General features: G+C 34.3%; 165 protein-coding genes, 2 tRNA genes, 2 pseudogenes and 1 riboswitch. Of the genes and pseudogenes, 86 read left to right on the forward strand and 83 right to left on the reverse strand.

From position 1 onward, the window contains the following. Positions 1-165 precede the first annotated feature (165 nt). From ES724_RS07145 to ES724_RS07155, 3 genes are all read right to left on the reverse strand, one after another. Complete coding sequence (locus tag ES724_RS07145) at positions 166-903, reverse strand: NYN domain-containing protein (RefSeq protein WP_146931495.1); 738 nt, start codon at positions 901-903, stop codon at positions 166-168. A gap of 244 nt (positions 904-1,147) precedes the next feature. Beyond that, positions 1,148-2,017 (reverse strand): cation diffusion facilitator family transporter, encoded by an 870-nt coding sequence (locus ES724_RS07150; RefSeq protein WP_146931498.1) that lies wholly within the window; start codon positions 2,015-2,017, stop codon positions 1,148-1,150. 72 nt (positions 2,018-2,089) lie between these two features. After that, positions 2,090-2,920: a DUF1853 family protein gene (locus ES724_RS07155; protein ID WP_146931501.1), complete on the reverse strand. Its 831-nt coding sequence runs from the start codon at positions 2,918-2,920 to the stop codon at positions 2,090-2,092. A 142-nt stretch (positions 2,921-3,062) separates the two neighbouring features. Between ES724_RS07155 and ES724_RS07160 the strand changes: the two genes are divergently transcribed. After that, positions 3,063-3,428 carry a hypothetical protein gene (locus ES724_RS07160; RefSeq protein ID WP_146931503.1) on the forward strand — a complete coding sequence of 122 codons (366 nt, stop codon included), beginning with the start codon at positions 3,063-3,065 and terminating at the stop codon, positions 3,426-3,428. On the opposite strand, the gene ES724_RS07165 is transcribed toward ES724_RS07160, so the two are convergent. Together ES724_RS07165 and ES724_RS16890 are read right to left on the reverse strand one after the other, a co-directional pair. Next, positions 3,422-5,722, reverse strand: a complete 2,301-nt coding sequence (locus ES724_RS07165) for a penicillin-binding protein 1A (RefSeq protein ID WP_146931506.1) — start codon at positions 5,720-5,722, stop codon at positions 3,422-3,424. The two genes, ES724_RS07160 and ES724_RS07165, sit on opposite strands and share 7 nt — an antisense overlap. A 216-nt stretch (positions 5,723-5,938) precedes the next feature. Beyond that, a complete protein-coding gene (locus ES724_RS16890) occupies positions 5,939-6,073 on the reverse strand; it encodes a hypothetical protein (protein ID WP_262712799.1) in 135 nt (44 codons plus the stop codon). A 196-nt stretch (positions 6,074-6,269) separates the two neighbouring features. On the opposite strand from ES724_RS16890, the gene ES724_RS07170 reads away from it, so the two are divergent. After that, the gene (locus tag ES724_RS07170) at positions 6,270-7,136 is read left to right on the forward strand and encodes an SdiA-regulated domain-containing protein (protein ID WP_146931509.1); all 867 of its coding nucleotides are present in this window, start codon (positions 6,270-6,272) and stop codon (positions 7,134-7,136) included. 3 nt (positions 7,137-7,139) lie between these two features. Here ES724_RS07170 and ES724_RS07175 read toward each other — a convergent pair whose 3' ends face one another. Then, positions 7,140-8,408, reverse strand: coding sequence for a dipeptidase (locus ES724_RS07175; protein ID WP_394345069.1), 1,269 nt, complete (start codon positions 8,406-8,408; stop codon positions 7,140-7,142). A gap of 139 nt (positions 8,409-8,547) precedes the next feature. On the opposite strand from ES724_RS07175, the gene ES724_RS07180 reads away from it, so the two are divergent. The 3 genes from ES724_RS07180 to ES724_RS07190 are packed head-to-tail and all read left to right on the forward strand — an operon-like array spanning position 8,548 to position 11,901. After that, positions 8,548-9,999 carry a RimK family protein gene (locus ES724_RS07180; RefSeq protein WP_146931514.1) on the forward strand — a complete coding sequence of 484 codons (1,452 nt, stop codon included), beginning with the start codon at positions 8,548-8,550 and terminating at the stop codon, positions 9,997-9,999. Position 10,000: 1 nt separating this feature from the next. Continuing rightward, positions 10,001-11,221, forward strand: coding sequence for a carboxylate-amine ligase (locus tag ES724_RS07185; RefSeq protein ID WP_146931517.1), 1,221 nt, complete (start codon positions 10,001-10,003; stop codon positions 11,219-11,221). Beyond that, positions 11,218-11,901 carry an N-formylglutamate amidohydrolase gene (locus tag ES724_RS07190; protein ID WP_146931520.1) on the forward strand — a complete coding sequence of 228 codons (684 nt, stop codon included), beginning with the start codon at positions 11,218-11,220 and terminating at the stop codon, positions 11,899-11,901. The genes ES724_RS07185 and ES724_RS07190 overlap by 4 nt, the downstream gene beginning before the upstream one ends. Positions 11,902-11,995: 94 nt before the next feature. On the opposite strand, the gene ES724_RS07195 is transcribed toward ES724_RS07190, so the two are convergent. Next, positions 11,996-12,424 carry an FKBP-type peptidyl-prolyl cis-trans isomerase gene (locus tag ES724_RS07195; RefSeq protein WP_026838689.1) on the reverse strand — a complete coding sequence of 143 codons (429 nt, stop codon included), beginning with the start codon at positions 12,422-12,424 and terminating at the stop codon, positions 11,996-11,998. A gap of 326 nt (positions 12,425-12,750) precedes the next feature. Here ES724_RS07195 and ES724_RS07200 point away from each other — a divergent pair, with 326 nt between their 5' ends. The 3 genes from ES724_RS07200 (at position 12,751) to ES724_RS16485 (ending at position 14,637) form a co-directional block, all read left to right on the forward strand. Next, positions 12,751-13,149 carry a 3D domain-containing protein gene (locus ES724_RS07200; RefSeq protein WP_146931890.1) on the forward strand — a complete coding sequence of 133 codons (399 nt, stop codon included), beginning with the start codon at positions 12,751-12,753 and terminating at the stop codon, positions 13,147-13,149. 152 nt (positions 13,150-13,301) lie between these two features. Continuing rightward, positions 13,302-14,036: a phosphatase PAP2 family protein gene (locus ES724_RS07205; RefSeq protein ID WP_146931523.1), complete on the forward strand. Its 735-nt coding sequence runs from the start codon at positions 13,302-13,304 to the stop codon at positions 14,034-14,036. A 448-nt stretch (positions 14,037-14,484) separates the two neighbouring features. Beyond that, entirely contained in the window at positions 14,485-14,637 is a 153-nt protein-coding gene (locus ES724_RS16485; RefSeq protein WP_170249861.1) for a hypothetical protein, read from the forward strand. Between the two features lie 18 nt (positions 14,638-14,655). Here the strand turns inward: ES724_RS16485 and ES724_RS07210 are convergent, their stop codons facing one another. Next, positions 14,656-15,303 carry a hypothetical protein gene (locus tag ES724_RS07210; protein ID WP_146931525.1) on the reverse strand — a complete coding sequence of 216 codons (648 nt, stop codon included), beginning with the start codon at positions 15,301-15,303 and terminating at the stop codon, positions 14,656-14,658. 99 nt (positions 15,304-15,402) lie between these two features. Between ES724_RS07210 and ES724_RS07215 the strand changes: the two genes are divergently transcribed. Continuing rightward, complete coding sequence (locus ES724_RS07215) at positions 15,403-16,746, forward strand: aspartate kinase (RefSeq protein WP_146931528.1); 1,344 nt, start codon at positions 15,403-15,405, stop codon at positions 16,744-16,746. 306 nt (positions 16,747-17,052) lie between these two features. Here the strand turns inward: ES724_RS07215 and ES724_RS07220 are convergent, their stop codons facing one another. From ES724_RS07220 to ES724_RS07230, 3 genes are all read right to left on the reverse strand, one after another. Next, positions 17,053-18,300: a glycosyltransferase gene (locus tag ES724_RS07220; protein WP_146931531.1), complete on the reverse strand. Its 1,248-nt coding sequence runs from the start codon at positions 18,298-18,300 to the stop codon at positions 17,053-17,055. Between the two features lie 43 nt (positions 18,301-18,343). After that, a complete protein-coding gene (locus tag ES724_RS07225) occupies positions 18,344-20,158 on the reverse strand; it encodes an SLC13 family permease (RefSeq protein ID WP_146931534.1) in 1,815 nt (604 codons plus the stop codon). An 87-nt stretch (positions 20,159-20,245) separates the two neighbouring features. Then, positions 20,246-20,875 carry an HD domain-containing protein gene (locus ES724_RS07230; RefSeq protein WP_026838681.1) on the reverse strand — a complete coding sequence of 210 codons (630 nt, stop codon included), beginning with the start codon at positions 20,873-20,875 and terminating at the stop codon, positions 20,246-20,248. 257 nt (positions 20,876-21,132) lie between these two features. Between ES724_RS07230 and ES724_RS07235 the strand changes: the two genes are divergently transcribed. Further along, entirely contained in the window at positions 21,133-21,642 is a 510-nt protein-coding gene (locus ES724_RS07235; RefSeq protein ID WP_146931537.1) for a GreA/GreB family elongation factor, read from the forward strand. On the opposite strand, the gene ES724_RS07240 is transcribed toward ES724_RS07235, so the two are convergent. From ES724_RS07240 to ES724_RS07270, 7 genes are all read right to left on the reverse strand, one after another. Next, complete coding sequence (locus ES724_RS07240; protein WP_246136839.1) at positions 21,639-24,158, reverse strand: porin family protein; 2,520 nt, start codon at positions 24,156-24,158, stop codon at positions 21,639-21,641. The genes ES724_RS07235 and ES724_RS07240 overlap by 4 nt on opposite strands. A 77-nt stretch (positions 24,159-24,235) precedes the next feature. After that, a complete protein-coding gene (locus tag ES724_RS07245; protein WP_146931543.1) occupies positions 24,236-24,742 on the reverse strand; it encodes a DUF4402 domain-containing protein in 507 nt (168 codons plus the stop codon). A 9-nt stretch (positions 24,743-24,751) separates the two neighbouring features. Beyond that, positions 24,752-28,345 carry an Ig-like domain-containing protein gene (locus ES724_RS07250; RefSeq protein WP_146931546.1) on the reverse strand — a complete coding sequence of 1,198 codons (3,594 nt, stop codon included), beginning with the start codon at positions 28,343-28,345 and terminating at the stop codon, positions 24,752-24,754. A gap of 9 nt (positions 28,346-28,354) precedes the next feature. Then, entirely contained in the window at positions 28,355-29,176 is an 822-nt protein-coding gene (locus ES724_RS07255) for a fimbrial biogenesis chaperone (protein ID WP_146931549.1), read from the reverse strand. A gap of 83 nt (positions 29,177-29,259) precedes the next feature. Next, positions 29,260-29,754 (reverse strand): DUF4402 domain-containing protein, encoded by a 495-nt coding sequence (locus ES724_RS07260; RefSeq protein ID WP_146931551.1) that lies wholly within the window; start codon positions 29,752-29,754, stop codon positions 29,260-29,262. A 92-nt stretch (positions 29,755-29,846) separates the two neighbouring features. Continuing rightward, a complete protein-coding gene (locus ES724_RS07265; protein ID WP_146931554.1) occupies positions 29,847-30,341 on the reverse strand; it encodes a DUF4402 domain-containing protein in 495 nt (164 codons plus the stop codon). Positions 30,342-30,678: 337 nt separating this feature from the next. Beyond that, positions 30,679-31,176 carry a DUF4402 domain-containing protein gene (locus tag ES724_RS07270; protein WP_146931557.1) on the reverse strand — a complete coding sequence of 166 codons (498 nt, stop codon included), beginning with the start codon at positions 31,174-31,176 and terminating at the stop codon, positions 30,679-30,681. Positions 31,177-31,512: 336 nt separating this feature from the next. Here ES724_RS07270 and ES724_RS07275 point away from each other — a divergent pair, with 336 nt between their 5' ends. Beyond that, positions 31,513-31,926: a DoxX family protein gene (locus ES724_RS07275; protein WP_146931560.1), complete on the forward strand. Its 414-nt coding sequence runs from the start codon at positions 31,513-31,515 to the stop codon at positions 31,924-31,926. A gap of 33 nt (positions 31,927-31,959) precedes the next feature. Continuing rightward, complete coding sequence (locus ES724_RS07280) at positions 31,960-32,253, forward strand: putative quinol monooxygenase (protein WP_211362751.1); 294 nt, start codon at positions 31,960-31,962, stop codon at positions 32,251-32,253. Between the two features lie 76 nt (positions 32,254-32,329). Here the strand turns inward: ES724_RS07280 and ES724_RS07285 are convergent, their stop codons facing one another. Next, entirely contained in the window at positions 32,330-33,160 is an 831-nt protein-coding gene (locus ES724_RS07285; RefSeq protein WP_146931566.1) for an OmpA/MotB family protein, read from the reverse strand. A gap of 578 nt (positions 33,161-33,738) precedes the next feature. On the opposite strand from ES724_RS07285, the gene ES724_RS07290 reads away from it, so the two are divergent. Both ES724_RS07290 and tamL read left to right on the forward strand, forming a co-directional pair. Then, complete coding sequence (locus ES724_RS07290; protein ID WP_246136840.1) at positions 33,739-38,748, forward strand: translocation/assembly module TamB domain-containing protein; 5,010 nt, start codon at positions 33,739-33,741, stop codon at positions 38,746-38,748. 16 nt (positions 38,749-38,764) lie between these two features. After that, on the forward strand, positions 38,765-41,041 hold the full coding sequence (tamL, locus tag ES724_RS07295; RefSeq protein ID WP_146931570.1) for a translocation and assembly module lipoprotein TamL: 2,277 nt from the start codon (positions 38,765-38,767) through the stop codon (positions 41,039-41,041). Here tamL and upp read toward each other — a convergent pair. Continuing rightward, entirely contained in the window at positions 41,038-41,694 is a 657-nt protein-coding gene (upp, locus tag ES724_RS07300) for a uracil phosphoribosyltransferase (protein ID WP_146931572.1), read from the reverse strand. The two genes, tamL and upp, sit on opposite strands and share 4 nt — an antisense overlap. 133 nt (positions 41,695-41,827) lie before the next feature. Here upp and ES724_RS07305 point away from each other — a divergent pair, with 133 nt between their 5' ends. Further along, complete coding sequence (locus ES724_RS07305) at positions 41,828-42,466, forward strand: hypothetical protein (protein WP_146931574.1); 639 nt, start codon at positions 41,828-41,830, stop codon at positions 42,464-42,466. 302 nt (positions 42,467-42,768) lie between these two features. On the opposite strand, the gene ES724_RS07310 is transcribed toward ES724_RS07305, so the two are convergent. Next, the gene (locus ES724_RS07310) at positions 42,769-43,251 is read right to left on the reverse strand and encodes a ferritin-like domain-containing protein (RefSeq protein WP_146931576.1); all 483 of its coding nucleotides are present in this window, start codon (positions 43,249-43,251) and stop codon (positions 42,769-42,771) included. A gap of 306 nt (positions 43,252-43,557) precedes the next feature. Between ES724_RS07310 and ES724_RS07315 the strand changes: the two genes are divergently transcribed. The 13 genes from ES724_RS07315 (at position 43,558) to ES724_RS07375 (ending at position 57,560) form a co-directional block, all read left to right on the forward strand. Continuing rightward, complete coding sequence (locus ES724_RS07315) at positions 43,558-44,013, forward strand: universal stress protein (RefSeq protein WP_146931578.1); 456 nt, start codon at positions 43,558-43,560, stop codon at positions 44,011-44,013. 39 nt (positions 44,014-44,052) lie between these two features. Further along, positions 44,053-44,418: a DUF1622 domain-containing protein gene (locus ES724_RS07320; RefSeq protein WP_146931580.1), complete on the forward strand. Its 366-nt coding sequence runs from the start codon at positions 44,053-44,055 to the stop codon at positions 44,416-44,418. 332 nt (positions 44,419-44,750) lie between these two features. Then, positions 44,751-46,133 (forward strand): FAD-binding oxidoreductase, encoded by a 1,383-nt coding sequence (locus ES724_RS07325; protein WP_146931582.1) that lies wholly within the window; start codon positions 44,751-44,753, stop codon positions 46,131-46,133. Between the two features lie 11 nt (positions 46,134-46,144). Beyond that, complete coding sequence (locus ES724_RS07330; RefSeq protein WP_246136841.1) at positions 46,145-46,621, forward strand: cupin domain-containing protein; 477 nt, start codon at positions 46,145-46,147, stop codon at positions 46,619-46,621. A gap of 275 nt (positions 46,622-46,896) precedes the next feature. Next, on the forward strand, positions 46,897-47,343 hold the full coding sequence (locus ES724_RS07335; protein ID WP_026838662.1) for a cold-shock protein: 447 nt from the start codon (positions 46,897-46,899) through the stop codon (positions 47,341-47,343). A 196-nt stretch (positions 47,344-47,539) separates the two neighbouring features. Further along, positions 47,540-49,921, forward strand: coding sequence for a P-loop NTPase family protein (locus ES724_RS07340; RefSeq protein WP_146931584.1), 2,382 nt, complete (start codon positions 47,540-47,542; stop codon positions 49,919-49,921). Then, on the forward strand, positions 49,922-50,635 hold the full coding sequence (locus tag ES724_RS07345) for a hypothetical protein (RefSeq protein WP_146931586.1): 714 nt from the start codon (positions 49,922-49,924) through the stop codon (positions 50,633-50,635). A 3-nt stretch (positions 50,636-50,638) separates the two neighbouring features. After that, entirely contained in the window at positions 50,639-51,907 is a 1,269-nt protein-coding gene (locus ES724_RS07350) for a cation:proton antiporter domain-containing protein (RefSeq protein WP_146931589.1), read from the forward strand. Positions 51,908-52,004: 97 nt separating this feature from the next. Then, positions 52,005-52,706 (forward strand): hypothetical protein, encoded by a 702-nt coding sequence (locus ES724_RS07355; protein WP_146931591.1) that lies wholly within the window; start codon positions 52,005-52,007, stop codon positions 52,704-52,706. Between the two features lie 39 nt (positions 52,707-52,745). Further along, a complete protein-coding gene (locus ES724_RS07360) occupies positions 52,746-53,333 on the forward strand; it encodes a Crp/Fnr family transcriptional regulator (protein ID WP_146931593.1) in 588 nt (195 codons plus the stop codon). Between the two features lie 97 nt (positions 53,334-53,430). Continuing rightward, positions 53,431-54,111, forward strand: coding sequence for a type 1 glutamine amidotransferase domain-containing protein (locus ES724_RS07365; RefSeq protein WP_146931596.1), 681 nt, complete (start codon positions 53,431-53,433; stop codon positions 54,109-54,111). A 3-nt stretch (positions 54,112-54,114) separates the two neighbouring features. Then, positions 54,115-55,233, forward strand: coding sequence for an alkene reductase (locus ES724_RS07370; RefSeq protein ID WP_146931599.1), 1,119 nt, complete (start codon positions 54,115-54,117; stop codon positions 55,231-55,233). 221 nt (positions 55,234-55,454) lie between these two features. Further along, a complete protein-coding gene (locus ES724_RS07375; RefSeq protein WP_146931602.1) occupies positions 55,455-57,560 on the forward strand; it encodes a prolyl oligopeptidase family serine peptidase in 2,106 nt (701 codons plus the stop codon). A 200-nt stretch (positions 57,561-57,760) separates the two neighbouring features. Here ES724_RS07375 and rlmF read toward each other — a convergent pair whose 3' ends face one another. Further along, positions 57,761-58,615 carry a 23S rRNA (adenine(1618)-N(6))-methyltransferase RlmF gene (gene rlmF / locus ES724_RS07380; RefSeq protein ID WP_146931605.1) on the reverse strand — a complete coding sequence of 285 codons (855 nt, stop codon included), beginning with the start codon at positions 58,613-58,615 and terminating at the stop codon, positions 57,761-57,763. Positions 58,616-58,729: 114 nt separating this feature from the next. Between rlmF and ES724_RS07385 the strand changes: the two genes are divergently transcribed. Continuing rightward, positions 58,730-60,043: a DEAD/DEAH box helicase gene (locus ES724_RS07385; RefSeq protein WP_146931607.1), complete on the forward strand. Its 1,314-nt coding sequence runs from the start codon at positions 58,730-58,732 to the stop codon at positions 60,041-60,043. A gap of 347 nt (positions 60,044-60,390) precedes the next feature. On the opposite strand, the gene ES724_RS07390 is transcribed toward ES724_RS07385, so the two are convergent. Next, on the reverse strand, positions 60,391-61,182 hold the full coding sequence (locus tag ES724_RS07390) for an SDR family NAD(P)-dependent oxidoreductase (protein WP_146931610.1): 792 nt from the start codon (positions 61,180-61,182) through the stop codon (positions 60,391-60,393). Positions 61,183-61,407: 225 nt separating this feature from the next. On the opposite strand from ES724_RS07390, the gene ES724_RS07395 reads away from it, so the two are divergent. Both ES724_RS07395 and ES724_RS07400 read left to right on the forward strand, forming a co-directional pair. Continuing rightward, entirely contained in the window at positions 61,408-62,955 is a 1,548-nt protein-coding gene (locus ES724_RS07395) for an SDR family NAD(P)-dependent oxidoreductase (protein ID WP_146931613.1), read from the forward strand. A 28-nt stretch (positions 62,956-62,983) separates the two neighbouring features. Continuing rightward, entirely contained in the window at positions 62,984-63,214 is a 231-nt protein-coding gene (locus tag ES724_RS07400) for a VF530 family protein (protein WP_026838651.1), read from the forward strand. Between the two features lie 533 nt (positions 63,215-63,747). On the opposite strand, the gene ES724_RS07405 is transcribed toward ES724_RS07400, so the two are convergent. Continuing rightward, on the reverse strand, positions 63,748-65,544 hold the full coding sequence (locus ES724_RS07405; RefSeq protein ID WP_146931616.1) for a DUF885 domain-containing protein: 1,797 nt from the start codon (positions 65,542-65,544) through the stop codon (positions 63,748-63,750). A gap of 210 nt (positions 65,545-65,754) precedes the next feature. Next, positions 65,755-65,850, forward strand: a riboswitch (SAM-I-IV-variant riboswitch). 56 nt (positions 65,851-65,906) lie between these two features. Here ES724_RS07405 and ES724_RS07410 point away from each other — a divergent pair. The 12 genes and pseudogenes from ES724_RS07410 (at position 65,907) to ES724_RS07465 (ending at position 76,577) form a co-directional block, all read left to right on the forward strand. Continuing rightward, a complete protein-coding gene (locus ES724_RS07410) occupies positions 65,907-67,262 on the forward strand; it encodes a Na+/H+ antiporter NhaC family protein (RefSeq protein WP_146931619.1) in 1,356 nt (451 codons plus the stop codon). A 113-nt stretch (positions 67,263-67,375) separates the two neighbouring features. Next, a pseudogene (locus tag ES724_RS07415) lies at positions 67,376-67,759 on the forward strand (pirin family protein); the annotation flags it as partial. A 5-nt stretch (positions 67,760-67,764) separates the two neighbouring features. After that, on the forward strand, positions 67,765-68,409 hold the full coding sequence (locus tag ES724_RS07420) for a hypothetical protein (RefSeq protein ID WP_170249862.1): 645 nt from the start codon (positions 67,765-67,767) through the stop codon (positions 68,407-68,409). A 181-nt stretch (positions 68,410-68,590) separates the two neighbouring features. Then, positions 68,591-69,583 carry a UDP-3-O-(3-hydroxymyristoyl)glucosamine N-acyltransferase gene (lpxD, locus tag ES724_RS07425; RefSeq protein ID WP_146931625.1) on the forward strand — a complete coding sequence of 331 codons (993 nt, stop codon included), beginning with the start codon at positions 68,591-68,593 and terminating at the stop codon, positions 69,581-69,583. 118 nt (positions 69,584-69,701) lie between these two features. After that, the gene (locus ES724_RS07430; RefSeq protein WP_146931628.1) at positions 69,702-71,042 is read left to right on the forward strand and encodes a DEAD/DEAH box helicase; all 1,341 of its coding nucleotides are present in this window, start codon (positions 69,702-69,704) and stop codon (positions 71,040-71,042) included. A gap of 165 nt (positions 71,043-71,207) precedes the next feature. After that, complete coding sequence (locus ES724_RS07435; protein ID WP_146931630.1) at positions 71,208-71,924, forward strand: pirin family protein; 717 nt, start codon at positions 71,208-71,210, stop codon at positions 71,922-71,924. A 78-nt stretch (positions 71,925-72,002) separates the two neighbouring features. Further along, the gene (locus tag ES724_RS07440; RefSeq protein ID WP_026838642.1) at positions 72,003-72,458 is read left to right on the forward strand and encodes a J domain-containing protein; all 456 of its coding nucleotides are present in this window, start codon (positions 72,003-72,005) and stop codon (positions 72,456-72,458) included. 289 nt (positions 72,459-72,747) lie between these two features. Continuing rightward, positions 72,748-73,596: a DMT family transporter gene (locus tag ES724_RS07445; protein ID WP_146931633.1), complete on the forward strand. Its 849-nt coding sequence runs from the start codon at positions 72,748-72,750 to the stop codon at positions 73,594-73,596. A gap of 293 nt (positions 73,597-73,889) precedes the next feature. Further along, positions 73,890-74,489, forward strand: a complete 600-nt coding sequence (locus ES724_RS07450; RefSeq protein ID WP_146931636.1) for a fasciclin domain-containing protein — start codon at positions 73,890-73,892, stop codon at positions 74,487-74,489. A gap of 587 nt (positions 74,490-75,076) precedes the next feature. Beyond that, complete coding sequence (locus ES724_RS07455) at positions 75,077-75,409, forward strand: ArsR/SmtB family transcription factor (RefSeq protein ID WP_146931639.1); 333 nt, start codon at positions 75,077-75,079, stop codon at positions 75,407-75,409. A gap of 37 nt (positions 75,410-75,446) precedes the next feature. Next, positions 75,447-75,920 carry a DUF6428 family protein gene (locus ES724_RS07460; RefSeq protein WP_146931642.1) on the forward strand — a complete coding sequence of 158 codons (474 nt, stop codon included), beginning with the start codon at positions 75,447-75,449 and terminating at the stop codon, positions 75,918-75,920. A 48-nt stretch (positions 75,921-75,968) separates the two neighbouring features. Next, the gene (locus ES724_RS07465; protein WP_146931644.1) at positions 75,969-76,577 is read left to right on the forward strand and encodes an arsenate-mycothiol transferase ArsC; all 609 of its coding nucleotides are present in this window, start codon (positions 75,969-75,971) and stop codon (positions 76,575-76,577) included. Positions 76,578-76,722: 145 nt separating this feature from the next. Here ES724_RS07465 and ES724_RS16610 read toward each other — a convergent pair whose 3' ends face one another. Together ES724_RS16610 and ES724_RS07475 are read right to left on the reverse strand one after the other, a co-directional pair. Continuing rightward, positions 76,723-77,520 carry a YlmC/YmxH family sporulation protein gene (locus tag ES724_RS16610; RefSeq protein WP_211362752.1) on the reverse strand — a complete coding sequence of 266 codons (798 nt, stop codon included), beginning with the start codon at positions 77,518-77,520 and terminating at the stop codon, positions 76,723-76,725. 215 nt (positions 77,521-77,735) lie between these two features. Beyond that, the gene (locus tag ES724_RS07475) at positions 77,736-77,948 is read right to left on the reverse strand and encodes a hypothetical protein (RefSeq protein WP_146931647.1); all 213 of its coding nucleotides are present in this window, start codon (positions 77,946-77,948) and stop codon (positions 77,736-77,738) included. A gap of 252 nt (positions 77,949-78,200) precedes the next feature. On the opposite strand from ES724_RS07475, the gene ES724_RS07480 reads away from it, so the two are divergent. Next, complete coding sequence (locus ES724_RS07480) at positions 78,201-79,145, forward strand: EamA family transporter (RefSeq protein ID WP_146931650.1); 945 nt, start codon at positions 78,201-78,203, stop codon at positions 79,143-79,145. Positions 79,146-79,208: 63 nt separating this feature from the next. Further along, a complete protein-coding gene (locus ES724_RS07485; protein ID WP_146931653.1) occupies positions 79,209-79,766 on the forward strand; it encodes a peptide-methionine (S)-S-oxide reductase in 558 nt (185 codons plus the stop codon). Positions 79,767-80,003: 237 nt separating this feature from the next. On the opposite strand, the gene ES724_RS07490 is transcribed toward ES724_RS07485, so the two are convergent. After that, positions 80,004-80,747 carry an SDR family oxidoreductase gene (locus ES724_RS07490; RefSeq protein WP_146931656.1) on the reverse strand — a complete coding sequence of 248 codons (744 nt, stop codon included), beginning with the start codon at positions 80,745-80,747 and terminating at the stop codon, positions 80,004-80,006. Positions 80,748-81,184: 437 nt separating this feature from the next. Here ES724_RS07490 and ES724_RS07495 point away from each other — a divergent pair, with 437 nt between their 5' ends. The 6 genes from ES724_RS07495 to ES724_RS07520 all read left to right on the forward strand — a co-directional run bounded on the left by ES724_RS07495 (position 81,185) and on the right by ES724_RS07520 (position 89,551). Further along, a complete protein-coding gene (locus tag ES724_RS07495) occupies positions 81,185-81,862 on the forward strand; it encodes a DUF2461 domain-containing protein (RefSeq protein ID WP_146931659.1) in 678 nt (225 codons plus the stop codon). A 340-nt stretch (positions 81,863-82,202) separates the two neighbouring features. After that, the gene (locus tag ES724_RS07500) at positions 82,203-82,568 is read left to right on the forward strand and encodes a hypothetical protein (protein WP_146931662.1); all 366 of its coding nucleotides are present in this window, start codon (positions 82,203-82,205) and stop codon (positions 82,566-82,568) included. Positions 82,569-82,572: 4 nt separating this feature from the next. After that, positions 82,573-84,447: an adenylate/guanylate cyclase domain-containing protein gene (locus ES724_RS07505; protein ID WP_146931665.1), complete on the forward strand. Its 1,875-nt coding sequence runs from the start codon at positions 82,573-82,575 to the stop codon at positions 84,445-84,447. Positions 84,448-84,940: 493 nt separating this feature from the next. Then, positions 84,941-85,135 carry a hypothetical protein gene (locus tag ES724_RS07510; RefSeq protein ID WP_146931668.1) on the forward strand — a complete coding sequence of 65 codons (195 nt, stop codon included), beginning with the start codon at positions 84,941-84,943 and terminating at the stop codon, positions 85,133-85,135. Between the two features lie 237 nt (positions 85,136-85,372). Beyond that, positions 85,373-87,799, forward strand: coding sequence for a DUF5916 domain-containing protein (locus ES724_RS07515; protein ID WP_146931671.1), 2,427 nt, complete (start codon positions 85,373-85,375; stop codon positions 87,797-87,799). Positions 87,800-88,000: 201 nt separating this feature from the next. Beyond that, positions 88,001-89,551: an SDR family NAD(P)-dependent oxidoreductase gene (locus tag ES724_RS07520; protein WP_146931674.1), complete on the forward strand. Its 1,551-nt coding sequence runs from the start codon at positions 88,001-88,003 to the stop codon at positions 89,549-89,551. A gap of 490 nt (positions 89,552-90,041) precedes the next feature. Here ES724_RS07520 and ES724_RS07525 read toward each other — a convergent pair whose 3' ends face one another. Continuing rightward, positions 90,042-90,326, reverse strand: coding sequence for a hypothetical protein (locus ES724_RS07525; protein ID WP_146931677.1), 285 nt, complete (start codon positions 90,324-90,326; stop codon positions 90,042-90,044). Between the two features lie 505 nt (positions 90,327-90,831). On the opposite strand from ES724_RS07525, the gene ES724_RS07535 reads away from it, so the two are divergent. Further along, positions 90,832-91,197, forward strand: a complete 366-nt coding sequence (locus tag ES724_RS07535; RefSeq protein ID WP_146931683.1) for a DoxX family protein — start codon at positions 90,832-90,834, stop codon at positions 91,195-91,197. A 12-nt stretch (positions 91,198-91,209) separates the two neighbouring features. Here ES724_RS07535 and ES724_RS07540 read toward each other — a convergent pair whose 3' ends face one another. After that, the gene (locus ES724_RS07540) at positions 91,210-91,557 is read right to left on the reverse strand and encodes a DoxX family protein (RefSeq protein ID WP_146931686.1); all 348 of its coding nucleotides are present in this window, start codon (positions 91,555-91,557) and stop codon (positions 91,210-91,212) included. 326 nt (positions 91,558-91,883) lie between these two features. On the opposite strand from ES724_RS07540, the gene ES724_RS07545 reads away from it, so the two are divergent. Then, a complete protein-coding gene (locus tag ES724_RS07545) occupies positions 91,884-92,897 on the forward strand; it encodes a zinc-binding alcohol dehydrogenase family protein (protein ID WP_146931689.1) in 1,014 nt (337 codons plus the stop codon). Between the two features lie 781 nt (positions 92,898-93,678). Then, positions 93,679-95,820 carry a catalase gene (locus tag ES724_RS07550; protein ID WP_146931692.1) on the forward strand — a complete coding sequence of 714 codons (2,142 nt, stop codon included), beginning with the start codon at positions 93,679-93,681 and terminating at the stop codon, positions 95,818-95,820. 306 nt (positions 95,821-96,126) lie between these two features. Here the strand turns inward: ES724_RS07550 and ES724_RS07555 are convergent, their stop codons facing one another. After that, positions 96,127-96,948, reverse strand: coding sequence for an SDR family oxidoreductase (locus ES724_RS07555; protein ID WP_146931695.1), 822 nt, complete (start codon positions 96,946-96,948; stop codon positions 96,127-96,129). 229 nt (positions 96,949-97,177) lie between these two features. Between ES724_RS07555 and ES724_RS16490 the strand changes: the two genes are divergently transcribed. From ES724_RS16490 to ES724_RS07570, 4 genes are read left to right on the forward strand one after another with little or no spacing between them, the layout of a single operon-like run. Beyond that, entirely contained in the window at positions 97,178-97,315 is a 138-nt protein-coding gene (locus tag ES724_RS16490) for a hypothetical protein (RefSeq protein ID WP_170249863.1), read from the forward strand. A gap of 27 nt (positions 97,316-97,342) precedes the next feature. After that, the gene (locus tag ES724_RS07560; RefSeq protein WP_146931698.1) at positions 97,343-97,708 is read left to right on the forward strand and encodes an arsenate reductase family protein; all 366 of its coding nucleotides are present in this window, start codon (positions 97,343-97,345) and stop codon (positions 97,706-97,708) included. An 11-nt stretch (positions 97,709-97,719) separates the two neighbouring features. Continuing rightward, positions 97,720-99,837, forward strand: a complete 2,118-nt coding sequence (gene pta, locus ES724_RS07565) for a phosphate acetyltransferase (protein ID WP_146931701.1) — start codon at positions 97,720-97,722, stop codon at positions 99,835-99,837. A 5-nt stretch (positions 99,838-99,842) separates the two neighbouring features. Further along, positions 99,843-101,027 (forward strand): acetate/propionate family kinase, encoded by a 1,185-nt coding sequence (locus ES724_RS07570; RefSeq protein ID WP_146931704.1) that lies wholly within the window; start codon positions 99,843-99,845, stop codon positions 101,025-101,027. An 81-nt stretch (positions 101,028-101,108) separates the two neighbouring features. Here ES724_RS07570 and ES724_RS07575 read toward each other — a convergent pair whose 3' ends face one another. Further along, positions 101,109-101,879 (reverse strand): RNA polymerase sigma factor, encoded by a 771-nt coding sequence (locus ES724_RS07575; RefSeq protein WP_146931707.1) that lies wholly within the window; start codon positions 101,877-101,879, stop codon positions 101,109-101,111. A 667-nt stretch (positions 101,880-102,546) separates the two neighbouring features. Between ES724_RS07575 and ES724_RS07580 the strand changes: the two genes are divergently transcribed. Continuing rightward, positions 102,547-103,551, forward strand: a complete 1,005-nt coding sequence (locus ES724_RS07580) for an LLM class flavin-dependent oxidoreductase (protein ID WP_146931710.1) — start codon at positions 102,547-102,549, stop codon at positions 103,549-103,551. Positions 103,552-103,996: 445 nt separating this feature from the next. Then, positions 103,997-105,190 carry an acyl-CoA dehydrogenase family protein gene (locus ES724_RS07585; protein WP_146931713.1) on the forward strand — a complete coding sequence of 398 codons (1,194 nt, stop codon included), beginning with the start codon at positions 103,997-103,999 and terminating at the stop codon, positions 105,188-105,190. Between the two features lie 784 nt (positions 105,191-105,974). Here ES724_RS07585 and ES724_RS07590 read toward each other — a convergent pair. The 3 genes from ES724_RS07590 to ES724_RS07600 form a co-directional block, all read right to left on the reverse strand. Next, on the reverse strand, positions 105,975-107,297 hold the full coding sequence (locus tag ES724_RS07590; RefSeq protein ID WP_146931715.1) for a M20 metallopeptidase family protein: 1,323 nt from the start codon (positions 107,295-107,297) through the stop codon (positions 105,975-105,977). Between the two features lie 429 nt (positions 107,298-107,726). Beyond that, on the reverse strand, positions 107,727-108,479 hold the full coding sequence (locus tag ES724_RS07595) for a LytR/AlgR family response regulator transcription factor (protein WP_146931718.1): 753 nt from the start codon (positions 108,477-108,479) through the stop codon (positions 107,727-107,729). Beyond that, positions 108,460-109,545 (reverse strand): sensor histidine kinase, encoded by a 1,086-nt coding sequence (locus tag ES724_RS07600; RefSeq protein WP_146931721.1) that lies wholly within the window; start codon positions 109,543-109,545, stop codon positions 108,460-108,462. Before ES724_RS07600 ends, ES724_RS07595 begins: the two co-directional genes overlap by 20 nt. Positions 109,546-110,734: 1,189 nt before the next feature. Between ES724_RS07600 and ES724_RS07605 the strand changes: the two genes are divergently transcribed. Continuing rightward, positions 110,735-111,949, forward strand: a complete 1,215-nt coding sequence (locus ES724_RS07605; RefSeq protein ID WP_146931724.1) for a multidrug effflux MFS transporter — start codon at positions 110,735-110,737, stop codon at positions 111,947-111,949. Between the two features lie 129 nt (positions 111,950-112,078). On the opposite strand, the gene ES724_RS07610 is transcribed toward ES724_RS07605, so the two are convergent. Further along, the gene (locus tag ES724_RS07610; protein WP_146931727.1) at positions 112,079-112,444 is read right to left on the reverse strand and encodes a hypothetical protein; all 366 of its coding nucleotides are present in this window, start codon (positions 112,442-112,444) and stop codon (positions 112,079-112,081) included. 561 nt (positions 112,445-113,005) lie between these two features. Next, positions 113,006-113,833: a GIN domain-containing protein gene (locus tag ES724_RS07615; RefSeq protein WP_146931730.1), complete on the reverse strand. Its 828-nt coding sequence runs from the start codon at positions 113,831-113,833 to the stop codon at positions 113,006-113,008. Positions 113,834-114,146: 313 nt separating this feature from the next. On the opposite strand from ES724_RS07615, the gene ES724_RS16895 reads away from it, so the two are divergent. The 3 genes from ES724_RS16895 to ES724_RS07625 all read left to right on the forward strand — a co-directional run bounded on the left by ES724_RS16895 (position 114,147) and on the right by ES724_RS07625 (position 115,444). Further along, positions 114,147-114,233, forward strand: a complete 87-nt coding sequence (locus ES724_RS16895; protein WP_262712802.1) for a hypothetical protein — start codon at positions 114,147-114,149, stop codon at positions 114,231-114,233. Further along, on the forward strand, positions 114,217-115,014 hold the full coding sequence (locus tag ES724_RS07620; RefSeq protein ID WP_262712800.1) for a cation diffusion facilitator family transporter: 798 nt from the start codon (positions 114,217-114,219) through the stop codon (positions 115,012-115,014). The genes ES724_RS16895 and ES724_RS07620 overlap by 17 nt, the downstream gene beginning before the upstream one ends. Before the next feature lie 130 nt (positions 115,015-115,144). Then, complete coding sequence (locus ES724_RS07625; RefSeq protein WP_146931733.1) at positions 115,145-115,444, forward strand: HPF/RaiA family ribosome-associated protein; 300 nt, start codon at positions 115,145-115,147, stop codon at positions 115,442-115,444. Positions 115,445-115,515: 71 nt separating this feature from the next. On the opposite strand, the gene ES724_RS07630 is transcribed toward ES724_RS07625, so the two are convergent. From ES724_RS07630 to ES724_RS07640, 3 genes are all read right to left on the reverse strand, one after another. Next, positions 115,516-116,376, reverse strand: a complete 861-nt coding sequence (locus ES724_RS07630) for a formate/nitrite transporter family protein (RefSeq protein ID WP_146931736.1) — start codon at positions 116,374-116,376, stop codon at positions 115,516-115,518. 72 nt (positions 116,377-116,448) lie between these two features. Beyond that, a complete protein-coding gene (locus ES724_RS07635; protein WP_146931739.1) occupies positions 116,449-117,075 on the reverse strand; it encodes an NADPH-dependent F420 reductase in 627 nt (208 codons plus the stop codon). A 247-nt stretch (positions 117,076-117,322) separates the two neighbouring features. Continuing rightward, on the reverse strand, positions 117,323-119,308 hold the full coding sequence (locus ES724_RS07640) for an aconitate hydratase (RefSeq protein WP_146931742.1): 1,986 nt from the start codon (positions 119,306-119,308) through the stop codon (positions 117,323-117,325). A gap of 134 nt (positions 119,309-119,442) precedes the next feature. Between ES724_RS07640 and ES724_RS07645 the strand changes: the two genes are divergently transcribed. Further along, positions 119,443-120,009, forward strand: coding sequence for a hypothetical protein (locus tag ES724_RS07645; RefSeq protein WP_146931745.1), 567 nt, complete (start codon positions 119,443-119,445; stop codon positions 120,007-120,009). Positions 120,010-120,196: 187 nt separating this feature from the next. On the opposite strand, the gene ES724_RS07650 is transcribed toward ES724_RS07645, so the two are convergent. From ES724_RS07650 to ES724_RS07710, 13 genes are all read right to left on the reverse strand, one after another. Beyond that, positions 120,197-120,919: a hypothetical protein gene (locus ES724_RS07650; RefSeq protein ID WP_146931748.1), complete on the reverse strand. Its 723-nt coding sequence runs from the start codon at positions 120,917-120,919 to the stop codon at positions 120,197-120,199. 84 nt (positions 120,920-121,003) lie between these two features. Continuing rightward, positions 121,004-121,579, reverse strand: coding sequence for a 4'-phosphopantetheinyl transferase superfamily protein (locus ES724_RS07655; protein WP_170249864.1), 576 nt, complete (start codon positions 121,577-121,579; stop codon positions 121,004-121,006). Further along, positions 121,576-121,827 carry an acyl carrier protein gene (locus ES724_RS07660; protein ID WP_026838606.1) on the reverse strand — a complete coding sequence of 84 codons (252 nt, stop codon included), beginning with the start codon at positions 121,825-121,827 and terminating at the stop codon, positions 121,576-121,578. The genes ES724_RS07655 and ES724_RS07660 overlap by 4 nt, the downstream gene beginning before the upstream one ends. A gap of 121 nt (positions 121,828-121,948) precedes the next feature. Beyond that, positions 121,949-123,226 (reverse strand): beta-ketoacyl-[acyl-carrier-protein] synthase family protein, encoded by a 1,278-nt coding sequence (locus tag ES724_RS07665; protein WP_146931754.1) that lies wholly within the window; start codon positions 123,224-123,226, stop codon positions 121,949-121,951. A 108-nt stretch (positions 123,227-123,334) separates the two neighbouring features. Further along, positions 123,335-123,784 carry a 3-hydroxyacyl-ACP dehydratase FabZ family protein gene (locus tag ES724_RS07670; RefSeq protein WP_146931757.1) on the reverse strand — a complete coding sequence of 150 codons (450 nt, stop codon included), beginning with the start codon at positions 123,782-123,784 and terminating at the stop codon, positions 123,335-123,337. Between the two features lie 52 nt (positions 123,785-123,836). Then, positions 123,837-124,631, reverse strand: a complete 795-nt coding sequence (locus tag ES724_RS07675; RefSeq protein WP_146931760.1) for an enoyl-ACP reductase FabI — start codon at positions 124,629-124,631, stop codon at positions 123,837-123,839. Further along, complete coding sequence (locus ES724_RS07680) at positions 124,625-125,677, reverse strand: type III polyketide synthase (protein WP_146931763.1); 1,053 nt, start codon at positions 125,675-125,677, stop codon at positions 124,625-124,627. The genes ES724_RS07675 and ES724_RS07680 overlap by 7 nt, the downstream gene beginning before the upstream one ends. A gap of 6 nt (positions 125,678-125,683) precedes the next feature. After that, positions 125,684-126,397, reverse strand: a complete 714-nt coding sequence (locus tag ES724_RS07685; RefSeq protein ID WP_146931766.1) for a methyltransferase domain-containing protein — start codon at positions 126,395-126,397, stop codon at positions 125,684-125,686. Then, positions 126,394-127,518, reverse strand: a complete 1,125-nt coding sequence (locus ES724_RS07690; protein WP_146931769.1) for an NAD(P)/FAD-dependent oxidoreductase — start codon at positions 127,516-127,518, stop codon at positions 126,394-126,396. The genes ES724_RS07685 and ES724_RS07690 overlap by 4 nt, the downstream gene beginning before the upstream one ends. Positions 127,519-127,592: 74 nt before the next feature. Beyond that, positions 127,593-128,288: an OmpA family protein gene (locus tag ES724_RS07695; RefSeq protein ID WP_146931771.1), complete on the reverse strand. Its 696-nt coding sequence runs from the start codon at positions 128,286-128,288 to the stop codon at positions 127,593-127,595. Positions 128,289-128,298: 10 nt separating this feature from the next. Continuing rightward, a complete protein-coding gene (locus tag ES724_RS07700; RefSeq protein ID WP_146931774.1) occupies positions 128,299-128,778 on the reverse strand; it encodes a lipocalin family protein in 480 nt (159 codons plus the stop codon). An 86-nt stretch (positions 128,779-128,864) separates the two neighbouring features. Further along, the gene (locus ES724_RS07705) at positions 128,865-129,026 is read right to left on the reverse strand and encodes a DUF1328 domain-containing protein (protein WP_146931776.1); all 162 of its coding nucleotides are present in this window, start codon (positions 129,024-129,026) and stop codon (positions 128,865-128,867) included. A gap of 128 nt (positions 129,027-129,154) precedes the next feature. Then, complete coding sequence (locus ES724_RS07710) at positions 129,155-131,161, reverse strand: alpha-ketoacid dehydrogenase subunit alpha/beta (protein ID WP_146931779.1); 2,007 nt, start codon at positions 131,159-131,161, stop codon at positions 129,155-129,157. A 128-nt stretch (positions 131,162-131,289) separates the two neighbouring features. Between ES724_RS07710 and ES724_RS07715 the strand changes: the two genes are divergently transcribed. The 7 genes from ES724_RS07715 to ES724_RS07745 all read left to right on the forward strand — a co-directional run bounded on the left by ES724_RS07715 (position 131,290) and on the right by ES724_RS07745 (position 138,023). Beyond that, positions 131,290-132,240, forward strand: coding sequence for an isopenicillin N synthase family dioxygenase (locus ES724_RS07715; protein WP_146931782.1), 951 nt, complete (start codon positions 131,290-131,292; stop codon positions 132,238-132,240). A 3-nt stretch (positions 132,241-132,243) separates the two neighbouring features. Next, a complete protein-coding gene (locus tag ES724_RS07720; protein WP_170249865.1) occupies positions 132,244-132,597 on the forward strand; it encodes a translation initiation factor in 354 nt (117 codons plus the stop codon). 30 nt (positions 132,598-132,627) lie between these two features. After that, positions 132,628-133,557, forward strand: coding sequence for a DUF1835 domain-containing protein (locus ES724_RS07725; protein WP_146931787.1), 930 nt, complete (start codon positions 132,628-132,630; stop codon positions 133,555-133,557). 1 nt (position 133,558) lies between these two features. Further along, complete coding sequence (locus tag ES724_RS07730; protein WP_146931790.1) at positions 133,559-134,431, forward strand: nucleoside phosphorylase; 873 nt, start codon at positions 133,559-133,561, stop codon at positions 134,429-134,431. 67 nt (positions 134,432-134,498) lie between these two features. Then, positions 134,499-136,541, forward strand: a complete 2,043-nt coding sequence (ppk1, locus tag ES724_RS07735; RefSeq protein ID WP_146931792.1) for a polyphosphate kinase 1 — start codon at positions 134,499-134,501, stop codon at positions 136,539-136,541. Beyond that, the gene (locus tag ES724_RS07740) at positions 136,541-137,392 is read left to right on the forward strand and encodes a substrate-binding domain-containing protein (RefSeq protein ID WP_146931795.1); all 852 of its coding nucleotides are present in this window, start codon (positions 136,541-136,543) and stop codon (positions 137,390-137,392) included. Before ppk1 ends, ES724_RS07740 begins: the two co-directional genes overlap by 1 nt. A 34-nt stretch (positions 137,393-137,426) precedes the next feature. Next, positions 137,427-138,023: a porin family protein gene (locus ES724_RS07745; protein ID WP_146931798.1), complete on the forward strand. Its 597-nt coding sequence runs from the start codon at positions 137,427-137,429 to the stop codon at positions 138,021-138,023. A gap of 1 nt (position 138,024) precedes the next feature. Here the strand turns inward: ES724_RS07745 and ES724_RS07750 are convergent, their stop codons facing one another. After that, positions 138,025-138,693, reverse strand: coding sequence for a uracil-DNA glycosylase (locus ES724_RS07750; protein ID WP_146931802.1), 669 nt, complete (start codon positions 138,691-138,693; stop codon positions 138,025-138,027). 47 nt (positions 138,694-138,740) lie between these two features. Between ES724_RS07750 and ES724_RS07755 the strand changes: the two genes are divergently transcribed. Both ES724_RS07755 and ES724_RS07760 read left to right on the forward strand, forming a co-directional pair. Then, positions 138,741-140,930, forward strand: a complete 2,190-nt coding sequence (locus ES724_RS07755; protein ID WP_146931805.1) for an endonuclease MutS2 — start codon at positions 138,741-138,743, stop codon at positions 140,928-140,930. A gap of 1 nt (position 140,931) precedes the next feature. Next, entirely contained in the window at positions 140,932-141,360 is a 429-nt protein-coding gene (locus ES724_RS07760; protein ID WP_146931807.1) for a thiol-disulfide oxidoreductase DCC family protein, read from the forward strand. A gap of 81 nt (positions 141,361-141,441) precedes the next feature. On the opposite strand, the gene ES724_RS07765 is transcribed toward ES724_RS07760, so the two are convergent. The 3 genes from ES724_RS07765 to ES724_RS07775 form a co-directional block, all read right to left on the reverse strand. Further along, positions 141,442-142,764 carry a dicarboxylate/amino acid:cation symporter gene (locus ES724_RS07765; protein WP_146931810.1) on the reverse strand — a complete coding sequence of 441 codons (1,323 nt, stop codon included), beginning with the start codon at positions 142,762-142,764 and terminating at the stop codon, positions 141,442-141,444. A 17-nt stretch (positions 142,765-142,781) separates the two neighbouring features. Next, on the reverse strand, positions 142,782-143,846 hold the full coding sequence (aroC, locus tag ES724_RS07770; RefSeq protein ID WP_146931813.1) for a chorismate synthase: 1,065 nt from the start codon (positions 143,844-143,846) through the stop codon (positions 142,782-142,784). Positions 143,847-144,116: 270 nt separating this feature from the next. Beyond that, positions 144,117-147,026 (reverse strand): FAD-binding and (Fe-S)-binding domain-containing protein, encoded by a 2,910-nt coding sequence (locus ES724_RS07775; RefSeq protein ID WP_146931816.1) that lies wholly within the window; start codon positions 147,024-147,026, stop codon positions 144,117-144,119. Between the two features lie 128 nt (positions 147,027-147,154). Between ES724_RS07775 and ES724_RS07780 the strand changes: the two genes are divergently transcribed. After that, entirely contained in the window at positions 147,155-147,658 is a 504-nt protein-coding gene (locus ES724_RS07780; protein ID WP_146931819.1) for a hypothetical protein, read from the forward strand. A gap of 44 nt (positions 147,659-147,702) precedes the next feature. On the opposite strand, the gene bshA is transcribed toward ES724_RS07780, so the two are convergent. From bshA to ES724_RS07815, 7 genes are all read right to left on the reverse strand, one after another. Then, entirely contained in the window at positions 147,703-148,842 is a 1,140-nt protein-coding gene (gene bshA / locus ES724_RS07785; RefSeq protein WP_146931822.1) for an N-acetyl-alpha-D-glucosaminyl L-malate synthase BshA, read from the reverse strand. Between the two features lie 3 nt (positions 148,843-148,845). Then, positions 148,846-151,767 carry a glycoside hydrolase family 3 N-terminal domain-containing protein gene (locus ES724_RS07790; RefSeq protein WP_146931825.1) on the reverse strand — a complete coding sequence of 974 codons (2,922 nt, stop codon included), beginning with the start codon at positions 151,765-151,767 and terminating at the stop codon, positions 148,846-148,848. Positions 151,768-151,774: 7 nt separating this feature from the next. After that, positions 151,775-152,260, reverse strand: coding sequence for an ABC transporter ATPase (locus ES724_RS07795; RefSeq protein ID WP_146931828.1), 486 nt, complete (start codon positions 152,258-152,260; stop codon positions 151,775-151,777). A gap of 131 nt (positions 152,261-152,391) precedes the next feature. Continuing rightward, entirely contained in the window at positions 152,392-153,183 is a 792-nt protein-coding gene (locus tag ES724_RS07800; protein WP_146931831.1) for a (Fe-S)-binding protein, read from the reverse strand. A gap of 93 nt (positions 153,184-153,276) precedes the next feature. After that, complete coding sequence (locus ES724_RS07805; RefSeq protein WP_146931834.1) at positions 153,277-154,617, reverse strand: (Fe-S)-binding protein; 1,341 nt, start codon at positions 154,615-154,617, stop codon at positions 153,277-153,279. Between the two features lie 7 nt (positions 154,618-154,624). Continuing rightward, positions 154,625-155,575: an MlaD family protein gene (locus ES724_RS07810; RefSeq protein ID WP_146931837.1), complete on the reverse strand. Its 951-nt coding sequence runs from the start codon at positions 155,573-155,575 to the stop codon at positions 154,625-154,627. A 45-nt stretch (positions 155,576-155,620) separates the two neighbouring features. Then, complete coding sequence (locus ES724_RS07815; protein ID WP_146931840.1) at positions 155,621-156,748, reverse strand: N-acetylmuramoyl-L-alanine amidase family protein; 1,128 nt, start codon at positions 156,746-156,748, stop codon at positions 155,621-155,623. Between the two features lie 179 nt (positions 156,749-156,927). On the opposite strand from ES724_RS07815, the gene ES724_RS07820 reads away from it, so the two are divergent. Continuing rightward, positions 156,928-159,588 carry a putative LPS assembly protein LptD gene (locus ES724_RS07820; RefSeq protein WP_146931843.1) on the forward strand — a complete coding sequence of 887 codons (2,661 nt, stop codon included), beginning with the start codon at positions 156,928-156,930 and terminating at the stop codon, positions 159,586-159,588. Between the two features lie 16 nt (positions 159,589-159,604). Then, positions 159,605-159,985 carry a RidA family protein gene (locus ES724_RS07825; protein WP_146931846.1) on the forward strand — a complete coding sequence of 127 codons (381 nt, stop codon included), beginning with the start codon at positions 159,605-159,607 and terminating at the stop codon, positions 159,983-159,985. Positions 159,986-159,994: 9 nt separating this feature from the next. Here the strand turns inward: ES724_RS07825 and ES724_RS07830 are convergent. The 3 genes and pseudogenes from ES724_RS07830 to ES724_RS07840 all read right to left on the reverse strand — a co-directional run bounded on the left by ES724_RS07830 (position 159,995) and on the right by ES724_RS07840 (position 165,974). After that, a pseudogene (locus ES724_RS07830) lies at positions 159,995-160,338 on the reverse strand (methylglyoxal synthase). 132 nt (positions 160,339-160,470) lie between these two features. After that, complete coding sequence (pfkA, locus tag ES724_RS07835) at positions 160,471-161,457, reverse strand: 6-phosphofructokinase (protein ID WP_146931849.1); 987 nt, start codon at positions 161,455-161,457, stop codon at positions 160,471-160,473. A 98-nt stretch (positions 161,458-161,555) separates the two neighbouring features. Next, positions 161,556-165,974 (reverse strand): translocation/assembly module TamB domain-containing protein, encoded by a 4,419-nt coding sequence (locus ES724_RS07840; protein WP_246136842.1) that lies wholly within the window; start codon positions 165,972-165,974, stop codon positions 161,556-161,558. 72 nt (positions 165,975-166,046) lie between these two features. On the opposite strand from ES724_RS07840, the gene tsaD reads away from it, so the two are divergent. From tsaD to ES724_RS07870, 6 genes are read left to right on the forward strand one after another with little or no spacing between them, the layout of a single operon-like run. After that, positions 166,047-167,069 carry a tRNA (adenosine(37)-N6)-threonylcarbamoyltransferase complex transferase subunit TsaD gene (gene tsaD / locus ES724_RS07845; RefSeq protein ID WP_146931852.1) on the forward strand — a complete coding sequence of 341 codons (1,023 nt, stop codon included), beginning with the start codon at positions 166,047-166,049 and terminating at the stop codon, positions 167,067-167,069. 4 nt (positions 167,070-167,073) lie between these two features. Next, positions 167,074-167,784 carry a 16S rRNA (uracil(1498)-N(3))-methyltransferase gene (locus ES724_RS07850; RefSeq protein ID WP_146931854.1) on the forward strand — a complete coding sequence of 237 codons (711 nt, stop codon included), beginning with the start codon at positions 167,074-167,076 and terminating at the stop codon, positions 167,782-167,784. 6 nt (positions 167,785-167,790) lie between these two features. Next, positions 167,791-168,435 (forward strand): DUF4159 domain-containing protein, encoded by a 645-nt coding sequence (locus ES724_RS07855; protein WP_146931856.1) that lies wholly within the window; start codon positions 167,791-167,793, stop codon positions 168,433-168,435. Then, on the forward strand, positions 168,432-168,956 hold the full coding sequence (locus tag ES724_RS07860) for a TrmH family RNA methyltransferase (RefSeq protein ID WP_146931858.1): 525 nt from the start codon (positions 168,432-168,434) through the stop codon (positions 168,954-168,956). The genes ES724_RS07855 and ES724_RS07860 overlap by 4 nt, the downstream gene beginning before the upstream one ends. A gap of 12 nt (positions 168,957-168,968) precedes the next feature. Beyond that, on the forward strand, positions 168,969-170,057 hold the full coding sequence (locus ES724_RS07865; RefSeq protein WP_146931860.1) for an AI-2E family transporter: 1,089 nt from the start codon (positions 168,969-168,971) through the stop codon (positions 170,055-170,057). A gap of 11 nt (positions 170,058-170,068) precedes the next feature. Then, a complete protein-coding gene (locus tag ES724_RS07870) occupies positions 170,069-171,265 on the forward strand; it encodes a class I SAM-dependent methyltransferase (RefSeq protein ID WP_146931862.1) in 1,197 nt (398 codons plus the stop codon). A gap of 1,099 nt (positions 171,266-172,364) precedes the next feature. Here ES724_RS07870 and ES724_RS07875 read toward each other — a convergent pair. From ES724_RS07875 to ES724_RS07955, 17 genes are all read right to left on the reverse strand, one after another. Then, the gene (locus ES724_RS07875; protein ID WP_146931864.1) at positions 172,365-173,648 is read right to left on the reverse strand and encodes a phenylacetate--CoA ligase family protein; all 1,284 of its coding nucleotides are present in this window, start codon (positions 173,646-173,648) and stop codon (positions 172,365-172,367) included. 3 nt (positions 173,649-173,651) lie between these two features. Then, positions 173,652-175,322: a C45 family peptidase gene (locus ES724_RS07880; protein ID WP_146931866.1), complete on the reverse strand. Its 1,671-nt coding sequence runs from the start codon at positions 175,320-175,322 to the stop codon at positions 173,652-173,654. Between the two features lie 10 nt (positions 175,323-175,332). Beyond that, positions 175,333-178,314, reverse strand: a complete 2,982-nt coding sequence (locus ES724_RS07885; protein ID WP_146931868.1) for an MMPL family transporter — start codon at positions 178,312-178,314, stop codon at positions 175,333-175,335. Further along, a complete protein-coding gene (locus ES724_RS07890; RefSeq protein WP_146931870.1) occupies positions 178,315-179,523 on the reverse strand; it encodes a DUF2062 domain-containing protein in 1,209 nt (402 codons plus the stop codon). Between the two features lie 72 nt (positions 179,524-179,595). Then, complete coding sequence (locus tag ES724_RS07895; protein ID WP_026838559.1) at positions 179,596-179,964, reverse strand: hotdog family protein; 369 nt, start codon at positions 179,962-179,964, stop codon at positions 179,596-179,598. 66 nt (positions 179,965-180,030) lie between these two features. Then, positions 180,031-180,651, reverse strand: a complete 621-nt coding sequence (locus tag ES724_RS07900) for a LolA family protein (protein WP_026838558.1) — start codon at positions 180,649-180,651, stop codon at positions 180,031-180,033. Continuing rightward, the gene (locus ES724_RS07905) at positions 180,638-181,408 is read right to left on the reverse strand and encodes a polysaccharide deacetylase family protein (RefSeq protein ID WP_146931871.1); all 771 of its coding nucleotides are present in this window, start codon (positions 181,406-181,408) and stop codon (positions 180,638-180,640) included. The genes ES724_RS07900 and ES724_RS07905 overlap by 14 nt, the downstream gene beginning before the upstream one ends. Next, on the reverse strand, positions 181,405-182,469 hold the full coding sequence (locus ES724_RS07910) for a beta-ketoacyl synthase chain length factor (protein WP_146931872.1): 1,065 nt from the start codon (positions 182,467-182,469) through the stop codon (positions 181,405-181,407). Before ES724_RS07910 ends, ES724_RS07905 begins: the two co-directional genes overlap by 4 nt. Then, entirely contained in the window at positions 182,462-183,652 is a 1,191-nt protein-coding gene (locus tag ES724_RS07915) for a beta-ketoacyl-[acyl-carrier-protein] synthase family protein (RefSeq protein WP_146931874.1), read from the reverse strand. The genes ES724_RS07910 and ES724_RS07915 overlap by 8 nt, the downstream gene beginning before the upstream one ends. Positions 183,653-183,655: 3 nt before the next feature. Beyond that, positions 183,656-183,913 (reverse strand): phosphopantetheine-binding protein, encoded by a 258-nt coding sequence (locus ES724_RS07920; protein ID WP_026838554.1) that lies wholly within the window; start codon positions 183,911-183,913, stop codon positions 183,656-183,658. Beyond that, on the reverse strand, positions 183,906-184,517 hold the full coding sequence (locus ES724_RS07925) for a hypothetical protein (protein WP_146931876.1): 612 nt from the start codon (positions 184,515-184,517) through the stop codon (positions 183,906-183,908). Before ES724_RS07925 ends, ES724_RS07920 begins: the two co-directional genes overlap by 8 nt. Then, the gene (locus tag ES724_RS07930) at positions 184,510-185,652 is read right to left on the reverse strand and encodes a beta-ketoacyl synthase N-terminal-like domain-containing protein (RefSeq protein WP_146931878.1); all 1,143 of its coding nucleotides are present in this window, start codon (positions 185,650-185,652) and stop codon (positions 184,510-184,512) included. The genes ES724_RS07925 and ES724_RS07930 overlap by 8 nt, the downstream gene beginning before the upstream one ends. After that, positions 185,653-186,072, reverse strand: coding sequence for an acyl-CoA thioesterase (locus ES724_RS07935; protein ID WP_146931880.1), 420 nt, complete (start codon positions 186,070-186,072; stop codon positions 185,653-185,655). Further along, entirely contained in the window at positions 186,073-186,522 is a 450-nt protein-coding gene (locus ES724_RS07940) for a hypothetical protein (protein ID WP_026838550.1), read from the reverse strand. Positions 186,523-186,619: 97 nt separating this feature from the next. Next, on the reverse strand, positions 186,620-187,504 hold the full coding sequence (locus tag ES724_RS07945) for an LpxL/LpxP family acyltransferase (RefSeq protein WP_146931882.1): 885 nt from the start codon (positions 187,502-187,504) through the stop codon (positions 186,620-186,622). Between the two features lie 6 nt (positions 187,505-187,510). Further along, positions 187,511-188,248, reverse strand: coding sequence for a 3-oxoacyl-ACP reductase FabG (fabG, locus tag ES724_RS07950; RefSeq protein ID WP_146931884.1), 738 nt, complete (start codon positions 188,246-188,248; stop codon positions 187,511-187,513). A gap of 67 nt (positions 188,249-188,315) precedes the next feature. Further along, positions 188,316-189,857 carry an HAL/PAL/TAL family ammonia-lyase gene (locus ES724_RS07955; RefSeq protein ID WP_146931886.1) on the reverse strand — a complete coding sequence of 514 codons (1,542 nt, stop codon included), beginning with the start codon at positions 189,855-189,857 and terminating at the stop codon, positions 188,316-188,318. A 95-nt stretch (positions 189,858-189,952) separates the two neighbouring features. Between ES724_RS07955 and ES724_RS07960 the strand changes: the two genes are divergently transcribed. The 3 genes from ES724_RS07960 (at position 189,953) to ES724_RS07970 (ending at position 191,626) form a co-directional block, all read left to right on the forward strand. Then, entirely contained in the window at positions 189,953-191,191 is a 1,239-nt protein-coding gene (locus ES724_RS07960) for an NAD(P)/FAD-dependent oxidoreductase (protein WP_146931888.1), read from the forward strand. 160 nt (positions 191,192-191,351) lie between these two features. Next, positions 191,352-191,436: transfer RNA gene (locus ES724_RS07965), tRNA-Ser, on the forward strand. 112 nt (positions 191,437-191,548) lie between these two features. Next, positions 191,549-191,626: transfer RNA gene (locus ES724_RS07970), tRNA-Pro, on the forward strand. The last annotated feature ends 202 nt before the right edge of the window (positions 191,627-191,828 follow it).

Here is a 191,828-nt window from a genome sequence, read left to right on the forward strand (position 1 = left end):
TATAAAAGGATAAGGTCCTATCTATCGGTCGATATATCTTATGATTATCTAGCCATCGGTTGACTCTTACCCCCTTTCACTTATATCTGTAAAACTAGAAATTTATTCCAAATGCAAACATAGGAGCTATCTGGACGGAATGACAATAGGCAAAATCAAAGTGTTTTAAGCTCTGTTTCTTACATAGATCAATTTGAATCTACCATTCTGATTTTCTCTAGATTCCACTTCAAAATTACTGATGGAGCTTATCATAGGAGTTAACTTTTGAAATCCGTAGTTTCTGGAGTCAAAGTTTGGTTGTTTCTTCTGAAGCAAGCCTCCAACATCCCCTAGGAATGCCCAGCCATCTTCATCTGCAACATCAGAAATAGTGCTGGATATTAGGTTAATTACTTTAGGAGTAACTTTATCTACGCTTTGCTTCTTTTTATCTTTATCAACGTTATTTTCAGATTCTTGTTGTTTTGGATGAGATCCCAAAATTTCGATATAAATAAATCTATCGCAAGCAACGATAAAAGGTTCCGGAGTTTTCTTTTCTCCAATTCCAATTACATTTAAGCCAGATTCTCTTAATCTGGTTGCTAATTTTGTAAAATCACTATCACTAGATACCAAACAGAATCCTTGTACTTTATTAGAATACAGAATGTCCATAGCATCGATTATCATTGCAGAATCTGTTGCGTTCTTTCCCTGAGTATACCCGTATTGCTGAATTGGATTAATAGCATTTTCCAACAACACATTCTTCCATTTAGAAAGCTGTGGCTTGGTCCAGTCACCATAAATCCTTTTAATTGTAGGATTACCGTATTTAGCGATTTCTTCCATCATCTCTTTTACATAAGCTGAAGGAATGTTATCTCCATCTATAAGTACGGCTAAATTATTTTCCATTTTTTTAAATTTTGTAGGCAAAGTTATGATTTTATTCCCTCACTGAGGATTTAGAACCTAATGACCTGCCGTGTTTTTCTGTTTTTTTTATTTTTCTTATTCTATAGCGCTGTTCGCATTGTTTTGTCCGATTGACTCGATGTTCTTGAATGTAAAAGAAAATAATTCCTCTTAGTAAACATCAGTTAGTAAATTGATTAACTAATAATACTTATCTTCTAAAAAGCTACTCAACGCCATATTTTCAAACTGGTTCTATATGAATTAGGACATCTGCAATTTGTGGCATCTTCAGCAATATTTCATTTTTCACATTATGTGAAATATCATGTCCTTCTTCTACAGTAATAGTTTTGGTTACTCCAATATGAAGATCCACATGATAGGTCATTCCTGCTTTTCTAACAAAGCATTTTTCGGTTTCCTGTACTCCGGGAATTTTTTCTGCATACTCTCTTATTTCTTCAATAAGATCGTCATACATATGTTCGTCCATAACTTCTCCCAAGGCAGGTCTCATAATAAGATATGCATTATATAAAATGAAGCCAGAAGCAAATAATGCAGCCCAATCATCTGCAGTTTCGTAACCTTTCCCCATAAATAAAGCTATAGAGATTCCAATAAAAGCCATTAGAGAAGTGATAGCATCACTTCTATGGTGCCACGCATCAGCTTTTAGAACAGTGCTATTTATTTCCTCACTTTTTTTAGATACAATTCTATAAAAGACCTCTTTTATTATAATGATGATTCCAAGAACTATAAGGGTATAGGACTTGGGAGCTTCATGAGGAGTTCGAATATGTGCAATACTTTCATAAGCAATTATAGTTGCTGAAATTACCAAAAATCCGACTATAGCAAAGGTGATAAGCGGTTCTGCTTTTCCATGACCGTAAGGATGATTGGCATCAGCAGGTTTATTAGCATATCGAATTCCTAATAAAACTAATATGGACGAGAAAACATCTGTGGTAGATTCAATAGCATCAGCAATTAATGCATAAGAGTTCCCAAAAATTCCTGTAATTCCTTTTGCAATTGCAAGAAGTACATTCCCTATAATACTAAGATAAGTGGTTTTTACTGCTTCTTTAAAATTAGAATACATAGAACTATTTCAGCAGGTTAGGGTGAGAAGGGGTTAAAGATATTATATTTTGTTCGTCAAAGAAAATAAAGATTACCACCAAACCACAATAATTCTTTCAAAACTTCCGTCTATCTTCTTTATCCATATAAGTGGAGATTTTTTGCTCAAGTGCAGATTTTGGATTTGTTCACCAACTTCTTTAAAACTAAACCATTCTTCACCGTTTTTTGGATCTATTGGCCAGTCTTGCTTTTCCGGAGCAAAGAATTCAAAACCCTCTTGATTGTATTCGCTGAAATTTTTTAAATGAATCCAAAATCCAACAATACATTCTTTATTGATATGTGGGAAATTATATGATTTAAATTTTTTAGGAATGAATAAGCTAGCCTTAAAGCATATTTTCTGTTTAATGTCTTCAGAGCCTATATCTATAGATTGTAGATATTTTTCAGTTTCAGGAGTATATAATAATGGAAATTGATTTGTTTTTACTTTTTCGATCTTCTTAAGCAAAGAATCCTTTCTATTGGGACCTATCCAGCGTTCCATTTCAACTCGAATTTCAGGGTCGTAGACATAAAATTTATACATTAATTCAATATGAAGGATTTTCGAAGTTTCAAGTTCCCTCATTATAAAATCCAACTCTCCTAATGTTCGATCCTTATCATTAATTTGAATATTGTGTACAATTATTTGATATTCTGACGAATCTTTTATTACTGCCGAGAAAAAATATTCAACTCGTTTTCCTAAAACTAAATTTTTAGAAAAATTTTTATCCAAAATCTGATTTGAAGAGTTATAAGAAATTTTATTGGGAAATATAAATAATGTGAATCCGCTAAACTTTGAGTTTTCAAAGATAGAAGGAGTATTTATAAAACCTTCAAATTGATTTGTAATTCTATTATACATGCATGATACTTATGTGTTTAAGAAATCTTCTACAAAAACCGGCGGTTATTGTTTAACATAATCAATTAATTTATTAACGTTTTTAATATAATGTTAACATTGTCTGATGATTTTGAGTAATTTTACGCTTTAATTTTTTGCAATGATAGAAAAAATCACAGAGTTTTATAGAATGGAATTTTATGACTCCTATGTTATAATAGAGGCTAATGCCAATATTGTAGTAAATTCGGCCATTGCAGAAAAGACTATACAAACCATATTAGATCAGTTTAATGGAAAAAAATTTGTGCTTATTTCCAATAGAACATCTAATTATACTTTAAAATTAGATGCTTATTCCCCTGGTATTTTAAAAAAAGTTAAAGGTATTGCTATTGTTTCAAAAAATGAAGAGGTAAGAAAAAATGCTATTTTAGAGCAGGAAAAATTTGATAGCTCCTTTGCTTTTTTTGAAAATCTAGATGATGCTAAACACTGGGCAGAAAACTTTTTTGTTAGTTATTGATTTTTTTTCTTTTTCCCAAATAGTTTATTAAAGAAGCCTTTTTTCTTTTTATCGTCATTTTCACGATCTCTTTTTTTATCAGATTTCCCGAATAACTTATCAAAGAAACCATCTTTTTCGCTTGCTTCGCAATCCATTAACGAAACCACTTCGGCAGAAGGATTACCAAATCTTGCATTACTAATAGCACTAAAATTAGGATCCTCATTTATTTTCTGAAGGAATAAAGCAAAGATGGGTAAGGCAGAATTTGCGCCTTGCCCTATACTCGTATTTCTAAAGCCAATTCTATGATCATCAGCTCCTACCCAGGTTACGGCTAAAAGTTCTGGAGTTAGACCAACAAACCATCCGTCTTTATTAGATTGAGTGGTTCCTGTTTTCCCAGCAATATCATTCTGTAATCCGTAGGTACTTCTAAGCCTTGTTGCTGTACCCTCATTAACGGTTGCTTTCATAATCTCGATCATTATTTCACGAGTGGTTTCAGAATAAGCCACCTTATTTTGAGTTTTAGGTTTAAATTCTACTAATAAATTACCTTTTCCATCTTCTATTCTTGAGATATAATAAGGTTCAGAGGATCTTCCATTATTAGCAAAACCAGTATAGGCCTTAGCCAATTCTTTTAAGCTGATCTCTGCTGTACCTAAGGCAATGGAAGGAACTTGAGGCAGTTTAGATTCAATCCCCATTTTCTCTGCTTGAGAAATAACATTACCAACCCCAGTTTCCATCAGCACTTTTACGGCGATGGTATTTATGGAATTGCTTAATGCATATTTCATGTTATAATTCATATCTGGATCGTCTTCGGTGGAACCAGAATTTGAAGGAGTCCATCCATCTTGATAGGTTACCTCCCGAATAGAAAAATAGGAGCATGGTGGGATCCCATTTTCTAATGCTGCTGTGTACACTATAGGTTTAAAAGTAGAGCCTACTTGTCTCTTACTTTGCGAAATATGATCGTACTTAAAACTTTCGAAATCTACCCCTCCAACCCAAGCTTTTACAGCTCCTGTTGAAGGTTCTACAGCTAGAAACCCAGTATTTAAAAATTTAAGATAATGTTTAATACTATCTAAAGTTGTTCCTTTTACCAGTTCTTCTTTACCATAATTAAAAAGTTCTCTTTCTCTCGGGTTCTTATCTAATTCTACTAATATTTCATCATCAGATAATCCTTCTTTATTTAATTTTTTATAGGATTTGGTGCGCTTTACTGCATCTAAGATCAATGTTTTATTTGTAAGCCAAGGAGCTCTTGTCCCGTATGATTGTTCATGGGATTGCTGTAATTTAGACATATGGGAATTAACTGAAGCTTCAGTATATTCCTGCATTTTGGAATTTAATGTAGTATGGATTATTAATCCGTCTCTATAAATATTAAAACTCTCGCCATCTTTGTTTTTCAAAGTATCTAAAATATCAGTAACATCTTTTCTAAGTTGTTCTCTAAAATATGGAGCCAATCCCTGATCATGATTATAATATTGATAATCTAATTTAATATCAGATTGTTTTGCCTGTTGCATTTGTTCTTCTGTCAAATACCCATATTTCTCCATTTGCTGAAAAACAACATCACGACGGAATCTACTTTTTTCAGGAAAAATTCTCGGGTTATAAGAATGATTAGCCTTTAGCATCCCTACTAATACAGCCGATTCTTCCAATGAAAGATTTTTGGTACTCTTATTAAAGAATTTCATGGCGGCACTTTCTATCCCAAAAGTATTGTCGCTAAAAGGAACCGTGTTAAGGTAAAGTGTTAGAATTTCTTCTTTATCGTAGATCTCTTCCAAACGAGTGGCAATTATAGATTCTTGAAACTTATTTATTACAATCCCAAAATATCCATAATCTTTCCTGCCATATAAGTTTTTTGCAAGTTGTAGTGTTAAGGTACTCCCACCTCCAGAAGATCTATCCTGTAGCATCAAGGATTTGAAAAATACTCTTAGTAAACTTCGGCTATCAATTCCATTATGTTCATAAAATCGAGCATCTTCAGTAGCTACTAATGCGTTTTTTAAATGTTTGGGGATTTGGTTTGAGGTGACTGGTTGTCTATCAAAAATATAATATTTACCAATTAGATCTCCATCAGAAGATAAAACCTGTGTAGCCTGATTTTGTTTAAGATCTTTTAGATTTTGAGTAGAGGGAATTTCGCCAAAAACTCCAAAATAAATGCTGAAATAAAATAGTATAAAAACAGCAAATATAGCTGCCATTATTATCAATAACCATCTTAATTTTGGGGACCTTTTAATTCGTTGAAACATAGTATAAGTTAAGGTTTACAAATAAACGAATACTAATAAAATTTATAGATGGTGTTTTGTTAATTTTAAGAATTTTGAAAACTAATATTTCAATAAATAAAAAATAGGGGCGGGGTAAAGAATTAAAACGAAAAGTTTAAGGAAAGCGGTAAAATGAAAATAGCCGAAACAGAATTTGTTCGGCTATTTTAGAATTCTAAAGGCATTAACATAAATTTATACTCCAAATCTTCTTCTACCATACCAGGTATGTCTGGTAGATTGTCCAAGATTTAAGAAGTGTCTTTTGTGGGTTAGATCTCCTTCTTTGATTCCGCTAAAATTCTGACTGATGTTTTCTGATGTTCTCATGATGAATGTTTTAATTGTTATATACTTAATAGACGAGCCGAAATTAAATTTGTTACAGTACTATGTATAAAATAGTACTATTTAACACTTATTTAACTTTATACGCCCTTCTTTCAGGTTTTATCCTAAGTAATCGCTGTAGTAACTTTTGGAATACCTTAACTTCACATTATCATTAAATGTTTATTTTTGGATTATGAATAAAATAGCAATCTTTATTATTCTGGGTGTGTTTGCATTGGTAGCCCTGATTTATTATTCTTTTGGTGGTATTGCACCCAATAGAGATTTTCCTGGAGCAAACTTTGTTCAAATAGATAAAAAATGGGACATGCCTATTGTCTTGGAAGAAATTTCTGGAATTTCATGGATAGATAACCAGCACATTGCATGTGTAGAGGATGAAGAAGCAATTATTTTTATTTATAACACAAAAACTTCCCAAATAGATAAACAAATAGTATTTGGAGAGGATGGAGATTACGAAGGAATTACATTAGTAGGGAAAGATGCTTACGTTCTTAGAAGCGACGGGGTAATATTTGAAGTTTTAAATTTCCAGAAAGATTCTTTAGTAGTAAATGAATATTCTACTGGAATGTCAAAAGAATTTGAATGGGAAGGAATTGCTTGGGAAAAAAAAAGGAATAGGTTGCTCATTAGCATTAAGAACAAAGCCGATAAGAATTCAAAACCTATTTATGCTTTCAATTTAAAAACTAAGACAGTAGAGGAGAAGCCTGCATACGAGATCAAGTTTAACGATCCTGCTTTTAAGATACTCGAATTAGAGATAAATCAGCAAATTATAGAGCCTTCTGAAGTTACGGTGCATCCAATTACTGGAGACATCTATGTTTTAGATGCAACCAATCCTAAGCTCTTAATTTTAAATTCCAGTGGAGCAATTAAAAAACTTCATGTGCTTAAAGAAGAACAATTTGGGCAACCAGAAGGTTTAACATTCGACAATCAAGGACATATGTATATCTCTAATGAAGGCTCTGGAGGTTTAGGAAATATCCTTAAAGTAACTTTAGATAAAAAACCAGAGAAAAAGTGATTTCTAGCTTTTCTGAATTTCTTTAGCTACTGCTTCAACTTCATCTAAAACTCTCAAAAGATTTTCTCCCCACAATTTTGCTATTTCTTCTTCAGTATATCCTCTTTTCACTAATTCCAGTGTTACATTAAAAGTTTCCGAAGCATCACGCCATCCTTCAATTCCGCCACCACCATCAAAATCGGAACTAATCCCTACATGGTTAATTCCTATTTTTTCAACTAGATAGTCTATATGATTAACATAATCTGATACATCTACCGGGCCATTGGTTTGTCTTAGTTCTTTAATTTTTTGAGAAGACTTGTTCACTATTTTAGAGTAGTCTTCCTCGTAAATAGCTTTTTCTGCTTCATCTAAACTTCTTATACTGTCTCTGGACAAAACCATAAACCCAGATTCCTCACCTTCCTGATTATAAATTGCATTTACTGCCGCGTAATAGGCATTGTGTTTATTGGTGTTTACATAAGAACTAAAAGCAACGGTTTGTATCACTCCACCGTGTTTTTTAAATAATCCTAAAAGTTCATCATCTAAATTCCTGCTATGATCACACAATGCTCTTGCAGAAGAATGAGATGCAATTAATGGAGCTTTTGAAAGTTCGAACATCTGTTTAATGGCTTCTTTGGAAGGATGGGAAACATCTATCATGATACCCAATCTATTCATTTCGGATATTGCTTCTTTCCCCAATTCACTTAAACCATTATGCAGCCAAACATTATCTGCTTCTCCGGTATTAGAATCGCTCAACTGGCTGTGACCATTGTGCGCCAGAGACATATATCTAGCTCCAAGGTCGTAGAACTTCTCTATGTTAGAGAGATCTTCGCCAATTGGATAAGCATTTTCTACCCCAATCATTGCTACCAATTTCCCCTCGTTCACCAATTTTCTAACCTCGCTGGAAGAAGTTGCCAGTCCAATTTTATCTGGGGCAATCTCCTCTGTTAATCTATGGATAGCTTCAAATTTGGAAATCGCATTTTTATAGGCTGCAGTATATCCAGCTTCATTCAATTCTCCTTGACCGGTATATACTATAAACCAAGCCACATCTAAGCAGCCATCCATCATTTTTGGGAGGTTTACTTGTGTATTAAGATCTTGTGTGTAATTACGATTAGCAGTGAAATTATTGATGTTTATATCGTCATGAGTATCTATAGTAATCACTTTTTCATGAATTGCTTTCGCTTTTTTCCACATTTCTGATTGTTCTTTATTTTGGCTGTAAATAGAATGAATACTTAAGATACTTATCATAAGAATGAGAGTGAATTTCATAGAAAGTTTGTCAATTATTAATTTATTCGGAATTTAATAATTATATTTTACATGCTATCATAATTTTTAATATTGAATGTATTTTTCAATTAAATTTGATCTGTTCTTAAATCTATAAATGAAGAAATTAATTGTAGTAAGCCACCCTGAAAAATGGAAAATTGCTGTAGATAATATTGCGGTGATCTCTGCTCAGGATTATCTAACGAATCCTGAATATTCCAATCTTAAAAAGGCCAGAGTTTTTAATTTATGCAAAGACTATTCGTATCAATCTAAAGGATACTATGTCTCTCTACTCGCAGAAGCTAGAGATCATAGAGCCATACCCACAGTAAAGAATATAGTAGATCTTAATCAACCTAAATTGGTGAAAATTGTAGCCGATGATTTTGATGATATTATTCAAAAAAGTCTTAAAAACATAAAATCCAAAGAATTTACTTTGAGTGTTTATTTTGGGCAAAATGTAGCACAGAAATACAAAGAATTGAGCACGATGTTCTTCAGATCTTTTCAGATTCCATTTTTAAGGATACATTTTAACTTTACTACAAAATGGCATATAAAAAGTATACGAGCAATTTCAGAATCTGAAATTCAAGAAGATCATAAAGAAAGCATGTATTTATTCGCTTCAGAATATTTTGCAAAGAAACGTTATGATACCGCAAAATCCAGCGCTGCAGAATATGACCTGGCAATATTGGTACAATCTGGGGATCCGGCTCCACCGAGTAATGTTAAAGCTATCAAGAAATTTACAGAGCTGGCAGAAAAGATGAACTTCTACGTAGAGGTTATTACGCCAAAAGATCTTTCCAGATTATCTTCTTTTGATGCTTTGTTAATTAGACAAAGTACAGAGGTAAATAATGAAGCCTACGCCTTTGCCAGAAAGGCACAACAGGAGGAAATCGCATTAATAGATTATCCTGGAGCAATTTTAAAATGTTGTAATAAAGTATACATGGCAGAAGCTTTGCAAAATGCCAATATTCCAACTCCAAAAACGGTTATTGTGCATAAGCATAATAAAGAGGATGTTTTAAAAATCACCGGGTTGCCTTGTGTATTAAAATCACCCGATTCCACTTTTTCTTTTGGAGTTAAAAAAGCAAAAACTGTGGAAGAATATAATGAGTTGGTTAACACTATGCTCAAAAAATCTGATCTTATCATCGCTCAGGAATTTTCTTTTTCAGAATATGACTGGAGAATTGGTATTTTAGATAATGAACCTTTTTTCGCCTGTAAATATTATATGGCCAAGGGGCATTGGCAAATTTATAACTGGGATGCTTCCAAGAAAGATGATCAAGATGGGAATGCCGATTGTTTAGCTATAGAAGATGTGCCTAAAAAGGTGATGGATGTTGCATTAAGATCGGCTAAACTTATGGGATTAGGTTTATTTGGAATTGATGTTAAGGAGGTAAATGGGGAAGCATTGGTTATAGAAATTAATGATAATCCAAATATCGATGCGGGAGTAGAAGATAGGTTTTATGGTGATGAAGTCTATATTAAAATCCTTTCGGCATTAAAGAACAGATTAGAAAAAAAATAATATGAGTTATCGGCTTTTTGAAGTTTTTGGGATAGAATTGGAATATATGCTAGTAAAATCTTCCAATCTAAAAATCACCCCAATAGTAGATAAATTAATGATCCTTAAAAATGGTTCAATAACATCAGATGTTTCTAATGGAAAAATAGAATGGAGCAATGAGTTGGTGGCTCATGTGGTGGAGTTAAAGACCAACGGTCCTACAAAGCAATTAGAAGATCTGGATGAATTATTTCATAAAAACATCAAAGAGATAAATAAATTGCTACTCGTAGAAGACGCTAAATTAATGCCCAGCGCTTCTCATCCACTTATGGATCCAGAAAAGGAAATGAAGCTGTGGGAACATCATTATAGTGAGATCTATGCTTTATATAACAAGATCTTTGATTGTAGAGGACATGGTTGGAGTAATGTGCAAAGCATGCATCTTAACTTACCCTTTTATGGAGATGAGGAGTTTGAAAAATTACATGCTGCAATCAGGATTTTACTTCCAATTATTCCCGCTCTTAGTGCCAGTTCTCCTATTTTTGAAGGTAAGAATACTGGGTTTTTAGATAGTAGAATGGAAGTTTATAAGACCAATCAGAAGGAAATTCCCGAAATGACAGGTAAGGTAATTCCAGAACAAGTTTTTAATAAGGACGATTATAAAAAACAGATCTTTGATCCCATTAATAAAGCAATAGCACCTTTTGATACCGATAACATTCTCGATAAACATTTTCTTAATTCACGCGGTGCAATAGCCAGATTTGATAGAAATGCGATTGAAATAAGAGTTATAGATATACAGGAATGCCCAAAAGCAGATATTGCAATAGCTGTATTAATAATTGAAACTCTAAAGCTTTTAGTTTCTGAAGAATTAGTTTCTATAGAAGATCAGAAGAATTGGCATGAAGATGAACTCTTTGCCATTTTTAATGATATTATAGAAGACGCTGAAAACACCCAGATAACTAATTCCCGCTATTTAAATTTGTTTGATGTTCATGCAGAATGTACCGCAGGCGAATTATGGGAAACATTGTATGAAAGAGTATCTGATGGGATTTCTCCAAAACATAGAAAATCGATTGAATTTATTCTATCCCACGGAAGTTTAGCTACAAGAATCCAAAAAGGAATTTTTAATGATTATTCCCCTGCTAATATAAATTCGGTTTATTCTGAATTGGTTACTTGCTTAGAAACCAATAATTTTTATAAACCGTGAAATTAGTATTCACCTGTGAGCATGGAGGGAATTCAATTCCTGAAAAACACCAAAGCTTATTTGTGAATGCCAATGATGCTCTTAACTCTCACCGAGGTATAGATTATGGTTCTTTAGATCTTTTTGAGTTTTGTAAAACCTTAAGCGATTTTTCGAAATCTAATACTGTGAGTAGATTATTAATTGAACTTAATAGATCTAAACATCATCCTAAATTATTTTCAGAATTCTCAGCTTCATTAACTACAGAAAATAAATCGAAATTGATAAGTGAATTCTATGATCCTTATCGGGATAAAATTGAAGAGGAAATTTTACAACTGATTAAAAAAGGGGAGGAGGTAGTACATCTATCATTTCACAGTTTTACACCTATCTTGAATGGCGAGATTAGAAATACTGATATCGGAATATTATACGATCCATCCAGAAATTCTGAAAAATTAATCAGTAAACAACTGAAGCAAAATTTAATGGCTGAATTACCCGACTTTAGAATTAGATATAATTATCCGTATCTAGGGACAGCCGATGGTTTTACTACGTATTTAAGAAAGAAATTTCCTCAAAATTACACTGGAATAGAGTTGGAGATCAATCAGAAATTTATTGAAGAAGATAAGGTGTTTCCTCTAAAATTAAAATCAGCTATTTTCAATTCTTTAAATAAACTTAAGTAAAACTATAAAATTAAAGACATAAAAAACCTCATAATTAAATTTGTAACATTAGTACAAAATTTAATTATGAGGCGAATAATCTAAAAGACTATTATTACTTGATCTCTACTACTTCAAGATCAAAAACAAGGTCTTTTCCTGCTAGAGGATGATTTCCATCTACTACAATAGTATCATCTTTTACTTCAGCAACCAAAAGATTCATTTCTTGACCATCTGGCCCTTTAGAAACTAATCCCATTCCAACTTCTGGAGTGATCTCTGGTGGTAACTGACTTTTTTCTACTTCCTGAACTAATTCTGCACGTGGCTCACCATATGCTTCGGTCATTGGAATATTGATTGTTTTTTTCTCATTCAATTTCATATCGATAAGACCATTTTCAAATCCAGGGATTAACTGACCTTGACCTAAAGTGAATTCAATTGGATCTTTTCCTTCCGAACTGTCAAAAACTTGTCCGTCTGCTAATTTTCCTGTGTAATGTACTTTTACTGTGTCTTTCTCTTTAACTTGACTCATAAATGTTTTTTTTTCAATTTCTAAAATATGTAAACTTCAATATTGAGATTTACATGTTGTATTATCTAATGTGCCATAACCTTGCCAAAGTCCTGAATGATGGTTTTAGAACAACTTCTTGGTACTTATCACCTAAAAACAAGTCCTTAAGCATTAATACTGACTATAATAGTGATGATATTTTGTAAATTGATGTTTATGGATGCTATTATTTCATGTTTAAGCAATAATCGGTAATTATGTCAGTTATAATCTATATTTTAAAAATTAGAGCAATGACTAGATTTTTTCTGGAGATTACATCTATTTCTTTTTTTGCCTTTTTTATGACTTTTTACGTGAGTTGTAAAGAACCCAAAGAAACAAATGTAGAAGCTGTGAATTGGAAAACTATAGAAGTCACTGCTAGTGCATACAATTCTTTGGCTTATCAAAGTCAAGGAAACCCAAAGATAACTGCCTGGGGAGATACTTTAAAACCAGGAATGAATGTGATTGCTATTTCTCGAGATCTTATGAAAAAGGGAATGGTGTATAATACTCCCGTGAAGATAGATGGTTTAACTGGAATATTTTTCGTTAAAGATAAGATGCACCATCGCTGGAGAAATAAAATTGATATCTATATGGGCGTGGATGTTAAAAAAGCAAAGAATTGGGGAAGAAAGAAAATAAGTATACAGTATCTCGTCCAAAAGGATACCCTTGTGGAAAACAATAAGTAGAGCATTGCTTTTTATTGTTTTTTAAATATTCTCCAAATATTCAGATTATCGGTTTCTCTCTCTTATTTTAAAAGTCCTTAGATTTTCTTTAGTTTTACTCTTTAAATTAGCGCTTTCTAATTTATGAATTCAGGCTGTTAGCAAAACTATATATGAAAGAACAAATTATTGATTTCTTACACGGATTAGAATCTATTTTAAGAAATAAATTCCATCAGTATAATCATAAATTACCTTTTATAATATCTATAATTTTAGCTTTGATAATAGTTGTGGTTGGCATCAATGTTTTTGTAGAATTAACAAATACACTCAATAGTAATCTTATATCTAAATATGATGCCGCTATCACGAAATATGTGATCTCATTTAGATCACCTAATTTAAATAACATCCTTCAATTTATAACCAATCTTGGAGATCTTTATGGCTACATCGTAGTTACTACAATTTGCTCGCTATTATTCTATTTTAAATTTAAAAACTGGCGTTATGTGGTACAATTAGTATTTGTTATAATAGTTTCTGGGCTTTCAAACCTAGCTTTAAAGGAAGTGATAAATCGTGCACGACCAACCGCAGAGCATTTAGTTTCCGTACAGACCCTTAGTTATCCTAGTGGTCATGCTATGAGTGCAACTGCATTCTACGGGTTTTTAATTTATCTATGTTATTTTCTAAAGATAAATAAGTGGCTAAAAGGAAGCCTGATCTTTCTTTGCTCATTTCTTATTGTGAGTATTGGTATAAGTAGAATTTATTTAGGAGTTCATTTTCCTTCAGATATTGCCGGAGGTATAATTGCTGGAACTATTTGGCTTATGTTTTGCGTGCTTATATTAAATATTATAGATCTTTTCCGAAGAGAAGAAGAACGTAAAATTTAATCCCTCATTGAGGGTTTAATTCCCCGAGGCCTGCCCAAAACATTCAGGCGGGCTTGCCTCGAATTTTTAAAAGTATTTTCCAATGATACCTCGTGGGCTTGCCCCAAGGTTCTTGATTAGTGTTGAATTTATTCTAAGAAATTCTTATTAGTAGATAATTAATTAAGTCCTGGATATCCTAACAGGATCCATAAAATTATAAACACTATAATTATACCGAAACAACCACAACCTCCACCAAACTTTTTCGCACCCCAGCCTGCTAATAGTGCTCTTAAAATATTTTTCATTACCTTATTTTTTCAACTGTGTAAAAATAGAGATATGTTGTAAGTGTTCTTAATTTTTAAGATAAAATTAATTATTTGTAAATTTCACCATTCTCATTTTATAATTTTTTTACAATTCTTGAAGATTAATTTAATTAAATTTGAAAAAAAAATATTTTATGCAAATCAGAAACAAGAAAGACAATCAATCTGAAGATTATATTTTACAAGACAACAAAAAAACAAGATTTGGAGTTGTTTTTATTTTAATAATACTTGTTATATTGGCAGCAGGTGTTGCGATGACAGGGGTTTATTTTGATTACTGGTAGAAATTAAAATCTAATCTTCTAAGAGATTTTTATTTCATTAAGTAATAAAAATGCCTGATTTATGTATTCTTTCTCCAAGAATAAAGCAAAGTAATTCGAGGTAGATATCATCTCAAATACAGGAATTCCTTCATAAGCTAAGAGCTTAAATATATAGAAATATAGCCCTACTGTTTTAGAACTGTTCTTTGGTAAAGCAATTGTAATACTAGATAGTTCACTTTTTACAGAAACCAGAGTTTCATCCTTGAAAAAATCTGCTACTCTTTCTTTTAGATCTGTAGATACCAAGATATTACTCTCTTGGTAGGTACTGGAGTAATTTAAATATACCCCTATTTGATCTTTTACTGAATTCATGAGCATAGCTTGATTTCCAAGTAATGTGTTAGAATTTAAATAGGTAAATTCTGTAATTCCAGACCTTACCACAATATCTCCCATTTCTCTTAAGTTGGCATTTTTTAAAAGGTTTCGTTGAGGGGAATATCTACGCAAAGCCATAATGATAGATCCCTGTTTTACAGGTTTTCTTAAGATCTTTTCAACTTCTGGTTGCAAATGTTCTGCTAACGCACTAAAATTTAATAAATCTTTTGACAGCGCATCATCCAAAAATGGTTGATGTCTTAACATGCCGTGTACACAAGAGGTTATAGTGTTCATTGTTAAATAATATACATTTTGTGTAAATATATATAAATTCTATTTGTTTTTTCTTCATTATTAGAACTCTCACTAATTATGCATTTTAAAATAAATAAAATGAGAGTTTTAAAATTTGGAGGCACTTCTGTAGGGACTGCAGAAAGTATATATAATGTTCGGGATATAATTCAATCCGTTCAAGGACCTAGGATGATAGTACTCTCGGCAATGTCTGGAGTTACTAACTATTTGGTAACTATTACCGAAATGATCAAAAATGGCGATCAAGGAGAAATACAAGCTTTAAGTAACGAGCTTAAAACTAAACATATTGATCTTCTCGAAAAATTAATAACTAATCCAGCTACTAATAAGAGTGTAAGAACTGGTTTAAATAATTTGTTTAAAGAATTTGATTCATTATTATTAAATGAATATTCGGAAAATAATACAAATAGGATTCTCACTTTTGGGGAAACGCTGCTTACCTATATCTTTTCAGAATATCTTTCTTCTTGCCAAATAAATAATACACTTCTCGATGCAAAACGATTTATGTATGTAGGGAATCTAGAAAACCCCGATACTATTAAGATCGCTAATAGAATTGCTCCTTTATTACACAAGGCAGAAAGTGAAATGATCTACATAACTCAAGGATTTGTAAGGATAGATAAATTTAACCGTGTGAGCACTTTAAAAAGAGGAGGGAGCGATTATACAGCTACCATTCTAGGAGCTGCTCTAAACGCAGATGAAGTTCAAATTTGGACAGATATAGATGGCTTTCACAATAACGACCCCAGATATGTAGAAGACACACATCCTTTAGCTAACCTAACTTTTGAAGAAGCAGCTGAACTTGCATATTTCGGTGCCAAAATATTGCATCCACAAACCATATCTCCAGTAATAGATAAAAATATTCCTATCTATCTTAAAAACACCTTTACACCAAGCTTACAAGGAACTAAAATATCTTCAGAAATTAATGGAAGTGGACTCAAAGCAATTTCAGCAAAAGATGGCATTACAGCTATTAAAATAAAGTCTAATAGAATGTTGATGGCGCATGGTTTTCTAAAGAAAATATTCGAAATATTCGATAATTTAGAAACCGCTATAGATATGATCACGACTTCAGAAATTGCAATTTCGCTTACTATAGACGACACTAAAAATTTAGATCAGATCTTGGATCAACTACAGGGATATGGGGACATTACCGTAGAAATGGATCATAGCATTATTTGTATTGTTGGAGAAGGTCTTATTAAAGACCCAAATACTTTCAAATTATTCGAAATTCTAAATGAAATCCCTGTACGTATGATCTCTTATGGTGGAAGTTTTAATAATGTTTCACTTTTAGTTGCTACAGAAAATAAAGTGAATGCACTAAAAGCCTTACATAAAAACTTATTTCTTCAGAAAGAAAAAGAATTTGTTCTTTCTCACTAAAGATGAAATGATTAAACTGTTTGTCCGCTTTTGTTTCAGTGAGTAGTTTTCAACTAATTAATACCAGATTGTTGCCGTCATGTAATGCTTGTAGCAAACTTTGTGCTCAGTTTGAAAAAGCAGAAAATATCATGATAGCTATCGGGAGGAGTCTAGGAATTTCTATGAGCAGAATCTCATTGATAAGAGATCCCTCCTCCCGTCGGGATGACAACGCAATGTTGTCAAGAAGGTTCGGGAGAAGGTGACGCGATCATTTCAAAGAGGATAATTGGACGTAGGACATGAAACGGCTATTGAATACTATTAATTTTTAATTGAAGATTTCAAAATTTCCAATTCGGTTTTCACTTCAATATATTTAGATAAATACTGTGTGCTCTTTAGCCTATGATGCATAAGCATGCTGCCTATAAAGTTGTTTTCTCTGTGATGAGAAAGCTTTTCTTTTAGATGATTCAATTTTTTATCTAAGACCTTATAATAATCCTCTTTATTATAGAGCTTATTTATAAGTTGATATCCATTTAACTGAGATTCTTGCCAGAGAGCTTTTGTAGTATAAAGTTTAATGGCAGCTTCAGCAAAGAGTTTTGGATCATTTTCTATAAAGCCATTCCAGGCGAGTCCTCCTTGCATGCCTTCGGCTCCTAAACTTGTTGTAACTGCTGGAGTGCCACATTGCATTGCTTCGGTAAGTTTGCCTTTTAAACCAGCTCCAAATCGCAGTGCAGCAAGACTAACTTTAGCACTTTTTACAATTGCTTCAGCATCCTTGACCCAGCCTTTTACATAAAACTTTTCCTTCGGATTATTTAATTGAAGAACAGATTCCGTAGGATATGCTCCATAAACGTGGAGTTCTTCATTTGGAAGTTCTTTTCTAATTAGAGGCCAGATGTCTTTTTTTAAATACTTAACAGCATCTACATTTGGCTTATGTTTAAAATTACCGATGCTCACAAAGTGCTGTCTTTCTTCGAAAGAGGGGAGAAGCTTAATTTCTGAATCTATCAGCCTGTTGAATAAAAAAGGAATATAAACCAAGAGACTTTCTGAAACATTAAAAGTTTCTTTTAATAGATTCATCTCAACTTCAGAAATAATAAGACTAAGATCACATCTATAAATACTTGCTACTTCCCGTTTCGCTAACTCAGAATTGGTAATAGAATCTGTGCTGTTCAAATCTTTCTCTCTATAATTCCGCAGAAAATGTAGATCTTCGGTATCTAATATTTTTATAGAAGAAGGAGAATTTTTGCTTACCCGCCATCCAAATTGTTCCTCCATCATAAATCTATCAAAAAGAACTATTTCCGGCTGAAGTTCGTTAATATAGGTATCGAAACTGCTATTATTTAATTCAATTTTTACTGAAGTGATTCCAAGTTCTAAAAGATTTGCAGCATTTGTTGAAGGAGCAGCTGTGGTTCCAAAAATCACTTTGTAGTTAGAGGAAGTGAAGTATTCCAATAACTGAAGCATCCGTTTACCTGCTGCAGAAGAATTGGGCTCTGGCCACACATATCCTATTACTAAAACCCTAATCATTTTTTTTATTCAAAAATACTTGATTATTATCAAGCGATGGAAGCTAAACTGTGAAAGTTCCTGAAAGGAGTAAAGAAGCAACAATCCAAAGCACCAAAGAAACTGACCCCCCAATTATCAAAAAATGCTTGAATTTATATATTCCCATTCCATAAATTAAGGTGTTGGTTTGATAACCCACTGGAGTGAAAAAACTGAAATTTGCTGCAAACATAATAGCCATTATAAAAGGTTTTGGATCTAGTTGCATTGTGCTTGCTATGGTAATCGCGATTGGGGTAATGATAATTGCCGTTGCATTATTAGAAACGAAGCCGCTCAAGATCATAGTAACTAGAAATAGAATTCCAATAATAATAGTGCTGGATTGTTCTGTAAAAAGTGCCAATAAATGATCAGCGATCCACATATCTGCACCGCTATTGCTCATGGCTATTCCAAGCGGTATCATTCCCGCCAAAAGAAAGATCACCTGCCAATTGATTTGAGAATAAGCTTTCCCTAGATCCAAACATTTTGTGAAGATCATAAGAAAAACACCAACCAAAGCACTTTGTAAAATTGGAAATATAGAAAATGCTGAAAGCGCAACTACTATCACTAATATTCCAAGTGAAATTAGTCTTTTGGATTTTTTCTTTACTTCTATTTCATGATGTTGTTGCAGGATGGTTATGTTATCTATTTTCCCAAGATCAGAAAGCGCTTTCGTAGAAACTTCTACTAGCAAACGATCTCCCACCCGAAGCTCTATCTCATCCCGTTTATTACGAAAAACTCTGTCTTCGGGATGCCGGAAACTATTCCTTTTTTTAATAGCCAATGGTACCGCTCCCTGTAAATCGAAATTACCAACAGATCGTATGCTTTTTCCTATCAATGGGGAATTAGGAAGCATCAAAATTTCCACTACTTGAATATTCTCTTCCAAACCTTCAGCATCTATAATTGGAAGCGTCATTTTTTTGCTATCCTTATTAATTACAGAGAATCCTTTCTGCTCTTTAAGCTTCACCAAATTCTCAAGATTACATCTTAAAAGTAATTGGTCTTTTGCCTTGAGAATGGTGTATTTACCTGGGCGATCATTAATGATCCCGTCCCTATTTAATCTTAAGATCTCCACCTCCATATTATCATGAAAAAATGTGTCTAATATCTTTTTGCCTATTACTTCGGAACCTTTGTTGATTATAATCTTGGTAATATATTCATCCAGATTATAATCTTTGCTGATATCAATTTTTCCTTTGCTCGGTAAAAATTTATATAATAGGCTAACAATAAGTATTGTGATTCCTAAAAATATTACTCCATACTTGGTGAACTCGAAGAATGTAAAGCGCTCTACACCTTTCTCAATTGCAATTGCATTTACAATAAGATTGGTAGAAGTCCCCATTAACGTGCAACTTCCACCAATAATTCCTGCAAAGGATACCGGTAATAGTAACTTTTCACTTGGGATATCATATTTTGCGGAGAGTTCTGTGATTACTTTAATAAAAACAATAACCACAGCTGTGGTATTTATAAATGCAGAAATACTTCCTGCTATGAGCATAAAAATGGGGATCATTAAATAAATAGGGAGTCCCTTTAAATTTTTTAAACCTTTGGAAAGCCAACTAATTACTCCATTAGTCTCTAGTCCAATAGCAATGATCATTAAAGCTAAAACGGTAATTGTAGCGGGATTAGCAAAACCAGATATTGCTTCCTCTGGGGTGATCAATTTAGCTAGCAAAAGACTAACCATAATGAAAAACGCAATTTTATCTACAGGGAAAACCTCGAGCGCGAAAAGGATGATTACGATGCCAAGAATTATAAAAATCAAGATAATTTCAATAGACATACCCTATAATATTTAACGTTAAGTTAAGTGGAACTTGACATAGATAAAATAAAAATTACAGTTCAAATATAAAGAGGCTATTGTAAGTTAGTGCTTATATTTTTCATGTCTTTCTTTAAGCATTTTACAATTGAGATCTTTTCTATTGTTTAGTACTGTTTTACCAAACCAAGTATGATATTTCTGGGTGTCTAAAAAGTCTACATTCAAAGCAAACCATTCTTCATCTGAAAATTGATTATTAAAAAAAAGTTCCCATTCTGCTCTAAGGCGCTCATTTCTAAAAATATAGCTCTCTAATCCTAAGTGATATAGATCTGCGTCACAAAGAATTTTTTCAGCCTTTGTTTTTGGGTTCTGTGGCATTTTAGTTGCCATTATACAATTTTGAACAATCTCTAACTTGCTTGATGGATAATCATTTTCTTTGAGAAATTCTGTAGCGTGTATAACACTTTGTTCTTCATGATCTATGTAGGTTTCTGCCATACCGGTATCATGGAATAATGCAGCTATAAGAATTGGCTCAAGGTCAGATCCATAAACCTCCTCATAATTTGCTATTGTTCTTACATATTGATAAACATCATCTGTATGCTGTACGCTATGAAAAGGAAGGGTTTTACATCTGCTATTATTTAAAAAGTCGATGCAGTACTCATAGGTTTTAGAAACTAAATTCGTTTTATTAAATCCTTTTAAAAAATTAAGAGCCATTTGTAAATATTATTTCAGTTTCTAAAATATTTTCTAGATTTTATTCTATAAAATGATTGAAGATTTAGCAATAAAACTTCGTTTCTAAATTTACGAGATTTCAAGTAATACTTCAATCAAATATTTTTTTTAACCTTTTATTATGTTATTACATTTTCATCTGAAATATTATAACTTTTACATTTACAGTGCAACATCTTTATGTTGTAATTATATTAAATATTTCCTAATTTCAATAATGCAAAGAAAATTGAATTATGAGTAGAGGATTTGTAAAAGAAGATGATCAAGAAGAAGCACCTTTTATACCTGCAAGATCAGTTTTACCTCCTGGAGAAATAAATTATGTCACTCCTTTTGGTTATGAAAAGCTAATCAAGGAGAGAGGTGAGTTGGAGCATAGTATTTCTACTTTAGAAATTGATGAAGGTAAAGAGCGGAGGCATACATTGGCAATTTTAAATGGTAAATTGAATTTATTGAACGATAGGTTCTCATCTGCCAGAATATTAGATCCAAAAGAGCAACCACAAAATGAAGTAAGGTTTGGAGCCTTGATCTCTTTTAAATTTTTAACAGGAGAGCAAAAAGGATCAGTAAAAGAATTTCAAATAGTTGGAGTAGATGAAGCAAATATCAAAGAAAATAAAATTGCATTTGTAGCACCATTGGCAAAGGCTTTAACAGGAAAGAAAGTTGAGGAAAAGGCAGAGGTCTTTATGGCAGGAAAACTGCAGGCATTAGAAATAGTTACCATAAAATATTAGTTGGATTTCTTTTCTAAAATGAATTCAAGATCATCTACAATATCACCGAATTCAGATTGTTCTATAGTAAACTCTATTTCAGCAGGATTTGCTGTATAGCCTATGTTTTCTAATTGTTCTGGATCTATAACTGCTTTGTACTTTCCAGTTTTTAATCCTAGGTAAGTGAAATATCCATCACCTTCGGTAAGAAGTTCCCCTACCAGCTCATTGTTACTATTTAGAATATTAATGGAGATTCGGCCTTGGCCTTTAGTTCCATTTTCATCTTTTATATAAACCATACCAGCAACTTCTCCTAAAACTATCACTGGAACATGGATTTCCTGAAACTGATTAGGGATGGTATGTATCTTGATTTTAGGATTACTAATTTTCCAGGCGATATTGTCAAGACTTACAGGATCTATTTCCAGCAACATATCTATATAAGGTTGGAGTTCGGTAATTCTAAGGATCGTTTTATCTTCATTATAGCTTAGATTTCCAGAAGTGTTCTTTAGTTCCATTCCGGGAACAGAGGGTTCCATAGGATCCTTAATTCCATTGTTGTTATAATCCAGGAAAGGAATAATGCTTAGGGCAGCTCTGGACATCGCTGTGCGATTGCTGGTCATCACATATCCCGTATTATCATCCAGCATTAAACTTCCTCTGGCAGATTGAACAAAAGAGGTGTTTCGATTTCCTATTCTGGATGTTGCAGAGGTTTGTGCAAAATTGAACATATACCGGAGACCGACTTCAAAAATATGCGCGTTTCTTAAAAGATTATTTTCATATGCAATATTCAGGAAACCACTTTCAAAAACAGGTCGTTCCAGTTCAAAAATTAAATTATTGAATTGATTTCGACTAAAATCATATTGCACCTGTGGTGAAAAAAGGATCTTATTGGGCAACCTGTAGGTTTGTGAAAGGGAGCTGTAAATTGTAGGTTCTTTTACTCGGTCATTATAAATCCCATAGGTGGTAAAGTTGGTGCTAATTCCCATAATTGCTCCAGAAAGCAATAATTGCGCAGTGGTAAATTCAGTATTTGGCATAATGATCTGGTTAATACTGAAACGACTGAAAATGGAGAAATTTTTTCCCCTGATCGGGGCTGATAAGCTTATTTTTCGCTCTTCGAGGTAATTGAAATTTATGGCTGTTTGGTCCTTATCATACTTTATATAATTCAGGTCCACCTGAAAATTTCTGGGAGTCCTGTAACTTAAAAGTCCTTCTCCCTTTACGCCATAGGTATATTCTCCCGAAAATAAAAAATTGGAAGCAAAGCGAACCGAGGTATTCACAAAAGGCATCACCTCACCGCTGCTCACACCTGTAAGATATTCGGCACCACCACCAATAGTAATAGAATTGCTTAGCCCATAATTGAAATTAAGCCGTGAAAATTTATTCATTTCATCGTTTTCAACAATTCCGGCACTTAGGGTATATTCAAGTTCGTTCTTCGGGACAAAATTATAGGGAATGTTTATATTTCGTTCTTCAATTCGCTCTTCTCCGTAAGGACCATAAAACCTAAGACTTACAGCCGTATTCCCATACATAAGCGGCACATCAAAGGTGTAAAATCCAGATGCATCTGCCTGAACAAAATCTACAAGGATATTATTGACGTATAGTTCTACCGTCCATCTGGGTTCAGTAAAATCATTGAGAGTATAACTCCCAAAAGAACGACGGTTTTGAAAAGGACTGTTACTAATTTGCACACCACTAACCGGCGCAAATAAAGAAGAAGTGGCACGGGTAAAAATTCGTCCTGCAGTAACCTGTTTAAATAATTTACTTTCGTTGTTCACAAATCGCCATTGATAAAATTGGTTTCGGGATTCGAAAGGAACTCTCGTGGAGTAATTCAACATTAAATTTGTTTCACCACCAAGAAACATCGTACCAAGGCCTAGAGATAAGCGATTGTCATTCTCAAAATCACTTTGTTGGGTGGTGACCACACCCCAGTCTAAAGCTCCACCTTTGAATAGCGGGTAACGCCTGTCTATAGTAGTATCTGGATTAACTATTCCTCTTACACGATTCAGATTTTCCCTCACTTTTCTAAGTCGCATTTCCTTGATCACAGGAAGGTCTTTTTCGGTTTTCATAGTTACCGAAAGGCTTCTAAAAGAAAAATTTGTATTTAGTCCGAAGATATCCCCGAAAAGATTCGATTTTAAGTAGAGATTGAATGGGGTTTGTATGTAATCCTCGTCGCTAAGCGTATATTCTTCATTTTTATAAAGAATCCTGTTTTCTGAAGGAGTTATTCGATACGTGGAATCTGGGTTTATAATAAAACCTTCTATGCCATTAGCGGTTTCTTCATTTTTGATCTTTAAATAATCAAAAAGCTCTTTTACTGGAATATAAGCATCCTGACCTTTTATGGCGATAGGAATCTCAATGGTACCAAGATCTGGTACGTTCATTTCTACATTCAACTCATCATACTCTGGTAAAACTTCCTGTGCGTAAGTTGAAAAACCTAAGAGGATTATACACAAGAATCCCAGATAAAGTTTTTTGGTAAACTCAGTTGAAAAAGAGCGGAATTTTATGCGCATTAATGGGGGAGTGCTTGCTATTGATGAATAAAAGTTAGATGTAAATTACCATTGTATGAGCCAGGAGGTCCTGCAGCCTGGCTATCAATATGTAAACTGCCACCTACAATAACTTCCTTTGGAGATTTAGTAACAATAAAAGTAGGACCAGTACTAACATCCTGATAAATATCTACCCTAAGTCTTACATCACTCCCAGAAGGGCCGCTGAGAGTAGTTTCTAAATGAGGTTGAATTTGAATAATAGTTCCAGGGTTGGCGTAAACATCAAATATGGCGAATGTATGGGTTGCCCCCATATTCATAAGGTAAATATCATTATTTGCTATTCTAGTACCGTTAGAGGTAACTCTTACAGTACCTCCGTTAGTTCCTACGGTAAAAGCTCCGAAGTTTAAAAATTGTTCTGCTCTTACTTCAACTTCTATTGGGATAGGAGGGTTCTCCTGAGCACTAACTTCTATTACTGAAAACATAAATGGCAATAACCAAAAATATTTCTTACAAAAACGGAAACTGTACATTGTGTTTTCTTATTTTTTGATTAAAACTTTTTTAGCATGTTGGGCTTTCCCAACTTGTAGGTTTATGATATAAACCCCATTACTGGTAATGCCATCAAAAATCACACGGTCTTTTCCACCGGCCTCTTTTGTTTGAATAATTTGACCATTAACCGTACTTGCTCTTATAATTCCTACCTCATTTTCTTCCAAATTAAGACTTACCACAACACTCCCATCTTCAACTGCTACATCGAATGGCTCATTAAACGCGATAGCCGGACTTGTAACTTCTTCTTCAGAGAACATTAATTCGAACCTGGAATTATGCATTCCCTCTTTTATACTGAAAGTATATTCAGGATTATTTCTAAGGTTTTGGCCTTTACTTTTTTCGTGATCTATAAGGTAAATATTGAAACTTGAATTCAGATTTTCTACTGAAGCCAGGTTGATCTTCATTTCCCCGCTTTGATCGGTTTTGATGCCTAGCGGAATCTTTCTATAGCTTTTACTTTCAGGGTAGGGGATTGCATTAATGGCCAGTGTTTTTTGGTTTTCAGTAATATTATAAAAACTCGGAACCGAAGGATCTGTATTCATCAATTTATGAGCATCCATTTCCTTTTCAAAATTTTGGGTAGCATAAGGTGAAAAATAGATAACGAGCGCATCATTTTTGTTTTCAGTCTTAAAGTTGGCCTCAAGTCTAATCAGCTGTTTTAAATAAACCTCGCTAGCTCTAAAAAACTCTTGATTAAAATCGTTTATTCTTACCTTATTATCCATTCCAAAAGTTCCTGTAACTAAGTCTTCTGCATCAGAATCGCTCACTTTAATAAAAAAGCCTTGCATAGAAGGGATAATATTTGGAGATGAATTTGTGGTGTTATTTCCGGTAGAAACATTATTTACAAACGAGGTATAACTCCCGGTATATTGATCGTTATCACTGGCACTAAAAAAATGAATAGCATCATCTATATTCGTCCTGGTCCAACCATTGTTTGCATTCCAATCGATAGGTGAGGGGTAAGGATTTCCTACCAAATGAAAACCTTTGGTGTATTCGCGATGGTGATTCAATAATTGACGCACGGGAATGGTTCCGTTGTTTACTTCACCAATTAATTCTATAGTTTGCGCAGCTGTGGAAGGTCCAAAATTAAGAGCATAACCCTCGGCAATATTTAGATTCCCTGAATGAACTACCCAGCCTGTGGCATATCGAAGTGTATCATTTATATTAATATTTCTGTTTTCATTATATCGGTAAAAGTTGGGAAAGTCACTAATTGGATCACTGAAATCCATATATGGAGCAAAATCGCCAACTACAGAATTTTGGAATGGGGAACTGAAATATTTATATCCAAAAGCTTTATCGAGATAACGTTGCATTCTCACTAATCCAACAACCTGGCCGTTTCCGGAGCCTTCAATCAGGGCGGTTTGGGTTGGATTCGAAATAAGTGTGAGCGCATTTCCTGTATTGAAGTTTCCGCTTTCTACTCTAAGGAAGCCTGTTATTTCAAGATTTCCCGAAGAACTGACTCCGGCCGGATTATTTATGATCAGGTTGCTGATCCTGTTATTAAAAAATACGTTAGAGGGAATCGATTGTACTGCAGCTCCCACAAAGGCCACGCTTCCATTTAAAGAATTAAAAATTCCGCTATTTAAAACCGAACCGGCTATTTGTAATGTGTTGTCAATTATTGTTAAAGTCGCTCCGCTATTAATCTGAATAGCTTTAGCCATTCCAATTGCTCCGGAGTTTAAAATAGGGTAATTTGTGAGACCACCCGGAATTATAGCATCCAAGTTGAGATTCGGAATAGAATTACAGGTCCAGTTGGAGGCTGTATTCCAGTCTGAATTGGTATTTCCTGTCCAGATAAAGGATGCATTTATAATAATATTAGTGCTTGCATCAACACTGGTACAACCATTCATGGTACTAGTAACCGTATAGGTTCCACCCATTGCTGCACTTGCATTTGTAAGTGATGGATTTTGTAGGGTGGAATTAAAACCATTTGGACCTGTCCAGGAATAAGTCGCACCTGTAATGAAACTCGCTGTTAAATTAATACTTCCTCCTGCACATACCGGACTATTACTACCAGCAACAGGTGCTGATGGAATTGGTTTTATCGTAGCAATCACAGCTGTTCTAGTTGCTGTGGTGCAGCTTGATGCTATTACAGTCGCATCAACGTAAAAGGTGGTGCTAGATGAAACACTTGGCGTTGTGAAAGTCGTACCTGTTCCTAAACTTGACCCACCTGATGCTGTGGCGTACCAATTAATTGTTCCAGCAGAAGCTGTGGCTCCTAAACTAACTGCTCCTGGTCCACATCGTGATCCTGGTGTTGATCCTGTAATTGTGGGAATGGGATTAACCGTTGCCACGACAGCAGTTCTTGAACCTGTAGTACAAGCATTTGAAGTCGCATCAACATAATAAGTTTTGTTTGATGAAATACTTGGCGTTGTGAAAGTCGTACCCGTTCCTAAACTTGACCCACCTGATGCTGCGGCGTACCAATTAATTGTTCCTGACGAAGCTACGGCTCCTAGAACAACTGTTCCTGTTCCACATCTCGATCCCGGTGAAGTGTCAGTAATTATTGGAATCGCATTCACAATAATATTAGTGCTTGCACCAGCACTTGTACAACCATTCACAGTACTAGTAACCGTATAGGTTCCAGTCATTGCTGCACTTGCATTTGTAAATGATGGATTTTGTAGTGTAGAAGCAAAACCATTTGGACCTGTCCAATTGTAAGTTGCACCCGCAACAGTTGAAGCAAATAAATTCAATGTTAAACCAGCGCAAACAGGGCCATTGTTTGAAACTGTGGGTGCATTGACAATCACATTAGTGCTTGCAACAACACTGGTACAACCATTCACGGTACTAGTAACCGTATAGGTTCCAGCCATTGCTACACTTGCATTTGTTAGTGATGGATTTTGTAGTGTGGAATTAAAATCATTTGGACCAGTCCAATTGTAAGTTGGCCCCGTAACAGCAGGTAGATTCCAATTGACAGCAGTTGAAGCGAATAAATTCAATGTTGAACCAATGCAAACAGGGCCGTTGTTTGAAACTGTAGGCTTAGGAGTAGGAGTGTTATTAATCATAAATGGATCAGATAGTTCAGAAACTGCATAAGGATTTGAACTCTCAACTCTTATTTTATAATCTCTACTAGTAGGATAGGAGTTGCTATTATTTGATATTGGCACACTTAAAGTGACTAATTGTGGGTCAAGGTTATTCTCATCATAACCTGAAAATGTATTGTTTAAAACTGAAGTCCCATCACTAGGTATGATATAAACGCTATAGCTTGTGCTGGCTTTAAACCTTTTATTATCATTACCATTTCCATTACCATTTCCATCTGTTACAGTAAACCTAACTTCAACCGTAGAGCCACCACAAACTGGTGTTCCATTAAGAATGGGAGTGCCTATAGATGGTTGTCCTTGGCCTTGTGCTTGAATATTTATAGAAACTACAAGAAAAACAAATAAAAAGAGTAATGATATAAAAGTATTATCTCTCTTAAAATTATGTGATATTTTGGTTAAAGAGTAGTTTTTTACCATCCTTGCAATTTAGTTCAGGTTGAATTGAGATTCTCCCAATACTTTTCCGTCTTCTGTTTTGTAGGTGATGTTCAATTTACCTTTGCTTAAATCTACTTCTGCTGCATTTCTAAGTTCAAAACTGAAACTTCTTTTGGAATTAGGCGTATAAACTGAAACACCTTTTACCATCCCAACTTCCGTTTCAGTGCCATCTAAGGCAATATGTGTAGCAGTTAAATTTCCATAGACCGACATGTTTCCGGAGCGATTGATTACCAAAGATAACTTTGGATTTTCAGCTTCGGTATCCAGCGTAATATCTGTTAAGTTAATTGCGGTTGTAGATTCCCCTTCGCGGATAATCACAGGAATACTAATCCCGAAGACAGTTTTAATATTGATGGAAATTCCTTCGCTATCTTCCGCTTCTTCAGCACCAAGAGCAATTTGTTCCTCAACAGCTCTAAAGTAAACGTGAGAGCGATACTCACCTGGCTCTAGATTTCCAGTCCGGGTCAACTGAACACGAACAGTCTGGGCCTCCTTGGGAGCAAGAACAACTCTTCTCGGAAAATATCTCAAAAAATCTGTAGCAAAGCGCTGACCATCTTCCGGCTCTTCCACCTGTTCGAAGTTTCCGCTTTCGGTCATTTTATAATTTATAAATGAGATTGCGTACACTGCAGTATCACTTCCGGTATTGGCAAGGTTGATTTCCTGGGAGCGTTCAGATCCTTCAAACACCAGTCGCTTTGGCATGACCATAAGATCGCCCTGCGCGTATGTTGCAATTCCGGAAGAAATTAAGATTAAAAATAAGGCTAGGGGACTAAGTAATTTTGTTATCATATCCTTGGGGATGGATTTTTTAGGTTAGCACGCTGGTTCCAAAGTTAATGAATAAGAATCAACTTGTTAAAGAAAACTTAAAATTAATTATAGGATACCGTAACATTAAAACCTGCAGAATTAGTATAAAAACCAGATAATTGATTGGCTTCCAGATTTAGTGTTCCGCCGATCCTGATAATATCCATTAAAGCACCTTCCTGAGGTGCAACTGTAAATTGATCTATTCGAATCACCTGATTTGGATTTTCTTGGTTGTATAACAGAAAGCTTTCTGGTAATGTAATCGAATAATTATTATTTCCGTGGGTTATAACAGCCTCAGCAGGTGTTACATTCCCTGGCATAGAATTAGAAATTTGAACCCCGTAAGCAACTCTGGAACCATCTGGTGAGAGAATCACTTGTCCCGGATTATAGGCACTAATTACATTGCCAAAATCCAGATCCACCGTTTTATCTATCTGTATTGGATCTATTACCGTTGCCCTGCTATTTACGATAGCAGAAGCTGAGGCTTGCGCAATTATAACGTGCGAGCTTAAACTTAGTAAAAGGAAGAATAAACAGTTTCGCATATGAATAAATAATTAAGCAGATTAGACAAAATTGTAAACTACAAAAACGCCGCCAAAGGGGCGGCGTCTTATTTATTTTTAAGATATATTTCTTACTCGTATGAAACAGTTACAGTAGCAGTACCATCATAACTTCCCGCAAACTGATCTCCACCTACAGTAAGTTTACCACCTACTACAAATGTTCCAGCTGTATTTCCGCTTGAGGTATTATTACCTTCACTTAAACTATGAGTGAAATCGACGATCATTGTTTTACTATCATCAACGGTATTTTTCAAAGTCAACTGTGGAATTGAAACACCGTAAGTAGTATTTTCTTCTGCAGTAACAGTAAAAGTAGCAGCATTTGAAGTAGAAGTAATATCCATAGCACCAGGTATTGTTCTCGCATCTCCATTTGTTGGTATTTCAACAACTCCACCAACAGTAGTTCTAACAATTTTTCCAAAATCTATATTATCAGTAGTACTTATTGTAATTGGTGAAACAATTAAAGCATTAACTGTAGCCGTTCCTTCAGCTTCACGTTGTGCGAAAGTTGTTCCTGTAATAAGAGCGAATAAGATAAAAGTAATTTTTTTCATATATAGGTAAGTTTGGGGTTGTTCATTATATCCCCGCAAATATGGAGTATTTTAAATATAGCAGTAACAAAAAACCTTAAATACTCGTTACAATACACATTTTTATCGACGAAATGCATAAATAATAATGCATTGGAGAAATTTCTGAGAGGATAATTCTTTAGAATTGTTGCTTTCTAAGTTAAAACGATCCAAAATGGAACTTTTATTTTCCCATTTTTTGTTAAAACAAGAATTTAGTTTAAAAATGAACTGTCTTTTTTAATTTAGAAGACGTAAGAATGGGTTGAAGTAATAATATGTAGGAGGGAAATATATTGTAAGTAAAGGATATATATTAGTTGTAGTTCACAGTAACATTAAATCCACCTTGGTTAACATAGTTTCCTGGAGTCTGATTAGGATTTACTTTAAGAGTGGCCCCAACATTAATTTTCTGTGATCCTGCAGTAAGTGTATTATCACTATTAAAATCTGTAGTGAAATTATTTATCTCCATAGTTTCACTTCCATTAGATAGCACATAGTTATCACCAGGTAAGCTTACCGCATATGTATAACCAGATTCCCCAGTGATCTCGAAAGATGCTGCAGAAACTATCCCACCATCAGATAATGCTACATCACCAGAAGTTGTTCTTGTACTATTAGGACTAAGAGTTATTTCTCCACCATTTTTAGCATCTACGTTTGCAAATTTAAGATCTGAAGTTGTAGTTATTCCAATTGGTTGAATAATTGTAACCGAGGCATTAAAAGTTGCGGTGGCTTGAGCAAAACTCATACTAGAAAAACACAATGTTAAAATTCCGATAAGTGTGTGAATGTTTTTCATAGTATAAAGCATATAAATAAGTAGGTACTCAAATATAAAAAACCGCATCTCATTACCGACGAAATACACGTTAAAATCGACAAACAGCGTAAAAGTTTAACATTTTGTTTTAATTTTTTGATTTGAAATCATCAATTTTTAACACTAAATCCCACGTTTTCAGTAGGAAATTAGATTTTAGAGAGGAATTTAGAGGAATGTTAATTGTAGGAATTATTCTTACAATTCTTGAACCTCCTATTTCTAAAGCGGAATTAAGGTATATTTATACTGGTTAGTTATAATTATCTGGGGATAACATATATTTTGTAACTTTTCCTCTTAATTTTATAAACTATGAATAAGACTTACACTACAAGTTTACAACTTCCAGCCGTAGATTACGGACTGCTGTTTTTGAGAATTGCAATTGCAGCATTAATGCTTAGTCATGGAATTCCGAAATTAATAATGCTTTTTGGGTCTCAAGAAATTTCCTTTGCAGATCCTTTTGGAATTGGGCAAACCGCTACGCTAACTCTCGTAGTTTTTGCTGAAGTTATTTGCTCTTTGCTTATAGCTTTTGGTCTGGCTACCAGATTGGCTGCATTTATTCTTTTGTTTACTATGGCCTTTGCATTTTTTGTTATCCATGCGGAAGATCCTTTTCAAACTAAAGAATTGGCCTTAATATATTTAGTAGTTTATATATTTATAGTGATAGTGGGAAGTGGTAAATATGCCTTGGATCATTACTTTCTTAAGAAATAAGCTCAAAAAACGAACTAATTAAAAAATATAAACATGAAAAACTTAGGATTACTAGCTACTTTAAAAGCCAAAAAAGGGAAAGAAATGGAAGTTTCCAACTTTATTAAAGAAGCTGTTAATTTGGCGAGAAAAGAGGAGAAAACAATAACTTGGTATTCGTTTAAAATAGATGAATCTACTTTTGGGATCTTTGATACTTTTGAAAAAGAATCTGGAAGAGAAGCACATTTAAATGGTGAGATAGCTTCAGCGCTTATGGAAAAAGCTTCAGAATTATTAAGTGAGCCACCAACTATTAAAAAGGTTGAAATTCTTTCTGCTGTATAATTTTTATAATTACACAAAAATTAAAAAGGCCTAACACAAATTTGTGTTAGGCCTTTTTATATAAATGGATCTATAATTACTCAGCAGAATCCATCATTGCAAAGAATTTATCAAGATTAGGAATAATAACTATTCTCGTTCTTCTATTTTTAGCCATATTTTCTTTGTCAGAATTCTCTACTAAAGGTGCATAACTACTTCTTCCAGATGCAATTAATTTGGAAGGATCTACATTATACTTATCTTGTAGCTCTCTTACAATAGAAGTTGATCTTCTAACACTTAAATCCCAGTTGTCTTGAATATGAGATCCGGGTACCATAGTTTGAGAATCTGTATGACCTTCTACCATAACTTCCATACTAGGTTCAGAATTAATAACTTCTGCTAATTTTTTCATCAACCCATCAGCTTTGTTATTCAATCTGTAACTACCACTTCTAAAAAGCAGCTTGTCAGATACATTTATCATCACTACTGTTTTATCTACGGTAATTTGAACATCATCACTTTCTGAATCATCGGTGATGGATTTCTTTAAATTATAAGAAACTGCAAGATTGATTGAATCTTCCAGAGTAGTTGCTTTGCTTAATTCAGTTTGATCTACTTTTGCTAAAGTAGCTCTCATTTGTTGTTTTGTTTTATTGGACATCACGGTAAGATCGTTCATCTCCATTTTTTCATCATTAGATTCTTTTAAAGAATTGATCTTCGCATTGTAATCTGCAACACGAGATTCAATAGCATCTAATTTTGCCTGCGCCTCTTCTTTTTCCATTGCAGTACGCTGCAAATTACTTTGAGTGTTAGACAATTCAGTTTCCAGTGCTACATATTTTTTCTTAGACACACATGAGCTGAACATTGCTACAGACAATACGGTTACTAATACTGTTTTTTTCATATTATAAATTTTGATTTAAAGGTCCTCGATTATTTGATGATAAATTATATTCTTATTTTTACTAAGACCCTATCGCTTCTCTTTGCGATAACAGTGCCAGTGCATGTGCTACAATCTAATTTATTAACAGAGACTTCTTTTAAAGCTAAGTTTATATTAGTTTAAGCAGTTAATATTCAGTTATCTAAGAAATAATCTAAGTCCAAGCCGGGGCCTTAAAAAGTCCTTTTTTATAGAATCTACGAACATATTAAAGCAATCATTTCTGTGGAAATCATAAATTAAGTGGGAATAATTACCACAGAACTAGAAGAATATTTGCCCTAGAAGTTGGTATAGTGCTATGCCACATCCTGGAATATATTAATTTGTTCTACGATTTTCGGTCTATTTTTTCCTTTAGTATTGAGATTTTAGGAAAATTGATTTTAAAATAAATCCGCTACTATCAAGCCTGGATTTTGAATAAAATGAACTTCTTTAACAAAAATTTATAAATGAATATTTTAAATTAAAGAGCCCTATCCTTTATTATACTCTCTTTATCAATTAAATTTGAAGTTCAAGCACAAAGAGAATTGGAAAACGAAGAAAAGAAGAAGAAAAATAAAAATAAATTTTTAAGGGTAGTAGGCTGGATATTTTTGAGTCTGCTTATTCTGGTAATTGCTATTTTACTTTTCGTCCGCAGTCCTTGGGGTCAGGGAATCATTGTCGATAAAGTTGTCTCTTCTATTGAAAAAACTACAGGTACCAATGTTGATATCGAAAAACTCTTTATAACCTTTGACGGAAATATTCTTCTAAAAGGCTTATTTATTGAAGATAAACAAGGCGATACCTTGATTTACTCTAAATATTTAGAAGCAGATATTCCGCTCATACCCATCATTCGTGGAAAAGGAATTTCTATTGATTTCCTGGAATGGGAAGGAGTTGTGGCAAACATTGTTAGAAATGACAGTGTTAGCGGTTTCAATTACCAATTTATTGTAGATGCATATGCCACTGCAGATACTACAGCAGCTCCTCAGGACACTGCCGCTGCTCCTATGCAAATCAGTCTGGGAGATCTTAATTTTTCCAATTTAAATGTTAGTTTCAATGATGATGTTGGCGGAATCAACAGCAAATTAATACTTGATCGGTTGGAAGTGGAAATGGAAGAAACGGATCTTGAAAACATGAGGTTCCATATCTCTAAGGCCGAGCTTGAAAATACCAATTTTAAATACACACAAACAAAACCTTTTCCTCCCCCGGAAACAGAAGATACAGCTGCTCTTCCATTTATTAAAGTAGACAATATTGTTTTAAAAAATGTTTTTGCTGATTATTCTTCAGAACCTGATGGTCTTTCTACTGTTGTGGAAATAGGAAATTTTACAGGTGATTCTGGAGAAATAAATTTAGACCAAAGCATAATAGATATAAAGGAAGTTGCTCTTGTGAATTCTGATATCCTATTAGAACTGACCACTACCGTTATAGACAGTACAAGTACAGAAGCTACAACACAAAATACATCTAATGACGAATCTCCGAACTTTGAATGGCCCATATGGAAAGTAAATGTGGAAGCAGTTGCCTTGGAAAATATAGATTTTAGTTATTTTGTTGATGGAGCAGAAGTGGTGGAAGGTAAATTTGATCCCAATGCAGTTGTGCTAAAGGACCTTGATTTTAAAGCTGAAAATATTCTGCTGAAAGAGGAAGCTGCAGGAATGCATTTAAAAAAATTCAATTTTAAAACAGCATCAGGACTAGCTTTAAATCAGTTTAATTTTGATCTGGAAATCACTGAAGATATACTGGTACTTGAAAGCCTGGATTTTAAATTAAATGAGAATGAACTCCACGGAAACTTAAGCCTGAATTATGACTCCCTGCAGCAATTAATTAATTCTCCGGAAAAGGTTAGTATAGAAGGAGAGTTTTCTGAAATCGATATTCATCTGAAAGATATCTTTCCATTTCAGCCTGAACTTAAGAAAAATGAATATTTAGTCGCCTTAAGCGAAAAACCAATTTCTGGTAATCTGAAAATTGATGGTAGTCTTTCTTCATTGGAAATTTCTTCTGCAGATTTCAACTGGGGTGCTAATACTTCTTTATCTGCAAGTGGAACAGTTCAAAATTCTCTGGATCCGGAAAACTTAAGATTTGACTTTCCTAGCATCAAACTATCTTCCAGAAGATCAGATCTTCAGAAGCTCATAAAAGAGGAAGATCTTGGCATCAAAATACCCGAACGGATATCACTAAATGGAAGCTTAAAAGGCAATCCTGAGGATATTTCCACAAATGCTTTCTTGCGAACTTCTGAAGGAAACATTAAACTGAACGGTAATTTCTCAAGTCTTGAAGGATTGGTTTATAATGCTGATCTTGAAGTAGAAGATCTTCAGCTGGGGAACCTTTTGGGAAATGATCAATTAGGAAGCTTAGACTTCAATTTAAAAACATCCGGATCTGGGGACAATGTCAATCAATTAGATGCCACATTGGAAGCTACCATTGCAAAATTTGAGTTTAATGATTATGTATTTGAAAATATTTCTCTGCAGGGAGAACTTGAAGATGGGAAAGGTTTAATCACTTCTTCTTATAAAGACAAAAATCTCAATGCAGATCTTAAAGCTTATGTTTCCCTGGACTCAGTTGCTCCAAAAGTAAATGCAGAACTGGATGTAATAGGAGCTGATCTTCAGGCGCTGGGAATAATGGAAAAAAATGTAAGGGCCGCTTTTAACCTGGATGCAACTTTTGAAGGAAATACTGAAAATTTTGAACTGGTATCAGTGATATCTGATGGAGTTTTTGTGTATGATGACGCTCCTTACCAGTTAGGAAATATGGAGATCGATGCATTTGTAGGAACAGATACCACAGCTGTTAGCATTGATAATAATATTATCATTTTAAAATTAAGATCTAATGCCAGCCCGACAGATTTTAGTTCTGCTCTTTATGACCACTATGAAAGTTATCTCGTTGAAGGGACACGTACAGATACAATTCAGGATCCTGTAAAACTTGAGTTAAGAGCAAATATCAATGAATCACCGCTTTTAAATGAAGTATTTTTCGCTGATCTTACAGAATTGGATACGGTTGCAATAAAAGTAGATTTCAATGAAAAAGACAGGAATTTATCTGCGTCTATAGAACTGCCGCATATTAACTACGCAGGTACTGAAATTGATAGTTTGACTTTCAGGCTTGACACTAATAAGGACGTCTTTGTTTTCGGATTAGGATTTCAGGAATTAAATGCAGGACCTCTTGCCATTAAGGAAACTATAATAGATGGCTCTATAGAAAATCAAAATTTGTACCTGGATTTCACCTCTTTTCATAACGATAAAGTTATGGTTCATGTAGCTTCTGAAATTTCCAAGGAAGGTGATACATTTAAAGTTCATCTGTTCCCTAAGGATCTTATATTAAATTATGAGGAATGGAATATACCGGCCACCAATGAAGCTTTCTTTAAAGATAAATATGCTGAATTCAATGATTTCAGATTGAGCAGAAATAACCAATTAATCGAAATAAGTGATAAAATTGCTGATGTAGAAAGAGAACATGTCGGGATACAATTCAAAAATTTTGAACTAGCAACCCTACTAAACTATCTAAATCCCGAAGACACTTTGGCTACGGGAAACTTGAATGGGAATTTCATAATTGAAGAACCATTTGTTAATAATGGATTACTTGCAGATCTTCAGATAAATGAATTCAATGTTAAGGGAGTGCCTTTAGGAACTCTTAATTTGGAAGCTGAAGCAGAAGGCCTGCAAACCTATGATGTTGTTATGGGACTTCAAGGCGGAGCAGCCAATCTGGATTTAACAGGAAGTTATACTGCAGTTGGAGGAGCTGCTGAAATAGATTTAAATCTAATTTTAAATGAGCTAAAAGTGGAAGCTCTGGAAGGATTTACAGATGAAGCTATAACCCAGGGAGATGGAAGTATTTCTGGAAATATGAATGTCTCGGGATCATTGGCTGAGCCAGATTATGAAGGCTCGTTTACTTTCAATAATGCTGCTTTTACAGTAGCTACTCTGGATGCTCCTTTTAAGATTAACAATCAAACCTTAAGCCTAAACAATGACGGGATATATTTTGACTCCTTCACTGTAAATGATGCTACCGGCAATTCATTTATTGTAGATGGAAGTGTTTTGACAGAAAGTTTTATAAATCCTTCTTTTGATTTGGAATTTGAAGCTCAAAACTTCCAGGTGCTCAATTCAACAGCCGAAGACAATAAATTATATTATGGTACTGCAATTTTGGATGTTACAGCCTCTTTATCGGGGAATTTAAATATTCCGGTACTGGATCTAAAATTAAATGTTGATCCTAAAACCAACTTTACTTACATAATTCCTGAAGATGAATTGATGCTACAAGAAAGGGATGGCGTTGTAATTTTTGTAAACCGTGAGAACCCTGACGCTATTTTAACCAAAAATACAGCTGAAGAAACTGTGAATATCTCTGGATATGATATAAGTGCGCTATTGAATATTAGCGAAGGGGCAGTGCTAAGTATAGTTCTGGATGAAGAAACCGGAGACAAATTTCAGGTCCAGGGGGAAGGGGAGTTGAATTTTGATGTTTATCCTAACGGAAGAACTACTCTTACCGGAATCTATGAAATTAATGACGGTTTCTATGAAATGAGCCTATACGGCCTTGTAAAGAGAAGGTTTAATTTAGTTGATGGAAGTAAGGTTACCTGGTCAGGTGATATTTTTGATGCAGATCTTGATTTACGGGCAGTTTATAATGTGGAGACTTCAGCTTCCTCCTTAATGGCCGCTCAAACTACGGGTGCAGATGCTTCGGTTCAAGGAAAATTCAGGCAAGAGCTTCCATTCTTTGTTTATCTAAATATTGACGGGGAATTGTTGCAACCTAAGATTTCATTCAATCTTGATATGCCAGAAAGCGAACAGGGAGCAGTTGGTGGTGCTGTTTACGGAAGGATTCAGCAGCTTAATAGTCAGGAACAAGAGCTTAATAAACAGGTTTTTTCACTTTTGGTGCTAAATCGTTTCTTCCCAGAATCCATTTCAGATGGTTCGGGAGGTGGTGGTGCCGCAGGTATAGCAAGGGACAATATCAATGATGCTATCTCAGACCAATTAAATGTTTTTGCTGAAAATATTTTAGGTGATTCAGGAATTGAACTGGATTTTGGTGTTGACAGTTTTACAGATTATCAAGGGTCAAGCCCTACAGAAAGGACCCAGCTGAATGTTGCTGCCCAAAAAACACTTCTTGATGACAGGCTTGTAGTAAGGGTGGGAAGTGATGTAGACATCCAGGGTAGCAGTCCTGTGGAAGGAGAGGGAACTCCGTTGATTGGAAATGTGAGTATTGCCTATCTATTAACCGAAGATGGAAGGTTCCGGATACAGTTTTTCCGAAGAAATGAATTTGAAAATGTAATAGACGGGCAGCTTATTGTAAGCGGAATTGCCTTCATTTTTACCAAAGAATTTAATAAGTTTCAGGAATTGTGGGACAGCCTTCTTTTCAAAGGGGAAACTACTACCGATGAAGATTAAAAGATAATAGAAACTCATGCTAAAAAATTCATATTTACCTTTTTTTACAGGAATCATTTTCCTTGTAATATTGCAGGGATGTAGTGTGGAAAAATTCATTCCAGAAGACAAATTACTTTACTCAGGGGCCAAATTGAAAGTTCAGGACAGCATTGCAAAGAATAGCAAATATGATGTAGTGGTAGCACGACTGGTATCATTATTACTGCCAGAACCCAACAGTAAATTTCTTGGGATGCGACCTAAACTATATTTTCATTATAAAGCGCAACAAGAAAATCCGGGATTTATAAATAAGTTCTTAAATAAAAAATTGGGCGAGGAACCTGTTTATCTTTCAGATGTTGACCCTAACTTCCGGGAAGAATTATTGATTAACCGGATGGAGAATAGTGGGTTTTTTTACAGTACTGCAAGCTCCACCATTATAGAAAATGAAGAAGAAAAATTAGCTTCTGTAGAATACGAAGTGAATATGAAAGAACCTTATACTCTGGAAAAATATAAGTTAGATACAGATTCTCTAAAGATCTATAAAAGAATTGGGGAGTACCTGCCTGAATCACCCATTGAAGAAGGTATGCGCTTCGATTTGAGTTTATTAAAACTGGAGCGGGAACGCTTGGAAAGGAAACTATTGCAGGATGGATATTATAATTTCAATGCCGGTTTCTTAATCTTTGAAGCGGATACCAACCAATATGTGAATAAAAAATTCGATCTTTTTCTTCGTCTGAAAAAGGATGTTCCTGAAAAAGCTATCATTCCCTATAAAATTTCTAAAGTTAATATTTACCCCAATTATGTATTAGGAAATGATTCAATTGCACAGGATACGGTAAGGTTTGATGGTAAAAATTATATCCAGGCCGAAGAATTTTTCAAACCTAAAAGACTGGATCCATATATATTGATCAATGAGGGGGGATTTTATGATCCCTCAGCTTCCAGGAACACCAGTAGAAGATTAGCCTCCATAGGAGCTTATAAGTTTGTAAATATAAAGTATGATGAGGTAGAAACATTGGGAGATAGCCTGGGTATTCTTGAGGCAAATATATTCTTATCCCCTTTAAACAAAAGAGCTTTTCGTGCTGAATTACAGGGGGTTACAAAATCTAATGATTTTATAGGGCCTCATTTGGCTTTGACCTATTCTAACAGAAACCTTTTCCATGGAGGTGAAATTTTGAACCTAACAGGTAAGTTTGGTTATGAAGTTCAGGTAACCGGGAGCGATCTGGAAACAATTTCCAGCACGCTGGTGGGATTGCAGGCAGATCTTATATATCCAAGATTGTTATTTCCAATATCCATAAATGACGACTGGTTTGAATATTCTATCCCAAAAACCAAGATCAGTTTGAGTGGAGACTATGTTATAAGGACCAACCTTTATAGCATTGGCTCAGTTTCAGGAAGGTTTGGATATCTCTGGAATGCAAATAGATTTGTCACTCATGAGTTGAATCCTGTTTCAATAAATTACGTGAAGCTAGCCAACACAACCCAGGAATTTGAAGACATTCTGGATGAGAATGTATTCTTAAGAAACAGTTTTCAGCAAGAATTTATTGCAGGGCTTACCTATTCCTTTACATATAATGGAATGATAGATGCAGGCAAGACACATCAGTTTTATCTTAACGCTAATATGGAGACTGCCGGAAATACCATGAGCCTCTTCAGTAAAGAAGCGGAGGAAGGCCGAACAGCCTTTGGACTCAAATATGCCCAATTTGCAAAAGCTGATGCCGATTTAAGATATCATTTCAATTTTGGAAAGGAACAAAAAATTGCAACCAGGTTATTTGCCGGACTAGGAATTCCTTTTGGCAACTCAGACGTTATGCCTTTTAGCAAACAATATTTTTCTGGAGGGCCATATAGTGTTAGGGCATTTAGAATAAGGTCTTTAGGACCGGGTAGTTATGAACCGGAGCAAACAGAAAATACCTCATATTTTGACCAATCGGGAAATCTAAGGTTAGAAGGAAATATAGAATACAGATTCCCACTTATTTCATTCCTGAAAGGAGCCGTATTTGCTGATGCAGGAAATGTTTGGACAACAAGAGAAAATCCAGCTTTACCCGGAGGAAAATTCGGAAAGGATTTTTTAAGTGAATTAGGGGTCGGTGCAGGAGTTGGCTTAAGAGTGGATATACAGAATTTTGTAATCAGACTTGACGTAGCTGCTCCAATGAGAGTTCCATTCCTGCCTGAAGGAGAGAGATGGACCTTTGCTTTTGATGAGCCTATATTTAACTTTGCTGTTGGGTATCCTTTCTAATGCTGAAGCTTAATACCATAAGCCAGATCTCCTGCATCACCTAAACCAGGAACAATATATCCTTTATCATTCAATTCCTTATCTACCGTTGCTATCCATAGCTTGGTATCTTCAGGGAAATGTTCAGCGATATGTGCAATCCCTTGTTCTGAACCAATTACTGAAGCCAAATGAATTTCTTTTGGAGTTCCCATAGATTTTAATGCATTGTAAACATTCACAAAAGATCTACCGGTAGCCAACATAGGATCTGCTAAGATCAAAATTTTGTTATCCAAAGACGGGGAAGCTAAATACTCTACTTTAATTTCAAATTCAGTTTCAGAGACCTGATGTCTATAAGCTGAAATAAAAGTGTTTTCAGCTCCGTCAAAATAATTTAGCAAACCTTGATGTAAAGGCAAACCCGCTCTTAGAATAGAACATATCACAACGTCTTCTTCTGGAATGTTGCATTTAGAGGTCCCTAAAGGGGTTTTAATATCTACGTTATTATAGGAAAGTGATTTACTTAATTCATAACCCAAAACTTCACCAATTCTCTCAATGTTTCTCCGGAATCTCATTCTATCAGATTGTACTGATACATCTCTTAATTCTGAAATAAATTTGTTGAGGATAGATTGTTGTTCGCCTAGATTGTTTACTTGCATTGAATGGATTTTGGATAAATTTAAGCAGAATAATTAGTAAGCTATTCATTCATCACAATAAAATCTGATTTTTATATTTCGTGGTGCTATTTTTGATATTATAGAGTTTCTAATAATTCCTTATTTTTATTAAATGAAAATTCATTATATTTTTTTCTTACTTGTTATTAGTTCTAGTCTCGGGTTTTCCCAAGAGATACCTGTAAAGTCTACACCTATTGAGCGTGCAGGAACTTCTTTTCCTCCTCCAAATGAAGGTTCTGCTATTCCATCAACAAAATCTACCAATCCATTCTTTAAGTCTAAAGAGAGAACTTCCAATTTACCTTCAGAAAAAAAAGAAACTTTTAGTATGAAAACGGGAAACGATCTTTTAACTGCTGGAGATTTTATTGAAAAAAAATGGACCGAGGATAAAAGAATTAGTGAAGAGTATAGAAAAGACCAGTATTTAGGAGATTTTAAAACTGGAGGAAGTTATGTAGAAGTTTTATGTAGGGATTACCAATATGTAGATGGAGATAAAGTGCGGGTGTATGTGAATGGTAAGATGATAGAGTCTGTAATAGAGTTACAGGCAAATTATACACCAATTTTAGTGAAGTTGGAAAGCGGACTAAACAATATAGAAATTGAAGCACTTAATCAAGGTAGTTCCGGGCCAAATACTGCAGCTTTCAAGATCTACGGAGATCAGGGAGAATTAATTACCTCTAACGAATGGAACTTACTTACAGGTGCTAAAGCCAGTGTTATTTTTGTAAAGCAGTAATTATTTTCTAGATGATATTAAAAATAATTAGTTTCCTGTTTAGGATGTTAGAACTATCCGCTCTTAGATATTAGATAAATTTTAAGTAATTGGTGATTATTTTATTGTACATAATCAAGCATGCAGAAGGGGTGAATTTGCTGAATTTTTAAAAATAATTAGCTTCGAGTTCAGAATCTTTAAAAAATCCTATACTTGACGGATAACTTAGGCTAAGCCCTATTTTACCGGACAAAAGGGTTAAAAAACAGAAAAGCCACAAAATAATTTTTTTTTGGCTTTTCTATTAAATTCCAAATTAATTAATCGTCTGCTATATCTTCCAATCTTTTTACACTAGAAATGGTATTCTTAATTTCATGTAATTGGCTAGTAAGCAATGTTCTAACTCTCGGAGGAAAATGACCTTTATTTAGTTTTTCCTCATATTCTTTAGCACTTGCTTTTTCGCCTCTTAAACATTCTTCTAACACAGCTTCATCATCATTTCCAGAGAATGCAGTTTTAAGATCTATCCAAACGCGATGAATAACCCCAGTTTCATATCCATCTTTTAATTTTGGATGGGCATTTAAATCATGTAATTCTTTTTCTATTTCGGTTTTAAATCTATTTCTAATCACTACTTGCTTCTTGAAGAACTTTCTTAAACTAGGGTTTTTCACATTTTCTAATGCTTTTTTAAATCCTTTTTCCGCATCATAATTCTTCTCTAAAAGTTCATTAAGGTTTTTTACAACTTCATCATGACTTTCTTCTTTTGCTTCTTCTCTAGTTGTTTTCATATTTTATATTTCTGTTAATTATATAATTTAATATAAATATACAGTGATAATTATTGAAAAAAAACTAACCTGAATCATATTTTGTAATGGTTTAACATAATTTGTTAAGAAGTTAAAAATTAGCCTAGGTTTTCATTTCAGATGCATCAATTAATTATTAAAAAAAATAACAGACATATATAATTCTATATTTAAATTTTCTGAGGGGATTAAAATAAATTAAGTAATCTAAGATGATTTACTTAATTTATTACGAAATTAGTACCACTTTTTAATTTTAGTCTCAATTTATTAATTCTGTTACTTATGAAAAAAGTTCTTATTTGTATAGATTACAACCCAACTTCAGAGATTGTTGCAGATGCTGGATACCAGCTTTCTAAATCTTTAAATGCTGAAGTATGTTTGCTTCATATTATTGCAGATGTTCAATATTATGGAGTACAGTATCCTACTTTTATGGGCTATGATGGGTTTGAGTCTGAAATAGATCTAAATATAAATAAGGAAATGCATAGCGTTGCAGAGAATTTTTTGGACACCGTAAGAAAACACCTTAACGACTCGCAGGTAGAAACTAAAGTTATTGAAGGGAGCACTGCCGATGTTATTTTAGAATATGCATTTTCATGGAAAGCTGATACTATTGTCCTTGGTACACATAGTCATAATATTTTGGAGAAAATTTTTATCGGGGATGTGGCATCTAAAATTTTAAAGAATACCAAGATTCCTGTTTATATGGTGCCTACTAAAAAATAAAACCTATTTCATTATAATTAAAAATAGTTCTAAAGAAGTATGGACCAAATAAAACTTTATATAGAATACGTTGCAAAGGGACTGGAAGCCGTAGGTGTTGTAATAATTGCTTGCGGGGCATTAATAGCCATATCCCGTTTTCTAATTTCTCAATTAAAATTTAAAAATCATCTCTATACTAGATTAAGACGTGAGCTTGGCAAAGCAATCTTATTAGGTCTGGAAGTATTGGTTGCAGCAGATATTATTGCAACTGTTGTAACAGAGCCTACGCTCAAGAGAGTATTTACTTTAGGAGTGATTGTTCTTATAAGAACATTTTTGAGTATATCTCTACAAGTTGAAATTGAAGGAAAGTTTCCATGGCAATCAAAAAAAATAGAAGCAGAGCCGTATTCCAACTAATATCTCAAAATTTTTAATCCCTCATTGAGGGTTTAATTCCCCGAGGCTTGCTTCGAATTTTTGAAAGTATTTTCCTCCCGAACCATCGGGACATACCTCGTGGGTTTGTCCCGAGGTTCTTGATTAAGTAATTTTTTTCTTAGCGATAATTAATTCATATTAAGTAAAAGGTTAATTTTATTCGTTACCTTTAATATTGTAAAAAACAGAGTATTCCCTCCGACTATCCCTCTAAATTTTGACCCTAGAATTAGAATAATCAGAAATGAGAAACCCTCATTTTTGAATTGTTAAAATTAAAATATTCATTTTCATTAATAAATAGTTTAATTATGGAGTTAACGGGAACAGTAGATACCACTACGAAGGAGGTATTATCTATAGAGATCAAAGGCCAAATAATCTTTCCAGAAGACAAGATTTACGAAGAGTCAAGAAAGGTCTACAATGGAATGATCAATAAGCATCCAGGGGTGATCATTAAATGTATTGATGCTGCCGATGTAATAACAGCCGTAAATTTTGCAAGAGAAAACAAATTACTACTTGCAATTAGAGGAGGAGGCCATAATGGTGGCGGACTCGGCTCCTGCGACGGTGGAATGGTAATAGACCTTTCTGAGATTAAATTTGTACGTGTTAATGCTGAAGATAACACTGTAAATATAGGTGCAGGTAATTTATGGGGAGAAGTAGATCATGCTACTCATCCTTTTGGCTTAGCAATTCCATCTGGCATAATTTCTTCAACAGGAGTTGCAGGTCTTACACTAGGCGGTGGAGTTGGATATTTAGCAAGAAAATACGGCTTAACTATAGACAGTCTATTAGAAGTAGATATGGTAATGGCAGATGGCACTTATCTCACTGTGAATAATCATCAATACCCAGATCTATTCTGGGCAATTCGTGGAGGGGGAGGAAATTTTGGAGTAATCACCTCTTTTAAATTTCAGGCACATCCTGTAAAAACGGTCTATGGAGGTCCAACATTGTGGCCTATAGAACAAGTAGAGGAGATAATGAAATGGTATGATGCATTTATAGAAAATGCAGATGAAGACCTTAATGGATTTATTGCTACTATGATAATTCCAGGACCACCCTTTCCAGATTTTCTTCATAATAAACAATTCTGCGGAATTGTTTGGTGCTATTTAGGAGATCCAAAAAATGCGGAAGAAGTATTTAAGCCAATAAAAGAATTGAAACCTATTTTCGAACATTTAGGGGAGATGCCTTTTCTGGCACTTCAAACTCTTTTTGATGGTATGATGCCACCTGGATTACAATGGTATTGGCGTGCCGATTTTTTTAATGAATTAGGACCAGAATTAAGAAAACAACATAAAAAATTTGGATCTCATATTCCAACTCCTTTATCACAAATGCATCTATACCCTATTAATGGCGAGGCAAGTAGAAAAAAGAATTCTGAAACTGCGTGGGCCTACCGGGACGCAAAATATGCTGGAGTAATTGTAGGAGTAGATCCAGATCCAGGAAATGCTGTTAAAATAACAAAGTGGTGCAAGGATTATTGGGAAGCTTTACACCCACATTCTGCTGGGGGAGCATATTCCAATTTTTTAATGAATGAAGGGGAGGAGCGAATTAAATCCAGCTATAAAGGGAATTACGATCGCTTAGTAGAAATTAAAAGAAAGTACGATCCTAAGAATTTGTTTAGAGTAAATCAAAATATTAAACCTTAAAAAATATTAAAATGAAAAGAGATATAAAATCATTTAGGAGTATTGGACTAAGTTTATTAATGGCTGCTATTTTTCCTTTACTTTCTTTTAGCCAAGAAAATAATGAAACAACATTTGAAAAATCTTTGGTAAAAGACGTTAAAAGTTCGAATATTACTTGGGGACCTTGCCCTGAATTTATGCCCGAAGGTTGTGAAATTGCGATCTTGCATGGAGATCCGGCTAAACCAAATGTTGATATTCTTTTTAGATTACCCGCGAATACTGATATTCCCAATCATTGGCATAATTCTGCAGAACGTATGATTTTATTGTCTGGAGAATTACAGGTAACCTATGAAGGTGAAAGCGCCCAAACTTTAAAACAGGGGAATTACGCTTATGGCCCAGCCAAAAAACCACATACTGGGAAATGTGGTAACTCAGGGCCCTGTGTTCTATTTATTGCATTTGAGAATCCATTAGATGCTATACCAATAAATAAATAACTTAGGAAGAAGAGTTTGAGAAAATGAGGGAAATGACTTATAAAAAAGATTATTTTTTAAATTAGCAGATGTTAAATGCGTAATGATTTGTGCGATTATTATTGTACTTTTACACATCGGTAAACGTATTAATGCCCTTCAAGTAATTTTGTTACCCTCAACGACGATATAATTTATCTTTTTTGAGATCTTTTTGCTTCCTAATCGAGTGTTTTTACGTGTTGCCAGATTGTTCATGCAGAACAGTTATATAATAATTAATATTTTAAGTAAGAATGGCGAGACCACAAGAAAGTTTTGGTAAAAAAGAAAAAGAAAAGAAACGTTTAAAAAAACGTGAAGAAAAGCAACGTAAAAAAGATGAGCGCAAATCTTCAGCTAAGAGTGGCGACTTGGAAGACATGTTGGTTTATGTAGACGAAAACGGACAATTAACAGATACTCCACCAGATCCAACCAAAAAGGTTAAGATTGATGCAGAGAGTATTGTTATTGGTGTTCCTAAAAAAGAATATATAGAAGAAGATCCTTTCCATAAAGGAAAAGTTGAATTCTTTAACGATTCTAAAGGATTTGGATTTATTAATGATCTAGATTCTCAAGAAAAATATTTCGTTCACATTAGCGAATTGGTAGATGAAGTAAAAGAAGGTGATAATGTGATTTTCGAAATAGAACGCGGAATGAAAGGAATGAATGCCGTTAGAGTTAAAAAAGGTTAAATTTTTTATTAAACCTTTCATTTCAAATCGTTTAGAAACTATATTTTAAATTGGTTCTTACCAAAAGTAGCATTTAGTTGATTTAAGTTTTATAACTATTACGATGGAATAAAGCTAAATTTGTCATTTAAGATAAAATGTATGTACTTTAGATGATATTAAATTATTAAACTCATCTAAGCTGTTTTATTTATAAATGGAAATAAAAGTTTTGGAACCATCTGAGGTTACATCTGATTACTCTTCAAAAAAGTTCGAGTTAGAACTTGATGATTATATAAATAGATTAGATACTATTACTGATTCTGAAAAGTTAAAAAGAACTATTCTTTTAGACTTTTCAGAATTAGCTAACTTCTACATTTCCACTTCAGATTTAAATTTTCAAGGGATTTCTTCAATAACTAGGGATTCTAAAGAGGGCTATTTATTTCATTATGCCTTGGCGAAACCTTTTAAAGATCTCATGCTCCTGCATCGAGATGTATTTCTTCAACTTCAAATTGCATCACATAAAGGGGAAGAGAACGTAGTAGAAAAAGAATCTATAGATAAACATACTATAGAATCTAAATCTATTCTCCACCAAGCTTTAAATGCATTTCAAAAAGCTATTGAGCAAGAATATAGAACCATTTCTAGGTTCGAAAAAGGTGGGAAGGATATTTCCAAGCAAACAAAACATCAACTAAATCCTTGGCTTGTTTACAAAATGCAATTTGAAAACATTCTGGAACAATTTCAACTCATAGATACTGCTGGCCTCACCTTTCAAAAAGTAATCGATATATTTAATTCGATTAAAAGTCACACGATTAGCTCTTATGAAAGCAGTTTAGAGGAAGCTAAAAATTCTGAAGAAACAATTGAGAAAGTTTCTATTTCTTTAGAAAAAATGAATGATAATGAAGAGATTTCTCTTGTTATTACAGAAATTGAACTTGCTGTAAAAAAGATAGAAACTTCAGGTAGAAAGCTTGAAGGTTTTACAGACCTTGTTGAAAACAAGGTTAAATCTTTAGCGACCTTAAACTTTCCAACAGCTACAAATGAGGGTCTTTTACTTATTAAAAAGATAGACTTTAATAGATCTGTTAAAAAATGGTTGGATTATGAATTGTTGCCGTATTTGATAGATCTGTGGGAAAATCAGAATAATCTGGCATCTTATTATAAGCACAGTCTTCTTAATTTAAAAAGCAGTCTTAAATTAATTAAAAATAATAAGTCTTTAGCGCCAGTTAACGCTCAAATAACAACACTAAAAGAGATCCAGAGAACCATTGGATTAAATATTAGGAAGCAACAACAAATCATTTCGCAAATTATAATTAAACTAACTAATCAACTTTTGGCAACCAATATTTATACTTCAGAGGAATTTCTGGAAGTATCTTTTCAGTCTTCATTAAATCAATATACCGCAGGAAGTAGTGGTTTTTTGATGGATTGGTTTCAGAAGATCAAAATAGCTTTTAAATCCTTGAATTCTTCTTATGAAAAAACCATTTCTTCTTCTCCAGATAATTTAGTTGAGAAAGCAATTAATTGCATCAATTTTAGAATGGTTAAAGAGGAAAATGCTCATTATGATACCTTATTTTTAAACAAGAACTTTATTGGAGATCTATTCCTTGTACCTCGTATAGAGGAAGAGAACAAGCTCGATATTTGCTTTAATGACTGGCAAAAAGGTTTTAATAAGTCGGCACTTATTACAGGTAATAATTTAAGTGGCAAAACTACCTTTATGGAAGATTTTGCTAAAAAACATTTTGGGAAGGATATAATTATTTTAGAAACCGATAGCACTATTACCATTGAGGGTAGAAAGTTTAAAACCACCCAGAATTTAAAAGAAGCTTTACAAGAAGCAAAGAAGAATATTTATAATACTAAACCGGTATTATTAATAGACGATTTGGAATATTGGAGATCTGAGGAAATTAGTTTTTTGGATAATGTTAGAGCACTGGTGAATTTCGTGCTTTCAGAATCTGACAGGATTTTTGTTATGGTCTCTATTTCTCAAGCCATGCAAAGACATTTAGATCAGAGACTTCCATTTTCCAATGCATTTACTACTAGAATAGATTTAAACAAAACTAATTCTGAAGAAATATTCAAGGCGGTTTTAATAAGGCATGGTGCGTCTCATAAAAAACTGGTGAATAAGGATAGGTATGCAATGTCACCAAAACAAATAGAAAAAAAGGTTCAGGAATTATCTGGTAATTTTAAAAATAACATAGGCGAAGTGCTACAAGCCTGGGCTTATAGTACAAAGATGATTGATAATAATCTTGTGATATTTGAAGAAGCAGAATGTAACTTCGAAGATTTTTTTAGTTCAGAAGAACTCATCATTTTAAAATATGTGTATCTCTACAAATTTGTTAACGAAGTTTTATTAAAGAGTTTCTTAGGCAAAGGCTATAATATCAATTTCGATTCTGGGATCAAAAGGCTTATAAACACAAAGGTTTTATGGCGAAATTCTAATGGAAATCTTATCTTAAACCGAGTAATAACTTCAGATATTTTTGAAATTCTGAGATATCGAGGAACTATAAATTAAATGGAAGCTATCACCACATTTTATTCTTGGAGAGGACTGTTTTATCTTTTTATAGGTTTACTAGCTTTATATGGTATCATAAAAATAGTAATACGCCTTATAGAAAATTCAGCAAAGAGAAACTTAGCCAATAAACAGTTTATTTTCTGGTTAAGAAACAGCTTGTTATTTTATACTCCAACTGCTGTTATAGTTTTTGTTCTTGGTTTTATTTCTATTAATTATATAACACATAGTATTCTTATCCTTATAATTGGGGTTTTTGGCTTTCCTTATATCCGTAATTATCTAAGTGGTTTACTATTTAAATCCAATCCTATTGTGAATGAAGGAGCCCTAATAAAGGCTACTAATTTAGATGGAGAAATAAAACGCTTAATGGTCTTAGGAATGATCGTTAATACAGAACATGGTGAGCAATATATAAATTATATAAATTTAGAAGAGTATGGCTTTACCATTAATTCCAACAAAAGTAGTGCATTAAGACAAACGCTTTATCTTAAAACGAGTCTTACCCAAGATGCTATTCTAGATATATTGTTTGATAATCCTATTCTCAATTTCGAAGAAAAACCAAGTCTTAAAAATGGTGTGAACCCTGAAGATCTAATTTTAAAATACACCTTGGAGTCTGGAGCAACTACTAAAGATCTTATTTCTTTTTTAAATTCAAAAGGAATAGAAACAAACTTAACCCGTAAAGTGAATTAATATATGGAAATTTTATCCTCTTATAATTTAATAATTGGAGTGTCGGTAATTATTATACTGTCCTTCCTTTTTAATGGGTTGTCCAAAAAAACCAATATTCCTGCGGTTTTAATGTTAATTACACTTGGTGTAGGTCTTCAATACCTCTTGGATTATTGGGATGCCGGGAATGTGAACTTTTTTCCTGTTTTAGAGGTTCTAGGGATAGTGGGTCTAATAATGATAGTTTTGGAAGCCGCGTTAGAACTGCAATTGAAACGAGAAAAACTCATTCCTATTTTGAAAGCAATGGGAATAGCTTTAATAGGCTTACTAGCTTCAGCATGGGTTGCTGCGCTTATTCTATATAATTTTATACCAGAAATGACCATGCAATCTGCTTGGTTATATGCTACGCCATTATCCATATTATCCAGTGCCATTATAATTCCTAGTGTATTAGGCCTAACAGGTGATAAAAGAGAATTTCATATTTACGAAAGTACTTTCTCTGATATTATGGGAATTATGATGTTCTATTTTTTAACCGGAAAATTGAACCCGGCAGAAGATGGAGGAATTGCTGGTTTTAGTGGGAATTTAATCTTAACGATTGTTATTTCTTTAGTGGCCAGTTATGGAATCATCTTAATATTCCAACGTATTAAAAGTCAGGTAAAATTATTCCTGTTAATTGGTGTATTGCTATTGTTGTATGCATTAGGAAAGAAAATGCATTTATCATCTCTAATCATCATCTTGATCTTTGGATTGGTGATAGCAAATATGAAATTGTTCTTTAAAGGTAAGCTCTCTAAATATCTTCATTTTGAAAAAGCACACCATATATATCATGAACTTCATACTATCACTGCAGAGACAGCATTTGTAGTAAGAACATTCTTTTTTGTGATCTTCGGCTTGACCATTGCTATCACTTCACTTTGGAATTTAAATGTGGCGCTTATCAGTTTAATGATCATTGCTTCTATCTACGGAATTAGATTTGTATTACTAAGAATTTTCATAGGCGCAGATATCCTTCCGCAGTTATTTATAGCGCCACGAGGATTAATTACCGTACTCTTATTTTATGCAATCCCCGCGGAGGCCCAAATAGAAAGTTTTGAACCTGGAATCTTATTATTTGTAATTATAGGTACTAGTCTTATAATGACATTTGCTATGATTTATGATAAACGCAGATCTTCGAAAGCATTAAAAGAAGCCAATAGTATTAAGGTAGGTACAACTAAATGGAAAGCTCCTGCTTTGGAAGGAACTTCTAGGTAAATTAACCTTGCATTGTGATAGAAATCGCTTCTAATTAGTCACTTTTGACAGATCTAAAAAATTTGGATAAATACAACATCAAAAAATAAACGGACTAATGAATACAATATATAAAGCAGAGATATTAAACTTTGAAACTATTTTGGCATTACCTGATTATTGGGGTAACCAGAAATATAAGGACTTGCTTGGAGTAATGGAATACGGAGATATATCTGAAATTTCTGATGCAGAATTAAAAGATATGTGTTACATGTCTATAACTGAAAACGAACCAGAAGAAGCGGCTAGACTTATTTTAGGATATGTGTTTAATGAAAGATTGAATGCTGGCCAGATAGATAATCTTTCCAATGAAATGAGGGAAGAAAAAATGTGGGAAGAATATGCTGAAATAGGCTACCATGAGGACTTCTTTAATACAGGACAAATCCTTTTTGATGCTTTTAACGGGAAATTTCCACTTCCTGAAGCGGTAAAATTTGAGGTTAAAATTACTTCAGATAAATTGAAGGAGCTGTTAATAGACAATGAAATTACCGAAGCAGCTATAATAAGATTGTTGGCTCAAGGAATGCCGGAGCACACATTGATAAATAGATTATTTACAGAACAGTTAAGCTCTGAATCCTTTGAAGAAGCAGAGAATATTATTTGGCAGATGGACACCGAAATACAATCAGACAATATTGTATTAGTAACTGTAATCTCTTCTAAATATTTTTTCCTAGACTTAAAATATACTGAAAGCTTTGAGGGAAAAACACACAATGACTCAGAAATAGTAGAGGAAGATTAGACCTTTCGAATTGTATTTTGAAATATATTTATATTCTTAGTGAAGGTAGATAATTTACATACTAATATTTTAAATCATCTAACAAAGGTGATAAGCCTTACTGAAAGTGAGCAACAAGAATTTACCAGTATTTTGGAAGATATTAGAATTTCTAAAAAGAATTTTTTAATAGAACCTGGAGATCTGGTAAATTCAGAATATTATGTGGTTTCTGGTTGTTTAGAGGCCTATTACTTGGATGAAACTGGAGATAAACATATTATCCAGTTTGCTGTGGAGGATTGGTGGATATCAGATTTTGAAGCATTCTTTAACAAAGTGCCAGCTAAATTATATTTAGAAACTATAGAAGACTCTGTTCTTTTAGCCATTAATCGCGAAGCTTTAGAAATTCTGTACACTCGCATTCCCAAGTTCGAGCGTTTCTTTAGAATTAAAACCACCAGCGCCTTTGTTTCATTACGATCTAGAATATTATCTACACTTCAGAAAAGTGGAAAAGAACGTTATTTGGAGTTTTGCGAATTCTATCCCAAAATAGAACAACGGGTTCCAAATTATCATATTGCCAATTATCTGGGTTTGAAACCTGAGAGCCTAAGCAGGATCCGAAAAGAAGTTCTTTAGCTTAACCTTTTTTAACACTACCTCCTAACTTACATCAAGTAAATCCATAAGCTTTTGGTGTAGTTTTGTACTAATTAATCAACAAAATTATAACATTATGAAAAATATACTTTTTGTACTTACGAGTAACGATAAAATGGGGGATACCGATAATAAAACCGGATTTTGGATAGAAGAGTTTGCTGCTCCTTATTATATTTTAACTGATGCAGGATACAATGTTACTTTGGCTTCGCCAAAAGGAGGGCAACCGCCTATAGATCCAAATAGTGCTACAGAAGACGCTGCTACTGAAGATACCAAACGTTTTGATAAGGATAAGAAAACTCAGGAAGTTTTAGCCAGTACTAAGAAGTTAGAAGATGTAGATCAAAAAGATTTTGATGCTGTTTTCTACCCAGGAGGTCACGGTCTATTATGGGATCTAGTAGAGAACAAAACTTCTAAGAAATTGATTGAATCATTTTTAGCAAATGACAAACCAATTTCATTTGTATGTCATGCCCCAGCAATTTTAAAGAATATTCAGGATACCGAAGGGAATGCTTTGGTGAAAGGAAAAAAAGTGACTGGATTCACTAATGGTGAAGAAGAAGCAGTTCAATTAACTGATGTTGTACCTTTTTTAATTGAAGATATGATGAAGGAAAAAGGAGCAGATTATAGTAAAATTGGAGATTGGGAACCGTATGCATTAGAAGATGGACTTTTGATCACTGGTCAAAACCCAGCATCTTCTTCCAAAGTGGCAAAATTATTAATGGAAAAATTAAAATAATATATGAATAGTAATCAAGATTTATTAAAATCATATAAGTTAGGAGATTTAAACCTTTCTAATAGGGTCGTTATGGCTCCGATGACAAGAGGGAGAGCAAATAATCCTGAAGACAAACCAACAGCCAGTTTACATGCTGAGTATTACAAGCAGCGTGCAAGTGCCGGTCTTATTATTTCTGAAGGATCGCAGATCTCTAAAGATGCTGTTGGATATATTAATACACCTGGAATTTATACTGAAGAGCAGATTAAAGGGTGGAAGGAAGTAACCCAAGAAGTGCATAAAGCCAATGGAAAAATATTCATTCAGCTTTGGCATGTTGGGAGAATGTCTCACCCAGATTTTCATAATGGGAAGTTACCAATGGCACCTTCTGCAATTAATCCAAATGAAAAATCTTATACTACAGAAGGATTTAAAGACACAGTAGTTCCAAGAGAAATGTCTTTGGAAGATATTAAAACAACAATTTCCGACTTCAAAACTGCAGCAAAGAATTCTGTAGAAGCAGGGTTTGATGGAGTAGAAATTCATTCTTCCAACGGATATTTATTTCATCAATTTTTTAATGCGACTTCTAATCAAAGAAAAGATGAATATGGTGGAAGCTTAGAAAATAGAGCTAGGATTCTTTTTGAAGTATTGGATGCCGTGAAAGAGGTGATTCCAGAAAATAGAGTAGGAGTAAGATTAAACCCTTCTATGCATGGCATTTTTGGATGTATCATAGATGAGCAAACTATTCCAACTTTCGATTATATTATAGAGAAACTGAATAACTATAACCTTTCATATTTGCACTTGTCTGAACCTTTTACAGATGTTTCTGAAGTTCCTTTTGCAGAAACTCAAATTGCTAAACGATATAGACCGATGTATAATGGCACTATAATTATTAATGGTGGATTTGATCAAGAAAAAGGGAATCGTGTAATAGCAGATGGAGATGCAGATATGGTAGCTTTTGGTAAACCATATATTTCTAATCCAGATCTAGTAGAAAGATTTGCCCAAAATATTCCTTTAGACAATTGGGATGAAAACACTTTATATTCTGGTGGTGCCGAGGGATACTTGGATTATGAGGTTAAAGCAGAAAGAGAAGCGGTTTTACAATAACATATTTTAAATAGTTTAAAAACAGCCTTTTAGATTTATTTCTAAAAGACTGTTTTTTTTATCGCGGTTTCAAATTTTGAGAAGTGTACTTTTTTTTAGATTTTGACTTTTGTAACTAAGTTATAGTATTATATTTATAACCTCAATTTATGTACTATTCGTTATATTTTTTAAATTTTAATGAATATTTTTCATTTTTATAATCCAATTCTCGATCTTTTATGAAACTTATCAAGTATTTTACTCTTGCCATTCCGTTACTTTTCATCTCCAATCCAGTATTTTCCCAAATAGCTTATCCAACCTCCCCAAGTATTCCAGTTGTAGATGTATATCATGATACAGAAATAACAGATAATTATCAGTGGTTGGAGGATCAAGAAGGACCAAAAGTTTCTCAATGGATAGAAGAACAGAACTCGGTTTCAGAGAAATATTTGGATAAAATGTTGAATAAGTCCAGTGCCTCTCTGGAAATGAACAGGTACATGTACAGTGATATAGATTTTTTGAGAAGGGAGAAACGTACAGAAGAAAATAGAAACAAACGTTATTTTAGACTTTACTACGTAAACACCTATGGCAATCCAGATATATTTTATAAATATGGCGCCACCGGTAAATATGTGCCATATTTAAGAAACTCCATGTTATCTAATGTTGAAGACATCAATATTTCCAATTTAAGAACTTCCAAGAATAACGATTATTTGGCAGTTCAATACAATCAAAATGGGAGTGATTGGAATGATATAAAAATTGTAAAGATAGATGACAAGTTAATCTTAAATGATTTGGTGGAGAACACAAAATTTTCAAATATAAACTGGTATAAAAATGGTTTTTTTTATACTGAATATCCCAATGATTCGATAAATGCTAAAACGATCTTTCCGAAGATCAGGTATCATCTTATCGGGAATAACCAAAGCAAGGATCAGGTAATAATACAGACTAGAAAAAGCACGGTGTCTCTGGATTTGTACAGTGATGAGACAGAGGAGATCTATATTATCAAAAAAGAAAATTCAGAATCTAATAGTTACAGTTATTACTACTATGAACCAGTTACCAATAATATAAGATTCAGACCACTTTTAAAGGATATCAAGTATGAGCTATACATTCGTGGCTTTAAAAAAGATTTGATCCTTGCAAGAACCTCCATGGAATCAAGGCAGTTGTTGGTTGCAATCGACCCTAAGGATCCGGGAAACTGGAAAATTTTATCTCCTTCTTATGAAAATGCAATATTGACCGGACAGGAGATTCTGGACGATAAGGTCCTACTCTCATATCATGGAGCAGTCAATGATTTTATTATTGCAGTAGATTTTGAAGGTAAGGTTCTAAATGAGTTAAGCATTACCGCTGGATTATCTCTAAGTAGTATGGATTTTAATAAAGATTCTAAAAGATTCATTTATTCAGTAGAATCTTATACAATTCCAAGGGTTTTATACAAATTGGATATGGAAAATTTTACAACTGAATTATACGATAAGACCAAGGTGAATTTTGATTTTAAAGATTACAAATTCAGGAAAACTACTTTTAAGTCCCATGATGGAGTAGAGGTTCCAATTTTTATTGTTTTTAAGGATGAACTTAAAACCGATGGAAGCACTCCTTTTTTATTAAAAACCTATGGGGGCTATGGGAATATAGGAACCCCAAGGTACGACCCGGGAATTGTTTATTTCCTAGAGAATGATGGTGCTTTTGCCTATGTAAATGTTAGAGGAGGAGGTAAGTTGGGTAACTCCTGGTGGGAAGATGGTAAAAATTTGAATAAGAAAAATGCATTTCTGGACTTTATTGGAGCCTCAGAGTTTCTAATTGATAAAGGCTATACTTCTCCTAAAAAAATAGCTATTACTGGAGGGTCTCATGGCGGACTTGTTATGGGTGCAGCAATAACTATGAGACCAGACCTTTATGGAGCAGCAGCAATAGATGTTGGTGCCTTAGATATGTTAAGGTTTGAAAATTTTACCATAGGAGCTACAAATACGAATCTTTCTGAATTTGGAAGTGTGAATAATCTAGATGAATTTGAGAACCTGCTTTCCTATTCACCCTATCACAATATAGATTACACTCAATCTTATCCTTCCACACTTATAATGACCGGAAAATATGATGATCGTGTGCCACCTCTTCATTCATATAAATTCACTGCGCTAATGCAAAATAATCCTAATCAAAAAAATCCTGTTTTACTTTGGACTCAGGACCATACAGGGCATTACGGCGCAAGCAATATAGAAGATAAGTTGCTAGAGAATTCCTATAAATATGGGTTTCTGTTGAACGAGTTAAAGTAGAGCGGTATTTAGATTACAAAGTGAAGAACAGAAAGAAAAGCGGTTTTATAATAAGATTCTCTTCAAATAAGAAAAGCTCTTCAAAATTATTTGAAGAGCTTTTTTTGATAATTACTTCAGAAAAAGAACTTTTAAAATAGAACGTTTTAAAAGTTCTTTGATACATATAAGTTTAGAATGTTTAAAACCGCAATGAGGTACTAAAATTTCCAAGCAATAAAGCGGCTCTTTTTATTACCCTGACTCATTGGGATCACTTTATAAGTAGCTTTTAATTTATCCAGTTGCTTGTAGATTTTTGAAAGACTTTCTTTTTTAGAAATAAGAGAAGTGAACCAACCAACTTGAGTTTTGAAATCTGCGCTTTCTTTGATCATTCGCTTTAAGAATAAAGCTTCTCCACCATTACACCATAATTCGTTAGATTCTCCACCAAAATTTAGAGGGCTTCCAATTTCTCTACCTAAATTCTTGGTCTTTCTTCTACTTGTTTTGGCCGCCTCTTCTTTTGAAGCATGAAAAGGAGGATTACACATACTAAAGTTGAAATATTCGCCTTCCTTGATCACCCCTTTAAACATATTGGAATGATCATCCTGATATCTTATTTCAATATTCTGACTCAGTTTTTTAGTGGTATTTATATTATGTTGCGCTGCTGCCACCGCATTTTCATCGATATCTGCACCCACCATTTTCCAATGATAAATACTGTTTCCTAAAATAGGATAGATACAGTTGGCACCAACTCCAATATCTAGACCTTTTACTTCCGGAGTTAATTTTTCTTCAGCCAGAAGATCGGCTAGATGATGGATATAATCTGCTCTTCCCGGTATTGGCGGAATCAGATATTTAGGCGGAATATTCCAGTCGGTTACTTTATAATGATGCTTTAAGAGCGCTTTGTTCAAATGAAGAACCGCTTGATTATCACCAAAATCAATGGTTTTTTCAGCATTAGTATTGGCTATAATATATTGTGATAATTCTGGTTGTACTTTTTCAAGTTCTTCAAAATTATATGCTTCGTTATGTATGTTATTTGGATGCAAATGTGTGAGATTAATTGAAGGCCAAAGATACGACCTTTATAATGGTTGAAATAACTTAACTGCCACAACTTCAGAAACCTCTAAAAGTATATGATTTAGCTGTATTTTTGCAAAATGGCAAATAAAATTAAAGATCAGAGCGAAATCTTGGAAAAGATGGAGATAGCAAAACTTAATCCTATGCAGGAAGAGGCTTGCGAAGTTATAGTTGCAAACGCAAATGTCGTTTTATTATCACCTACTGGAACAGGAAAGACCTTGGCATTCTTATTACCAATTATAGACTTGTTGGATATGAATTCTAAGGAGGTTCAAGCCATGATCTTGGTTCCTTCCAGAGAACTGGCCATTCAAATTGAACAAGTGGTTAGAGAAATGGGTACTGGTTATAAGACCAATGCAGTGTATGGAGGCAGACCATTTTCTAAGGACAAAATTGAGTTGAAGCATGAACCTGCAATTTTAATAGGTACACCTGGAAGGGTTTCAGATCATTTAAGAAGAGGAACTTTTTCTGTGAATTCAATAAAAACATTGGTTTTAGATGAGTTTGATAAATCTTTGGAAGTTGGATTTGAAGAACAAATGACAAAGATCATCAACGCATTACCAAATATTGAAAAACGCATACTTACCTCTGCTACACAACAAATTGAGATCCCTCGATTTGTTGGATTAAAAGATGCTGTACATATAAATTATCTGGATGGCAAGAAGATCTCTCAGCTTCAGATAAAAACTATAAATTCTGCTTCCAAAGATAAATTAGAATCTTTAAAAGAGGTTTTAGATCATATTGGCAATAAGCCAGGTATTGTATTTTGTAATTTCAGAGATAGCATTCAAAGAGTGAGTGATTATTTAAATGCTTATAATATTGGTCATGGTTGTTTCCATGGTGGTATGGAACAACAAGATAGAGAACGTTCACTAATTAAATTTAGAAATGGAACTCATAACATCATTTTAGCCACAGATCTTGCAGCCCGTGGATTGGATATTCCTGAATTAAATTTTATTATACATTATCAACTTCCGCTTAAAGAGGAAGAATTCACCCATAGAAATGGACGTACTGCTCGAATGAATGCGAGTGGGAATGCATATGTTATAAAATGGGTAAAGGAAGACCTTCCAGATTTCATAGAATTGGATGAGCTTAAAAATCTTTCTACTAGAGAAACACCTTCTAAAACGATTTGGGAAACATTATTTGTTTCTGGCGGAAGAAAGGATAAGATCTCGAAAGGAGATATCGCTGGATTATTTCTGAAACAAGGTAAACTAGAAAAAGATGAATTAGGTGCAATTGAATTGAAACAGGATTGTTGTTTTGTTTCAGTCCCTGCATCAAAGGCAAAAGAGCTTATCTCCAATCTCAACAACACCAAACTGAAAAAGAAAAAAGTAAGAATAAAACTCGTTTAGTTTTGTTCTGAATCAAGAACCTCGGGGCAAGCCCACGAGGTATGACTTGGAAAATACTTTTAAAAATTCGAGGCAAGCCTCGGGGAATTAAACCCTCAATGAGGGATTCAAAATCCAGCCCTCAATTAAGGAAAAAGCCTTTAGAATTCTCCAAAGGCTTTTTTTGAGTTTTCGAAATGCTTTTTTAATTTTATAATAATTGTAAAAATGGTATCTGTCATGTTGTTCCGATAGCTATCACAATTGTTTCAGCATCTTATTTATTTGGATTAAGACCCTGAAACTCCCGACGATTCTGGACTGGGTGACGTGAACATTTCAAAGAGTGTAATTTGGTTTAATAAAAATTACATAGATCTATGTTTTGAAGCTCTTTCTTTCATAGAATCGTACATAGTATTCACCTTTTTATCGAACGCCAAAGGATCATCAAAATTTTCCTTGTTGTTTTCTTTACGTTCTTTTCCACCCATAATAACATCTATTTCTTCATTTTTTAATCCTTTAAGAGTGTCTTCTGCAACCATTTGAGGGGTGTCCATATTTTTAGAAGAAGCGCTTTCCATCATCGGAGTATCTGTGGCAGTTGGATAAACCGTCATAACCTGAATTGGGAAATCTTTTAGTTCTCTTCTCATAGCTTCAGAAAATTGTTTTACCGCGGCTTTTGTAGCAGCATAGGTAGCATAAAATGGCATTCCTATTAATCCTAAACCTGAAGATATATTTATAATGGCTGCATCTTTACTTTTCTTAAGCAAAGGAAGTGCATGTTTGGTGAGCAATATAAGTCCTGTGGTATTGATATTTTGTTGAGCAATAATATCTTCATCAGAAATGTCCTCTAAAGCACCTGCGCTTACTACACCTGCATTATTTATAAGAATATCAATTTGTTTCCATTTCTTTTTGACCGAATTTATCACTTCTTTAATGTCATCTAATTTTGAAACATCTCCCTGAATAAAACTAAATGTTGCTTTAGGAAACTCTGTTTTTAGTTTCTTCATTTTATCAAGATCTCTTCCCACAACTGCAAAAGTGCTAGCGCCGTTCTTATGAAATTCAGCTATTAATGCTTTCCCAATTCCGCTAGAACCTCCAGTGATTAAAATATTCTTGTTTTCTAAATTCTTCATTACTATATTTTTTAAGTCTATAGAAAGATAAAGTTTTGGTGCTTTCTTTTTATTAAAGTGAACTTAAAAATTATCTGAATTTGTATTTTCTTGTGAAAATTCTATTAATAGAGTATAGTTGTAAACAATGAATAATAGGAATCCCATTAGCTACAAACTTTTCAATCATGCCTATACTTAATGGTAGATAATAAAATTATATTTGCAAACTGAAAATTTTATGTAATGGGTTCTGATAAAGATGAAATAAGTGAAAATTTAAGTGAAGCAGATATCAATTTGTGCATCGCTATGTTGGAATCTTTAGTTGAAGATTCTAATCAGATTTTTGATCTTTCTGAAGAAAAACGAATCGCCTTAATGAAGGCTGCTGGAGCATTAACACGCCCAAGTAGAGATGAATTTATAAAGAGAAAGAAAGATTCTAAAAAGGCTTCAAAAAGGAAGATGATCGAACGGGATAAACATGCCCGAAAAGAAACCGGGATTAGAAGCGCCAGAGAAGCCACAATTTTTATTGCTCCCAGTCTTGTTGAAGTTCCCGCAGATGAAAAACCGGAATTAGAATCTCCAAGAAATTGTTACGTGTGTAAGACCATGTACACCAAACTGCATCATTTTTATGATACCATGTGTACAGAATGTGGTGACTTTAATTATGCCAAGCGTTATCAATCTGCCGATCTAACGGGGCAAGTTGCAGTAGTAACAGGATCTAGATTAAAAATTGGGTACCATATAACACTTATGCTATTAAAAGCAGGGGCAACAGTAGTTGCAACTACCAGATTCCCTGTAGATTCAGCCTTGCGATTTTCTAAAGAGCATGATTTTCAAGAATGGGGAGATCGCTTAAAGATCCATGGATTGGACCTTAGACATATTCCTAGTGTAGAGATCTTCTGTAATTTTATAGAGCAGCGCTATGAGAGATTAGATATTCTAATAAATAATGCCGCTCAAACCGTACGTAGACCCTCAGGATTTTTTGCGCATTTAATGGATAAAGAAGAATTACCTTATGATTCTTTACCGCAATTTGCCAAAGATCTTTTAACAGATCATTATAACTCTTTGCAAGAATTAAAATCATTAACAGAAGGCTCTTCAAATAATCAAAATAATGTTTTGCCGGTAACCTGGCATGGACCTGAACCGGGAATAGGATTAAGAGCATCTGCCAAATTATCCCAGATCCCTTATAGTTTTGATAATTCACTTTCTACAAAGGAGGTGTTTCCAGAAGGAGAACTAGATGCAGATCTTCAACAGGTGGATCTTAGAAAGACCAATAGCTGGAGATTAAGATTAGGAGAGATAGAAACCACAGAAATGATCGAGGTTCAGTTAGTAAATTCAGTTGCTCCATTTGTTTTATGTAATCGTCTTTCAGATCTAATGAAAAAGCAGAATACTGGTAAGAAGCATATTATTAACGTTTCTGCGATGGAAGGTAAATTCCATAGATTCAAAAAAGAAGATAGACATCCACATACCAATATGGCGAAGGCTGCATTGAATATGATGACGCATACTTCTGCAGGAACATTTGCAAAGGACGGCATATTTATGAATGCAGTAGATACCGGTTGGGTAACAGATGAAGATCCTGCAGAATTGTCCAAGAAAAAAGTGGAAGTTCATGATTTTCAACCACCTTTGGATATTGTTGATGGGGCCGCCAGAGTAATGGATCCATTATTCGATGGGATAAATACTGGTAAGCATTGGTGTGGAAAATTCCTTAAAGATTATAGACCTATAGACTGGTAAGAAATAAAAAAGTTAAATTAGATAACCTATGGATAATAATAAAATACCTCAAAAACAGCATAACAATCAATTACACGGAGTGAAATTGGTTGATATTATCGAGCGTTTGGTAGAAAAGCATGGATGGGAGAAAATGGGGGAGATGTTACCTATTAGGTGTTTCACTCACGATCCTTCTGTGAAATCAAGCTTGAAATTTTTAAGAAAAACACCTTGGGCAAGAGATAAAGTGGAGAAAATTTATATGCAAGATTTATAAATATTAGTTGTCATTTTTAGCATCGTGAAGAATCTCAATAGAGTTTACTATTTGTTTGAGATTCCTCCTCTGTCGGAATGACAAAGCTTAATAGTTGTCATTCTGAAAGGAGCATAGCGAATTGAAGAATCTCAAAGAAACATAATGTTTCTGTAAGAGATTCCTAATTTTGTCGGAATGACAAAGCTTAATAGTTGTCATTCTGAAAGGAGCGTAGCGGATTGAAGAATCTCAAAGTAGCATAATGTTTCTGTAAGAGATTCCTCTTTCTTCGGAATGACAAAGCTTAATAGTTGTCATTCTGAAAGGAGCGTAGCGGATTGAAGAATCTCTAAGTAGCAGAATTAAATTTTATAAGAGATTCCTCCTTCGTCGGAATGACAACTTTTTGTTCTGTGTCATTCTGAACATAGTGAAGAATCTCGATGGAGTTTATTATTTGTTAGAGATTTCTCCCTCGTCGGAATGACAAATAAAAAATGCACGAATATCATATAGAATATTCGTGCATTCGTGGCTTTAAATAAGCTGGATTATTTACTTTCTGCGATCCAACTATCTATTTTATTCTCTAACAATTCTAAAGGCACACATCCAGTTTCTAGAACCTGATTGTGATACTGTCTTATATCAAATTTATCACCTAATTCCTTTTTCGCCCTTTCTCTTAATTCTATGATCTTAAGTTGTCCGATCTTATAAGAAAGTGCCTGACCAGGATTGGCCATGTATCTTTCAATTTCAGAAGTTATACCAGCCTCAGACTCTGCTTCATTCTCCATAGAATATTGAATTGCTTGCTCTCTGGTCCAACCTTTAGAATGTAGGCCAGTATCTACAACCAATCTAACTGCGCGGTGCATTTCTGCTCCTAACATTCCGAAGTATTGGTAAGGATCTGTATAGAGTCCCAATTCTTTTCCTAAGGATTCTGAGTATAAAGCCCAACCTTCACCATATCCGCTATACCATAATGTCTTTCTGAAATTTGGCAGCACAGTGCTTTCTTGAGTTAAAGAGATTTGGTAATGATGTCCCGGAATGGCTTCATGCAAGAATAATGATTCATCCGAATATATGTTGTAAGTCGGTGCATCTGGAATTGGTACATAAAAAATTCCCGGTCTTGTTCCGTCTAAAGAACCTTGGTTATATTCGGCGCTTGCAGAATTCTCTCTAAAAGCTTCAGTTCTTCTAACTTCAAATTGAGTTTTTGGAGTAACATCAAATAATTTATCCAACTGAGGTTTCATCTTTTCATGGATCGCATTAAAATTTGCGATAATATCTTCAGGTTTGCTATAAGGCATTAACTCCTTATTCTCTCTAACATAATTAAAGAATGACTTTAAATCTCCTTTGAATCCGATTTGCTCTTTCACTTTTTCCATTTCTGAAGAGATACGCGCCACTTCATCCAATCCTAATTGATGGATCTCTGGTGCCGTCATATCTGTAGTGGTATATAGCTTTATTTGATGTTTATAGTAGTCTTCTCCATTTGGGATAGCTGCAATTCCGCTTGTGGTTCTACCAGCCGGTAAGTATTCATTCTTAACAAAATCATGCAATTTTTGATAAGCAGGAATCACTCTATCCTCAATCATGGAAGTGTAGGACTTCTTTAAATTGGTTTTTTCTTCTTCAGAAAAACCTTCAGGAAAATTAGTGATTGGAGTGTAGAAAAGATGCTTATTTAGATCTTTTTCGGTCATAGCTTCTAATTGAGGAATCACTTTAACGATCAAGGATTTTGGTAATACATAAGCTTCCTTCATTCCTTCTCTTAATTTTTCTTCAACAGAATTCATCCAAATTAGATAGCCATCTACACGCTTTTCCCAATTTTTATAATCTTCTACAGTTTTAAATGGCTGCGAACTCATTCCACTTGCCAATTGTCCCATACTAAGATTTACAGACCACATTTGGTCTATCGGGAAGAATTCAGAATTACGAAATTTTAAGGTTTCCAAATTTATATCAGTTTCCCATTTTAAAATCGCCTTGCTCATCTGCTCGGTTTCGGTCAGATTACCATCCTTATAATTTGAAAGTGAATCTTTATAGGAAGTGTAATAATTCTCTAAGGAATCTCTATATGCTTCAGAAAGTGTATTAGGAAATTGATCGTTATACCTATTATCTCCTGCCGCTGTTGCACTTAATGGATTTAATTTTAAGCCATCTTCATAATAATTCTCAAGAAGAGAATTAAAATTGGAACTTACTTTTTCATTGGCTTCTGCTTTATCTTCAGTCTTAACTCCATCTTTGCATCCTATAAATAAGAGAATTATGATAATTAAGCTTGCTAGTTTTTTGATCATTAATTTGTGTTTAATATTAGTTATATAAATGTAGGAGAAATCTAACTAATATATATGTAGCTGTAAATTAAATATTTAACATCTCTATAGATGAAAAAGAACATTATAAATTGATGTGATTATCTAATATGACAAAGCTATTACTATAAAAAAAGTGAAAATTAATCATAATTTTAAGTCCTCTCAATTTAATAAAAATCTATATTTGCCGCTAATTATCAAGAATCTCAAAAGAGATAGCAACCTGCAATAACAAGCAAGGTGCTGAAAATGATAAGCCATTTCTTTGGAACAAATGTTAATCACTACTTCCTTTTTATTGCTTTAATTTCCTTTTTTGAGATTCATAAAAATTTTGATTTATGAATAATTCTATTGAGACTGAAAAGAAGGTAAATTTTTATGCATTACTACCCTTATTTTTATTTGTTTTAACTTTTTTAGGTGCTGGTATCTATTTAGACGATTTTTATGCATTGCCTTCTCCAATTGCCGTAATACTAGGTATAGTGTTAGCACTAGTCATGTTCAAAGACTCGATTAATATCAAAATAGCTACTCTCTTAAAAGGCTGTGGAGATGACAAAATATTAACCATGTGTCTTATTTATTTGTTAGCAGGTGCTTTTACAGTGGTTTGTAAAGCAACTGGAAGTGTAGATGCTATTGTAGAACTTGGCTTACAATATATTTCAATTCAGTGGTTGTACGCAGGGGTATTTATAATTGCAGCATTTCTCTCTATAGCAACCGGTACTTCTGTTGGAGCAATTGTAGCACTAGGAGCTGTTGTAATAGGTTTTGCAGATACTACGGAGGTGTCTTTAGCAATATTGAGCGCCTCGCTTTTGGGAGGTGCAATGTTTGGGGATAACTTGTCTATTATATCAGATACCACTATCGCTGCTACTCAATCTTTGCAAGTAAATATGAAAGATAAATTCAGGCAGAATATAATTATTGCTGGACCTGTAGCAGTTGTTACCATTGGAATTTTACTTTATCAAGGTTTTGCATTAGATGATAGCATTAAATTAGACTCATCTAATTCAATAGAAATTATTAAAATAGTACCTTATCTATTAGTGCTAACACTGGCCGTTGTTGGAATGAACGTTTTTGTAGTGCTATTTATAGGAATTCTGGCTGCGGGAATTTTAGGGATCTATTACGGAGATTTTGGCTTGCTTGAATTCGCAAGATTATCCTATGAAGGATTTACAAGTATGACAGAGATTTTTTTACTTTCTTTATTAACCGGTGGTTTAGCAGCATTGGTAACTAAAGCAGGAGGAATCACATTTCTAATAAATTTTATTACAACTAAAATGAATTCTAAAACTGCTTATTTTGGGATCTCAGGTTTGGTAGGTGTCACAAACATGGCTATCGCTAATAATACAGTTTCAATTATTATAATTGGCCCCATTGCAAAACGACTAAACGATCGGTTTAAACTGAATCCAAAAAAAGTAGCCTCAGTCCTAGATATTTTTGCCTGTGTCGTGCAAGGTTTATTGCCTTATGGAGCTCAATGTCTTATAATTTTAAGTTTGGCTGATGGTAAAATAGATTACTTAGATCTAGTAAGTAACTCATGGTATCTTTGGTTATTATTAATAGGTACTCTCCTTTATATTCAGTTAACATCCAGGAATACTCCTACTGAGATTCCAACTGAAAAAGAGTTGGTTTTGGAAGAGGTTTTAGCTAATTAATTTGCGATTTTATAAAAATGATACCGTAGAGTTTTAGTATAATTTACGACCATTAAAGCTATAAAACTGTACCTTTAAATCGTTACTGTTTTTAGAATTCAAACGTTATTTATATGAAAAACACAAAGATCAAAAATATAAAACTACTAGGCTTTCCTTGGGAAACCAGTGATCCATTTTTATTTTGCGCTCATCACAGAGATGAGTAACCTAAGGGAAATGAACACATGGGGCCTGCAGCGCCTTTAGATGGAAGAAATATAGGCCAAGATTTTACTATTAAAGATGGTTGGAGAATGTATCATGGTAGCACTATGCATGGGTTTCCATTTCATCCACATCGCGGATTTGAAACTATAACCATCAATAAAGAAGGCTATGTAGATCATACAGATTCTTTAGGAGCTGCGGGTAGATTTGGTGCCGGAGATGTGCAATGGATGACTGCAGGGAAAGGGGTTCAGCATTCAGAAATGTTTCCACTTATTAAAGAAAATTAAACATGAAATTACAAAAGCAGTCTTTTTTAGACTGCTTTTTGTTTTTATACATAGAAAATACTATATATTTCATTTTAAATAATAACTTTTGCATTTTATACCAAGCCCTAATGAATCCTTTTAAATCGTTTCAAAATTATATTGCTGCACAGAAATCTATTAGTTTCTATTTTTTATTCTTAGGAATATTTCTACTTGTTATTGCTGCAGTTTCTAATCTTTATAGTCCAGAAGACGCTTTTTATGGAGGATTATTTATTGGAAGTTTAACTACTGGATTGTTAATTATGCTGGGAGGATTCTTTTATCGAAATTTCAATGACAAACTTTTTATATCGGTTGAAAGTAATTATAAAAAAGATAAGGCAATATTCTTAAATAATGAAACAAACAGAATGGAGAAAGTACTCGATGATTTTTCATCGTTTCAAATCATATTTACCATTATCATCATTTTGGCAATTGGAGTTATTATCTCATTTAAGATCCCATACATTTCAGGAATTTGCATAGCAATTAGTATATTATTAATTGGGATCCTTCTTATTGAAGCTATATCTAAATATTCTATAGATCACTATTCTGAAGAATTACTAAAAGCTCATAGTTCAAATTTTATTTTACAAGATACAGAGTATATTTCATAAGTCTGAATTGATTTATAACGTGATCATCAGAAGATTATAAATAATATTAGCTATGATTATAAGTATTTATCTGATTAACAGCTAAATATAAATTAATAGCCCCTATCTTGCCATTTCAAATAAACACCTCATAATTAATAAATAACTACTCGTTATATATTACCCTAAAAATTACCCTAAAATGAACACTATTAATATTAAAGAATTAAGCGAATTAGTTAATGGAGAATTAATTGGTGATACAAGTTTGCTTATTACAGGACCAGAACAATTAGAAAGAGCTCAAAGCAGTCATATTTCTTTTATTGGGAATAGAAAATATATTAAGCTTTGGAACTCATCTAAAGCAATGGCAGCTATAATTAACGATAATATAGATCTTGATCCAGAAGAAGGTCAGGCTTTAATTCGAGTTAAAAATGCAGATCTGGCAATGGTTAAAATATTGGAAGCATTTGATCCTGGTCAGCCACAGCTAGAATCTGGTATCCATGCCACTGCAACTATTCACGAAACTGCTAAGATAGGATCTAATTGTGTGATAGGAGCAGGATGTTATGTTGGGAAAGATGTTGTCTTGGGAGATAATGTTTTCTTATATCCTAATGTTACTATTCTAGATGAAACAAGTATAGGAAACAATACTACTATCTGGTCTGGAACTGTGATCAGGGAACGAACTGAAATTGGAAGCTATTGTATTTTTCATAGTAATGTGAGTATAGGATCTGATGGGTTTGGTTACAGACCAAGTGATGATGGCCGCGGATTGGTTAAAATTCCACAAATTGGGAATGTGGTTATTGGACATCAAGTAGAAATAGGTGCAAACTCCTGCGTGGATCGGGGGAAATTCAGTTCTACTGTCATTGGAGATGGATGTAAGATCGATAATTTGGTTCAAATTGGACATAACTCAGTAATGGGACGTTCATGTATCATGGCTGGAGGAAGTGGTCTTGCTGGTTCTGTCACCTTAGGAGATGGGGTGATAATTGGAGGTAGCGCTTCTATAAAAGATCATACTACCGTACATTCTGGTGCAACTGTAGGGGGAGGCTCTGGTGTAATGAGTGATGTTGCTGCAGGAAAAACTGTTTTGGGTTATCCTGCGTGTGATTCCAAGGATATGCTTAAGCAATGGATTGCCCTAAGAAACCTTGCTAAAAACTAAGAATTTCAAAACTTCATTTTAAAGGAATATTCTTTAGCTCAATTTTCATTGAAAATAATGGCTGATTTTTCACTGATTAAAAGCGAAAAGAGTACTTACCTTTGTCAAAAAATATTTTATGTCAAATCAGTTTTCCAGTTTAGGAATATCAGCAGAGATCACTAAAAGTTTAGAAGAATTAAATATCTCTGTTCCAACTGAGATACAAGAAAAAACGATTCCTATTCTGCTATCAAAAACTGAAGACTTTGTTGGTTTAGCAAAAACTGGTACGGGGAAAACTGCGGCATTCGGGTTGCCATTACTTCAACTTATAAATGCTGAAGAATCTCATATTCAAGCAGTAATTTTAGTTCCTACAAGGGAACTAGGGCATCAGATACTGAGCAACTTTGAAAGTTATGCTACCAATTTACCAGATGTTTCAATTACTGCTACTTGTGGAGGAATTCCTATTAAACCACAGATCGAAAGATTATCCAAGCCTACACATATTGTAATTGCAACTCCGGGAAGGCTTATAGATCTTATAAAACGCAAGACCATAGACCTTTCTATGGTAAACTATTTGGTATTGGATGAAGCCGACGAAATGGTGACTTCATTAAAAGATGGTTTAGATGAGATCGTAGCAAAACTTCCGAAGAAAAGGAGAACCTTATTATTCTCTGCAACGCTTCCCGGAACCATCAAGCAACTTATCCAAAATTATATGTCTAAACATGTAATCCAGATAAGTGCTAACATGGAGACCGTTGGGAATCAAGAAATAGATCATCAATTTGTAGTGGTAGAACCTATCGAGAAATTGGAGGTTTTAATGCATTTTTTATCCTCTAAAGAAGGAGAACGCGGAATTATATTTTGTAAGACCAAAGCTGCAGTAAATAAACTGGCTAAGAATTTAGCCATAAACAAATTTTCTTCAGGAGCTTTACATGGTAGTTTGTCCCAGCCAATTCGGGATCGCATCATGAAACAATTTAGAGAAGGACATATAAATATTCTTGTAGCTACAGATCTTGCTGCCCGCGGAATAGATGTAAAAGAGATCTCCTATGTGGTGAATTACCATTTACCAGATGTGTATGAGGTTTATGTACATAGAAGTGGTAGAACCGCCAGGGCAGGAGCAAAGGGGCTTTCTTTAACTGTGATCCAAAATGAGGAAATTCCGGATATTGCGGAATTTCAAGATGAATTGGGAATTGTTTTTAAAGAATATTCTAAACCCGATGCCCAAAGTGTAGAAGATAATAATACGCTGTTATGGGCAAAGCAAATTTTTAAAACTAAGCCTAACCACAATCTTTCTTCAGAATTAAAAGATGAAGTAAAGACCATTTTTCATCATTTGACTAAAGACGAATTAATAGAGAAAATGCTAGCTTCTTATGTTCTAAACACTAAGAATGACAGCATGCCTAATAATGAGCCACCTAAAAAGAAACGTAGGTAAGTTTTAATCCCTCATTGAGGGTTTAATTCCCCGAGGCTTGCCTCGAATTTTTAAAAGTATTTTCCTCCCGAACCATCGGGACATACCTCGTGGGCTTGCCCCGAGGTTCTTGATTTAAAGGTTAATATTTAAGAATCTTTACTTTTAGCCTTTAAAAACAGATCTATGGAATATGTACTTCACAAAGCAGATACAAGGGGACATGCAAATCATGGATGGTTAGATAGCCACCATAGCTTTAGTTTTGCAAATTATCACAACCCCGAAAGAATGAATTTTGGAGTGTTACGAGTCTTAAATGATGATATAGTAAGTGCAGGAATGGGATTTGGTACTCATCCTCACCAGAATATGGAAATTATTTCTATTCCTTTAGAAGGAGACTTAGAACATAAAGACAGCTTAGGGAATTTAAGTGTGATCCGGGAAGGGGACATCCAAATATTAAGTGCAGGTACAGGTATCTCTCATTCAGAATATAATAGAAATAAGGGAGAACAGGTAAAATTTCTTCAGATATGGATATTTCCAAACAAGAGTGATCTTGCTCCCAGATATGACCAGATCTCGATTAGGAACCTTCAGAAAAAAAATGAATTCTATCAAGTGCTTTCTCCAAATTCAGATGATGATGGGGTATGGATAAATCAAGAGGCTTGGTTTTCTATGGGAGAATTCGAAAAAGGTGTTTCTTGTGAATATGAACTTCACAATAAAAATAATGGAGTTTATATATTTGTCCTTGAGGGTTCTATAAGAATAGATAACAATAAACTCGAAAAAAGAGATGGTTTTGGAATCTGGAAAACAGATAAATTAGAGGTGATTGCAGATTCAAATGCGAAGCTCCTTTTAATGGAAGTTCCAATGCAAATAAGTTGATTTTGGATGATTTAAAAATAGATTCGAATAATTAGATAAAAAGCTGTAATTTCGCGCCTTATTTAAAATGAGGCATTTATGAAGCGTGTTAACGAATACAAGAAATTATTTAATGTTGAAAAAGGTTACGATCTTAAACAATTAAAGACTTCTTACAGAAATCTGGTAAAAGAATGGCATCCAGATAAATTTCAGGAGAGTGATGAAAAGCACGCAGAAGCTGAAATTAAAAGCAAGCAAATTATTGATGGTTACCATTTTCTAGTGAGTATAGCTCCAGAGACTAAGGCAGCCAATCTTGAAGAATACAATAAAACTACCTCTGAAGCTGGAATTGCCGATTTCCAACATAAAGGAAATTTATTGGAAATATCTTTTACAGATGGAACTACCTACGAATATTTTGGAGTAAACAAACCTTTATTTGTAAAGCTTGTAAATTCTGATAGACAGTTCAGATTCGCAAAAAGAAATATTTTTAATTCTTTCCTTTATAGAAAGTCTAAAAAAGATCAAGAACTTCAACCAGCGTAGGTTGTCCCCTCATTGAGGGTTTAAATCCCCGAGGTTTTTGATGAAAAACAATATTGTAAATTCCAAAAGCACTTGCTGTTTTTGGAATTTGCTTTTAATATCAAGTTTATTATAGCGTTTAATGCATCGTGTAGAAGCTTGGAATTGATCCTCTATTTAATCCCTCATTGTGGGTTTAATTCCCCGTCCCGAACTATCGGGATGCCTCGAATTTTTAAAAGTATTTTCTCCCGAACCATCGGGACATCTCGTGGGCTTGCCCCCGAGGTTCTTGATTAAATAATTACGCATGAATAAAAAGGCGATCTATGCCATTATAATATGTGCCATTCTTGCGGGTGCTAATGGCTTGCTCATAAAATCTATGACCAGCCTTAGTACCGGAACTATTGCCTGGTTTAGAACGGGAATTCCAATCTTGATCTTGATCCCTTTTTTATGGAAAGATGGAGAGCTGCATTTTAAAGGAAATAATAAAAAGATGTTACTCGCCTCACTTATCAATGCTGCGAGAATGTATCTCTATTTGCTTGCTTATATTTATACTTCTATAGGAAATACCGTTGTACTTTTTTATACCTATCCCATTTTTGTTACTGTTATTGAAGCTATTGCTTTCAAGCAAAAAATAGAGCGGAAACAAACTATGCTGTTATTATTGGCTTTTACCGGAATTGTGATCACCTATATTGGCAAACCATTCAGTTTTCAATCAAGCGATTTTATTGGAATGCTCGCAGCCGTTGGAGCTTCAATTGGATATGCTATAACAGTTGTGTTATTTAAGGCAGAGAATGCAAGGTATAGCAAGAACCAAATGATATTTTATCAGAATATAGTGGGCGCTATTGTTTTTATACCTTTTTTAATTGCAATCCCTTCAGCTACTTTACCAGACCTGGGGATTGGTGTTTTCTACGGTTTTCTAATAGGAATCGTTGTTTTTAAACTCTTCTTTTTCGGACTCAAACAATTATCAGCTGCTACCGCAACAACCTTGATGTATTTAGAGGTGGTTAGCGCCATATTATTAGGATATTTTGTACTTGATGAAGCAATTACCTGGAACATTCTTTTGGGAGGTAGTTTTATAGTAACCAGTAGCTATTTAATTTCTAGATTGAATAAAAAGAAATAAACTTTACGATATATCTCGTATACCATACTAACCACCTTAAGATTTGATTTTGAGGTGGTTTTTCGTTTATTCCAAATTCTTATTGCCTTTTTAATCTTAAAAACAGGATGTGTCTCTATCAAAAAGAAAGTTGTTATTCCTATCCAAATATGTAAATGGTTAAGAACCAGACAAGGCAAAGGGAATCACATCTTCCTAATTGTTAAAGAAAGTCTAAATAGCTATCTATTTAAAACCGAATAGATCTTATATGCGTTTATCTAGTCACATATAATAATAGCAAATCAACAATTATGAAAACTAAAAACATTTTTAAAGCATTTTTATTCGTTTCAATCCTTTCATTAGGAGCATGTTCATCTTCTAAAGACAAAGCCATGAAAGACAACATGAATATGTCTAAAGACATGAGCGTGATGGTTGGCGGTGCAGCAATGTATCCTTCAAAAAACATCATTGAGAATGCTGTGAATTCTAAAGATCATACAACTTTGGTTGCTGCTGTTAAAGCTGCAGATCTTGTAAGCACTTTACAAGGGGATGGTCCATTTACTGTTTTTGCTCCAACAAATGCTGCATTCGATAAATTACCAGCGGGAACTGTAGCAACGCTTTTAGAGCCTGAAAATAAAATGCAATTACAAAATGTGCTTACTTACCATGTAATTGCTGGAAAATATTCTTCTATGGATATTGTAAATGCTATAAAAAAAGGAAATGAAAAAGCAATGTTTACTACCGTTAACGGTGGATTGTTAACAGCAATGATGAAAGGAAGTAACGTAGTTATTACAGATGCTAACGGTGGAACTTCTATGGTTACTATTGCAGATGTAAATCAGTCTAACGGAGTGATACATGTAGTAAATACGGTTATGTTACCTAAAGCATAATTCAATTTCTTATATAAATAAAAGCGGCTCTTAATGAGTCGCTTTTTGATTCTCAATAGTTTTCTGTGCAGCATTAATATTAATTGCTAAAGATTTAGGATTAATTTAAGAAAGTCGATAAATCGCATTACACATAGAGATTCTTTAGTCCGTTTTACTTTCTTCAGAAAGACAACGCATATTGTTTATTGTCATCCCGACAATAGGAGGGATATCTATACTAAGTTCCTTCGATAGTCCCTATAATTATCTGGGTATTTTTCAGGATCTACGTACAAATACTTTTAATAATAGAAGCTGAAACAATTCCGATAGCTATTGGAAAAGCTTTATGTGAAATAGCGCCATCCCAAAATGATTCTCATTATGTTGCAATAATGTCTTTTCGAGCTGAGTCAAGAAATTTTTAAACAATTCTTCAGTCCGTTTTACTTACTTCAGAAAGACAACGCTTATTATATATTGTCATCCCGACAATAGGAGGGATCTCCTTACTAAAATCCTTCGACAGTCCCAGAAACTTTTTTTAAAATTAATATCAATTCAGATATATTAATCGTAATATTGCTATATAATAATAAAGCAGCATGGGAATTACTAAAACTGAAATCTTTACAAAACAGCAAAATGAGATCGCATTAATAGCTAAGGCTTTTGGACATCCTGCTAGAGTTGCCATTTTACAACATTTATTCAAGATGCAAACTTGTATTTGTGGAGATCTAGTTAATGAAATTGGATTAGCACAACCAACGATTTCTCAACATTTAAAAGAGCTAAAAAACTTGGGGCTTATTAAAGGGAATGTAGAGGGCACAAGTGTATGTTATTGCATTAATCCAGACAAATGGAATGAGGCACTCGGCTTATTTAAGGAATTCTTGGTATTACAACCGACTAAACAAAACCAGTGCAAATAGATAAATCAGCATAATATCAATTTTAAAATTTAGAGCTATGAAACTGTCAGAAATAAAAAAAACACTGAAAAATTTAGAAAGCATTGCATTTGAACTTCCTGACGGCAGTTTAGTGCCACGACATTTTCATGTGACAGAAGTAGGGAAAGTATCTAAACACTTTATTGATTGCGGCGGAACAGAAAGGAAAGAAGAAGTAGCTAATTTTCAGCTTTGGGAGGCAGATGATTACGATCATAGACTTTATCCTGAAAAATTAGCAAATATTATAGAGCTTTCAGAAAAAATATTAGAGATGAAAGATCTCGAAATAGAAGTTGAATACCAAGGTGAAACAATTGGTAAGTACGGGTTGGATTTTAAAGGTGAAAATTTTCTTCTAACCAACAAATTAACAGATTGTCTTGCCAAAGATAAATGCGGAATTCCTTCAGAAAAAACTAAGGTGAATTTATCTTTTCTTACAAAAGATGAAGGAAATTCTTGTGCTCCTGGATCTGGTTGTTGCTAGTAGTAACAAAGATATCATTCAAAGATGACACAACTTATAAATTAGAAAATGACACTTCCCAAAATTGAAGCTATAATTAATTCATTAGACATTACTTCTATCACTCAAGAACGTAAACTACTATTAGCCCCATTAGTAGTTTATATACAAGAAAAGCTTAATAGTAAAAGTGAGATAAGATTAAATTTTATTTGTACCCATAATTCGAGAAGAAGTCATTTCTCTCAGGTTTGGGCTCAGACAATTGCTGAATATTTTAAAGTTGATAATGTAATTTGTTATTCGGGTGGAACAGAGGCTACCGCATTATTTCCTATGGTTGCTGAAACCTTGCAAAAATCAGGATTTAAAATAGATGTTCTTGCTGAAGGGACTAATCCTATTTACAGTATAAAATATTCCGATAATCAACATCCTATTATTGGTTTCTCTAAAACCTATGATTCGAATTTTAATCCAAGTTCAGAATTTGCAGCTATCATGACCTGCTCCCATGCCGATGGGAACTGCCCAAGGATTACAGGAGCAGAAATACGAATCCCGATTACCTATGAAGATCCAAAAGTGTCAGACGAAACACAGGAGCAGGAAAGTGTTTATAAGGAAAGAAGTTTACAGATAGCTACTGAATTGAAGTATGTTTTTTCTAAAATATAACTTCAGCTTCAGCTCAATAAAAATACCTGCAAGTACTAGTATTTGAAGGCATTTCCTTTTATTAGATAGATTAAAATTTAAAATTTGAGTTTAAGTCTATGAATCGGGCTCTAATTTATGAATATAATTATCTCCGAAATTTGTTTTAACTGTTCCTATAATTTGCACCATCAAATTCTCCTCGGTCATAAAAGTCGTCATCATTTGGATCGTGCTTATTAGAAGAGTCTCTTTTTTCCCTATCGGCATCATTGGTGGAGTCACTTTCCTTATTAAGATCTCTCCTTTTTCTTTCTTCCTCTAATTTTTTGCGTTCTTCTTCCAGCTTTAATCTTTCTTCTTTTAATTTATGGCGCTCCAATTCCAGCTTTTGGCGTTCCTCACTCCACTCAGCATCAGTGTTTAAATCTCGTTGAATATGATCTGCATCTCTATCTGCATTATATGGAGATTCTTTTTGTGCACGAGAATCCTCGCTGATTTGCTCGTTGTCATGTCTATCTCTATCCCGATTATAACTATCCATAACAGCGACTTCATAATCCCGATCTACATTATCACCGGTTTTGAATCTTTTCGTTTCTGCAAAGGTTTGGTGATCTATACTTTCGGTATTTACGTATTTTTGTTCTTCATTAATGTTTATCATTCCAATAGGCACGATAACGTGATTTTCCCCCTCCTTGTTTACAAACTCCCGAACATCTGAATTGTGGGAATTACTATAGGGATCATAATTCGCATCTATGATGGTTTTATCGACCTCTACGTCCAGATAAACCACTCTCAATAAATTTTTATTTACTAAGAGATTATCAACTTTTCCAATAACTCTGTTATCATGGTCTTTCACTGGCCATCCACGTACATCTGCGTAATGACTGTCTACTTTATAATCTGATAATTCGTCGAGATAGTACAAATGTTTTTTTTGTTCTTTCATGATATTTAAAATTTTTAGAATTATAGGTCCTAAAGAAGGAACCAAGAATCTTTTCTATTTTTCATAGAAGGCGTTTAATTTATATTCAATTTTAATTATAGACAGTTATAGAACCTGTTGAAATAAGAGTAGACTAAAGAAATATTTTCAGGAATCTTAAAACTATCCAATTTCCATAAAGACTATTACTTAGTAGTAAATTTCCTGAAAGGATTTTAAGCAACTTCAGAGGTTAATAAAGAAACTAAGCTATTATTTTGAGGATTTGTTGAAGTTACTTCCTCAAACTCTGTTGCATTATCATCTGTAAATTCATCTTCATTTGTATCTCCATAGAAGAATAAAAAGAATAACCCTCCAATAACTATTAAAAAAAGAAGAATCCAAGGCCATACTGGTGTCTTTTTGGTGATCTTTATTTCAGCCATAATATATTTTGATTGATTAATAGATAATTAAAATTACAGAGATGGAGTTGTAATTTTAATAAAGTTCATATAAAGTATTGTTAATTAAGACTTAACAACTTCAACAATATAGGAGGCATGAAATAGAACCATTGAAATTTATATATAAAGACCTATTGAATATCTGTACAAAACTTTAAAATCTAGAATGAATTTAAAGTCTGAAGTATAGTTTATGCTTAATATTGCACTTTATTTAAAACACAAAAACTCATGGAAAAAACTCCAAACAAATTACTTGTTGTACTGGCTTTTTTTTCAATTTATGTAATCTGGGGCTCTACATATCTTTTAAATAAAATTGCTGTAAGCGAGTTAGCTCCATTTATGCTGGCAGCTATAAGGTTTATTATTGCGGGCATTCTCATATTTGTTCTCTGTAAGTTTTTAGGGATAAGCCTTTCTGTTACTAAAAAACAGTTGAAAAACACCATAATGGCAGGATTTCTGTTTCTCACTTTTGGAAACGGGATTGTTGTTTGGGCTCTAAAATTTGTAGACAGTGGGTTTGCTGCATTGGAGATCTCTGCTCAACCATTAATAGTCTTGATATTATTACGTGTTTTGGAAGGTCAAAAAATAAAAACCATGTCCTTGATAGGGGTTGGATTGGGAATTTTAGGAATGTATCTTTTGGTAAGTCAGAATCAAATTATAAGTGATGGGGATTCTATTATTGGAATGGGAATGATCTTTTTATGTTTAGTAAGCTGGGCATACGGAAGCATTTTTGTGAGTAAGGCAGATCTGCCTGCTAATTATTTTGTAAATACTGGGTATCAAATGATTTCAGGAGGTATTATGCTGATGCTTGCTAGCTTTGCTTTAGGAGAATCCTGGTCACTTCCGAATACCTGGAGTGGAGAAGTGCAGATCTCTATGGTCCTTTTAATTCTATTTGGAAGCATTGTCGCCTTTACATCTTTTAACTATTTATTAAAAGTTGTCTCTCCAGAGAAAGTTGCTACTTCAACGTATGTAAATCCAATTATTGCGATGAGCTTAGGCTGGTATTTCTTGAATGAACAAATTACGATTCAATCTTCTATTGCTGCTCTTGTTCTTTTAACCGGAGTCTATTTTATCAATACCAAAAAGAAATTAATACTTTTAGCAAGATTTAAAGGTCGATTGAGACCAAAGAAAGTGGAGATATAATAAAAAAATCTCGTTTGTAATATCATTTGGACTTCATAAATTAAATCATATAATTAACTTTAAATGCTAAGTTCTTTAGAAAAAATTGCTTTAGGTGGTGGATGTCATTGGTGTACCGAAGCTGTATTCCAATCTCTAATTGGAGTTAAAAAAGTAGAGCAGGGCTATGTGGCGTCCAATGGTGATAATTCAAGTTTTTCTGAAGCTGTGGTTGTACACTTCAATTCAGAAGTTATACCTCTTAAGCGACTTATAGAAATTCATCTCTACACCCATAGAAGTAGTTCCATGCATAGTATGAGAGGAAAATATAGATCTGCTGTGTACACATATTCCGAAATTCAAAAAGAAAAAGCAGTAACGATCATAGAAAATCTTCAGCCGTATTTCAATAATAAGCTTATCACGAAAGTACATTCCTTTGAAGCTTTTAAAGCCTCTAGGGAGGAACTTCATAATTACTACCTCGACGATCCTCAAAAACCGTTTTGTAAAACTTTTATAGCTCCAAAACTAAAACTGTTACTGGATCAATTTTCAAAAAATATAAAATCTGATTTGTATATCCGTTTAGAGTCCAGTGACCAAATTATCCTATCTAAAATGGTCGCGTCACCCTGAACTTGTTTCAGGGTCTTATACCACATATTTAAGATGCTGAAACTCCCGAAGTCTCGGTACAGCATGACGGTAACAACCTGTAATTAAATAATAAAAAACTATTTACTGGAACAAAAGCGGACATACAGAAATCTGATTATAAAAATTAAAGATAATAAGGATCTACTTTATACTTAAAACAAAAGGGTTCAAAGAACTAAGTTCCCTAAACCCTCTTTTATTTGATATAATTGTAATTTAGAACTCCTGTACAGTAGGTCTAATTACAATCTCATTTACATCTACATCATCTGGTTGCTCAATTGCATACGCAATAGCACGAGCAATAGAATCAGAAGGAATTGCTTGTTTGTAAAATTCTTTTACGTGTGCAGAACTTTCTTCATGAGAACTTCCATGCTTTAATTCAGATTCTATAGCTCCTGGCTCTATAGAAGTAGTTCTAATAGCACCTCCAACTTCATGTCTTAATCCTTCGGTAATTGCTCTAACAGCATATTTTGTTCCACTATAAACGGTTCCTCCTGGGCTAAAAACTTTGATTCCTGCAACAGAAGATAAGTTTATTATATGTCCAGAAGATTGGTTTTGAAATATTGGCAATACAGCGGCAATTCCATAAAGCACTCCTTTAATGTTAATGTCAATCATTTTATCCCATTCTTCAACTTTAGTTTCAGAAAGAGGAGCTATTGCCATTAAACCAGCATTATTGATCAACACATCAATCTTACCGAAAGAAGAAACAGCTTTGTCAACTAAAGCTTTTACATCTTCAGCCTTGGTTACATCAGTTTTTAAAACTTCAGCTTTTCCACCGTTCTCACGAATTTCTTTTGCGATTTTCTCTAAATTCTCTATTCTACGAGCTCCTAAAACTACAGATGCTCCTTTGCCTGCTAAATGTCTTGCTGTTGTTTCTCCTAAACCACTACTTGCTCCAGTAATTACAACAACTTTTCCTTTTATATTATGTTCCATTTCTATAAGTTTTAAGTTTAACTATTAAATTCTGATGCAAATTTATGGCTAAGAAAGTGCTTTGAGGCAGTAGAATTAGAGATTAGGATTAGTTTAACCTGATCGATTGACCTACATCAATTTTAATTCTTAAAACCGACTTAAATTTATCCTGGGTTTATATAATCACGATATGAACTTGAGTTGGCAAGAATAATTAGATTTGAATATCGATGACACGAGATTAATCCTCTTCAGCAAAAAAAATATCAAGCAGCAGCAGGGATAATTATAAAGTAAGTTCCAATTCGCTTAGTTATCAATTGCCTATTCTTTTAAAAGCAGCGGTAATTTCATTATTTTTAGCATTGCAGAAAGTACTAACTGCAGCTCATGATAATCGAATTTATTGCTGATTCAGCATTTAGCTTTCAACTCAAAACACCTTAATTTTTATTATGACTTATTTTACTGAAGATTTTTCGCAGTTTTTCAAGGATCTAGCTGGAAACAATAATACCGAATGGTTTCATGCTAACAAAGAGCGCTATGAAAAGAGTGTAAAAGAACCTTTTATAGTTTTCATAGGCAAAGTCATAGAAGAAATTAGCAAATTGGATTCTGAGTATCAAATAACTCCAAAAGAATGCATTTTCAGACTGCATAGAGATGTAAGATTCTCTAAAGACAAATCATCTTACAAATTATTTTCTTCAGCAGTAATTTCGCCAAAAGGCAGAAAAGATAAAAGCATCCCCGGGCTATATATTAGACTTTCCCCCGAAGATGTGACCATTATGGGAGGTTGTTATAATCCTTCCACTTTACAACTTCAACAAATTAGAACCGCAATAAGTGAAGATCCAAAAGCCTTTCGAGCACTTATAGAACAGGATGATTTTAAAGATCAATTTGGAGAAATTAAAGGTGAAAAGAACAAACGTATTCCTAAAGAATTTCAGGAATTGTTTAAAATAGAACCGATTATTGCCAATAAGCAGTTTTATTATGGAGCTACGCTATCACCAGAAACAATTACATATAAAAATTTAGATACATTGGTAATGAACTATTGGAAAACTATGCAACCTATTAATAAGTTTTTAACTGAAGCAATCGATTCCAATGGCATTTAATGAATTTTAAACCGATCGGACTCGTAGGTTATTTCATGAAATGAACCTTCATTTGGGAGAAAAACAGATGATGGGCAGACTTAGCTTTAGGGTAAACTACAAAATGTCTGCGGAATTCATTTCGACACAAAGAGATTTACTGGTTTTAAAAATAAATAGTTTTTCTAAAATTAAAATATTAGCTTTATAAAATATTGAATTTCAAGTGACTATACTTGATACATGGTTTTTTATCTCCCTGTTCCCAATAAACTTCCCCCCCTAGATTTTGAGAATTAACGAGTTTGATCTGTTGATCTCACATCGGAAAATATATACTAACCAATTAAATTTTCATATTATGAGTAATGCAGTTTCTATAACAGTTAGCCTAAAGGATTCCTCCAGCAATCCTCCTAAACTCAAACTAAAAGATTCTGAAGGAGATTATTCAGATAATGGTCAACTAACTACAAAAGTTAAAAAAGGAGCAAACATTACTTGGATCCCAGATGAAACAAGTGGAATTTCTTCAATAGAAATAGTCAAAAAATCGGGGGAGTGTGATCTTTTGACTGCCAATCCAACTCCAAATGGCAATAAGTATATTGGTCAGGTCAAAGCTGATCCAGGATCATGTAAAAGTGAAAAATATAGTATCAAATTTAAAATAGACGGAGATGATTCTACTTACACCGATGATCCAAAATTAGATCTAAAACATTAGTAAGATGATAATAGGAGTGAGTAAAAAGCTTCTTTTTTTAATAGGCTTATTCCAAATAGTCTTTAATCCACTATTCGGTCAGAATCAAAAATTGGCCGATAGTCTGGTTAGTGTTTACGATGGAAGCACTTTTAATGGTGACCCGTTACCTCTTTTAAAAGAAATAGCTGAAAATCAAACAGATCCGGATGATATTTTACATTATTCAGAATTATTAATTAAAAATGCCAGAAAAGATTCTCTTGTAAATACTTTGCTTAGTGGCTACTTACTTAAAGGACATGCTTTTAAGAAAAAAGGGGACAATACGCAAGCCCTAAAAGCTTATTTTAAAAGTCTCGAATATGCCAATTTAATAAATGACAACAAAGGAAAAGGCTCTATTATTATATCTGTTGCAGACACCTATTCGGAAATGGAAAACCATAATAATGCAGAGCGTTATTATCAACAAGGAATAGAAATACTTAGATTAGTAAATGATTCTATAAATTTAGCATCGGCACTGCTAAATGCCGGAGACGAATTTTTTAATAGCAAAAAGTATGATAAGGCTTTGGCTTATTTTGAAGAGTCGGGCTATATTTTTGAAGCTATAGATTACCCAATAGGAAAGGCATATAATCTTGGAAATGTAGGTATGGTGTATGCTGAACAGAGAAAAGATAAATTAGCTGAAGAAAATATTGATGCTGCAATCAGTATTCTTGAAGAATTAAAAGATTACTATCCCATATCTGTATATTTAACCTACATGTCTGATATCTATTCTAGACAGAACGACTATAAATCTGCTTTTGCTTATGCCAATAGAAGTTTAGAATTAGCTTTAGCTTATAATTTAAAAAGTCAAATAAGTGACGCCTATCTTCAACTAGCTAGCTTAAGTAATATGACCGGAGATTTTAAAGGAGCATACGATAAATTTAAGCTTCATATCTCATATAGAGATAGTGTTGTAAATATTTCTTCGGTTCAGCAAATGGCAGAATTGCGCACAAATTATGAGCTTTCTCAAAAACAAACGGAACTCGATCTATTAGCACAACAAAAGAAAACTCAACAAATAATATTTGTTGCAACTTCCATCGCCCTATTTTTCATTATTCTTTTAGCCATTGGACTCTATAGAAGAAATAGATTTATAAAAAGGACCAGTAATATTATTGAAGTAGAGAAGGGCAGGTCTGATGAGCTTTTATTGAATATTCTCCCGGAAGAGACTGCGCAAGAATTAAAAGATTTTGGAAAAGTAAAATCCCGTAGGTTTGAGTCTGTTACGGTATTATTCACAGATTTCAAAAACTTCACACAAGTATCAGAAAATATGTCTCCAGAGGCTATTGTAGAAAGTGTAGACTTCTACTTCTCTAAATTTGATGAGATCATAGAAAAATATGAGCTGGAAAAAATCAAAACGATAGGGGACTCTTATATGTGTGCAGGAGGATTGCCTTTTCCATTAGAAGATCATGCATTTAAGATTCTCCTGGCAGCTTTAGAAATAGCAGAATTTGTTAAAGCGAATAGTTTTAACGATAGCCAATACAAAATCCCATTTGAAGTTCGAATTGGGGTAAATACAGGTGCTGTAGTGGCTGGGGTAGTGGGGAAAAAGAAATTTGCATACGATGTTTGGGGTGATACTGTAAATATTGCCTCTAGAATGGAATCTAGCTCAGAATCTGGATTCATAAATATTTCTGAAAACACCTATCAATTGGTTAAAGATTATTTTGATTGTGAATATCGAGGGGAAATTCAGGTAAAAAATAGAGGGATGATGAAGATGTATTATGTGCTAAGCTTAAAGGATCACTTGAATCTTATAAATACTCTGGAAGGTTATGAGGTTTCAGGAATTAATAACAAAACCTAACTTAATTTCTTTATATAACTAAAATTATTCCAGAAATAAATTAGAAGCCTAAGATTATTTTCTTCAAAATAAATTCATTCAATAAAAGATATATTTTTTGCTTAAATAAATAGCTAAAACAAGAAATGGCAACACTAATAGTGAATTATAAAGTTGAGTAAAAGTTAAAATATCTCCCATTCCTAATATTTGTATTTTAATTAAATTTACCAAGCCTAGAGCTCGAAAAATTGTGGCTCTAAATGATTTTTTCACTGAAGCTATTAGGAATGGTGACTAGTAAACAGTATTCATAAATTTGTCAAACTAGATCTAGCAAGAATATTTCTATACTAAATTTAAAACCCAAAAACAGTAGTCTTTTTTGAAGTTAAATATTATTTTTATACTTTACTGTAATTCAGTAAGCAATTGGCTGCTTGTTTTAATATTGAAGGCGATTTCCTTTCTATTAATTTTTAATAGCTAATCAAACATTTGAAAAAGACCACTCATGGAACTTGTGATTTATATAGTTATTGGAATTGTTGTCGCTGTAGTCATTTACCTTTTGGTTACAAAAAGTTCAGTATCTCGGGAACATGAGATCAATAATGAAAAGAACAAGAAAACTCAGTTTAATCCTGAAAAGGTTACTGGATCAATGCCCAATAAGAAAAAAAGTGAGGTTGAGAAAGATAACCAGTAAGAATTATTCCTTAATAAGCGATTCAATCTTCAGGGTCGGAAAATTTTTCTAAAAGAATAGAGGTCCTATTTAAAATTGATGCTGGAAACTATCATTAAAGGATAATATATAATCTGTAAAATTCTTATCAGTTTTAGAATTATATATACAGAATTAAAAATAAAATCCGCCTTTTTAAAATATTATGTAACATTTAGGGATAAAGGTGGTCTTTTAGATACATCAATCATCCAATAAATGAAATTACCTTTTCTAAGCATCATCATGCTTTCCATTTGTATTAGTGCAACCGCACAAGAAACTAAAAAACAACTTCAAATTGAAAGAGCGGAAGAAGCTCCAAAGATAGACGGGTTCCTGGACGATCCTGTCTGGGCAAATGCTCAGGAAGCAGGAGATTTTATCCAATTTAGGCCAGATATGGGTGTAAAAGAAAATCTGGAGAATAGAACCGTGGTTAAAATGGCCTACGATAATACAGCCTTATATATCTCTGCACATTTATACGATGATCCTACAAAGATCTCCAAGCAGCTTTCTAGCCGGGATAATTTTGGAAATGCAGATTTCTTCGGATTTATAGTAAACCCTAATAATGACGCTCAAAATGATACAGAATTCTTTGTTTTTGCTTCTGGAACCCAGGCCGATGCTATTTCTAATCCAAGTGTAGGTGAAGATTTTGGCTGGAATAGCGTTTGGAGCAGTGCAGTAGAGATCGTGGACGATGGCTGGATCGTGGAGATGAAGATCCCATATCGTTGTCTTAGATTCGATAATAATAACATAGAGACTTGGGGAATACAATTTCATAGAAGTTTTAGAAGGGATGAAACTCAATATACCTGGAATCCTATAGATATTTCCAAAGGGATTATTGGCTTATACCATGGAGAATTAAATGGGTTGAACGATCTGGATCCTCCAACAAGACTTTCCCTTTACCCATTCGTTTCAACTGTTCAAAATAATTTTGATGGTGTTTATGAGTCTAACTTCAACGCCGGTTTAGATGTGAAATATGGTCTTACCGAAAACTTCACATTAGATGCTACGCTTATCCCAGATTTTTCACAAGCTGGATTCGATAATATTACCTTGAACCTTGGACCCTTCGAGCAAACTTTTTCTGAACAAAGACAATTTTTTACTGAAGGAATAGATCTTTTTTCTAAAGGAAATCTGTTCTTTTCAAGAAGAGTAGGAAGCGCGCCAATCACAGACCCTGTGACTTCTGAAAATGAAGAGGTGGTGGATTTTCCAGAATCAGTGAAAGTACTAAATGCAATTAAGATTTCCGGAAGAACAGGAAATGGACTAGGCTTAGGCTTTTTTAATTCCTTTACAGAAAAAGCAGAAGCAACCATAGAAAATATAGTAAGTGGAGATAGAAGGAGGGAAGTAGTAGAGCCTTTAACCAATTATAATATTATGGTTGTAGATCAGCAGTTTAATGGGAATTCCTCTATTGGGATCATCAATACGAATGTAACCCGGGAAGGATCTTTTAGAGATGCAAATGTTACCGCGATCACTTCAGATATAACTAATAAGAGAAATACTTACCAGATTCGTGGAGATATAAAAATGAGTAACATCAACCTGGAATCTGGAACTCTAACAGGTTTCAGCACTTTTGTAGCTGCTCGTAAAGCACATGGAAATTTAAGATATAGTATAGATCACAGTTATGCAGATACCAAATTTGATCCTAATGATCTTGGTTTGCAGTTTAGGAACAATTATAATAATCTAGGAATAGATATTAATTACAGAACTTTTGAGCCTTCCGGTATCTGGAACCGCTATTTCGCTAATTTTTATGTGAACTATACCATGCTGGCAGAACCAAACACCTTCACAGGATTTGGATTGGGATTGAGCGCTAACGGAACTACAAAAAAATTGTACGGGATAGGAGGGAACATCAATTTACTTCCCGGAAAGCAATATGATTATTTTGAACCTAGAAAAGCAGGAAGTTATTTTATTAGAGAAAATGGAGTGAATTTTAATGGCTGGTTCAACTCAAATAACAATAAAAAAGTATCGATAAATGCCAATATTGGTGCTGAATCTTTACTTGAAGACGGACGAGATTATTTTGATTATTGGTTTGGAATTGGACCTCAAATACGTTTCAATGATAAATTTATGATCTCTTATTTTTTCTCTAGAGACCATTACCTGGGAGATAGAGGTTATGTAACTCAAGTAGGTGATGATGTAATTTTTGGAGATCGAGATAGAGAAGAGATCGAACAAACTTTTAATGCGAGTTATAACTTTAACCCAAATCATACCTTATCACTCACTCTAAGAAATTACTGGGGAACGGTAGATTATGATGATCAATTGTTCAGTTTGCAGGATAATGGACGAGTTACTAATTCTACAGGCTATACCACTACTAACATTCCAAATAATCCAGATATTAATTTCTCTACCTGGAATTTCGATCTTGGCTATTCCTGGCAATTTGCACCGGGAAGTTTTGTAACTGCGCTATACCGTAATCAGTTATTCAATTTTGATACTGCAGCTCGAGATTCTTACACACAAAGTATAGATACCTTGTTTAAGCAACCTATAAACAATGTGTTTTCTTTAAAGCTTCAATATTTCCTAGATTATAATCAGATCGCCGGAATATTCAAAAAATAGCTCTTTTTAGATATTACTCAAAATGAGCGGAAAGAGAAATTCAATAGCTTGTTTTTTTTGTAAGAAATTGAATTATCATTTTGAAAATTGTTTAAAGTGGGATTGGGTTTTAAAAACTACATTTGCGCTTCGAGAAACATAGGATAAAATTCGGATAATTTTAGCTGAAATTTATGCTGAGTTTCAGCTTAAATATTGGTCATGGAGAAGAATGAAACAGAAATAGAAAGAGCGATCACTTCAGCAGAAATTGAAAGTTGCATTGAGGTTTTGTCGCAATTGGTAGAAGATACAGATCAGATCTTCGATATTCCCAAGGAACAACGAACCGAACTTTTAAAAGTTGCCGGAATGTTTTCTAGGCCCAATCGCGATGAATTTTCCCGAAGAAAAAAGGATGCGAAAAAGGCTTCAAAACGCAAGCAAGAAGCCAAAGATAAAACTGCACGTAAAGAAACTGGAATTCGAAATGCTCGAGAAGCTTCCGTATTTGTAGCTCCCAAATTGCTTCCTATGGCTCACCTAGCCAATAAAGTGAAACTAGAGCTGGAGACACCTAGAAAATGTTATGTCTGCAAAACGGAATTCACTAGAATGCATCATTTTTACGATTCTATGTGTACCTCTTGTGGCGATTTTAATTATGCCAAGCGTTTTCAGAATGCCGATGTAAAAGGACAGGTAGCTGTTATTACAGGCTCCCGTTTAAAAATAGGATATCATATAAGTTTAATGCTTTTGCGTGGCGGAGCAACCGTGATAGCAACCACTCGATTTCCTGTAGACTCTGCTTTGAGATTTTCTAAGGAAGAAGATTTTACCGAATGGGGTCACCGATTAAAGATCCACGGACTCGATCTTAGGCATATTCCAAGTGTGGAGATCTTCTGCAATTTTATAGAGCAAAAATATGAGCGATTGGATATCCTCATTAACAATGCTGCGCAAACCGTAAGAAGACCTGCCGGATTCTATCAGCATTTAATGCCTAATGAAGAACGCCCAATTGCTTCACTGCCTGAATATGCAAGAGATCTTTTAGGGGATCATAGTAACTGTCTAGAGGAGCTAAAATTGTTCAAACCAATAACTTCATCCAATACCAATATGCCGGTAACCTGGCATGGGCCTGAACCTGGAATTGGATTGCGAGCTTCAGCCAAATTATCTCAGATCCCTTATAGTTTTGACAATACTTTGGTTGCTAAAGAAGTATTTCCAGAGGGAGAATTGGATGCCGACCTGCAACAAGTAGACCTTAGAAAAACTAACTCTTGGCGCTTAAAGCTTGGTGAAATTGAAACTACAGAAATGCTGGAAGTTCAACTGGTAAATTCAGTTGCTCCGTTTGTGTTGTGCAACAGACTTTCAGAAATAATGAAAAAGGACAACACAGGGAAAAAGCACATTATAAATGTTTCGGCGATGGAAGGAAAATTCTATCCAGGTTTTAAGGAAGACAGGCATCCGCATACCAATATGGCAAAAGCCGCATTAAATATGCTCACGCATACTTCTGCTGGGACTTTAGCCAAGGATGGCATCTTTATGAATGCGGTAGATACCGGGTGGGTTACAGATGAAGATCCTGCAGCCTTAGCAAAGTTGAAACAGGAGCGTGACGATTTTCAGCCGCCTTTAGATATTGTAGATGGAGCCGCAAGAGTTTTGGATCCTTTATTCGATGGGATAAATAGTGGGAAGCATTGGTGTGGAAAATTCTTAAAAGATTACAGGCCTATTAACTGGTAGTAAAGCTTCTATTAGTTGAAAACAATATTTCGTTGATATAAATTCGTTTTAGTACCATTAACTAACCTGCTTATCTAATCACATATTAACCTAATTGGGAGATTCAGAGTCTCCTAATTAATTATCAGGATGTTGAACCAATATTCAGATAGCTATAAGAACAGCATAACGTAAAATTTCCACTCAACTTTTTTAAATGATTAGCTGGAGAAATTCTCAGATCATTTCTATTTTGAGCAGTATTTATCATTCATTTGTACTTTTCCCATCCGATTGACTATAAATTATTTAATTCAGCTAATTTATCTAGTAACAGACTTCTATAATTTTCCATATAATCAGGGAATAATGCATTGCGAAAACGCCATGATTTATGAAAACCATCATCATTTTTAAATTCTAAATAAAATCCTCCATTTGCATTTGTGCAATCAGTACAATCCAAATATCCATTTGGTTCATTAAATATTTCATTAGGTAACTCAATTATTCAGGATTTATAATCTCGATAATCTACGTTAGTCATCAACTGATAGTTGCCTCCAAAAAAAGTATTCTCAGGGTAATTAGAATCTATGTCCTTATATATTTTTCCATTATCTATTTTATATATATCAGAACAACCTCCTTCACAGCTTGAATCTGAAAACCAGCCAAAAATGAGTATTCCATTTCTTCGCGTATTTTCTTCAATAGTTATATTATCATCTACGGAGTTGCATCCAGAAAGGATGAAAAGTACTAATAAGCTTAATATAAAATTCAGGTTTTTCATTTCAGTTTATTGTTTTAAATTATTGCTGACTTTTTTTTTCGTTACTAAAGTCAAACCTAGTTAAAATTAAAATACGAAACCGGAAAAAGTTATGAGGCTCAACTTCTAACACGTTTAGGACCAGACCCTTAAACTAAGAACTCAACCGAGAATAGCATAAAAAACGAGGAATTACCAGAAGGGGTTAAAAAGCTAATCTCCGAAAGATATAGAAATAATAAGATCACCGAAGTGGAGAGGGTAGATAGTGCCAAAAAAGGAGTTTTCTATGATGTGGAATTCAAGCAGAAAGGCAAAAATAAGGATGTGGAATTTAGAGAAGATGGTACTGTTATAAACTGAATTTTTATAGATCAAAAGACAATTTGAAGCAAAATATAGGCTTGCCTAACTATTAAAATAGTTTAAGTCAGAAAATTGAGATGGGAACAAATCTTTCTAATTAAAATAATCTTAGTAGATTAGAGTATATTTTTTAATTTACTGTAAAATAAAACTCATAAATATGGAATATGTTTCTATAGCGTTACAACTTATCGTAGGTCTTAGTATCCTCAATGTTTGGCTTATTCAGTATAATAAAAACACGCAATGGCGTGGAGGTAGTGCAACAACAATTAAAGAGGAATTTGCCGTTTACGGATTACCTCAGTGGAGTCTTTATGTAATAGGCTTTTTAAAAGTAACTCTGGCTATTCTGCTTATTTGCGGTATATGGTTCCCAGAACTTATAAATCCGGCAGCATTAGGCCTTGCATTTCTTCTCGCAGGATCTGTTTTCATGCATGTTAAGATTAAAGACCCGGTTAAAAAATCTTTCCCGGCATTTCTATTTTTAGTGCTATGCTTAATACTGGTTTTTATATTATAGAATTTTCCCTATTTATAAGCTCAATAATAATGCTATAGCGATATAGGCGTTTATTACAGAATAGATAATAGAAGGTGCCGATTGAATAAAACTGTCTCTGATCCTCAAGCGTACCCCGAATCCCAATAACATGAGTATAGATAAACCTACTGCAGCTACAATACTTAAATAAGGCAGGAATAAATAGCCAATCCCAAGTCCAATGGCTCCTATAACTTGTAATGCTCCAATAAGATTTAAATGATCGCTGAGTCCATAACGGATAAACTCAGTTCGCATTTCAGCTGCGAAAAAACAGCTAATTCCAAAAAATAGAAATGATAAAGTTGAAAATATTACCAAGAAAGTTAATAATGTCATTGTATCTATATAGTAAGTGAGTCTGCTATGAGGCTAATACGTTTACAAATCTAATCAATCCTAGGGTGATTATTTAATTTATGGATTAAGACTAGGAAATACATTCTAAGTATTTAAAATGGTTTTAGTTTTAAATTAGATGTTTTAAGAAAATTTGCCAAGCCCAGAATTTCAGAAAAAAATATAAGAATAGTAGACACTTAGCTATTTTTGTAAAAGAAACTAAAGGAGCTTTAGAAAATTTTACAGTCAATGAAATGTCAATTATAGCTTAAGGAAAACTAATGCCAGCATTAAAATTTTCTTCAATCAATTCAAAACAAATTATGAAAGCAATAGGATTTAAAAAATCGTTACCTATATCAGATAAAGATAGTTTCATTGAGTTTACTGCAGAAAAACCATCTCCTAAGGGATTTGATATTTTAGTTAAAGTTCAGGCAAACTCAGTAAATCCGGTAGATTATAAAATACGACAGAACGCAGTAAAAGACGAAGTTTTAGAAACTCCAAAAATTATTGGTTGGGATGCGGTTGGAGTTGTAGAAGCAGTAGGAGAGAATACTAATAAATTTAAGGTGGGCGATGCTGTTTTTTATGCCGGAGATATTAACAGAAGTGGGAGTAATGCAGAATTTCAATTAATAGATGAACGTATTGTTGGCAAAAAACCTAAAAACCTTAGTATTGCTGAAGCTGCTGCCATGCCATTAACAAGTTTAACGGCCTATGAAGCTTTGTTTGATCGTATAAGGATAGATCCTGAAAAAGACAAAGGCAAGTCGGTATTGATATTGGCTGGCGCTGGAGGAGTAGGTTCTATCGCGATTCAGTTAGCTAAAAAATTAGGAAACTTAACCGTAATTGCTACGGCTTCTCGCGAAGACTCTGTAGAATGGTGTAAAGATCTGGGAGCAGATTTCGTAGTAAATCATTATCATTTAAAAGCGGACTTAGAAAAAATTGGTCATAGCCAGGTAAACTATATTTTAGATTTTGTAGATCTGGAAATGTATTGGGAAGCTGCAACAGAGATTATTAAACCACAAGGACATATTTTATCTATTACAGGTAGCAGCAAGCCATTAAATCTAGATCTGCTAAAAAACAAAAGTGTCACCTTTTCTTGGGAATTAATGTATACGCGATCTATGTTTACCACCGAAGATATAGAGAGACAACACGAGATCTTAAATCATATCGCAGACCTTCTGGATAACGGCACTATAAGATCTACCTTGAATACTACTTTAAATGGTTTTACCGTAGAGAACTTAAAAGAGGCGCACAGGCTACAGGAATCTGGTAAGTCTATTGGTAAAACTGTAATTTTATTTTAAGCTCCTTATTTTTGAATAAAAAAAATACTGTATGTCCGCTTTTGTTCCAGTAAATAGTTTTTTATTAATTAATTACAGGTTGTTAACTTCATGCTGTCCCGAGACTTCGGGGCTGGGTGACGCGACCATTTCAGATGGGATAATTTGGTCACTGGACTCAAAACGGATATACAAAAAAAAATAAACAGAAAGCGGTCGTATAAAGTTGAATGGACTTTGAAGAAAAATCTTTAAAGGCTATTGAATATTTACGCTTCATTGCAGAAGACCATCTAATGTTTTCATATACCGAATAAATCTTTCCTGAAAATTATGAATCTGTTGCTTATGAATTTATTTATTCTTTCAAAAAGAAATTTTGGAAACCTTAAGATGCAAAACAACAGATATCCAAACTGAAGCCTCTAAGAATACGAAATTCTAATTATCACATTTCAAATAACTATTAACTCATTAGGCTATAATTCCTATTAGGTGCCTTTTAATTAATGAATTTTAGCCAATTTAAAATTCATTTTTTTTGATATCTCCTCACTTTTTAAAAAATAATTATAGCCTTTTTAATTTATAAGTATATAAAAATCAGTAATTTGAAGCATGCATCAGTCTCAGCATGGAGTGATTTAGATATGAGTTAAAAAGCGAAATCTGCCCAAAACCTAAAAGCTTCTTAAAATATTGTCCTTAGTTGGTTTAATGATTATTTTTAGTTGAAAATTCTAAATCTTCACACAAAATAGAATTCTAAAAGGAAACATCATATTGACTAAATACCATAAAAATGGCAAAAAAACCGAAGCAAGATTCTGCTGAAACCAAAAAGATCGAGCAGCTAAAAAAGGATCATTGGGAAATGAAAGATAGCACCATGACTACTAATCAAGGTCTTAAAGTAAACGACACAAATAACTCACTTAAATCTGGAGAACGAGGTTCTACTTTGTTGGAAGATTTTCTACTCAGAGAGAAGATATCACATTTTGATCATGAACGTATTCCAGAAAGAATTGTGCATGCTCGAGGAAGTGGGGCTCATGGGTATTTCGAGTTATCCAAAGATATGTCGGAATTTACGAAAGCTGGAATTTTCACCGATACCAACAGAAGGACTCCCGTATTTGTTCGTTTTTCTACAGTGGCGGGCTCAAAAGGTTCTCCGGATTTGGCTCGTGATGTTCGGGGCTTTGCTGTTAAATTTTATACAGAGGAAGGAACCTGGGATCTAGTAGGTAATAATATGCCTATTTTCTTTATTCAAGATGCTATGAAGTTTCCAGATCTAATCCATTCTGTAAAACCTGAACCTAATAATGAGATTCCACAGGCTGCATCTGCACATGATACTTTTTACGATTTTATTTCGCTAACAACAGAAACATTGCACAATCATATCTGGGCGATGAGTGATCGTGCTATTCCGCGTAGTTTACGAATGATGGAAGGTTTTGGGATCCATACCTTTAGATTGATCAACGATAAGAATGAATCTCATTTTGTGAAGTTTCATTGGAAACCGGTTTTAGGAGTGCATTCCGTAACCTGGGAAGAAGCTGTGAAGATAAATGGAGCAGATGCCGATTTCCACCGTCGAGATCTATATGAAGCTATTGAAGCTGGACAATTTCCAGAATGGGAATTAGGACTACAGATCGTTCCTGAAGCAGATGAACATAAGTTTGAATTCGATCTCTTAGATCCAACAAAACTGATCCCAGAAGAAATGGTTCCTGTAACCATAGTTGGGAAAATGACCTTGAATAGAAATTCTGAAAATTTCTTTGCAGAAACCGAGCAGGTAGCTTTCTTACCAGGTCATATAGTTCCAGGAATAGACTTTTCTAACGATCCACTTTTGCAAGGGCGTTTGTTTTCTTATAGAGACACGCAACTTTCTAGATTGGGAACTCCTAACTTCCATCAGATTCCAATTAACCAACCCGTAGTTCCAATTCATAACAATCAACGGGACGGCCAAATGCAGGCAAGTATTCCAAAAGGACAAACCGCTTATTTTCCAAACTCTTTAAGTGGAGGTTGTCCTCATCTTGCAAAAATGTCTGAAGGTGCATTTCATTCCTATGAAGAGCGCATAGATGCTAAAAAGATTCGGACACGTAGTGAAAGCTTTAGTGATCATTTCTCTCAACCTGCACTTTTTTACCGAAGCTTAGCGCCATGGGAACAAGAGCACGTAGCAGGAGCTTATACTTTTGAATTGGGCAAATGTATGCATGACCATATCAAGGAGCGTATGTTGTGGCTTATTGCGCAAATAGACGAAGATCTAGCCGGGAAGGTAGCCGAAGGTTTAGGAATGAAAGTTCCTAATAATATCCAGAAACCAATTAATCAGGCTATTGGTGCAGATGCCGATCCTAAAAAGCACGAACCGGGACCTAAGAAAAATTATCTGGACGCTTCTCCTGCGTTAAGCCAGGCGAATACCAAATTTAACAGTATTGCTACCCGTCAGGTTGCTGTATTGTTAGGAGATGGTTTTGATGCTAAAAGTTTTAAGTTGATGAAAGCTATGTTAGAGAAAGAAGGAGCCATGGCTAAACTGATTGCACCACATGGTGGAACGGTTAAGGATTCCGATGATAACAAGCACAAGGTAGATGCTGCGATCATGACGACAGAAAGCGTTCTTTTTGATGCAGTTTATATTGCAGATGGAAAAAAATCTGTAGATGCATTACTGAAGCAAGCCAAATTCATCAAATTCGTTAATGAAGCCTTTAAACATTGTAAAGCAATTGCCGCCGATGGAGAAGGGGAGCGCTTGTTAAAAGCCACTTTTGTAAAAGATCATATGAAGGATAAAGCAATTCATCTAAATGAACAACCAGAAGCCTTTAAGAAAAGCATGGCGCAACACCGTAACTGGGATCGTAGAAGTGTGACCGATTCTATTCCGGTATAATTTTAAAAAATCATTCTATATTTGAAAGCCATCCGAAAGGGTGGCTTTTTTTGTTGATATATTTTGAAGAGAGTAGGTAAAATATTCTTGACTTAAAATTTTCAATTTGAAAAATCAAGAACCTCGGGGCAAGCCCACGAGGTATGTCCAAATGGTTTGGGAGGAAAATACTTTTAAAAATTCGAGGCAAGCCCGCCTGAATGAAATTCTTTTCGGGCAGGCCTCGGGGGATTAAACCCTCAATGAGGGATTAAAAAATTCCGAAAAACCTAAATTTCCCGGGATTGTCAAATACATTCAAAAACCTTATTTTTTTGAGGGATCTACCGCATCAGATTTAACATTATACTGGTTCTCTTGATATTCTTTACACATAGCAGCAAAATCTGTTGGTAATATGGTTCTAAAATCGTGTGAATCCTGAGGGATCACTTCCACCATTTTATCTATCATCTCTTTAGGATCAAATTGGTTTTCAGCCATTTCTTTGGCAGCAGCTTCAATATTTTTTCTAGATGTAAAATGATAGTCTTCATCAAACCATTGCGTAAAGGTATCGTACATTCTATCATTGAAACCTGTATCATAAGGTCCCGGATTAATTGTTGCCACAGATATTCCCATTGGGGTTAATTCGTCTCTTAAAGATTGTACTATAGATTCGAGTGCATGTTTAGAGGCATTATAAGATCCTAAATATGGGGAAGTAGTTAATCCTGCTACTGATGAAACGAAAACTAATTTTCCGCTTCCTTTTTTAACCATTTTTTTAATGAAGGGTTGTGCGAATTCCAGACTAGAAAACACATTGGTCTCCATTACTTCACGAATTAGATCTACAGGCATTTCTGAGACTGGTCCAGAATGACCTATCCCGGCGTTATTCACCAATATATCTATATCATATTCCCAAGCTTTCTGGCAATCCATGGGATCCAGAATATTTAATTTTATAATCTGTATATTATCTTCTAAGCCAGCTTTTTTTATGTCTTCTAGTAACCTTGATTTCTGTTCCCATTTATGAACTCCAGCAATGATTTTATGTCCTTTTGCAGCAAGGCCTAAAGCTGCTCCTTTTCCCAATCCTGATCCTGCACCTGTAATTAAAATTGTCTTCTTAGTCATTTGTTCTTTATTTTACTTTAAGATATAGAGAACTAACTAAGTCACTTTATTTTTAGCATACTTTGGGATTGAAATTAACTAGACTTTAAAGCTTATTGGAAATTTACAGGAGGATTTTTTCAGCTATTTTTTATATAACACCTACCTCTAAATTCGTATACAAAATAATCTTTGATCAAACCATCAGTAGAATAAATTTTAACAAAAATAACCCAACTTAATATTAATATTGAAAACAAATCCTGAGAGCTATCGTATCTTGGACAAAACTACTATGATCTTACCTGCTAGTAAACATCATTACATAAACAAAAGTGGATTGCAGGAAGATCTAGAAAGTTTAAAACAATTATTTGAACATCATTAATATACACACTAGAATAAATTATAGATTATGGATGAAATAGCCACTTCAAAAAATCAGATTACTTTGTATTACAACTCTGAATCGGGAATAGCAAAGCAAACTTTAGCATATGCTAAAGCTGAAGGATTACCTATTCAGGAAATAGATATTTTAAAAACTAAAATTACCGGAACTCAAATTGTAGAGCTTGCAGCTAAGTTATATATAGAAGTGGAAGACTTGGTAAATCAAGAACACCCTTCCTATAAATCTCATTTTGAAAATCATAATTTCTCGACAGACGATTGGATAAAAATGATCCAACACAATCCGGAAATCATGAACCAACCTATTGCTTTAAGAGGCGATACTACGATTTTGGTAAAAACTCCAACAGATATTATCAATATATAGTTTCTAAGTTTATGACTAGTAAACCAACTAACAAAGCCATCTACATTACTACGACAGAACCGAACAGCGGTAAGTCGATTGTCTCTTTAGGGTTAATGCAAGCGCTATTAGGGAAGGCTGCAAAAGTCGGCTATTTTAGGCCTATAATTGACGACTTTGAAATTGGGAAAATCGATAATCATATAAATACAGTCTCAACGTATTTCAATTTGGATATAAATTTTAATGATGCTTATGCTTTTACACGAAGTGAAGTTATTAGAATGAAAAACTCGAATAAAGATGAAGAGATAATAAGAAAGATTATTGAAAAGTATAAAGCTATTGAAGATCGGTTTGATTTTGTCTTGGTAGAAGGTACTAGTTTTGTTGGGGAAGGCTCTATTATAGAGTTTGATATAAATGTTTTGATCGCTAAAAATTTAAATGTTCCAGCAATTATTTTAGCTAGTGGAGTTGGAAAATCTTTGGATGAACTTGTGGGGAATCTACAAATGGCTTTTGATTCTTATAAGGATAAAGGTGTTGAAGTATTATGCGTTATTGCTAATAAGGTAGAGCAAGAAAATCAAAGCTTAGTAATTTCCGAATTGGAGAAACACTTGCCTTTAGGAGTTATTGTCAATGCCATTCCGCTAAATCCTATTTTAGCCTATCCGTCAATCAAAGAAATTGTTGATGTTCTCGACGGAAAAGTACTGTTTGGAGAATCTTATATAAATAATCAAGCTGGTAATTTTAGTGTGGGAGCCATGCAATTGCCCAATTATCTTAAACATTTAAGAGAGAATGGTTTGGTGATTACTCCTGGTGACAGAGCAGATATTATTCTGGGAGCTCTACAAGCACATATTTCAGATAACTACCCATCTATATCTGGAATATTACTAACAGGCGGATTGATTCCTGAAGATTCAATTATTAAACTTATTGAAGGATTATCAGAAATTGTTCCAATTGTTTCAGTGCAAGGAGGGACATTTTCGGTAACCAATTCTATTGGGAACATAAAATCGCAGATTTATGCGGCGAATACTCAAAAGATAACTACCTCCATCCAAGACTTTGAAAAGTATGTACATGTAGATACCTTGGTAGAACGGCTTATTACATTCAAAACGAATGGAATTACACCAAGAATGTTTAAGTATAACTTATTAAATCAAGCAAAAGCAAGAAAAAAGCATATCGTTTTACCTGAAGGAATGGACGAGCGAATTTTAAGAGCGACAAAACAGTTAATTGATCTGGATGCAGTAAAAATTACATTGCTAGGAGATAAAAAACAAATAGAAGAAAAAATTGCGATGCTTGAAATTGCTTTGGATTTGAACAGCATCAATATTATAGATCCTATCGAATCTGAACATTTTGAGGAATATGCAAAAACCCTCTTTGAACTTAGGAAACATAAAAATGTGAATATATCCATGGCTAAAGATCTCATGGAAGACGTTTCTTATTTTGGTACCATGATGGTTTATAAGGGCGATGCAGATGGAATGGTTTCTGGGGCAGTTCATACTACACAGCATACCATACTTCCGGCACTTCAGATTATAAAAACGATACCAGAAGCTTCTATTGTTTCTTCCGTATTTTTTATGCTTTTGGAAGATCGCGTTTCTGTGTATGGAGATTGTGCCATTAATCCCAACCCTACATCAGGGCAATTAGCTGAAATTGCCATTTCATCTGCCGCTACCAGTTTGGCTTTTGGAATTGAACCTAAAATAGCAATGCTATCTTATTCTTCTGGCACTTCGGGAGTGGGAGAAGATGTGGAGAGGGTTAGGAAAGCAACAGAAATTGTTAGAAGCAAAAGACCAGATCTTAAAGTGGATGGTCCTATTCAATACGATGCAGCGGTAGATATTAAAGTAGGTAAATTAAAACTTCCAAATTCTGAAGTTGCGGGACAAGCCAATGTCTTTATTTTCCCAGACCTTAACACAGGAAATAATACTTATAAAGCAGTGCAGCGAGAAACCAAAGCATTGGCCATTGGACCTATTATTCAAGGTCTGAACAAACCCGTTAACGATCTAAGCAGAGGTTGTACCACAGACGATATTTTTAATACCGTTATTGTTACGGCAATACAAGCACAAAATGTTCAAAATAAATAAGAAGCATGAATATATTGGTAATTAACTCTGGAAGTTCCTCTATAAAATTTCAGTTAATACAAATGCCTTCCGAAGCATTATTATGCAGTGGGTTGATAGAGCGGATAGGTGAAAAAGATGCCATTCTAAGTTATATAACAAATACTGTTAAGCTTCAGAAAACAGATTACATATCTAAGCACAAACAAGGGCTCAACAAGATTGTCGATTTACTGCTTGATGCTGAAAATGGGGTTATTAAGAACATCAAAGAAATCGAGGCGGTTGGACATCGTGTTGTACATGGAGGAAATTCATTTTCTAATACTGCTCTAGTTACTCCTGAAGTGAAGCGAAAGATTCAAGAATTTGCTGTTTTGGCACCTTTGCATAATCCTAGCAATCTTGAAGGTATCTTAGTAGCCGAAGAAGATTTTCCTTTCGCAAAACAAATTGCTGTTTTTGACACTGCTTTTCATCAAACAATTCCTGAAAAGGCCAGGAAATATGCAATCCCTAATAATTTTTATGAAGAACAAGGTATTCAGGTCTATGGTTTTCATGGAACAAGTCATAAGTATGTTTCTGAAAAGGCCATTGCTTATCTGCAACTAGAAAAATCTAAAATCATAAGTATTCATTTGGGCAATGGTTGTAGTATGACAGCAGTTGTAAATGGAAAAAGTGTAGACCATAGTATGGGTTTTGCTCCTTCTAATGGACTCATTATGGGTTCACGAAGTGGTGATATAGATCATTCAGTTATATTCTATTTAGTTGATAGTCTGGGTTATAGTTTGGAGGAAGTAAATAATCTTCTTACTAAAGAAAGTGGAATGCAAGGTCTCACCGGATCCAATGATCTAAGAGATATAGAAAAGGAAGCTGAAAAAGGGAATTCGGAATGCATTTTAGCCTTGGAGATGAATGCGTATCGAATTAAAAAATTCATTGGTACTTACGTCGCGGTAATGAACGGATTGGATGCCATTATTTTTACCGCAGGTATTGGGGAGAATTCCAGTATGATAAGGAAGCTTGTTTGTACAGATATGGATTTCTTCGGAATTGATCTGGATGAATCAAAAAATGAAGAAAAATCTCAAGAGTTACGAGAAATAAATTCCAGTATTTCTAAAGTGAAAGTACTAGTTGTTCCAACCAATGAAGAATTAGAAATTGCGAAGCAGGCTTTTGGATTGCTTACTTAACTTTTTACAGCATTCTTATGGCTGGACGAACTAGAGTTCTTTAATGATTTCCTAGTTGAACCTATTTATATTGAGAGATTCTTATGCTGCAGAATATCTGTTGAATAGACTTACTTGTAAGGCTTTTTTAGAATCTTTCAAAAGTTGCTTAACTTCTTCTAGTGTATTATTTCTTATTTGAGCAATTTCTTCTAGAGCTAGCTCTTCGTTAGTAAATAATTCAAAGACCTGGCGCATTGCCGGAGGTAAATTATGTAGCACCATTTCAATGTGATGTTGAAGTTGCTCTTTACTTAGATGTTTATCAATTTTTTCAATCATGGCTTTTTCCTTATCCTCAATAAATACGTGATTTAAGGTATAGTCATTATGATTGTAAGACATATCATCCAATTCCTCGATCATTAGTAGATCTCCGCCACCGTCTGTACTATATTTTTCCTGCATTTCAACCCATTCTGGTTTGGAATAATCATCTATATTTCTAAAGAAAAGATCATCAAATTCTTCTTCTATAATAGTGTCTTCCAACAAGGCATTGGTTTTTATAAATAACCAGTGATAAAAATCTTTTTCATGTTCAACTTCATCAATGTTATCATAGATTTCAATGAATAATTGATCGATAAAATCATCGGCTTTATATTTCCCTTTGGAGAAATGTCCTTTTTTTATCGCTGTATTTAATCTTCTATTTATATAATTTCTTAATTCGGGAATTATCTTTAGTACTAATTGATTAAAAGATTTTTTCTCGTCCTCTTTTTTTAGTTTAATAAGATCGGGAAATGATTTTGTTACGAATAGACGGAATTCCCTTTTGCTTTGGTAATAAGATATATTTGATTGCATAAGATGACTGCTTTAATGGTTTAGGTATAAAGATGCAATCTTGAGGCTTAATAAAAAATGATAAAGATCAGTAAATAAAAAATATACAACACTGACCTCCAGTTTTTAAACACTATTTGTGTGAGTTACATTTGTATAGTTTATTTATTGTTTCATTAAAAAAATTATGAGATCAAATTGAAGTATTAAGGAAGACGTTTTAGCCGAATTAGCTTGGCACCAAAAATCGATGAAACTTAAATTTGTGTTATTGTGGAAAGAGTTATAATAACAGTTGTTGAGGTTGTAGATGGTCACACCTAAAAACGCTCTGCAGAAAATGCTGTAAAAATCATTTGTTGTGTAAGAGCGCTGGCTGAAGATATTGAAGTTAAATATGCTTATCTTTTTAAAAATCTATACAGATATTGCAACTTCTGCTATTATGGCTTTGAAATCATTTAAAAATTCTCTCAGTCCAAAGCATGCTTGCTCCCTAGTCGAAAGGATAGGAGGGAAGCAAGAATATGGATAGCATGATACAACTATTTTTAATTAGAGCACATTTTATGTAAGCCTGTACTTGTTTTTCCGATTAATACTATTCAAAATCCTTTCAAAAAAGAGTCGATAGTGATATTAGTTTATCCCAGTATCCGACTCAAATGTTACAATCGATTATACATTTATGAAAACTCAACATACAAAATATTCCATATTAGACCTTGCTTTAGTTTCTGAAGGTCAATCGCTGAAACAAACCTATAATGGCGCACTTGAATTGGCACAACATGCCGAATCTTTTGGTTACACCCGCTATTGGTTAGCAGAACACCATAATGCTCCAAATATTGGAAGTAGCGCTACCTCTGTACTAATTGGTTATCTAGCCGAAGGTACAAACACACTTCGCATTGGTTCTGGAGGAATTATGCTACCCAACCACTCGCCATTGATCATTGCTGAACAATTTGGGACTTTAGCATCCTTATATCCAAACCGAATTGATCTCGGCTTGGGGAGAGCTCCGGGTACAGATAGAGATACAGCTCAAGCCATTCGCTCAGATTTTATGCAAGCAGCACAGTCTTTTCCTGCGGAATTGGATAAGACAGAAAAATACTTTTCTGCAGAGAATGCGAGTGCTAAAGTCCGTGCCACAGTAGCAGAAGGAGTGGAGGTTCCCATCTATATTTTAGGTTCCAGTACAGATAGTGCACATCTAGCTGCAAAAAAAGGATTGCCTTATGCTTTTGCTAGCCACTTTGCGACAACCCATTTATGGGACGCGATAGAAATTTACCGTAAAGAATTCCAAGCATCAGAGGGCTTAAAGGAACCTTACGTAATGGCTGGGGTAAATATTATTATTGCAGATACAGACGAAGAAGCTCAACGTTTGTATACATCCTTAATACGAATGATCGTGGGTATATTTACCGGCAAACGAGATTATGTGCAACCGCCAACAGAAATGACTGCTGAATTAGAGGAGATCCTGCGACACCCTCAAATACACCAGATGTTGAAGTATTCTTTTGTTGGTAGTAAAGCTACAGTAAAAGCTCATGTAAAAGATTTTATGGAGCAAACCAAAGCTGACGAACTAATTGCCGTAACTAATATTTATGACGTGAAAGACAGGATTAGATCTTATGAATTATTTGCGGAAATCATGAAGGAACTGAATTAAACCCTCAATGAGGGATTAAATATTTTTATTGATATAGTTACTGGATAATACAACTTAAGAGGTATTATCCAGTTTTTTTTGAGTTAGAACTTACAATTCTACACAGTTTGTACTCCTGCTCAAACCTGTTTTATATAAGAATCAGCCACTGGCTAATCCATTTCTTAGAGTAATTAGCATCTATGAGTAGCATGTGTGAAATGGAATTAAAATATTATCTTTAATATTATGACAATTACATAATGCAGAAAACGTCTTCCCGTTTAATTTTATGTAGTTCTATTATAAACAAGTTGTCCTATAATTAATTGATTGCTGCTATCTATTTGGGGAATATCGTAAAGGAGGGAATTAATAAATATGATGTTATTATAGATATAAATATGACTTTAAAAAGTTAGAAGGATCGCGTGTTTTATACGAATCATTAATCAAAAGATCAGGTATGTTAAAAAATGTTTTATTAGAACGCGAAATATACTCCTCAGAAGAACATAAAATGACCCAAAAAATGATTCAGGATTTCATCAAGAATGAAATTATGGATCACACAGAAGAATGGGAAAAAAATGGAATGGTTAGCCGAGAGATCTGGGAACGTGCCGGAGAATTAGGTTTGCTGTGTATTGATATGCCTGAGGAATATGGCGGAAGTGGTTTGGATTTCAGCTTTAGCGCATTATTCATTGAAGAACTGGCAAAAGAAGGAGTCAGTGGGCCAGGGTTTTCATTACACTCAGATGTTATTGCTCCATATCTTTTAAAGTATGGAACTGAAGCTCAAAAGCAAAAATATCTCCCTAAAATGGCTTCAGGAAAAATGATCACATCCCTTGGTATGACCGAGCCAAACTGTGGTAGTGATCTTCAAGCTATCACAACAAACGCGGTAGATAAAGGAGACTATTATTTGGTAAACGGACAGAAAACCTTTATCACAAATGGTTATATGAGTGATATGTCTATAGTAGCAGTAAAAACCAATACAGGAACAGAGAAAGAAGGCGTGTCTTTATTAATTATGGAAAGCGATTCTAAAGGTTTTGAAAAAGGAATTCCTTTCAAAAAAATTGGAATGAAAGCCCAGGATACCTGTGAATTATTCTTTGATGATGTGAAAGTTCCAAAAGAAAATTTATTAGGAGAAGAAGGATCAGGTTTCAAAATTATGATGAAAGAATTAGCTAGAGAGCGTTTAATAGTAGCGCTTAATGCTATAGGTGGGGCAGAAGGAGCCATTGAAAAAACTATTGAGTATACTTCTACAAGAACTGCTTTTAAGCAACCCATTGCTGGTTTCCAAAACACACAATTTAAACTTGCTGATTGTGCTACACAATTACAATTGCATCAAGCCTTTTTAGATCGTTGTACACTATTATTATCAGATCATAAACTAACTGCCGAAAGTGCTTCAATGGCGAAATATTCCGCAACAGAAATGCACTCTAAAGTAGTAGATGAATGCTTACAGTTATTTGGAGGTTATGGTTATATGTGGGATTACCCAATTGCCCGAATGTATGCAGATAATAGGGTAGCCAGAATTTATGCTGGAACCAATGAGATAATGAAAGTGTTGATAGCTCGAGGTTTGTTTAAAGAACTGTTTCAACAGATGAAAGCAACGAAAAAATAACAATAAAAACTTAAGATAATTGCTGATACAGTTAATTACGGATTTTTCAGCTCCTTAAATACCAGAATTTTAATAGTATCAATTAAGTGCTCAGCTTATGGGCTTTTTTCCATAGTTTTGAATTATTGCTTAATAAAGTGCGTAAAACAACATGATCTCGGTAAAGCTTGTTTTAATTATGAATCAGCCACTGGCTAATCCATAATTAAAAGTGTTCTATAATGTTCTGCGGGGAGTTTATCCTGAGCGTAGACGAAGTTATTATCTCAAATCTTCTTTGATTTTTTTTTTCTAAAAACTTCTTTATAAATGTAATGAAACCCTCTTTGGGGTTCACGAGCTCCTATTTCTCAAATAGGAGAGGAGCGAGTAAATACTCTTTGCCCGAAGCGGTCCTGAGCTTGCCGAAGGATAGGAGTGAAGTGGGAAGGTTTATGGAATGGGATTATTCTATCTAATTTTCAATGGATTACGTAATTCCGTAATTAGTTTCTTACTAAAATTGTTTACAATTGAATTCTCCCTATTACTATATATAAATTATTAATTAAAATTTTGTCTCGCTTCATAGTATGTTAAATAGAGAAGAGCAAGTCTTTCCAGAATTAAAAAAAATTGACGATATAAGTTTACTTGAGCTTCTTTGTAAAACTAATAAAAATGAAGTTTATTATGAATTCGTAAATGGCTAGTTTGGAAAAAGGTGGGATTAAATATACCCTCCCTTATAAATGCATAGTCCTATAAAACGTTAGTTTTATAGGACTATGCAAAAAAATAGATGTTAATGATTAAGCCTTTCAATAATCATTGAAGAAAAATAGTTTACTCCTGTTTTGATGCATTCTTCATCTACTTCAAAGTTAGGAGTGTGCGGCATAGCAACAATACCTTTCTCAGGATTTGATCCACCTAAAAAGTAATAGACACCTGGCACAGTTTTCTGAAAATATGCGAAATCATCACTAAATTGAAGTGGGGGGACCCCATATAAGGGTATAACACTTTGTTTTCCATATATACTAGAAATACTTTTCATAGTTTCATTGGTCAATTCTTCGTCATTCATAGGTGTTTCCATAACAGGCAACCCTTTCTGAAGATTAAACCGAACAGAAAGTAATTCTTTAGAATACTTAGAAGTTTCAATTTTGTTTTTAATCAAGGCTAAAAACGAATTCATTTTTTCCTTATCACTAGCATTAAGTAATACTCTTATTTTCAATGTATCGTTAGATTTTTTAACATCAAAATAGAGCTTATCCATCAATGCGGTATAATCTTTATAAATTGTATTTGGATTAGTTACTCCTAACTCAGGGCTAAATAAATTGTTATTATCCCAAAATTCAGCGTTTGGACCATATGTTTGAGCATTGGTCATCAATTCTTTTGTAAAATCGACTAAAGAGTCTTGATTATTAGACGCTTTATATTCTAATTCAACAACCGTTAAATGAGCAAATACATTTGCTGATTTAGTGGCTATAGTACCAACAGGGTATGGAGACACATGCAGCCCATATATTTCATCAGGTTTAATCAGATTAAATAATCCATCTGCAATCATTGCTTTTGCACCTTTATTAAGTTCTTCCGCAGGTTGAAAAATAAAATAGATGGTACCTTCTAATTTTTCCTTTTGGTTTGCCAAAACATTGGCGATTCCCATTCCTATGGTAGTATGTACATCATGACCGCAAATATGCCTTACACCTTCATTTTTTGATGAAAAATCCACAACATCTGGTATATCTGACGGCATTGCATCAATATCGGCTCTCCAAGCAATTCGTTTCCCAGCTCGACCAGTATTTAAGATCCCAACGACACCATAGCCTCCCACACCTGTTTTAACTTCGAGTCCTAAGGCTAATAAATAAGCAGCAATCTCTTCTGAAGTTCTTTTTTCTTTCCCTGACACTTCAGGATTCATGTGAAAGTCTCTACGAATTTTCACAAGACTATCAAAAATCTTTTCTGTGTGCGATTGAACAGATTGATGAATTGAAGATGGAGTTGTTGCATTTTGACCAAATGTAAACAGCCCATAAAGCAGAAATTGTAAGATTAACGCGGTTCGGATTATTTTTGTAACTAAAGTCATTTTTTTATTGTTTAAATTAATACTGGTGCAATATCCGTTTAACCTTCTTCTCTAAATAGTCATTTTTGCCAGAGTATCGTAACGGGGAGTTGAACTGTAATCAACCGTCCTATTTATACATCTATTTCTTGAAATGAATTATTTTTGTTGGCCTCACGATAAATTTTTAGCCTCCTGAATTCGTAATAGAAAGCTTAACTAGATGATTGAACTAAGGTTCTATTTTAGGAGTGCTAGTCTTAGCAACGATTTGTCCGTGATTGATTCTGTAGAATGTATTGCGATACATGAAACACATTTAAAGGGAGAAAAAAGTATTGCATTCTGACATTTAAATCGAGAACCCAGTCTATAAATTTAGACTGGGTTCTCGATATGCAAATTTCTTTGGATAAGAAAATAATGAAATCATTCCTTCTTGTTGCCTTCCTATGTATTCATCCATTTCTTGAAATCACTGGTCTTTGGTCTGCTAACAATAAATTCTTGGTCGCGTGGATTGGAAATAGAAAGTTTAACCCGATGATTGAAATAAGGGTCCATTTTCTGAATGGAAGATTTAGCTAAAATTTGCCCACGATTGATTCTATAGAATGTGTTTTGATCCAACGAATCAAATAATTCATCCATTGTTTCATCGATAATAAACCGCTTATTTGAAGTCACACCAAAAGTGATGCTATCCTCAGAATAGCAATACAGCAGTTCTGAAACTTTAATTTGTACAAACCCATTTCCCTCTTTGACCAACAAGCCTTCTCTTTTAGCGGTTGACTGCATACTACCAAGTAGTTGCTTTAATATGGAAGGATCGATACCAGTTGGTTTATTGGATTTCAAGAATTTATCCAAAGCATCATTCAAATCATCTTTTTGAATGGGTTTTAACAGATAATCTACACTATTCACTTTAAATGCTTGGATAGCGTATTGATCAAAAGCCGTTGTAAATATAATCGGAGCTTCTACCTCTATTTTTTGAAAAATCTCAAAGCTCAATCCATCGGCCAGTTGGATGTCCATAAATACCAAATCAAGGGTAGTGTTTTTTTGAAACCATAGTATGGCATCTTCAACGGTATCTATGATATCCAACAATTCATAATCGAAAGTACACGCTTTTAGCATGCGTTGTAATTGGCTTGCCGCCCGTGGTTCATCTTCAATTATTAATATTTTCATGGCTATTCTTTTGTTCTGATGTTTTTAATAAGGGAAGGGAAACAGAAAATTGATTTCCGTCATTTTGTATGTCAACTGACTTACTTGTAATCAGCGCATACCGCTTTTCGATATTTTTAAGCCCAACCTTAATTGATGGTAGTTGGGTCGATTTTACTTGGATTCTATTATCCACAATAATAGAATCATCTTTGATATTTATATGTACCTCTAGTGGTTTAGCTTTGGAAATTACATTGTGCTTAATCGCATTTTCCAATAAAAGTTGCAAACTCATTGGCACAATCATAGCATCAAGCGACGCTTTAGGAATATTCCAATTCAATTTTAAATTATCTCCAAACCGTTCAGATTGTATGTGGATATATGCTTTGGAAAATTTTAATTCATCTCGAAGCGTAATCAAATTGGCGTTGCCCGATTCTAAGAGAAAGCGGTACATATCCGATAGTTTGTCTACAAATTCGGTTGCATTTTCCTTGGAGTTTTGGTCGATGATATCACGTAGCGTATTAAGGGTATTAAAGAAAAAGTGCGGTTGGGCCTGATTTCGTAATGCGTCTAATTGTGCTTGTACTACCGCCTGTTTTGATTGTTCTTCTTCCCTAACCGAATTTTTGAGCCGTATGTTGTAATAAATAGCTTCATATATCGCCATTATCATGGTGGTTATTAAAATACTGATCAACAGCATTTTAATCCTAGGTGCGCCATCAACGTAATTAACGCCGGGAATTAATGATATTAGTGTACGACCTATAAAATCTACAAGAAAAACCGTACAAACGATAGCCAGAAAAAACAACGCATTACGCTTTGCATCATCACGAAAATCGGGGTATTTTTTTCGTAAAAAAATCATAGTCGCTCTTAATATTAACCAATAGATAATGCCAAGAAATAGCGAAAATCCCCAACTGAAAGCTGCTTCAACGAAAGAAAGAACCTCATTTGAATAATTGGAAAGGTAGGCCGTAACAAAACTAATAATTAGGACTCCAATTACAGAAAACCAAAAGTCATTAAAGCCTATATATTTTATACGTTTCTTCTTGTTGACAAGCATATTAATTCGATTGTAGTTTAACTAGGTATTATTCCTAAGTTCTTGTTAGTAGCACTCAAATTGCACAACGGTTTCTTGATTCATAAGTTTTAAATTTAAGAATAATAAGATTAAGTAGCGGGTCAAATATTTAACCTTTGGCTAGTTTATAAAATGACTTTATATTCAATCGTCGTTAAGTGTGGTTGAATTGTAAAATTTGTGTCTTGATTTTTTTGTTTAGCTCACGCGTTACTATTTTATTGGAGTTCGTGAAGCTCCTAAAGTCGATTTCTTTTTTCATCAAGGAAAAAAGATAATAATTAAACATTAATAGTAACGATTTCTAATCTCGGTTCTTAATTCTTATTAAGCAGCTGAAATCAAAAAAGGATGAATTAGAATACAATTAGAGCAAGTGCTTAGAAATTATCTCATAGAGTAATTTTAAGCTGTTGCGGCAAACTCACGAGAATCGCGTAGAAAAAAATCTTGCAGGATTATTATCGAATACGCGATTTTTAAATGAATCTAAAAGCTTAGCTTTTTTTTGGATCTGGCAATGCGGTTGGTCCCGAAGCTTCGGGAGTGTTTTAAAAATGATTGCATCTGCAATTATATTTTAAATAAACAATAAGCATCCCGAGTAATCGGGAGCAGCGGCAATTTTATGCATCGGCTACGGGTCAGCAAAGGCGCCACGGCAAATTAAGTGAGATATTTTACATAGTATAAATTATAGCTATCAAATATTCAAGAACATTCCAGTAAAACGGCTTTGACATAATATTTCGATATAGTATAGTAGGGATTATATCAAAACCTCGTAAAACCTTGTTTTAAATATGAATCAGCCACCGGCTAATCAATATTTAAAAGTGTACTATAATTTATATTATGTAAAACAGAATATTTAGAAGTTCCATTTCTCCTTTTTTTTTAGCCGGTTTAAAGAAAATGATTAAACAGTAACTTTCTGAAGTTCTTCCACTTCACTGTAATATTAATGAAAAAGCTTGCTGAACCCTATTTGTAAAATTTGGAATACATATAATCTCTTTAGCTTTTAATTTTAAAGTTGACACATAACCCTTAATTTCCAACTTTCTCTTTCAAACTAACCTCAGTCCATTTTTTTTTCTTCTAAATACTTCAGACTTTAAGCGCTTTGAGTTCTGTGTTTTTATAATCAATGAGTTATTTTTGCCCGATGCAAAAAAATATCAGGACTTCGCAATTTGAATTTGTGGCGCTTATGGCGTCCCTTATGTCTGTGGTGGCATTAGCGATCGATGCCTTATTGCCTGCTCTGGATATTATTGGGATTTCAATTGGGACTGTAAAAATCGTAGATAACCAATTGCTTATCACGATGATCTTTCTTGGTCTTGGATTTGGTCCTTTGGTTTTTGGCCCTCTTTCAGACAGTTTAGGGAGAAAACCAGTGGTATACATGGGTTTTGCCCTATTTATCCTTGCTAGTTTTATCTGTGTAAATTCAACAAGTTTAGAAATGATGGTGGCAGGACGGATCTTGCAGGGAATTGGCCTTTCTGCTCCCAGAACAATGAGTATTGCTATTATTCGCGATATGTACAGCGGAGACCATATGGCGCGTATCATGTCTTTTGTAACCGTTATTTTTATATTGGTTCCTGTGGTTGCTCCGGCTTTGGGTAAATTTGTTCTTGATTACTACAACTGGCATGGGATCTTCTATATTCAGGTACTCATCAGTATTTTAGTTTCGTGGTGGTTTTGGAAACGACAACCCGAGACTTTATCAATTCAAAACAAAAAAAGATTTTCTAAAAAGGGTTTTATAGGTGAATTTAAAGAACTGATAAAATATAAAAGGACCATTGGTTTTACCGTTATTGCCGGATTTATTACCGGATCTTTTATGGTTTACCTAAGCAGTTCACAGCAAATATTTCAGAATCAATATAATTTGAAGGAAGAGTTTCCATTCATTTTTGCAGGACTAGCAATATCTATAGGTTCGGCTGTTTTCCTCAATGGGATTTTGGTTATAAAGTATGGGATGGAAAAGTTGATCACAATAGCCTTGGTTTCATTTTTCGTGATCTCGGCGACATATATTGCCTTATTTTATAATACCCCGAATCCCGATGTTCGTATTTTGTTCTTGTTTTTTGCACTGCAATTTTTTAGTATTGGTTTTCTCTTCGGAAATCTACGCGCAATGGCTATGGAACCTGTGGGGCATATTGCCGGGATTGCTGCTGCCATTACCGGCTTTATTTCCACTATAATGGCAGTTCCTATCAGTATCTTTATTGGAAGGTTTATTTCTGAAACAGCTTTGCCACTGTTTATTGGTTTTTCAATATGCGCGGCCTTGTCAATTGGTTTGCTTATTTACTTAAAATCAGATGAGATACCAACCACCGTAACTCCCTGAAAAACAATAGTATAACCGATATTTAACAGAACAATAATTGCAAGCAGTTAGCAAACCTACTTTTTAATAATCCTGGATTTATCAGTTAAACCCTTAACTTCTATATTAGGCTTCCCATATACAGACACCTTACTTTTCTTCTACAACGGCTATTGGTTGTATTTCGCTTTTAACAAGTCTATAAATTTTTAATTGCGGCCGCGTTAATATATTTTTCATTTCTATAGTTTCTCTTGCCTGCATTCTATAGAGCATGTCAAGTTTATCTTTTGCTGTATACCTTTTTTCAATTTTAGCACGTTTAATCAAGAATTCTTCGATCTTCTTTTCAAATAGCACAAATTGATTTGCATCTAATGATAATTGTTTATTATATTCCTTGGTTATTCGTTCTGCTTCGGCATCATGCGATTCGGTATTTTTTTGCGTATAAACGTCCTGTGCAGATAATACACTGCTAAACATGATTGCCAGAATTAATAGTATTTTTTTCATAATTATAGTATTGACCTTAATATAATAGTAAATCCAATAGTTATCAAATTCTTTAAATAATTTTTAGGAGTTTTATTGAAAAACTAACATACTTTAAGAAAAATTCTTTAAAACACTCAGTTTCAACTGTAATTTCAAAATCATAATTATTTTTTCTGTATGTCCGCTTTAGTTCCAGTAAATAGTTTTTTATTAATTAATTACAGGTTGTTACCGTCATGCTGTCCCGAGACTTCGGGACTGGGTGACGCGACCATTTCAGATAGGATAATTTGGCAACTGGACTCTAAACGGATATACAATTTATTTTTCAATTCTATTTCTATAAGTGAGAATGGCTTTTCTCTCTTAACGCTCCACCTCTATTTCAACAGAAGCGATCCAAATAAATGCTTGTTCAATTGCTGGGATTAATTTTTGTAAAAATCTTAAGAAATCGCTGTTGTAATGTTTTGTCTTATCTAATGCCCCTATCTTTTAAGAAAACGATTATCTAGAAATTTTGGAGACTTTAGCTTAAGCATCTATTCTATAATAAACTTGTTTATTATAGCAGAAATTTTACTTTTTTATTATTCTGGAACTATTAGTGAGTCCTTTCAAATCAATCTCCGGATTGCCATACACAAATACCTTACTTTTTCCTTCGGCATTTATAACTAAATTTTTAGTTGCACGAATATAAATATCGGTGTTGTTGGAAGCATTTAGGATCGCTGTCCTAGCTTTCATTTTCTTGGCTTTCAATTCGGCTGAATTTTTTAAGTTAAAAACGGCATCATTCACTTTACCATCCATGTCTAACTGTGCCGACTTTGATAATTGTGCGCTTAAGTTGTTAGCATCAAGCTTTAGCTTTAGATCTGACCGATCACTAATATTCACAGTAACATCCTTAGATTGCATATTGATTTTACCTCCTGAATTCTTATTTAAAACAATGCTTCCTTCCTTGGACTCTATATCGAGATCGAACTTTGTAGATTGATTTCCTGTAAAACTAAAAAAATCTGACGATAGAGTTCCTTGAGTTTCAAGTTCTGCGTCATCATTCAATATAATAGTTGAAATTCCTTTTACACTCAAAATAATCTCTAATTTTTTACTTCCAGTAATCTTTGCCGTGGTATGTAATTTGAGAACCCCATTCTCAACCTCTATACTTACTACATCTGCAAGGTTTTGATCTGTAGTAAGTACATAACCGTTCTTTTTACTTTGTAAAAGAGTAACTTTTAAATTATTGTTGATCTCTAAAGCACTGAATTCCTTGTCTATAGAATTACTTACAGAAATGACTTCCTTATCCCCTTTAATTTTTTCCTTTTTTTGAGCTACACTTAAATAAGCTAGACAAACAAAGAATATAAAGCATAATTGTTTTTTCATGATTTCTTATATTGAAGAACCGTAGAAATAAACTCTCAAAATCTAGTGTTTACTTCATCGCCTTTTATAAATATACGACACAAGAACCTGTTTTTTAACAGTTTGTGACTATTATTTATTAATTAAGAAATAAAAAAAGCAATTTTAAAGCAGATAAGATTCTCCTAAAAATTCTTTAAAAATAGAAGCCCCCTCCCCTCTTCTGTACTAAATATTGTAATTTCCCGCTGACTAAAAATCTAAGATTTTATATATGTCAGGAAATTCTAAGATAGCTATCTAAGGTGCAATAGGCGCAAATATATTAATTGCAATTGGGAAATTTTTTGCTGCTTTCTTTACCGGAAGTTCAGCAATGCTTGCCGAAGGAATCTACTCTTTAGTTGATAGATACCGGTAATGGATTATTACTCCTATTAGGGATAAAACGCTCAAAACAAGAACCAGATGAAATGCACCCTTTTGGATATGGCTTAGATGTCTATTTCTGGAGTTTTGTAGTGAGTATTCTCATTTTCGCTTTAGGGGGCGGATTTGCAATTTATGAAGGAATCCATGCGCTTCAAGATCCGCATATTATAGAAAATCCTACCTGGAACTATGCCGTTCTTATTGCCGCTTTAATATTTGAAGGTACCGCTCTTTATTTAGCTTTAAAGACCTTCAACAAGTCTAGAGCTTCATCTGGAAACTTAATGAAGAATATAGTACAAAGTAAAGACGCCGCCACATTTGCGGTAATTATTGAAGATACTGCAGCAATTATAGGTTTAAGTATCGCTTTATTAGGCGTATTTCTATCTCAACAACTGCAAAACCCCTATCTAGATGGAGCTACTTCAGTTTCAATTGGAGTTTTATTGCTGGTGGTTGCTACATTCTTGGCGAAAGAAAGCAAGGGCTTGCTACTAGGAGAAAGCGCCAGTCCAAAAGTAATTGCTTCCGTAGAAAAGATCATGAAAGAGCATCCAAGTGTAAAAGATTGGGCACTACCACAAACGATGCATTTTGGGCCAGAGAGTATTCTTTTGGTTATCGAAATAGATCTAATAGATTCTATGGAATTGATGGAAGCAGAAAACACTATGGTTAAAATTCGGGCTGAGATACAACGCCAAGAACCTACCATTACAAAAGTATTTATCCAATCTTCCCATAACCTGCACCCTAAGCTTTCTTAAGTGTATTTTAAACTGAGGATCTTGATGATAAAAACTATCATAAATCTTTGCTAATTCTAGGCTGCTGGCTTGTTTAAGTTTAGGAAAATGGGTTTCTTAGGAGTAATTATTAACTGTAAAAAACAACAATATGGAAGCTATATTTCAATTTGTTCAACTAACTAAAAGTGAGCGTTTAGAAGAATTAACTCAGAAAAAACTAGATAAATTAGAAAATAAATATGATTGGATAATCCGTGCAGATGTATTCTTTAAGAAACAAGACGGAATGGAGCCTAAAGGATTTATTTGCAATATAAAAATAAGTGTTCCCGGACCACTGGTTTATGCGGAATCTAATGAAACATCATTTGAAGCAGCTATGGCTGAAACGGTAAGTGATCTAGATAGACAACTTTCTAAGCGCAAAGCACAAATGAATACGCATTAATTCCTTAGAGAATTTTTTAAAAGGTCTGAAGTTTAATTATTTCAGACCTTTTTTAGCTTTAACTTTTTAATCTAATCTACACTATATACAAAGGCACGATATTTTAATAATGCAACAAACACAACTCCACCAATTGCATTTCCTAATAATGCGACACTTTCAAATACCATATAATCTGAGATTGTGATTTTTGGTGAACTTAAAAGTCCAGCAAAAACTTCAACATTGCCAACAATACTGTGATGTAAACTCGTAAAGGCCATAATTCCAGTAATCATAATGATTAATAGTATTCTACTTACAGTTTCTTGCGCCGAAGATAGCATCCATGAAAGTAAGCCCATTAACCATCCCGCCAATACTGCACTAACCAATATTACTTGAGGTGAAAATGAAGTAACGTGACTGGCAATTTTTTCGACCGCAAGTAGGTTAAAAATACCTAAAGCAGGACCAATCCAAATTAATAGGGCAGATATTACCCAGCCTCCAACGAGATTTCCTAAAATCACCAATCCCCATAATTTTAGCAGATTTGTGATAGATTGCTTATTATTTAAAACCGGCAAGCTCAACAAGGAGGTTTGCTCTGTAAAGAGTAAAGATCTTCCTAAAATAACCAATATGAATCCTGCAGGATATACAAAGGTCATTAGTTTAAATATGGTGTCTTCGGCAACCTTACCACTAAAATAAGTATACACAGTACACATCAGTAAAAAACTAAAACCAATCTCTAGTCCTGCAGTAAAAGAAGATAATGCTATAAAACCGGGACTGCTACCAAAAACAGCCTTCCCTTCTTCCAACTGATCATTTAAAATCTCTCCATGTTCGCTTGCTTTGTTTTCATCTCCAGTATCTTCATGTTCTTTTAATTCAGAGTCAATATTTTTTTGTTTCTGTTCTTTATTTTTTTCTTCTTTTTCCATATTTACTTAAAGGATTTATTCTTTCCTTTCTCAAGTGATTCCCTTATGTAACTGGTTTTTTTTATAATATATCTAGGGAATCAACTTTTCTAATTCCTGTCTGTTCAAAGATTTCCCATAGATTTTTTGATCTGGATCCATTATCTTAGTTTTAGTTAGATCTCCTACATACACTGCATCGAAACCAATATCTTCAATCAATTTCCTGGTAATCTCTTTGCTTTCCTGATCTTGTGCGGCATAAGGTACTGCCAGTTTATCGGTTTCTTTAAAGGCTCTATTCTTTAAATGATCTGCATGGATAGTATTAAATGCTTTTGAAGTCTTAGCAGTATTAAATTTCATGGCAGTATATTCAGATGCATTTCTATTAGAGTCTTTTACTTCCTGGGCCATTTCTCCATCTCTTTCCGGATAAGGATTGGTAGCATCTATAATTACTTTTCCACCATATTCCCCAGCATATAATTCAGATAATCTATCTATGGCCTTATATGGAACTGCCAACAAATACACATCTGCATTTTCTTCAAATGCCTTTTCGATACTTACGGCTTTAGAATTTCCGCCAGCTTCTCTTACAATATCATTTAATTCCTCTGGATGTCTGGAGCTGAACAAAACTTCATGCCCTGCTTTGGCCCAATGCTTACCAAGATTCCCACCAATATTTCCACTTCCTATGACTCCTATTTTCATGATTTTACTTTTTTTGATTAGTTATTTCTTTAATCCCTCCTTGAGGGTTTAATTCCCCGTCCCGAACTATCGGGATACCTCGAATTTTGAAAAGTATTTCCCTCCCGAACCAACGGGACATACCTCGTGGGCTTCTTGCCCCGAGGTTCTTGAATCCCTCCTTGAGGCTCTGAATATAATTTACAAAGTATTATTCTCCAGAGCCATAGGGACCTACATCTAGTGGACTTAGCCCGAGCTTATTGATCTATTTATGCAAATCTTTTTCTTCAAGTTTCTCCTTAAACTCATTAATAATTCCACCTTTCAGTAAAATGCTTATTTGTCTATCACTTAAGCTATGTTTGCTAGGGATTTCTAGAAACTCGCCATTTTTTTTCTTGATGATCACCGAAATTTCTTTTCTTTCGGAAACATTGCTTGGCAGATTTTTAAAGGAAACCATGTCTCCTTGTTCTATTTTATCATAATCGGCTATGTCTATAAATTCTAAAGGCAGAATACCAAAATTCACCAAGTTTTGCCATGCGATCCTAGCATAGCTTTTAGCCAAAACTGCTACTTGACCTAAAAACTTAGGGGCTAAGGCTGCATGTTCCCGACTAGATCCTTGGGCATAATTTTCTTTTGCCACAACTATATGTCCCCCATGATCATTTTTGGCCTTCATCGCACGATCATAAAAAGTATCATCTATCACGGTAAATGAATACTTACTGATCTCTGGTAAATTACTTCTAAAAGGCAATACCTCTGCTCCTGCTTTCAAAATTTCATCTGTAGAGACATTGTCTCCCATTTTTAAAAGTACGGGAACGTTATAATTTTCTTGTAACTTTTCTATGTTAGGCAAACTTTTAATATTTGGACCTTTTATTAGATCTATATGAGACCCATCTTCCAAAGGAGCTACCAACATCTCTTTACTTATAATTTCCATTTCTGGTTGAACATATTTTGGATAACTCATTTTATACAACTTTTCCAGATCCCGAGGGTCCGTGATCTCACCAGTTAATGCTGAAGCTGCTGCGGTTTCTGGACTACATAAATGCACCATATCGTCTTCTGTTCCAGATCTACTAGGGAAATTTCTAGGCATCGTTCTCAGGCTAATGGTATCTGATGCTGGGGCTTGTCCCATTCCAATACATCCCATACATCCAGATTGATGAAATCTAGCTCCTGCTTTAATTAGATTTCCAAAAGCTTTGTTATCTATCATATTCTGGATGGTCTGTCTTGAAGTAGGATTCACATCAAAAGAAACATCATTGTTCACCGATTTATCTTTTACAATGGCACCAGCCATCCAAAAATCTCGCAATCCAGGATTTGCAGAAGAACCTAGTACTACCTGACTAATTTTTTTTCCAGCCACTTCACTTACAGGAACTACATTTCCTGGGCTTGTTGGCAGCGCAATTAAGGGTACAAGATCATCCAAAATTATTTCTTCGTGAAGATCATATTCACAACCCTCATCGGCTAAAAGTTCGCTCCAATCTTCTTCCCTATCTTGAGACTTCAAAAATCGTTTGGTTTCATTATCACTAGGGAATACAGTGGTAGTTGCTCCTAATTCTGCTCCCATATTGGCAATTACATGCCTATCCATAGCGCTCAAATATTTTAAGCCTTCTCCATAATATTCTACTATTTTTCCTACTCCACCTTTTACATCGTGCCTACGTAACATTTCCAATATCACATCTTTGGCACTTACCCAGTCTGGTAATTTTCCAGATAGTTTTACGCCCCAAACTTTAGGCATCTTCACAAAATAAGGTTTCCCTGCAATGGCTGCTGCAACATCTAAACCTCCCGTACCAATAGCCAACATTCCTAAAGATCCCGCAGCACAACTGTGACTGTCTGATCCTACCAATGTTTTTCCTGGTTTTCCAAAACGTTCCATGTGCACAGGATGACTCACCCCATTTCCCGGCCTGCTATACCACAATCCAAATCTTTGCGCAGCAGAGAGTAGGAATAAATGATCATCAGCATTTTTGAAATCTGTTTGTAAAAGATTGTGATCTACATATTGCACCGCAACTTCGGTCTTTGCTTTTTTAAGGCTCATAGCCTCCAACTCCAATTGTACTAAGGTTCCTGTTGCATCTTGCAGCAAGGCTTGGTCTATCTTAATTCCAATTTCTTTTCCTGGAATCATCTCACCTTCTAATAGATGCGATTTAATTAGTTTTTGAGTAACGTTTAGTTTTTGCATTTTTTTTTAATTTACATTTGAAAATATCAATTTTAGATGGATTTTGCTCTCTGTTTAACAATATCTTATAGCTTTGTATGCTCAATAATAGAAAATTAAGAAGTACAAGAAAAACATCTAAATCCTAGAACGGTATGAATATTATTGTAAAACGAGCTATTGCTGGAGGCGCGGTTTCCGCAATTATAATGGGAATTGGAACTTATATTTTGGGGGAAGTTTCAGGATATCAAGCTAAAGAATTGCTTTCCACTTCATTGTCAGGAGTTAATATGCTTTGTAATACGGTGATCTTAGGATCTTCTACTATTCTGGCACTAATGTTACCCTTGATTAGCTTAAGTACAGGTTCAAATTCTAGACTTACTAAAGTGCATTATAGCCACGTCTTAACTATTGCAAAATTTGTTACAATTCTCATTATCGCCTCGGTAATTACCTTTTTAATGTTGAATTTACCCATTACAGAAAGTGAAGAAGTTCCTAGCTCTTGGTTTACTATAATATATTATATAAGTCTAGCAATGGCTGCAATCTTAGGTGGAGGATTTGTAGCTATAGTAACTATGCTTTACGAAACAATTTCTAATATAATATTAATTGTTGGCTTTGGTGTAAAAGACCATCCTATGGTAGAAAAAGCTGAAGAAGAGGCAGAAGAGGCTAAAGAAGAAGCCAAGGAAAACACAGAGGAACAATAAAGTCTAAATTAGGGAAAAATAGTGCTTAGAAGTATAAAACACCAAGCATGAAAATAAAAAAGACTACTCGAGAAATAATTTTCAGAAACATTTACCGGAACTTTAATTTTTCAAAAATAGGAAAACTAAAATTGTGATTAATGCGAAATTATTTAGGGAATAGTCCTTTTTATATTTTTTTTTCAGTCTAAGCCTGCATTCTACTAAGTTTATTTAAAATATCTGTTTGATCTCCATCTTCTAAGTTGAAACCTGGTTTCCCATGTAAAGGAAAAAGATAACTGAATGATTCTTCAAAGGCTCCCCAACTTTCGGCCAGTCCAAATTCAGAATTTTTACTTTCCATCGTTGGTCTGGAAAAGGTGTTTAAGTCTTCAGAATAACCAGAACCTACGGCATCTTCCCCTGTAAATAACATTCCGTCATTAATATCAGAATAGATTAAGATAGATCCGCCACCATTACCAGGTAAGTCGTAGATTTTTAATCCGAAATGTTTGGTTATCTCCTGCTTGCCAGTAATATCCTTTAAACTATAATCATCCTTAATCGAATTTCTTGGGTGGGCAAAGATGGGTGCTTCTCCAGCATCTTTAGATAATGTTTTTAGATCCGAATATGCATTTTTATAAACCGAAGAATTACTAAGAATAATTCCTTTTATAGTATATCCATCTGTTACAAGTTGCTTTACAGCTTTAAGAGTTTCTTTTTCTACGACATCTATTAAAAGGATATCTTTTCTATTAATATGCCTAATTGCATATCCTTGATTAAATCCGTTCTCTTGTTCGCTTCCTTTAATTATAAAAGTATCGGGAATCAACTTTAAAAATTTCCCAATAGCTCCTTGTTCAATAAATTCGGCTGTTTGGCTATGTAAAATTTCCATTTTATCTACTTTCTTCATAAGATATTTTGGTTTTAAATTATATTTAAAGTTACAAAAGGACTGCAACTAATGCCAACCCCTTTAGTATTGTTTAACGAGTATTTAGGAGTTCATTAACGCGATTGCAAAAGCACTAAACCTACCGTGATGCGAAAGAGAAAATACCTGACTGGTATTTAGATTCCTACTGAACAACTGGGGGATGTTTTGTTTATTTTTTTGAATCCATAAGTTGGATTTCTGCTCTTTTAAAAGCAAGGAATATTCTGTAAATAATTTGTCTTTTAGAATATCTTCATCTTGAAAAATTTTTATAGAAGTATTGATGTTCTTCTCCAAAGTAGCCGTACTGTGAATATTAGCTCTTGTAATTCTTGAAAAAGTAAAATAAGATTGATTATTGGTCCTTACAATTCCTTGAAATTTATTTTTCTCTTCTGATATAATTTCACACTGAAAACTAAGCGGATTGTACTTTCTGGGTAAATCAAACTGGCGCTGATGTGCTTTGTATGTTGCTTCTTTCAAAGACCAGAATAGTTGAAGGGAAATTTCAGGCTTTTCGGAATCTAATATAGCGGTTTGCTCTGCTGAAGAAAATAATTTATTCAAATACCGGGGACTCTTCCAATTTGGAGAGATTGGAATTTCAAGATCTATAATATCATTCCCAATCAATTCTCCAATTTAGTTAAGATAATTCTCTTTGCATCTCCAGCAGTAAGCATCCCTTCCATAGAAGTGTTGTCTATCTCTATATTAAACTCGTCTTCTACATCAAGGATTACATCTACCAGATTTGCTGAATTTATTTTGAGATCCGATATAAAGTCGGTGCTATCGCTAAAATCTTCCAGGCCTTCTTTGCGTTGAACATAAGGAGTAACGATTGCTTTTATTTTTTCTAAAATTGTTTTATCGGTCATGGAGCTAATATAAAATGAATTGTATGTGACTAATTAAAAATACTCTTTTTAGTGATTTTTGAGATCAGAAAAACTAAAAATTATAAAACAGTGACCTGAAACCTGAATCTTGAAACCAGAATCAGCAAACATAATTATATTTCTTAAATATCACCACCGCATTCACATCGCCAAAACCAAAACTCGCTTTTGCTAGAATGTTGATTGGCTTTTCAATAGTTTTTCTTGGAATACGCTCTTCAGAAATTAGATCTAGTATATCAGGATGTATTTCTTCACAGTTGATATTTGGAAAGATAAAACCTTTATCTAGTTGCAACACACTGGCCACACATTCTATACTTCCTGAAGCACTTAAGCAATGTCCCGTCATCCCCTTTAGAGAGTTGATGTAAGGAAAATCATTCTCCAGATGCAATGCTTTTACCCAGTTTTCAATTTCTACAGAATCCTTACTTGTGGCGGTTAAATGCCCATTTATAGAATCTATTTCTGCAGCTGATATGCTTGAATTTATTAAAGCGCCAGTGATGCAACGCTGTACGGCTTCGTTATTGGCTGCGGTCATACTTCCCTCTCCCCGTTGCCCACCACTATTCACTTCTCCCCCCAATACTTCTGCATAAATTTTCGCTCCTCGCTCCAGTGCCGACTCTAGATCTTCTAGGATTAGTGCCCCTGCTCCACTTCCGGGAACAAAACCAGAGGCCTTAGCACTCATAGGTCTGGATGCTTCTTCAGGATTATCATTATAATTTCCCGGAAGAATTCGCATAGCATCAAATCCGCCCCATATATAAGGCCCATGGTCACCACAACTCCCAACAAGCATTCTTTTAGCTTTTCCAGCTTTAATACGCTCATAGCCCATTAAAAGTGCTTCCGTTCCGGTTGTACATGCAGATGAATTTGTAGTTACCTGATTCCCACAGCCTAAAATACCTCCCAAATAAGCACTTATGCCGCTGGCCATAGTTTGGATCACGCTAGTGCTGCCTAAACGCCTCGTTTTTCCTGCATCTATTAAATGAATGGCTTCTCTAAATTTATCTACTCCTAAGATCCCGGTTCCAAAAATGATTCCTGTGTCCCAATCTGGAGAAGCATTTTCTGCGATCTCAAGCCCGGCATCTATAAATGCATCGGTACCTGATACAACTCCATAAACAATTCCGCTACTATTCAAACCACGTCGTTGTAAAGGAGTGAAATATTCTGATAGTTTTTCTTCAGAAATAGAAGGCTTCCCTCCTATCTGGCAACTAAAATTAAGCTCTTTAAGTTGTGGATGAAAAGTGATTCCGCTTTTACCTGTTCGAAGTGCTTTTTCAAATTGAGGGATGCTCGTCCCATTGGGAGCACAAATTCCTAATCCTGTAATTACAACTCTTTTTTCCATTTTTAAATATCCTGAATTTTGGGGAAATTATCCTATATCATTTGTCTTGATTCTTGAATCTTGTCTCTAGAATCTTGATTTTTGATTTTTGATTTTTGATTCTTAAATTTAAGCCTTCATCATTCCCGAAATCGTTCCTCTGCAAACCAATTCATTTTTATTATTGAACATTTCTACCGCACATTTTAGTTTGTTGAATCTAAAATATTCTTTTTTAGAGACCACTTTCACTTGTTCTCCTGGATAAATTGGTACAAAGAAATCTATCTGAGTAGAACTCAGCGCAATTTGAACGTCTTCTGTTGTTATTTTTTTTTCTTCATCTAAATCATTCAGAAGGAAGATCCCTAAACATACCACCCCAATCTGTGCCATACATTCAGTTAAGATCACTCCGGGTGTTACAGGGTAATCTTTAAAATGTCCTTTATAAAAATGAGAATCCTCAAGAAATCTATAGGTTCCAGTACACCCCTGTCCATCTAACTGTAAAATTTCATCTACAAAGAGAAAGGGTTTTGTATACGGAAGTGCAGAAATTATTAAATCAAAACTCACCTGATTATTCGAAATTTGGGTTAATTAGTTTAGATAGCCGCTTTTGGATAAATTATTTAAGATGTTCGCCACCATTTACAGGAATTATAGTCCCTGTGATCCAACTAGCTTCATCCTTACTTAAAAGATATACCACATTGGCAACATCATTTGGAACAGTTAAACGCTTAAAAGGATTACGTTTTAGTGCATGCATTCTCAAAGTTTCATTTCCCGGAATCATTTGAAAAGATCTTGTAACGGTAACTCCTGCCTGAATACAGTTTGCTCTAATTCCATATCTTGCAAATTCCAAAGCCATACTTCTCGTAATAGATTCTAGAACTACTTTTGCTGCAGAAACAGCTGCATAATTTTCCCAAGCTTTCTTATTTCCTTCACTTGTAAAAGAAATAACACGGCCATCTTTTGCAAATAATCCTGCCTGGTATACAGCTTCAGTCCAGTCGTATAAACTCAAGGCCATAGCATCTATGGTGATCTGGAAATCTATATTTTCTAAAAAAGGACCTTCGCCACTCATCGGCTTTAAATTACCTTTGGCAATACTGTGTACCAAAGTTCTTATTTTACCTTTCTCTCCAAGAATACTTGTAATTTCCTTTATAAGATCTGCCCTTTTTTCCTTTTGTACAGCATCTACATTAAAACTTTCTAACTGAACACCAGAATTTCTGATGTCCTCAAAAGCTTCTTCTATATCAGGGATCTCCGACTTCCTATCCCTATGGATAATTATAATATTCATGCCATGTTTGGCAAGTTTTCGGGCTGTTGCTAGTCCAAGTCCGCTGCTGCCTCCTAGGACCAAAGCCCAGTAATTAAGATCTTTAAATTCTGCTACCATTCTATTAAAATTCGTTGAGCCGAAAACCCGGGGCCAAAACTTAAAAGTAAACCCTGCTCTCCTTTTGGAATGTCCTTTTTAAGGAATCTTTCCAAAACGTAAAGAACGGTAACGCTACTCATATTACCGTAAAGACGAAGTACTTCCCGGGTATCGTCTATATTCTTCCCTAAGGTACCAAAAAGATCAGACACTGTTTGTACTATCTTTCTTCCACCTGGATGAAAAATAAGATGATCAACTTTTTCTATAGAACTACCATTCTTTTCTAAAAAAGGATAAATAATATCTGGAAAATGATTAGAAATTGTTTCGGGAACAGTTTCATCAAGAATCATTTGCAATCCAGAATTGGCTAAATGGAATCCCATTAAATGGGTAGCATCAAAAAAGTGATACATCTCTTCGCCAATGATCTTAGGTCCCACGGCATCGTCTTCAGATGAAAGCAATACGCAGGCTGCACCATCTCCAAAGATAGCAGCACTCACCATATTAGCCATGCTGAAGTCTCCCAATTGAAAAGTAGCAGTTGGACTTTCTACGGCAACTATGGCTGCTCTTTTTCCTGGATTGGCCTGTAAAAATTTATGAGCGTAGATCATTCCTGAGATCCCGGCAGCACACCCCATTTCGGTAACAGGGAGTCGGGTGATATTTTGCTTCAGTTGTAATTCATTAATAAGATAGGCATCTAGAGAAGGAATCATGATCCCAGTGCAACTAACGGTGATAATGAAATCTAAAGATTCAGGTTGCCAGTTGTTCTCTTCTAATGCAGATTTTAATACATCCTTCCCTAATTTCTTTACTTCCCGAACATAGATATTATTTTTTTCTTCAAAAGAAGTCGCTGTAAAAACTTCCTCAGGAGCCATTATGGAATATCGCTTATCTACCCCAGCGCCTTCAAATATTTTAGTGATCTTTCTTTTAAATCGTTCCTCCTTTTCGCCTAACCATTCTTCCACCAACGGAATAATATCTGAAGTTTCTCTATAATATTTTGGAAGTTCTTTTTGAACACTAATAATTCTTACACTCATAGGGGGTTATTTTTTTAAGATCCAACGGTATCGGAAAGCCCATTTCCATTCAATACTATGTGTTTGAGCCGGAATTTTGTTTGCTAATTTTTTTAGATCATTCTTTTTAAAACCACGAAGAATAGAGGTTAGTCCATCTTTTCTTGCAATTTCATTATTAATGAAAACTCTACAAAAAGCTTGAAACAAAACGTAAGCGATTTTACTTCGCTGAAGATCATTAATAATTACACCCAATTGGGACTGTTCCTTAAAGATGTTTAGTAATTCCAAGATCTCTTCATTTTTGAAATGATGCAGCGTCAAGGTACATAGAACAATGTCATATTCTTGTCTTTTGTAGTCTTCACTAAAAATATTTAGTGTTTCAAATTTTATTTCTGGATAATAATCAGATCGTCGTTGAGCAATTTCAATAGCATATGGATTCGCATCTATCCCAATAAGTTCCATATCCAATTTTTGATCTCTCCCCCAATTTGCGATTTCTCGAAGTACAGCGCCACTGCCACACCCAACATCTGCAATTCTAATTGTTCTTTTCTCAGGAGTATCTTTTAATAGCTTCTGAATTCCATCCAAAGTAATCTTATTACCGCCCAACCATTTATTTATATTTTCAAGATCGCTCAGAGTTTGTTCTAATTCGGCTCCCTTTAATTCGAAATCGTCCATAATCTCGGCTTCTTCACTGCGTTTTGAAGTATTTATAGAAATCATACTATTGGTTTTCCGTGGGTTCTTGAAATAATTTTTGGTAGTAAAAAGGGAAAGCTACTTATAATTCTTTGAACGAAGTTTGAAAGATTTGGGTTTAATAAAATTCTTTGCAAAATGTGGCCCATTTGTAATCTCGAGCTAAACTGTTCTTTCCATTTTTTCTGATATTCTTTTTCCATAGCTTTCCTAGAGTAACAATCATCTTTATAATAATTGAGAATTGCTCCTGAAGCTATCTTAGCGCTATGAATTGCCATAGCCATACCATTACCGGATAAGGGATGGATAAGCCCAGCTGCATCTCCCAACATTAATATATGATCCTGTATACTCGATTTCTTTTCAAAAGAGATCTGCGCAATACTCAAATCCTTTTCAAATAATGGGGTAGCATCCTGAAAGAAGTCCCTTAATTGGGGATTCTCTATTAAAACCTCATTTTTAAAGCTGATTGGATCTTTATGTTTTTTGAAACTATTGTAAGAAGCTAAATAACATACATTGATTGCTCCGGTTTCAGTTTTAGATAATCCACAATAACCACCTTTAAAATTATGAAGCATTACAAGATTATCTGGAAAATCATCTTTTTTATAATGTCCTTTAATAGCCAACCAGCCAGACTTTTGTTCTATAAACTGACGATCTAATTTTTTATCCAATAAAGAGCGCTTTCCATAAGCGCCTAAAACTACCTGAAATTGAAAAGATCCCTTCTGATTTGTAGTTAATTCAAACTCATCGTCATTATAATTCACATCAGTAACTAATGCTTGGATAAAGTTCACTCCAGATGCAATTGCTTTTTGATAAAGAAATTCATCTAAGGCATACCGGGAAATTCCTAAACCTCCTAAAGGCAATTTGGTATTTACAATTTTTCCTGAGGCATCACTAAACTGTAACTTATCTATTGATGCAGGCTTAAGATCTGATAAATGGATATCAAGTTGTTTTAAATAAGGAACAATTTCTAGTGACACATATTCCCCACAAACCTTGTGGTTAGGATAAGTATCTTTCTCAAATACCGTAACAGGTAAATTATTTTTAGATAGATGGATCGCGGCAACAAGACCGGACAAACCTCCCCCAATAATTCCAATAGGTTTCTTTTTCACTTGTTGAAGATAGTAAAATGAAATAAAAAAATCCCGGGGATTAGCCGGGATTTAGTATGAATTTGTGAGTTGTCTTAGTTCTCGTCAGTAGCCTCTTCTGCTTCTTTCTTCATTTGCTCATTGGCAACGATAGCAATCTCTACTCTTCTGTTTTTGGCTCTACCTTCAGCAGTTGAATTGTCATACTTAGGTTGAGATTCCCCATACCATTTAGTATCAAATCTCCCTTTAGAAATACCATCACTTACTAAAAAGTTAGTTACGGCCTGAGCTCTATTCTTAGATAAAGTTAAGTTGTAACTATCACTACCAGCACTATCTGTATGTCCTTCAACTAAAATTTCGGTATCTGGATATTCCTTAAAGATTCCAACCAGCTTGTGAAGTGCGTCTCTTGATTTTTCATTAATATTATACTTTTCAGTATCAAAATAGATTCCACTATTCTCATCAAAAGTTACGTTAATTCCTTCACCTACTCTTTCTACTTCAGCTCCTGGAATTTCTTGCTCTATTTGCTTAGCTTGTTTATCCATTCTGTTTCCAATGTATCCACCTGCGGCGCCACCAACAACTCCACCAATGATGGCTCCAAGAGCGGTGTTCCCTTTTCCTACATTGTTTCCAACAACACCACCAATTACGGCTCCACTACCTGCACCAATTACGGCACCTTTTTGTTTATTATTCGCATTTTTAGTAGCCTCACAACCAAATAATAATGCTGCAGAAAAGGCTAAAGCTAAAAATTTATTTATTCCAATTTTCATAATTTATATTTTAAAGTTTAGTAAAATTCATTCTTATAACAAATGGAGATCCTTCCAATGTTACAGTTTGTTCCCAAATCATGGTAGTTTCAGTTAAAGAAACCAAATTGATCCTGAAACCTTGATTCCCTGTAGTAGAATTCCATTTGCTATCTGTGGGCTTTAACAAAAAGTCAAAGCTGTTCATAGTTGAATTTTGATCATCTATAGACCAAACGAAATAACGTTCTCCAGCAGTACAGTCCGCGCCAGTTGTGGTGTAGGTTCCTGTATTATTGTTAGAAACAAAACTCCAGTTACCTCCTTTGAAACATGCTGCAGAAGCATCATTAAATAAAGTTACATCGAAAGTTCCTTGGGAATTAGGATACGTAACAGCGTTCAGCATCCAGTCACCTTTAAAGGTTTTACGAGCCTCTGTGGCTACTTTACTTGGCCCACAGGAAGCTATTAAAAGCGCTGTAGTTAATATAAAAATTAATTTTTTCATAAGGGTCTTTTTTGAATTTTAAGATTAGAAAAAATCCAACCGGATAAATTTATTTTACCTGATTGGATTTCTATGTTGTACTTAAATTATCTTTTGATTAATCGGCTTATTAAAGAAATAACAAGCAATACAATAAAAATATAAAAGATAATTTTTGCAATGTCTGCAGATCCTTCTGCGATTCCTCCAAAACCGAAAATTGCTGCAACTATAGCAATGATCAGGAAAATAACAATAAGTCGTACCATATTAGAAGTTTAATGATTAGTTAGCGCTAAATTACTCTTCGGGTAAGCATCTAACAAAAGATTATTAATAATTTAACAAGTAAATTGTTAAGGAATCTTAAATATGGACTCCTAAAGCTAATATTTTGCTAATACGCTATTAATTCTTTTAATTTTTCATTAATACGATTTTTCGGAAGATATTGATTCTCTAGGTTTTGTGTAAAAGGAATAGGTGTTTCCATACTTCCTAATCGCATTATTGGGGCATCTAAATATTCAAAACATCCTTCTGCTATCTGTGCTGCGATATCTGAGGCAATACTTCCGAAGATAGAATCCTCATTTATAATAAGCACTCTTCCTGTTTTCTTAACAGAATTAAAAACAGTTTCTATATCCATTGGCTGCAAGGTTCTAAGATCTATAAGATCCACACTAAGATCTGGAAAATCCAATAAGGCTTCCATCGCCCAATGTACTGCGGCTCCATAAGTAACTATGCTTACCTCATTTCCTTCCTGTAGGAAAGCGGCTTTCCCAAATGGAATAGTATAGTAATTTGTAGGTACTTCTTGACGAATACTTCTATAAAGCGCTTTATGCTCGAAGAATAACACAGGGTTGGGATCGTTAAAAGCAGTATTTAATAATCCTTTTGCATCTTTAGGAAATGCTGGATAAACCACCTTTAAACCAGGAGTTTTAGTAAACCAAGCCTCGTTGGTTTGGCTATGAAAGGGTCCTGCTCCTACTCCTGCGCCGCATGGCATTCTAATAACAACATCTGCCTGTTGGTTCCATCTATAATGAACTTTTGCTAAATAATTTACTATAGGATTAAAGCCTGAACTCACAAAATCTGCAAATTGCATTTCCACCATAGACTTAATTCCTTTAATAGAAAGTCCCATGGCAGCTGCCACTATTCCAGATTCACAAATAGGAGTATTCCTAACTCTATCTTTACCAAAGTCATGTAAGCTGTTTTCAGTAATTTTAAAAACACCTCCATAATCTGCAATATCTTGCCCCATCAAAACAAGATCTTTATGTTGCTGCATAGATTGTTTTAAACCCTCAGCAATCGCATCTATAAATCGGATGTTTTTAACTTCTTTGTTTTCTTCAAAATTCTGATATTCAAAATTTTGATATACATCATTTAACTCTTCACTTTCAGAAGAAACAATTATTTCTTCATCAAAAGCAAGTTGTAAATTCTCATCAATTTCAGCTTTAATCTCCTTTATATATCCATTATTTACCTCCTCTGTAAGAATATTATTTTCAATAAGAAACTCTTTAAAATTAGAGATTGGATCTTTAGCAGCCCACTCGTTCATTAACTCGTCTGGAACATATTTGGTGCCACTAGCTTCCTCATGACCTCTCATTCTAAAAGTGATAAACTCCAACAATACCGGTCTTGGATTTTCACGAACACTTTCAGCAATTTCTGAAACCTTGGTAAAAACTTCTAAGATATTATTTCCATCTATTTGATGTGCTTCCATCCCATAACCAATCCCGCGATCTATTATGTCTTTACATCTGTATTGCTCGCTACTTGGAGTAGAAAGTCCATATCCATTATTTTCAACACAAAATAATACCGGTAGATCCCATACAGAGGCAATATTTAGAGCTTCATGAAAATCTCCTTCACTAGTACCTCCTTCTCCCGTAAAAACAGCCGTTAACTTATTTTCATTTTTAAGTTTATGTGCTAAGGCAATCCCATCTGCAACCCCTAATTGAGGTCCTAGGTGAGAGATCATACCCACTATCTTAAATTCCTGAGTTCCAAAATGAAAGCTTCTATCTCTACCTTTTGTAAAACCATTCGCTTTTCCCTGCCACTGCGAGAACAGTCTAAAAAGCGGAATCTCTCTTGCTGTAAAAACTCCTAAATTTCTATGCATTGGCAAGATATATTCATCTTCTTGCATTGCCATAGTAACCCCAATAGAAATCGCTTCTTGACCAATCCCGCTAAACCATTTTGATACTTTACCCTGCCTAATTAAAATAAGCATTTTTTCTTCTATAAGTCTGGGTTTAAGCATTCCCCTATATAACTTCAATAAAGTGGAATCTGGGAGATTGGTATTTTGAAAATTTATAGGTGTAAACTCTGTGGTTGCTGGTTTCATAAAATAAATCTAGTTATTCAAATGTAATTAATTTTATGAGTACCTTATAATTGGAAAGAAAAATATATACTCCGTTAATTTTATTTAACTTTGTTTGTAAACTATGATAAAGACAGCGTAAAATGGCAATGAATAATATACCAAGTGTAGATTTAGCAGATTTCCTCTCGGAGGATCCAAAGCGTAAGCAAAAATTTATAGATGAATTAGGTAAAGCCTATGAAGAGATTGGATTTGTTTCCTTGAAAAATCATTTTCTAAGTGATGACCTAGTAGATGAATTATATAAAGAAGTAAAATCTTTCTTTGATCTTCCAGAAGAAACTAAGAAAGGTTACGAAATTGAAGATTTAGGCGGACAAAGAGGCTATATATCTTTTGGTAAAGAACATGCCAAGGGCAAAAAAGAAGGAGATCTTAAAGAGTTCTGGCATTTTGGGCAAGAGCCGTCACCCGATGCTGATTTAAAAGAAGATTATCCTCCAAATGTTATTGTAGAAGAATTAAAAGATTTTAATCATACCGGGATGGAAGCATTTAGAATGCTGGAAAAAACCGGAATTTATGTATTACGTGCATTAGCAATTTATATTGGTTTAGACGAGCACTATTTTGACCATTGGGCTAGTAATGGGAATAGTATCTTAAGACCTATTCACTACCCTCCAATTACAGAAGAACCAAAAGGTGCAGAACGTGCCGGAGCACATGGAGATATCAATTTGATCACCCTTTTAATGGGAGCTTCCACTGGAGGTCTTCAAGTTTTAAGAAAAGATGGCGAATGGATTGATGCTATTCCAGAAGAAGACGAGCTGGTAATTAATGTTGGGGATATGTTAGAAAGACTTACCAATAATAAATTGAGATCTACTATTCATAAAGTGGTTAATCCTCCCAAAGAGCAATGGAGCAATCCTAGATATTCTATTCCATTTTTCTTGCATCCAAGAGGTGAAATGCCTTTAAATTGTTTGGAAGAATGTATAGATGAAAACAACCCTAAGCAATATGAAGATATTACCGCTGGAGAATTTCTACATCAGCGTCTTGTTGAGATAGGGCTTATTAAAGAATAAGTGATGTCTAAAAAGAAATTAGGATTAGATGATTTGGGCGGATTTGTGTTTTCTACAGATAATGATTTTGATGTAGACGCAAATAATTCAGATCAGATTGAAACCCCAGCGCCAAAAGATCAACATTTAGAAGCACATTTTAGCAACAAAGGTCGGGGTGGTAAAATAGTGACTGTTATTAAAGGTTTTGAAGGGAATGATGATGATCTTAATTCACTTGGAAAAACATTAAAGAAAAAGTGTGGTGTTGGTGGATCTGTGAAAGATGGTGAAATCATTATTCAGGGAGATGTTAGAAACAAGGTCATGGAGTTTTTAAAACACGATGGTTATAGCGTGAAACGAGTTGGCGGATGATTAGTAATAATGTTTTTTTAACTTCAGAATATGCCTAGACAATTACATATTACTAATGGAAATTCCCTTGCAGAAAATATTTTGGAACTGGGTATTAAAGGAGATATTGTTAATTGGAGAGAAATGTTATGTGAGGGTCCTACTACCTACGAGTTAGGAACTCCAGAGTATATTAATCTTCGAACCACTTTTTTAAAGCGATATTATCAAATTAATCCTGAAGAATACGAAGAGAAATTTTTACAAGAACTTCATAAATTAGATACCATAAAAGATACCGATGAAATAATTCTTTGGTTCGAATTCGATCTTTTTTCTCATATTAATATGATCGCCGCAATTAGTAGATTATTAGAAAACAAGGTGGAAGTGCCTGTTTACCTAGTTTGTAGTAAAAAACTTAAGGGAGAGAAAGAATTTCAGCCACTTTCTCAATTATCGCTGAAGCATTTAAAAAATCACTTTGACCAGAAGATACATTTAGATCCAGATGATCTAGAAATGGCAAATTTGATCTGGCAGTATTATAATGAAGAGAATCCTTTGAAATTAAAAGGTATGATCAAGCAAAAATCTAATTTCGAATACCTCTCTAGCTGTATTAGGACTCATATAGAACGTTTCCCCAGCTCTACAACAGGTTTGAACACTATAGAAACAAATATCCTTAGATTAATTAAACAGAATAATATCTCTAGTTCAAATCAGTTACTTGGCTATTCCATTCAATATCAGGGATATTTTGGGTATGGGGAAAGGCAAATCCAAAGATTACTGGATAAATTGAAACAGTTTTACACGCTTGAAAATGACAGGATTATCTTAACTAAACAAGGTGAAGAGGCATTGATTGGCTCTCGCAATTTTTATCAAGACCTAAAAAACAACGATTCATTTGGTGGAGTTAAAATGTATGATTTTCTATACGATTCAGAATCACATAATATTTTAAAATTATAGAATGACTTTAAAACCTTCAGAGTTTATCTTAAATGAAGATGGCAGCATCTATCACTTAAATTTGTTGCCAAATCAATTAGCTTCAACAGTTATTACGGTGGGGGATCCAGATAGAGTAAGCCATGTTACTAAGTATTTTGACACTTTAGAACATAAAGTGCATAAAAGAGAATTTCATACTCAAACTGGAATTTACAAAGGAAAACGTATTAGTGTGGTCTCTACAGGAATTGGAACAGATAATATAGATATCGTTTTTAACGAATTAGATGCATTGGTAAACATAGATTTTAAAACCCGAAAAGTTAAAGATAATCTCACCTCTCTTGATATAATTAGAATAGGAACTTCTGGTTCTATTCAGGCAGATATTCCAATCGATTCATTTCTAGTTTCTGAAACGGCTATAGGATTCGATTCTTTACTTCATTTTTACAAGAACGAAGATATTCAGGATGTTAAATTCTCTGAGTCTTTACTGGGTCACCTTATTCTACCAAGAGAAAATGGAATTCCCTATGTTATCAATGCAGATAAGACCCTGCTCTCCTATTTTGAAAAGGATTATTTGAAAGGAATTACAGTCACCAACTGTGGTTTCTATGGTCCACAGGGAAGAGTTTTGAGGTTGCCATTAAGCAATCCAAATCTAAATGAAAGAATGGCTAGTTTTAATCATTTAGATAGAAGAATTACTAATCTAGAAATGGAAACTGCAGGAATATATGGCTTATCTAAACTGCTTGGTCATAGAGCGGTATCTTTAAATGCTATAGTTGCTAATAGAGCAACTGGAGAATTCAGTAAAGATCCAACAGGAACAGTAGAAAAGCTTATTGTTGATGCATTGGATAGAATAGCTGCTATCCAGTAAGTTATTTAACAGAACATTAAAGTAGAGAGCATTGGAGTCTTTGTATTTTTGTTGAAAAAGATCCCCTATGCTAGCATCTACAGAATCTCGTTTAAGACATCGTGACCTAAACTGGTTGAGTTTCAACGAACGTGTATTACAGGAAGCTGAAGACGACATAAATCCGCTTTATGAAAGGCTTAAGTTTCTGGCCATCTTCTCTTCCAATTTAGATGAATACTTTAGAGTCCGGGTATCACAATTACGCCAAATAAAAAGGGTAGAAAAGAGCATTCGTAAAAAACTTGCGTTGCGCCCTAATAAATTTACAAAGCAAATTTTAGAAGAGGTTAAACTTCAGCAAAATAAATTTGGGGAGATCTTTCATGAACAGATTATTCCACAACTTGCTGAAAACGGAATTTTTCTTATCAAATCTGAAGACTTCAATCAGACTCAACATACTTATGCCAAAAAATATTACGAAGAAAAGGTTGCTGAATATTTAAAGCCTGAGATTGTTGACCTTACTAAGGAATCTGAAATATTTCTTACTAATAATGTCCTGTATTTTGTTGTTACTTTTAAAAATGAGAACAAACTGGGTATTGTAAATATCCCTGCAGAAGAATGTGGGCGTTTTGTACAATTTAATAACAATACGATCACTTTTCTGGACGATGTTATACGAAATATGATTCCAGAAATTTTTTCAAAAGAATCTGTTTCCGGGATCTTTGAAATTAAGATGTCTCGAGATGCAGAACTCTACATTGAAGATGAATTTGAGGGAGTTTTAGCTGAAAAAATTTATGAGTCTTTGGCTCAACGTACAGATGGACAAGCTACTCGTTTACTATATGATTCAGATATAGATAAGGATATCCATAAGAAATTGCGAAAACTCCTGAATCTTGGAAAGATAGATATGATGCCAGGAGGAAGATATCATAATTTTAGTGATTTCTTTTCATTCCCAGATCCATCCAATAACCCAAGCTTACATTTCGAGGAGCTTTCTCCCCTTAAGCATAAAGCTTTGGGGAATACTGAGGATTATTTTGAGCTTATAGCCAAGAAAGATCAGTCTTTGCATTTCCCATTTATGCCTTTTAATTATGTAGAGAAATTTTTGGAGCAAGCCGCATCAGATCCAGATGTAGAAGCAATCAAAATATCATTATATAGAGTAGCAGATGAATCTCAGTTGACTTCCAGCCTTATTAAGGCTATAGAAAATGGCATCAAAGTAACCATATTCGTAGAAGCCAAAGCTAGGTTTGATGAAGCTAACAATATAGTTTGGGGTAGAAAATTTGAAGAAAAAGGAGCTAAAGTTATCTATAGTTATCCAAAGATAAAAGTACATTCCAAAATCATGTTGGTAAAACGACGTGAAAATGGAAAATCGAAAAGATATGCCTATATAGGAACTGGAAATTTTAATAGTAAAACTTCTAAGATCTACTGTGACCACGCAATCTTTACCGCAGATAGAAGAGTAACCAAAGAGTTAGATCGTATATTTAAGGTGTTAGATGGAAAATTGATCGTTCCCAGAGAAAAACACTTATTTATTTCTCCATTCTCTACCCGTAGAAATTTTACTAAGCTGGTTTTGAATGAAATTCAATTTGCACTGGAAGGGAAAAAGGCTTCTATAGTTGCAAAAATGAATAGTTTGGAAGATGAAGAAATGATAGAACTTTTATATAAAGCAAGTAATGCGGGAGTAAAAATACGCTTGCTTATTCGTGGATTTACAAGTCTTATTCCTGGAGTTAAAGGGATGAGTGAAAATATTTATATCACTAGTATTATAGATCGGTTTTTGGAACATGGAAGAATCTATCTTTTTGAAAATGATGGGGACGAGCAGATCTTTTTTGGAAGTGCAGACTGGATGAGTAGAAACCTAGACAGAAGGATAGAGGTGATAACACCTATTCTTGATGAAGATATTGCGCAGGAATTCAAAGATATTTTAAAAATACAGTTGAGTGACAATGTAAAGGCGCGGATTCAGGATGAAGAAGAATCTAATGCGTATGTTGAAAAGAAAACTGGTGAAAAAGCTATTCGTTCTCAGTATGAGATCTATCAATATTTAAAAGAAAAACACAGTATATAATGAGAACACTTAGAGTTGGTGGAGTTCCAGAACATTTCAACCTTCCTTGGCATCTCGCTATAGAAGATGGAGATTTTGAATATGATCATTTAAATATTGAGTGGCATAGTTACCCCGGGGGAACTGGCGCAATGAATGCTGCTTTGAGAAATAAACAAATAGATGTAGCCATTATTTTAACTGAAGGGATCATTAAAGATATCATTGCCGGGAATCCTTCTAAAATAGTTCAAACATATGTGCATTCTCCTTTGATCTGGGGAATACATGTTGATGCTAATTCTCCTTATAAATCTGTAGAGGATCTTAAAAATACAAAAGCAGCAATTTCCAGAATGGGCTCAGGCTCTCATCTTATGGCATATATAAATGCTGAAAAGCTTCAATGGGATACGAAATCTTTAGATTTTGAAATTGTTGGTGATATTAATGGAGCTGTAAAAGCACTTTCAGAAGATAAAGCTCAATATTTTATGTGGGAACGATTTACTACTAAACCTTTAGTAGATAAAGGAATCTTTAGAAGTGTTGGGGAATGCCCTACTCCATGGCCTTGTTTTGTAATTGCAGTTAGAGAAGATGTTTTAGAAAATCAAAAGGATGCGGTTAGAGAAATGCTGAAGGTGATAAATACAAAAACGATCAGCTTTAAAGAGATTCCTGAAATTGAATCCTTGCTTGCTAGAAGATACGATCAAAAGCTTGAAGATATTAAAGAGTGGTTAGATATTACTTCTTGGAGTGAGTCTCCGCTGACATCAGAAGAAATAGAAAAAGTTCAAACTCATTTATTAAGTTTGAATTTAATTCCTGAAAAACTCGCTGCTTCCAAATTAATTTATAATTTGTAGTCTTTTTAAAAATCATTTCAATTCTAAAAACTACATGAAAAATAAATTAATTCTCCCCCTGTTTTTATTTGCTTCATTTTTAACTTTCTCGCAAGAAAAAGCTACTACAACAGAAACCAATTCTTCAGAAGAAGTATTCAAACGCGACATAGTAAAAAATGAATTAAGTATTGGTACGCTAAATCTGGTAGCTTTTGGAGCTTTGGATATTGCCTATGAACGTATTATTACCCAAAATTCTAGCTGGGCAATTGAAGGTTTTATACTTGCACTAGATAGAGATAATGAAGATATTGGTGATGCTTTTAATAAAGATGTTTCTTTAACTGGGAAGTATAAATATTTCTTTGGAGATAGGACTGCTTGGGGGTTTTACGTAAATGGGTTAGCAATGGTATCTTCTGGAAAATATTCTGAGTATAATGATGCCTTCGTTGATGGTATCTACTACTCGAATCGTGAAGAAAAGGATTATACCGATCTTGCTTTAGGCTTCGGTTTAGGTGGAAAGTTTGTTTCTAAACAAGGATTCTTTTTGGATTTAAGTACTGGTATTGGCAGAAATTTATTTAGCGATGACTCCCCTGTAGTTGTGGGCCAGTTTAATGTAAATCTCGGGTTTAGATTCTAAACTACCATTGTATTGGGGGTTTTCCATTTTTAATTAGATACTTATTGGTTTGGGTAAAATGTTTGTTCCCAAACCAATATCCTCTGTTTGCACTTAATGGAGAAGGATGCCCACTAGTTAAAACCAAATGTTTTGAAGTGTCTATCTTTCTTCCTTTCTTTTTTGCATAACCACCCCAAAGCAAAAAAACAAGATTTTCTTTTCCTTCAGATAGAACTTTGATCACTGCGTCGGTAAATGTTTCCCAACCTTTATTTTGATGAGATCCTGCATCGCCACCCCTAACAGTTAATACCGCATTCAGTAATAAAACTCCTTGATTCGCCCATTTTTCAAGATCACCATTATCTATATTATAGGATTCCCCAAGATCAGATTCCAACTCCTTAAAAATATTCTTTAATGATGGCGGATTGGCAATTCCATTATTTACTGAAAAACACAATCCGTTTGCCTGGCCAACTCCATGATATGGGTCCTGCCCTATTATAACCACCTTAACATTATCTAAAGTTGTTTTGTTGAATGCTTCAAAAATATGATCCTGTTTTGGGTAACAGCTGTTGTTTTTATATTCTTCAGAAACAAAATCTATCAAACCTTGAAAATAAGGTTTATCAAATTCATCATTTAGTGTCTTTTTCCAACTGGTATGGATAGTGAGCTTCATTATAATTTAAGTAAATTTGTATAACCCAAAATTAGGGAAAAATTACTATGATAAAAATCGCATCGAAAAGTCTTCAGGATCTGGAATTCCCCGCTGTTAGAAAACAAATAAGTGAGTTGTGTACCACTCAAATGGGAATAGAAAAGGCTTTAGAAATTGTTCCATATTCTTCTTACAACGACACTATTTTTGGTCTCCAGCAGACCAATGAATATGTGAGTTCTTATATGCAGGATAGCAAAATTCCTAATCATGGTTTTGATGCTGTTCACAAAGAAATCAAGCTCTTAGGTATAGAAAATGCTGTTTTAGAAATTGGAGGTTTCAGGAAGATTTCCAGCCTTTCACAAACTGTAAATGACCAATTACGATTCTTCAATAAATTCAAGGAACTTTACCCAAGCTTATATAAAACTACAGAAGAGGTAGAATACACTAAGGTACTTATAGAGAGAATAGATGAGATAATAGATAGATTTGGTGATGTAAAAGACAATGCTTCCCCCCTGCTGCTAAATACCCGAAGAGCAATGAATTTGGTAAAGGGCCAGATAAATTCGAGTTTTACCAATGCGCTTTCAAAATATAGCGGGTATGGCTATTTAGATGAAATAAAAGAAAGCGTTGTAGATAATATTAGGGTATTAGCAGTTTCGGCTATGCACCGTAAGAAAGTGAAAGGCGGAATTTTGGGTAACTCCAAAACCGGTAGTATAGTTTACATTCAGCCCGAAGCCACTTTAAATCATACCAGAGAATTGAATAATCTTGAATATGAAGAAAAGGAAGAGATTGATAGGATCTTAAAAGAGCTTACGGGATTCTTGGTTCCCTATATTGAGCTATTAAAGGAATATCAGGAACTTCTAAGCGAGATAGACGTAATCGCTGCTAAGGCGAAGTACGCACGTTTAATCAATGGCCTATTACCAAAGATAACAAAGGATCGGGAACTTTTTATAAAAGATGCCTATCACCCTTTGCTTTACAGGAATAATCTTAAATCTGGACAAAAGACCTATCCTCAGAACATTGAACTTTCCAAAGAAGAACGAATTATTGTTATTTCTGGTCCCAATGCCGGAGGTAAAAGTATTACTCTCAAGACGGTTGGCTTGTTGCAAATAATGCTACAAAGTGGAATTTTAATTCCGGTTCATGAATATAGCAGGGTTTGTCTTTTCGATAAAATACTAACTGATATTGGAGATAATCAATCTATAGAAAATCATTTAAGCACCTACAGTTATCGCTTAAAGAACATGAATTATTTTCTAAAGAAATGTGATGAAAAAACCTTGTTTCTTATAGATGAATTTGGAACCGGAAGTGATCCAGAATTAGGTGGTGCTTTAGCTGAAACCTTTTTGGAAGTATTCTATGAACGGGAATCTTTTGGGATCTTAACAACTCACTATACCAATTTAAAGATGTTGGCTAATGAATTGCCATATATGAGCAACGCCAATATGATGTTTGATTCCAGAACTTTAGAACCTCTATTCAAGTTGCATCTTGGAGAAGCAGGAAGTTCTTTTACTTTTGAAGTGGCTCAAAAAAACGGGATTCCGTATAGCTTGATAAACCGTTCAAAAAAGAAGGTAGAACGTGGAAAAATTAGATTTGATAAGAGCATTGCAGATCTCCAACGGGAACGCAGCAAGCTTCAAAAAACGACCGACTCCTTAAAAAGTAAAGAGCTGAAAGCCGCCCAGCAAAAAGAGAAGCTAGAGGAAACAAATTCTAAGATTCAGCAGAAATTGGAAAGCTATCAGGAACTGTATGATAGCAATCAGCGCTTGATATATCTAGGGCAGAAGATCAATGATCTAAGCGAGAAATACTTCAGCAATAAAAAGAAGAAAGATCTTATTGGTGAATTCTTGAAAATTGTTGAGATCGAGAATTCGAAACGCATAAAAGCAACTCCTAAAGAAATAAAGGTCAAAAAAATTAAGGAGAATAAAGTGCTCCAAGAAGCCGAGAAAACGGTTGAAGTTATTAGGGAACGCAAAAAAGAAGAAAAGAAAACAGAAGCCATTCAGCAGAAAAAAGAAGCGAATAAGCCGAAAGTATCCTTAAATATTGGAGACAGAGTGCGAATGCAAGATGGTCGTGCGGTTGGTTCTATAGATAAAATTGAAAAAGGAAAAGCAATAGTGAATTATGGTATGTTTACAACCAATGTAGATCTAGGCGAATTAGAGTTAGTGCAACCGGCAAAAAAGAAGAAATAAAATGGAAGCTGTATTACCAGAAAATAAGAAAATCATCCTTTTTGATGGTGTTTGCAATCTTTGTAACAACGCCATAAATTTTATTATTGAACATGATAAGAAAGATGTTTTTAGGTTTGCTTCATTACAGAGCGATCTAGGCCGAAAACTGGTAATGGAAAGAGGAATAGACCCTGAAATTCTGGATAGTATAATTCTAATTGAACCAGGTGTTGTTTATTACGAAAAATCTACTGCTGCACTAAAAATAGCGAAGGAGCTTTCTGGGGGTTATTCCCTTATGAAACACTTCCTATTTCTCCCAAACTCAATTAGGGATGGAGTTTACAATCTTGTAGCAACCAATCGCTATAAATGGTTTGGTAAAAAAGAATCTTGTATGATCCCTACAACAGAATTAAAAGCGAAGTTTTTAGATTCAACTACCTAATAAGAATTCATGAGGTAGAGTTTTATTTTTAAGTTTTGAATTTGAAAAAAATTTCTAAGGAATTAAATCCTCAATGAAGGATTAAGCCATTTCCTTCTCTTCTGTTTTCTTATAATTATCATCCCAATCCTTAACATTTGGAGGTCCTAATTTATCTACCGATTTTGCGACTAGCATAGAAACAGCAGCATCTCCAGTAACATTCACTGTTGTTCTACACATATCCAAAGGTCTGTCAATGGCAAATATAAGTGCTAAACCTGCTTCTGGAATCCCCGCTTGAGCAAGTACGATTACCAACATTACCATTCCTGCACCAGGAACTGCTGCAGATCCTATAGATGCCAAGGTGGCTGTTACAATGATCCCTAATTGAGCTCCAATTGTAAGATCTATCCCAAAAGCCTGTGCAATAAATACTGCCGCCACTGCTTGATAAAGACTGGTACCATCCATATTTATAGTAGCACCAATTGGCAATACGAAACTCGTTACTTCCTTATGTACTCCAAGATGTTCTTCTACTCTTTCCATAGTAACTGGCAGCGTGGCAGCACTGGAACTTGTTGAAAAAGCTAATAATTGAGCAGGTGCAATTCCATTCAGGAAAAAACCTGGCTTATTCTTGGTAAATATCCAGACCATCAAGATATAGAAGCCAATCATTAATGCTAGACCTATTAATACGGTTAAGGCATACATAGCAAGTGCCGCAAAAAGATCGGCGCTAGGTGATTCTACAACTAAAGCAGCCAATAAAGCAAATACACCATAAGGCGCTGCAAGCATGATAAGATCTATCATTTTTAAGATGACTTCATTAAATCCATCAAAAAAGTCTTTTACAGGTTTTGCTACTGCTTCAGGAATAAGGATTAAACCTATTCCGAAGAAAATGGCAAAGAAGATAACTTGTAGCATATTTGCATTATCACCAGCTGCACCAACAATATTGCTAGGTACTATGTCTTCCAATGCTTGTAAGGGTCCTGCATCTTTTTGTTTTTGAGCATCTGCTATTCTTACAGAAGCATCAGTTTCATAACTGGTAATAAGATCTGTTCTGGTTTCCTCACTTATAGCACTTCCGGGCTTTATTAGATTTACCAATCCAAGTCCTATAGAAACAGCTATTATCGTGGTAATAATATAGGTAACTATTGTTCTGGTTCCCATCTGGGATAATTTGGAAATGTCCTTAAGATCTGAAATCCCCTTGATTAAAGAAGCTAGAATTAACGGAACTGCAATAAGCTTTAAGGCATTAATAAAAATGTTTCCGAAAGGTTTTATCCAATCACTTACAAATTCTGGTCCCCAGCTAAAATTGGTTAATAACAATGCGAAAAGTACCCCAAAGAGCATTCCTAATAAAATTTGCCAGTGCAGTGCTAATTTCTTCATTATAAATCTTTCTTTAATTATATTTTAGATACTTTATTTTGTAACCAAAAATCTGCCAATACCAATGCTGCCATAGCCTCTACAATAGGGATCGCTCTTGGAACCACACAAGGATCATGTCTACCTTTTCCTTGCATTTCAACCAACTCACCTTCAGAGTTTATAGTTTCTTGTTTTTGCATAATTGTAGCTACCGGCTTAAAAGCTACGTTAAAGTAAATATCCATTCCGTTAGAGATTCCTCCTTGGATACCACCGCTTAAATTGGTTTTTGTTGAGCCATCTTGGTTAAAGAGGTCGTTATGCTGGCTTCCTTTTAATTTAGTCCCCTCAAAACCGCTACCGATTTCAAAACCTTTTACAGCATTAATAGAAAGCATTGCTTGGCCTAAACTAGCATGTAATTTATCGAAAACCGGTTCTCCCAAACCTTTAGGTACATTTTTGATGATACATTTTACGGTACCACCAACGGTATCTCCCTGAGATCTGATCTCCCGAATATAAGTCTCCATTTTAGTGGCAGTCTCAGGATCTGGACAACGTACAGGATTAGATTCAATTAAGCTGAAATCTAATTCTGCTGCTTCCTTGTCTAATTTAAGTTCACCTACTGAAGCGGTAAAAGCAACTATTTCAATATCTCTTATAACTTGTTTGGCAATAGCTCCACCAACAACTCTACAAGCTGTTTCCCTGGCTGAAGAACGTCCACCGCCTCTATAATCTCTTACTCCATATTTTTCTGAATACGTGTAATCTGCATGAGAAGGTCTAAAAGTGTTTTTTATATGGGAGTAATCATTGGATTTCTGATTGGCATTTTCAATAGTAAAACCAATAGGTGTACCAGTAGTTACACCTTCAAAGATTCCAGATAGAAAAACAACAGTGTCTGGTTCTTTACGTTGAGTTACAATTGCAGACTGGCCAGGTTTTCTTTTATTGAGATCTGCCTGAATTTTATCTAGATCCAAAGTGATCCCAGCGGGACAACCATCTATAATGCCACCAATAGCTGGTCCATGTGATTCTCCGAATGTAGTTAGTTTGAATAGTTTCCCAAAGGAGTTCCCTGCCATAGATCGATTTTTAACAAATGTAATTTTTTAACTACAGATTTAAAAATCTAAAGACAAATTAAAATTTTAGAGGGAATATTATTCCTTTGAGTTTATTTTACCCTATTTAAATTTTTACTGTCTGTTAATTATCATAAACTTTTAAAGGAATCATTTCTGTATCGATGCATTCTTTAGGAATTTACAGGTCCTCTTAAAATTCTAATTGAATATTCTATAATGAATTCAGGGGGAACGATATTACTATTTTGATAATAAACAGATTTCTATTTAAATTAAGGCTTCTTTTAAAATAGTAACCGGATGTTTAGCTTGTCTTTTTGTACCATCAAAGATCTGATGCCTGCAGCTGGTTCCGTTTGCAGCGATCAAAGTAGAATCAGGACATTTTCTTACTGCTGGAAATAAGCTTTGCTCGCCAATATTCATACTTATCTCATAGTGCTCTTTTTCATATCCAAAAGACCCTGCCATTCCGCAACAACCAGAAGCTATTATTCGCACTTTATAGTTGGTTGGTAAATTGAGAATATCAAAAGTGTATGCAGAATTGGATAAGGCCTTTTGATGACAATGTGTATGTATCTTGATTTCCTTAATTTCTGAAGTAAATGAACTGGATTTTATATTTCCTAAGGCGATCTCTTTCTTTAAAAACTCTTCGATTAGAAAGCAATTTTTAGACAAATTTTCAGCTTGTTCTAAGTTGTTTGCCAATCGTAAATATTCATCTCTAAAACCTAGAATCGCTGAAGGTTCTATTCCTATTAATGGTGTTTCATTTGAAATTAAAGTTGAAAAGAGTTCTATGTTTTTATTGGCTACATCCTTCGCCTCTTCCAAGAACCCCTTAGAAATATAACTTCTTCCACTTTCAGGATTGTTAACCATCTTTACTTGATAGTTCAATTTTTCAAGCAATACCAGTGCGTCAATTCCAACTTCAGCATCTAAATAATTAGTGAATTCATCCTTAAAGAGATAAACCGTTTTGATAGGAGCCTCTAATGTTTTCTGATTTTTTTTATAGTATTCCCATAAAGTGACCTTTGAAAGTTTTGGTAAACTTCTTTCTGAAGCTACACCCATTATATTTTTAGCAATTCCAGAAGTAAACGAATTAGAGAATAAAAAGTTAGAGATTCCAGTTGCTTTAGACGCTAACTGATTCATCTTGGAATTATTAGCAAAAGCTTTACTTCTTAAGGACTTTCCGTTTGATTTTTGATATTGGTATTGAAACTCTGCCTTCAAAGCTGCTACATCTACATTAGAGGGACACTCACTTTTGCATCCTTTACAACTAATACAGAGATCAAAGACCTCTTTTAGTTCTTCATGCGCGAACTTATTTGGTTTTTCTGAATTGGTTAAAAATTCCCGCAAGGCATTTGCCCGCGCTCTGGTAGTATCTTTTTCATTTTTAGTTGCACGATAACTTGGGCACATTGTTCCACCTGCCTCTACAGATTTTCTGCAATCTCCACTCCCATTACATTTTTCGGCCAATCTTAAGATTCCTTGGGAATCAGAAAAATCCATTAGAGTTTTAATTTTGGGTTCCTTTCTATCTATCTCGTAGCGCAAGGAAGTGTCCATTGGCGCTGTATTCGTGATCTTACCCGGATTAAAGATATTATGAGGATCAAAAATGGCTTTTACTTCCTCAAGAAGTTTGTAATTTTTAGAACCTATCATAAGTTCAATAAATTCCCCGCGCAGCCTCCCATCTCCATGCTCCCCACTCATAGAACCTCGATATTTTTTCACCAAAATAGCAACCTCCTCTGTGATCTTTCTAAAAAGATCAACATCTTCTTCTTTCTTCAGATTCAAGATTGGTCTTAAATGTAATTCTCCTGCCCCGGCATGTGCGTAATAAACTGCTTCCTGTTTATATTTTTTCATGATCTCAGAGAATTCTGCGATATAATTTGCCAGATCTGGTAATGCCACAGCTGTATCTTCTATACAGGCTACCGCTTTTTTATCTCCAATTATATTCCCTAGCAAGCCAAGTCCGGCTTTACGTAATTCTAGGGCTTTGTCTATTTGCTCGTCCATAAGAATGGGTAAAGCGTAAGCGAGATTTGTGTTTTCTATTCTATTTAAAAGAACATGAATTTGGTTATTCAAGTCCTCCTGATTTTCAGACCTCAATTCCAACATAAGAATGGCCTTGGGATCTCCTTCAATAAAAAACCTGTTCTCTTTATATTTTAAATTCTGAATCGTACAATCCAGAATCACCTTGTCCATCATTTCACAGGTGTACAAATCACTTTCCATAGCAGGTTCTACAGCTAGCATACAATTTTCTATACTCGAAAAATGAGCAGCAACCATCGCAGTATATTTTGGGGCTAAAACATCTAGTTGCAAGGTAATCTCTGTTGTAAAAGCCAGGGTGCCTTCACTTCCGGAAAGCAGCTCACATAAATTTAATGCTTTGTTGTTTTCAGAAAACACTTCGGTATCAATTAAACTATCTAGTGCATATCCCGTATTCCTTCTGTGAATAGTTTCTAAAGGAAATTCTTTTGTTATTTCTTTCTGAACTTCAGCAGGAGAAAGCAATTTATAAAGCTTCTTATATATTTTAGATTCTAAAGACTTTCCATTTTTATAACCTTCAAAATCATTTCTTGAAATAGGATTAAATTCAGCTTCACTACCATCACTCAAAATTGTTTTTAATCCAAGGGTTTTATCACGTGTTGTTCCATATTTTATAGAAGTAGTCCCGCTAGAATTATTACCAACCATTCCTCCTATCATACATCTATTGGAGGTAGATGTGTTTGGCCCAAAGAATAGTCCAAATTCCTCAATAGCTCTATTTAGATCATCTCTAATAACACCAGGCTCTACCACCACAGTTCTATTATTAGGATCTATTTTTATGATCTTATTGAAATGTTTAGAAACATCTACCACTATACCGCTACCCACACATTGTCCCGCTAATGAAGTTCCAGCAGTTCTAGGTATTAATCCGATACGATTTTGAGTTGCAAAATCTATAAGCAACTTGATATCGTCTTTATTTTTAGGAAAACAAACTGCCAATGGTATTTCTCTGTATACGGAAGCATCAGTGGCATATATACTTTTATGTAGGTCGTCAAACAAAAGTTCCCCGTTGAGAGTTCTTTGTAATTCTAATAATTTCTCTTTCATAGCTGCATTAAAATTACAAATTTCTGGCAGATTATGTTAACAAGGCTTTAGCGATTATTAACAATACATTGGCTTTGCGTGTAATTTTAACGTTTAAATTTGCTGAAACAAACTAAAATAAATTAAAAATGAAAAAATTAATTTTAATGGCAATATTTGCACTTGGAGCAACGGTCGCTACCAATGCACAAACGATCTCTGAAAATGCGCTAGGTCTGCGTCTTGGAGGAGGAAACGGAACTGGGGCAGAAATTTCTTACCAAAGAGCTGTAGGAGGAAATAATAACAGACTGGAATTCGATTTGGGATGGAGAAATGACAATAATAATTACGATGCGATAAAACTTGCAGCTTTATACCAATGGGTATGGAATATTGAAGGTGGTTTTAACTGGTATGTCGGTGCCGGTGGAGGTGTTGGAAGTGTTTCTGACAGCAGAGATGTTTATGATGACAACACTTTTATTTTCCTTGCAGGAGATATAGGAATCGAATATAATTTCGATATTCCTTTATTGATATCATTGGACTTCAGACCTGAAATTGGTTTTTACAACGACAACTATAAAAATAATAGAGGACTTAACGATTTCTCACCAGATATCGCACTAGGACTTAGATACCAATTCTAGACCTAAAAAATATTTATATAATAAAGGCTGAAAGAATTAAAACTCTATTCAGCCTTTTCTATTTCCATTATTGCCTTTTCATATAATTTTTCATAGATAGGCACTATCTTATGGATATCGAAAGCAGTAGCTTGCTCGCGCGCATTGAGTTTGAATTTTTCTAGGGTGCTTTCATCTTCTAGTATTTTAATAGCATTTGCAGCCATCTCATCTATATTTCCAACCTCACTTAAATACCCGGATATTCCGTGTATATTAACCTCTGGAAGTCCACCACTATTGGAAGAAATGACTGGCACCCCATTTACCATAGCTTCTAAGGCTGCTAAACCGAAACTCTCTTTTTCTGAAGGCAACAAGAAAAGATCTGAAAAACACAATATCTTATCCACCTCATTACTCTGCCCTAGAAACACTACTTTATCCTGTAAGCCTAGTTCTTGTACTAAAAATTCTGCTTTTTCTTTTTCAGGTCCTTCCCCAACCATTATAAGTTTAGATTTTATAGTCTTTTGAACAATATAAAAGATTCTAATTATATCTAAGATCCGTTTTACGGGCCTAAAATTACTTACGTGAGATATGATCTTTTCGTCTTCATCTGCCATTAATGTACGTTGGCACTCTGTGAATCCGATCTTGTATTTTGCAACATCAATAAAATTTGGAACAACTTCGATCTCCTTTTTGATCTGAAATAACTTTAAAGTATCTTCTTTTAAAGATTGAGATACAGAAGTAACAACGTCACTATTATTAATACTAAAAGTGACAGCAGGTTTGTAAAAAGGATGATTTCCTACTAGTGTAATATCTGTACCATGCAATGTGGTTACCATAGGAATAAAGATCCCCTCTTCTTCCAACATTTTTTTCGCCATATACCCAGCATAAGCATGTGGTATTGCATAGTGTACATGTAAAACCTCTATTTTATGAAGCTTTACCATGGTTACTAACTTACTGCTTAAAGCTAATTCGTAAGGCTGAAAATGAAAAAGTGGATATTCGGGAACATTAACCTCATGAAATTTGATATTTCCGGTAAGTTGTTCGAGACGCACAGGTTGCTTATAGGTTATAAAATGAATCTCATGGCCTCTTTTAGAGAGTTCCATGCCTAATTCTGTTGCCACTACTCCACTCCCGCCAAAAGTGGGATAACAAACTACACCTATTCTCATAAATTATTCCTCTATAGATTCATATATAATACGTTGTATCTTTTCTCTAATGTTCTCTCTAATCAGTTTCCGGTTATTTACATCCGGATAGGTTCTATTAGATAAAAACACGTAGACTATTTCCTCCTCAGGATCTGACCAAGCTAAAGTACCGGTAAATCCTGTATGACCAAAACTAGATAAAGAAACACAACCACAGGTAGGACCTGCAGTGCCTAGTTGAGGTTTGTCGAAACCAACTCCTCTCCTTACGTTTTGATCACAATAATAACAGTTATTAAATTTATCTAGGGTTTCTTGTTTAAAATATTCTTTTCCACCATAATTACCCCCGTTTAAATACAATTGCATCATTTTTGCCACATCTGTAGCATTACTAAACAGCCCGGCATGACCTCCAATTCCGCCTTGCATTGCGGCACCTTGATCATGAACATGTCCTAAAACTTCTTGTTTTCTCCAGAGTCTATCATATTCTGTTGGTACAATCCTACTTGTATCTATATCGTTTAAAGGTAAATAAGTAATAGTATTTGCTCCTAAGGACTTATAAAAATGCTCTTTTACTAAATAGCTTAAAGAAGAATTATAATAATCTTCAATATAATATTTCATAATATAAAAAGGTAGATCACTGTATTTGTAAGCTAGTTTAGATTCAAGCTTACTATCTCGTATAGTCCCCATTATAGAATCCCGTAGATCGTCCCTTATAAACATTTTTTTTGCAATCTGCGTGTTAAAAACATCCATAGGTTCTTCCCTATAATATTTAACAGACCTCCCTTTTGTCTCCTTGTCTAAAGTGGATACATAAAAAGGAATCCAAGGTTTTAATCGGGCATAATGCATAAGCATATCCTGCAACTTGATATTAGCTTTATTGGAACCCTTGAAAAATGGCATTAGGTCTCCTAATTTCGAATTAAATTTAAGCTCCCCTTTACCTTCAAGCTCAATAATAAATGGTAAAGTCGCAAGTATTTTAGTCAATGAAGCCAAATCATATACTGAAGAATCTGTTACTTTAATAGTTTTCTCGTAAGTATGAAAACCGGCATTTCTTTCATAAATCACCTTGCCTTTTCTGGCTATAATCACCTGCAATCCGGGAGTCATTTCTTCTGAAATAGCAACATTAATCAATGAGTCTATTTCTTGAAGTTTATAAGAATTCATTCCAACAGCTTCAGGATACCCGTATGATAATCGGTTTAAACTTTTAGTGTAATATCCTGTACCTGCAGGAAATTCTTGACTAATACTTACTGGTAATCTTCCTTTCGCCCCTAAAGCTCCAAAAATAATTTCTGCAGATTTTTTTTGAGCAGCTTCAGAGTTTTGATAACTCATTACTATTCCTTCTATATTACTAGAGGAATTGAGATCCATAAGAGCGTAAGGTTTTGTAAAGACATCTAAAATAGTGAGATTATTTCTTGATATTTCGTGAATCCAACTCAACTCTTCCTCAGTAAAAGCATATTTTGCCCAAGGAGAAGCATTGGATTTATGATATCCAATAATCACTTGATTATAATTTTTTAATTTTTCCAACAATTCATCCAACTTGGTAGCTTTAACCCAATCTACCTGTGCATATTTAGATAACTGATTATAAAACGCAGTGCCATCATCGTCTCCTAATTTTACATAGGCTATCTTTTTATCGCTAAGCTCTTTAATAGGAAGAATGCCAACATCGTTCTTAATAAGCGTTATCGCATTCTCTATAATTTCATCATAAAGAGCAAGATCTTCTATTGTGTTGAGTTCTGAAATAAGATTTGTAGTATCTACGGCTTTATAATTATGTAGTCCCGCTTTATATTTCGCAAATAATATCTTTCTAACAGAATGTGCCATTCTCACTTCTGAAATAGTTCCGTCATTATAAGCCGCCATGATCTTATCGACAGCTTTAGGTACATCTTCAGAGATCAACAAAACATCGTTACCAGCCATAAATGCTGCAAGGTCTATTTCACCAGGATTTTTAAAATTCGATGCCCCTTTCATATTAAGAGCATCTGTAAAAATAAGACCATGAAAATTTAATTCCTTCTTAAGTAAATCGTTTACAATTGTTTTAGATAAAGAAGACGGAATGGTTTCTTGTGTTTCCAAGCCAGGTACATTAAGATGCGCAACCATAATACTGGAAACTCCTTCTTTAATTAGCTTTTTAAAAGGATATAATTCTATGCTATCTAATCTGCTTTTGGAAAAGGAAATTGTTGGTAAGGTTTTATGCGAATCTCTTTTAGTATCTCCATGACCGGGAAAATGTTTTGCACTGGAGAGAACTCCTTCCTTATGCATCCCTCTCATGAAAGAAACCGACTTTAAAGTGACATTTATTTTTTCCTCCCCAAAAGAACGATTTCCAATAATAGGGTTTAACGGATTTGTATTGATATCTACTACCGGAGCAAAATTAATATGTACTCCCAACCTTCTGGAATTGCGGGAGATAGCAGCCCCAGCTTCTTCTATTAATTTAAGATCTTGAATGGCTCCTAAGGTCATGTTCCATGGGAGAGCAAATGTAGAATCCAATCTCATTGCAAGGCCCCATTCTGCATCCATTCCAATAAGTAAGGGTGTTTTAGAAAGCTCCTGAAATTCGTTATTTAATTTTGCCTGACGCTGTGGCCCACCTTTAGAAAATATGATTCCTCCAATATGATAATCTGCAATTAGCTTACGAACTTTATCAACATCTTTCCCATTTTTATTAGAAAACACATCTACCATAAATAACTGTCCTACTTTTTCCTGCAGGCTCATATTCTCATAGATACTATCCACCCATACCTTCTGATCTTTAAAATCTTTTGCAATTAGCGGATTATTATTCTGAGAAAAGCAAGTAAGAGTAAAAAATAGAATTAATAGAGTTGAATAAAATTGGGGTATTTTCATTCAGTATTTAGTTTAAGAAACGATTATGCCAGCTATCTGATGCAGGTACTTCCCAATCTGATAAATATTCACCTTTGTTATTTACCAAGTTATTAAATACAATAGTATTTTTGCTAACCGCCTTTTCCTTAGCCATTTTTCTGAAATCTATTAAGGTTTTATAAGCAACAAACTCCCCTTGCTTATAACTTACATTCATTTTATCTAAAAGATCTACATTGTACTTCTGTTCCAAATCCTGGATAAACTTTACAGAACTATCTATAGAACAGCCTGTAGCAGCATTTAATTCCTGATCTAGCGCCAAGGTGATAAAACGTTTGTATTTTATTTCGAAAGAAGCTTTAAGATCTGCTCCATGGGCAGTCCATTGTGTAATAAAGCTCTCTAATTTTGAAGTGATTTCTTTTAGTTCTAGATCTGTAAATGATCTATTTGACTGGTATATCCAAACTCTAGAAGAATCTGGTAATTCGGTAAAAGGTACTAGCATATTTTGTGGAGTTATATTTTTACAAAGCTACTTTTTTAAAGGGATAGCTTCAAATATAGTACCACTAAAATGATGAAGTTAACACCAATTTATTAGTTAAATAATTGCGAATAATATTCTGAGTTGGAATATTAGAGATCGTGAGCATTTGCAATCATTTCTGCAACATCCATTACCTCGATCTTTTCTTCTTGGTTTTTACCCTTAACACCATCTGTCATCATTGTATTGCAAAATGGACAACCAGCTGCTATAATGTCTGGCTTAACTTCCATTGCCTGCTCGGTACGCTCTATATTCACGTCCTTATTTCCAGGTTCTGGTTCTTTAAACATTTGTCCACCACCGGCACCACAACAAAGACCGTTAGATTTGCACTTACGCATTTCTACTAATTCCACTTCCAGTTTCCTTAGCAGGTCCCTTGGAGCTTCATATACGTTGTTAGCACGACCTAAGTAGCAAGGATCATGAAAAGTGATACGTTTTCCTTTAAATTTACCACCTTCAACTTTTAATCTTCCCTCTTCTAAAAGTGATTTTAAAAAGGTAGTATGATGCATTACCTCATAATTCCCTCCTAGTGCAGGGTATTCATTCTTAATCGTATTAAAACAGTGAGGGCAAGCAGTTACAACTTTTTTTATCTCGTAACCGTTAAGCACTTCTATATTAGTTACAGCTTGCATCTGAAAAAGAAACTCGTTACCAGCTCTTTTTGCAGGATCTCCAGTACAACTTTCTTCAGTTCCAAGAACAGCAAAATCTACTTTAGCTTCATGCAACAACTTTACAAATGCCTTAGTGATCTTTTTAGCTCTATCATCAAAACTTCCAGAACAACCCACCCAAAATAGGACTTCAGGTTTTTTTCCTTGAGCCATATATTCTGCCATTGTTGGTACTTTGATTGCTTCTGCCATTTTAAATACTTTTATAATTCAGTGATTCTCAATAAAACATAAGAATCTAATTTTTAATAACTTAAACTACTTTAATTGAAGTTTCAATTCAAGCTAATTTTCCTTAGCCCAATTCAATCTGTCCATTTGATTGTAAGGCCATGGAGCTCCATTATTCTCTATATTGGTCATTGCATTTGCAAGATCTGATGGTGCTGCACTTTGCTCCATTACCAAATAACGTCTCATATCTAAAATAATAGATAATGGATCTATTCCTATAGGACAAGCTTCAACACACGCGTTACATGTGGTACAGGCCCAAAGTTCTTCTCTTAAGATATAGTTATCTAGCAATTGCTTGCCATCATCCTCGAAACTTCCTTTTTCATTAATAATGCTCCCAACTTCTTCCAGTCTATCTCTGGTATCCATCATGATCTTTCGTGGAGATAACTTTTTACCGGTTTGGTTGGCTGGACATTCATCAGTACAACGACCACATTCTGTACAGGTATAAGCATTCAATAACTGAACCTGATTCAAGTCCATTACATCTGATGCCCCAAATTTCTCAGGAACTTCATCTTCTGCTCCTTCCGCAGGCATCGCATAAGGATCGGCATCTGGATCCATCATCAACTTTACTTCGTTAGTAACTGATTCCAAATTATCAAATTTCCCTTGTGCAGTTAATTTTGAAAGATAAACATTCGGGAATGCTAATAAGATATGAAGGTGTTTTGAATAGTATAAATAATTCAAGAAGATTAGAATTCCAACTATATGCAACCACCAAGCAGTTCTTTCTATAATTATAAGAGTTGCAGTACTGAATCCTTCAAACCAAGGCAATAAAAACTGACTTACAGGAAAAGAACCTGCGATACCAGCATTCTGTGCATAATGATCTGCTCCATTAAGCTGTAATTGGTAATCTGCTCCATTCATAGTTAAGAAAAGGATCATAAGAACCATTTCAAAATATAGAATATAATTTGCATCATTTTTAGGCCAACCTTTCAGCTCATTACCTAAAAAGCGATAAATATTGGTCACATTTCTTCTCAACCAGAAGATGATTACTCCCAATAACACAAGTAGAGCTAAAATTTCAAAAGTAGCTATTAAGAAATTATACCCAGATCCTAGAAAAGAAAGTATTCTATGGGTTCCAAAAACCCCATCTATAATAATTTCTAAAACTTCTATATTGATAATTATAAATCCTACATATACTATAATATGAAGAAATCCGGCAAAGGGTCTTTTAACCATTTTAGATTGACCTATTGCTACTTTTGCCATTTTAGCAAACCGCTCCCCAGGATTATCTGATCTATCAACTTTTCTACCTAATTTTACGTTGCGGATTACACGGCGAATATTGAACGTAAAAAAACCAATACCAGCCACTAGGACAATAAAAAAGGCGATTTGAGCAATGAGTTGCATAGTTATTCTATTTTAAAGAATCTTTAGGAGCTTGATATGATCCTGATTTTTTACCGAATAATGAAAAGTGAACATATCTTTTAGGATTCAATTTAAGATCTTGTAATAATTCTTCTAACTGCTTAGTAGCACGGTCTAAATTATTATATACTTTATCATCATTAAGAAGCTTACCAGCAGTTCCTTTCCCATCATTCAAATTACTTGATAATTGCTCAAAATCTGCAATTACAGCCTCAAGTTTATTAGTCATTCCATTTAGATCAACCTGCGCAAGTGTATCTGAAAACTTGTTGAAGTTCCCGGACATCTCATCTAAGTTAGTAAAAGTTCTATCTAATTTTTCTGAATTACCAGCTACAATACCATTTAGGGAAGTTGCCGTGTTCTTAAAAGAACGCACTGTTTCAGAAAGATCGTCGAAAGTAGCAGAAATATTGTTTCTAGTCTCAGGATTCAGAACCTGATTAAAAGCATTAAGCAAAGAATCTGCACTTACAATTACTCTTTCTACTTTTACTTGAAGTGGAGTAAGACGCTCATTTACCAACTCCATAATACCCTCTTCAATATCACTAGGTAAAGTATCCCCGGTTTTAGCCATTCGTTTAGATTCATAATCTGGAACAATAGCAAGAGACTTCCCTCCTATTAAACCACCTCCATAAATTTGAGCCAAACTGTTCTGAGAAAATTTAAAATCGCTATCTACACTAAAGGTTACCAAAAGAATTCCTGAGCCATCTAAAAAGTCTATTTTATTTACTTGACCCACCTTTAAACCATTAATAGTAACTGCCGATGATGTGGAGAGACCCTCTACATCTGCATAAACTGCGTGGAATTTACGACTGGAGTCTAAGAGATTTTTGCCTTTAAGAAAACTATAACCAAATATTAATATTGCGATGGCTACAATTGCCAGGATACCAGTCTTAACCTCTTTAGAATATTTCAAAAGTATTTTTTTTACAAATTTAGAAATAAATATAGGAAAGTATAGCTATTTGGCCTGTGATTTTAACGCGTCATTAACTGTAATTTTAACCCCATCCTCAAAAGCTACTAAATAACTGGTCTTATAACCCTTAGTTTTAGCTTGTTCATGTAACTTTTGAATTTGAGAGTAACTAGAAGTTGCTCCAAAATAATATTTATACAGCTTCCCTTCTTTCTCCCTAAAAACAGGGGTAAGACCTTTAAAATTGGAAGATTTAGGCTCTAGCTTTTTAGAACTTGCAACCAGTTGCACTTTAAAGGTAATTCCCTCGTAATTATCCTTAAACACCTCAATATTACTTTCTTTCACAGTAACCTCGGCAGGAGCATTTTTCTCTAAATTGTCCAATACCCCAAGATTAATACTGTGACTATAGTCCCTAATTGCACCTACAATAGCCTCTGCCATTTTATTTTGACCGAAAGAACTATTTAAATATGGACCTTCTTCTTTATTCGATAAAAATCCGGTTTCAATTAATACACTCGGCATGTAGGTTTGATGAAGCACAATAAATCCTGCTTGCTTCACACCTCTATTTGTGCGCTTTAAATCGTTAGTAAATTTTTTCTGAACAAAATCTGCTAGTAAAATACTCTGGTCCAGGTATTCTTCCTGCATAATGGTCATACCTATAGAAGATTCTGGAGAGTTAGGATCGAAACCATCATAAGTAACTTCATAATCTTCCTCAAGAAATATCACAGAATTCTCTCGCTTGGCTACTTCAAAATTTGTTGAATTCCGATGTATTCCTAACACAAAAGTCTCTGTACCAGCTGCCTGAGAATTATGAGCATTACAATGCACAGATATGAAAAGATCTGCCTTGGCATCATTAGCAATCTTTCCCCTTTGTTCCAATGGTATAAAAACATCAGAATCTCGGGTATAGACCACCTTAATATCTTTATCTTTTTCCAGTTCGGCACCTATTTTAAGAATAATACTAAGTGCTATATCCTTTTCCAGAAACCCTCCACCCCTATTTCCTGGATCCTTTCCGCCATGTCCGGCATCCAAAACCACTACGAACTTAGATTTTTCGGTGTAGTTTTTGTTGGGGTTAGAAGCAGATAGTAGTATACCTGTTATTAATAAGACTAAAACTTTGAGACTGTTGGTTTTCATATATAGGTTAACGATTCTGTTAGAGCAATTATTTTATAATTGATTTTTTTAATTTCCCAAAAGGAAGCTAAAAAAATAAATGTAATTTTGACTATTCAAAAAGCAAGCCATTCTTTACAAAAATAGCACTTATACTATTGCAGACAAACTCACTTTATATTCTTTTAACAATTGTTTTAATGCTGCTATTTCCAGTATTATCTCAAGCGCAAGAAGTTAAAACAAAAGAAGAAGTTCGTATTAGCGCACAGAGGGATAGCACAGTTACCGTATCTGATTCGCTCTCTACTGCTACCACAAAATTAGCTCCTACTTCTACACAAACAGATACGGTAAAGAAAAAACCTTCTTTGTTAACCGATGTCGTGGCTTATAAGGCCGAAGATTATATGCGTTTAAGTACCAAAGAGAACAGAATGTATTTGTACGATCAAGCCCAAATCACCTACGGGGATATGGTGATTACTGCAGGACTTATTATTCTAGATAACGAAAAAGACGAGGTGTATGCATTTGGAATTCCAGATTCGTTGGGTAATTATTCCCAGACTCCAATCTTCACTCAAGCTCAAAATACGGTAAGACCAGACTCTATACGCTTCAATTTTAAATCTAAGAAAGCACTAGTCTATAATTCTAAAACTGAAGAAGGGGCATTTAAAGTAAAAGGAGAAATAACCAAAAGAGAAAATGATTCGGTTTATTTTATGCAAAATGTAAAATTTACCACTTCTGAAAACGAGGAGGACCCAGATTATTATTTTTTTGCAAGAAGAATAAAGTTTGTACCTAAAAAGAAAATTGTTACCGGTTTAGTAAATATGTACATAGCAGATGTGCCAACACCCTTGGGACTTCCATTTGGATATTTCCCGTTAACCGAAGAAGAAACTTCCGGATTCAAAATTCCATCTTTCGGACAGAGCAATAATAGAGGATATAGTTTGCAAAATGGAGGTTATTATTTTGCGATAAGCGATTATGTAGATCTTCTGGCCTTGGGAGATTATTACACCAATGGTAGTTATGGAATAAGATTAGAATCCAGTTATGCTTTGCGTTATAAATTCCGCGGGAATTTAAGTTTTAGATATGAGAATCTATTAAATAGTGAGCGAGGCTTTCCAGATTTTTCAGAAACTTCTGTTTATAATTTAAGATGGAGCCATTCTCAAGATTCTAAGTCCAGCCCTAGTTCTAGGTTTTCTGCATCTGTAAACCTAGGGAGTAGTAATTACTATCAAGAATCGGTGAATCAAACCAACACTGCTAATTTCTTAAATAACACGTTGAGTTCTTCAGTGTCTTACTCTAAGTCATTTCAAGGAGAACCTCAGGTAAATGTAAGTGTTGCAGCTACTCATACCCAAAACAGTAATACAGGGGCGATAAATATGACATTGCCAACAGTGCAAGGAAGTGTTTCAAGGATCTTTCCTTTAGCACCAAAGTTAGGTGCAAAAAAAGGAATTATAGAAAATATCAATTTTCAGTATAACTTTAGAGGAGAGAACAGGATTCAAACTTTTGATTCTTTGTTTCTTAAACCTGAGATGTTTAGGGATGCAAATTTTGGTGCCCAGCATAGCATACCGATTTCTACTAACTTTAAGTTACTTAACTACCTAAGTGTGAGTGCCAATGCCAACTATGAAGAAAATTGGGTTTTTAAAACTTTTGACAGATCTTATAATCAGGAAAATCGAGAGGTAGTTATAGATACTATAGATGGTTTTGATTCCTTTAGAACCTATAATTTTAGTACCAGTATGGGAACTACTGTTTATGGGATGATGAATTTTGGAGACGATAAAAAGATCCAAGCCGTTCGCCATGTAATGAGACCTTCTATTAGTTACAATATTAATCCTGGATTCGACCAATACTATGATCAATATGAAATTATAGATGAATTGGACCCAACAAGAAACCAAGTTGTGGATTATACCAGATTCCAGGGCTCTTTATATGGTGCACCTGGTCAGCTTTACTCAAGCTCTATAGGAATGTCTATTAGTAATACGCTAGAGGCAAAGGTTCGCGATAAGGACAGCACTGCAACTGAAGCTAAAAAAATAAAATTATTGAATAATTTTAGTGTTAGCACTGCCTATAACCTGGCAGTCGACTCTTTAAATCTTTCCCCAGTAAGTATGCGGGGAAGTATTCCTATAATACAGGATAAGTTAGACATTAATGTAGGTGCAAATTTAGATATTTATGCCCTGAACAATAATAACAGAAGGGTAGACAAGTTAAATATCAATAATGGTGGGAGTTTATTTAGAATGACCTCTGCCAATGTTAGCTTTGGGTATTCACTTTCCAGTAAAGATTTTGAATTGGGTGGGGAGAACAAAGATAAATCTGAAAATGAAACTTATAGAAACGGCGGGCGTCGAGATGATCTTTTTGGAAAATCACCAGGATTAGATGGAGATTTTTATGATGATGAAGATGAACCTGATGATGATGAAGAGAAACCGCTTAATGCATGGTACAATTATAAAATCCCGTGGGATCTAAGGTTGGCCTACACCATGACCTACAATAACAATGCAAGGCAAAATGAGATTTCATCACATTCCATTATGTTTTCCGGAGATGTAGAATTAGCACCTAAATGGGGTGTTGGAGCTTCTTCTGGTTTCGATATTAAAGATGGAGGATTTACCTATACTCAATTAAGATTTCAAAGAGATTTAGATAGCTGGAGAATGAGCTTTAATTGGGTTCCATTTAGTGCGCGTAGTTCTTGGTTCTTTTTTATTGGAATTAAATCTTCTATCTTAAGCGATATTAAATATGATAAACGCCTTGAGCCAGACAAAAGTTTATAAGTAAAATAATTTTATTATGAAAAAAATAATCAAGACTTCCAATGCTCCTGCCCCAATTGGGCCTTATAACCAAGCTGTTTTAAATGGAGATATGCTTTACACCTCTGGTCAAATTGCAATAGATCCAAAAACGGGGAACTTAGTTACAGCCTCTATTCAGGCTGAAACTGAATTAGTAATGGAGAATTTAAAAGCAATTCTTACTGAAGCAGGAATGACTTTCGAAAATGTTTTGAAATCCTCGATCTTTATTAGCGACATGAATAATTTCGCACAGATAAATGAAGTCTATGCTCGTTATTTTAACGCTGAAACTGCTCCAGCAAGGGAAACAGTAGAAGTAGCAAATCTTCCAAAATTTGTAAATGTTGAAATTAGTGTGATCGCTTCTAAATAGCTTTTATCATTAATTTGCGGTGGCGGGATTAGTGGCTAGCGGAATATTATGAACTTCGCACAATCTCATAAGCATAAAGATGTCTGGTTCATGTGGATGCTTATCTAAAGGATCCCCAAAAAGATCACCATATAAATTTGTCCTTCTGCCACTCTAGAGGCAATTTGCGCATCACCACCCATTGGTGCAGATAATAATTTTTAGACCTTGAAACCCGCAGCTTCTGTTCTGGCATCTGTGGTTCCAGTGGTTATATGGTTGATTTGTTTTGAATGAAGCACCTCTTTGTATTCATTTAAGAACTGAACCATTTCTCGCTTTATACCGTTATGGGCTATAATTGCAATGGTAATATAATCAAGAACTTTGGGCAAGCCCACGAGGTATTTCCCGATGGTTCGGCAGGAAAATACTTTTAAAAATTCGAGGCAAACCCGCCTGAATGTTTCGGGCAGGCCTCGGGGAATTAAACCCTCAATGAGGGATTAAGTAGATAAAATGTCTGAAATTCTTAAGAGATCTAGATTTATATCATGTTTTTCCTTTAGAGCACTTTCTAAAGTACAGGATTCAATTTGGTTATTCACAAAACCAACCATCAAATCTCTTTTTCCTTCTAGTAAGAGTTCTACTGCTTTTACACATAATCTACTAGCCAAAACCCTATCGAAACAACTTGGGCTTCCTCCACGTTGAATATGGCCTAAAACGGTAACTTTAGAATCGTAATCTGGAAGATTTTTTGTTACATATTCTGCTAATTCAAAGACATTCTTTCCAATTTTATCACCTTCAGAAACCACGACTATGCTGGACATTTTACCTGAATTTCGGCTGCGTTCTAAAGAAGCTAATAATCGCTCTAATCCAAGATTTTCTTCCGGGATCAAAATTTCTTCTGCTCCAGCTCCCACTCCACTATTCAATGCGATAAATCCGGCATCTCTGCCCATCACTTCCACAAAGAACAATCTATTATGAGAACTAGCCGTATCCCTAATTTTATCTATTGCATCTACTACCGTATTTAAAGCGGTATCGTAACCAATGGTGTAATGGGTCCCAAAAATGTCATTATCGATGGTTCCAGGTACACCAATCACAGGAATATTATGCTCTTCACTAAAAATCTTTCCCCCTCTAAAAGTTCCATCTCCTCCAATAAGAATCATTGCATCAACATCAGCTTTTTTTAAATTATCGGCGGCTTTTTGTCTCCCTTCAGGAGTTAGAAACTCTTTAGATCTCGCCGACTTTAGTATGGTCCCACCTCTGGAAATGATATTTTTCACACTTCGGGCGTCCATTTCCACGAAATCTCCGTCTATCATTCCTTGAAATCCGCGATAAAATCCTACACATTGTATTTTATAATAGGCACAGGATCTGGCAACGGCTCTAATTGCAGCATTCATTCCTGGGGAATCTCCCCCAGATGTCATTACCCCTATTCGCTTGATAGTGTTACTCATAAATACTTCTTTGATTCCTAAAATTACAAAGTATAATTGAAACTGTTAAAAAGTGGATATTTATTTAACCTAAAAATAATAAAATAGAAGGTGAAATCTTATTGTTTTGGAAAGACTATATAATCTGGAGCTAGGGATTTTGCAGATTCCTCCTGCTCTTTTTCTTCAACAGATTTTACAATTTCTTTATTCATGATCTTTCTGATCAATTCTTTGAAAGTATCAAAATCTACAGAATAGGATAGTCCTATTCCTTGAGTAAAACCAATTTCTTCACCAATAAACTGAATATTATTTTCCCTATTAAAAACTTTAGCCCTCAAGCTACCATCCTCATTCAGTAAAAATTCAATTTCAACATCCCCAACAATTATAGATTCTGTAACTCCACCAACAGGAACCCCAACTTGTCCATTTATAAGTACTCTATTGGTTATTTGAGTAGATAAGGTTAACCCAAACCTATCAACGGTTTGTTGATCTGGTGTACGGTCTCCTTGTACATAATTTACACCTACTTGAAATTTTCCATCTTCATCGGCAAAAATATCATTCACCAAAGATGAAGCTCTTTCTACTAAGTTTCCAGTTATAGCATTCTGCCCTATAGCAAATTCACTATAAAATGATCCTTGAGTAACTAAAAACAATGCTTGCAGCTCTCTACTTGCTCTATCACTAATCCTATATTCTAATTCTGAACGTACTACAGAACTGGCATTTGGAAATTCCACATTAAAAGTGATATCGGGTTGTGCTATTTGACCTTGTAATAAAATAACTACTTCTACAGGGATCTTTCTGTTAATTGATGGGTTCTCCAGCAATACTGCCGGGTTAGCATTTACTTCGTACACCGCACTCACATCCAGCTGAGCTTGGGTTGGATTCCCATCCCAGTTAATACTACTTCCTGAACGTACTTCGAATACCTTTTGTACAAGGCCTGCATATTTAAAATTATAGACCCCTTCGTAAACCACAAAATCTCCCCACATATTAAACTTTCCATTGGTATTAATCTCCAACAATAAGTTTCCTGCTCCACGACCTCGTAAAGTACTTCCGCTGGTTTGATCTACCACCACTTCCACTTCGGCATCATTGGTAATATCCAGATCAAAATTTAATTCTAAACCTTTTACTTCCTGAATTTGAATAGGAATCCCTGCAAGACGTGATGCTTTTTCTTCAGGACTCAAAAAGTGGATATATGAGTTATCTCCAATAGATTCGGTATCGTTTAATGGGATCTTAAAAACAGTTCCTTTTGCAGTAGAGGCATTCACATCTATTACCAACTCATCTGTAGGACCTTTTATGCTCGCAAAACCATCTATAAATGCAGTTCCATAATATAAAGCATCTTCAGTAGCTTCAGTATCTAAAACCAGCAATCTGTCACTGGTAACACTAAGGTCTAAAAACCACTCTTTGAAGTTCTTATGAGAAATGATTCCATCTAAAATTCCCGAAGTTTTGTATTTGGTATCTACAACTTCAATCTCATCAAAATTAAATTGTTGCTTGGTGAGATTTACAGTAGCATTTTCTTTAAAATCTAGATCTACATTTAAGTAAGGAACTCGCAGTCCGGCCTTTTCCAAAGTTAATTTTCCGGAAATATCTGGATTTTTATAATTACCGCTCACCTTTGCATCTCCAGATGCTAGACCTCTAATATTATCTATCGCATCCCTACCTAAAGCACTAAATGCGGCCATATTGAACTTCCTGAGATTCACATCTAAATCTATCGTTGGATTATTACCTACATTAATACCTCCTTGAGCATTCAAGGATTCAAAACCTTTATTTGTCAAAGTGGCATCTATATTATAAAAAGTAAGGTCGCCTTTACCATCTACGTCCAGTTTTAAATTACCCAATAGGTTATCATTTACGGCAAGATCCTGTATAGTTAAAGAGGTATTTGGATAATAGGTGCCCTTTTCCTGTAGTAAATTCAACTTTCCATTAAGTGTTCCAGCAAGATCCAAGCTATCTATATCTGGTGTGATCTTGCCAACGTCTACCTTTTCGAAGGCTATTTTAAAATCTTTGTATGTGCTATCTCTTAAATTTCCATTTAACCTAATGAATTCTTGTTCATGACTTAATACCAACGAATCTATAACAACATCATTAAATTTATTGTCGAAAACAATCTTGTTGCTTCGATTATTATTCTCGTTTAAAAACCAAAGATTCTCTTTAAACTTTACATCAGATCGTTGAATCCCAACCACAGATTTATTCTGTTCGTTGATAGTATGATAAAAGTTAAGATTGAAAACATCCTTATTATTCTTTCCTCCCTGTAATTCTGAACGAATAAATAAAGTATCCCTTAAGGTTACATTAATAAGACTGAATTCTGAAAAATTATAGAAGTTGGTAGAAACACTATCTGCTTCCACATAAGTGTTATAGATAGGGTTATTATTATCTACCTGAATATTGATATCCTTCATCATATTCCCAAAAGCTTCGATCTTGGGAGATTTAAAGGTGAGCTTAAATTCAGATTCATCAGATTCTATTCTTCCACGTATAAAGGTGTTTGGAGCAAGTGCCACTTCTGGAAAGAATACTTCTACGATCTTATTATAGATATCGAAATCGAATTCTAAATATTGATCGGTAGTAATTACATCAGGTCTGTAATTGGTGTAAATACTTCCTATAGAGTTAGTTATTAAGGCCCCAACTTCAGAAACTTTAAATTTCCCGGTAACCTGTCCATTAAGAACATCTGGAGAATTTACGGCAATGGTTCTAACACCTTCAGCATCAAAGGTGGAATTAACTTCCAGATCATCAAAATAATATAGATCATTCTGATTTTGATAAGATGTGTTTAATAATAAGACTTTTCCCGCAATATTATCTAAGGTGTTACCCTGCATATTTATAAGGATATCTCCTTTTAATACAGAAATACTATCACGAGTAATTAGATTTAACTCATTGAGATCTGCGTAAGCTATAGATGCCTGAAAATCGTATACATTTACTTTCTGAGAAATATCTACCAGCCCATTGAATTCTAACTTAAAATTAGGATCGTTGGAATTAAAGTTTCCGTTAAATACTGAATTTCTCACATTCCCGAGGATGCTGATATCCGAGTAGGTATAATTCTTAAAATTCAATCTTGATATTTTCCCCCGAATTTGAGTGTTCAATGATTCTTGGGTAAATCCACTTCCGTTTATATTAAGATTTAGACTGGTCTTTCCAAGATCTTTATTATCTAATAATCTTCCAATATTGAATTGATTAAAAACAAGGTTTCCTTTATAATTAACATTTGTACTATTACTTATATTATTCATTACAAAATCTGCCTTTGCACTACCTAATTGAGTATTTATTAGAACATCGGCATCTAAAGAATTTTTTGTTACAAGCATTTTACCCGCAAGACTTAAATTACCAAACTCACGAAGCGTTAAGGGCAATTTATCTTTTAAAATTGTAGGTAAAAGATTGACGAGATCGTAATAATTAGAAGCTAACTCATTAAAATCTCCGGTAAGCACAAAATCATTCATCTCTTCAGAAAATGCTCCCTTAAGATTTATAAAACCATCAATTCGGCTCCGGTCCATCCCTTTGAGATCTAAGTTTTTTAGATCGAAATCATTCAATGTCCCTTCTAGATCTGTAGATAACTGTATATTTTGATTGCTTCCAAAAGGAGCATAAAAATTGACCAGATCGTTAGTGGAAAGATTCGAATCTTTAAAAGAAGCTTTAAGTTCCACTTTATTTAGAAAATCTGAGAAATCCTCAAGTTTATAGTTCATCTCAATAGAACCATCTAATCTAGAATATGGGGTTATCAGCAAAAAAGAATCTAAATTCATCTTTGTTGGAGAATACGAAAAATCCGTTTGTAAGTCCCGGATATCTATTCCCCGACCTTCTTCGGCTTTTAAAGAATTTATGCTCACTTTAAAATCTCGATCTACTACATCAAGATATTCCGCTTGAAGCTCTAGTTTATCTAAAACAATCACTTCCGGATTGGTGATGTTTTCATCTACATAACTGTAATAACCTTCAGAAATAAAAATATCCCTAACCTTTAGGGTGAATTGTTTTGGCTCTCCAGTAGGCTCGGTTTTCAATTTATCCAGTAGGATACTAAGGTTATCTGAGTCTTCTCCTTTATAGCGTTTCATCTTAAAAATGAAGCCTTCTGCAGTAGAACTTCCTAAACTAGGATTATTGGCTATAAGATTAGAAACACCAAGGATAGAAGTTCTAAACTCCTGTATATCAATCAAGGTATTCGCGTGGTGGTCTTTTACCAGAACCTCGTTTAGTTTTACTTTTCCAAAGTACGAGAGGCTTACTCTTCCAACGGACACATCAATATCTGTACGTTCTTGTATAGAATTTGTTATCCTTTTAGCCACCGAAGTTTGTACGGCAGGGATAGAAAATAAAATCAATAAAAAAACGAAAAACAACAGCAGAGCTACTACTGCTCTAATTAGTATTTTCAAGAGTTTTTTGATATGCTTTTATGTTTTAACTTTGTAAACAATATTAACAATTAATATGCCTAACTTTTCTTAATGGCTTCCCAAAATATATACATTCTGGCTATAGAATCTTCTTGTGATGATACAGCCGCCGCTATACTAAAAAACGATACTTTATTGTCCAATATTGTTGCTACCCAAGAGGTGCATCAAAAATATGGTGGTGTTGTCCCAGAACTCGCGTCTAGAGCACATCAACAAAATATTGTTCCTGTAATTCATCAGGCGATTGCTGAGGCAAATATCGACAAAAAAGACATATCTGCAATTGCCTTTACCAAAGGACCTGGTTTAATGGGTTCGCTCCTAGTTGGAACTTCTTTTGCGAAATCTTTGGCCTTAGGTCTTAACATTCCTTTAATAGAAGTCAACCATATGCAAGCGCATATTTTAGCACATTTTATAAAGGAGCAGAATTTTAAAACTCCAGAATTTCCTTTTCTGGCACTTACTATAAGTGGTGGCCATACTCAAATTGTAAAAGTGACTAGTCATTTTGAAATGGAAGTGATTGGTCAAACCATAGATGATGCTGTGGGAGAAGCTTACGATAAAAGTGCAAAGATCATGGGGCTGCCCTATCCCGGTGGGCCTCTTATAGATAAATATGCGCAGCTTGGAGACCCTAAATCTTATAAATTCACCAAGCCAAAAGTAGGTGGCTTAGATTTTAGTTTCAGTGGATTAAAGACTGCTATTCTTTATTTTATTCAGAAACAGGTAAAGGAGAATCCGAATTTTATTGAAGAAAATAGAAATGATATCTGCGCATCTATTCAATATACCATTGTAAATATTTTAATGGATAAGCTAAAAAAAGCAGTGAAAGAAACAGGGATCAATCAAATTGCGATTGGTGGCGGGGTGTCTGCGAACAGCGGGATTCGAAAAGCCTTAAATGAAGCGGAAGGCAAGTACGGCTGGAAAACCTATGTGCCAAAATTTGAATACACAACAGATAATGCAGCAATGATTGGAATTGTTGGTTATTATAAGTATTTAGCAAAAGATTTTACAGATCTTTCGGTAACCGCACAACCGCGATATAAAATTTAAGAAGATGCAGTTATTTTATCACCCAGATATAGAAGAACAGGCTCAACAAATTATTTTTCCACGAGAGGAAAGCAAACATATAGTAAAGGTTTTGCGCAAAAAGGAAGGTGATCTTTTGCACGTGACCAACGGAAAAGGTTTTTTGTTTATTTCTGAATTAACTTTGATCACGGCACAACAGTGCATTGCAAAAGTAATAGAGGTCCAAAAGGAAGAAAAACCTAAGTATTATTTACATATGGCTGTTGCACCCACAAAAATGAACGACCGTTACGAGTGGTTCTTGGAAAAAGCAACTGAGATTGGGGTTATGGAGATCACACCAATTATATGTGACCATAGCGAACGTAAAGTGGTTAAATTGGATCGTTTTGAAAGAGTCTTACAAAGTGCAATGAAGCAATCTTTGCATTTCACTTTACCTAAACTCAATCAACCGGTAAGATTCTCTGAGTTTGTGACCGATACTCCTGAGGGAAGCAAATTCATAGCGCACTGCGAAGATGAAATAGATAAAAAATCATTGCAAAATTGTTTAGAACTGGGTGAAAAATCTATTATTTTAATAGGTCCTGAGGGAGATTTTTCTTCAGAAGAAATAGTTTTAGCAAAAGAAAATGAGTGGAATCCCGTAAGTTTAGGGAACACAAGATTAAGAACAGAAACCGCTGCGATCGTTGCTTGCCATACCGTAGCGTTGTTCAACGAAGAATAAATTCAAATGAAACAAGTTGCTGCCATAATCCTATTTTCTATGTTTAGTCTCTCTATGACTGCTCAGGAAATTGCCTTATTGAAATATCAAGGAGGTGGAGATTGGTATGCAAACCCAACGGCATTACCCAATCTTATAAAATTTTGCAATCAAAATATTAATACTGCATTTAAAAATAAGGTAGAAACTGTTACGCCCGGAAGTATTGCAATCTTTCAATATCCATTTATCCATATGACGGGTCATGGAAATGTGTTTTTTAGCAATGAAGAGGCGAAAAATCTTAGAACTTATTTATTAGGAGGAGGATTTCTTCATATAGATGATAATTATGGGATGAATAAATTTATAAGAGCTGAATTAAAAAAGATATTTCCTAATAAGGAGCTACAGGAATTACCAGCTACTCATCCTATTTTTAGCAGTGCTTATAACTTTCCAAACGGTTTGCCTAAGATTCATGAGCATGATGGTTTGGGACCCCAAGCTTTGGGCTTATTTGACAATGAAAGGCTCATCTTACTTTTTACTTTTGAAAGTGATCTTGGTGATGGCTGGGAAGATCCTGCTGTGCACAACGATCCGCCAGAAGTGCGTTTGAAAGCCTTACAAATGGGAGCAAATATTATTAAATATGTTTTTGAAAATTGAGCTTACAACTAGATCATTCCAAGCATTCTGAATCTGAAAATAAATTTCCTGTTATTATTCTTACAGATAATATCATGGGTGAAGCCAATATAGGAAGCTTATTTAGACTTGCTGATGCTTTTAATATTGAACAAATAATTTTTTCGGGAACTCCAATCAATTTAAAAAGTAACAGACTCCGAAGAACCGCAAGAGGTACTTTTGAAAGAGTAGATTTTGATCATACCGAGAATATAATAGAAACAATTGAAAGTTATAAATCCAAGGGTTATGAACCTGTCGCTCTGGAAATTACATCAGATAGTTTGGCTTTAGATGCATTAATCCTAAAAAATGATTCAAAGATCTTACTCATTGTGGGAAATGAAAGACATGGAATTAGTCAACTGGTTCTAGATACTGTTCAAACTAAAGTTCATATTCCTATGTTTGGAAACAACAGTAGTATGAACGTTTCTCAGGCAACTGGAATTGCTTTGTACGAATTTTCAAAAACCTTTCTTACCTTTCGTCAGAAATAATATCTTTACCCTGTGAACGCAAAAACATTTTCTTACGGGATATTAAGAGCTTTAGGGATTCTATTAGGGATCTTTCTTCTTTTATTCTTTCTATTTAAAATCCAATCTGTACTAGTTTACATAGCTATTGCAGGAGTAATTTCTTTGATAGGAAGACCAGTCGTTATCTTTTTAAGATCATGGCTTAAGGTGCCAAATTTGGCAGCTGTTATAATTGTGCTGCTTTTTGTTTTAGCTATATTCATTGGAATAATCCTAGTTTTTGTTCCTATTGTAATTGAACAAAGTCATCATTTAGGACAGATAGACGTTGAGGCATTTAAGAAGGATATCAATTTAATGAACGAGCAGATCAATGATTATCTGGGAGTTGAAGACATTAATTTGATGGAAAGCTTAAAGAAAAGTGAGCTTGCTCAGAGTTTTGATGTGAATCTTATTCCAAAGTTCTTAAATAGTGTTTTCGGAATTTTAGGTGCCACATTGATAGCCGTTTTTTCCATTATGTTCATTTCATTTTTCCTATTAAAGGATAGTAAATTGATGCTGAATAGTATTTTGGTTTTTGCTAATAAAGGAGAGGAAGATAAATTTCAGAGAGTATTTAATAAGATCAAGATATTACTTTCTAGGTATTTTGTAGGGCTTACTATGCAAGTGTTTGTTTTGTTTGTTCTGTACTTTATATTGCTAAGTATTTATGAAATAAATAATCCCTTGGCAATTGCATTTATATGTGCCTTTTTGAATTTAGTTCCCTATTTAGGTCCTATTTTTGCTGGTATGCTAATGGCATTGTTCGTTATTTCCAGTAATCTTGGTGCAGATTTTCAGGTGGTAATCTTACCTAAACTAATTTTTGTAATGATGGGTTATTCCATTTCTCAATTGATAGACAATTTAATAAGTCAGCCGTTAATCTTTGGTGCCAGTGTAAGATCGCATCCCTTAGAGATATTTCTTATTATCCTTATTTCAGGGCTTTTATTTGGAATCATTGGAATGGTAGTAGCAATTCCTTTTTATACTGCCTTAAAAGTGATCGCTAAAGAATCTTTGAGCGAATATAAAATCGTTAAAAGACTTACTAGAGATCTTTAAACCCACTTAGCTTGAACAAAGCACTTTTACATCCAGAAGTCCAAAAGTTTATTAAGGAACATCTGCACGAGGCCCTTACTAAACTTATTTTAAAAGGCTCCCCTTTTCCAGATGTTAGCATTCAAGAAATTGCAACACAGATCTCTGGATTAAAAAAGGCCAAAAACAAATTGCCTACATGGTTTAAAAATCAGGACATTCTCTATCCTCCTAATTTGAATTTAGAGCAAACGTCTTCAGAAATCACAGCAAAATATAAGAGCGAACTAATTAACGGTAGTACTTTAATAGATCTTACGGGCGGTTTTGGGATAGACGATTATTATTTTTCGAAGAAATTTGAGAAAGTGATTTATTGCGAGCTTAATAAAGAACTCTCTCATTTAGCAGCACATAATTTTAAGACCCTCGGAGCTTTAAATATCAAATCACATAATGGCGATGGATTAAAGATTTTAGCAGAACTAGACGAAAAAGTAGATTGGATCTATTTGGATCCAGCCAGAAGAGACGACTATGGAGGAAAAGTATTTCTTTTAGAACAATGCACGCCCAATGTCCCTGAGAATTTAAAACTACTATTTCAAAAATCAGATAGTATCTTAATAAAGTCTTCTCCTCTATTAGATCTTTCTGCCGGAATTTCTGAATTGAGGAAAGTAGTGGAAATTCATATCGTATCAGTAAATAATGAGGTTAAGGAGTTATTGTGGGTATTGAATAGAAATATTTCGAAGAAGATAAAAATCAAAACCATCAATATATCCAACAAAGAAACTCAGTGTTTTGAAGCACTTTTAGATGAAGAATCCGGACCATCAGCATATAGCCTCCCATTGAATTTTCTTTATGAGCCAAATCCGGCGATCATGAAAAGTAAGCTTTTTAGTGCCTTATCTTCTGAAACCAATACCTATAAACTACAATCTAATTCCCATTTATTTACTTCTGAAGAATTGCAGCCTTTTCCAGGGAGAAGTTTCGAGATCATAGACATTATACCATATAATAAGAAAGCTTTAAAAAGATCTCTAAAATTAAAAAAGGCAAATATTACTACGAGAAATTTCCCTAAATCTGTAAATGAAATTAGAAAAGAATTGAAGATTGAAGATGGTGGAAATGATTATCTCTTTTTCACAACCGATCTTAACAACGATAAAATTGTTGTGGTTTGTAGAAAAGTTAATAATCTCAAGGGATCTTAGACATCCCTCCTCGCGTCGGGATGACAAGCTATCGTCAAGCTGAACTCGTTTCAGCTTCAGTTTTATTTAATAGTTATTCACATTAAGATCCTGAAATAAATTCAGGATGACGTGATAGTGCGATTTGTCATTCAGAGCGCAACGCAGTGAAGCGAAGAATCTCAATGAAGTAAAATTCAACTTAAAAAGAGATCCCTCCTCAGGTCGGGATAACAAGCTATCGTCAAGCTGAACTTGTTTCAGCTTCTATTTTATTTAATAGTCATTCACCATGAGATCCTGAAATAAATTCAAGATGACGTAATAGTGCGATTTGTCATTCAGAGCGCAACGCAGTGGAGCGAAGAATCTCAACGAAGCAAAATCCAACTCAATAAGAGATCCCTCCTCTCGTCGGGATGACAAGGGATCGTCAAGCTGAACTCGTTTCAGCTTCTATTTTATTTAATAGTCATTCACATTAAGATCCTGAAATAAATTACCATTGACGTAATTCCAAGAATCTGGAATACACTCCCTCTGGTCGGTAAAGATCTGTTTAATTTTTAAGATTGTTCATTTTTTTGCGTGTCCAAAAAAACGAACCAAAAAAAGGACACTTTTTTGTAGGTGTTTCCAATTATGCTACCGCATAATTAGAACCGTACTTCCACGGCTAAATTTTCTCCAAGGCTTCGAAAATTTTACGCAGTGGAACTACTACACTTGCAAAAAAGAATTTCTTAAGAAGATAAACCTACTAGGAACAATCATATGTCAAAACCTCCGCTAGATAATTTTTTTTATCACAGGTCTCAGGATGACGTGATAGTGCGATTTGTCATTCAGAGCGCAACGCAGTGAAGCGAAGAATCTCAACGAAGCAAAATCCAACTTAATAAGAGATCCCTCCTCAAGTCGGGATGACAACACCATTTCATTCAGAGTGCAACGCAGTGGAGCGAAGAATCTCAACGAAGCAAAATCCAACTTAAAAAGAGATCCCTCCTCGCGTCGGGATGACAAGCTATCGTCAAGCTGAACTCGTTTCATCTTCTATTTTTTGCATAGTCCTTAAATAAAGATCCTGAAATAAATTCAGGATGACGTAATCAAATTCCTAACCTCTCAAATCAAGAAATAACACAGGTTTCCTACTTCCCGTTGGGTTCTTTAAACTGTTTATTTCAGTGTCACTCACCATTTCAATTTTAGGAATCACATGCAATCGGGTTTGAAAATGTTGATTTAGCTGCTCTTGTTCCAATTCAGATAATGAATTAGAAATTTTTACGAGCAATAGATCCATCTCAGTTTCATCTTTTTGTACAATGACTACAAAATTGGAAATAGTATTAAATTCTACAATTACATCTATAATATGCTGCGGGTATAGGCTAGTGCCTTTATATTTTATATGCTGTTTCTTTCTTCCCAAAACAGGGCTTAATCGCATTGTATTTCTACCACATTTACATATTTCGTTAATATAACTCACCATATCTCCTGTCGCAAAACGCAAGAGCGGCATAGTTTGTACTTGTAACGTGGTAACTACCAACTCCCCTATTTCTCCGATTTTTACAGGATTTCCAGCTTCATCTAAAACCTCTGTATAAACTAATTCAGGTTGAATATGATTTCCTGTATGATGTTCACATTCCGTAAAGGCTGTAGCCATTTCTGTAGATGCGTAGGTAGAGAATAATTCTATATCCCAAAGCTCAGTGATCTTTCTGCCCAAAGCATTCAATTCAAAATTCTGATCTCTTAGAGGTTCTCCTATACAAATAGCCGCTTTTATAGATGATTTCTTATAATCTATTCCATTCGACACTGCGTATTCTATCATTTTCAATAAAAATGAAGGTACTGCTACCAAATAATTCGGTTTAAAGCGCTCTATAGAATCCCATTGTAAATGTGGTAATCCACTTCCAGTTCTAATAATTCCTGCACCAAGCTTCCTTAAACCTAAGAAATAAGCCATACCTGCAATAAACCTTCTGTCCAACGTAGTAGTAATTTGAACTTTATCTCCTTTTAAAATACCTGCAATTTTAAAAGATTGCATTTCATTTATTGCTAGCCTTTCCAGATCAGCTTCATTTAATAAGAAATTTACAGGATTCCCTAAAGTGCCAGAGGTAGTAACATAATCTATAACATCTTCACTGGGAACACACAGGAAATCCTCATTAAATTGCTGAAGATCTTCCTTAGTTGTAACCGGGATACGCTTTAGATCGGCTTCTGTTTTAATTTCACTCACATCTATAGCATGCACTTTAAAAAGCTGCTTGTAGAATTTAGAATTCTTTTGAAGATATAGCAACTGCTTTTGTAATTCTAACCATTGTATTCTTGCAATTTTCTCTATAGAGGAAGTTTGAATGGGAGTCATATTTTATAATTTACGAGTGCTTTTAGCAATCATTTTTTCAAGATAATTAAGGTCGGTTAAGCTAGTAACTTCCCTCATTTTAGCTTGTTTAAAATATATAATTGCTTTTTTATATTTTTTTTGTTGAAAATAATAATCCCCAGCCAAGGCAAATCCTTTCCAATAATTTGGATTTAGCTGAATCAATTTTTCGATATCTTCAGTTTTTACAAGTTTTTGATGTGAAACCAGCTCATGAAGTTTACTATATAAAACCCTATATTCTTCATAATCTCTAAACTCTTCAGAATAAATAAATTCATCTGCAGGAATGGTTTCCGAAGCATTCATCACACTTTTCAGATTAGAACCCTTTTCAAAGATTTCGAAAGCATTATCAAGATCGTAAGCTAAGAAAGCTCCTAACTGATAAGGATTTGCGCTTACCCATACTTTTCTTTCTTCAGGTTTAAAAATAATTCCATGATGCGCAAGAAGCTGGTTGATTGCTTTTTCATTTCCAAAGCCCAAATCTACGCCTTCAAGACCTTCTTTATTTCTCAATATCGCTGCAGCCTTTTCTGGATTCAAAGAGTTATTAGTAGCCAGTAACTCCTTCATTCTATCATATCTATATTGTGTATGACTTTCTAAAATTGATTCAGAATTTCTTCTATCGTCTTTAAACACTTCACTCTGAAAATGATTACTACATATAAGCTGATCTGAATTTGGAACTTCAAATACTCCAAAATTATCCGGGGATACTTCAATTAAAATTGCTTTATTTTCTGAAGCGCTACCAATCATAATAGATTCAGATACAAAAACTTCTCTTTTTTGAGCTATTGCAATGGCCTCCTCAGTATTTTCTGCATATTGCAAGATCTCTCTAGCCACAAGTGAAATTGGTGTTTTTGCAATAAGTGGGATTTTAGATTTCCCAGCATTTATAGTAACAGTGAGCCCTTTTTCGTTCATTCCGCTTACCACTCCTATCATTCCTCCCCAGGTATACATCATAAATTTATGACCTGCCTCTGGGTTTACAAAGGCTACTATTTTTTCTTCAGCAAATTCATCACCCGCATAAAAATCGAAATTTCTACCTAATAATAAATCTCCATCTTCGGTTTTAGAATCCCAAGCAGCAAAAGAGGTGCAACCAACTAGCATTAAATCTTGTAATGCATGTCCAATATCGTGAGCTCCATGTAAATAAAGCATTCGCACATAAGCGGGAGCAAAAGAATTGTATTTGGGTAATGCGAATCTTGAGATCCCGTAAATCTCTTGTTTGTACTCCTCTGGGACATGTAGATAGATCTTCCGGTTAAACCAGCCAATTGTTTTGGATAAAAATTTCTGATAACCAGTAGAGGGAACCAGTGATTCTATCCTGGTCATAAAAGCAGTCTCTTGCTTATGTATCAACTCGCGGGTAAGAGAACCATTTATAATCCCTCTTTCCAAAGCATCTCCTTCTATATATAATTCCCAGATTCCATATTTGTTCTTTAAAAGGATATTATTTCCAATAGTATAAAGACTGTCATTATGCTTTGTTCGTAGGGTGTCTATATTTTCTATCCCGGAAATATCAGGCCTATTCTGCATATTTCTATTAATCCCACAAGAGAATTGTAGAAGAATAATGAAAAGAAAAGCCCCTAAGCGAATTATAATCAGTTTCATTTTTCGGCTTTTAAACCATTCTTTGAAGCAAGATCACTCCATTTTGGCGATAATGAATCTCAAAATTTGAGTCTACGATCCATTGATATGCGTAATCTTTATCTAAAATTATCACTTTTTCAACTTGTTTAGCAACTAATTTATGGATCTCTTTTTCAAATAATTTATTGGAAGATTTGCAGATCACAATCGACTTGAATTCAGAGAAATTCTCAGGGAGTTCGTTTTCAAAGTTTAATTTTTCAGATTGAGCTGCGTAACAATTGTTTGCAATTTGAAGTTTTTCAAGATCTAATTCTAAGCCGGTCACTAAATTTTCAGGATTCTTAAAATGCAGATAAATTGACAATAATCCAAAATCTGAATAAAAATGAAGAATATTTTCATTGTCAAAAAATTCAGCAACTTTAAGATAGCGATCTTTATTCTTTTCAAAATCTTTTTTTACCAATCTATATATCTTCTTATATCTATAATTAGCAATTATCTCTTTTTTGAAATACAATTTATCCTTAGTAGAATTCTTATTGAAATTAATAGCCAATCCTAATGCAGTATAGGGAGCTAAACCTTTTTCTCTAGGTCGAATAAACAGAAAATCAAAGATCGCACCTTGCAAAATGAATGCAACGGAGACTGCCGAAAATACCCCAATTATAGATACGATTGAAATTGATCTCAAGGCAGGATGCTTAGCAAAGAATAATGCTCCAATCCCTAGCAAAGTTGTAATTACTGAAAGCAATATGGAAGTGCGGTAGGTTTTAAGCACTTTGGTTCCGAATTCATATTCCTTCAAAAATGCATTAGTGATAAAAATGCTATAATCCAGACCTAATCCAAAGATGAATGTAGATATTATAATATTTAAAATATTGAATTCTATATTAAAGAAGGCCATCATTCCTAAAGCGATCACCCAAGTAATTCCTATGGGTAGCAGTGTTAGAAAACTTAAAACAAACGATCTATAGCAGATTAAAAGAATTAGAAAAACAGCAATTATTGAATAGCTGATAAGTTGATTAAAATCATTCTTTAAATTCCCTAAGAAACTCTGATTTAACTGCTTTCTATCTATTACCACCACGTTTTTAGACTCCTTTAAAGTTGATAGAATTTCTTCTGAAGTTTCTGGATCTAAATTTATAGAAGTAGTTACTGTTGCAAGATCTTGTTTAGAAGATAAAAAATCGTCCAGATATAAGGTCTTTGTTTCCCTATAATCCTCTAGATAAATAGGGTCAAAATCTTTAGAGATTTGATCATACAGGCTTTCAAAACTTTCTGGTCTAAATCCGAATTCTGAAGATTCAGTAATCAATGTAGATTTAAGTTTTTCTTGCCGCTCTTGAGTCCAGAAATCTTTCCATTTATTAATTTTCTCTTGTTGCGTGTTTGTGGAAAGCACCACTCCCCCAATACTACTAAAACCTTCAATTTTTCCAGAATCCTTAAGAATATTTAGTTTCTCATAAAGTTCATTATTGGCTTCAAGAGCTTCATCTGTAGTATTTCCATAGGTTACCAGATAGATGGATTTTGCTGCGTTTCCGGCAATAGACTGAACTTGCTTTTCAGCTTGTTTAATCTCTGTTGGTTCAAAATTAATTGCTGAAAGATCATTATTGAATTGAACTTTTGTAAAATAAAAAAGACTAAAAACAAACAAGCCTAAGATCGCTATTACCAGAAATGATTTTTTATGGTAGGCTATTCCTGCAATTTTATCTATAAAAGTCTCCTTTGTATTTACATTTCCCTTTGGGACCCTATACAAAATGGGGATAAGTATGAGGGCAACTACAGAAGCTACCAAAACACTTACAGCAGCAAATATTCCCAGATCATTCAAAGCCTCACTTTTCACGAATAACAGACATAAAAATGCAACTGCGGTTGTACCGCTACTCATTAAAATAGGCCCGGTAACATCTTTATATAATTGAGGGAGGTCATTATTATTCTTATAGTGCGTGAGAATATGCAAGGCATAATCTAAACTGATTCCCAACAAAATAGCTCCAATTCCTACTGAAATAGCCGAAATACTTCCTTTGAATATATATAAAACTGCAATGGCTGTTATTGCACCTATGATGCTAGGAACAAATAATATCAGTGGAATATAGATCCTTCTGTAATAGAAAATTAAAAGCAGTAATAGAACACCACTAGCAAAACCAAGAGTTAATTTAATATCTTTTTTAATCTGGTTTGCATTAGCTACAGAATATAATACTCCGCCAAAGAACTCTGCATTCACGAATGAATATTCAGCATTCAATGAGTTTTGGATCTCTTTTAATTTTTCAATAAAAACAGTATTCTTATCTGTTTCTGAAGATGGAAAAGTTGGAGATAGAAATAACAATAAATGTTTTTCATCTTTTGTTAGCAGAAAACTATTATATAATTTGAAATCATCCCCTACCTGTAATTCTTCTAGTTTTTTTAAACCTAGATTCGTGAAAGAAAGCGGATCTTTAAAAATAAAATCCTTGGTTACAAGACCGGTTGGAGAAATAATGCTTTTATAATCATCTTTTAATCGTTGCTGAATAGTATCTAATTCGAGTCGATTATTTATTGCTTCATAATCTGAATTATTTAAGAATAAAGGCAAATTATTATAGACAAAATCATAGATCTCCAAGATCCCTTCTTCTGGTACTTTTCCCTGAATATTTTTCACATATTCCGGAAGATCAGAATTTATAGTATCTATAAAGCGTTGTGCATATTTAGTAAGTTCCTCTGGAGAGCTTTTTCCTGAAGTAGAGGAAATAGTAACGATAATTTTATCTGAAAATTCAGTTTGATCCAAGACTCTTTTAAGCACATCCTGCTGCGCACCTTCAGGAATAAGGCTGGTAATATCTTCTTCTAAATTTATTTTAGAAGCCAAAAAAGATAACAAGGATAAGATCAGGATTCCTGAAAATATCGCGAGATATTTATGTTGCTTTAAATACTGGTTAAAGTTGAACATTTATGGCTTGATAACCTGTTTTAGATTAGTCATCGAAAATAAGAAATAAAAGACAATCCACAGTATTAAAGAGGTGAATGCTGCCAAAGCCATACTTCCTATAATATATTGCCATAAACCATTGAATATTTCTGTGGAAGAATCAAAATCAGATAAGCTCAATCCCAAATTATACCCATTTCCTGTGACCACAGAACCTGCCTGATAACTCGCGTAAATGATTATTGGTATAAGCGGTGGAATACTGATGTTGGAAAACAGAAAAGCAATTACCTTATTTAATTTAAAGCTAGCTGCAAGTACAAAAACTAACAAAGTATGTAGTCCCCAAAATGGTGAAATCCCAACAAATACGCCAAGTGCAATAGCTGCTGCTTTTTTATGTGCAGGTTCTTGACTTTTTATAACATCTTCATTCCAGAATTTTTTAAAGCCTTTGTCCTTAAAATCTTGATATTTGTTTCTAGGATGAATATATAGAAAACTCACCAATACAAACCACATATATAAAAATACGATTCTAACAATATCTTCAAAAGGCCTAAAATGAGAAACCCGGTCTGCTCCTTCTTGATATAGAACTTTTATAGGAATGTTCTTTACCTCTACTTTTCGCCAGACAGCTTTTACGATCACCTCAATCTCAAACTCGAATTTTCTGGTATAAAGAGGGATATTATTAACTATTTCTAAAGGATAAAGTCTATAGCCACTTTGAGTATCATGTAATTGATTCCCGGTAACTACCATATACCAAAAGTTAGAGAATTTATTCCCAGTAGAACTTTTCATAGGAATTCCATCTTGCCCCATGTTGCGATCTCCTACTAACAATAGTTCTCTATCATTTTTCCCTTTTTTCTCTAACTCAGTTAGAAAAACATCAAGATCATCGGCATAATGCTGACCATCTGAATCTATAGTAATGGTATATTTATAACCAGCTTTTACAGCTAATTCAAAGCCTTTCTTAAGCGCGGTTCCTTTTCCTTTGTTTGTAGGACTATTAAAAATAGTCAGTTGAGAAAATTGACTTAAAATATTGACGGTGTCATCTATAGAACCATCATTAACTATAATTATATTATTGGTGTACACCAAGACATCCTGTATAACTGAAGCTAATGACTTTTCGTTGTTATAGGTTGGTATCACTACACAACACTGTAAAGCATCAAATCTGGATTGGAATATAGGTGAAGCACTCAAACAGTCGAAATTTAAAAAAACAAAAGTATCGTTTATAAATGGAACCGTTTAGCAGTGATGGATTTAATTATGTTAAGAAATAGGCTTGTAAGTAGCGCTGATCTTTAAGGAGATAGTATCATTCTGTTTAGCAATTCCTTTAAGCTTTAAAATTCCATTTTCAGAGACTATAGAAGATTGCAATATTAGCTTTTCACAAATATTAGGATCTACAACTGCCATAAACTTGACATTAGCAGCGGTTGCCAATTGCAACTTTTTATTAGACCTTCGCTCTGCTTCTTCCTTGAATAGTTGCATTAAAATAACTCCCGGAGTTACAGGTCTATCTGGAAAGTGTCCTCTATATAGATCATGATCCTTATTTATCTTTACTTCAGTTATAAATTCTCCTGCTAGTTCTGTTGAACTTACTACTGAATAAAAATCTTTTAAAAGCATATACTATCTATTTAGAAAAGCTAAAATAGATAGAAATTTGATTCTGATACTAAGACTTGATGATTTTTAATTCTGAAAAACTGTGGGATGTATAGGTTGATTAAACCTGATGTTTTTAAAATCGATCTCAGTATAATCTCCAGATGCTTCTATAAGTCTCACGGTGATCACTACGAAGTTCCTATCAAATAGCAGGACTATTTGGTTGAACATCTCTCTTATGGTCGCGTCTTTTGGGACAATAACCGCAGAGATAAGATTCGTAGTTTTAAAATAAGAAACGTCATAATTCTTTTTATCTTCTAGTAACTTACCATTAATACTGCCTGAGATTAATGTGACTAACTTTTCGAAAAGCTTATTAGATTTGAGATCGGTTACAGATTTATAACCATCGTCATCAATAAAAAGTTTACTGTCTTTAAATAATATCTTATAATTATAGGGTTGTTTATACTCCCATTTAAGTATGTCTGGAGCCAGGTAATATAATCTACCACTACTAATTGCGGCACCTTTCATCATTTTAATATACTTCGTCTGGAGGAAATCACTAGACAAACTTTCCAAGGCGTCTGAACGCTTAGAAACAATTTCTTTGAATTTAATGGTTTCCGCTTCCGTCAAAGGAGTTTGCGCAAATGTTGCAACCGAAATAAAAAAAACAGCTAGTTTAAGAATACGCATTTAATTGAAATAAATTATCTACCCTAACGGATCTATAATTGTTGGTTTGCAAAAATAACAACAATTGTTCCAAGATTTCTACCGTTTGTAGATTGTTATCGTGTAATAAAATGACATCTCCGGGTTTTATATTTTTAATGATCCTTTTTAAAATAAAATTCTTAGAATTCAGAATGGCATCATAAGACCGCAAATTCCATCCAATAACCTGATGTCCTGTACTGTTCAATGCTCTTTGCACCTTTGGATTAATAATTCCAAAAGGGGGTCTAAAGGTTTTTAAGTTGATTCCTCCGACCTCGAAAGCAATCCTATTACAGCTATTAATTTCTTCAATAATTTGATGAGTCCTCAAAAAACCCATTTTTCGAGTATGAGAAAATGTATGATTTCCTACTAAATGCCCCTCTTGAAGTATCTTCTGAAAGATCTCAGGGTTCTCTTGAATCTGCTTGCCAATGCAAAAAAAACTTGCCTTTGCATTATACTTCTTCAGTAAAGCTAATATTTCTAAAGTATTCTCCACCGGACCATCATCAAAAGTAAGTGCTATTTCCCTATTTGTTATTGCTGGATTGTTGTTATATGCCTTCACAAAAAAGTTCCATTGAACATTTGATGAGATCAGTAATAAAAAGAATAGATATGCTAGAACAGCGATCAACAAGATCCAAATGGAGATGAATTCAAAAAACACCAAGAGTACTCCAATAAAGAATAAGAGAATAACTACGATATTAAATGGTTTGTAGCTCAAGGTTTTTGTAACAAGATTAGGCTATGGTTCGTATTCGAGGACAAGTTATATAAAAGTATGTTTTTGGGGTTTGCACCATATATAGCATTAAGTTTTAAAATAGCTGGAATTTGCTGCTTTTTAAAAATCAGACAACTCAACCAAATAGCAAAACCGGTTACTGTTTTAAAATCTCCTGATAGATGTTTATACGCGAGCTGGCAAGTTTCAGAAAATATCGTGTTTTGTAACTCATCATAAACCTTATCTTGCTCTAAATCTCCGTTTTTTCCAAGAAAAACAATATCCAAATCCTGTGATCTCAAGCTATTTTTTAATAGAAATTCCGTGATTTTTTCTGAAATCTCAATAGATGATTCGGCTTTAAAATTAGTCACGCCTTTTAGTTGAGCATACGAATCCTTTATATTTTCAGTAGTTAAATTAAAGAAAAAAGCTCCTTCAGAAGTAATAGTTCCTTCAGATTTCTTTGAGAACAGACTTAAATTTTCTATTTCTTCTTCTTTTAGAAAACCATTCAAATAGCCAAAAGAAGTGATCCTATTAGAAACTTCATCTACACCTCCCACCAAAACTGAATTTAAAGAGGGTTTTTCATTTAGTAATAATACGGAATCTATTAAAGCAGATTCCAGAGAAGCACTTTCTTGAGAATAAGTAACATTATATCCGGAACACTTCAAATTCAAAGCGATCTGCCCTCCTACTGTATTGTGGGTAGATTGGATAAAAGAGGTAGGAGTTAATAATTCCTCTTGTTGAGAAAGCATGCTTTCCAAAAACTTCTCTGTATCCTGTTTACAGCCTTCGCCCGTTCCTGTAATAATAGCATCTGGAAGCTCTACATTTGCATCTTGCAAAGCCATTTTGCCCGCAGTAAGGCCCATTTTAATTACCTGTGACATTCTTCTTAATGCCATAGCCGGAATGTATTCTTTGAAATTTGGCGAGATCGCCTGAAATATATTAGAATTATATATGATTGGTTTTTCTAAAAAAATGCTTTCTTCAGTTTGAGCAGATATCGCTCCAATCCCAATTATATAAACAGTTCTACTCATTTTTACTGAAGATTAAGGACGTACAATTTCCTCCAAAACCGAAAGAATTAGACAATACATAATTAACAGTTTTATTCTGCAATTCAGTTATTGGGAGTAATCCTGATTCCTTCATTGGTTTCGAAAAATTCAAATTGGGAAAAATTAAATTATTTTGAAGAGATAAAATACTAAACACTGCTTCCAAAGCTCCTGCAGCAGCTAAGGTATGGCCTGTAAAGGCTTTTGTAGAACTAAGATCTGGAATTACAGATGTAAAAAGCTGCTTAATAGCATTAGTCTCTGAAAGATCATTGTTTCTGGTGGCAGTTCCATGTGCATTGATATAATCTATATTTTCAGCACCGATTCCAGCAACTTCAAGTGCATCTTTCATTGCTTTATAGGCGCCCTCCCCCGTTTCAGAAGCGGCGGTTTGATGATAAGCATCATTTGCATTTCCGTAACCAAGTACACGACCTATAATTCTTTTATCCTTTGCTAAATTTTCAGCTTCCAAGACTAAATAAGCAGCCCCTTCTCCCAAATTCAATCCGTTTCTGGAATCATCAAAAGCTTTGCATTTTTCTTCAGAAAGGATTTTTAAAGAATTGAATCCGTTTAGAGTGAATTTTGTAAGACAATCTGTTCCTCCCACAATTACACGATCTAATTCCCCTGCCTTAATGAGTCTTGCGCCAAGCATAATTGCATTCGCACCAGAAGAGCAGGCTGTGCTAATAGTAGTTGTAAAACCTTTTATATTAAGGTGTTCTGAAATCTTATTTGTAGTAAATCCGGGATGTTGAGCAGGGATAAATTGATGATGGGCATCAGAACTTTCGTATTCTAAATAATATTTCTCTGTTGCATCCATTCCACCCACACTAGAACCAGAAATAAAACCTGTAGTAAGTAACTCCTTTGCATTCAAACCAGAAGACTTTATAGCCTCTTTAGCTGCAATTATTCCTAGAAGTGCAGCACGTGTATAGGAGCGATTATCTGCTAATTGAAGTTTATTTTCAAAATCGAGATTGAGAGTTTTTACTTCTCCTACAGGAAGACTGGTATGCTTAGTTTTTAGCATTTCAGGAAAGCAAATCCCATCCTGAGCTTTAATTAAGGCGTTAAAATTCGCCTCTACTCCGTTGCCAAGAGCTGAAATAATTCCCATTCCTGTAATGGCAACTCCACTATTCATAGACTATTTAGTTCGGTGAGATTCTATATATTCTGCCATTTTATTAATGGAAATAAAGATTTCTTTTCCTTGATTGGGATCGGTTAATTTAATTCCGTAATCTTTCTCTAGTAACACAATTAATTCCAACGCATCAATAGAATCTAGTCCCAATCCGTCTCCAAAAAGTGAATCATCGTTATCTATATCTTCTATAGATAATTCTTCAAGGTTAAGTTGTTCTATAATACTTTGTTTAAGCTCTGTGCGTAAATCACTCATTTTCAAATCTGTATAATTCCTCTAAGTTCTCTTTGGTAAACGGGATCTCTCCATTATTTGAAACCAAGCACAAAAGTACATCATATTGGTCATTTTTCAGTTCTATCCACCCACAAACCACACTGGAGGCTTTTCCTGAATTCAGTAATGTTTCCGAATAATCCACTAACAAATCGGCATTGAATTTATCTTCAATAAAAAACACATTCTCGCTTTGAAGTTTATGTTTAATACTTATTTCCCCAAGAACTATATTTGGCAAGGTATACACAAAAACTGCAGGAGAAACAATGCTTTCCATAGATTTTACATGTTTCATATCTACATCATGGCTTGAAGAAGCATTAGAAAAAACCAAAGCGGTATCTGCATTAAAATGTTGACTCCTTAGTAGTACCGATGAACCTAGAATCCCCAATTTACATAGAGAATCCATCTTATGATATTTTGGATATCTCAGCGCCAATTTCTTATAGGAGTCTTTTAAAAATTGAGAGAGATCAATTTTAGAATCAAAAGATAGAATAGATTCCCTTTTCAAAAAGATCTCCTCATTTTTAATCCTAATAGAATTTGTAATAAATTGATTTCTAGCTTTATCCATTAAAACTCTTTTTTAATATCATTGCTAAATTACAACCACCAAAACCAGAAGCTGTTTTTAATGCAGTTTTAAGTTCTTTCTTTTCTATTTTCTGAATAATATTAAGAGGTTTTGAAACTCCTAATTCTTCAAAATTAAGCGAAGGATATAATTCATTATTAAGCAATGAATGTTTTGTAAGAATGGTTTCTAATAAAGCCGAAGCACCTAAAGTATGTCCATAAAAACCTTTAAAACTATTTACAGGAACATGGGCTAAGGCTGCTCTATTAAAGGCCACAGCTTCCATTTCGTCATTAAATATAGTAGCAGTGCCGTGAGCAGATAAATAATCCATCTCTGAAGCTGATAGTTTTGATTCTTTTAAAGCCTGCTGTATACTTTTATATAAACCTTCACCGGTTCTGGAAGGCGCGGAAATATGATTGGCATCATTTGTTGAAGCATCTCCGATCAAACTAACAGAATCACCTTCCCTTTTATTATTACTCACCAAAATTGCCGCTGCTGCTTCTCCCAAACTAATGCCATCTCTGTTCTTTGAAAAGGGTTTACAAGGAGTAGCACTTAATGCCTGAAAAGATTGAAATCCAGAGGTTACAAAGTCCGAAACTAAGTCTCCGGCAACAACTATGGCATTATTAAACTTCCCAGCTTGTATAAATCTTTTGGAAATTGCAACTGCAAGTCCCCCGGAAATACAGGCGTTAGAAACAATAATTGGCTTAAGTTTAAAGCCAAAGAATTCTTGAATAATCTTGGCCAAGGAATTTAACTTTGCCCGATCCTTAGAAAAATTTTGTGGATTGCCAAACAGATCTATGTTCCCTTTAGTACTTGAAATGATAAGTGCTGTTTCCGATAGATCTAATTGATTATTATTTAGAACACTTTGAGTTGCAAGCAACATCATTTGCTCCAGTTTGGTGAATTTTGTAGCATCGCCTATAATAGAAAAATTATCTGCTAATAAGGCCGCTTCGATTATTCCAGCATAAAACCCTCCATTTTGAAACCTTAAGTTTTCATGGAATTGAAGACCAGAATTCCCAGCTTTCATCGCTTTTATATTTTCTGAAGTAGAAAAACCAAGTGGAGAGATAATTGAATCTTCCTGTAATAAAATATCCATCATTTAGATCAAGCCCAATTTCTTTTTCCAATCTAAGAAAAATGATGGATTAATCAGCACAAGTTCTCTGCTTTCATTTAGAAAAACCTGAGTTGTTTCACCAATACAAACCAATCTATCTTTTTTAAAGATATTATAAGTAAATACAAGTTTTGCAGCATCTACTGGCTGGAAGCTTGTTTCTACTTCAAAAGTGTCGCCATATTCTAAAGGCAATTTATGCTCACAACTAGATTTTACTATAGGAGTTGCATAACCACGATTTTTCATGTCTAAATAAGAAATTTCATGTTGAATGCAGAAATCCTCACGTCCCTCTTCAAAATACTTTAAATAATTCCCGTGCCAAACGATCTGTAAAGGATCACATTCATTGAACCTTACCTTGAGTTGAATTCGGGATTTAAGGATGTTTGAGGACATTTATTCTACCGTTACTGTTTTCATTTCTGAAGTTGCTACAACTTTTCCATTTTCATCTACTGTTTCAGCAACTACAAGGGTCACACCCATTATTTCTTTTAAAATTTCAACATTTGTAACAAGCTTGGTGGCCGCCTTAGGCAAAGATCTTATTTCAATAGTCTTTATAGCGCCAATAAAACCTGTTTTCGGCTTATCTAAACCAGATAAAAAACCTTGGTACCCACGATGTAAAGACATACTCTGCGCCATATGTTCGATAAGACCCGCTTCAGACAAAAATCCTTCTTCCACCAATATATTATCTACCGGGATTGCAAAGCCTGTTTTTCCTGTAAGTGCCGTATATTCAAATAATGAATCTACCATCACAAAAGGTGGTTTCTGCGGGATAAGTTGAATAATTCGTTGAGGATCTAGAATAGGTTCTATTAGTAAGTTTTGCTCCATAAATTTTAAAATCAATAACCTCGATACAAAGTCTACGAGGAAAAATGAGTAATATTTAATATCTTAAAATAACCATCAGGTTAAATAAACAAACCCTCTATGAGGGGTTGAAATCATTCCAATAATCATAATAATTATACCACTGATGCGGGTATTTTCTCACCATCCCTTCCAAGTCTCCAAGATAGGCTTTTATTAATTCTTTTGGAGAGTCAGACGTACCTTCAAAAGGTCTTGCATAAAAATGATAATGAAAATCTTTTTCCCTCATTATATGAACAAATAATACAGGTATTTTGTTACGTGTTGCAAGTTTAAAGGGACCCTGCGGGAATTTTGTAGGTTTACCAAGTAATTCTTCAGTATATGTTTTAGCGTCTTTGTAATACCTATCTGCTGCAAAAACCAAAAGCTCATTTTTCTTTAAAGCTTCATTCATCAGGAAAATATGAGAAAGATCATCATTTAAAACAATCGTTTTAATGCTGGTTTTTCCTGTAACAGATTCTAAATAATTCTTTATCTCTTCATGTTCCAGGTCGGTTATTATAAGGTTTACAACTGCAGAGTCGTGCTTATCACTAAAGAAATGCTGCGCTAAATTAAAATTCCCAATATGTGCAGTTAGTAGGATTCCCCCTCTTTTCTTCGCCAGAATCTCATTAATGTGGTGGATGCCATCAAATTCGAAACTATATTTTTTCTTTAATCCTGAACCTATAGCGATCCTATCCAATTGAATTCTTCCAAAGGTGAAATAACTTCTATATACCTGAAATATTGCACTTAAAGCTGAATAATTCAATCTTCTTCGGAAGAGATAGTAAGTGCTTTTAGTAGAGTTAAAAGAAAAAATCATAAAATAAGCAGCTACAAAAAGGAGCACAAAATAAGAAGCATAAAGGCCAAAGGTCTTTATAATAAATACATAGATCCTAAACCCTAAAACGGTTCCTCTAGATTGCCCTTTCCATTCTGCCATAATAGTTTAAGAATACAAACCGCCATTTATATTGATCACCTCTCCAGTTATGTAGGATGATTTTTCTGAAGCAAGAAAAGAAACAAGATTTGCAACTTCCTCTGTTTCCCCAAACCTGTTTAAGGGGATCATTTTTTTAAGACTGGCTTCATCAAAATCTGCTGTCATATCAGACTTTATAAAACCGGGAGCAACCGCATTTACGGTCACTTTTCTTTTACCTATTTCTTGAGCTAAAGCTTTTGTTGCTGCTATTACAGCTCCCTTTGCGGCAGAATAGTTTACTTGACCAGGATTTCCCTTAAGCCCCGAAAGTGAAACTATATTAATAATACGGCCATAGCGCTGAGTTAGCATATTTTTTAAAACTGCCTGAGAGCAATTATAAAATCCGTTAAGAGATGTATTTATAACCGATCGCCAATCTTCAGGTTTTGTCCAGATAAATAGACCGTCCTTTGTAATACCCGCGTTATTTATAAGTACTTCAATAGTGTTTTCAGGGTTTTTAATCGCCCATTCTTCCAGTAATTGAGAAACTTCTTCGGTATTAGAAACATCAAATTTTAAAAGTTCACAACGAACTTGCTTCGCAACAATGAGTTTTTGAGTTTCTAGTGCAGCATTTTCATCAGAATGAAAATTCAGTAAGATATTATAGCCTAGATCTTCAGCCAGTTTTAGGGCAATTGCTTTCCCAATTCCTCGTGATCCTCCAGTTACTAAAGCATATTTTAATTTCATTGCAAAGTTTTATTCCTTCATTGAGGGTTTGATTCCCTGAGGCTCTTAATTATTTCAATAATTGACTTCAGCAAATTTTATAAGCATCCTGATTTTTAATGAACTCCTTAATTATTTCCTGAGTTTTATAAAGTGGCAAATCCTCTTTTATCTCTGGAACTAATTTATTTAATATTTCAAATTTTTCGCGAGTTACTGTTGATAAGCTTTCTTTTATCTCAAGATGTCTCAATGCTTGCACTATAGTTATCAACTCGACGCTTAAAACTTCAAAAGCATTATCTATAACTGTTTTAGTAACATTAGCAGCGTTGGTGCCCATACTTACAATATCCTGATTATCGTTATTGCTTGGGATACTGTGCACATACATAGAGTTGGAAAGCATCTGGTTCTCTGCTGTAGTAGAAACAGCGGAAAATTGAGCGCCCTGCATTCCGAAATTAAGCCCTAGAACTCCTAAATTCACAAAAGGTGGTAAAATATTATTAAGTCGGTCATTCAAAAGGTAATTCAACTGCCGCTCTGCTAGCATAGTCATTTTTGTCACTACCAACTTAAGCTTGTCCATTTCTAGCGAGACATAATCTCCATGAAAATTGCCTCCATGATATACCTGTTTTCTTTCCACATCTATAATAGGATTGTCGTTAGCAGAATTCACTTCTTCAATCAAGATCTTCTGGGTGTTTTCAATTGTATCGTAAACAGGTCCTAAAATCTGAGGCACACAGCGTAAACTATAATATTCCTGAACTTTTTCTTCAAAATATTCGCTTTCAGGATTTTTCCCACTGTATAAATGTTCATTTCTATCGCGGGTTAAGGAAGAATCTTTTAAATGATCTCTCATTTTTGAAGCCACTTCCTGCTGCCCAATATGAAGCTTCGTATCGTTTAATTCTGAAGATAAATGATCGTCATACGCCTCAACAATTTCGTTGATTGCTGAAGAACAGAAGATAGACCAATTAAGTAACCTTTTGGCATAAATAACATTTACGATCCCGATCCCCGTCATTGCGGAAGTTCCATTCATCAAGGCTAAGCCTTCCCTTTGCTCTATTTTAATTGGTTTTATATTTTCTTCTGAAAAAATTTCTGCTGTCCTTCTTTTCACTCCTTTATAATAAACTTCACCTTCCCCAATAAGCACCAAAGCCAAATGTGCCAACTGCACCAGATCGCCTGATGCTCCTACCCCGCCGTGTTCAAAGATCAAAGGGGTGATATCATTATTTATAAGTAGCTGCATAGTTTCTACTACAGAAGTATGCACTCCAGATTTCCCCAATGCCAAGGTATTCAATCTAGCCAACATCAAAGATTTTACATATAAAGGCTCCATAGGTTTCCCCATTCCTGAAGCATGACTTCTTATAAGATTGTATTGTAATTTTTGCCTGTCCTTGTCTTTGATCTTGTACTGAGCCATCGGTCCAAATCCAGTGTTTACTCCATAAATAACTTTATTCTTGGAAAACTCCTCTAAAAACTTAAAGCTTATGGACATTCTCTCGATAACTGAAGGATCCAAAGTTATCTTTGAATCTTCAAAAAGGACCTCATAGAAATTTCTAAAATCAAGAGCAGTTGTAATTTGGAGCATACGATAGAAATCCGGGATTATTAGTAGTGTATCCTTTGAAGGAACTGTTAATTCTCTTAACAAATGTACTATATTTACAGCGCAAATGAAATGGAATGAAAAAGGAAATTTCAGAAATTCTTATTATTGGTGCGGGTCCTTCAGGAATGGTCTCTGCCTCTTATCTTCATAATCAAGGAATAAAGGTTTTGGTAGTAGAAAAATCTATTTTTCCGAGGTTTCAGATTGGGGAGAGTTTAATACCTCAATGCATGGATAATCTGGAAGAAGCCGGGTTATTAGAAGCTGTTAAAGAAGCTGGTTTTCAAAAGAAATTTGGAGCGCGTTTTATTAAAGATGAGAAAATAGGAGAATTTGATTTCTCTGAAAAACATGGGGATGGCTGGGACTGGACCTGGCAAGTACCCAGAGCAGATTTCGACAACTGTTTAGCATTAGAGGCTCAAAGGAAAGGCGTTCAAATCTTGTTTGATACCGAAGTAATAAATGTTGAATTTGAAGGCAGTAGTTCTAAAACTATTGTAAAAAACTCAAAAGGAGAACTTATAGAGATCCAAGCAGATTTTATTATAGATTCCAGTGGTTTTGGACGAGTTTTAGCCAAACAATTACAACTAGAAGCAACACCACAGATTGCTGCCCATTCCTCAATTTTCACTCATATAGAAGAGGCTGACCGCCCTAAAGGAAAAGAAGGGGAACTTATAACTTTTGAAGTTTTAGAAACTCAAGTCTGGTTTTGGTATTTCCCGTTTTCTAATGGCAATTCCAGCTTAGGCTTTGTAGCTCCTACCAAATGGTTCGAAAAATTTTCAAAGGATTCTGAAATAGCTATGAAGGAAATGATAGGGAAATTGAAGTTCTATAAAGACCGATTTGAAGCTTACGACTTTTTATTTAAGCCTATTAAAGTAGATAATATAAGTAGAAATGTCACTCAACTTTATGGAGATGGCTACGTACTTACGGGAAACAGTGCTGAATTTTTAGATCCGGTTTTTTCCTCGGGAGTTTCTTTTGCGACCGCCTCTGGCTTATTAGCTGCCAAACTAATTATAAAAGAAAGAAATGGTTCCGAAGTTGATTGGGAAACAGAATATGTTAAATATATCAAAGAAGGGGTGAATGTATTTTCAACTTATGTAAAAGAGTGGTATTCTGGAAATCTTCAAAAGATAATTTTTCATCCTAATCCTAATCTGGAAATAAAAAAACAGATCTGTGCTGTTTTAGCAGGTTATGTTTGGGATGAGTCCAATCCTTTTGTAAGAAAACATGATCATATACTTCAAAATTTATCCAGATTAATAGAATTAGAAGAAGCTTCTAGCTAAAGTTTAAATTTATTTTTGAGGTTAATTTTCTGAGTCCGACCCTTTTAATTAAATCTTGGAATTTTTAAGTTGAAAAAAGGGAAAAAAGGTTTGGATTGTTAGTAGGTAAAAGTTAGATTTGCAACCGCAAAATAGTTGCGATAAGTTCTTACAATTTAACGGAGAGTTGCCAGAGTGGTTAATGGAGCAGTTTGCTAAACTGTCGACGAGCAATTGTCGCATGAGTTCGAATCTCATACTCTCCGCAAAACGATTAATTCTAAACGAATTATTCGGGGTGTAGCCCTACTCCCGCTCTAGCGGGATCAGGATAAACTCCGCCCGATTATCGCGTCCAGTCGCGATTAATAAATCACTCGGGGTGTAGCGTAGCCCGGTTATCGCGCCTGCTTTGGGAGCAGGAGGCCGCAGGTTCGAATCCTGCCACCCCGACCAAATGGGTATTAAAACCCACCAAAACACTGTTAATCTCTTGATTATCAGTGTTTTTTGTTTTTAATGATATCAAACAATATCATTTAAATACATAAGTCTGGTGAATCATTCGGTGAATCATTTTATTACAGATATTTACGTAACTTCATAAGGCAATTAACTGATTTGACTTTCGTCTTTGCAAACTGATTGTTTCATTTAA

The organism is Gillisia hiemivivida, assembly GCF_007997295.1.
Taxonomy (GTDB): Bacteria; Bacteroidota; Bacteroidia; order Flavobacteriales; family Flavobacteriaceae; genus Gillisia; species Gillisia hiemivivida.

Coding starts and splice junctions, on each gene's coding strand:
- ES724_RS07145 (WP_146931495.1), bottom strand. CDS start 903: ATGGAAAATAATTTAGCCGTACTTATAGATGGAGATAACATTCCTTCA.
- ES724_RS07150 (WP_146931498.1), bottom strand. CDS start 2,017: ATGTATTCTAATTTTAAAGAAGCAGTAAAAACCACTTATCTTAGTATT.
- ES724_RS07155 (WP_146931501.1), bottom strand. CDS start 2,920: ATGTATAATAGAATTACAAATCAATTTGAAGGTTTTATAAATACTCCT.
- ES724_RS07160 (WP_146931503.1), top strand. CDS start 3,063: ATGATAGAAAAAATCACAGAGTTTTATAGAATGGAATTTTATGACTCC.
- ES724_RS07165 (WP_146931506.1), bottom strand. CDS start 5,722: ATGTTTCAACGAATTAAAAGGTCCCCAAAATTAAGATGGTTATTGATA.
- ES724_RS16890 (WP_262712799.1), bottom strand. CDS start 6,073: ATGAGAACATCAGAAAACATCAGTCAGAATTTTAGCGGAATCAAAGAA.
- ES724_RS07170 (WP_146931509.1), top strand. CDS start 6,270: ATGAATAAAATAGCAATCTTTATTATTCTGGGTGTGTTTGCATTGGTA.
- ES724_RS07175 (WP_394345069.1), bottom strand. CDS start 8,408: ATGATAAGTATCTTAAGTATTCATTCTATTTACAGCCAAAATAAAGAA.
- ES724_RS07180 (WP_146931514.1), top strand. CDS start 8,548: ATGAAGAAATTAATTGTAGTAAGCCACCCTGAAAAATGGAAAATTGCT.
- ES724_RS07185 (WP_146931517.1), top strand. CDS start 10,001: ATGAGTTATCGGCTTTTTGAAGTTTTTGGGATAGAATTGGAATATATG.
- ES724_RS07195 (WP_026838689.1), bottom strand. CDS start 12,424: ATGAGTCAAGTTAAAGAGAAAGACACAGTAAAAGTACATTACACAGGA.
- ES724_RS07200 (WP_146931890.1), top strand. CDS start 12,751: ATGACTTTTTACGTGAGTTGTAAAGAACCCAAAGAAACAAATGTAGAA.
- ES724_RS07205 (WP_146931523.1), top strand. CDS start 13,302: ATGAAAGAACAAATTATTGATTTCTTACACGGATTAGAATCTATTTTA.
- ES724_RS16485 (WP_170249861.1), top strand. CDS start 14,485: ATGCAAATCAGAAACAAGAAAGACAATCAATCTGAAGATTATATTTTA.
- ES724_RS07210 (WP_146931525.1), bottom strand. CDS start 15,303: ATGAACACTATAACCTCTTGTGTACACGGCATGTTAAGACATCAACCA.
- ES724_RS07215 (WP_146931528.1), top strand. CDS start 15,403: ATGAGAGTTTTAAAATTTGGAGGCACTTCTGTAGGGACTGCAGAAAGT.
- ES724_RS07220 (WP_146931531.1), bottom strand. CDS start 18,300: ATGATTAGGGTTTTAGTAATAGGATATGTGTGGCCAGAGCCCAATTCT.
- ES724_RS07225 (WP_146931534.1), bottom strand. CDS start 20,158: ATGTCTATTGAAATTATCTTGATTTTTATAATTCTTGGCATCGTAATC.
- ES724_RS07230 (WP_026838681.1), bottom strand. CDS start 20,875: ATGGCTCTTAATTTTTTAAAAGGATTTAATAAAACGAATTTAGTTTCT.
- ES724_RS07235 (WP_146931537.1), top strand. CDS start 21,133: ATGAGTAGAGGATTTGTAAAAGAAGATGATCAAGAAGAAGCACCTTTT.
- ES724_RS07245 (WP_146931543.1), bottom strand. CDS start 24,742: ATGTACAGTTTCCGTTTTTGTAAGAAATATTTTTGGTTATTGCCATTT.
- ES724_RS07250 (WP_146931546.1), bottom strand. CDS start 28,345: ATGGTAAAAAACTACTCTTTAACCAAAATATCACATAATTTTAAGAGA.
- ES724_RS07255 (WP_146931549.1), bottom strand. CDS start 29,176: ATGATAACAAAATTACTTAGTCCCCTAGCCTTATTTTTAATCTTAATT.
- ES724_RS07260 (WP_146931551.1), bottom strand. CDS start 29,754: ATGCGAAACTGTTTATTCTTCCTTTTACTAAGTTTAAGCTCGCACGTT.
- ES724_RS07265 (WP_146931554.1), bottom strand. CDS start 30,341: ATGAAAAAAATTACTTTTATCTTATTCGCTCTTATTACAGGAACAACT.
- ES724_RS07270 (WP_146931557.1), bottom strand. CDS start 31,176: ATGAAAAACATTCACACACTTATCGGAATTTTAACATTGTGTTTTTCT.
- ES724_RS07275 (WP_146931560.1), top strand. CDS start 31,513: ATGAATAAGACTTACACTACAAGTTTACAACTTCCAGCCGTAGATTAC.
- ES724_RS07280 (WP_211362751.1), top strand. CDS start 31,960: ATGAAAAACTTAGGATTACTAGCTACTTTAAAAGCCAAAAAAGGGAAA.
- ES724_RS07285 (WP_146931566.1), bottom strand. CDS start 33,160: ATGAAAAAAACAGTATTAGTAACCGTATTGTCTGTAGCAATGTTCAGC.
- tamL (WP_146931570.1), top strand. CDS start 38,765: ATGCTAAAAAATTCATATTTACCTTTTTTTACAGGAATCATTTTCCTT.
- upp (WP_146931572.1), bottom strand. CDS start 41,694: ATGCAAGTAAACAATCTAGGCGAACAACAATCTATCCTCAACAAATTT.
- ES724_RS07305 (WP_146931574.1), top strand. CDS start 41,828: ATGAAAATTCATTATATTTTTTTCTTACTTGTTATTAGTTCTAGTCTC.
- ES724_RS07310 (WP_146931576.1), bottom strand. CDS start 43,251: ATGAAAACAACTAGAGAAGAAGCAAAAGAAGAAAGTCATGATGAAGTT.
- ES724_RS07315 (WP_146931578.1), top strand. CDS start 43,558: ATGAAAAAAGTTCTTATTTGTATAGATTACAACCCAACTTCAGAGATT.
- ES724_RS07320 (WP_146931580.1), top strand. CDS start 44,053: ATGGACCAAATAAAACTTTATATAGAATACGTTGCAAAGGGACTGGAA.
- ES724_RS07325 (WP_146931582.1), top strand. CDS start 44,751: ATGGAGTTAACGGGAACAGTAGATACCACTACGAAGGAGGTATTATCT.
- ES724_RS07330 (WP_246136841.1), top strand. CDS start 46,145: ATGAAAAGAGATATAAAATCATTTAGGAGTATTGGACTAAGTTTATTA.
- ES724_RS07335 (WP_026838662.1), top strand. CDS start 46,897: ATGGCGAGACCACAAGAAAGTTTTGGTAAAAAAGAAAAAGAAAAGAAA.
- ES724_RS07340 (WP_146931584.1), top strand. CDS start 47,540: ATGGAAATAAAAGTTTTGGAACCATCTGAGGTTACATCTGATTACTCT.
- ES724_RS07345 (WP_146931586.1), top strand. CDS start 49,922: ATGGAAGCTATCACCACATTTTATTCTTGGAGAGGACTGTTTTATCTT.
- ES724_RS07350 (WP_146931589.1), top strand. CDS start 50,639: ATGGAAATTTTATCCTCTTATAATTTAATAATTGGAGTGTCGGTAATT.
- ES724_RS07355 (WP_146931591.1), top strand. CDS start 52,005: ATGAATACAATATATAAAGCAGAGATATTAAACTTTGAAACTATTTTG.
- ES724_RS07365 (WP_146931596.1), top strand. CDS start 53,431: ATGAAAAATATACTTTTTGTACTTACGAGTAACGATAAAATGGGGGAT.
- ES724_RS07370 (WP_146931599.1), top strand. CDS start 54,115: ATGAATAGTAATCAAGATTTATTAAAATCATATAAGTTAGGAGATTTA.
- ES724_RS07375 (WP_146931602.1), top strand. CDS start 55,455: ATGAAACTTATCAAGTATTTTACTCTTGCCATTCCGTTACTTTTCATC.
- ES724_RS07385 (WP_146931607.1), top strand. CDS start 58,730: ATGGCAAATAAAATTAAAGATCAGAGCGAAATCTTGGAAAAGATGGAG.
- ES724_RS07390 (WP_146931610.1), bottom strand. CDS start 61,182: ATGAAGAATTTAGAAAACAAGAATATTTTAATCACTGGAGGTTCTAGC.
- ES724_RS07395 (WP_146931613.1), top strand. CDS start 61,408: ATGGGTTCTGATAAAGATGAAATAAGTGAAAATTTAAGTGAAGCAGAT.
- ES724_RS07400 (WP_026838651.1), top strand. CDS start 62,984: ATGGATAATAATAAAATACCTCAAAAACAGCATAACAATCAATTACAC.
- ES724_RS07405 (WP_146931616.1), bottom strand. CDS start 65,544: ATGATCAAAAAACTAGCAAGCTTAATTATCATAATTCTCTTATTTATA.
- ES724_RS07410 (WP_146931619.1), top strand. CDS start 65,907: ATGAATAATTCTATTGAGACTGAAAAGAAGGTAAATTTTTATGCATTA.
- ES724_RS07420 (WP_170249862.1), top strand. CDS start 67,765: ATGAAATTACAAAAGCAGTCTTTTTTAGACTGCTTTTTGTTTTTATAC.
- lpxD (WP_146931625.1), top strand. CDS start 68,591: ATGAACACTATTAATATTAAAGAATTAAGCGAATTAGTTAATGGAGAA.
- ES724_RS07430 (WP_146931628.1), top strand. CDS start 69,702: ATGTCAAATCAGTTTTCCAGTTTAGGAATATCAGCAGAGATCACTAAA.
- ES724_RS07435 (WP_146931630.1), top strand. CDS start 71,208: ATGGAATATGTACTTCACAAAGCAGATACAAGGGGACATGCAAATCAT.
- ES724_RS07440 (WP_026838642.1), top strand. CDS start 72,003: ATGAAGCGTGTTAACGAATACAAGAAATTATTTAATGTTGAAAAAGGT.
- ES724_RS07445 (WP_146931633.1), top strand. CDS start 72,748: ATGAATAAAAAGGCGATCTATGCCATTATAATATGTGCCATTCTTGCG.
- ES724_RS07450 (WP_146931636.1), top strand. CDS start 73,890: ATGAAAACTAAAAACATTTTTAAAGCATTTTTATTCGTTTCAATCCTT.
- ES724_RS07455 (WP_146931639.1), top strand. CDS start 75,077: ATGGGAATTACTAAAACTGAAATCTTTACAAAACAGCAAAATGAGATC.
- ES724_RS07460 (WP_146931642.1), top strand. CDS start 75,447: ATGAAACTGTCAGAAATAAAAAAAACACTGAAAAATTTAGAAAGCATT.
- ES724_RS07465 (WP_146931644.1), top strand. CDS start 75,969: ATGACACTTCCCAAAATTGAAGCTATAATTAATTCATTAGACATTACT.
- ES724_RS16610 (WP_211362752.1), bottom strand. CDS start 77,520: ATGAAAGAACAAAAAAAACATTTGTACTATCTCGACGAATTATCAGAT.
- ES724_RS07475 (WP_146931647.1), bottom strand. CDS start 77,948: ATGGCTGAAATAAAGATCACCAAAAAGACACCAGTATGGCCTTGGATT.
- ES724_RS07480 (WP_146931650.1), top strand. CDS start 78,201: ATGGAAAAAACTCCAAACAAATTACTTGTTGTACTGGCTTTTTTTTCA.
- ES724_RS07485 (WP_146931653.1), top strand. CDS start 79,209: ATGCTAAGTTCTTTAGAAAAAATTGCTTTAGGTGGTGGATGTCATTGG.
- ES724_RS07490 (WP_146931656.1), bottom strand. CDS start 80,747: ATGGAACATAATATAAAAGGAAAAGTTGTTGTAATTACTGGAGCAAGT.
- ES724_RS07495 (WP_146931659.1), top strand. CDS start 81,185: ATGACTTATTTTACTGAAGATTTTTCGCAGTTTTTCAAGGATCTAGCT.
- ES724_RS07500 (WP_146931662.1), top strand. CDS start 82,203: ATGAGTAATGCAGTTTCTATAACAGTTAGCCTAAAGGATTCCTCCAGC.
- ES724_RS07505 (WP_146931665.1), top strand. CDS start 82,573: ATGATAATAGGAGTGAGTAAAAAGCTTCTTTTTTTAATAGGCTTATTC.
- ES724_RS07510 (WP_146931668.1), top strand. CDS start 84,941: ATGGAACTTGTGATTTATATAGTTATTGGAATTGTTGTCGCTGTAGTC.
- ES724_RS07515 (WP_146931671.1), top strand. CDS start 85,373: ATGAAATTACCTTTTCTAAGCATCATCATGCTTTCCATTTGTATTAGT.
- ES724_RS07520 (WP_146931674.1), top strand. CDS start 88,001: ATGGAGAAGAATGAAACAGAAATAGAAAGAGCGATCACTTCAGCAGAA.
- ES724_RS07525 (WP_146931677.1), bottom strand. CDS start 90,326: ATGAAAAACCTGAATTTTATATTAAGCTTATTAGTACTTTTCATCCTT.
- ES724_RS07535 (WP_146931683.1), top strand. CDS start 90,832: ATGGAATATGTTTCTATAGCGTTACAACTTATCGTAGGTCTTAGTATC.
- ES724_RS07540 (WP_146931686.1), bottom strand. CDS start 91,557: ATGACATTATTAACTTTCTTGGTAATATTTTCAACTTTATCATTTCTA.
- ES724_RS07545 (WP_146931689.1), top strand. CDS start 91,884: ATGAAAGCAATAGGATTTAAAAAATCGTTACCTATATCAGATAAAGAT.
- ES724_RS07550 (WP_146931692.1), top strand. CDS start 93,679: ATGGCAAAAAAACCGAAGCAAGATTCTGCTGAAACCAAAAAGATCGAG.
- ES724_RS07555 (WP_146931695.1), bottom strand. CDS start 96,948: ATGACTAAGAAGACAATTTTAATTACAGGTGCAGGATCAGGATTGGGA.
- ES724_RS07560 (WP_146931698.1), top strand. CDS start 97,343: ATGGATGAAATAGCCACTTCAAAAAATCAGATTACTTTGTATTACAAC.
- pta (WP_146931701.1), top strand. CDS start 97,720: ATGACTAGTAAACCAACTAACAAAGCCATCTACATTACTACGACAGAA.
- ES724_RS07570 (WP_146931704.1), top strand. CDS start 99,843: ATGAATATATTGGTAATTAACTCTGGAAGTTCCTCTATAAAATTTCAG.
- ES724_RS07575 (WP_146931707.1), bottom strand. CDS start 101,879: ATGCAATCAAATATATCTTATTACCAAAGCAAAAGGGAATTCCGTCTA.
- ES724_RS07580 (WP_146931710.1), top strand. CDS start 102,547: ATGAAAACTCAACATACAAAATATTCCATATTAGACCTTGCTTTAGTT.
- ES724_RS07585 (WP_146931713.1), top strand. CDS start 103,997: ATGTTAAAAAATGTTTTATTAGAACGCGAAATATACTCCTCAGAAGAA.
- ES724_RS07590 (WP_146931715.1), bottom strand. CDS start 107,297: ATGACTTTAGTTACAAAAATAATCCGAACCGCGTTAATCTTACAATTT.
- ES724_RS07595 (WP_146931718.1), bottom strand. CDS start 108,479: ATGAAAATATTAATAATTGAAGATGAACCACGGGCGGCAAGCCAATTA.
- ES724_RS07600 (WP_146931721.1), bottom strand. CDS start 109,545: ATGCTTGTCAACAAGAAGAAACGTATAAAATATATAGGCTTTAATGAC.
- ES724_RS07605 (WP_146931724.1), top strand. CDS start 110,735: ATGCAAAAAAATATCAGGACTTCGCAATTTGAATTTGTGGCGCTTATG.
- ES724_RS07610 (WP_146931727.1), bottom strand. CDS start 112,444: ATGAAAAAAATACTATTAATTCTGGCAATCATGTTTAGCAGTGTATTA.
- ES724_RS07615 (WP_146931730.1), bottom strand. CDS start 113,833: ATGAAAAAACAATTATGCTTTATATTCTTTGTTTGTCTAGCTTATTTA.
- ES724_RS07625 (WP_146931733.1), top strand. CDS start 115,145: ATGGAAGCTATATTTCAATTTGTTCAACTAACTAAAAGTGAGCGTTTA.
- ES724_RS07630 (WP_146931736.1), bottom strand. CDS start 116,376: ATGGAAAAAGAAGAAAAAAATAAAGAACAGAAACAAAAAAATATTGAC.
- ES724_RS07635 (WP_146931739.1), bottom strand. CDS start 117,075: ATGAAAATAGGAGTCATAGGAAGTGGAAATATTGGTGGGAATCTTGGT.
- ES724_RS07640 (WP_146931742.1), bottom strand. CDS start 119,308: ATGCAAAAACTAAACGTTACTCAAAAACTAATTAAATCGCATCTATTA.
- ES724_RS07645 (WP_146931745.1), top strand. CDS start 119,443: ATGAATATTATTGTAAAACGAGCTATTGCTGGAGGCGCGGTTTCCGCA.
- ES724_RS07650 (WP_146931748.1), bottom strand. CDS start 120,919: ATGAAGAAAGTAGATAAAATGGAAATTTTACATAGCCAAACAGCCGAA.
- ES724_RS07660 (WP_026838606.1), bottom strand. CDS start 121,827: ATGACCGATAAAACAATTTTAGAAAAAATAAAAGCAATCGTTACTCCT.
- ES724_RS07665 (WP_146931754.1), bottom strand. CDS start 123,226: ATGGAAAAAAGAGTTGTAATTACAGGATTAGGAATTTGTGCTCCCAAT.
- ES724_RS07675 (WP_146931760.1), bottom strand. CDS start 124,631: ATGGTAGCAGAATTTAAAGATCTTAATTACTGGGCTTTGGTCCTAGGA.
- ES724_RS07680 (WP_146931763.1), bottom strand. CDS start 125,677: ATGAGTGTAAGAATTATTAGTGTTCAAAAAGAACTTCCAAAATATTAT.
- ES724_RS07685 (WP_146931766.1), bottom strand. CDS start 126,397: ATGATTTCTATAAATACTTCAAAACGCAGTGAAGAAGCCGAGATTATG.
- ES724_RS07695 (WP_146931771.1), bottom strand. CDS start 128,288: ATGAAAATTGGAATAAATAAATTTTTAGCTTTAGCCTTTTCTGCAGCA.
- ES724_RS07700 (WP_146931774.1), bottom strand. CDS start 128,778: ATGAAAAAATTAATTTTTATATTAACTACAGCGCTTTTAATAGCTTCC.
- ES724_RS07705 (WP_146931776.1), bottom strand. CDS start 129,026: ATGGTACGACTTATTGTTATTTTCCTGATCATTGCTATAGTTGCAGCA.
- ES724_RS07710 (WP_146931779.1), bottom strand. CDS start 131,161: ATGAAACCAGCAACCACAGAGTTTACACCTATAAATTTTCAAAATACC.
- ES724_RS07715 (WP_146931782.1), top strand. CDS start 131,290: ATGAATAATATACCAAGTGTAGATTTAGCAGATTTCCTCTCGGAGGAT.
- ES724_RS07720 (WP_170249865.1), top strand. CDS start 132,244: ATGTCTAAAAAGAAATTAGGATTAGATGATTTGGGCGGATTTGTGTTT.
- ES724_RS07725 (WP_146931787.1), top strand. CDS start 132,628: ATGCCTAGACAATTACATATTACTAATGGAAATTCCCTTGCAGAAAAT.
- ES724_RS07730 (WP_146931790.1), top strand. CDS start 133,559: ATGACTTTAAAACCTTCAGAGTTTATCTTAAATGAAGATGGCAGCATC.
- ppk1 (WP_146931792.1), top strand. CDS start 134,499: ATGCTAGCATCTACAGAATCTCGTTTAAGACATCGTGACCTAAACTGG.
- ES724_RS07740 (WP_146931795.1), top strand. CDS start 136,541: ATGAGAACACTTAGAGTTGGTGGAGTTCCAGAACATTTCAACCTTCCT.
- ES724_RS07745 (WP_146931798.1), top strand. CDS start 137,427: ATGAAAAATAAATTAATTCTCCCCCTGTTTTTATTTGCTTCATTTTTA.
- ES724_RS07750 (WP_146931802.1), bottom strand. CDS start 138,693: ATGAAGCTCACTATCCATACCAGTTGGAAAAAGACACTAAATGATGAA.
- ES724_RS07755 (WP_146931805.1), top strand. CDS start 138,741: ATGATAAAAATCGCATCGAAAAGTCTTCAGGATCTGGAATTCCCCGCT.
- ES724_RS07760 (WP_146931807.1), top strand. CDS start 140,932: ATGGAAGCTGTATTACCAGAAAATAAGAAAATCATCCTTTTTGATGGT.
- ES724_RS07765 (WP_146931810.1), bottom strand. CDS start 142,764: ATGAAGAAATTAGCACTGCACTGGCAAATTTTATTAGGAATGCTCTTT.
- aroC (WP_146931813.1), bottom strand. CDS start 143,846: ATGGCAGGGAACTCCTTTGGGAAACTATTCAAACTAACTACATTCGGA.
- ES724_RS07775 (WP_146931816.1), bottom strand. CDS start 147,026: ATGAAAGAGAAATTATTAGAATTACAAAGAACTCTCAACGGGGAACTT.
- ES724_RS07780 (WP_146931819.1), top strand. CDS start 147,155: ATGAAAAAATTAATTTTAATGGCAATATTTGCACTTGGAGCAACGGTC.
- bshA (WP_146931822.1), bottom strand. CDS start 148,842: ATGAGAATAGGTGTAGTTTGTTATCCCACTTTTGGCGGGAGTGGAGTA.
- ES724_RS07790 (WP_146931825.1), bottom strand. CDS start 151,767: ATGAAAATACCCCAATTTTATTCAACTCTATTAATTCTATTTTTTACT.
- ES724_RS07795 (WP_146931828.1), bottom strand. CDS start 152,260: ATGCTAGTACCTTTTACCGAATTACCAGATTCTTCTAGAGTTTGGATA.
- ES724_RS07800 (WP_146931831.1), bottom strand. CDS start 153,183: ATGGCAGAAGCAATCAAAGTACCAACAATGGCAGAATATATGGCTCAA.
- ES724_RS07805 (WP_146931834.1), bottom strand. CDS start 154,617: ATGCAACTCATTGCTCAAATCGCCTTTTTTATTGTCCTAGTGGCTGGT.
- ES724_RS07815 (WP_146931840.1), bottom strand. CDS start 156,748: ATGAAAACCAACAGTCTCAAAGTTTTAGTCTTATTAATAACAGGTATA.
- ES724_RS07820 (WP_146931843.1), top strand. CDS start 156,928: ATGCTGCTATTTCCAGTATTATCTCAAGCGCAAGAAGTTAAAACAAAA.
- ES724_RS07825 (WP_146931846.1), top strand. CDS start 159,605: ATGAAAAAAATAATCAAGACTTCCAATGCTCCTGCCCCAATTGGGCCT.
- pfkA (WP_146931849.1), bottom strand. CDS start 161,457: ATGAGTAACACTATCAAGCGAATAGGGGTAATGACATCTGGGGGAGAT.
- tsaD (WP_146931852.1), top strand. CDS start 166,047: ATGGCTTCCCAAAATATATACATTCTGGCTATAGAATCTTCTTGTGAT.
- ES724_RS07850 (WP_146931854.1), top strand. CDS start 167,074: ATGCAGTTATTTTATCACCCAGATATAGAAGAACAGGCTCAACAAATT.
- ES724_RS07855 (WP_146931856.1), top strand. CDS start 167,791: ATGAAACAAGTTGCTGCCATAATCCTATTTTCTATGTTTAGTCTCTCT.
- ES724_RS07875 (WP_146931864.1), bottom strand. CDS start 173,648: ATGACTCCCATTCAAACTTCCTCTATAGAGAAAATTGCAAGAATACAA.
- ES724_RS07880 (WP_146931866.1), bottom strand. CDS start 175,322: ATGAAACTGATTATAATTCGCTTAGGGGCTTTTCTTTTCATTATTCTT.
- ES724_RS07885 (WP_146931868.1), bottom strand. CDS start 178,314: ATGTTCAACTTTAACCAGTATTTAAAGCAACATAAATATCTCGCGATA.
- ES724_RS07895 (WP_026838559.1), bottom strand. CDS start 179,964: ATGCTTTTAAAAGATTTTTATTCAGTAGTAAGTTCAACAGAACTAGCA.
- ES724_RS07900 (WP_026838558.1), bottom strand. CDS start 180,651: ATGCGTATTCTTAAACTAGCTGTTTTTTTTATTTCGGTTGCAACATTT.
- ES724_RS07910 (WP_146931872.1), bottom strand. CDS start 182,469: ATGAGTAGAACTGTTTATATAATTGGGATTGGAGCGATATCTGCTCAA.
- ES724_RS07915 (WP_146931874.1), bottom strand. CDS start 183,652: ATGAATAGTGGAGTTGCCATTACAGGAATGGGAATTATTTCAGCTCTT.
- ES724_RS07920 (WP_026838554.1), bottom strand. CDS start 183,913: ATGAGTGATTTACGCACAGAGCTTAAACAAAGTATTATAGAACAACTT.
- ES724_RS07925 (WP_146931876.1), bottom strand. CDS start 184,517: ATGGATAAAGCTAGAAATCAATTTATTACAAATTCTATTAGGATTAAA.
- ES724_RS07930 (WP_146931878.1), bottom strand. CDS start 185,652: ATGATGGATATTTTATTACAGGAAGATTCAATTATCTCTCCACTTGGT.
- ES724_RS07935 (WP_146931880.1), bottom strand. CDS start 186,072: ATGTCCTCAAACATCCTTAAATCCCGAATTCAACTCAAGGTAAGGTTC.
- ES724_RS07940 (WP_026838550.1), bottom strand. CDS start 186,522: ATGGAGCAAAACTTACTAATAGAACCTATTCTAGATCCTCAACGAATT.
- ES724_RS07945 (WP_146931882.1), bottom strand. CDS start 187,504: ATGGCAGAATGGAAAGGGCAATCTAGAGGAACCGTTTTAGGGTTTAGG.
- fabG (WP_146931884.1), bottom strand. CDS start 188,248: ATGAAATTAAAATATGCTTTAGTAACTGGAGGATCACGAGGAATTGGG.
- ES724_RS07955 (WP_146931886.1), bottom strand. CDS start 189,857: ATGCTCCAAATTACAACTGCTCTTGATTTTAGAAATTTCTATGAGGTC.
- ES724_RS07960 (WP_146931888.1), top strand. CDS start 189,953: ATGAAAAAGGAAATTTCAGAAATTCTTATTATTGGTGCGGGTCCTTCA.